The 215691-nt window shown below is 47.9% G+C and carries 217 protein-coding genes, 18 tRNA genes, 1 pseudogene and 2 riboswitches (1 of these 238 only partly in view); of the genes and pseudogenes, 133 read left to right on the top strand and 103 right to left on the bottom strand.

Going from position 1 to position 215691, the window contains the following annotated elements:
• The 16 genes from XMM312_RS01460 to XMM312_RS01535 form a co-directional block, all read left to right on the top strand.
• Positions 1–532: the 3' portion of a branched-chain amino acid ABC transporter permease gene (locus XMM312_RS01460; protein ID WP_173480545.1), read on the top strand. The gene continues 485 nt to the left of window position 1, outside the view; 532 of the gene's 1017 nt are visible here — the last part of the coding sequence; the start codon falls outside the window, past its left edge; it ends in the stop codon at positions 530–532.
• A gap of 1 nt (position 533) precedes the next feature.
• A complete protein-coding gene (locus XMM312_RS01465) occupies positions 534–1649 on the top strand; it encodes a branched-chain amino acid ABC transporter permease (RefSeq protein WP_173480546.1) in 1116 nt (371 codons plus the stop codon).
• A 22-nt stretch (positions 1650–1671) separates the two neighbouring features.
• On the top strand, positions 1672–2427 hold the full coding sequence (locus tag XMM312_RS01470; RefSeq protein ID WP_173483300.1) for an ABC transporter ATP-binding protein: 756 nt from the start codon (positions 1672–1674) through the stop codon (positions 2425–2427).
• Complete coding sequence (locus XMM312_RS01475) at positions 2424–3182, top strand: ABC transporter ATP-binding protein (protein WP_173480548.1); 759 nt, start codon at positions 2424–2426, stop codon at positions 3180–3182. Before XMM312_RS01470 ends, XMM312_RS01475 begins: the two co-directional genes overlap by 4 nt.
• Positions 3183–3291: 109 nt before the next feature.
• Positions 3292–4221, top strand: coding sequence for a hypothetical protein (locus tag XMM312_RS01480; protein ID WP_173488579.1), 930 nt, complete (start codon positions 3292–3294; stop codon positions 4219–4221).
• Between the two features lie 87 nt (positions 4222–4308).
• On the top strand, positions 4309–4860 hold the full coding sequence (gene thpR, locus XMM312_RS01485; RefSeq protein WP_173488580.1) for an RNA 2',3'-cyclic phosphodiesterase: 552 nt from the start codon (positions 4309–4311) through the stop codon (positions 4858–4860).
• A 26-nt stretch (positions 4861–4886) separates the two neighbouring features.
• Positions 4887–6239: a tRNA 5-hydroxyuridine modification protein YegQ gene (gene yegQ / locus XMM312_RS01490; protein ID WP_173483372.1), complete on the top strand. Its 1353-nt coding sequence runs from the start codon at positions 4887–4889 to the stop codon at positions 6237–6239.
• Positions 6240–6394: 155 nt separating this feature from the next.
• Positions 6395–7903 carry a fumarate hydratase gene (locus XMM312_RS01495; RefSeq protein WP_173480551.1) on the top strand — a complete coding sequence of 503 codons (1509 nt, stop codon included), beginning with the start codon at positions 6395–6397 and terminating at the stop codon, positions 7901–7903.
• Positions 7904–8027: 124 nt separating this feature from the next.
• Positions 8028–8810, top strand: a complete 783-nt coding sequence (locus XMM312_RS01500; protein ID WP_173488581.1) for an ABC transporter ATP-binding protein — start codon at positions 8028–8030, stop codon at positions 8808–8810.
• A gap of 27 nt (positions 8811–8837) precedes the next feature.
• Positions 8838–9575 carry an ABC transporter substrate-binding protein gene (locus XMM312_RS01505; protein ID WP_169450310.1) on the top strand — a complete coding sequence of 246 codons (738 nt, stop codon included), beginning with the start codon at positions 8838–8840 and terminating at the stop codon, positions 9573–9575.
• A 20-nt stretch (positions 9576–9595) separates the two neighbouring features.
• Positions 9596–10315: an ABC transporter permease gene (locus tag XMM312_RS01510; RefSeq protein ID WP_254442789.1), complete on the top strand. Its 720-nt coding sequence runs from the start codon at positions 9596–9598 to the stop codon at positions 10313–10315.
• Positions 10312–11004 (top strand): ABC transporter permease, encoded by a 693-nt coding sequence (locus XMM312_RS01515; RefSeq protein ID WP_173480553.1) that lies wholly within the window; start codon positions 10312–10314, stop codon positions 11002–11004. Before XMM312_RS01510 ends, XMM312_RS01515 begins: the two co-directional genes overlap by 4 nt.
• 78 nt (positions 11005–11082) lie before the next feature.
• Positions 11083–13278, top strand: a complete 2196-nt coding sequence (locus XMM312_RS01520; protein WP_173480554.1) for a YgiQ family radical SAM protein — start codon at positions 11083–11085, stop codon at positions 13276–13278.
• 378 nt (positions 13279–13656) lie between these two features.
• Positions 13657–13869 carry a cold-shock protein gene (locus XMM312_RS01525; protein WP_173480555.1) on the top strand — a complete coding sequence of 71 codons (213 nt, stop codon included), beginning with the start codon at positions 13657–13659 and terminating at the stop codon, positions 13867–13869.
• Between the two features lie 109 nt (positions 13870–13978).
• Complete coding sequence (locus tag XMM312_RS01530) at positions 13979–14530, top strand: elongation factor P hydroxylase (RefSeq protein WP_173480556.1); 552 nt, start codon at positions 13979–13981, stop codon at positions 14528–14530.
• Positions 14518–15027: a hypothetical protein gene (locus tag XMM312_RS01535; RefSeq protein WP_173488582.1), complete on the top strand. Its 510-nt coding sequence runs from the start codon at positions 14518–14520 to the stop codon at positions 15025–15027. The genes XMM312_RS01530 and XMM312_RS01535 overlap by 13 nt, the downstream gene beginning before the upstream one ends.
• A 4-nt stretch (positions 15028–15031) precedes the next feature.
• Here XMM312_RS01535 and XMM312_RS01540 read toward each other — a convergent pair whose 3' ends face one another.
• Genes XMM312_RS01540 through XMM312_RS01550 form a run of 3 tightly spaced genes read right to left on the bottom strand, consistent with a single transcriptional unit; the run spans position 15032 to position 16512 of the window.
• Complete coding sequence (locus tag XMM312_RS01540; RefSeq protein WP_173480558.1) at positions 15032–15484, bottom strand: copper chaperone PCu(A)C; 453 nt, start codon at positions 15482–15484, stop codon at positions 15032–15034.
• A gap of 9 nt (positions 15485–15493) precedes the next feature.
• A complete protein-coding gene (locus XMM312_RS01545) occupies positions 15494–16078 on the bottom strand; it encodes an SCO family protein (protein WP_173488583.1) in 585 nt (194 codons plus the stop codon).
• A complete protein-coding gene (locus tag XMM312_RS01550; protein ID WP_173488584.1) occupies positions 16075–16512 on the bottom strand; it encodes a hypothetical protein in 438 nt (145 codons plus the stop codon). The genes XMM312_RS01545 and XMM312_RS01550 overlap by 4 nt, the downstream gene beginning before the upstream one ends.
• A gap of 162 nt (positions 16513–16674) precedes the next feature.
• Between XMM312_RS01550 and XMM312_RS01555 the strand changes: the two genes are divergently transcribed.
• On the top strand, positions 16675–17832 hold the full coding sequence (locus XMM312_RS01555) for a 4-phosphoerythronate dehydrogenase (RefSeq protein WP_173488585.1): 1158 nt from the start codon (positions 16675–16677) through the stop codon (positions 17830–17832).
• Complete coding sequence (locus tag XMM312_RS01560) at positions 17829–18941, top strand: ATP-NAD kinase family protein (protein ID WP_173480562.1); 1113 nt, start codon at positions 17829–17831, stop codon at positions 18939–18941. The genes XMM312_RS01555 and XMM312_RS01560 overlap by 4 nt, the downstream gene beginning before the upstream one ends.
• Here XMM312_RS01560 and htpX read toward each other — a convergent pair.
• From htpX to XMM312_RS01575, 3 genes are all read right to left on the bottom strand, one after another.
• Positions 18938–19825 (bottom strand): protease HtpX, encoded by an 888-nt coding sequence (gene htpX, locus XMM312_RS01565; RefSeq protein WP_173480563.1) that lies wholly within the window; start codon positions 19823–19825, stop codon positions 18938–18940. The genes XMM312_RS01560 and htpX overlap by 4 nt on opposite strands.
• Before the next feature lie 80 nt (positions 19826–19905).
• On the bottom strand, positions 19906–20274 hold the full coding sequence (locus XMM312_RS01570) for a hypothetical protein (RefSeq protein ID WP_173480564.1): 369 nt from the start codon (positions 20272–20274) through the stop codon (positions 19906–19908).
• 80 nt (positions 20275–20354) lie between these two features.
• Entirely contained in the window at positions 20355–21569 is a 1215-nt protein-coding gene (locus XMM312_RS01575) for a pyridoxal phosphate-dependent aminotransferase (protein ID WP_173480565.1), read from the bottom strand.
• 163 nt (positions 21570–21732) lie between these two features.
• Between XMM312_RS01575 and msrB the strand changes: the two genes are divergently transcribed.
• Together msrB and XMM312_RS01585 are read left to right on the top strand one after the other, a co-directional pair.
• A complete protein-coding gene (gene msrB / locus XMM312_RS01580) occupies positions 21733–22131 on the top strand; it encodes a peptide-methionine (R)-S-oxide reductase MsrB (protein WP_173480566.1) in 399 nt (132 codons plus the stop codon).
• Positions 22131–22802 (top strand): DNA-3-methyladenine glycosylase I, encoded by a 672-nt coding sequence (locus tag XMM312_RS01585; protein WP_173480567.1) that lies wholly within the window; start codon positions 22131–22133, stop codon positions 22800–22802. The genes msrB and XMM312_RS01585 overlap by 1 nt, the downstream gene beginning before the upstream one ends.
• Positions 22803–22823: 21 nt before the next feature.
• Here XMM312_RS01585 and XMM312_RS01590 read toward each other — a convergent pair whose 3' ends face one another.
• Positions 22824–23381 (bottom strand): SecY-interacting protein Syd, encoded by a 558-nt coding sequence (locus tag XMM312_RS01590; RefSeq protein WP_173488586.1) that lies wholly within the window; start codon positions 23379–23381, stop codon positions 22824–22826.
• Between the two features lie 169 nt (positions 23382–23550).
• Between XMM312_RS01590 and XMM312_RS01595 the strand changes: the two genes are divergently transcribed.
• From XMM312_RS01595 to XMM312_RS01660, 14 genes are all read left to right on the top strand, one after another.
• Positions 23551–23627: transfer RNA gene (locus XMM312_RS01595), tRNA-Asp, on the top strand.
• Positions 23628–23823: 196 nt separating this feature from the next.
• Positions 23824–23899 (top strand) — tRNA-Val (locus tag XMM312_RS01600).
• 4 nt (positions 23900–23903) lie between these two features.
• Positions 23904–23980, top strand: a tRNA-Asp gene (locus tag XMM312_RS01605).
• A 51-nt stretch (positions 23981–24031) separates the two neighbouring features.
• Positions 24032–24107: transfer RNA gene (locus tag XMM312_RS01610), tRNA-Val, on the top strand.
• 4 nt (positions 24108–24111) lie between these two features.
• Positions 24112–24188: transfer RNA gene (locus XMM312_RS01615), tRNA-Asp, on the top strand.
• Positions 24189–24386: 198 nt separating this feature from the next.
• Positions 24387–24462: transfer RNA gene (locus XMM312_RS01620), tRNA-Val, on the top strand.
• A gap of 16 nt (positions 24463–24478) precedes the next feature.
• Positions 24479–25393, top strand: a complete 915-nt coding sequence (locus tag XMM312_RS01625) for a 1-aminocyclopropane-1-carboxylate deaminase/D-cysteine desulfhydrase (protein WP_173488587.1) — start codon at positions 24479–24481, stop codon at positions 25391–25393.
• Positions 25394–25489: 96 nt separating this feature from the next.
• Positions 25490–26374 carry an NAD(+) kinase gene (locus tag XMM312_RS01630; RefSeq protein ID WP_173480570.1) on the top strand — a complete coding sequence of 295 codons (885 nt, stop codon included), beginning with the start codon at positions 25490–25492 and terminating at the stop codon, positions 26372–26374.
• A gap of 2 nt (positions 26375–26376) precedes the next feature.
• Entirely contained in the window at positions 26377–27339 is a 963-nt protein-coding gene (locus XMM312_RS01635) for a metallophosphoesterase (RefSeq protein ID WP_173483293.1), read from the top strand.
• Positions 27339–28199, top strand: a complete 861-nt coding sequence (locus XMM312_RS01640; RefSeq protein ID WP_173480572.1) for a rhomboid family intramembrane serine protease — start codon at positions 27339–27341, stop codon at positions 28197–28199. Before XMM312_RS01635 ends, XMM312_RS01640 begins: the two co-directional genes overlap by 1 nt.
• Before the next feature lie 80 nt (positions 28200–28279).
• A complete protein-coding gene (locus XMM312_RS01645) occupies positions 28280–28549 on the top strand; it encodes a YeaC family protein (RefSeq protein WP_173480573.1) in 270 nt (89 codons plus the stop codon).
• Positions 28542–29384 carry a DUF2797 domain-containing protein gene (locus tag XMM312_RS01650; RefSeq protein ID WP_173484650.1) on the top strand — a complete coding sequence of 281 codons (843 nt, stop codon included), beginning with the start codon at positions 28542–28544 and terminating at the stop codon, positions 29382–29384. Before XMM312_RS01645 ends, XMM312_RS01650 begins: the two co-directional genes overlap by 8 nt.
• A gap of 11 nt (positions 29385–29395) precedes the next feature.
• Positions 29396–31999 (top strand): aminopeptidase N, encoded by a 2604-nt coding sequence (gene pepN, locus XMM312_RS01655; protein WP_173488655.1) that lies wholly within the window; start codon positions 29396–29398, stop codon positions 31997–31999.
• A gap of 14 nt (positions 32000–32013) precedes the next feature.
• The gene (locus XMM312_RS01660; protein WP_173483291.1) at positions 32014–32400 is read left to right on the top strand and encodes a hypothetical protein; all 387 of its coding nucleotides are present in this window, start codon (positions 32014–32016) and stop codon (positions 32398–32400) included.
• Positions 32401–32443: 43 nt separating this feature from the next.
• Here the strand turns inward: XMM312_RS01660 and XMM312_RS01665 are convergent, their stop codons facing one another.
• Positions 32444–34057, bottom strand: a complete 1614-nt coding sequence (locus XMM312_RS01665; protein WP_173488588.1) for a GMC family oxidoreductase — start codon at positions 34055–34057, stop codon at positions 32444–32446.
• A 116-nt stretch (positions 34058–34173) separates the two neighbouring features.
• Here XMM312_RS01665 and XMM312_RS01670 point away from each other — a divergent pair, with 116 nt between their 5' ends.
• Positions 34174–35070, top strand: a complete 897-nt coding sequence (locus XMM312_RS01670; RefSeq protein WP_173480577.1) for a LysR family transcriptional regulator — start codon at positions 34174–34176, stop codon at positions 35068–35070.
• Here the strand turns inward: XMM312_RS01670 and XMM312_RS01675 are convergent.
• Positions 35049–35663 carry a riboflavin synthase subunit alpha gene (locus XMM312_RS01675; RefSeq protein WP_173488589.1) on the bottom strand — a complete coding sequence of 205 codons (615 nt, stop codon included), beginning with the start codon at positions 35661–35663 and terminating at the stop codon, positions 35049–35051. The genes XMM312_RS01670 and XMM312_RS01675 overlap by 22 nt on opposite strands.
• A gap of 80 nt (positions 35664–35743) precedes the next feature.
• Here XMM312_RS01675 and XMM312_RS01680 point away from each other — a divergent pair, with 80 nt between their 5' ends.
• Positions 35744–36625 (top strand): TIGR01777 family oxidoreductase, encoded by an 882-nt coding sequence (locus tag XMM312_RS01680; RefSeq protein WP_173488590.1) that lies wholly within the window; start codon positions 35744–35746, stop codon positions 36623–36625.
• A gap of 4 nt (positions 36626–36629) precedes the next feature.
• Here XMM312_RS01680 and XMM312_RS01685 read toward each other — a convergent pair whose 3' ends face one another.
• Entirely contained in the window at positions 36630–37481 is an 852-nt protein-coding gene (locus XMM312_RS01685; protein ID WP_173488591.1) for an ion channel, read from the bottom strand.
• Between the two features lie 119 nt (positions 37482–37600).
• On the opposite strand from XMM312_RS01685, the gene XMM312_RS01690 reads away from it, so the two are divergent.
• Positions 37601–38638 carry a quinone-dependent dihydroorotate dehydrogenase gene (locus tag XMM312_RS01690; protein WP_173488592.1) on the top strand — a complete coding sequence of 346 codons (1038 nt, stop codon included), beginning with the start codon at positions 37601–37603 and terminating at the stop codon, positions 38636–38638.
• A gap of 27 nt (positions 38639–38665) precedes the next feature.
• Here the strand turns inward: XMM312_RS01690 and XMM312_RS01695 are convergent, their stop codons facing one another.
• Together XMM312_RS01695 and rmf are read right to left on the bottom strand one after the other, a co-directional pair.
• Complete coding sequence (locus XMM312_RS01695) at positions 38666–39157, bottom strand: peptide-methionine (S)-S-oxide reductase (RefSeq protein ID WP_173483285.1); 492 nt, start codon at positions 39155–39157, stop codon at positions 38666–38668.
• Positions 39158–39256: 99 nt separating this feature from the next.
• Positions 39257–39463, bottom strand: a complete 207-nt coding sequence (gene rmf / locus XMM312_RS01700; protein ID WP_173480583.1) for a ribosome modulation factor — start codon at positions 39461–39463, stop codon at positions 39257–39259.
• Positions 39464–39738: 275 nt separating this feature from the next.
• On the opposite strand from rmf, the gene rlmKL reads away from it, so the two are divergent.
• Together rlmKL and XMM312_RS01710 are read left to right on the top strand one after the other, a co-directional pair.
• Positions 39739–41901 (top strand): bifunctional 23S rRNA (guanine(2069)-N(7))-methyltransferase RlmK/23S rRNA (guanine(2445)-N(2))-methyltransferase RlmL, encoded by a 2163-nt coding sequence (gene rlmKL, locus XMM312_RS01705; protein WP_173488593.1) that lies wholly within the window; start codon positions 39739–39741, stop codon positions 41899–41901.
• A 244-nt stretch (positions 41902–42145) separates the two neighbouring features.
• Positions 42146–43360 carry an ammonium transporter gene (locus XMM312_RS01710; RefSeq protein ID WP_173484656.1) on the top strand — a complete coding sequence of 405 codons (1215 nt, stop codon included), beginning with the start codon at positions 42146–42148 and terminating at the stop codon, positions 43358–43360.
• A 351-nt stretch (positions 43361–43711) separates the two neighbouring features.
• On the opposite strand, the gene XMM312_RS01715 is transcribed toward XMM312_RS01710, so the two are convergent.
• Positions 43712–44194 carry a peptidylprolyl isomerase gene (locus XMM312_RS01715; RefSeq protein ID WP_173480586.1) on the bottom strand — a complete coding sequence of 161 codons (483 nt, stop codon included), beginning with the start codon at positions 44192–44194 and terminating at the stop codon, positions 43712–43714.
• Positions 44195–44511: 317 nt separating this feature from the next.
• On the opposite strand from XMM312_RS01715, the gene XMM312_RS01720 reads away from it, so the two are divergent.
• Genes XMM312_RS01720 through XMM312_RS01735 form a run of 4 tightly spaced genes read left to right on the top strand, consistent with a single transcriptional unit; the run spans position 44512 to position 47033 of the window.
• Positions 44512–45075 carry a glutathione peroxidase gene (locus tag XMM312_RS01720; RefSeq protein WP_173480587.1) on the top strand — a complete coding sequence of 188 codons (564 nt, stop codon included), beginning with the start codon at positions 44512–44514 and terminating at the stop codon, positions 45073–45075.
• A gap of 7 nt (positions 45076–45082) precedes the next feature.
• Positions 45083–46072: an NAD(P)/FAD-dependent oxidoreductase gene (locus XMM312_RS01725; protein ID WP_173488594.1), complete on the top strand. Its 990-nt coding sequence runs from the start codon at positions 45083–45085 to the stop codon at positions 46070–46072.
• A 26-nt stretch (positions 46073–46098) separates the two neighbouring features.
• Positions 46099–46785 (top strand): M48 family metallopeptidase, encoded by a 687-nt coding sequence (locus tag XMM312_RS01730; protein WP_173488595.1) that lies wholly within the window; start codon positions 46099–46101, stop codon positions 46783–46785.
• A gap of 44 nt (positions 46786–46829) precedes the next feature.
• Entirely contained in the window at positions 46830–47033 is a 204-nt protein-coding gene (locus XMM312_RS01735; protein ID WP_173480590.1) for a hypothetical protein, read from the top strand.
• Here the strand turns inward: XMM312_RS01735 and XMM312_RS11580 are convergent.
• Together XMM312_RS11580 and XMM312_RS01740 are read right to left on the bottom strand one after the other, a co-directional pair.
• Positions 47030–47164, bottom strand: a complete 135-nt coding sequence (locus tag XMM312_RS11580) for a hypothetical protein (RefSeq protein ID WP_256368467.1) — start codon at positions 47162–47164, stop codon at positions 47030–47032. The genes XMM312_RS01735 and XMM312_RS11580 overlap by 4 nt on opposite strands.
• Positions 47165–47189: 25 nt before the next feature.
• Positions 47190–47765 carry a TIGR04211 family SH3 domain-containing protein gene (locus XMM312_RS01740; RefSeq protein ID WP_173488596.1) on the bottom strand — a complete coding sequence of 192 codons (576 nt, stop codon included), beginning with the start codon at positions 47763–47765 and terminating at the stop codon, positions 47190–47192.
• Positions 47766–47868: 103 nt separating this feature from the next.
• On the opposite strand from XMM312_RS01740, the gene XMM312_RS01745 reads away from it, so the two are divergent.
• Complete coding sequence (locus XMM312_RS01745) at positions 47869–48681, top strand: mechanosensitive ion channel family protein (RefSeq protein ID WP_173480592.1); 813 nt, start codon at positions 47869–47871, stop codon at positions 48679–48681.
• Between the two features lie 30 nt (positions 48682–48711).
• On the opposite strand, the gene XMM312_RS01750 is transcribed toward XMM312_RS01745, so the two are convergent.
• The 3 genes from XMM312_RS01750 to mqo form a co-directional block, all read right to left on the bottom strand.
• Positions 48712–50871 (bottom strand): hypothetical protein, encoded by a 2160-nt coding sequence (locus XMM312_RS01750; protein ID WP_371740230.1) that lies wholly within the window; start codon positions 50869–50871, stop codon positions 48712–48714.
• Positions 50872–50873: 2 nt separating this feature from the next.
• Positions 50874–51179 (bottom strand): membrane protein insertion efficiency factor YidD, encoded by a 306-nt coding sequence (gene yidD, locus XMM312_RS01755; RefSeq protein WP_371731412.1) that lies wholly within the window; start codon positions 51177–51179, stop codon positions 50874–50876.
• Between the two features lie 78 nt (positions 51180–51257).
• The gene (gene mqo, locus XMM312_RS01760; RefSeq protein WP_173480594.1) at positions 51258–52760 is read right to left on the bottom strand and encodes a malate dehydrogenase (quinone); all 1503 of its coding nucleotides are present in this window, start codon (positions 52758–52760) and stop codon (positions 51258–51260) included.
• A 284-nt stretch (positions 52761–53044) separates the two neighbouring features.
• On the opposite strand from mqo, the gene XMM312_RS01765 reads away from it, so the two are divergent.
• A complete protein-coding gene (locus tag XMM312_RS01765; RefSeq protein ID WP_173480595.1) occupies positions 53045–53584 on the top strand; it encodes a pyridoxamine 5'-phosphate oxidase family protein in 540 nt (179 codons plus the stop codon).
• Positions 53585–53594: 10 nt separating this feature from the next.
• Here XMM312_RS01765 and XMM312_RS01770 read toward each other — a convergent pair whose 3' ends face one another.
• Entirely contained in the window at positions 53595–54983 is a 1389-nt protein-coding gene (locus XMM312_RS01770; RefSeq protein WP_173480596.1) for a PhoH family protein, read from the bottom strand.
• Positions 54984–55152: 169 nt separating this feature from the next.
• On the opposite strand from XMM312_RS01770, the pseudogene XMM312_RS01775 reads away from it, so the two are divergent.
• Positions 55153–55881: pseudogene (locus XMM312_RS01775) on the top strand (pyrimidine/purine nucleosidase domain-containing protein); the annotation flags it as partial.
• Positions 55882–56097: 216 nt separating this feature from the next.
• Positions 56098–57453, top strand: coding sequence for a nucleotide 5'-monophosphate nucleosidase PpnN (gene ppnN / locus XMM312_RS01780; RefSeq protein ID WP_173488598.1), 1356 nt, complete (start codon positions 56098–56100; stop codon positions 57451–57453).
• Positions 57454–57714: 261 nt separating this feature from the next.
• On the opposite strand, the gene XMM312_RS01785 is transcribed toward ppnN, so the two are convergent.
• On the bottom strand, positions 57715–59808 hold the full coding sequence (locus XMM312_RS01785; RefSeq protein WP_173488599.1) for a cache domain-containing protein: 2094 nt from the start codon (positions 59806–59808) through the stop codon (positions 57715–57717).
• Positions 59809–60329: 521 nt separating this feature from the next.
• Here XMM312_RS01785 and XMM312_RS01790 point away from each other — a divergent pair.
• Positions 60330–60662: a Qac family quaternary ammonium compound efflux SMR transporter gene (locus XMM312_RS01790; RefSeq protein ID WP_173482599.1), complete on the top strand. Its 333-nt coding sequence runs from the start codon at positions 60330–60332 to the stop codon at positions 60660–60662.
• Positions 60663–61096: 434 nt separating this feature from the next.
• Here XMM312_RS01790 and XMM312_RS01795 read toward each other — a convergent pair whose 3' ends face one another.
• The 5 genes from XMM312_RS01795 to XMM312_RS01815 form a co-directional block, all read right to left on the bottom strand.
• Positions 61097–61342 carry a hypothetical protein gene (locus XMM312_RS01795; RefSeq protein WP_173488600.1) on the bottom strand — a complete coding sequence of 82 codons (246 nt, stop codon included), beginning with the start codon at positions 61340–61342 and terminating at the stop codon, positions 61097–61099.
• A gap of 110 nt (positions 61343–61452) precedes the next feature.
• Complete coding sequence (locus tag XMM312_RS01800) at positions 61453–61854, bottom strand: hypothetical protein (protein WP_173488601.1); 402 nt, start codon at positions 61852–61854, stop codon at positions 61453–61455.
• Positions 61851–63911: a hypothetical protein gene (locus XMM312_RS01805; RefSeq protein ID WP_173488602.1), complete on the bottom strand. Its 2061-nt coding sequence runs from the start codon at positions 63909–63911 to the stop codon at positions 61851–61853. Before XMM312_RS01805 ends, XMM312_RS01800 begins: the two co-directional genes overlap by 4 nt.
• Positions 63908–65920: a hypothetical protein gene (locus XMM312_RS01810; RefSeq protein WP_173488603.1), complete on the bottom strand. Its 2013-nt coding sequence runs from the start codon at positions 65918–65920 to the stop codon at positions 63908–63910. The genes XMM312_RS01805 and XMM312_RS01810 overlap by 4 nt, the downstream gene beginning before the upstream one ends.
• On the bottom strand, positions 65913–67511 hold the full coding sequence (locus tag XMM312_RS01815) for a hypothetical protein (protein WP_173488604.1): 1599 nt from the start codon (positions 67509–67511) through the stop codon (positions 65913–65915). The genes XMM312_RS01810 and XMM312_RS01815 overlap by 8 nt, the downstream gene beginning before the upstream one ends.
• A gap of 114 nt (positions 67512–67625) precedes the next feature.
• On the opposite strand from XMM312_RS01815, the gene XMM312_RS11640 reads away from it, so the two are divergent.
• The 8 genes from XMM312_RS11640 to XMM312_RS01855 all read left to right on the top strand — a co-directional run bounded on the left by XMM312_RS11640 (position 67626) and on the right by XMM312_RS01855 (position 78117).
• On the top strand, positions 67626–68255 hold the full coding sequence (locus tag XMM312_RS11640) for a pyrimidine/purine nucleotide monophosphate nucleosidase domain-containing protein (RefSeq protein ID WP_371743458.1): 630 nt from the start codon (positions 67626–67628) through the stop codon (positions 68253–68255).
• A 136-nt stretch (positions 68256–68391) separates the two neighbouring features.
• Entirely contained in the window at positions 68392–69174 is a 783-nt protein-coding gene (locus tag XMM312_RS01825) for a class II glutamine amidotransferase (protein WP_173488605.1), read from the top strand.
• 1 nt (position 69175) lies between these two features.
• Entirely contained in the window at positions 69176–70762 is a 1587-nt protein-coding gene (locus XMM312_RS01830; RefSeq protein WP_173488606.1) for an AMP-binding protein, read from the top strand.
• A gap of 99 nt (positions 70763–70861) precedes the next feature.
• Positions 70862–74776 carry an ATP-dependent RNA helicase HrpA gene (gene hrpA, locus XMM312_RS01835; protein WP_371731411.1) on the top strand — a complete coding sequence of 1305 codons (3915 nt, stop codon included), beginning with the start codon at positions 70862–70864 and terminating at the stop codon, positions 74774–74776.
• 77 nt (positions 74777–74853) lie between these two features.
• Positions 74854–75555 (top strand): VacJ family lipoprotein, encoded by a 702-nt coding sequence (locus XMM312_RS01840; RefSeq protein WP_173480601.1) that lies wholly within the window; start codon positions 74854–74856, stop codon positions 75553–75555.
• A 75-nt stretch (positions 75556–75630) separates the two neighbouring features.
• Positions 75631–76800, top strand: a complete 1170-nt coding sequence (locus XMM312_RS01845; protein WP_173484658.1) for a PP2C family protein-serine/threonine phosphatase — start codon at positions 75631–75633, stop codon at positions 76798–76800.
• Complete coding sequence (locus tag XMM312_RS01850; RefSeq protein ID WP_173480603.1) at positions 76794–77285, top strand: STAS domain-containing protein; 492 nt, start codon at positions 76794–76796, stop codon at positions 77283–77285. The genes XMM312_RS01845 and XMM312_RS01850 overlap by 7 nt, the downstream gene beginning before the upstream one ends.
• 388 nt (positions 77286–77673) lie before the next feature.
• Entirely contained in the window at positions 77674–78117 is a 444-nt protein-coding gene (locus tag XMM312_RS01855; protein WP_173480604.1) for a transposase, read from the top strand.
• A 204-nt stretch (positions 78118–78321) separates the two neighbouring features.
• Here XMM312_RS01855 and XMM312_RS01860 read toward each other — a convergent pair whose 3' ends face one another.
• Genes XMM312_RS01860 through XMM312_RS01870 form a run of 3 tightly spaced genes read right to left on the bottom strand, consistent with a single transcriptional unit; the run spans position 78322 to position 80673 of the window.
• Positions 78322–79236, bottom strand: a complete 915-nt coding sequence (locus tag XMM312_RS01860; protein ID WP_173488607.1) for a biotin-dependent carboxyltransferase family protein — start codon at positions 79234–79236, stop codon at positions 78322–78324.
• The gene (pxpB, locus tag XMM312_RS01865; RefSeq protein WP_173488608.1) at positions 79229–79951 is read right to left on the bottom strand and encodes a 5-oxoprolinase subunit PxpB; all 723 of its coding nucleotides are present in this window, start codon (positions 79949–79951) and stop codon (positions 79229–79231) included. The genes XMM312_RS01860 and pxpB overlap by 8 nt, the downstream gene beginning before the upstream one ends.
• Positions 79951–80673 (bottom strand): 5-oxoprolinase subunit PxpA, encoded by a 723-nt coding sequence (locus XMM312_RS01870; RefSeq protein WP_173488609.1) that lies wholly within the window; start codon positions 80671–80673, stop codon positions 79951–79953. Before XMM312_RS01870 ends, pxpB begins: the two co-directional genes overlap by 1 nt.
• Positions 80674–80938: 265 nt before the next feature.
• On the opposite strand from XMM312_RS01870, the gene XMM312_RS01875 reads away from it, so the two are divergent.
• Both XMM312_RS01875 and XMM312_RS01880 read left to right on the top strand, forming a co-directional pair.
• The gene (locus XMM312_RS01875; protein WP_173480608.1) at positions 80939–81199 is read left to right on the top strand and encodes a type II toxin-antitoxin system Phd/YefM family antitoxin; all 261 of its coding nucleotides are present in this window, start codon (positions 80939–80941) and stop codon (positions 81197–81199) included.
• 3 nt (positions 81200–81202) lie between these two features.
• A complete protein-coding gene (locus XMM312_RS01880) occupies positions 81203–81496 on the top strand; it encodes a type II toxin-antitoxin system RelE/ParE family toxin (protein WP_173488610.1) in 294 nt (97 codons plus the stop codon).
• Between the two features lie 41 nt (positions 81497–81537).
• Here XMM312_RS01880 and tal read toward each other — a convergent pair whose 3' ends face one another.
• The 3 genes from tal to XMM312_RS01895 form a co-directional block, all read right to left on the bottom strand.
• Positions 81538–82491: a transaldolase gene (tal, locus tag XMM312_RS01885; protein ID WP_173480610.1), complete on the bottom strand. Its 954-nt coding sequence runs from the start codon at positions 82489–82491 to the stop codon at positions 81538–81540.
• A gap of 37 nt (positions 82492–82528) precedes the next feature.
• Positions 82529–83509 (bottom strand): tRNA dihydrouridine(20/20a) synthase DusA, encoded by a 981-nt coding sequence (dusA, locus tag XMM312_RS01890; RefSeq protein ID WP_173480611.1) that lies wholly within the window; start codon positions 83507–83509, stop codon positions 82529–82531.
• A gap of 131 nt (positions 83510–83640) precedes the next feature.
• On the bottom strand, positions 83641–84579 hold the full coding sequence (locus XMM312_RS01895) for a carbohydrate kinase (protein ID WP_173488611.1): 939 nt from the start codon (positions 84577–84579) through the stop codon (positions 83641–83643).
• Positions 84580–84652: 73 nt separating this feature from the next.
• Between XMM312_RS01895 and XMM312_RS01900 the strand changes: the two genes are divergently transcribed.
• Together XMM312_RS01900 and gltX are read left to right on the top strand one after the other, a co-directional pair.
• Positions 84653–85279: a transaldolase family protein gene (locus XMM312_RS01900; RefSeq protein ID WP_173488612.1), complete on the top strand. Its 627-nt coding sequence runs from the start codon at positions 84653–84655 to the stop codon at positions 85277–85279.
• 72 nt (positions 85280–85351) lie between these two features.
• Entirely contained in the window at positions 85352–86833 is a 1482-nt protein-coding gene (gltX, locus tag XMM312_RS01905) for a glutamate--tRNA ligase (RefSeq protein ID WP_173488613.1), read from the top strand.
• Positions 86834–86874: 41 nt separating this feature from the next.
• Here the strand turns inward: gltX and XMM312_RS01910 are convergent, their stop codons facing one another.
• Positions 86875–87633: an IclR family transcriptional regulator gene (locus XMM312_RS01910; protein WP_173480615.1), complete on the bottom strand. Its 759-nt coding sequence runs from the start codon at positions 87631–87633 to the stop codon at positions 86875–86877.
• Between the two features lie 186 nt (positions 87634–87819).
• Between XMM312_RS01910 and XMM312_RS01915 the strand changes: the two genes are divergently transcribed.
• Positions 87820–87895 (top strand) — tRNA-Ala (locus XMM312_RS01915).
• 42 nt (positions 87896–87937) lie between these two features.
• Here the strand turns inward: XMM312_RS01915 and XMM312_RS01920 are convergent.
• From XMM312_RS01920 to thiC, 8 genes are all read right to left on the bottom strand, one after another.
• Positions 87938–88252 (bottom strand): nucleotidyltransferase family protein, encoded by a 315-nt coding sequence (locus XMM312_RS01920; RefSeq protein ID WP_173488614.1) that lies wholly within the window; start codon positions 88250–88252, stop codon positions 87938–87940.
• Positions 88234–88647 carry a nucleotidyltransferase substrate binding protein gene (locus XMM312_RS01925; protein WP_217361984.1) on the bottom strand — a complete coding sequence of 138 codons (414 nt, stop codon included), beginning with the start codon at positions 88645–88647 and terminating at the stop codon, positions 88234–88236. The genes XMM312_RS01920 and XMM312_RS01925 overlap by 19 nt, the downstream gene beginning before the upstream one ends.
• A gap of 136 nt (positions 88648–88783) precedes the next feature.
• Positions 88784–89854, bottom strand: a complete 1071-nt coding sequence (locus XMM312_RS01930) for a BMP family ABC transporter substrate-binding protein (protein ID WP_173488615.1) — start codon at positions 89852–89854, stop codon at positions 88784–88786.
• Between the two features lie 28 nt (positions 89855–89882).
• Positions 89883–90806 (bottom strand): ABC transporter permease, encoded by a 924-nt coding sequence (locus tag XMM312_RS01935; protein WP_173483627.1) that lies wholly within the window; start codon positions 90804–90806, stop codon positions 89883–89885.
• Positions 90806–91885: an ABC transporter permease gene (locus XMM312_RS01940; RefSeq protein WP_173480619.1), complete on the bottom strand. Its 1080-nt coding sequence runs from the start codon at positions 91883–91885 to the stop codon at positions 90806–90808. Before XMM312_RS01940 ends, XMM312_RS01935 begins: the two co-directional genes overlap by 1 nt.
• Positions 91882–93402: an ABC transporter ATP-binding protein gene (locus tag XMM312_RS01945; protein WP_173488616.1), complete on the bottom strand. Its 1521-nt coding sequence runs from the start codon at positions 93400–93402 to the stop codon at positions 91882–91884. The genes XMM312_RS01940 and XMM312_RS01945 overlap by 4 nt, the downstream gene beginning before the upstream one ends.
• A gap of 406 nt (positions 93403–93808) precedes the next feature.
• Positions 93809–94435, bottom strand: coding sequence for a hypothetical protein (locus XMM312_RS01950; protein ID WP_173483624.1), 627 nt, complete (start codon positions 94433–94435; stop codon positions 93809–93811).
• Between the two features lie 649 nt (positions 94436–95084).
• Positions 95085–96974, bottom strand: coding sequence for a phosphomethylpyrimidine synthase ThiC (gene thiC, locus XMM312_RS01955; protein WP_173480622.1), 1890 nt, complete (start codon positions 96972–96974; stop codon positions 95085–95087).
• Between the two features lie 79 nt (positions 96975–97053).
• Positions 97054–97156, bottom strand: a riboswitch (TPP riboswitch).
• A 70-nt stretch (positions 97157–97226) separates the two neighbouring features.
• Positions 97227–97315: riboswitch (TPP riboswitch) on the top strand.
• A gap of 44 nt (positions 97316–97359) precedes the next feature.
• On the opposite strand from thiC, the gene thiM reads away from it, so the two are divergent.
• The 7 genes from thiM to XMM312_RS01990 all read left to right on the top strand — a co-directional run bounded on the left by thiM (position 97360) and on the right by XMM312_RS01990 (position 101313).
• Complete coding sequence (gene thiM, locus XMM312_RS01960; protein ID WP_173488617.1) at positions 97360–98145, top strand: hydroxyethylthiazole kinase; 786 nt, start codon at positions 97360–97362, stop codon at positions 98143–98145.
• A complete protein-coding gene (gene thiE / locus XMM312_RS01965; RefSeq protein ID WP_173480624.1) occupies positions 98142–98762 on the top strand; it encodes a thiamine phosphate synthase in 621 nt (206 codons plus the stop codon). Before thiM ends, thiE begins: the two co-directional genes overlap by 4 nt.
• Complete coding sequence (gene thiD / locus XMM312_RS01970; protein ID WP_173488618.1) at positions 98759–99556, top strand: bifunctional hydroxymethylpyrimidine kinase/phosphomethylpyrimidine kinase; 798 nt, start codon at positions 98759–98761, stop codon at positions 99554–99556. The genes thiE and thiD overlap by 4 nt, the downstream gene beginning before the upstream one ends.
• A gap of 179 nt (positions 99557–99735) precedes the next feature.
• Positions 99736–100203: a cytochrome c gene (locus tag XMM312_RS01975; protein WP_173480626.1), complete on the top strand. Its 468-nt coding sequence runs from the start codon at positions 99736–99738 to the stop codon at positions 100201–100203.
• Positions 100204–100209: 6 nt separating this feature from the next.
• Entirely contained in the window at positions 100210–100677 is a 468-nt protein-coding gene (locus tag XMM312_RS01980) for a c-type cytochrome (RefSeq protein ID WP_173480627.1), read from the top strand.
• 16 nt (positions 100678–100693) lie between these two features.
• Positions 100694–100903 carry a heavy-metal-associated domain-containing protein gene (locus XMM312_RS01985; protein ID WP_173480628.1) on the top strand — a complete coding sequence of 70 codons (210 nt, stop codon included), beginning with the start codon at positions 100694–100696 and terminating at the stop codon, positions 100901–100903.
• Positions 100900–101313, top strand: coding sequence for a cytochrome c (locus XMM312_RS01990; protein WP_173480629.1), 414 nt, complete (start codon positions 100900–100902; stop codon positions 101311–101313). The genes XMM312_RS01985 and XMM312_RS01990 overlap by 4 nt, the downstream gene beginning before the upstream one ends.
• A gap of 137 nt (positions 101314–101450) precedes the next feature.
• Here the strand turns inward: XMM312_RS01990 and XMM312_RS01995 are convergent, their stop codons facing one another.
• The 5 genes from XMM312_RS01995 to XMM312_RS02015 all read right to left on the bottom strand — a co-directional run bounded on the left by XMM312_RS01995 (position 101451) and on the right by XMM312_RS02015 (position 104974).
• A complete protein-coding gene (locus tag XMM312_RS01995; protein WP_217363803.1) occupies positions 101451–102095 on the bottom strand; it encodes a TMEM165/GDT1 family protein in 645 nt (214 codons plus the stop codon).
• Between the two features lie 63 nt (positions 102096–102158).
• Positions 102159–103325, bottom strand: a complete 1167-nt coding sequence (locus XMM312_RS02000) for a DUF6538 domain-containing protein (RefSeq protein WP_173484588.1) — start codon at positions 103323–103325, stop codon at positions 102159–102161.
• A gap of 108 nt (positions 103326–103433) precedes the next feature.
• Positions 103434–103502: transfer RNA gene (locus tag XMM312_RS02005), tRNA-Ser, on the bottom strand.
• A gap of 516 nt (positions 103503–104018) precedes the next feature.
• Positions 104019–104555: a hypothetical protein gene (locus tag XMM312_RS02010; RefSeq protein WP_173488619.1), complete on the bottom strand. Its 537-nt coding sequence runs from the start codon at positions 104553–104555 to the stop codon at positions 104019–104021.
• Between the two features lie 161 nt (positions 104556–104716).
• Positions 104717–104974 carry a hypothetical protein gene (locus XMM312_RS02015; RefSeq protein ID WP_173488620.1) on the bottom strand — a complete coding sequence of 86 codons (258 nt, stop codon included), beginning with the start codon at positions 104972–104974 and terminating at the stop codon, positions 104717–104719.
• 417 nt (positions 104975–105391) lie between these two features.
• Between XMM312_RS02015 and XMM312_RS02020 the strand changes: the two genes are divergently transcribed.
• Entirely contained in the window at positions 105392–105757 is a 366-nt protein-coding gene (locus XMM312_RS02020) for a hypothetical protein (RefSeq protein ID WP_173488621.1), read from the top strand.
• 112 nt (positions 105758–105869) lie between these two features.
• On the opposite strand, the gene XMM312_RS02025 is transcribed toward XMM312_RS02020, so the two are convergent.
• The 10 genes from XMM312_RS02025 to XMM312_RS02070 all read right to left on the bottom strand — a co-directional run bounded on the left by XMM312_RS02025 (position 105870) and on the right by XMM312_RS02070 (position 111869).
• Positions 105870–106124: a hypothetical protein gene (locus tag XMM312_RS02025; protein ID WP_173488622.1), complete on the bottom strand. Its 255-nt coding sequence runs from the start codon at positions 106122–106124 to the stop codon at positions 105870–105872.
• Entirely contained in the window at positions 106121–106549 is a 429-nt protein-coding gene (locus XMM312_RS02030) for a DUF5681 domain-containing protein (protein ID WP_173488623.1), read from the bottom strand. Before XMM312_RS02030 ends, XMM312_RS02025 begins: the two co-directional genes overlap by 4 nt.
• 41 nt (positions 106550–106590) lie before the next feature.
• Positions 106591–107982: a hypothetical protein gene (locus tag XMM312_RS02035; RefSeq protein ID WP_173488624.1), complete on the bottom strand. Its 1392-nt coding sequence runs from the start codon at positions 107980–107982 to the stop codon at positions 106591–106593.
• Positions 107983–107986: 4 nt separating this feature from the next.
• Positions 107987–108532: a hypothetical protein gene (locus XMM312_RS02040; RefSeq protein WP_173488625.1), complete on the bottom strand. Its 546-nt coding sequence runs from the start codon at positions 108530–108532 to the stop codon at positions 107987–107989.
• 64 nt (positions 108533–108596) lie between these two features.
• Complete coding sequence (locus tag XMM312_RS02045) at positions 108597–108992, bottom strand: ProQ/FINO family protein (protein WP_173488626.1); 396 nt, start codon at positions 108990–108992, stop codon at positions 108597–108599.
• A complete protein-coding gene (locus XMM312_RS02050; RefSeq protein ID WP_173488627.1) occupies positions 108967–109605 on the bottom strand; it encodes an inovirus-type Gp2 protein in 639 nt (212 codons plus the stop codon). Before XMM312_RS02050 ends, XMM312_RS02045 begins: the two co-directional genes overlap by 26 nt.
• Positions 109606–109791: 186 nt before the next feature.
• Positions 109792–110040: a hypothetical protein gene (locus XMM312_RS02055; protein ID WP_173488628.1), complete on the bottom strand. Its 249-nt coding sequence runs from the start codon at positions 110038–110040 to the stop codon at positions 109792–109794.
• Between the two features lie 89 nt (positions 110041–110129).
• The gene (locus XMM312_RS02060) at positions 110130–110609 is read right to left on the bottom strand and encodes a hypothetical protein (RefSeq protein ID WP_173488629.1); all 480 of its coding nucleotides are present in this window, start codon (positions 110607–110609) and stop codon (positions 110130–110132) included.
• On the bottom strand, positions 110606–111625 hold the full coding sequence (locus XMM312_RS02065; RefSeq protein WP_173488630.1) for a tyrosine-type recombinase/integrase: 1020 nt from the start codon (positions 111623–111625) through the stop codon (positions 110606–110608). The genes XMM312_RS02060 and XMM312_RS02065 overlap by 4 nt, the downstream gene beginning before the upstream one ends.
• Before the next feature lie 158 nt (positions 111626–111783).
• A tRNA-Leu gene (locus XMM312_RS02070) sits at positions 111784–111869 on the bottom strand.
• A 109-nt stretch (positions 111870–111978) separates the two neighbouring features.
• Between XMM312_RS02070 and queA the strand changes: the two genes are divergently transcribed.
• The 7 genes from queA to serB all read left to right on the top strand — a co-directional run bounded on the left by queA (position 111979) and on the right by serB (position 121184).
• The gene (queA, locus tag XMM312_RS02075) at positions 111979–113013 is read left to right on the top strand and encodes a tRNA preQ1(34) S-adenosylmethionine ribosyltransferase-isomerase QueA (protein WP_173488631.1); all 1035 of its coding nucleotides are present in this window, start codon (positions 111979–111981) and stop codon (positions 113011–113013) included.
• A 30-nt stretch (positions 113014–113043) separates the two neighbouring features.
• Positions 113044–114162: a tRNA guanosine(34) transglycosylase Tgt gene (tgt, locus tag XMM312_RS02080; RefSeq protein WP_173483636.1), complete on the top strand. Its 1119-nt coding sequence runs from the start codon at positions 113044–113046 to the stop codon at positions 114160–114162.
• A 42-nt stretch (positions 114163–114204) separates the two neighbouring features.
• A complete protein-coding gene (gene yajC, locus XMM312_RS02085; protein ID WP_173480633.1) occupies positions 114205–114534 on the top strand; it encodes a preprotein translocase subunit YajC in 330 nt (109 codons plus the stop codon).
• Positions 114535–114604: 70 nt separating this feature from the next.
• A complete protein-coding gene (gene secD / locus XMM312_RS02090; protein ID WP_173488632.1) occupies positions 114605–116458 on the top strand; it encodes a protein translocase subunit SecD in 1854 nt (617 codons plus the stop codon).
• Between the two features lie 12 nt (positions 116459–116470).
• A complete protein-coding gene (gene secF / locus XMM312_RS02095; protein WP_173484586.1) occupies positions 116471–117391 on the top strand; it encodes a protein translocase subunit SecF in 921 nt (306 codons plus the stop codon).
• Positions 117392–117469: 78 nt separating this feature from the next.
• A complete protein-coding gene (gene rnr, locus XMM312_RS02100) occupies positions 117470–119929 on the top strand; it encodes a ribonuclease R (RefSeq protein WP_173488633.1) in 2460 nt (819 codons plus the stop codon).
• Positions 119930–119972: 43 nt separating this feature from the next.
• Positions 119973–121184, top strand: coding sequence for a phosphoserine phosphatase SerB (serB, locus tag XMM312_RS02105; protein WP_173483591.1), 1212 nt, complete (start codon positions 119973–119975; stop codon positions 121182–121184).
• A 320-nt stretch (positions 121185–121504) separates the two neighbouring features.
• Here serB and XMM312_RS02110 read toward each other — a convergent pair.
• From XMM312_RS02110 to XMM312_RS02160, 11 genes are all read right to left on the bottom strand, one after another.
• Positions 121505–121579: transfer RNA gene (locus XMM312_RS02110), tRNA-Gln, on the bottom strand.
• Between the two features lie 4 nt (positions 121580–121583).
• Positions 121584–121660, bottom strand: a tRNA-Met gene (locus XMM312_RS02115).
• 18 nt (positions 121661–121678) lie between these two features.
• Positions 121679–121753: transfer RNA gene (locus XMM312_RS02120), tRNA-Gln, on the bottom strand.
• A gap of 4 nt (positions 121754–121757) precedes the next feature.
• Positions 121758–121834 (bottom strand) — tRNA-Met (locus XMM312_RS02125).
• A gap of 127 nt (positions 121835–121961) precedes the next feature.
• The gene (gene ychF / locus XMM312_RS02130; protein ID WP_173484584.1) at positions 121962–123053 is read right to left on the bottom strand and encodes a redox-regulated ATPase YchF; all 1092 of its coding nucleotides are present in this window, start codon (positions 123051–123053) and stop codon (positions 121962–121964) included.
• A 9-nt stretch (positions 123054–123062) separates the two neighbouring features.
• Positions 123063–123656, bottom strand: a complete 594-nt coding sequence (gene pth, locus XMM312_RS02135; protein WP_173484583.1) for an aminoacyl-tRNA hydrolase — start codon at positions 123654–123656, stop codon at positions 123063–123065.
• A gap of 21 nt (positions 123657–123677) precedes the next feature.
• On the bottom strand, positions 123678–124268 hold the full coding sequence (locus XMM312_RS02140) for a 50S ribosomal protein L25/general stress protein Ctc (RefSeq protein ID WP_173484582.1): 591 nt from the start codon (positions 124266–124268) through the stop codon (positions 123678–123680).
• A gap of 111 nt (positions 124269–124379) precedes the next feature.
• Positions 124380–125321, bottom strand: coding sequence for a ribose-phosphate pyrophosphokinase (locus XMM312_RS02145; protein ID WP_173484581.1), 942 nt, complete (start codon positions 125319–125321; stop codon positions 124380–124382).
• Positions 125322–125393: 72 nt separating this feature from the next.
• Positions 125394–125469 (bottom strand) — tRNA-Gln (locus tag XMM312_RS02150).
• Positions 125470–125565: 96 nt separating this feature from the next.
• Positions 125566–126138: a lipoprotein insertase outer membrane protein LolB gene (gene lolB / locus XMM312_RS02155; protein WP_173484580.1), complete on the bottom strand. Its 573-nt coding sequence runs from the start codon at positions 126136–126138 to the stop codon at positions 125566–125568.
• Positions 126120–127829: a tetratricopeptide repeat protein gene (locus tag XMM312_RS02160; RefSeq protein ID WP_173484579.1), complete on the bottom strand. Its 1710-nt coding sequence runs from the start codon at positions 127827–127829 to the stop codon at positions 126120–126122. Before XMM312_RS02160 ends, lolB begins: the two co-directional genes overlap by 19 nt.
• A gap of 164 nt (positions 127830–127993) precedes the next feature.
• Between XMM312_RS02160 and hemA the strand changes: the two genes are divergently transcribed.
• From hemA to XMM312_RS02180, 4 genes are read left to right on the top strand one after another with little or no spacing between them, the layout of a single operon-like run.
• Positions 127994–129259 carry a glutamyl-tRNA reductase gene (gene hemA / locus XMM312_RS02165; RefSeq protein WP_173480644.1) on the top strand — a complete coding sequence of 422 codons (1266 nt, stop codon included), beginning with the start codon at positions 127994–127996 and terminating at the stop codon, positions 129257–129259.
• Between the two features lie 15 nt (positions 129260–129274).
• Positions 129275–130360 (top strand): peptide chain release factor 1, encoded by a 1086-nt coding sequence (gene prfA, locus XMM312_RS02170; protein ID WP_173480645.1) that lies wholly within the window; start codon positions 129275–129277, stop codon positions 130358–130360.
• Positions 130361–130363: 3 nt separating this feature from the next.
• Complete coding sequence (gene prmC, locus XMM312_RS02175; RefSeq protein ID WP_173480646.1) at positions 130364–131188, top strand: peptide chain release factor N(5)-glutamine methyltransferase; 825 nt, start codon at positions 130364–130366, stop codon at positions 131186–131188.
• Positions 131188–131931, top strand: coding sequence for a molybdopterin-synthase adenylyltransferase MoeB (locus XMM312_RS02180; RefSeq protein ID WP_173480647.1), 744 nt, complete (start codon positions 131188–131190; stop codon positions 131929–131931). The genes prmC and XMM312_RS02180 overlap by 1 nt, the downstream gene beginning before the upstream one ends.
• A 13-nt stretch (positions 131932–131944) precedes the next feature.
• Here XMM312_RS02180 and XMM312_RS02185 read toward each other — a convergent pair whose 3' ends face one another.
• Genes XMM312_RS02185 through XMM312_RS02195 form a run of 3 tightly spaced genes read right to left on the bottom strand, consistent with a single transcriptional unit; the run spans position 131945 to position 134656 of the window.
• Positions 131945–132526, bottom strand: coding sequence for a hypothetical protein (locus tag XMM312_RS02185; protein ID WP_173483586.1), 582 nt, complete (start codon positions 132524–132526; stop codon positions 131945–131947).
• On the bottom strand, positions 132516–133304 hold the full coding sequence (locus XMM312_RS02190) for a class III extradiol ring-cleavage dioxygenase (protein WP_173483585.1): 789 nt from the start codon (positions 133302–133304) through the stop codon (positions 132516–132518). The genes XMM312_RS02185 and XMM312_RS02190 overlap by 11 nt, the downstream gene beginning before the upstream one ends.
• A complete protein-coding gene (locus XMM312_RS02195; RefSeq protein WP_371740234.1) occupies positions 133304–134656 on the bottom strand; it encodes a DEAD/DEAH box helicase in 1353 nt (450 codons plus the stop codon). Before XMM312_RS02195 ends, XMM312_RS02190 begins: the two co-directional genes overlap by 1 nt.
• A gap of 182 nt (positions 134657–134838) precedes the next feature.
• Between XMM312_RS02195 and XMM312_RS02200 the strand changes: the two genes are divergently transcribed.
• The 3 genes from XMM312_RS02200 (at position 134839) to XMM312_RS02210 (ending at position 137253) form a co-directional block, all read left to right on the top strand.
• On the top strand, positions 134839–135570 hold the full coding sequence (locus XMM312_RS02200; protein WP_173484577.1) for a glutathione peroxidase: 732 nt from the start codon (positions 134839–134841) through the stop codon (positions 135568–135570).
• A gap of 97 nt (positions 135571–135667) precedes the next feature.
• A complete protein-coding gene (locus XMM312_RS02205; RefSeq protein ID WP_173484576.1) occupies positions 135668–136390 on the top strand; it encodes an SDR family NAD(P)-dependent oxidoreductase in 723 nt (240 codons plus the stop codon).
• A complete protein-coding gene (locus XMM312_RS02210; protein ID WP_173484575.1) occupies positions 136390–137253 on the top strand; it encodes an amidohydrolase in 864 nt (287 codons plus the stop codon). The genes XMM312_RS02205 and XMM312_RS02210 overlap by 1 nt, the downstream gene beginning before the upstream one ends.
• A gap of 12 nt (positions 137254–137265) precedes the next feature.
• Here the strand turns inward: XMM312_RS02210 and XMM312_RS02215 are convergent, their stop codons facing one another.
• A complete protein-coding gene (locus XMM312_RS02215) occupies positions 137266–138441 on the bottom strand; it encodes a mandelate racemase/muconate lactonizing enzyme family protein (RefSeq protein ID WP_173484574.1) in 1176 nt (391 codons plus the stop codon).
• A 17-nt stretch (positions 138442–138458) separates the two neighbouring features.
• Positions 138459–139229: a class II aldolase/adducin family protein gene (locus XMM312_RS02220; protein WP_173483541.1), complete on the bottom strand. Its 771-nt coding sequence runs from the start codon at positions 139227–139229 to the stop codon at positions 138459–138461.
• 250 nt (positions 139230–139479) lie between these two features.
• Between XMM312_RS02220 and XMM312_RS02225 the strand changes: the two genes are divergently transcribed.
• From XMM312_RS02225 to XMM312_RS02240, 4 genes are all read left to right on the top strand, one after another.
• Positions 139480–139567, top strand: a tRNA-Ser gene (locus tag XMM312_RS02225).
• A 20-nt stretch (positions 139568–139587) separates the two neighbouring features.
• Positions 139588–139663: transfer RNA gene (locus XMM312_RS02230), tRNA-Asn, on the top strand.
• Between the two features lie 16 nt (positions 139664–139679).
• Positions 139680–139755: transfer RNA gene (locus XMM312_RS02235), tRNA-Lys, on the top strand.
• A 28-nt stretch (positions 139756–139783) separates the two neighbouring features.
• A tRNA-Lys gene (locus XMM312_RS02240) sits at positions 139784–139859 on the top strand.
• A gap of 7 nt (positions 139860–139866) precedes the next feature.
• Here XMM312_RS02240 and greB read toward each other — a convergent pair.
• The 10 genes from greB to XMM312_RS02290 all read right to left on the bottom strand — a co-directional run bounded on the left by greB (position 139867) and on the right by XMM312_RS02290 (position 150826).
• Entirely contained in the window at positions 139867–140367 is a 501-nt protein-coding gene (greB, locus tag XMM312_RS02245) for a transcription elongation factor GreB (RefSeq protein WP_173480655.1), read from the bottom strand.
• Positions 140367–141350, bottom strand: a complete 984-nt coding sequence (locus tag XMM312_RS02250; protein WP_173484572.1) for a zinc transporter ZntB — start codon at positions 141348–141350, stop codon at positions 140367–140369. Before XMM312_RS02250 ends, greB begins: the two co-directional genes overlap by 1 nt.
• The gene (locus XMM312_RS02255; RefSeq protein ID WP_173480657.1) at positions 141335–141718 is read right to left on the bottom strand and encodes a hypothetical protein; all 384 of its coding nucleotides are present in this window, start codon (positions 141716–141718) and stop codon (positions 141335–141337) included. The genes XMM312_RS02250 and XMM312_RS02255 overlap by 16 nt, the downstream gene beginning before the upstream one ends.
• A gap of 39 nt (positions 141719–141757) precedes the next feature.
• Positions 141758–142567 (bottom strand): putative RNA methyltransferase, encoded by an 810-nt coding sequence (locus XMM312_RS02260; protein ID WP_173505624.1) that lies wholly within the window; start codon positions 142565–142567, stop codon positions 141758–141760.
• 1 nt (position 142568) lies between these two features.
• Positions 142569–143711 carry a succinyl-diaminopimelate desuccinylase gene (gene dapE / locus XMM312_RS02265; RefSeq protein ID WP_173480659.1) on the bottom strand — a complete coding sequence of 381 codons (1143 nt, stop codon included), beginning with the start codon at positions 143709–143711 and terminating at the stop codon, positions 142569–142571.
• A gap of 26 nt (positions 143712–143737) precedes the next feature.
• Positions 143738–144769 (bottom strand): 2,3,4,5-tetrahydropyridine-2,6-dicarboxylate N-succinyltransferase, encoded by a 1032-nt coding sequence (gene dapD / locus XMM312_RS02270; RefSeq protein WP_173480660.1) that lies wholly within the window; start codon positions 144767–144769, stop codon positions 143738–143740.
• A 15-nt stretch (positions 144770–144784) separates the two neighbouring features.
• A complete protein-coding gene (locus XMM312_RS02275) occupies positions 144785–145126 on the bottom strand; it encodes an arsenate reductase (protein WP_254442791.1) in 342 nt (113 codons plus the stop codon).
• A gap of 8 nt (positions 145127–145134) precedes the next feature.
• On the bottom strand, positions 145135–146334 hold the full coding sequence (dapC, locus tag XMM312_RS02280) for a succinyldiaminopimelate transaminase (protein WP_173483546.1): 1200 nt from the start codon (positions 146332–146334) through the stop codon (positions 145135–145137).
• Between the two features lie 116 nt (positions 146335–146450).
• Entirely contained in the window at positions 146451–149594 is a 3144-nt protein-coding gene (locus XMM312_RS02285; RefSeq protein ID WP_173488634.1) for an efflux RND transporter permease subunit, read from the bottom strand.
• Positions 149591–150826, bottom strand: a complete 1236-nt coding sequence (locus tag XMM312_RS02290) for a biotin/lipoyl-binding protein (RefSeq protein ID WP_173483548.1) — start codon at positions 150824–150826, stop codon at positions 149591–149593. Before XMM312_RS02290 ends, XMM312_RS02285 begins: the two co-directional genes overlap by 4 nt.
• A 139-nt stretch (positions 150827–150965) precedes the next feature.
• Between XMM312_RS02290 and XMM312_RS02295 the strand changes: the two genes are divergently transcribed.
• Together XMM312_RS02295 and XMM312_RS02300 are read left to right on the top strand one after the other, a co-directional pair.
• Positions 150966–151811 (top strand): alpha/beta fold hydrolase, encoded by an 846-nt coding sequence (locus XMM312_RS02295; RefSeq protein ID WP_173484566.1) that lies wholly within the window; start codon positions 150966–150968, stop codon positions 151809–151811.
• Positions 151811–152791, top strand: coding sequence for a hypothetical protein (locus XMM312_RS02300; protein ID WP_173483550.1), 981 nt, complete (start codon positions 151811–151813; stop codon positions 152789–152791). The genes XMM312_RS02295 and XMM312_RS02300 overlap by 1 nt, the downstream gene beginning before the upstream one ends.
• Here XMM312_RS02300 and XMM312_RS02305 read toward each other — a convergent pair.
• The gene (locus tag XMM312_RS02305) at positions 152788–153480 is read right to left on the bottom strand and encodes a hypothetical protein (RefSeq protein WP_173488635.1); all 693 of its coding nucleotides are present in this window, start codon (positions 153478–153480) and stop codon (positions 152788–152790) included. The genes XMM312_RS02300 and XMM312_RS02305 overlap by 4 nt on opposite strands.
• 69 nt (positions 153481–153549) lie before the next feature.
• Between XMM312_RS02305 and pdxH the strand changes: the two genes are divergently transcribed.
• The 4 genes from pdxH (at position 153550) to XMM312_RS02320 (ending at position 155594) form a co-directional block, all read left to right on the top strand.
• Positions 153550–154185, top strand: coding sequence for a pyridoxamine 5'-phosphate oxidase (gene pdxH / locus XMM312_RS02310; protein WP_173480668.1), 636 nt, complete (start codon positions 153550–153552; stop codon positions 154183–154185).
• A 12-nt stretch (positions 154186–154197) separates the two neighbouring features.
• Complete coding sequence (locus XMM312_RS02315) at positions 154198–154659, top strand: peptidylprolyl isomerase (RefSeq protein ID WP_173480669.1); 462 nt, start codon at positions 154198–154200, stop codon at positions 154657–154659.
• Between the two features lie 136 nt (positions 154660–154795).
• Positions 154796–154927 carry a hypothetical protein gene (locus XMM312_RS11590; RefSeq protein ID WP_256368167.1) on the top strand — a complete coding sequence of 44 codons (132 nt, stop codon included), beginning with the start codon at positions 154796–154798 and terminating at the stop codon, positions 154925–154927.
• A 55-nt stretch (positions 154928–154982) separates the two neighbouring features.
• A complete protein-coding gene (locus XMM312_RS02320; RefSeq protein WP_173484565.1) occupies positions 154983–155594 on the top strand; it encodes a YigZ family protein in 612 nt (203 codons plus the stop codon).
• Between the two features lie 49 nt (positions 155595–155643).
• Here the strand turns inward: XMM312_RS02320 and XMM312_RS02325 are convergent, their stop codons facing one another.
• The 8 genes from XMM312_RS02325 to XMM312_RS02360 all read right to left on the bottom strand — a co-directional run bounded on the left by XMM312_RS02325 (position 155644) and on the right by XMM312_RS02360 (position 164789).
• Positions 155644–158499 carry a valine--tRNA ligase gene (locus tag XMM312_RS02325; RefSeq protein WP_173488636.1) on the bottom strand — a complete coding sequence of 952 codons (2856 nt, stop codon included), beginning with the start codon at positions 158497–158499 and terminating at the stop codon, positions 155644–155646.
• Between the two features lie 125 nt (positions 158500–158624).
• On the bottom strand, positions 158625–159821 hold the full coding sequence (locus XMM312_RS02330) for an ABC transporter permease (protein WP_173480672.1): 1197 nt from the start codon (positions 159819–159821) through the stop codon (positions 158625–158627).
• Positions 159808–160359, bottom strand: coding sequence for an ABC transporter permease (locus XMM312_RS02335; protein WP_173488637.1), 552 nt, complete (start codon positions 160357–160359; stop codon positions 159808–159810). Before XMM312_RS02335 ends, XMM312_RS02330 begins: the two co-directional genes overlap by 14 nt.
• Before the next feature lie 96 nt (positions 160360–160455).
• Positions 160456–161028 (bottom strand): ABC transporter permease, encoded by a 573-nt coding sequence (locus XMM312_RS02340; RefSeq protein WP_173488638.1) that lies wholly within the window; start codon positions 161026–161028, stop codon positions 160456–160458.
• Positions 161029–161030: 2 nt separating this feature from the next.
• On the bottom strand, positions 161031–161672 hold the full coding sequence (locus XMM312_RS02345) for an ABC transporter ATP-binding protein (RefSeq protein WP_254442792.1): 642 nt from the start codon (positions 161670–161672) through the stop codon (positions 161031–161033).
• Between the two features lie 32 nt (positions 161673–161704).
• Positions 161705–162832, bottom strand: coding sequence for an efflux RND transporter periplasmic adaptor subunit (locus XMM312_RS02350; protein WP_173480674.1), 1128 nt, complete (start codon positions 162830–162832; stop codon positions 161705–161707).
• A gap of 23 nt (positions 162833–162855) precedes the next feature.
• A complete protein-coding gene (locus tag XMM312_RS02355) occupies positions 162856–163287 on the bottom strand; it encodes a DNA polymerase III subunit chi (RefSeq protein WP_173480675.1) in 432 nt (143 codons plus the stop codon).
• 2 nt (positions 163288–163289) lie between these two features.
• Positions 163290–164789, bottom strand: a complete 1500-nt coding sequence (locus XMM312_RS02360; protein WP_173480676.1) for a leucyl aminopeptidase — start codon at positions 164787–164789, stop codon at positions 163290–163292.
• A gap of 98 nt (positions 164790–164887) precedes the next feature.
• On the opposite strand from XMM312_RS02360, the gene lptF reads away from it, so the two are divergent.
• Positions 164888–166000, top strand: a complete 1113-nt coding sequence (lptF, locus tag XMM312_RS02365; protein ID WP_173480677.1) for an LPS export ABC transporter permease LptF — start codon at positions 164888–164890, stop codon at positions 165998–166000.
• Positions 166000–167064, top strand: coding sequence for an LPS export ABC transporter permease LptG (gene lptG, locus XMM312_RS02370; protein ID WP_173480678.1), 1065 nt, complete (start codon positions 166000–166002; stop codon positions 167062–167064). The genes lptF and lptG overlap by 1 nt, the downstream gene beginning before the upstream one ends.
• Here the strand turns inward: lptG and XMM312_RS02375 are convergent.
• The 3 genes from XMM312_RS02375 to XMM312_RS02385 form a co-directional block, all read right to left on the bottom strand.
• On the bottom strand, positions 167061–167525 hold the full coding sequence (locus XMM312_RS02375; protein WP_173480679.1) for an RDD family protein: 465 nt from the start codon (positions 167523–167525) through the stop codon (positions 167061–167063). The two genes, lptG and XMM312_RS02375, sit on opposite strands and share 4 nt — an antisense overlap.
• A gap of 39 nt (positions 167526–167564) precedes the next feature.
• Positions 167565–168779: a YeeE/YedE family protein gene (locus tag XMM312_RS02380; RefSeq protein ID WP_173480680.1), complete on the bottom strand. Its 1215-nt coding sequence runs from the start codon at positions 168777–168779 to the stop codon at positions 167565–167567.
• Positions 168780–168929: 150 nt separating this feature from the next.
• Complete coding sequence (locus XMM312_RS02385; protein ID WP_173488639.1) at positions 168930–169724, bottom strand: tetratricopeptide repeat protein; 795 nt, start codon at positions 169722–169724, stop codon at positions 168930–168932.
• Positions 169725–169912: 188 nt separating this feature from the next.
• On the opposite strand from XMM312_RS02385, the gene XMM312_RS02390 reads away from it, so the two are divergent.
• Genes XMM312_RS02390 through XMM312_RS02400 form a run of 3 tightly spaced genes read left to right on the top strand, consistent with a single transcriptional unit; the run spans position 169913 to position 171217 of the window.
• The gene (locus XMM312_RS02390) at positions 169913–170230 is read left to right on the top strand and encodes a phasin family protein (protein ID WP_173480682.1); all 318 of its coding nucleotides are present in this window, start codon (positions 169913–169915) and stop codon (positions 170228–170230) included.
• Positions 170231–170233: 3 nt separating this feature from the next.
• Positions 170234–170740 (top strand): flavodoxin, encoded by a 507-nt coding sequence (locus XMM312_RS02395; protein ID WP_173480683.1) that lies wholly within the window; start codon positions 170234–170236, stop codon positions 170738–170740.
• 27 nt (positions 170741–170767) lie between these two features.
• Positions 170768–171217, top strand: coding sequence for a cytochrome c (locus XMM312_RS02400; RefSeq protein WP_173480684.1), 450 nt, complete (start codon positions 170768–170770; stop codon positions 171215–171217).
• Positions 171218–171226: 9 nt separating this feature from the next.
• On the opposite strand, the gene XMM312_RS02405 is transcribed toward XMM312_RS02400, so the two are convergent.
• Positions 171227–171871: a cytochrome b/b6 domain-containing protein gene (locus tag XMM312_RS02405; protein WP_173488640.1), complete on the bottom strand. Its 645-nt coding sequence runs from the start codon at positions 171869–171871 to the stop codon at positions 171227–171229.
• A gap of 28 nt (positions 171872–171899) precedes the next feature.
• A complete protein-coding gene (gene nhaD, locus XMM312_RS02410) occupies positions 171900–173261 on the bottom strand; it encodes a sodium:proton antiporter NhaD (RefSeq protein ID WP_254442793.1) in 1362 nt (453 codons plus the stop codon).
• A gap of 147 nt (positions 173262–173408) precedes the next feature.
• Here nhaD and prfB point away from each other — a divergent pair, with 147 nt between their 5' ends.
• Genes prfB through ung form a run of 4 tightly spaced genes read left to right on the top strand, consistent with a single transcriptional unit; the run spans position 173409 to position 177191 of the window.
• On the top strand, positions 173409–174503 hold the full coding sequence (gene prfB, locus XMM312_RS02415) for a peptide chain release factor 2 (protein WP_173480687.1): 1095 nt from the start codon (positions 173409–173411) through the stop codon (positions 174501–174503).
• Between the two features lie 24 nt (positions 174504–174527).
• Complete coding sequence (gene lysS / locus XMM312_RS02420; RefSeq protein WP_173483567.1) at positions 174528–176027, top strand: lysine--tRNA ligase; 1500 nt, start codon at positions 174528–174530, stop codon at positions 176025–176027.
• Positions 176028–176057: 30 nt separating this feature from the next.
• Positions 176058–176492 carry a hypothetical protein gene (locus XMM312_RS02425; RefSeq protein WP_371739792.1) on the top strand — a complete coding sequence of 145 codons (435 nt, stop codon included), beginning with the start codon at positions 176058–176060 and terminating at the stop codon, positions 176490–176492.
• 6 nt (positions 176493–176498) lie between these two features.
• The gene (ung, locus tag XMM312_RS02430; protein ID WP_173488642.1) at positions 176499–177191 is read left to right on the top strand and encodes a uracil-DNA glycosylase; all 693 of its coding nucleotides are present in this window, start codon (positions 176499–176501) and stop codon (positions 177189–177191) included.
• A gap of 3 nt (positions 177192–177194) precedes the next feature.
• Here ung and XMM312_RS02435 read toward each other — a convergent pair whose 3' ends face one another.
• The 3 genes from XMM312_RS02435 to rsgA all read right to left on the bottom strand — a co-directional run bounded on the left by XMM312_RS02435 (position 177195) and on the right by rsgA (position 180061).
• On the bottom strand, positions 177195–178064 hold the full coding sequence (locus tag XMM312_RS02435; protein WP_173488643.1) for a folate-binding protein YgfZ: 870 nt from the start codon (positions 178062–178064) through the stop codon (positions 177195–177197).
• Between the two features lie 33 nt (positions 178065–178097).
• Positions 178098–178958 carry an archaetidylserine decarboxylase gene (gene asd / locus XMM312_RS02440; protein WP_173480692.1) on the bottom strand — a complete coding sequence of 287 codons (861 nt, stop codon included), beginning with the start codon at positions 178956–178958 and terminating at the stop codon, positions 178098–178100.
• A gap of 65 nt (positions 178959–179023) precedes the next feature.
• Positions 179024–180061 (bottom strand): small ribosomal subunit biogenesis GTPase RsgA, encoded by a 1038-nt coding sequence (gene rsgA, locus XMM312_RS02445; protein WP_173480693.1) that lies wholly within the window; start codon positions 180059–180061, stop codon positions 179024–179026.
• A gap of 89 nt (positions 180062–180150) precedes the next feature.
• On the opposite strand from rsgA, the gene orn reads away from it, so the two are divergent.
• The gene (orn, locus tag XMM312_RS02450) at positions 180151–180693 is read left to right on the top strand and encodes an oligoribonuclease (RefSeq protein ID WP_173484552.1); all 543 of its coding nucleotides are present in this window, start codon (positions 180151–180153) and stop codon (positions 180691–180693) included.
• Here the strand turns inward: orn and queG are convergent.
• Positions 180682–181815, bottom strand: coding sequence for a tRNA epoxyqueuosine(34) reductase QueG (gene queG / locus XMM312_RS02455; RefSeq protein WP_173484551.1), 1134 nt, complete (start codon positions 181813–181815; stop codon positions 180682–180684). The genes orn and queG overlap by 12 nt on opposite strands.
• Before the next feature lie 66 nt (positions 181816–181881).
• Between queG and XMM312_RS02460 the strand changes: the two genes are divergently transcribed.
• The 12 genes from XMM312_RS02460 (at position 181882) to XMM312_RS02515 (ending at position 194623) form a co-directional block, all read left to right on the top strand.
• Positions 181882–183357, top strand: coding sequence for an NAD(P)H-hydrate dehydratase (locus XMM312_RS02460; RefSeq protein ID WP_173484550.1), 1476 nt, complete (start codon positions 181882–181884; stop codon positions 183355–183357).
• A 7-nt stretch (positions 183358–183364) separates the two neighbouring features.
• Positions 183365–183844: a tRNA (adenosine(37)-N6)-threonylcarbamoyltransferase complex ATPase subunit type 1 TsaE gene (gene tsaE / locus XMM312_RS02465; RefSeq protein WP_173488644.1), complete on the top strand. Its 480-nt coding sequence runs from the start codon at positions 183365–183367 to the stop codon at positions 183842–183844.
• Between the two features lie 26 nt (positions 183845–183870).
• A complete protein-coding gene (locus XMM312_RS02470) occupies positions 183871–185211 on the top strand; it encodes an N-acetylmuramoyl-L-alanine amidase (RefSeq protein ID WP_254442794.1) in 1341 nt (446 codons plus the stop codon).
• Position 185212: 1 nt separating this feature from the next.
• Positions 185213–187090, top strand: coding sequence for a DNA mismatch repair endonuclease MutL (gene mutL / locus XMM312_RS02475; protein WP_173483575.1), 1878 nt, complete (start codon positions 185213–185215; stop codon positions 187088–187090).
• The gene (gene miaA, locus XMM312_RS02480) at positions 187090–188013 is read left to right on the top strand and encodes a tRNA (adenosine(37)-N6)-dimethylallyltransferase MiaA (RefSeq protein WP_371743459.1); all 924 of its coding nucleotides are present in this window, start codon (positions 187090–187092) and stop codon (positions 188011–188013) included. Before mutL ends, miaA begins: the two co-directional genes overlap by 1 nt.
• 112 nt (positions 188014–188125) lie before the next feature.
• On the top strand, positions 188126–188365 hold the full coding sequence (hfq, locus tag XMM312_RS02485) for an RNA chaperone Hfq (protein ID WP_173480700.1): 240 nt from the start codon (positions 188126–188128) through the stop codon (positions 188363–188365).
• Positions 188366–188374: 9 nt separating this feature from the next.
• Positions 188375–189679: a ribosome rescue GTPase HflX gene (gene hflX, locus XMM312_RS02490; RefSeq protein ID WP_173480701.1), complete on the top strand. Its 1305-nt coding sequence runs from the start codon at positions 188375–188377 to the stop codon at positions 189677–189679.
• A gap of 44 nt (positions 189680–189723) precedes the next feature.
• On the top strand, positions 189724–190926 hold the full coding sequence (gene hflK / locus XMM312_RS02495; RefSeq protein ID WP_173480702.1) for an FtsH protease activity modulator HflK: 1203 nt from the start codon (positions 189724–189726) through the stop codon (positions 190924–190926).
• A gap of 1 nt (position 190927) precedes the next feature.
• Positions 190928–191809, top strand: a complete 882-nt coding sequence (gene hflC, locus XMM312_RS02500) for a protease modulator HflC (protein WP_173483577.1) — start codon at positions 190928–190930, stop codon at positions 191807–191809.
• A gap of 103 nt (positions 191810–191912) precedes the next feature.
• A complete protein-coding gene (locus XMM312_RS02505) occupies positions 191913–192107 on the top strand; it encodes a DUF2065 domain-containing protein (protein ID WP_173480704.1) in 195 nt (64 codons plus the stop codon).
• Positions 192108–192128: 21 nt separating this feature from the next.
• Positions 192129–193304 (top strand): ATP phosphoribosyltransferase regulatory subunit, encoded by a 1176-nt coding sequence (locus XMM312_RS02510; RefSeq protein WP_173483579.1) that lies wholly within the window; start codon positions 192129–192131, stop codon positions 193302–193304.
• 23 nt (positions 193305–193327) lie between these two features.
• On the top strand, positions 193328–194623 hold the full coding sequence (locus XMM312_RS02515) for an adenylosuccinate synthase (protein WP_173483580.1): 1296 nt from the start codon (positions 193328–193330) through the stop codon (positions 194621–194623).
• 207 nt (positions 194624–194830) lie between these two features.
• On the opposite strand, the gene XMM312_RS02520 is transcribed toward XMM312_RS02515, so the two are convergent.
• The gene (locus XMM312_RS02520; RefSeq protein WP_173488645.1) at positions 194831–196351 is read right to left on the bottom strand and encodes an aldehyde dehydrogenase family protein; all 1521 of its coding nucleotides are present in this window, start codon (positions 196349–196351) and stop codon (positions 194831–194833) included.
• Positions 196352–196542: 191 nt separating this feature from the next.
• On the opposite strand from XMM312_RS02520, the gene XMM312_RS02525 reads away from it, so the two are divergent.
• Positions 196543–196995 (top strand): GNAT family N-acetyltransferase, encoded by a 453-nt coding sequence (locus XMM312_RS02525; protein WP_173483759.1) that lies wholly within the window; start codon positions 196543–196545, stop codon positions 196993–196995.
• 4 nt (positions 196996–196999) lie between these two features.
• Positions 197000–197647 (top strand): response regulator transcription factor, encoded by a 648-nt coding sequence (locus tag XMM312_RS02530; RefSeq protein ID WP_173480709.1) that lies wholly within the window; start codon positions 197000–197002, stop codon positions 197645–197647.
• On the opposite strand, the gene XMM312_RS02535 is transcribed toward XMM312_RS02530, so the two are convergent.
• The 3 genes from XMM312_RS02535 to XMM312_RS02545 all read right to left on the bottom strand — a co-directional run bounded on the left by XMM312_RS02535 (position 197644) and on the right by XMM312_RS02545 (position 200985).
• The gene (locus XMM312_RS02535; protein ID WP_173483758.1) at positions 197644–198978 is read right to left on the bottom strand and encodes a hybrid sensor histidine kinase/response regulator; all 1335 of its coding nucleotides are present in this window, start codon (positions 198976–198978) and stop codon (positions 197644–197646) included. The genes XMM312_RS02530 and XMM312_RS02535 overlap by 4 nt on opposite strands.
• The gene (gene nosP, locus XMM312_RS02540) at positions 198965–200110 is read right to left on the bottom strand and encodes a nitric oxide-sensing protein NosP (protein ID WP_173488646.1); all 1146 of its coding nucleotides are present in this window, start codon (positions 200108–200110) and stop codon (positions 198965–198967) included. The genes XMM312_RS02535 and nosP overlap by 14 nt, the downstream gene beginning before the upstream one ends.
• A 74-nt stretch (positions 200111–200184) precedes the next feature.
• Positions 200185–200985 (bottom strand): inositol monophosphatase family protein, encoded by an 801-nt coding sequence (locus XMM312_RS02545; protein ID WP_254442795.1) that lies wholly within the window; start codon positions 200983–200985, stop codon positions 200185–200187.
• Positions 200986–201114: 129 nt separating this feature from the next.
• Here XMM312_RS02545 and XMM312_RS02550 point away from each other — a divergent pair, with 129 nt between their 5' ends.
• The 16 genes from XMM312_RS02550 (at position 201115) to der (ending at position 215385) form a co-directional block, all read left to right on the top strand.
• A complete protein-coding gene (locus tag XMM312_RS02550; RefSeq protein WP_173480712.1) occupies positions 201115–201864 on the top strand; it encodes an RNA methyltransferase in 750 nt (249 codons plus the stop codon).
• An 89-nt stretch (positions 201865–201953) separates the two neighbouring features.
• Complete coding sequence (iscR, locus tag XMM312_RS02555) at positions 201954–202430, top strand: Fe-S cluster assembly transcriptional regulator IscR (protein WP_173480713.1); 477 nt, start codon at positions 201954–201956, stop codon at positions 202428–202430.
• Between the two features lie 37 nt (positions 202431–202467).
• Complete coding sequence (locus tag XMM312_RS02560) at positions 202468–203682, top strand: IscS subfamily cysteine desulfurase (protein ID WP_173480714.1); 1215 nt, start codon at positions 202468–202470, stop codon at positions 203680–203682.
• A gap of 22 nt (positions 203683–203704) precedes the next feature.
• The gene (gene iscU, locus XMM312_RS02565) at positions 203705–204085 is read left to right on the top strand and encodes a Fe-S cluster assembly scaffold IscU (RefSeq protein WP_173480715.1); all 381 of its coding nucleotides are present in this window, start codon (positions 203705–203707) and stop codon (positions 204083–204085) included.
• Positions 204086–204127: 42 nt separating this feature from the next.
• Complete coding sequence (gene iscA / locus XMM312_RS02570) at positions 204128–204451, top strand: iron-sulfur cluster assembly protein IscA (protein WP_173480716.1); 324 nt, start codon at positions 204128–204130, stop codon at positions 204449–204451.
• A gap of 19 nt (positions 204452–204470) precedes the next feature.
• A complete protein-coding gene (gene hscB / locus XMM312_RS02575) occupies positions 204471–205004 on the top strand; it encodes a Fe-S protein assembly co-chaperone HscB (RefSeq protein WP_173480717.1) in 534 nt (177 codons plus the stop codon).
• Positions 205005–205006: 2 nt separating this feature from the next.
• Positions 205007–206863 (top strand): Fe-S protein assembly chaperone HscA, encoded by a 1857-nt coding sequence (gene hscA, locus XMM312_RS02580; RefSeq protein WP_173483756.1) that lies wholly within the window; start codon positions 205007–205009, stop codon positions 206861–206863.
• A gap of 9 nt (positions 206864–206872) precedes the next feature.
• Positions 206873–207211 carry an ISC system 2Fe-2S type ferredoxin gene (gene fdx / locus XMM312_RS02585; RefSeq protein WP_173480719.1) on the top strand — a complete coding sequence of 113 codons (339 nt, stop codon included), beginning with the start codon at positions 206873–206875 and terminating at the stop codon, positions 207209–207211.
• Positions 207212–207350: 139 nt separating this feature from the next.
• Positions 207351–207758, top strand: coding sequence for a nucleoside-diphosphate kinase (ndk, locus tag XMM312_RS02590; protein ID WP_169450197.1), 408 nt, complete (start codon positions 207351–207353; stop codon positions 207756–207758).
• Between the two features lie 57 nt (positions 207759–207815).
• Entirely contained in the window at positions 207816–208925 is a 1110-nt protein-coding gene (gene rlmN / locus XMM312_RS02595) for a 23S rRNA (adenine(2503)-C(2))-methyltransferase RlmN (protein WP_173480720.1), read from the top strand.
• Between the two features lie 62 nt (positions 208926–208987).
• Entirely contained in the window at positions 208988–209761 is a 774-nt protein-coding gene (gene pilW / locus XMM312_RS02600) for a type IV pilus biogenesis/stability protein PilW (RefSeq protein WP_217363716.1), read from the top strand.
• The gene (locus XMM312_RS02605) at positions 209758–210744 is read left to right on the top strand and encodes a RodZ domain-containing protein (RefSeq protein ID WP_173488647.1); all 987 of its coding nucleotides are present in this window, start codon (positions 209758–209760) and stop codon (positions 210742–210744) included. The genes pilW and XMM312_RS02605 overlap by 4 nt, the downstream gene beginning before the upstream one ends.
• 27 nt (positions 210745–210771) lie before the next feature.
• Positions 210772–212049, top strand: a complete 1278-nt coding sequence (hisS, locus tag XMM312_RS02610; RefSeq protein ID WP_173480722.1) for a histidine--tRNA ligase — start codon at positions 210772–210774, stop codon at positions 212047–212049.
• Between the two features lie 13 nt (positions 212050–212062).
• Positions 212063–212719: a tetratricopeptide repeat protein gene (locus tag XMM312_RS02615; RefSeq protein WP_173483754.1), complete on the top strand. Its 657-nt coding sequence runs from the start codon at positions 212063–212065 to the stop codon at positions 212717–212719.
• On the top strand, positions 212719–213867 hold the full coding sequence (bamB, locus tag XMM312_RS02620) for an outer membrane protein assembly factor BamB (RefSeq protein ID WP_173480724.1): 1149 nt from the start codon (positions 212719–212721) through the stop codon (positions 213865–213867). The genes XMM312_RS02615 and bamB overlap by 1 nt, the downstream gene beginning before the upstream one ends.
• 81 nt (positions 213868–213948) lie before the next feature.
• A complete protein-coding gene (gene der, locus XMM312_RS02625) occupies positions 213949–215385 on the top strand; it encodes a ribosome biogenesis GTPase Der (RefSeq protein ID WP_173480725.1) in 1437 nt (478 codons plus the stop codon).
• Positions 215386–215691: the final 306 nt, after the last annotated feature.

Here is a 215691-nt window from a genome sequence, read left to right on the forward strand (position 1 = left end):
TGAGGGTACAGCGAACATCGGCGCACTCTTGGGCTTAGGTGACAATATCGTCTACCCGAAATGGCGTCTTGTTTATTTAGGCTTTGCTGCGATTGTCATCGCTGCAGTGTTTGCCTTCTTGCAGTTTACAACCTTTGGTATGGTGGTTCGTGCCGGTATGGCGGATCGTCAAACGGTTCAGCTGTTGGGTATCAACATCACCAAACGTTTCAGTATCGTCTTCGGTCTAGCTGCGGTCGTCGCAGGTTTGGCAGGTTTGATGTACACACCAATACTCTCTCCTAACTACCACATGGGCATGGACTTCCTAGTTCTGTCATTCGTAGTTGTAGTAGTGGGTGGTATGGGTTCACTACCGGGTGCGGTAGCGGCAGGTTTCCTACTCGGTATCCTCCAATCGTTCGCATCGATGAACGAAATCAAACAAATCATCCCAGGTATCGACCAGGTAATTATTTACCTAGTTGCAATGATCGTACTGCTCGTTCGTCCACGTGGTCTAATGGGTCGCAAGGGTGTAATGGAGGACTAAGATGCATATTGATAAATTTACACCTAAATCAGACATGATGATGCTGCTGGGCTTTGCAGCAGCCGTCCTGCTAATGCCACTTTGGCTTCAGCCATTCGGTGCAGCCTACCCAGACTTGATGCAGCGTTTCGCTATTTTCGGTCTGTTCGCAATTGGCTTTAACATTCTATTTGGTCAGACAGGTTACCTGTCGTTTGGTCACGCAGCGTTTATCGGTGTGGGGTCTTACACAACGGTTTGGATCTTCAAGCTGTTTACACTGAACATCCTTCCAGCGATGGTTGCCGGTGTTGTGGTGTCAGGTATCTTCGCCCTAGTCATTGGTTTCATCTGTCTTCGCCGTACAGGTATCTACTTCTCGATCCTGACACTGGCTTTAGCTCAGATGAGTTACAACCTTGCTTACTCTGTACTCACACCTATTACCATGGGTGAGACAGGTCTGCAGGTTGAAGCGGCTGACCCACGTGCTTGGGATGCGCCTTTAGCTGAAGGTGCGGTACCTCGTACCAACCTATTCGGCATTGAGATGACAGACTTTGGTGGCCTAGCTGGCTTCTACATCTGTGCAGCATTCTTGATTGTTGGTTTTTATGTCGCTCTACGTATCACTCGTTCACCTTTCGGTTCGATGCTACGTGGCCTTAAAACTAACCAAAACCGTATGTCATACACAGGTTTGAACACTCGCCCATATGCACTGGCAGCGTTTGTAATTTCAGGTATGTATGCGGGTCTTGCTGGTAGCTTAATGGCAGCGATGGACCCTCTAGCGGGTGCGGAGCGTATGCAGTGGACTGCATCAGGTGAGGTTGTTCTTATGACAATCCTTGGTGGTGTCGGCACATTGGTTGGCCCGTTCCTTGGTGCGGTAGCTATCAAGTACTTCGAGAACATCTTCTCTGCTATCGATGGTGCAGTTCTGACTAGCGCTCTAGATTTCCTACCAGACTTCTTGGTCTCTGGCCTTGTTCCAGTACTGTCTCTGTTCGTAGGTAAAGGTTGGCACCTAACGCTAGGTCTAATCTTCATGCTGGTCGTTATCTTCCTGCCTGGTGGCATCATGGAAGGTTACCGTCGAATCAAAGCTCGCTTCTCGAAGCAGGGCGAAGAGTAACTCAAGCTAACAGGATATTTATATGTCAGTACTAGAAATCTCTGGCGTAAACAAAACATTCGGTGGCTTGAGAGCACTGGATGACGTCAACTTAAAAATTGAAGAAAAAACCGTTCATGCGGTCATCGGTCCGAACGGTGCCGGTAAATCAACACTACTGAACGCAGTCATTGGTAAGTTGATCCCAGATAACGGCACGATTTCGTTCTCTGGTAATAGCATGATTGGCCTTAAGCCACATAAGATTAACCAGTTGGGTATTTCACGCGTATTCCAGACTCCTGAGATCTTTGCTGATCTTACGATCATGGAAAACATGATGATCCCACTGTTGGCTCACCGCGATGGCGAATTCAAGTTAAATGCTTGGAAACGTTCTGATCAGGATGCAGACCTACAAGAGAAGGCTGCTAAATACCTAGAGTATGTGAACATGCTAGGTAAATCTGATACTCACGCGGGCAGCATGAGCCGTGGTGATAAGCGTCGTCTTGAGTTGGCAATGTGTCTCTCTCAAGAGCCAAAACTACTACTTCTTGATGAACCAACCGCGGGTATGGCACGTGCCGATACCAACAACACCATCGATCTGTTGAAGAAGATCAAAGCGGATGGAATGACCATGGTCATCATCGAGCACGATATGCATGTAGTCTTCTCACTCGCTGATAAAGTGAGTGTAATGGCAGCAGGTCACGTGATCGTTGAGGGTTCTCCAGATGAAATTAAAGTGAACCCTAAAGTTCGTGAAGCATACTTGGGAGGAGCGGAAGTATGACCAATACAGTCGCAACTGAAGCCGTTAGAACTCAAAACCTGGGTACACCGGTTACCTACTGTTCTATCCACGATATTCATGGTTACTACGGTGAGTCTTACATCGTTCAGGGTGTGAGTTTCAATATCCATGAGGGTGAGATTCTTGCTCTACTTGGCCGTAACGGTGCCGGTAAAACATCAACGTTGCGTACCATCGCACGTTGTGATGACCCAGTATTAAAAAGCGGTGAGATCTGGTTGGATCACCAAAATATTCACGACATGACAGCGTATGAAGCGTCACAAGCGGGTATTGCACTGGTTCCTGAAGATCGCTGTATCATTCCTGGTTTGACGGTAGAAGAGAACCTGCAGCTGGCTCAAATTGCGCCTCCTAAAGGTTGGAATATCGAACGCATCTACGAGCTATTCCCTCGTCTGGGCGAGCGTCGTAACCAAGAGGGCGTCACTCTGTCAGGTGGTGAGCAGCAGATGCTTGCGATCGGTCGCGCGCTCTGTCGAGACATCAAAGTTCTTCTTCTTGATGAACCTTATGAAGGTCTGGCTCCTGTTATCGTTCAAGAGATTGAGCGTACTCTACGTGAGATCAAAGAGCTGGGTATTACCACCGTGATTGTCGAGCAGAATGCAATTGCTGCACTGAAGCTTGCTGATCGCGCAGTAATCCTTGATACCGGTAACGTTGTATTCGACGGAACCGCTCAAGAAGTTCTTGATAACGAAGCGCTTCGTAACGAGTACCTAGCGATTTAATCGCGCTCTTATCAGTACTCCACCTGTGCCCAGCTTTGCTGGGCACTCTTTTTTGGGGGGGATAAAACTGGTAATGTATCCCTTTCTAATTGAGTAAGAACCCTCTTCAATGTCTGAACGTCGCGAACCAGGATTCAATTTAGATCAACTGGCCGAGCCAGTGCCCACTCTTGAACCTGAAAAGCAAAAACCTCAAGTGCCTAACAACCCCACTAATGCCGCCGTTAAGCCCTCTTCTAAAAGTAGTGGTTTAGCAACGGGTGTTGCTGTTATTGCACTGTTAGTGGCTGTGGCTATGGCTGTATGGAACTACCAACTGACTCAAAAGATGGATCAACAATCCGTTCTTCTGGAACAGATGAACTTATGGCTTGAGAGTACCGATGCAACGCTGACGAAGACAACGACTTCAGCGTCACAATCAGGTGAAACCCTCTCTTCTCGATTAGAGCAGCTTAATGGTCGTGTTGAAGATCGTATTAAGCATTTTGACTCTGAGATCGCTAAGCTTTGGACCGTTTCGTATCAGCGCAATAAGCCTCAGTTGGAGAAGCAGGGCAAGACGATTGAAGCACAAGCTAAACTGATTAAATCTCAGGCTGAATCGATAAAAAGCATTCAGTCAGGTGTGGATCAAGTTCAAGCACAAGCTAAAAAGAGCGAAGGGTCTGTTAATAAACTGTCCAAATCAATATCAGAATTTGATAGCAGTTTGAAAAAACGTGACCAGCAACTATCAAAACTTAATGACCTAGTTGCCAGTAAAGATAAGCAGATCGCTCAATTAAGTGAACGGGTAGCTCAACTCAACAGTGACCTTGAGTTTCAGCTCTCTATTGAACGGGACGAGAGAGCAAGGCTTTCAGAGCAGCTTGAACAAGTTAAGGCAGGTTCCAATTCCAGTGATCTTGATGGCCGTTTAGCGACCATTGAAGATCGTCTCCGCTCCATTGATTCTAGTCGCCAGTCGGTCAATGCCGAACTATTGAACATCAAACAACAGCTCAATACGCTGCTGCTTGAAGGAGCTATTCGTTAGTTGAATTATTCGCAACTGATCAATACTTGTCCAAATCCTTGCCAATGGGCACAATACGCGCCACATGAAATGGAGCTGAGTTAAGACGTGAAGCTAAGAACCTTTTTTGCTTTACGCATTACTGATAGAACGGCTCGAGAGCTCGCTAATCTTTCTGATGAGTTGTGTCAGTTTGATTTAGGGCTGGACGCAACTTGGTTTGATTCATCTGGCTATCACCTGACGCTCTGCTTTTTAGGAGATGTCAGCCTAGAACAGATAGAACAGCTCGAGAAACGTGCCACTCAAATAGATTTTGGTAGTCGTTTTACCGTTCAGCTAGATCAGGTCAGTTATTACGCCGTTAATCCGAGACTCTCCCTGATCGCGGCGATGACCGCGCAGAATAGTCAGCTAACGATGCTCCATGAGCAGTTAGTGGCGTTAGCCGAAGAGGTTGGCATTGTTTGTAAAGATCAGAACTTTATGCCCCACGTCACCTTGGCACGCTTGCCAGCGGACAATCGATTTGCTGTCGACAGAGAGTTGCCGCCTATCGATCATAGCCTGCCGGCTGACTCGATTGTGCTTCTTCAGAGCACTGAGGGTGATCATGGCAGTGTCTATAAGCCGCTTTTCGAAGTGCCACTTACACGCTAAACCGTTTAACCAATTTTGAGAACATGATGCGAAAACCCGAGCTATTGTCCCCTGCAGGGACCTTGCGAAATATGAAGTATGCCTTTGCCTATGGTGCTGATGCGGTCTATGCCGGTCAACCGCGCTATAGCCTTCGTGTACGTAACAACGACTTTACTCTTCAGAACCTTGAAGAGGGGATCAATATTGCGCATCAACTGGGTAAAAAGTTTTTTGTCGCCAGTAACATTCTGCCGCACAATTCAAAGTTGGGTACCTACATGAAGGATATTGATCCTGTTGTAGCGATGAATCCTGATGCCATGATCATGTCCGACCCTGGCCTGATTATGATGGTCAAAGATAAGTATCCAGATCTTCCGATTCACCTCTCTGTTCAGTCGAATACTATGAACTGGGCTGCAGTGAAGTTCTGGGAGCGAGCAGGTATTGAGCGAATCATCCTGTCACGTGAACTCTCGCTAGATGAAGTGGCTGAAATACGTCAACAGTGTCCGGATATTGAGCTTGAGGTCTTTGTTCATGGCTCACTCTGTATCGCCTACTCAGGTCGCTGTCTGCTATCGGGTTACATCAACCACCGAGATCCAAACCAGGGTACTTGCACAAATGCTTGTCGTTGGAAATACGATGCTCATGAAGCTCAGGAAGATGAGTCCGGTGATGTGGTTCCCGTTCAGAGCTTTGATCCAAGCGAAGAGAAGCAGCCTGCCCTAGGTGAAGGTAAGCCATCAGATCAGATCTACCTGCTCCAGGAGGAGACTCGCCCTGGAGAGTATATGCCGGCCTTTGAAGATGAGCACGGTACCTACATCATGAACTCAAAAGATCTGCGCGCCATTCAGCACGTGCATCGCTTGACGGAGATGGGCGTCGACTCTCTGAAAATTGAGGGACGCACTAAGTCGCACTACTACGTTGCCAGAACCGCGCAAGCTTACCGTCAAACCATTGACGATGCAGCGGCTGGTCGCCCATTCGACAAGGGGCTAATGGATGTCCTTGAGAATCTTGCAAACCGAGGATACACCGAAGGTTTCTACCGTCGTCATGTTCACGACGAATACCAGAACTATGAAACGGGTAACTCTGTGGGTGTGCATCAGCAATTTGTCGGTGAAGTGGTTGAGCGTGACGCGGACTCTGGCAAGCTTGTTATCGATGTGAAGAACAAATTTGAGGTGGGTGACACACTTGAGTTGATGACCCCTCAGGGTAATCGTCGCTTCAAGCTTGATGAGCTGTATGACAAGAAAGGTGCTCGAGTCCATGTTGCCCCAGGTTCAGGACACCGTGTGACACTACCACTCGATTTTGATACTGATATGGAATACGCGCTACTGATGCGTGATCTTCCAAACGCTCCAGAGAGGGCGTAAATGATAGCCGGCGACTGAGCCGGCTTTTTTGTCTCTATAGGTTCTGCTTAGCCGTTAGACAAAGTGTGGTCATCCCATCTGATTTGGATGATGTATAATCTGGCTGCACTGCAGGGGTGGAGCCCCCTGATCATCACTATAAATGGAGTTTTCCAATGAGCGTTATTCGCCAAGACGACCTTATTGATAGCGTTGCTGATGCGCTACAGTTCATCTCTTACTACCACCCAATCGACTTTATTGAAGGTGTGCACGAAGCCTACCTGAAAGAGGAGAACCCAGCCGCTAAAGATGCGATGGCGCAGATCCTAATCAACTCGCGCATGTGTGCTGAAGGTAAGCGTCCTATCTGTCAGGACACCGGTATCGTTACCGTATTCCTTAAAGTGGGTATGAACGTTCAGTGGGATGCTTCAATGAGCGTCACCGATATGGTCAATGAAGGTGTTCGTCGAGCCTACATGCACCCAGATAACGTCCTACGTGCCTCGATTCTTGCTGACCCTGCTGGCAAACGTCAGAACACCAAGGACAATACTCCTGCTGTTATCCACTACGAAATTGTAGAGGGCGATGAGGTAGAAGTTCATGTGGCTGCTAAAGGTGGTGGTTCAGAGAATAAATCGAAGATGGTGATGTTGAACCCATCTGACAGCATCGTGGATTGGGTGGTTAAAACGGTACCGACTATGGGTGCTGGTTGGTGTCCACCAGGTATGTTGGGTATTGGTATTGGTGGTACTGCCGAGAAGGCAGCAGTCATGGCCAAAGAGTCTTTGATGGACCCTATCGATATTCATGAGCTACGTGAGCGTGGTCCGCAGAACCGTGTCGAAGAGCTACGTTTAGAGATCATGGATGCGGTCAATGAGCTAGGTATTGGTGCACAGGGTCTTGGTGGTCTGACAACGATTCTAGACGTTAAGATCATGGACTACCCAACGCACGCGGCATCTTTGCCAATCTGTATGATCCCTAACTGTGCTGCGACTCGCCATACTCATTTTACTTTGAAAGGTGATGGGCCGGCCGTTCTCACACCGCCAAGCTTGGATCAGTGGCCAGAAGTGACCTTTGAAGTCGGTGCTAATACACGCCGCGTCAATCTAGATGAGATCACACCTGAGTCGGTTAAAGAGTGGAAGGTTGGTGAGACTATTTTGCTTAATGGTAAAATGTTGACCGGTCGTGATGCCGCCCATAAGCGCATGGTAGAGATGCTTAACAACGGTGAAGAGTTGCCAGTTGATCTGAAAGGGCGATTCATCTACTACGTGGGTCCTGTCGACCCTGTCCGTGATGAGGTTGTAGGCCCTGCTGGCCCAACAACGTCAACACGTATGGATAAGTTCACACGTCAGATTCTAGAGTCAACGGGCCTACTGGGCATGATTGGTAAATCAGAGCGTGGTCCAATCGCTATTGATGCGATCAAAGATAACCAAGCGGTCTACCTAATGGCTGTTGGCGGTGCTGCTTACCTTGTATCTAAAGCGATCACTGACTCAAAAGTGCTAGCCTTCCCAGAGATGGGCATGGAAGCGATCTATGAGTTTGAAGTCAAAGATATGCCGGTGACTGTGGCTGTAGATGTGAATGGTGAGTCTGTTCATACATCTGGTCCAGCTAAATGGCACGACATAATCGTTAAAGCGAAAGGCTAAACGAAAACTCACATTAAGGGCCGCGTTTATCGCGGCTTTTTTGTTTGTGGAATATAGAAGGCTTGCCGTGTGTCACTATTCTCGCTAAAGTCCCTTGATTACATGACTGTTTGGTTAAGTTTTAATGTCTCAAGATTCACAACCCGCTACTGCGCTTCGCATGATCGATATTCATAAATCCTACGGATCCCTGAACGTTATCAAAGGGGTCTCACTGGAGGCGAAAGATGGCGATGTGATCTCTATTCTCGGTTCGAGTGGCTCGGGTAAGAGTACGCTACTGCGCTGTATTAACCTGCTTGAAAATCCAAGCAAGGGTGAGATCTATCTTGGGGATGAGAAACTTGAGTTGGTGCCATCTAAGAGTGGCGAGTTGCAGGCTAAAAGTCGAAAGCAGCTTGAAAATATGCGTTCGCGTATCGGTTTTGTATTCCAGAACTTTAATCTCTGGCCGCACCGTACTGTGTTAGAGAATATTACAGAAGCTCCCATTCAAGTTTTAAAACAGTCTAAAGATGAGGCGGTGGGGCAGGCAAAACTGATCCTAGAGCAGGTCGGTCTCGTAGATAAGATCGATGCCTATCCTAGTCATCTTTCAGGTGGCCAGCAGCAGCGTATTGCGATAGCACGTGCTTTAGCGATGGATCCACAGCTGTTATTGTTCGATGAGCCAACTTCAGCGCTTGATCCTGAGTTGGTCAATGAAGTGCTGTCGGTCATGCGGGATCTGGCCTCACAGGGACGCACTATGCTGATAGTAACCCATGAAATGCGCTTCGCACGTGATGTTTCGAGCCAGGTTGTCTTTCTTCATGAAGGACATATCGAAGAGCAGGGAACACCAGAGAAACTATTCGAAAATCCTTCATCTGCAAGGGTGAAGGCCTTTATGTCGAGTCATCAATAGGACAGTAGATCCTAATAGGAGAAAATAATGAAATTAAAAAACCTCGTCGTTGGTCTTACTTTGAGTGCTGTTGCAGCCTCTTCAGCTTTCGCAGGCGATAAAATCCGTATCGCTACTGAAGGTGCATACGCGCCTTTCAATATGGTCGATGACAAAGGTCAGCTTCAGGGCTTTGACGTAGATATCGCTAATGCACTTTGTGCTGAAATGAAAGCAGACTGTACGCTAGTGGCACAGGATTGGGACGGTATTATCCCTGGTCTTATGAGCCGTAAGTACGATGCAATCATCGCATCAATGTCGATCACAGAAGAGCGTCTAAAAGTTGTCGACTTCACTAACCCATACTACTCAAACGTTCTCGCTTACGTGGGTCCTAAAGGTCAGTCTATGGGTGACATGAAGGGTAAAACGCTTGGTGCGCAGCGTGCGACTATCGCTGGCCAGTACCTTGAAGACAACATGTCAGGAAGCGCGAGCGTAAAACTGTACGATACTCAAGATAACGCATACTTAGACCTTGCTGCCGGCCGTCTTGATGGCATGCTGTCAGATAAGTTCCCAGCATACGACTGGCTACGAACTGATGACGGCAAAGGCTTTGAGTTCAAAGGCCAGGATATCGACATCGACGATAAGATCGGTATCGCAATTCGTAAAAACGATGCTCTAAAAGAGAAGTTCAACAAAGCACTTCAAGCGATTGTTGATAACGGTACTTACGCGAAAATCAACGCTAAGTACTTCCCATTCTCGATCTACTAATCGGGACAGGCTGTGCCTAAATGGCGCAGCCAATATCTTACTCTATGTTTGATCTTCACGGCTTCGGTCACCTTCTTTGGGAGGGTGCCTGGATAACTATTCAGCTTGCGCTCGCTAGCCTATTTTTTGGCCTTATTATTGGGCTTGCTGGTGCCTCTGCGAAACTATCCTCGATTGCGCCACTTCGCTGGTTAGCAACCGGATACACAACGCTGATTCGTGGAATACCGGAACTGCTTTTAGTGCTCACCATCTACTTTGGTGGCTCGATGCTGTTGATGGCTATCGCAGAGCGTTTTGGTTATACAGATTACATAGAGGTGAGTGCTTTTGCAGCGGGTGTCACGGCGCTCTCTATTGCATTTGGTGCCTACGCTACTGAAGTTTTTCGAGCGGCTATTCAAGCGCTCCCGAAGGGCCAGTGGGAGTCAGCCTATGCTTTGGGCTTGCCTCGCCTGACGACCTTCTATCGAATTATTCTGCCCCAGGTTTGGCGTCTTGCGCTGCCAGGTCTTGGCAACCTTTTCCAAGTACTTCTAAAAGATACCGCACTCGTCTCTGTTGTTGGTTTGAACGACATTATGCGACAGGCCTACGTTGCGACGGGGTCTACAAAAGAGCCGTTCACTTTCTACATGGCAGCCGCACTGATCTATCTTGGTCTCACGGCAATATCTACTTTGATAACTACTTATCTTGAGCGCGCATCAAATCCTGCTGAGAAGAGGGTTGCAGCATGAACTGGTCATGGGATGTGATCTGGGAATATTTTCCACGCCTCTTTGATGGCGTTTGGTTAACACTAGAATTGGTTCTCTATTCAGCCTTAACGGGGCTAGCGATTGCAGTGCCTCTTGCGCTGATGCGTGCCTCTAAAAATCGCTTAGTTTCTGCGCTTCCTTGGGCATACATCTATTTCTTCCGTGGCACGCCGTTATTGGTCCAAATATTTTTGATCTACTATGGCTCAGCTCAGTTTGATCTCATTCGAAATACATCCCTTTGGGAAATTTTCAGTGAACCCTTCTGGTGTGCACTGATAGCGTTAACGCTGAACACTGCAGCGTACAGTGCTGAGCTTGTTCGTGGTGCAATCCAGTCTATTCCAAAGGGGGAGATTGAAGCTGCAGAGGCTTTTGGTATGTCGAAACTGGTTCAGATACGACGTATCGTCCTGCCTCGTGCTTTCGGTATTGTGCTTCCTGCTTACGGGAATGAGTTAATTCTGATGTTGAAGGGTAGTGCGCTCGCCTCAACCATTACTCTGTTGGATCTTACGGGTATGGCGAGAACCATTATTGCTCGTACTTATACCCCGCTGGAGATCTTTTTTGCGGCAGGTATGTTGTATCTTGCTATCGCTGCGCTATTTATTTTGGCGTTCCGGTTTATTGAGCGCTGGCTAAATCGCTATCAATACCCGCGATAACTTTTATCGATTCTGAGCAGATCTTCTAACTGCTCTCACGTATAATTTCACCATACTCATTAGATCTCTGGATTGATCATGCAAGCCACTCCAACAATCACCTCGATTGCTCAGCGTAACGATGCTCCGCACGCACCGTTTTTGCCGCTGTCTAAAGCTGAGATGAAGAAGTTGGGTTGGGACCAGTGTGACATCATTATCGTGACCGGTGATGCCTATGTTGATCATCCATCGTTTGGTATGGCCATCATTGGCCGTCTGCTGGAGTCGCAGGGTTTCAAGGTAGGTATTATTGCTCAGCCAGATTGGCAGAGTGCTGAGGCCTTTAAAGTATTGGGTAAGCCTCGCTTATTCTTTGGTGTTGCGGCGGGTAACATGGATTCTATGATCAACCGTTATACGGCCGATCGTAAAATTCGTTCTGATGATGCCTATACGCCGGGTGGTAAAGCCGGTAGCCGACCTGATCGTGCCAGCATTGTCTACAGCCAGCGCTGTCGAGAAGCTTATAAAGAGGTTCCCATTGTATTGGGAGGTATCGAAGCGTCACTGCGTCGTATTGCTCATTATGACTACTGGCAAGACAAAGTTCGTCGCTCAATACTGCTCGACTCCAGGGCGGATATATTGCTCTACGGTAATGCTGAACGTGCCATTGTTGAAGTGGCTCAGCGAATGTCAGCCGGCGAATCGGTTGGCGACTTGACCGATGTCCGAGGCACCGCTTTTATTCGCACGGATACGCCCGAGGGCTGGATGGAGATAGACTCCACTCGTATCGATAGACCGGGCAAAATTGATCGAATGATCAACCCCTATGTTAACACCCGAGACCTTGAACAGTGTGCGTTGGAAAAGGGTTCCAAAGAGGAGCCTGAGGCTGATGAAGTTCAGGTTCTGCATATTGAACCTAAGGTGCACCTTGATCGCAGTAAAACAGTCATTCGCATTCCCCCATTTGAAAAAGTCTCTAAAGATCCTGTTCTCTACGCTCATGCGAGCAGAGTACTCCACTTAGAGACAAATCCCGGTAATGCTCGCGCGTTAGTCCAACAGCATGGTGATCAAGAGGTGTGGTTGAATCCACCTCCGATTCCATTGACCACTGAAGAGATGGATTTCGTTTTCGGGCTTAACTACGCACGTGTTCCACACCCGATCTATAAAGGGCAAGAGATCCCTGCCTACAAGATGATTCGGTTTTCGGTGAACATCATGCGCGGCTGTTTTGGCGGTTGTACTTTCTGCTCCATTACAGAACACGAAGGGCGCATTATTCAGAATCGCTCTCACGAATCGATTTTAAATGAGATTGAAGAGATCAGAGATAAAGTCCCAGGCTTTACAGGGGTTATCTCAGATTTAGGCGGGCCAACGGCCAATATGTATCGAATTGCCTGTAAGTCACCGGAGATCGAAAAGTCCTGTCGTAAGCTCTCTTGTGTCTACCCGGAGATATGCCACAACTTAAATACTGATCACTCCTCATTGACGGAGCTTTATCGCAAAGCACGCAAAACAAAAGGGGTGAAGAAGGTGATGATTGCGTCAGGTCTTCGCTACGATTTGGCTGTGGAAGACCCTGAATACGTGAAAGAGCTGGTGACCCATCATGTTGGTGGTTATCTAAAGATCGCGCCTGAACATACTGAACGAGGTCCGCTCGATCATATGATGAAGCCGGGCATTGGTACTTACGATGCGTTTAAGAAGATGTTTGAACGCTTCTCTAAAGAGGCAGGGAAGGATCAGTATCTGATTCCTTACTTCATCGCTGCGCACCCCGGTACCACTGACGAAGATATGATGAATCTCGCTGTCTGGTTAAAGCGCAATGACTTTAAAGCGGATCAGGTGCAGGCGTTTTACCCTTCACCGATGGCGACCGCTACCGCCATGTACCATACCGGTCGTAACCCTCTGAAACGTCAAAGCTACAAAAAGTCTTCAGAGCGGGTTGAGACGGTCAAAGGTGAAAAACAGCGTCGTTTACACAAAGCATTCCTACGCTACCACGACCCTGAAAATTGGCCGCTGTTACGTGAGGCTCTGAAGTCGATGGGACGTGCTGACTTGATAGGCGATGGCCCTAATCATTTGATTCCTTCAAACAATTCAGAGGGTGATCAATATAAGAGTCCGCGCCGTAAGAACGTTAATAAGCAAAGTAAGAGTGTTAAAAAAGGTAGATTATTGACTCAGCATACAGGCTTGCCACCTCGTGGTAAGGCTAAAAAAGGGTCATCTAGCGTTAAAAAGCGGCAAAAAGCGTAACATTGATAAAAAATAGTTGTATTCGGCACTAACTGGATTAAACTTAACTCAGTTGTTTACGTTGTGGCGTTTGAAACGTCCAGAGAAACAAGTTGCACTAGAGCTTAACCCTAGGGTTGGCTGGAACACCGAAAGTAAAACTTCGCATCTGATCTTCTGCTCCTTTTCCACTCTGAACTAAGCACTAATTTTGTTAGTTTTGAGTGTTGTGTCATCGTTTTGTCACTTCATCCTGCTAATAAATAACTGGGTTACAAGATAGGCTTGTAATTTAGTTCGCGGCACAGGTCGCACTCAGGCCAAGTCATTGACTTGGTAGATAACTCCCCTCGGGGATGCACTAAAGTTCCTAAATGGGACAGGATTAAGAGGCAAGAAATGTCAGAGCAGCTAACTGGTACAGTTAAATGGTTTAACGACGAGAAAGGTTTTGGTTTCATTCAGCAGGAGAACGGTCCAGACGTATTCGTTCACTTCCGTGCTATCAACGGTACTGGTCGTCGTACACTAGCTGAAAACCAGCAGGTAACTTTCGAGGTTACTCAGGGCCAGAAAGGTCCTCAAGCTGACAACGTAACTGTTGTAGCATAAGAGTAAGATTCTTAGAAAAAAGCGCCATATGGCGCTTTTTTTGTGCCTGTCAGATTAATTACAGACTTTAACCCGACTATAATCTAACGGTCTTTTTCTGGAGCCTGATATGGATCTCGATCCTCAAGTCGATCAACTGATTGAGTGTTTTAATACTCTCTTTTTGGAATCCCTTAATACCGAACTGGTTCGCGGTGATGGGGAGCCTATCTACTTGCCTGCCGATTCCGATTATCCTCATCATCGAATTATCTTTGCACATGGCTTCTTTGCAAGCGCATTGCACGAGATTGCTCACTGGTGTGTGGCGGGTCCAAAAAGACGACTGCTTGAAGATTTCGGTTACTGGTACAAGCCAGATGGCCGTACAGAAGAAGAGCAAGCCGAGTTTGAGCGAGTGGAGGTATCCCCTCAAGCTTATGAGTGGATTCTAACGGTATCGGCGGGTCGAAAATTTCATTTCAGTGCCGATAACCTCTCTCAAGGGTTAGGAGCTTCAGATAGCTTTAAAGAGGCTGTTCTTAACAGGGTGCATCAACTGCTCGACAATGGAATGAACCCACGCTTGAAAGCGCTCAGCGAAGCTCTGAGAACACTCTATGCTGTGGAGCCTCTGAGTGTCGATCAGTTCCAATTAGAGAGTTATTCGTGCGCCAGTTAAGCATCACTGCAACCGATTGGCTTTTACAGGCCAAAGGCGATGACTGGTCTCTCTTTGCTAGCGTTACTAATCGCTTTAACTATCTAAGATTGACGCTGCCGACAAAAGAGTATCTTTACGCTGAAGGTGAGCAGGAACTGGGTAAATCAGATCGAGGTGTGTGGGTGCTCGGTGTATTTGATCATGTCGAGCAGTTACAGTACTTTCTTGCGTTGCATAACGACAACCCATTAAAAGTGCCGGCGCTGAAAATTGAGCAGAGTTGGCCAGTGGTGGCATACCAAGAGCAATCTCTAATGGATTATCCACACTACTCAGGGGTCTATCGTGTCGGTTTCAAATCCTATCGGGTGACTCAAGAGATAGACGGATATCGGGTGGAGTATATTGACGGTTATAAAGCGGCACTGCTGGGAGTGTTGGAGTCAGAGGTTGATGCCTGTCTAGCACTCTACAGCCACTTCGACAGTCGTACCCGTGGCTGTAAGATGTGCTGATCGATCAATGCTGCATATCGTGCTTCATCTCTTTTTTCATACCAGGCTTTTGAATCATTTTGACGGGCACTTCTAATGCTTGGCTAGTTCCATCACTGAAATTTAATTTCAGATCGATTGTCTGATCGATGGAGAGTGGCTCCTTTAGTCCGATAAACATCACATGTAGGCCGCCTGGTTTCAAATGAGTGGTGCTGTTTGCTGGCAGATCAATGGCAGGAATTTTTCGCATACGCATCACTTCACCATCTTTGATATGAGTATGCAGCTCGACCACTTTAGAGATAGAGGACTCAGCTGAAACCACTTGAAGATCGGCACCACTGTTTTTGATATCCATGAATGCGCCGGTCATTTTCTGGCCCGGTGGAACAGCACGCACACGCGCATCTGAAATCTCGACCTCGGCCTGGGCAAGGGTGCTGGTTAAAAGTGACGCGATTAACAGTTTTTTCATCTTAGTTTCCTACTGCAAGATGGAACGGATTTTCTCAACAAGTTGGTTGGGATTGTTGTGTGAGACGCTTCCTAGAAACTCACCTTGTTGATCGATTAGATAGATTTTAGAGGAGTGGTCGACGGTGTAGCCCATCGCTGAATCAGGCTGCTCGACCATTCGATAGTAAGCCCCGTACAGTTTAATCGCGCTGTCGATCTGCTGACGGCTGCCGGTCATACCAAGAATGAGAGGCGAGAAAAACTGAGAGTAGACCTGTAGCTGTTCCAGTGAATCCCGATCAGGGTCGACGCTGTAAAAAATGGGTTGAATTTGGTTTAGTTGCTCATCATCGAGTTCATTGAAAGCAAACTTCATACTGGTTAAAGAAGTGGGGCAGATGTCTGGGCAAGATGTGTAGCCAAAATAGAGCAGTACCAACTTGCCTCTGAAGTCACTCAGTGACAGCTCGCCATCAATACTTTTACCCTGAAACTCACCACCCAGCTGAATCGGTTGGTAACTGTTATTGGGCTTTAGGTAAACCAAGCTAACAATGACGGCTGCCAATATCAGCATCACAATAACGAGTAGATTTTTATTGCGAGTCTTCATCGTGCGTCAAACCTCAATTCAACAATCTCTTGTTTCGAATCCGTTTCAAAAATCACCTTTGCTAGCCAGGTCATCGTCCCTGTGGTACAAACGGCTAACTGAGTCTTACCCTGCCAAAGGTGTTTACTCTTTTGCATTTCAAACTGGTTAACGCCCATGTACATATCGGCGCCTTGCAGATCGACCCAAACTCGATTGATCCCAGGTAGATCAGTTTCAGCCGTCAGAGTCATATTGTTCAGAGATCGAGCTGGCATCGGTCCCAGTGTAAAGCGGTACCGAATATCATCGTTAACGACTTCGCATCTGCCGCTGTTGATATCACAATGTGACACCGGTTTCGGTCCCAAAAAGAGTTGAGAAGCCCAAGTTAAAAGTACTATGGAACTGATCAGGAACAGACTGATAACGATTCGCTTAGGTGGATTAGTCACTTAAATTCCTAACTCTATTGTGCGTATGTTTTCATGCTCGAGCCTAACAGTGAACCAACTTTACGTTTATTTACACGGCTTTTTACACCGGATCAGTGGTATCAGTTCAGATCGCACTTTTATCGATAGGCCGTATAATACAGCTCTTCAAAAGGGGTGTTCATGATAAAGCTCAAAAAAGTCATTGTTGCAGATGAGAATATGCCGGCCGTTGAGACATTGTTCTCCTCCTTCGGTGAAGTTCGCCGTGTGGCGGGTCGCTCAATAGAACCCAGTCAGTTGGCTGAAGCTGATACGCTTCTCGTACGTTCTATTACCCAAGTTAATGCACGGTTATTGAGTGAGACTAAGCAGTTAGAATTTGTCGGTTCGGCGACCATAGGTATGGATCATATGGATTCTCACTACTTGACTGAGCGCGCAATTCCCTTTTCTAACGCAGCAGGCTGTAACGCCGATTCAGTTGTGGATTATGCGCTAGCAGCTATTTATGAATATGCCGAACAGAGAGCCTTAGATCCACGGAATCTCTCATACGGGGTGGTCGGTGCTGGTAATGTTGGCTCTCGGTTAGTTAGCCGTTTAACTGCGCTGGGGGTTAATGTCCTTGTATCAGATCCCCCTCGTGCTCTTCGGGACCCAACCTTTATAGATACCCCTCTCGCGCAGTTAATGGCCCAGTCGGATGTTGTCTGTTGTCATCTGCCGTTAACCAACAGCGGTGAGCATGCAACCCATCACTTGATTGGCGAGTCGCTTTTGCAGCAGCTGATTCCAGGAGCACTGCTTTTAAATGCAGGACGGGGGCCCACCATCGATGGTGAAGCGCTCTTAAGCTTTGCCAAGCAGAGAACCGACGTCACCTTGGTGATGGATGTGTGGGAAGAGGAGCCGACAGTCGACCGTGAATTGGCCTGTCGTGTGTTGATCGGTACGCCCCATATAGCGGGTTACAGTTTAGAAGGTAAGTTACGCGGAACTTACATGCTTTATGAGCGTTACTGTGAGATTTTAGGTCTTGAGGTTTCTGCGGCTTTCGACGGCCTTTTGACAGATTACCCGACCCCAAAACTTGAATTAACTCAACAGACAACGATTCAACTGGTGATTCAATCTGTCTACTCCATAAAGGAGGATCATCAGCGTTTTATAGACTCTTTGACCCCTGCGGAAAATCAACCTAAAGCCTTTGATCAATTGAGAAAGAGTTACCCGGTGCGTCGAGAGTTTTCATCGCTGAAGCTGACCGGTCAGACGACAGGCGCGATGAAAGTTCAGCTTGCAGCTTTAGGGTTTAAGGTGGATGAGGTGCAGGTATGAAGTTTCGCTTAGGCGTATTGGTCAACCCTTATGCCGGTATTGGTGGCAGTGTTGCATTGAAAGGGAGTGATGGTGAAGCGATCAGAGATGAGGCTTTAAGCCGAGGTGCTCAGCAGCTTGCTCCGGTCAAAATGCGTCACGCCCTTGAGGCCATAAAGAGTGATCAAATTGAGCTGTTTACCTGGGGCGGTGCCATGGGTGAAGAGTCAATTAAAGAGTTAAAGTTAGAGTGCCTTGTCTTAGGTTCACCGCAGCACTGGCCGACCAGTGCAGAGGATACGTTGATCGCTGCTAGAGCAATGGTTGACGAGGGTGTCGATCTCATTCTGTTTGCGGGTGGTGACGGTACGGCACGCAATATTTATGAAGCCATTGGGCAACAGGTGCCTGTCCTTGGCGTTCCGGCGGGTGTGAAGATTCATTCAGGCGTCTATACCCTGACCCCTTCGCTAGCAGGGTCATTAATTACTGATCTTATCGAAGGGCGTCTGGTTCGCATGGAGCAGGCTGAGGTTCGCGATATTGATGAGTCTGAGTTTAGGCAGGGCCGAGTTCGTGCAAAATATTATGGCGAACTGCTTGTGCCTGCAGAGCATCAGTATGTGCAGTCTGTGAAAGAGGGCGGCAAAGAGGTTGAAGAGCTTGTAGTCGCTGATATCGCGGCCGATTTTGTTGAGCAGATGGATCCCGAACTTCTCTATGTGATGGGATCCGGCACAACCGTCGCGGCGATCATGGATGAGTTGGGACTCGAAAATACGCTGTTGGGTACCGATCTTATTAAAGATGGAGAGGTTGTCGCTAGTGATTGTTCAGCACAGCAGTTACTTGAGCTAGTGGGGGATGCGCCTTTCAAGATTGTCATCACACCGATTGGCGGGCAGGGGCATCTTCTTGGTCGCGGTAATCAACAGTTGAGCCCGCAGCTGATTCAAAAGGTAGGTCTACCGGGTCTCTATGTCGTTGCGACACGCTCTAAAATCGTCGGACTTAATGGGCGCCCGCTTATTATTGACAGTGGTGACCCAGAGCTGGATCGAAAACTAACCGGTGTGGTGGCGGTGCACACCGGTTATCGAGACGCCGTTATCTACCGAGTCGGAATTTAACGGCGGTTTTGCAGAGCCTCAATACGAGCTGCTAGAGGAGGGTGGCTCGCAAACATCTCCATAAAGCCCTGCTTCTTGATGCTGCTGATGCCAAAGGCCGTGAGCTGTCCGGATAGCTCTTGCGCTTGACCCGATTCAGCCTGCAGTCTTTGCAAAGCATTAATCATGCCCTGCTTGCTCGCTAGGTCTGCACCCGCTTCATCTGCCCGGAACTCACGGCGACGCGAGAACCAAGCCACAATCATATGAGCAAATACGGCAAAGACCATCTCAGCGATAAAGGTCGCGATGTAAAAGCCTATACCAACACCGCCTGAGTTATCGCCACGGCGCAAGAAGCTATCAACGGCGTAACCGACGATACGAGCTAAGAACATCACAAAGGTATTGATAATCCCTTGAATCAACGACAGAGTCACCATGTCGCCATTCGCAACGTGACCTACCTCGTGTGCTAGCACCGCTTTCACTTCATCGGCTTTGAATCGCGAAAGCAGACCGCTACTGACCGCAACCAGTGCGTTGTTCTTATTCCAGCCAGTCGCAAAGGCATTCGCTGCATTGGATGGGAATACCCCCACTTCTGGCATGCCAATACCGGCTTTTTGAGCCAGTTCTGCCACCGTTTCAACCAGCCATTTCTCCTCGGCATTGCGAGGTTGCTCAATGATTTGGGTGCCCGTTGTTCTCTTCGCCATCCATTTCGAGATAAACAGAGAGATGAATGAACCGGCAAAACCAAACACTGCACAAAAGGCTAGTAGAGCGCCAAGGTCTAGGCCGTTCGATGTTAGGTATGGACCAACGCCAAGGATGTTAAGCGTCAAGCTGGCCACCAGAATGATGGCAAGGTTGGTCGCTAAGAAAAGGATTATTCTGAGCATTTAGGTTGCTTCCTCAAACAATTTATCTATTAACACAAATTGTGGCGAAGCAACCTAAATTCAACCTTAAAGGTGAACTCTTAAAGGTTAACGACGCGAGCTTCGATAGCGTTACGCAACTCTTGGTAAGAGTCGATGTTCTCTGGTGCGAAATAGAGTTTGTAGTAGACCTTTTCACGCACGCGGTTGATCCCTTCACGACTATCACCGGTCATCGATGCGTAGGTGTGAGCCATTTGCAAGTGAATGACCAGAGTGCCTGCCGGTTGAGTAAATGAGTGTCCCGCTAGGTCAACGCGCTGGCGCGGTTCATGTTGTGAGTAGAAAGAGATCTCACCAATGTGCGCCATGTTGATTAGAAAGTTTGATGTGATGTCCACAACCAGCTTCTTATCCATGCCGTTGTGGTTCATCTTAATACCGCGATCTTTTTTGATCTTTAAAAACATAACTACTCCTGTTAGTTAGTCGCACTATAGTCGCTAATTGTGACAGTGATACGACATGGCTCCATTCCGTAGAGCTCGGGTTACTGTTTGTAGGTTTTCAGGAAGGTGCCAATTCTAGAGATGGCATCTTCCAAGAGTCTTGGTTCCGGTAAAAATACAATCCTAAAGTGCTGAGTATCCGGAAGGTTGAAACCGCTACCATGCACAATTAGCACCTTTTGCTGCTGAAGTAGATCCAGTGCGAATTTCTCATCGTTGCTGATGGGATGGATCTCGGGATCTAACTTCACAAAACAGTACATTGCCCCTTTGGGTTTAACGCAGCTGACACCGGGGATCTCATTTAGCATCTTGTAGGCGATATCTCGCTGATCGCATAGGCGACCACCAGGAACAATCAGTTCATTGATCGATTGGTATCCGCCAAGTGCAGTTTGAATGGCATTCTGCGCCGGTACGTTTGCACACAGACGCATGTTCGCCAGCATCTCTAAGCCTTCGATGTAGTCGGTTGCCGTGTGCTTAGGACCACTTATAAACATCCAACCTGAACGGAAGCCCGCCGCACGGTAAGTCTTGGATAATCCGTTAAACGTACAGACCAACACATCATCTGTCAGTGATGCGATCGAGGTGTGTTTCGCTTCGTCGTAAAGAATTTTATCGTAGATCTCGTCAGCAAAGATGATCAGATTGTGTTCACGCGCTAATTCGATAATCTCTTTAAGGACCGATTCTGGGTACAGCGCACCAGTTGGGTTGTTGGGGTTGATCACTACTATCCCACGGGTGTGCTCAGAAATTTTGCTGCGAATATCCTCTATATTTGGGAACCACTCGCGCTCCTCGTCACACTGATAGTGAACCGGTGTACCCCCTGCTAGGCTGACGGCTGCGGTCCATAGCGGATAGTCTGGTGCAGGGATTAACATCTCGTCGTTATCGTTGAGAAGCCCCTGCATTGCCATCACGATCAGCTCTGAGACACCGTTCCCAATGTAGATATCTTCAATGGTGACATCTTTGATGCCTTTGCGTTGTGACTCCTGCATGACCGCTTTACGAGCTGCAAACAGCCCTTTTGAATCACAATAGCCCTGCGCGCTTGGCAAGTTGTAGATTACGTCTTGAACAATCTCGTCAGGGGCATCGAAGCCCCATGGGGCCGGGTTACCGATATTCAGTTTTAAAATTTTGTGGCCATCCTCTTCCAAGCGTTTTGCTTCTTGAAGGACAGGTCCACGAATGTCGTAACATACATTGTTGAGTTTGTTGGACTTTCTAATCTGAGACATCGGTAGAGCTCTTCTCACGGGGAGATTAATTTAAAGGGGATCGATTTGAGTAGAATACGTCGTACTACCAACGTGTTGATAAGCAAACCGTGTTAGTTGTAACTATACGACTTTGCTCGGTTTGGGTATAGAGTTTACCGAGCTCTTAGAGAGGTTTTTCACAATGCAATATGATGATTTAAAAGACGATGAGTACTGGCGAGATAAATTGTCACCTGAAGAGTTCTACATATGTCGCCAGAAAGGGACAGAGCGCGCTTTCACTGGGGCCTATTTTGATGAGAAGCGATCAGGTCTTTATCGCTGTAAATGCTGTGATGCTGAACTCTTTGATAGCTCTCTGAAATATGATTCTGGATGTGGTTGGCCTAGCTTCTTTGATGAGTTGGGTGAGGGTAGGGTGGATCAGCATCCCGACCATTCACATGGTATGGTGCGTACAGAAATCACCTGCAGTCAGTGTGGATCTCATTTGGGGCATATATTCCCCGATGGTCCACAGCCAACCGGTGTTCGCTACTGTGTTAACTCTGCATCTCTTAACTTTGAACCGGATCACTGATGAAACCTTTTTCACACCTTCTGCAACAGGCTAAGCATTTTTACCCCGATTGGAGCGATGCCGAGCTGCTGGGTCCACGGGCGGCTAATCGGACAGAACTTATGGCAACACCGGACGATCGTATATTGTCGGCGATGACCTGGCGTATCTTCTGTGCAGGGCTCAAGCGCTCGTTAGTGGACGGTAAGTGGCCCGCTTTTGAGAAAGCATTCTTTGGTTTCGATCCTGAAAAGGTCTCGTTGATGAGTGATGATCACCTTGATGCCTTAATGCAGAACAGGGATCTCATTCGCCACTTTGGAAAAATTAAAGCAACTCGTATCAACGCTTTGATGATTCATGAGGTCAGTCAAAAACAGGGTAGCTTTGGTCAGTTTTTGGCTGATTGGCCGGTCGAGGACACCGTCGTTGGCTTATGGGCCTATCTGAAAAAAGAGGGATCACAGTTGGGTGGTAACTCAGGAGCCTATGCACTTCGAATTGTCGGTCGCGACAGTCCAGTCCTGACAGATGATGTAGTGGTCGCGTTAAAGGCGCAGGGCGTTGTTGATAAGCGTCCCTCGGCTAAACGTGATCTACTTCTGGTTCAAGAAGCATTTAACCAGTGGCGTAGCGAATCTGGCGTTGATCTGTGCCAAATCAGTCGTCTTTTGGCTAGGTCGATTGGTTAATCGATCTCCTAATCAGTTGGGTCACTGGTGATGGATACAATTCACCTGGCTGAGAAAGCTCTCTAGATCTTCAGCAATGACACTGAACTTTTTCTGTCCTGGCTTCTCTAGAAGCACACGACCTGTCTCGCTCTCCACCGAAAGAATCTGATCGCCATCCGGTTCAGTAGTAGCAAAGAAGAAGCTGATGTTTTGTCGCAAGCGTCTTTTGTTCAGAGCATGGCCAATGAGGTTCTCTCTTAAGCGCTCCAGATCCTCAGGGTTCCAGACAAAGATGAGACTTAATTCGCCCTCGGTATGGGTTGCTAAGATGGGTTGTGACCAATAACTGGTGTAGTAATCAATGATCGATTGGGGAATCTCTATCTCTAGAGCTTCTGAAAGTCGCTCAAACATGTCCAGAGTCGAGTTATTGATAGGGCTGGGTAACCACTCAGACTCTTGGTCAACCTCATAGCCTGGCAGCAGTGCAGGGCTCAACCAATCCTCTTCAACCAGAAGTGTTGGATTACCCTGTTGTTTGCATTCGGTTTTGAATTCGTCGAAGAGGCGAGTCAATTGAGCGGTAACGGCGGACATGTCATTTCTCTCTAATTTATCCAGCGCGTAGGTTAACAAATAATCAACCTTCAGTTTGGTTAAAAAAAATCGCTATTTTTTAGAAAAATATCGGATAAAGGTTTGACTCTGATCGAAAAGCCATTAAAATTCGCACCCTGTTCTTGAGCAGCAATGCTCAGTTACTGCTGGAGCGGTAGTTCAGTTGGTTAGAATACCTGCCTGTCACGCAGGGGGTCGCGGGTTCGAGTCCCGTCCGTTCCGCCATTTAAGAACTTACAGGTTAGAATATCTGCCTGTCAGATCTTAAGAACTCAAGGGTCGCTAAGTTCCGTGAGTTTAGTTTTTTATGAGATTGCAGTCCTCTAATTCTGCACTTCTTGTAGGAGCGATCTTGCAAAGGTCGCGATTTTCGCATCGTCTTCGACAATGCTCCTACAGATTCGGCGCAAGCCACCGTTATGGGCGAATAGCTCAGTTGGGAGAGCATCTGCCTTACAAGCAGAGGGTCGGGGGTTCGAACCCCTCTTCGCCCACCATAACGGAGCGGTAGTTCAGTTGGTTAGAATACCTGCCTGTCACGCAGGGGGTCGCGGGTTCGAGTCCCGTCCGTTCCGCCATCTTTCATGAATTGGTTTGAAAGATTACGTCGCAAGACAAACCACCGTTATGGGCGAATAGCTCAGTTGGGAGAGCATCTGCCTTACAAGCAGAGGGTCGGGGGTTCGAACCCCTCTTCGCCCACCATAACGGAGCGGTAGTTCAGTTGGTTAGAATACCTGCCTGTCACGCAGGGGGTCGCGGGTTCGAGTCCCGTCCGTTCCGCCATTTTGAGATTGACAAGTTAGAATACCTGCCTGTCAGCTCATGTGGGATGTTCAGGGTCGCTAAGTCCCGTCCGTTCCGCCATTTACGAGTTCGCAGTTCTCTGATTCTGCAGCTTTTGTTGGAGCGATCTTGAAAAGGTCGCGATTCATCGCATCGTCGATGACAATGCTCCAACGAATTAGCACACGCCTACGATATGGGCGAATAGCTCAGTTGGGAGAGCATCTGCCTTACAAGCAGAGGGTCGGGGGTTCGAACCCCTCTTCGCCCACCATATCGAGTTCTGATTCATGCAGACACCTTCAATCTCTATCGAAACTATAAATCTACCTAACGGCTTTAGTTTTGATTTATTGCGTCTAGATCAAACTGATCGTCTGATTTCGGGCAATAAGTGGTTCAAACTGCTCCCTAATCTATCTAAACTCAACCTTGGTGATCTAGTGGCCAGCTTTGGAGGTCCTCACTCCAACCATATTCACGCACTGGCCTACGCGGCACAGAATCTAGAGCTTAAGTCGGTTGGTTTTATTCGCGGTGAACCTCAATCCACACCAACACTTGAGGATGCTAAAGCCTGCGGCATGCAGTTGATATTCATCGATCGTGACACCTATCGTGAAAAGCCTACTCAGTCGCTGGCGGATCAATATCAGTTAATCAATCCCTACTGGATACCGGAAGGGGGAAGTAATCATAGCGCCGTCGAAGGCTGTGCCTCTATCTGGCATCAAGCCTGTTTGCAGAATCGCGTCTACGATCAGGTCTATGTGGCGGTGGGATCTGGGGGAACTTTGGCGGGTTTAGTCGCTGGAGCGCCTGATGGAGTCGAGCTGATTGGGTTGTCTGCTCTAGGAAGCCTCGCCGACCTAAATGAACGTGTCAGTGAGCTGCTGACACAAGCAGGTCATCTTCAAACGGAGCAATCCGTGCAGTGGTCTATTGAGGTGGCTCTGCAGCAACGCTATGGCAAGGTGACCGCTGAGCTAGCGGCCACGCAGGTTCGAGCTCAGACTCTAGATTTACTGCTAGACCCAATCTATACCTTGCGAGTATTCCACTATCTGAATCGTCAGTATCTCAAGCATCGTTTAACAGGGAAGCGTCTACTGATGGTTCATACCGGAGGTTTGCAAGGTCTTAGGGCTCAGCAAGAACGTATCAACCGTCTGGCAAATGAGTTTGTCGACCCTCTCCCTTTTTAACGGCTTTTAACACCTAGGTTGGCTAACGTTCTCCCTCTACAAGCTTTATACTGCTGTCTAATCATTCATTGATATCCGCAGGGAAACGCACAGGGTATGTATCAATTTCGCAATATTGGTCTTATAGGCCGCTTAGGAAGTAAAAAAGTCATCGATACCATGAAGCAGCTCATTCGCTTTCTTGAGCAGCGTCATTTGAACATTGTCATTGACGATAAGATTTCAGAGCTAATGCCTGGCCATGGTCTGCAGGTCTCGCCGCAAAAGCTGATGGGCGAAGTGGCTGATCTTGTGATCGTAGTGGGTGGTGACGGAAGTCTGCTTGGGGCTGCACGCTCATTGGCGTCGTCAAATGTGCCTGTGTTGGGTGTTAACCGCGGTAATCTTGGCTTCCTAACGGATATTAAACCTGAAGAGATCGAAGAGATGGTCGATCAGGTTCTAGAAGGCCACTACGTAGTTGATAAGCGTTTCTTGCTGGATGTCACCGTGAAGCGCAATGGCGAACCCATCGCCGAGACAACGGCCCTTAACGACTGTGTGTTGCACCCAGGTAAAGCGACTCGAATGATTGAGTTTGAACTCTGGATTGAAGGTCAGTATGTCTACACCCAGCGTTCAGATGGTTTGATCGTCGCAACACCAACAGGATCTACCGCCTACTCACTGTCAGCCGGTGGTCCTCTGATGCACCCTAAACTGGACGCGTTGGTCTTAGTTCCAATGTTCCCGCATACACTATCAAGCCGCCCAATTGTGGTAGACGGTAACTCTGAGCTGAAACTGGTGATCAGTGAAAATAATGAAACATACCCGTCCGTAGCCTGTGATGGCCAAAGTAACATCGCTTTGGCGCCTGGTGATACCGTGACGATCAGTAAGAAGCCACAAAAGCTGCGCCTGCTCCACCCAGAAAACTACGATTTTTACAGCACCTGCCGGACCAAGCTCGGTTGGAGCTCAAAGCTCTGGGATAAGTAGTTTTGCAGAGACAGGGTATAGATTTAATTGGCGATATCCACGGCTGCGGCGAGAGTTTAAAGCTTCTGCTCAACCGCATGGGATACAGGGAAATTGATGGTGCATACCGTCACCCTAACCGCCGCGTTATTTTCCTCGGTGATGTAATCGATCGTGGTCCACGCATTGTTGAGACCTATGAGATCGTTCGGGCCATGGTGGAAAAGTCGGGCGCCGAAATTGTCATGGGTAACCACGAATACAACTACTATTGTTATAAAACGCCTAAGGGTGATGGTAGTGGTGACTTTCTTCGTGAGCACACGCCCAGACACCAACGCATTGTTCAAGAGACTTTAGATCAATTTGCTCATCGTCAATCGGATGAACAAGAGCTGTTGGATTGGATTGAGTCGATTCCACTGTTCATCGAGCATGATGATCTGCGAGTGGTGCATGCCTGTTGGCACTCAACCTTGATCAACCGTTTAAAAGAGCGAGTAGGTTCTGCTCCAGTCGTGGATAAGCAATTTCTTTTGAACTCTGTCAAACCGCACAGTTTTGAGTTCTTGGTCATGGATCGATTGACCCGTGGCACCCATTTGCGACTGCCCAACAATGAAGTGATGATCAGCAAAGATGGATTTAGACGCCACTTCTTCAGAACTCGTTTCTGGGCGCAAGAGCCTAAACGAATGGGGGATGTGGTGTTTCAACCTGATCCTTTGCCGGAGCATATAGCTCGTACCGAGCTAACACCCGCTGATTACGTGGATCTGCAGTTCTATTCGCGCGATGAGCGGCCACTGTTTATCGGCCACTACTGGTGTGAAGGTGAACCTAAACCGGTTGCCGATAACATCGCCTGCCTAGATTACAGTGCGGTTAAATACGGTAAGTTGGTGGCCTACCGATTCGATGGTGAAAAGACGCTCGATAGCAGCAAGTTCATCTGGGTCGATGTCGATGCGGAGTTCCCGCGCTAGTGGTTCCTGTGGTTAAAACCGATCTAACGGTCGATCTAACAGAGTTCACCCAATTTTTATGGGCTAACGCCATTCCTCATCGGGTGGTGGAAGAGGGTGACAGCCAAACACTCTTTGTTGCGGCCCACATTAACCGCGAAAAAGTCCTCGAACTCTTTCAATATTGGCGAGAGGGTGGGGATCTCGCTAGCATCAATGTGCAAGTTCACAACCCTAAAAGCCGATCCCCCTTTAAAATTTCAGAGCTAAAACAACTGCCTGCGACGGCTTTACTGATTTTCCTATCGGCCATCATCACGCTGCTCATCGATTTCGGTGGCAATGCCAGCTGGATGGTGAGATTCAGTTTTGCCGACTTTACACTCAGCTCCAGCCAGATTGAGTATCACACACTGAGTACTATGCTCTCATCGGGAGAGTTGTGGCGGATTTGGACTCCGATGTTTATGCACTTCTCTCTGCTACATATCTTGTTTAACCTGCTTTGGGTCTGGATGATCGGTGGTTCGATAGAGCGCCTTCAGGGGACGACCCACTTCTTGCTGCTGGTGCTTTTCTCGGCAGCTCTCTCTAATCTGGCTCAGTTTTGGGTGACGGGCCCGCTCTTTGGTGGCCTCTCTGGTGTCGTCTTTGCTGTGTTGGGTTACACCTGGTTATGGGATCAATTGAGCAGTAGGCCATTGTTTAGGCTCCCTAAAGCGCTGTTTGGGTTCATGATTTTTTGGTTGGCTCTGGGATATACCGGAGCGCTGGAATTCATAGGTTTAGGGGCTATTGCTAATACCGCTCATTTGGCCGGTCTGCTGTCGGGTTTGGCCTTCGCACTGATTAGCCGAGTTTGGCTGCCCAAATCCTCTTAAAAGCCAGTATCAAAAGCCCTCTCAAACGATCCTCTCTATGGTATTCTGAACGCTTGAAATTTGAATGAATGGGTAGCGGTTTGAATTACGAAAAAATGATCGAAACCATGACGCCTGATGTCTATCAGGCGCTCAAAGTGGCCGTTGAAATTGGTAAATGGCCCAATGGTGAAAAACTATCTCCTGAACAGCGTGAGACCAGTATGCGTGCGGTCATTGCCTATGAGGTGGCGCGTGATATTCCAGAGGATCAGCGTGTAGGTTTCATCGATCGTACTCGTCCTGATGGAAAACAGCATGGTTCGGATCCAATGCAGCCTGACGTGTTGAGAATCCTAACCGATGACTAATGACGCTTTATCGCTGCGAGCAGAGGGTATATTGGAGAAGATGCGAGTGCATCTCGACTCTCCTGTCCGTTATGAGCTATCCCTGAACGGCGAGGCTGGTCCGTTAGTGAATGATTTTATTGGCCAACCCATTCGCCTTGAATACATCGGACAAATCAACTGCCTCTCCTGTGGTCGTAAATCCAATAAAAGTTTCAATCAAGGTTTCTGTTACCCCTGTTTCAAAAAACTTCCGGGCTGTGACACCTGTATCGTTAAGCCTGAAACCTGTCACTTTGCCGAAGGAACCTGTCGTGATGAAAGCTGGGGTTTGAAGAACTGTTTTGCCCCGCATATCGTCTATCTTGCCAACTCTTCAGGGCTCAAGGTGGGCATTACTCGCCAAACCCAGATCCCGACTCGCTGGATTGATCAGGGTGCTGTGCAAGCACTTCCGATTATGGAGGTCGATAACCGCCTGCAGTCAGGTCTTGTTGAAACGATATTTGCTAAACAGGTGGCCGATAAAACCAATTGGCGTGCCATGTTGAAAGGCGATGTTCTGCCTCTTGATCTGAAACAGGAGCGCGATCGTCTGTTTGAACTCTGTGATGAGCCCTTGCAACAGCTCATCAGTGCTCAATCTGGCGATGCGATCCGTAAGCTGGATGCAGAGGTCGTTGAAATTAACTTCCCAGTGCGTAACCACCCCACCAAGGTAACCAGTTTTAACTTTGATAAAACGCCCATTGTAGAGGGCATCCTAGAAGGGGTTAAAGGCCAGTACCTCATGTTAGATACGGGCGTGATCAACCTGCGCAAGTTTGGCGCGTACAACATTAAATTTTTCGCGTGATTGGAGAGACAATCTTGAGTGAACAACCCAACACAATTTATCTAAAAGATTACCGTGTTCCTGAATTTTTGATCGACTCAGTAGCGCTTCGTTTTGAATTGGATGAAGAGGAGACGTTAGTCTTTGCAACATTGCAGATGCGCCGTAACCCCGAATCTCATCTTCGCAACGCCCCTCTGATTTTAAATGGCGATAAAGACCTTCAGCTCAAACGACTCTGCATTAATGACCAACAGGTGCCTGAAGGCGAGTATAAGGTCACGGATGAGTCACTGACGATTGAGGTTGTTCCTGATCAATTTACTCTGCAAACGCTCTGTCGCATTCAGCCACAGCTGAACACTGCATTGGAGGGTCTCTACCGTTCGGATGGTGTCTTCTGTACCCAATGTGAGGCAGAGGGCTTTAGACGCATCACCTATTACCTTGATCGCCCTGATGTGATGTCCCTGTTTGAGACAACCATCATTGCTGATCCCGAACAGTATCCCGTGTTGCTATCCAACGGTAATGCCGTTGATAAAGGGGTCACTGATGACGGACGTCATTGGGCTACTTGGCAGGATCCACACCCCAAACCCGCCTACCTGTTTGCTTTAGTGGCGGGTGATTTAAGCTGCATTGAAGATCAGTTCACAACAGCCTCTGGACGTGAAGTTCAGCTGCAAATTTTTGCTGAACCTAAAGATCACGACAAGCTTGCCTATGCGATGGACTCCCTAAAGAGATCGATGCGCTGGGATGAAGAGGTCTATGGCCGTGAGTACGATCTTGATATCTACATGATCGTGGCCGTCGACTTCTTCAACATGGGTGCGATGGAGAATAAAGGCCTCAATATCTTCAACACCAGTTGTGTATTAGCCAGTCAAAAGACCACTACAGACCTTGGGTTTCAGCGAGTAGAGGCGGTGGTTGCTCATGAGTACTTCCATAACTGGTCAGGCAACCGTGTCACCTGTCGTGACTGGTTCCAGTTAAGTCTTAAAGAGGGCTTTACCGTCTTTCGTGATGCGGAGTTCTCGGCCGATATGAACTCGCGAACCGTGAAGCGAATCGAAGATGTGACACTGCTGAGAACGGCACAATTTGCTGAAGACGCTGGCCCCATGGCGCATGCGGTGAGACCGGAATCGTTTATCGAGATCTCAAACTTTTACACGCTGACCGTCTATGAGAAAGGCGCAGAAGTGGTGCGCATGATCCATCAGCTTTTGGGTGAAGAGACCTTCAGAAAAGGGACGGATCTCTACTTTGATCGTCATGATGGCCAGGCCGTTACGACGGATGACTTTGTGGCCGCGATGGAAGAGGCTTCAGGGCGCGACTTAACACAGTTTAAACGCTGGTATTCCCAAGCAGGTACTCCTGTGGTTGAGGTCTCTGATCAGTGGGATGCTGCATCAGGAACCTACCAGCTGACCTTTAAACAGAGCTGCCCAAGCACTCCAGGTCAAGATCATAAAGCACCCTTCCATATGCCCATCCGTTTTGGACTGCTCACACAGGAGGGGACGGAACTCTCTTCAGGTGTTTTGGAACTTACGGAAGAGGTACAGAGCATTAGTTTCGAAGGCCTTTCTGAACAGCCAACTCCGTCTCTGCTTCGCGGCTTCTCAGCACCGATTAAGTTGCGTTTTAACTACACGGATGAGCAACTGCTGCATCTGATGCGTTTTGATACTGACGGCTTTAACCGTTGGGAGTCGGGACAGCGCTACTTAGTGAACAAACTGCAAGCAGGCATTGCGGGTGCGGCGGTCGAATCCAACGCAGCGCTTTTAGATGCTTGGCGAGCGTTACTGGAAGATGAGTCCTTAGATGAGGCGATGCTCGCTAAGTTATGCACCTTGCCGAGCGAAGCCTATCTGAGTGAATTAGCTGAGGTCATTGACGTTGAAGCGATTCACGCGACTCGTAAAGCTTTTGTCAAAGCCCTAGGCAAAGCCCTAGCACCAGAGTGGTTGGCAGTCTATCAGCGTTGCACCTCTAAAGAGGCTTACCAACCAACTGCAGATCAAGTGGCTAAGCGCAGTCTGAAAAATTTAGCCTTGAGTTACCTGATCGCGGCTAACTATGAAGGCGCCATTGAGTTAGCAATGGAGCAGTTCAACAGCGCTGATAATATGACCGATCAACAGTCTGCACTGGCGGCACTGGTTCACTCTGAAGATGCCCAAGCAGCTAAACAGGCGCTTGCGGCATTCAAGCAGCAGTGGTCAGGTGAAGCGCTGGTGATGAACAGTTGGTTCTCACTGCAGGCCTGTGACTCCAAAGAGGGCGCTCTGGATCGAGTTAAAGCACTTGAAAACGATGAGCTATTTGATGCAAAAAACCCCAATAAACTGCGCAGTCTGATTGGTGCTTTTGCCAGTGCAAACCCAGTTCAATTCCATGCGCCGGATGGCTCGGGTTACCAATACTTGGCTGATTGGATCATTCGCTTGAATGAACAGAACCCTCAAATTGCATCGCGAATGTTAACGCCTTTAACTCGCTGGAAGCGCTATACTAGTGATAAGCAAAAGTTAATGAGAGCTCAACTGGAACGCATCATGAAGCAGAAGGCGCTGTCGCCCGATGTTTATGAAGTCGTCAGTAAGAGCTTGGTGTAATAGGAGTCATCGGTATGGCTATCTCTATCGATTCTGCGATTAAGTTTGATCTGCAACAGAACTACCGTCGTTACCTGAACTTTCTAGATCAGTACGGGGCTGAAAACGATGCACTGAAAAATGCGCGAAGCTCTAAGGTCTGGATTGTTGCATTGGTGCTACTGATTTTCGCTCTAGCCTCTGATTTCTTCTTAGGCGCGAGTGCTGCTCTGTTTGGTATCTTCTTCTATCGAGTCGTGATGGCTTGGTTGGAGGTGAGAAAAGCGGAAGAGGGGCGTGAACAGGCAGAACGCTGGTTCTCGACTAAGGGGTTTAAGTTCGAAGGACGCGTACTCTTCTTCAAAGAGGACGAAATGCTGGAAGAGCCTGTAGATCCTTTTGATGAGCGAATCTACAAATAGTCTCAATCCCAAAGGGGCAGATCATTGATCTGCCCCTTTTAGTTTAAGCGTTATCCTCAAGGATCATGTCAGACGCTTTCTCTGCAATCATAGTGATCGGTGCATGAGTATTACCCGAGGTAAGGGTTGGCATCACTGAACCATCCACTACGCGCAGACCGTCAATGCCGTGCACTCTCAATCGCGCATCCACAACGGACATCTCATCACTGCCCATTTTTGCGGTGCCGACCGGGTGGAATATTGTTGTACCGACATCACCTGCGGCCTTCGCGAGCTCTTCATCCGATTGAAACTGTGCGCCCGGTTTTAACTCAATTGGATTAAATTCACGTAAACGCTGAGTCGCCATTAGCTTGCGAGCGTGGCGTAAGCTATCTGCTGCAACCTTGCGATCGCCGTCCGTCGAAAGGTAGTTCGGTTTAATTGCTGGCGGAACATTAGGATCGGTCGATTGAATATGACAGGTACCGCGGCTCTCTGGACGCAGGTTACAGACCGAGACGGTGATAGCCGGAAACTCGTGCAGATCCTCACCGAATTTCTCAAGCGATAGAGGTTGAACGTGATACTCAATGTTCGCCGTAGCATGCTCATCCGAGGATTTAGTAAAGATACCGAGCTGACTGGGGGCCATTGACATTGGGCCTGAACGTTTTAAGAAGTATTCAGCCGCAATTTGCGCTTTACCCAACAGGGTTGACTGCCACTCATTCAGAGTTTTTGTGTTTTCAACGGTGTAGATGGTTCGCAACTGTAGGTGGTCCTGTAGGTTTTCACCGACACCAGGGAGCTCGTGCACCATCTCGATTTTGTGCTCCGCTAAAACCTTGGCAGGGCCAATGCCAGAAAGCTGTAGAATTTGTGGCGAATTGATCGCACCGGCACTGAGCAGTAGCTCTTTATCGGTCGTTACGCTCGCAACTTGCCCGTTAACGATGAGATCAGCACCCACAACGCGTCGGTTTTCAATGCGCAGCTTGGTGACTTGAGCGTGAGTCATAATGGTGAGATTAGGTCGTGCTTTAACGGGGTTGATAAAGGCTTTGCGTGCATTCCAGCGAATGCCATTTTTTTGGTTAACTGGGAAATAACCTGAACCCTCATTATCACCACGGTTGAAGTCTGAGGTTTTCGGTACATCAATCTCTTCAGCCGCCTCTCGAACGGCTTCTAGAATAGGCCAGCTCAAGCGCTGCTCTTGAACGAACAGTTCCCCTTTATCATTGTGGAACTCATCAGCGGGTTGGTAGTGTCGTTCAGAACGTTTGAAATAGGGAAGAACCTCTTGCCAGCTCCAGCCTTGATTGCCTAATGATGCCCACTCATCATAGTCACGCTCTTGTCCACGCATGTAGATCATGCCGTTAATCGAAGAGCAGCCACCGAGTACTTTACCTCGAGGGTAGATGAGTGAACGACCATTAAGACCCTCTTCGGCATCAGTCGAGAAACACCAGTCAGTTTTCGGATTGCCTATACAGTAGAGGTAACCCACTGGAACATGGACCCAAAACTGGTTGTCACTGCCACCCGCTTCAAGCAGAAGCACGCGGGTGTTTGGATCTTGGCTCAAACGGTTGGCTAATACACAGCCGGCCGACCCAGCGCCAACGATGACGTAATCGTAAGTTCCAAGATCTTTGACAGCAGACATGGCGTTATCCTTTCTATACTTATTGGTGTGTTCACTATCTTATGATTATTTGTGCAGTAGTTTTTGATTATTTTGCTAGTTTGCTGTGCTAAATTGCACAAATGATGGATGACAAATTGAATTGGAACGATCTGCGTTACTTTCTCGAGGTCGCTCGCGCGGGTCGTTATTTGACTGCAGCAAAACGAATGGGCGTGAACCATACAACGGTGTCGCGTCGAATAGCCGCTCTTGAAGATGCGTTGCAAACCCCACTGTTTGAGGCGGATGATAAAGGCTTGCACCTCACTCCGGCCGGTGAAGCTGTTTTGCCTCTGGCTCAACAGTGTGAAGACATTACTGTCTTGACCAAAGAGAGAGCGGCTTCAGATCAGCGATCCCTATCCGGGAACCTAAGAATTGGGGCGCCAGATGGTTTGGGAAACCTCTTTATAGCCAATCAATTAACCCATTTTGTCCATCGTAACCCTGATCTAAACCTACGCTTGGTACCCGTTCCACAGAGCCTTAACTTGATGAAGCGTGAGGTGGACATAGCGATCACATTGGAGCCCTCTGAGAGGCGGGATATTCATTGTAAGAAACTGACGGACTACCAGCTTTTTCTCTATGTAGGTCGTGAGTATCTGCAGAATAATTCCGTAGATTTAGAGGATATTGAATCGGTTAAACAGCACCCGTTTGCCGGTTATATTCCCGATATACTCTACACTGAGCAGTTAGGGTTTAACCGATTGATCGATGACCAACTGATTGAGCGCTTTCAGGGGGCAACCGTGATGTCCCAATTCCAGTTTATTGCTAATGGTGGAGGGTTTGGGGTGTTACCCCATTATATGGTGCAAGATGACCCGCGTTTTGTTCAGGTTCTGCCAAAGGAGATTAGCTTTATACGAAGCTACTGGCTGCTGACGCCACTAGAGCTGAGGCGTCGCGCCAATGTGCGTTCTATCTCAACTGAGTTAGAGCAGTTAATCGCGCAGCACAGAGATCAGTTTTTGCCACGCTCCTGAAGGTAACGCTCGACGGTATCGACAATCGCTTGGGTTTGAGGGTCGATCTCTAGGTTGATCAGATCACCTACCTTAGCTTTGCCAAACAGTGTGCGCTCCAAGGTTTCTGGGATTAGCCAAACAGAGAAACGGTCATCCGTTACTTGCGTCATCGTCAAACTACATCCATTCAGTCCGACAAACCCTTTATCCAATAGATAGGGTGCCCATTGGCTCGGACGATCAAACTCAACTCGGCAATTGGTCTCTGTCTTTTCGATCGCTGTTATCGCTACTCGGTCGCAAATATGGCCCGACATTAGGTGCCCACCAATCTCATCGCCAATCTTAGCGGCACGTTCAAAATTGACCTGTGACCCGACCTGCAAATCGCCTAGGTTGGTCAGTTCTAGTGTCGATTGGATCGCATCAAACGTGGCTCTGTTAGCTTCAAATGAAGTAATGGTTAGGCAGGTACCATTAAGTCCGACGCTGGCTCCGATCTGGAAGTTATCACAACAGTCAGCCGGGAACTCAAGCTGCAGTGTCATAAAATTATCAGCTGGGGTTAGGGCAGTGACAGTCGCCACACCTTGAACAATACCAGTAAACATTATCGATTCTTCCTTTAGCTTTAGCAGTCCGAACGCTAGCATGGGACGTAGATAAAGCAAACAGTTAAGGGTTTAACAGCATGCACATTCTTTTGACAGGCGGTACAGGGTTTATTGGTGATGCAGTTGCTAGGGCGCTCGTCGCTCGAGGTGACCGAGTCACTCTATTGATACACAAACGACCCTCGAAAGTGGCCGGTGTTCAAACAATCTCAAATTTGTCTGACCTGAACACCGCCGTCGATGCCATCGTCAATTTAGCTGGCTTACCGATCGCCGATAAACCTTGGACTCACTCGCGAAAAGTGGCCCTGCGTGCCAGTCGTGAAGGAGTTACGGGGCAGTTAGTGCGTTGGATTGTTCAACAAGAGGTTAAACCCAAAGTGCTAGTCAGTGGCTCTGCGATCGGTTTTTACGGGGCGACTCGCAGTCATCAGGCGCTTTCTGAGGCGGATCAACCTCTGGTTCAAGACTTCTCCAGTGAGCTTTGCCAAAGCTGGGAGAACATAGCTTTAAGTGCAGAACAAGAGGGTGTCAGAGTGGCGCTGCTCAGAACGGGTATCGTGCTTGGTAAGGGTGGCGCCCTTAAGAAGATGCTACCTGCCTTTAAACTGGGATTAGGTGGTCGCATTGTCGACGGTCAGCAGATGATGTCCTGGATTCATCTGGACGATCAGGTCAACGTTATTCTATTTTTGATTGATAACCCTGATGCGAGTGGGCCTTTCAATTTGACCGCACCTAATCCAGTCTCTAACCAAGTATTTACAGAGGAGCTTGGCAAAGTTTTGAGGCGTCCAACCTTTTTGCCAATGCCAGCTTTTATGCCCAAGTTGATGCTTGGTAAAGAGGGGGCTGCACTGCTGACGGAGGGCTTGGCTGTGATTCCTTCGAAGTTGACTCAGCACGGATTTGAGTTCAAATACCCTTCACTCGATCAGGCCTTAACCGCTGTTATCTAATCCGTTAACTTTTTGGTGAGCGTTTTTCAGACTCGAGTGTTTGAATTTGCTCCAACGAAGTCACCGCTTTATTGAGGTTTTGTTCTATTCGCTCTAAACGAGCTTCAAGCATCTGAAGGCGTCGCACCATGGCGTCTTCCCGGTCATTTTTCTCCTCTTCCTCTTTTTCGATAAAAAAGACAGAGAAGCTTGCGGTCAGCATTGAAAAGATCGCGATGCCAACCAAAATTAGAAGCATGCCAACGATACGCCCCTCAAGGGTGGTTGGAACAAGGTCGCCGTAGCCGACGGTTGTCATCGTGACCCAAGCCCACCAGAAGCCATCGATTGGGTTTTTAAACGCCGGATCCAGTCCAGAGATGAGGAAGGCAGCTAGTATCAGAAATCCTAGTGCGATCGCCAGAGTTACTCCAAGGTTATGCCGGCCTAACACCGAGCGAAGATCGCTAGATAGTCGTGTGAATATACTGGCAAAAATCAGCAGCCTAAGTGATCTTAAGACCCCGCTTTGCAGGCCTAAAGCGTTCAATAAAATCGGAATTCCGGTCAGCACGATGACCAGGCTCATCCAGTTGCCTTTTAGGTATCGCAGTCTGTTGTCTACTAACGCCAACATAACTACCAGATCTAAGGTAAAAAAGCCCCAGATCACCCAGTCGTTCAAACCGATAATGGCGAGCTGTTCGTGATGGTTTGTGGTTTGAAAATACCAGTCGATCAGTATCCAAAACGCCAGAAACAGAAGTGGCCACTCAAAAATGCTTCCCCACTGTTTGGCTCTGTGGTTCTCTCTAACATCAACGCCTTGGACCCCTAAAATGCCCATTAAACGGTTGTGCTTATTGTGCTGAGTCACCGGCTGATCTCCTGAATAGATAGATGAATATTATTTATGACACCGGTGACTTAAGCAAACTGTCATTCAGATTGACCACTCTGTATAATTCGCACAACTAAAATTTCGATTGGATAATCATGTTATACGACTTAGCCCGCTCTTTGATGTTTCGCTTAGATGCCGAGAAGTCTCACGACCTTGCACTGAGCAGTATGAACTTGGCCGCCGATCTGGGTATGCCGAAGCTTCTTGGTGCGAAAATGGTGGACGCTCCGACGGAAGTCATGGGGATTCGTTTCCCCAACCCCGTTGGATTGGCCGCGGGTCTGGACAAGAACGCGGGTGCTATTAACGGTTTGGCAGCCATGGGTTTTGGTTTTGTTGAAGTCGGCACCGTGACACCTCGTCCTCAACCAGGCAACCCTAAACCTCGTCTATTCCGTATTCCTGAGCACAGCGCGATCATCAATCGCATGGGGTTTAACAACCTTGGTGTAGATCGACTGATCGAGAATGTTGAGTCGTCTAACTTTAAAGGCGTACTGGGTATCAACATTGGTAAGAACAAAGATACCCCTAATGAAAATGCGGCCGATGATTACCTAATCTGTCTGCGTAAGGTCTACCCCTACGCTACTTATATTACGGTTAACATCTCCTCCCCGAACACGCCAGGTCTTCGTGATCTTCAGCAGGGCGATAGTCTCAACCTTCTTTTGGACATGCTGAAGAATGAACAAGCCCGCTTGGCAGGTATTCACGGCAAATACGTCCCGATCGCGATCAAAATTGCGCCCGACATGGATGAAGAGGGTTTCGTAACGACCGCTAATCTTCTCAAAACTTACGAGATGGATGGTGTGATTGCGACCAATACCACCATTGAACGAGGTGGTGTAGAGAGCTCTGAATTTGCAAAAGAGGCGGGTGGTTTAAGTGGTGCTCCAGTACGCAACCTATCGACTCGTGCTATCCAAATCTTGGCACGTGAGTTGGATGGTGCTTTGCCTATCATTGGTGCTGGTGGTATCACTGAAGGTTTTGACGCTGTCGAGAAGATCGAGGCGGGTGCTAGCTTGGTTCAGGTCTACACAGGCTTCATCTACCGTGGTCCTAAACTGATCACTGAAGCGGCTGAGGCGATTCGTGATCGTCGTTTGTTGGGACACCGTTAAGCTCAACGCTTTGACACTGAATAGCCGCTATCGATTAGCGGCTTTTTTGTATTTATAGAGCAGTGTTAGCGGGATGTGGCATAAACTATGATCCTCGGGATGACGTGTCAGTCGGTCCTGGTGCTCGTCATCACTTTTGACATAGTTGGATAGGGGGAGTACCTCAATAGTCAGCTGTTTATAATCCTCGCGGCTTTTGAGTATTCGGTGTGCCTCGTCCAAGTGTTCGCGCTCTCGACTGTAGATCCCCGTTCTGTATTTGGGACCAATATCTTGGCCTTGTTGGTTGATGCTGTAGGGATCGATTATTTCAAACAAGCACTCGATCAGCTCGCCTAGCGCTATCTGTTCAGGATCGAAGTCGATCTGTACACACTCCGCATAGCCATCGTACTCAGCGTCTGTCCTATTAGACGTGCCATTGGCTCGGCCTGCTTGCGTGCTAATGACGCCAGGAATATGCCTCATGAACTCTTGGACACCCCATAGGCAGCCTCCAGCGAAGTAAATCTGTTCCATTCGTTCTGCTTAACATTGGTGTTTAACTGTGAAGTGAGGATCTTAAAACGAAAAAGGCTCCTATGGGTATCATTAGGAGCCTTACTTGATTAAATGTTGTTAGTGATAACTTGGATTGACCTGTATCGCTGAAACACCTGATTGGCCATTCCAGTGGGCTTCTCGCCCTTCGCGCCATCCTGTCATCCAGTGGCTGCGTAAGTCTGTCGTAGATACCGGACAATCTGACTGTGATTTACCCTCCAGTCCGGCAGTAAAACCGCGTTTGTATAGTGAATTGCTACGTTCTCGTTTTTGTCTTTTCATATATACGCCTCGTATTGAGTGAGTATCTGCTTTCGCAGTGATGTTTTGGCGACAACAATTGGTAGTCACAGTTTAGTAATAGACCAGATTGGCAATTTAAAGTAATTGTATTGCTCAATTTAAATTCCCCTTCTAATAGATTTAACCTTTTCGCTTCAGCAGCAAAGTCGGCTGAATCAGTAACTTACAGATGAAGCGTAATGCTTTAAAATAGGGACAATATAGCGGATGAAAATTTTTCATTTCATTCGGCGTTAACCAAATTGAGTGTTGAAATGAAACTATTCGTTACCTGCCCTAAGGGCGTTGAGTCTCTACTGCTAGCCGAGTTGAAGTCGATCGGTATAGAGGGGTTAAAAGAGACTCAAGCAGGGGTTCAGGTAGAGGGTGATCTCGCCACAGCCTACACGATCTGTTTGTGGTCACGTCTTGCAAACCGAGTACTGCTGCTCTTGAAAGAGGCTGATGCGACCTCGACAGAAGCTCTCTATAACGACATTAAGTCGATTAATTGGCTGGAGCACATCCGGGCTGAGGGGACTCTAGCCGTTGATTTTAACGGCCGTAATGAGTCGATTAATAACACCCACTTTGGCGCTCTTAAAGTGAAAGATGCGATTGTTGACTCCGTTCGTGAAGAGACCGGCAGTCGTCCCTCTGTTGCCAAACAGTACCCTGATCTGCGCATCAACGTTCATCTGCGCAGAACGACAGCTCAGGTAGCGATTGATCTATCCGGTGAGAGTCTGCACCGCCGTGGATACCGACTTCAAACCGGTGCCGCACCGCTTAAAGAGAATCTTGCAGTAGCGCTATTAATGCGTGCGGGTTGGTCCAATCAAGGTGACTTTAAACAGCTCGTCGATCCTATGTGTGGCTCGGGAACTTTAATCACTGAAGCAGCATTGATGATGGCGGATATTGCGCCGGGTCTGTTACGTCGTCGCTGGGGCTTTGATCGTTGGTGCCAACACCAGCCGTCTATCTGGCAAGAGATCTACCAAGATGCAAAACAGCGCCGTGAAGCAGGGCTAAACAGAGAGGGTTACCCTCGTCTAAGTGGTTTTGATGCCGATTCAAGCGTTCTGCAGCGTGCAAACAACAACGCTCAAGCCTTAGGTGTCGAATCACTCGTCCATTTTGAACGTTGTGATCTGGCCAGCTTGTCACTTCCAACGCCTGAAGATAAAGGGCTGTTAATTACTAACCCCCCTTATGGTGAGCGATTGGGTGATCGTTCAAGTCTAAGATTTCTCTACAGCCAGCTGGGTGATTTCTTAAAAGCCCAAGCGCATCACTGGCGTGTGGGGGTGTTCACTTCGAACCCTGAGCTTGGCAAGGTGATGGGTCTGCGTGCAGACAAGCTCTACAAGCTCTTTAATGGCGCACTGCCCAGTCAATTATTGCTATTTACCGTCTACCCGCAGGAGGGTGTGCCGCAAAACAGTGCAGATTCCGATTCGGATGTTGCGCACCAAGATAGTGCACCCCTGTCTGAAGGGGCGCTGATGTTAGAGAACCGACTTAAGAAAAACCTTAAACAGCTCTCTAAGTGGGTGAAACGTGAGTCAATCGAGGCATACCGAGTCTATGACGCTGATTTGCCAGAGTACGCGGTCGCAATCGATCGATACGCTGATCAGATTGTGGTTCAGGAGTATGCGCCGCCTGCGAAAGTCGATCCTGTAAAGGCCTTTAAGCGACTTCAAGATGTGATGGCCGTTGTAGGAAGAGTGTTTGCTTTGGGCACAGACTCGATTGTATTGAAACAACGCAAGCGTCAGCAGGGCAGCGATCAGTATCAACGACAGACCGAACAGGGTGAGACGCTGACGGTACAAGAGCATGGCTGTCTGTTCGAGGTCAACCTAAGAGATTACCTAGATACAGGTCTTTTCCTAGACCATCGTCCTGTTAGGCAACAGATTCAGTCTCTCGCTAAGGGTAAACGTTTCCTAAATCTTTTCTGTTACACCGCTACCGCCAGTGTCCATGCGGCTGCCGGTGGTGCAGCCAGCACGACCAGTGTCGATATGTCGGCAACCTACCTCGATTGGGCCCGACGCAATTTTGAACTGAACAAACTTGACGCTAAACGTGCTGATTTTGTTCAAGCGGACTGTATTCAGTGGCTTGATCGCCCTCGTTCAGAGACCTTCGATCTCATCTTTATGGATCCACCGACCTTCTCTAACTCTAAGAGAATGTCTGACATCCTAGATGTGCAGCGTGACCACGTTATGCTGATTAAAGGGGCAATGGCGTTGCTTGAACCCGGTGGGCTTCTGATCTTTTCAAATAACTATCGCCGCTTTAAGTTGGACTACGAGCAGCTCGAAGCTTTTGAGATTGTGGATACTTCTCATCGTACGATTGATCCTGATTTCAAACGTAACTCGAAGATTCACTACAGCTTTGAGATCCGCCATAAGGCATAAAATTCGTTTAATGCCCAAAGTTGGTACGTTACTTGCTAACTAATGCACAGTCTTGCAGCACGGAGTTTGCTGAAAGTGAGTGATTAGTTTTTAAGTTATTGAAAGTAGATAGAAAAAACATTTTATCTTTTTTTATTAAGCCGTCTAAAACTCATCGCATAGTCATTAAATGCACCAAAAGTGTGCATGAAATATAGAGCTGCACCCTATATGTGCATTTCTAAGCAATTTGAGGAGATTAAGGGTGGAAACGATCAACAGTGCCGTTGAAACACTGGTACAAAGTTCCAATACACTATTCATTTTGATGGGTGCCATCATGGTATTCGCGATGCATGCTGGCTTCGCATTCCTTGAGGTAGGTACTGTCCGTCATAAAAACCAGGTCAACGCACTGGTTAAGATCATGACCGACTTCGGTTTCTCTGCAGTGGTCTACTTCTTTGTTGGCTACTGGATTGCCTACGACGTCACCTTCTTTGCCGATGCAGCCACTTTAGCGGAAGGTAACGGCTATGAGTTGGTGAAATTCTTCTTCCTAATGACCTTTGCGGCAGCGATTCCTGCAATTATCTCGGGTGGTGTGGCTGAGCGTGCTCGCTTCTACCCAATGCTTATCGCAGCTGCACTCTGTGTGGGTCTAGTCTACCCGTTCTTCGAGGGCATCATCTGGAACGGTAACTACGGTTTCCAGGGCTGGCTTGAAGAGACCTTTGGTGCAGGCTTCCACGACTTCGCTGGTTCTGTCGTAGTCCACGGTGTCGGTGGTTGGATCGGCCTAGCGGCTGTTTTGGTTCTAGGTTCACGTAAAGGTCGTTACCGTAACGATCGTGTTGTGGCGTTCCCACCATCAAACATTCCATTCCTCGCTCTAGGTGCATGGATCCTATGTATCGGTTGGTTCGGCTTCAACGTGATGTCGGCTCAAACACTGGACGGTATCTCTGGTCTGGTTGCAGTCAACAGCTTGATGGCAATGGTCGGCGGCATCATCGTTGCGACCCTTCTTGGTAAGAACGACCCAGGCTTCATTCACAACGGTCCGCTTGCGGGTCTTGTTGCGATCTGTGCTGGTTCTGACGTTCTACACCCAATTGGCTCGCTGTTTGTAGGTGGTATTGCCGGTGCACTATTTGTTTGGCTGTTCACACTGGCTCAGAATAAGTGGAAGATCGATGACGTACTGGGTGTATGGCCTCTACACGGTCTATGTGGCGCCTGGGGTGGTATTGCAGCAGGTATCTTCGGTAGCCAAGCACTAGGCGGTCTTGGTGGCGTAAGCCTAGGTGCTCAGGTTGTGGGTACTCTTGCAGGTATCGCAGTGGCCTTGATCGGTGGCTTCCTGGTTTACGGTATTGTGAATGCAGTAGCGGGCATCCGTCTGGATGAAGAGGACGAGTTCCGTGGTGCGGATCTAAGTATTCACCGTATCGAAGCCACTTCGGATGATCGCAAATAAGCGATTGATCCCGTTGCTCTAGGGAACCTGCGAATAAGTCCATGGCATCTCAGGCTTACAGTCGAATTCATCATCAAGGCGTGGTTTCGAAGGCCTAGCGGGCTAAGTCAAGAAAGCGCAACACAGAGGGTGGATTTGACTGTAAGCCCCCAAGGGCGTGGCCTGCAATATGCATCTACGGCGTTGCTCCTCTTGCTAAGGGCTACGGCCATTAGCGGCGAGAAGCGCCTTGTATCTGCACATTTCAGGTCTCGCTGAGATACTATGGACTTGTTCGCAGGTTCCCTTGCAACAATCACAAAAAAGCCGAGTTATTTAACTCGGCTTTTTTAATGTTAGATCGATGGTGGATTAGTGGTGGTGACCGCCAGCTCCATGAACATGACCGTGCTCAACTTCTTCAGCGGTTGCTTCACGTACTTCAACCACTTCAACATCAAAGTTGAGCGTTTCACCAGCAAGCTGGTGGTTGCCATCAAGAGTGATCTGGTCGCCTTCAACTTTAACAACGGTTACAGGCTGCTCCCCCCAAGGTGTTTGAGCCATAAACTGCATGCCAACATCGATATCATCAACGCCTTGGAACGCGCTGCGATCAACTTCTTGGATCAATTCATCACGAATCTCGCCATAGCCTTCAGCCGGTTCAACGGTAACCTGAAGTGCATCACCAACCGCTTTACCAGTTAGGGCGTTTTCTAGACCGGGAATGATGTTTTGAGCACCTTGTAGGTAGACAAGAGGATCCTGTCCTACAGAGCTATCAATCGTCTCGCCCAAAGCATTGGTAAGAGTGTAGTGAATAGAGACAACAGTTTTGTCAGCGATTTGCATCTTTCTCTCCTTATATTGGAGATGCAGACCATTAGTGAATCGCAGTGCTCCGTGAATGTAGGCGACTATGCTAACAAACTACAAGGGCAGGTTGTAGGGTAAATCACCGATGACTAAGAGCCGATGACAGGCTGAAGCCAGTCACGGTTACTCCGTAGATAGTTCAAAGCACCGGTGACAGTAATTTGCTCCTGCAATTACCGCATACAACACATCCGTGTACTTAACAGGTTTCAACCTGTCATCCTCTGTATCGGTCATCCGAAACCTCTATCTGAGCGTAAATATTGAAGTAAAAATCAACACCGAGGCGCACAATGAAGCTTATGAAAATATTAACCCTACTGGCAGCCGTTTTTGGCTTTAAAACAGCCTCAGCTGATACTTGCACTAACGTGCTGAATCATACCGTTCGTGAGCTAGCCGGTGAAAAAGAGGTCAACCTCTGCGAAGAGTACAAAGACAAAGTGGTCTTGATCGTCAATACAGCCAGTAAGTGTGGTTTTACCGGGCAGTATGAAGGTCTTGAAGCGATGCATGCTAAGTACAAAGACCAAGGCTTTGCAGTGTTAGGTTTCCCTAGCGGTGATTTCGCCAATCAGGAGTATCGTGAGGAGGGGCAGATCAGAGAGTTTTGTCGTTTAACTTACGGTGTTAAGTTCCCGATGTTTGAGAAGTCAGTGGTTCGTGGGGATCAAGCGAGCCCTCTATGGGCGGATTTGATTGCTGCGACAGGAACCGCCCCGAAATGGAATTTCTACAAGTACCTGATTGGCCGTGATGGTAAAGTCATTGATGTCTACTCAAGTGTCACATCGCCCGAAAACAGAGGCTTCATTAATACCGTTGAAAAGGCCATTGCGGTAGAGCCCAATTCATAGGATCAATATGCCAAGGATAGCTATTATCGGCGCTGGTTTAGCCGGTGCTACACTCGCCAATAGACTGACCTCTTCAGGTTTTACTGTTGATCTGTTTGAGAAATCACGAGGAACGGGTGGGCGTTTAGCCTCTTCTCGCGTGGGTCAACTCTCTGCTGATCTAGGTGCTCCCTATCTAGATGGCTGTTCCAGCGAGTTTGAGCGTTTCTTAAATGCGTATGTCGAAGCGGGTGTGATTGAGACCTGGATTACCACGCGCTCGGATTTTAGCCTCACACAACATGAGTCCGTTGAGTACAAGATCGGCGCGGGTCGTAACAGTCTGTTTACTCGTGAACTTCTCAAAGGTACTACTCTCCACACTGAAACCCGTATAGGTGTCGTGTGGAGCGATAAGCAGGGTGTACTGATTCGAGATGATCAAGGTGAACTGATCGACTATTTTGATGCGGTAGTTGTTGCCGCGCCCGCGCCACAGGCGGTGCCTCTTCTGGAAACCTCACCACGCTTTGCTCATCGCGCTGAGCAAGCAGCAACCTCAGCCAATTGGATTGCACTGTTTCAGTTAGAGACGCGACCATCGCGCTTAGACGGAGTCTCTGTGATTGAGGGAGAGCATCCAGAGTTCTACCGTATCGTGGTCGAGAGTGACAAACCTGGCCGAGAGGGGCTGTTGGTTCGAGTTGAAATGCGAGAATCTTGGAGCGAATCACACATTGATGATGATCGGGGGGCTCTGCTGAAAAAAATAGAGGGCTTATTGTCTGATTGGCTGGGTGAATCGATAGAGCCTAGCGCCTCAAAAATTCACCGTTGGCTCTACAGTCGAACTCTGCAGAGTGCTCAATTAACGGAACCTTTGTGGGATGCTGAACTTTCGATTGGCGCCTGTGGAGACTGGATTAATGAGCCCGGTTTGGCAGGAGCTTGGAAGAGTGCCAATGAATTGGCCGATGTCATTATTGACTCTTATAGTACAAGCGGTAGTCTGTCCTAACACCCGCATAGTTAAGATGGCACAGATTGATTGAGTTCGAATATACCCTAGAGCGATCCAGTAGACGTCGAACTCTGTCGATTCAAATCGACATGGGTAGAGTCGTTGTCAAAGCACCACTATTCATTAGTGAGGCTGATATTCACCAATGGGTTCTGAGCAAACAGGCCTGGGTCACGCCTAGGCTAGTACAACAGCAGAAAGCATTGAGTAAGCAGTCCATTGATCTGCATTCAGAGACTCTGGTCGTTAATGGCATCAACTACCAACTTGAGAAGGTCTCTCAATTAACACCCGAAGAGAAAACAATCTGTCACACTGGCCGTTGCGTCAGGGTTAAAGTCAATGCGCGCTCAACAGACCAGTCGATCAGACGCCAGCTTCAAGCTTCGCTAAAGGGTGCTGCCCAACAACAGTTGATTGCACGTACAGAGCAGTTAGTGGGCTTTACTGGTTTAAAGCCCTCATCCGTCAATATCGGTAGCTATACGAGTAAATGGGGGCAGTGTTCGAGTCGCGGTGAGATCTCGCTTAACTGGCGATTGATACACCTTTCACACACTCTGCAGGACTATGTAATTATTCACGAACTCTGTCATTTGAAAGAGATGAACCACAGTCCACGCTTTTGGGCCCTGGTCAGCCGCTTCTTTCCAGAGTATCAATTGGCCAAACAAGAGATAAAAGATCGCTTCGCCTACTTAAAGTGGTAGAAGTAAGTTGTTAGACTGGCGTGACTGTTTATTAGAGGTGTACGGTGCAATCGTTTCTATTTTCGACTGAAGATGATCGTGGTGGTGTGATTTTGTGTGATATCGACACCCTTGAAGAGGTCGTACCTTACCTTCAAGCACGATTCAAAGGTGTTATTCGTGTCGAGCAGGGGCGTCGTGCATGGACCATTGAAAATGGGATCGCAGACTTTACGCCACGTCCCATTACCGATGAAGACTTAGCTTAGCGGCGACGCTTTTTCTGGCTGCGCTCTTCGATACGAATCGGCTGCAGAACAGGCTTTTTAGACTGCATATTTGTGCTGATGATGTACAGTGCTGCAGCAATACACAGAGCGCCTAGAATAACCATTTCCATAATCACTTCTCTCTGTTTTTGTTAATTAAAACCACTCATCCTGTCTCTTCTTACGACGAGGAAGGTGGGGAAGGATCAATCCAACGACCAAACCTGCTAAGGCGATCAGTCCGCCATGGGTTAACCAGCGCATTAGGTTTGATTGATCCATATTAGCGACTTGAAACTCAAGTTCGCGAATCCGTTTATCTTTGATGACAAGCTCTGTGGTCGAGTCAGTCGCTTCATCGCGGTAGCTTGCCAACTCTGTTTCGAGTTGGGTAATTTGATCGTTTCTCTTTGCCAAATCTTCACTAAGCGACGCGACCTGCTGCTTTAGATCCGGTAGCTCAGTTTGTAGAGCTGTCAATTTACTTTGCCCCTCAGCTAGGTAGCGAGTGAGAACATAACCCTCTTTGCCATCGGCCAGTTTAATCTTGGTGTAATCTTTGCCGCGCTCTAACAGAGTAACGGGATCGCCACTGCGAACTCTAGAGACGATGCGGTATTCGTAAGAGGGACCGCTGTGCATGAAGAGTTGAACATCATCGGCGATATGGTAATCAGCCGCATAGAGTAGGCTTGACATAAGAAGAGCAAATAGAGAAAAAAATGAACGCATAGATGGGAAACTGCTTTACCTAGGTTATAGTGTAGATATGGGGGTGAATTTATCACTATCAACCTTACCCGCAGCTTAAATTTAGCCTTTTGGACGATTAACTATGCCTGATTTGCAATCTCTTATGGATACCTACTTAGTCCCTTGGTCTATCAATATCGCCACGGCTTTGGCCATCTTTGTGGTGGGTCGTTGGTTGGTCAAATTTGCAACCCGACTGCTTGAGAGAGGGCTGCACCGTACATCAATGGACAATATGCTGGTCAACTTTGTCCGCTCCGTCATCAGCATTCTGTTGACGCTGCTGGTTATCGTTGCCGCGCTGGGTCAATTGGGTGTTGATACCACCTCATTGATCGCTCTGGTCGGTGCCGCAGGTTTGGCAATCGGTCTGGCACTGCAGGACTCGTTGAAAAACTTTGCTGCGGGTGTCTTGCTGATCTTCTTCCGCCCATTCAAAGAGGGTGACTTTGTCGAAGTGGCTGGCATATCCGGCGTAGCTGAAGAGATCACGATTTTTAATACGGTGATGCGTACCGGAGATAACCGCGAAGTGATTGTGCCAAATGGTTCGATCTATTCAGGGATCATCACGAACTACAACCGTAGACCGACACGTCGTATCGATATGATCTTTGGTATCAGTTATGACGATGATCTGCGTAAAGCAAAACAGATCTTAACAGAGGTTGTGACGGCCGATAGTCGAGTCTTGGAGGATCCTGCCCCTAAAATTGCGGTATCAGAATTGGCCGATAGCAGCGTTAATTTCATTGTGCGCCCATGGGTTAAAACCGAAGACTATTGGGAGGTCCGTTGGGCACTGACTGAAGAGATTAAAGTGCGTTTTGATGCTGAGGGAATCTCCATTCCTTACCCGCAAATGGATGTTCATCTAAAAAAAGAGGAGGCCTAAAGCCTCCTCTGATTCTTTACCCTGCGGGTACTAACTCTCATCAGTTGAGAGCCCCAATCGTGCTTTCAGTGTCTGGTTTTCATGGGTTAGCTTCTGTATCTCCAAGCGATGCCCATGAATCACTTCGTACTGACGATCAACTTTCTCCTCTAACACCTTATTCGCATTTTTTAGCTTAGCGAGCTCGTTGTTAAGCTGTTCGTTATTGTCTTGCAGCGACTCAAACAGAGGGCTGTTTTCGGTTTCTGAGCTGCTCAGTTTTAATTCGCTAGCAATGTGAGAGAAGAGCGCTTTCAGATCGGCGGACTCCCGGTCGGAGTAGCGAATAGACTCTTCAATCGCTGAATGTGCACCTGCTGCGCCAATAGAGCCGGCTAATCGTTGCTCGAGTAGTCGATGAAACTCCATCAACTCGACAATGGTGAAATGAGTGCGAGCACCTAGCTGGAGGTCCGTCAAAATGCTGCCAAGTACCTGATCCGCCGCATCACTGCTTAGAAAACGGTTGAGAAGAAGCTCAGCCTCTTGGGTTTTCGGTTCACGCTCAATATAGGCTTCAAGCCCAGTGGGGCGGGCATTGCGATATCGGTCCGTTAACACCTCGTTAGTGGCGTTAAACAGCTCTTCTGTCTGGGCTCTCTCAACCTTACGAGGCTTGTAGAGTTTACTGCCAACCACATACAGCGTGATGTTAAACAAAAGTGACCAGAATACGCCGTGGGCGAGTGGGGGTAAAAACTCCAGTCCAAACAGTGCATTAGGACGCAGCCATGAGTGGCCAAACAATCCATTCGTCATAACACTGGCATCGATCCAACCCTCACCAATCATAGGCGGTAGCACTAAGGTGAAGCCCCAGAGAATAAAGCCAGACAATAAGCCCAGTGCTGCGCCTAAACTATTCCCTTTACGCCAAAATAGACCGATTAACCCAGCGGGTGCTAACTGCAGAACTGCCGCGAACGAGATTAAACCCAATGCAACTAACAAGTAAGGTGCATCGAGTTGGTTGGCAAACAGATGGGCAATTAACGCTATGCCTAGAATGAGTATCCAGCGCAGATGGAGCAGTGAGGCACCTAAATTGAGATTCGGTTTAAAACGACGCCAGATGGGAATCACCAAGTGGTTTGATGTCATCGTCGCTAGGGTAATCAGGGTAACGATCACCATACCCGTGGCAGCGGCAAATCCACCTAGGTAACCCACCAGGGCCATCACTTCACTATTTGCGAGCTTAGGTATCAGTAGAACGAACTGATCACCGGAGCTTTTTGGAAGCCCGAGCAACAGCCCGGCCAGTGCGATAGGAATAACAAATAGGTTGATGCCAAGCGTGTAGATAGGGAAGAGCGTCAGGGCGCTCTTGATGTGTGTCGTACCCGGATTTTCAACGACCGTGACATGAAACTGTCTTGGCAGCATCAAGATGGCGGCAGCACCCAGTATGATTAGGGCAACCCAGGTTAAAAGGCTGTCAGCTCCACCGAAGCTGTAAACCGGTTGTAAGTTGGCCTGCTCCGCCTGTGTGAAGAGATCGTCAAACCCATCAAACAGACCAAAGGTGACAAACAGACCCAGGGCAATGAAGGCAAACAACTTTACCAGACACTCGGCGGCTAACACGGCAATAATGCCCTGGTGGCGCTCAGTGGGATCAATTTTACGGGCACCGAAAAGAATCGTAATAAACGCGAGCGTCAGTGTGATGATGACAGCCGACCAGCTGCCTTGGGTTGCTGAGTCGTTAGTCAGTACATCAAACGCACTATTGATCGCTCGTAACTGAAGGACGATGTACGGCATCAGTCCTAGAATCGCAATGATGGTCACCAGAGCGGCAATACGCTGAGATCGTCTATATCGCGTTGATATGAAATCGGCAATGGACGTTAAACGAAAACTCTCTTTGGCCAGAACCATTTTTTTGATCGCTTTGGCACCAAAGAGTAGACCTAGAATGGCACCGATATAGATGGCAAAGAACTGGAGTCCGTTCTCAAGCGCGAATCCAACGCTCCCATAGAAAGTCCAAGAGGTAAAAAAGACCGCCAATGAGAGGGCGTAGATGGGTCCCTGGAAGCTAAGGCCAGACTGTTTCCTTACCTTACGCTCAACAAAAATCGCTAATGCAAACAGAAGAGCCATGTAGAGCAGAGCAATGCCTGTAAGGCTGGCAGTAGAAAACACGATCAGTGCTCCTTGTTCTCAGGGTGTGAACAGCCGCAGCTTTGTTCGGCAAGTTCTTGTTGATAACTGCTCTCAAGCTCACTGCCTGGAACCGGATCTATCCCACCATCAGACCCTGGATGGCAGCGTCCAATGCGTTTTAAACCGAGCAGTGTGCCTTTGAGGGGGCCGTACAGTTGAATCGCTTCGATCATATAGCTAGAGCAGGTTGGGTAGAATCGACAGCGCGGACCCAGTACAGGACTGATGAACAGTTGATAGAACCGAACCGTCAGTACGAGAAGATGTTCAAAAAAATGTTTAACCACACCGGACTCCTTATTGACGCAATGGTAGTCCTTTAACGCCAATAAACCAATCCGGTGGGGTCCCAGAAATAGAAAGAGTTAGGCCGCTTGAGAGGCCTTTTTCTCATCCAGTTGTAGTGTCTCAAGCGTTTTAGCCCGCACCGTACGAAGAAGATCGCTATTGGTCGCCAATGATTCACCGTAGGATGGAATCATCTGTTTTAGCTTCTCGGACCAGTTCGACTTCTGCATGCGCTCAGCAAAGCACTCTTCGATGATCGAGATCATCGTGCTGGTTGCCGTTGATGCACCCGGTGATGCGCCCAATAGTGCCGCTATCGAACCATCAGCTGCAGAGATCACCTCTGTACCGAACTCTAGCTTACCCTTGGTTTCATTGCCCGGTTTGATGATTTGGACACGCTGACCGGCGTAAGAGAGTTCCCAATCGTTCTCTTCAGCATCTGGGAAGAAGTTGCGAAGTGACTCTACACGTGAACCGTGCGTCTGCATTACTTCACTGATTAGATATTTGGTCAGATCCATGTTGTTGCGGGCAACTGACATCATTGGCATCAAGTTGTCTGGGCTCAATGACATCGGCAGATCCATCAACGAGCCATTTTTTAGGAACTTAGTAGTGAACCCTGCAAAAGGACCGAACAGCAGTGCTTTTTCACCATTGATAACACGGGTATCCAAGTGGGGTACTGACATGGGTGGCGCACCAATGGGGGCCATGCCGTATACCTTGGCTTGGTGACGCTCGATGACCTCTTTGTTCTTACAGATCAACCACTGACCACTAACTGGGAAGCCGCCGTACCCTTCACCTTCAGGGATGCCAGATTTTTGCAACAGAGGTAGAGCTCCACCACCGGCACCGAGGAAGACAAACTTCGCACGGACTTTGTAGGTGTCTGGCTTAGCAGAGTGTTTCAGTTTGACGCACCAACGGCCATCCTCTTCCTGTTTAAGATCTTGGACTGTTGACGACAGTTTGAGTTCGAAGTTGCCACTAACTTCAAGGAAATTGACCATGAAGCGCGCAAGTTCACCAAAGTTAACGTCCGATCCATATCGCACGCGAGTAGCAGCAATCGGCTGGTTATCTTCGCGGTTTTGCATCACTAGAGGCATCCACTCGCGAATTTGCTCAGGATCTTCGCTGTACTCCATCGCCTCAAAAAGAGGGTGCTGTGAAAGTGCTTGGTGGCGCTTACGAAGGAAATCGACGTTATCTTCACCCCAGACAAAACTGCAGTGGGGCGTTGTGTTGATGAACTTCTTAGGATGAGGAAGCGCACCTTTATTCACAAGGTATGACCAAAACTGCAAGCTGATCTCAAAACATTCGTTAATTGAGAAAGCTTTGCTGCAGTTAATTGAGCCGTCAGCCTGGCGAGGGGTGTAATTCAACTCACAATAGGCTGCGTGCCCAGTACCCGCGTTATTAAGACCATCGGTGCTTTCGCTAGCCACGTGGTTGAGACGTTCGACCATCATCATTTTCAGATTAGGGTCCAGCTCCTGGAGCATAACGGCAAGCGTCGTACTCATCGCTCCTGCGCCAACTAACAATACATCTACTTCTGAATCCATAACTCGACTACCATCTGTGTGTTGAACAAATGTGCCTTACGACTCAATCTCCTATAAGCTTTTGGCAAATAGGCCTTGGAAGTGAGGCGGTGGGTAACAGATAAATGTGTCACCCATATTTCAGTGGTGCCAATTATATTGCGCCGCATCATGGTTTCTAGTCTCTATCGCCTAACTGTTTTGTTATACAGCTATGACAGATAACTATAAGCCACGTAGTTACTGGACTTCGGCGAAATGGACGGTTTTTCAAGATAGACCAATGTCTCAGATGGATGTATCCAATGATCGACTTAAAAAGTCTAAAACCCCTTGAATTGTGGGGATTTGTTGAAGATGCGCTGGTGGAAAAAGGGCACCCTTGGAGGGTGTTTACTCTCTCTACAGTGGATGATGCTGGTCGACCGCAATCACGCTCTGTTGTCTTAAGAGAGATCGAATCGAATAACTGGCTTTTGCGTTTCTATAGTGACTCCCGATCACCAAAAATTTTGCAGCTGCAACATAATCCAAATGTCTCACTCTGCTTCTGGAATCCACAGTTAAAACAGCAGTTACGAGCTGAAGGGTTAGCGACGTTAATGAGTGACAAGGAAGCCATTGATGAACGTTGGGATAGGGTCAAAGAGGGGCCGACGGTTGCGGACTACACGACCAAGTTACCACCGGGTTCAGAAATTGATCCACTGGTGGAATTTGTCGAACAGAACTGGTTCTGTGTGGTGGAGATTAAGATCAGCTCGTTTGATCTTCTGCAGCTAAATCGCGAGGGTCATCAAAGAGTGGCCGTGACCCCAGATGGAGTCACAGCACTGGTACCCTAAAACGGGATGTTTAGAGATGCTCTTCGGCGTATTCGGCCAGTTTAGAGCGGAAGATTCCCTCAAAGTGAACGCTGGCAGAGCCTTCGTAGTCTCTAAAGCGTTCAACAATGTAAGTTAAGCCCGACGTGAGTGCTGTTAGGTAGTTTGAATCAATCTGGGCCAAGTTGCCTAGGCAGACCATCTTGGTGTTTTTACCACAACGAGTCAGGATCGTTTTCATCTGTTGCGGCGTTAGGTTTTGGGCTTCATCAATCAAAACAATGGCGTTCTGAATGCTTCGCCCACGTATGAAGTTGAGAGACTTGAACTGAATGTTAGCCTTCTCAATCGCATACTTAACACTGCTTTGCGGGCGTTCGTCCTGTTCGTGCATCGCTTCTAAGTTATCGTTAATCGCACTCATCCATGGAGTCATCTTCTCCTCTTCGGTGCCTGGTAAAAAGCCGATATCTTCAGCGACCGGTGGCGTCGAGCGAGTGACAATAATTTTATTGTAGCGACGCTGTTCAATAACCAACTCCAGAGCACTGGCTAGGGCAACCAAGGTTTTACCCGAACCGGCGGATCCAAGCAGAACGGCTAGATCAATATTAGGATCCAGCATCGCTTCCATGGCAAAGGCTTGTTGAATATTGATGGGTGAAATGCCCCAGCAGTTTTGCTGCATCAGGTTTTGGTAGCCCAGATCCTGAAGGATGACCTTGTCACCTTCGACACGGCTGGTTTTAGCGGCAAAATCCTGCGAGTCGTCCCAAATATATTCATTAGGGTAGGTCTCTGGCAGCACCTCGCGGTCTACTCTGTGACAGGTGTGCTCGTTTTCGTGATAGCTTTCAACGGAATCAACCCCCTCCCAAAAAGGGGTCTCTAGATGCAGATGGCCCGCTGGGAGTAGATCGATGTCTGATACGAGCTGGTCGGTACGGTAATCCTCAACGCGTTTTAAGCCAGCTCCCATCGCCTTAAGGCGCATGTTCAAATCTTTAGTGACCAGAATCACCTGGCGCTTAGGAAGCACTCGCTGCAAGTGAAGGGCGCAGTTAATGATGCGGTTGTCTTTATTGTGGTCTGCTGGCAAGAACCCTTTGTCATGAGCCAGTTCATGATCAGGGTAGATGGAGAGCTTACCAAATACGATCTCGCGCTCTTTACCATCCAGTAAAATCTGCACACCGTCTAGAATCTCTGAAGGATCTTTGGCGTTGCTCAGAATTTTATCAATTTCGCGAATCGCAGCGCGCGCTTCTGCCGCTACGTTCTTCTTCCGATCTTTGATGTCATCGAGCTCTTCAAGGACGGTCATCGGAATAGCAATATCTTGCTCTTTAAACTCGACAAGACACTTAGGGTCGTGCAACAGCACGTTGGTATCAAGGATATAAAGCTTGGATGCGCTCATTGGCGGTTCCTTCTGCAGCAGAGAGGGATCGATGAAAAACTCACCGATAACTTTAAACTAATCGATGCATTCGCCTTTGGCAAATATGTTCTGCCGATTAGCTGAATGTCATCTATCCTTCATGTATAAACGTAAATAATGACATCGTGATTACGCGAAGGAGAGTGTTATGAGCGATCTATTTGTCAGTGCCAGCGTCAAACCTCTTGAGAGCTTGGATATGCTCTCACCCTATGAAGTAGAGCGTATTCGGGATCGAAGCGATTCAGGTCTATACCCTCTATTTCGCCAATGTGCTTTGGCGGTTCTAAACTGCGGCAGTGAGATGGACTGTACGGCCGAAGTGCTTGAGAAATACAAAGAGTTTGATGTGCACATCGTCAATAAACACCGCGGTGTGCAGCTGGATCTGATCAACGCGCCAGCGTCGGCTTTTGTGGATGGCGAATTGGTCGATGGTATTCGTGAGCACCTCTTCTCGGTGTTACGAGACCTTGTCTATGTAGTAGACGAGCTTAATGATGTCTGTGAGGGCTTAACGCCAGGTGAGACACTGACCAATACGGTGTTTCATATTTTAAGACACGCTAAATCACTAAGACCTAACATTAAACCCAACATTGTGGTCTGTTGGGGCGGTCACTCCATTGCTCGCCATGAGTACGCCTACACCAAAAAAGTGGGTTACGAACTGGGCTTAAGAGGCCTCAATATCTGTACCGGCTGTGGCCCCGGTGCTATGAAAGGTCCAATGAAAGGGGCCACCATTGCACACGCTAAACAGCGCATTAGCGACCCAAGATACATAGGCATTACTGAACCCGGCATCATTGCGGCTGAATCGCCCAATCCGATTGTCTCTGAACTGATTACCATGCCGGACATTGAGAAACGTCTTGCACAGTTAAACAACAGATTATTGACATTGCAAAATGCTGCGTAAATAAAGGCATCTAGCAGAAGGCTGATGTCAGTACAGTCTCTAACGGAATACTGACAAAGATAAGGACAGGATGTCAGTGTTTATTTCAAAGAATTATCAGTCAACCTCTCCTGATCAACCTAAAAAAAGAACTAATGGTCACAGAAAGACTAGATATTAAGGAATAAAGAAATGACGAAATACGTAACGGCTAATGTGCGCCCTTTGGCAAGTTTAGACATCCTATCACCAATCGAAATTGAGCGACTTCAAGATGCTAGCGACTCAGGTCTATACCCTCTATTCAGGCAGTGCGCTCTAGCAGCGCTCAACTGCGGCTCTGATGTTGATTCGATAGACGAGATGCTAGATGAGAACCAAGACTTCGATATTAGAATCTCATCTCGTTTTAACGGAATACAACTCGAATTGATAAACGCTCCAGCGGCAGCTTTTGTTGGAGAGAAAATACTGCCGAATATCAGGGAGCTACTGTTTTCAGTAGTTCGTGATTTGCTTTATACCACTGAGCAATTTGAGCGACTTAACGGATCTGTAGAAGATTCTATTACAGAATACATCTACCACCATATAAGAAACGCAGGCGCTTTTAAGCCTCATCAGAAGCCAAACGTTGTGGCTTGTTGGGGAGGTCATAGCTTGAAAGATCCGTATGAAGGCGAGTATGCAAGGCAGGTTGGCTACGCGCTAGGTATTCGCAAGCTAAACACCAATACTGGTTCTGGCCCAGGGGTAATGTCCTCAGTCCATGAAGGTGCTTTGCTTGGGCACTACAAGCAGCGTTATGACGAAGGATGTACCTACGGCATGAGTGAGCCTCAAATATTGGCGGCAGAAGCTCCTAATCATTTCAACAGCTGCTTTATGGTTCTTCCTACAATCGAACTAAGACTTCAGGCATTTATTCAATTTTCTGCAGGTGTGATTGTTTTTCCAGGTGGGGCAGGAACACTGGAGGAGATAATGGCCGCGATTACAGTGGCTATGATGCCTGAAAACAAGGCAGTGCCATTCCCAATAATCTTTACAGGGCCAGAATCTGCGAAGGGCTACTTCGAAGCGGTAGATCATCTCATAAGGTCTACGCTGGGAGATGAAGCTGCGAGTACCTACGAGATAATAATAGGTGACCCTATTAAGGTGGCCAAGAGAATGGATCAGATGCTTGATGAAGTTTACGAACACAGAACTGAGACTCACCAAGCTTATCATTTCAATTGGGAACTAAAGATCCCAGAGAGCTTGCAGAACGAATTTGTGCCATCTCATGAGAATATGGCATCACTTAAGCTGTATAAGGATATGAGCCCGTCCGAACTCGCAGCTGAAATGCGTAAGGCCATGTCAGGGATTGTGGCAGGAAATGTGAAAGTCCCTTGGACTGGAATCATAAAAGAGAAGGGGCCATATAAGCTACAGGGCGATCCAGAAATTATGGCTGAGCTAGATAAGGTTCTGAGGATTTTCTGTGACCAAGGACGAATGAAGATTGCTGGTAACTATAAGCCTTGTTACGAGTTGGTCTAAACCTATCGTACTTCTGACTCTAGGATTCCCATTATTTATGTAATGGACAAGAAGGGGCCAGTTTTTGTTTTCTGATCTGTACTAGCTGCTACTCAAGCTGACAGTCCAGAATATTGAGCGTGACCTGAGCGTACAATTGCCCGTTCAGGTCAGCGTCTAAGAACGGCACATTGCGGACATTGGATACTTGGCTAGATGTGGTCAGTCGATGCTAATGTCGACGTTTTTATGGAAGGTTAAAAATAAAATACGAGGTTCTACTTACGTTATTAGATTTAGAATCGAACCATCAATCTTTTCGGCGGTTAATGGTTTCACTATGACCGCGTCAGCCCCCTTTTGAATTAAAGATTGAGCTTCAGCTTCAGAGTTATTCCCCGTTAAAACAACGATCCTGCCTCCAAAACCACTAGCACGAGCCTCTTCGATCAGTTGGTAGCCATCCATTTCAGGCATATTGAGATCAGTGATTATTAGTTCACTGTCGTTGAGGGTTTGAAGACAGGAACGCCCACTCTCATGTGCCCTTATAGTTGTAAAATAGTTGGACAGCAGTTTTTTACCCAGCAGCCTAAGCACTTTATCATCATCGACCAAATCGACCTTCAATTCGCGCTGAATACTTGTTTTCTCAATTGGATCGTGTAGTTCTTTCTCCTGTTTAACGGACTCATTCAGAGGGACTTCAATACAAAACTCTGAACCAGGCGACAGTCGATGGTAATGAATCGTTCCACCCAAATCTTCTATCCAGGTTTTGGTAATATGTAACCCCATCCCTGTCCCTTCCGCTTTTGTATCTCCTCGCGTAAAGGGTGCGAAAAGATCGTCTAGCATTTCGTCAGGAATACCCTTGCCATTATCTTTAACACGCATCAACAGGTGACCATCTTTGATATCACTAGCAAATTCAACTTCGCTACCCTCTGAATGCAGACAGGCGTTTTTGATCAAATTGCTTGCGGCGATTCTGATGCGGTATGCGTCGATTCTCCACTTCTGCTTCGACTGCCTTACGGTCTCACTGAAATTGATTTGTAATCGCACTCCCGTGCTTTTCACCACAGGTGCGACCACAGAAAGAATCGTTTCGTCTAAATCATGAATGGAAATATCCATTTCGCGCTTCGGACGTTTCAGGTCTGGATTGATTGCAAATTGCATATCATCCAATGTCATCATCAACTGCTCAGTCAGCAATTTGATTTTGGGCTTATTTGCTTCACAATCTGCTGTTCCATCCGCAATCATATCGATTGCCGCAACGGGGTTCCGAAGCTCATGCGCAACCGTTGCATACAACTGTCCACTTTTTTTATGCAGGTCAGACAATGCTTTGGTCTGCGAGTCCACTATCTCTTGAAGCTGAGCAAAGGTGAATCGAATACCAAACCAAAGTGCTGTTAAAAGGATAAGAAACACAACAAGAACAAGTACAGATGTATCTATTAAATGACTGTAAAGCAGCGAAAACTCGGGATTTGCAGAACGCCAAAACACCACCTGACCAACGGGAACATCCACACTGTCGCGTATGCCTACGTAATCCTGAATCGGAAATGAGGTAACCACATACTGATTTCCATTCGTATCAATCAGAGTTGTTTTGGCAGGATCATCTGTTCTGCGATCTTCTGAAAAAATCGATTTGCCGATGACCTGAAGTTCGGGATTCTTCTTGGTCGTCGCTTCGATAAAACAATTACATTGTTCAAGCAAACGTTCTGCTGGGGTCTGCCACATTGCATCGTCAACACGATTCAAATCCATTAAGACGGCGACATCATTGTTCGTCAGTTGCTTCAGCATATTGATTAGCAAGCTGAAGGATGTACCTGCTTCTAAGGCACCGATCAACTCACCGTTTTCAGAATTAACTGGAACGACGCTTCGAATTCCTGAATAAACGCGACCTAACTCGAATCCCGTTCTCGGCTGTCGATCATTGAGCACATCCACAATGATGTGTCGTAAATTTGAAAGGTCATCACCATATTTTGCAGGCAAATGTACTCTTAGAAAGCTCGTGTCTCCTGGCGGCAAATGGAAATGAAGTTGCCTTACGCCAAACTCATTAGTCAGGTGTTTCCAGCTTGGTAATATATGTTCCAGAATTTCAGATCGATAGAAAGCCGCTTGGGTACCGCCTGCTCCACCTCCCTCCGAGGAAACCGCTTCAGCACCTTTTTCAAACGACTCCACAATGCTGTGATCGTGAGCAACCATAATTACAGACTGCGACATTCTGTTCAAAGATTCGCTAAACGCCTCTTGATAGAATCTGTAGTTGTTAACCCCTTCAGCCTGAAAGCGATCTAACAAATCATCTCGATTCTGGTAATAGCTACTGATCACGAAAATGCCGCAAGCGATGGCTATCAATGCGGACAGGCTTGTGAAAAGTCGTTTCTGTTTGTCGACGGATCTATACATGGAGTCAAATTATGGGCTATGTGGATGGGTAAAGTATTGTCATAGAGCAAAGAATCAACCTCCGCTAGTCAACAATCGAAACGGCTGCAAAGGGTCGTGTTTGACCGCTAAGCGGGGCTACGTCTAACGGCACAAAGCTGCCGTCTCTGCTAATACCTCGAAGGGGCTCGCTTCAAGCCAAAACCTATAAATATTTCACCTGCCAGACGCTCAAGGCGGGATATTATCCTCGGACTGTTCATCCATTTGCTTAGTCTGCCAGGTGCCAAAAGAGGACATAAATAATCATATGCTTTATAGGTATATAGTAAACGGCAAATCAAACCGTCTTAGAATTGAAATGTTAGATGTACATGTGCTCACAGTCTCTCCAAAAGAACAAGAGTGCACATTATTAAAGGGTTAGTTTACTCTATCGCAATATATATACATTGGAGCAAACCTTGAAAAACTGGTTGTTTTTATCCGCTGCAATTATTTGTGAAGTAATTGCAACATCTAGTCTGAAGTCGAGTGAAGGTTTTACTAAAATCGCCCCATCTATGCTTGTTATTATTGGTTATGGCGCAGCTTTCTATTTACTTTCACTTACTCTGAAATCAATCCCTGTTGGTATTGCATATGCAATTTGGTCAGGGCTTGGCATAGTTTTAGTTACTCTAGTCGCATGGTTTATGCACGGTCAAAAACTTGACCTTTGGGGATATGTTGGGATGGGGTTAATCGTTAGTGGCGTTGTTGTTCTCAACTTGCTTTCAAAAACTAGCGCACATTAATCCAGTGCATCTAATAAGTTACTCAAGTGTACTGCGTCTGCTATACCTGGCTAAGAGGGGCAGTTATAGCTACTTTTCAGGCCACCTAGCAAGGCGTTAATGTCAGCTTTGGGTCGGTTGCTGAAGTTGTATCTGTACGATCAGTTCTCAACCAGCCAACCAAAGTTGCCAGATTGAGTCTGAATTACTTCATCTGATCTTAGGTCTAATAGAAACTGATGGTTGTGTTGTTTGTTAAATAGGACGCGGATCACCAACGTGCCGCGTCTAGGTCGTGGGCGCGAATCAAGTTTAGATTGATCCTCCAAATTCGAGGGTTGCTCTCTCAGACCCAAATTTTATTGTGGTCGAGGTTTCGCGCCACCACCTCATCGACACTGGCCGAGATTGAAAAGGGCGCTGATAGGGCTGCTATGGCAGCCCTGAGTGCCAGTTTAGGCATCTTTAGCTAGATTGGATTCCATTTGTTTGCGTATGATCGAAAGAGTCTCAAGCTCATTTTTGTAGTCCGTTAGAAGTTCATCTAAAACGGAACGGGCTTCTTCAACAGATTCCATCTGCTGACGATACACTGAGAGTAATTCCGTGTTACTCAGCGTGCCTAGATCCATCTCAAGCTGCACAACAGGCGCTGTGTGAATGAATGTAATTCCTTCCCTTAAAACGATTATATCTGCCATGTTGTCCTCCTATCTTCGTGAAGAACAGCATAGTGGATAATGTACTGTATTTCCATACAGTATTATTCATGCTGAGATAGCATGCAAAGCCATTCTCATCTGTATGGTTTTCACTCTTCATTAAGCATTGTCTGCTTCTTTTTTTCCTTGAGATGAGGAAATGAAATTGTTTTCTCACCTCTCAGTCTCATTATCTCAATCTGCTGCTCAAACAGTTGGTATTCGAGACTTGAAATCCTGCCTAAAGCATCAGCTAGTTGTTTCTGGGTCTGCTTCAGATTCTCTCTGTAGTCTTCCTTGATTCTCCTCTCTTTGGCCGCCTCTGAGGTGGCTGAAGAGCTTTTTTGTTCTTCAGCTGCTTCTGCTATAAGGGCTACAAGTTCGGGGAATCTGCGCTTAGTGATGGCTGTTGGCTTGCGGCCAGCCTCTTTAGCAACTGAGTCATTGCTAATTCTTTTTCCCTGTTTCTGGAGCCTCTTTAGTGCTTCTTTGTATTCGTTTTCAACGCTCATGCGCTATCCTTAGGTTTTTGCTTATCTATAGTTCGCTCCAGGACATCAATTTCACTTTGTATTTGCTTGTGGAAGCTACTGTCTGGCTTAAATCTAGACTGCATCTTCTTCAGGCGAACCAGTTCTCTTTCAACCTTTACAATTGATCTTGAATCACAAACAGAGAATGAACATTCAGCGCACGCTCCGAGGACTGTAAGGCTAAGTTTGTCGCAGTTATTTATGTTGGTGCAGCCGCCAAGAGGGCCTTGTTTGTAGACCATTCTTCCTTCAATGAAGTTTTTGTACGTAGTCTCTCTGTCAGTCGTAATGATTAAAGGCTCGCCTCTATCCTTGATTCGCTGAAGTCGAGTTCCTTCGCCGCCAAAGAGGCGATCATTTCCGAGCAGTGTTGCCTCGTATGATTCAAACTGAGCTATTCGAAATTCCATTTGCATGTCAGCAATAAGCTCTTCCAGAGCCATTCCATCTTCGGTTTCGCTGTCTATAAAGTTCTCAACATAGAGGCTTCCGCTACGGTAGTAGAGGGACATGTCTTCAAAAAGGTGCTGGAACTGATACTTAGTATCGCCAACTGTGACTAACCCTGAGCGGGCAGAGTATGCAGCCAACGATCTTCGAAATTGGTGCGTCTTTAGGGGCCATTTTTCGCCTACAATAACACCCTTCTTAGTCAGATCTTGAAATCGGTTGGCTAGAGCTATTTTTCCAATATCTTCTTTCACAATCTCCGCGCAATCGAGGTCTTTGAAGTATCGAATGAATCTATCACTAATATTTGATGATATAGGGGCTGCTGCGTAGAGCCTGTTACTGGGACTGGTGTTCTTTCTTGTTTTCGATGGGTTGTATTTCAGAGAAGGGAATAACGGATAGAACTCCGTTCCGCATTTTTCTAAGTCATAGTCGTTCAGTAGACCAGCTATTCTTCCTATGACCTGTGCTGACTGTACGGAGGATTCAACAAAATCTGCAGTTATCCAATGAGTGCCTGTCAGCAATCCTCCCCCAATGGCTTTATGGGTATACCCCTTAATTATGAATACTTCGGTTGTATCTACTTCTACCCTGAAGAAAGGGTTGCTGGAAAGTTTTCTGACTTCCCCGACTCGCATTCCACTAAATATTTGGATAAATACGGAACATGCTGACTGTACTAGCTTCAGGTGGCTGGATAGCTCCTGCATGTCGTTTATTTGATATGTTTCGATGTAGTTGGTGAGGTCATGTTCCTTGATAGCATCTTGCCACATCACTTCATTAGGGCGTGCTTCTCGATTCTGATTTGCTGCGTAATCTAGGTTTTCATTTTGCTGTATTTCGAATCTGGTCTGATAGAGATCTAGAATACGGAAACGGACAGAATTAAAGTTGTCTACCAGTTCTCCAGATTTGTCGATCACATCTGCATATATTCTGGTTGGGATTACGAAGTGCTGATGTCTCTGTGCGTTTTTGTAGGCTCTAGAGGATCTTGAGATTAATGCCTTTATCCCATCTATCAAAAGGTAGGCATTGTCTGTTTTTAGCCCTTGGAGTTCATAGGCGTTGTCGTGAGCGCAAAGGATGATTTCTTCGATAGTCTGTTTAACATCCTTTAGAGAGTTGTGAGATTCTGTTTTTAGATGCGTAAAAACCGTGTTGTTGTATGCTCTAACTGATAACAATTTAGTCATGCTGATGCTGCACGACAGCGCTATTCTTGCTAGTTTCAAAGTAGCATCGATTCGAACTGATTGGGGCTGCCTTACCTTTCCGTTTCTACCTCTTAAATTTAGTCGGTAGTATTGGATGCGCTTTAGTTCGTCAGTAATTTCTTCTTTAATATCGCTATCATTCAGTGTTTTGTCCCACTGGTCGAAATAGAAGACTGCAGAGCCGCTCAGGCCTTTATAGCTTATATCCCAGATAGGATCGCCATAGGTACTTACTGCGTTACCGTCTGCATTTCTGGAAATAACTGTCTCTGCAGGTATCTTATCTTCTAGAACAAAATCGTCAGGAAGAGATGTTTCTGGATTACCTGTCAAAGACGAAATCAAGGCTCTAAGGCTCATATCACAACGATCTCCAAGTTAATTAGGCTGTCGAGGTGAATCGACCAGAAATCGTCTAGCTCCTCTTTTTCGTACACTTCTTCTCTGATCTTTTTCGATAGTTCGGGGAGGTGCTCCTTCTTTTTTTCGATAGCTTCGATTACTTCTATAGCCCTGTCTGAAATTGCACCCCAGTGCCTCAGGTAGTCCTCAATAACGCCCTGTACCCCACGGAGTTGCTCTGCAATGTATTTGATGCTGTATAAGCGTCTCAAGTCTTCCTCATCAGCATGAACAGCGTAGTGTTCGCAGAAAAGGCAATTTTCGAACTTTCTGCAGTCTGGGGTAGGTGCATCTTGAGTAAATCCAGACTGTAGCTTTGCATTGTTGGGATTTGTGCATGATCCTGATCCTATGAAATCGGCATCTGATTCGCCGTCTACGATATGGACAGGTATTCGTTCTTGGCTTCTTGTCTTCGATAAGGCTGTTTTTCTGATCTGCTGAAATGCCTCGGTGAATCTTGGGCCAGCATTTTGAATCGACTCTTCGTTATAGCTTTTCTCGTTTACTGCCTTGGTATGGCCTAGGATTGAGGCAGCTTTTTCTGTGTCGCCTTTAGATAGATCAGAGAACTTTCTACTTCCGAAGTTTCTTAGCTCAGTGATTGTAAAATATTTGAAATCTTTGAATGACTTGCTCATCAAAGTCCAAACACCGATAGTCTTGCCACTTTGCTTGAAACTTAAGTTTGAAGCACTGAAGCGATATGTACTCTCATTTGCTTCAGATACTGGGGTTCTTGGGTCTGGGAATGGAGAGAAGAAGTATTCGTTATCGAATGCTCGATGTTTCGCTACGAGCTGCCTCAAGTCGATGATCTTTTTCAAGATGGGAAGGAATGCAACGCCTATTTCTGGCTTAACCTCTGCTCCGTCAGCTCGACCCTTGAGGCCTGAGCATCGCATGTTTTTTGTTGTTCTACTGAACTCCAATGTGTCTATTTTAAGGTCTAAAATAATCTCTGAATTAGCTGTAGAGGCGCACGCAAAAAGAAACACTCCAAGAAGCAGTCCGTAATTACACAGTAGTTCATGAGCATCGGTAAAAGTGTCACCCTCAAGAACTCTGTTTCTATCCATTGCTCGTGATATTAGGCCAGAAGAATAGCGACCATAGGTTCCCTGCTCACTCGGATATAGCTTTTCCTGAACAATATGAAGTTCTAACGGATTGTGTGCTAGAAACTCTATTGTATCCTCATTTAGCCTCTTTCCAGGCCCTTGGAAAAACACGGTTTTCCCTTCATTGTCCTGCATTTTGATTGGAAATTTTTTCTTCTCAACTAGGACGGCGTGTATGGCTGATAGTAGCTGTTCACAGAAAAACTGATTCTGCTCATAGGTCTTGTTTGCCTCTTGGCCTTTGGATTTCCTCGCTGCTGCTTTGTCGGCTTGCCTGACGCTTAAATCTACCTCGGAAAGCCTGTGAAGCTCTTTCATTGGAATCGCGTAAGCTCTACTGAAGATCGTTTGGATATATGACAATCTGCGCTGCGCAGCCGTTTTGCTGAGTGGCTTTATACTCTTTGATTTGCTGATATGGTTGCTTGCAAGAACCCTTGACTCTAGATGCTTTGCATAGCTTTTAAACGCAGCTATTGCTCCATCTCGGTGCTCAAAGTTAACTTGCATTCCGCTGGCATCTACAAAATCAAAAAAAGGCTTTACGTCTCTGAATTGTTGCTTGATCGAAGGGATGTTTTGCGCTCGAAGCCATTCGAGTAAGGTGTTGATTATTCTTTCTCTACTTGGATCAAAAGAGTCCTCATTTACTAAGCAGCAATGATTTTTACTGTATTGATGATTCGCATTGTTACGAGGAATCTGTCCTCTTACCGAATAGCTTAGCGAGCCTATATCGATAAGCCCTGATGGCAATAGCATGGTTACTTGATCAACATGGATCGGTGTTGTTTCAAGATCTGATGCTTGCAATTGAAAGACTTTTCTCTGAGTGAGGTTACTCATGATTCAGCACCTCATCATCAGGTAATTCATACTCTTGGCTGAGTGTCTCCTGAGTAAATTCCTGCTCTTTGAACTTGAGGCGCTGAAGTTGGGTGCCTATTTCAACCTTAAGCTGATCGATGGTTTGCCCCTCTGGGAGAGTGATGTGCCCATAGAGCTGATCCGCGAAGTCGTTTATCAGCTGTTTTTTCCAGTGCGATGTGTCCCTGTATCTGATGTAGCCCTCTGTTACTTCTGGGCTTGAGTGGCATAGCATTTCTCTAACCACTTCTTTTGCGTATTCAAAAGGAAGTTCAGGCTCGCCTTTTTTTCGGCGCTCAACATTAGTCTGCGTTATCACAGCGTACATGGTTTCTAGCAGGTTCATGCCAGCCGTGGCACGCAAATCATGAAATGAAAAGTTTGGAAAATCGGGATGTTCTGCCCAAATTCTAGGAAGTAAAACCTGATTGATAAAAACTTGTATCTTTTTGCCTTCATCGGGATTGAAATCATCACTTAGAGCGTCTTTTCGGCTCATGCGTCTGTCGGCATCTAGGCTTCTATGGTCATCCATTTCCTTCCTTGATGAGTAGAATGCAGATCCAGTCCTAGAGAGGAAAAGGTAGTTCTCATCAGTGTCACCAAGATCTGTCTTAGCTCTGCGTTTTTTTGCGGTAGGGCTGTCAGCATAGACTTTGAGTAAATTAATCAGCCAGCGTGCTACTTGAATCTCTCCTTCGCGTCCACCCTTTCCATCAATTTCTGATCCACCGCCATAAGCTATGTGGGCGCAATCGAAAAGATCGAAATCTTCGACATTTTTTATATGTTTAACTCTGATTGTTGTTACTGTTTGTAGGCGAGCCCCTGTATTAACAGCTAAGAGGAACATTAATAGATATACATAATCGGATCGTTCAAGAGCCTTCCAGAGAATCTTTTGCTCATCCAGAGTCAAAGGAATCAGGCTTCCTCCATCTGTAATAGTATCGCCAGCTGCTCTTTTGGGCTTACCTACCTTTATTCGATTTAGGTTATTGCTCTTGTATGGCTTGCGAGAAATCTTCCCGTATCTGTTCATGAAATACATGTATGCATCTTTCTCACCATGAAGTGCGTTTCCATCAGGTGTTTTAGCTATGCCTTTAGGCACAAGGAATCGATTGTATAGTCCATTTATTTTTTGAACTCGATCCTTGGCTGTGCTCTTTGAACACTTAAACTCAGGATCATCGCTTCGTCTAAGCATTTCTGCTTCAAAGCGTTTCACTGGCTGTCGTCTTTCTGAGCGCGGTATATTCAGCGGATCAATTTCATTTTCTTCTAGGAAGTCCAGATAGTCTCTTAAGGCATAGGCCTCAGATGCCATAGTTGTATGGTGATAATCGCCAGCAGAGCAGGTGAGTGCATAGTGCATCAGATATAGGTTCCCGAGTGTCCAAGGATTCTGCTCACTATCGAGGACTACAGGAAAATTTAGAAAGTAGCCGTCAATCTCATCCTTCACCTGATAAAAGGTAGGTTGCTCCATTTCACCCGACTGCAATTCATCGCGACTGAAAAGCAGTGTCTCTGGATAGAATTTTTTGACGAATACAACGCTGGCCATGTCTCTCTCAACTACTATACTAGGGCACCAATACCCATCGACTAATGTCAATATGTTACTACTTTACCTTTGTAATGTCAGTAGTCAAACTTTCCCTGTGGCCTAGAAGCTTTTGTGCGACTCGGTCATGGCGTCATTGTATTCCCAGGCGGAGCGGGCACAGCAGAAGAGATTCTCTACATGCTTGGCATCTTGCTTCAAGAACAGAATCGCAATGTAGAGATGCCCTTTATCTTTACAGGCCCTGCAGGAAGCGAGGCCTACTTCGAGCAGATCGATCAGTTTGTTAAAGCGACGCTCGGTGAAGAGGCCAGCAAGCTTTATCAGGTTGTGATTGATCATCCGTCGAAAGTGGCTGCATTGATGAAAGAGGGTCTCAACCGAGTCACGGAACAGCGTAAAGAGTCCGGTGAGGCTTACCACTTCAACTGGCAGCTGCAGATCCCTTATGAGTTGCAACTGCCTTTTGAACCGACTCACGACAATATGGCTGCGCTGAATCTGCACAAAGATCAGCCGATCTCTGAACTGGCCTCAGAACTTCGTAAAGCACTGTCGGGTATTGTCTCAGGCAACGTTAAAGAGCCTGCCGTTAAAGCGGTTGCGGAAAAGGGGCCGTTCATCCTAGATGGCGATCCCGAGGTGATCACTGCACTCGATAAATTGTTGAATGGATTCATTGAGCAGCGTCGAATGAAGATTGATTTTGCGGGTTACGTTCCCTGCTTTAAGCTTGCTAGTTAACTTAGAAGGATGACTGGCTTTAGCCTGTCATCCGCAATCCAGTTAAGCTCCATGTTTTGGAAAGCTCCAAAATAGAGGTCAGACCCCGGTCGTTTAATCAGTTATACTTCCACTAGCTTAAAGACAGGGAGTCGCTATGTGTGAGTTAATGGGTATGAGTGCTAATGTACCCACCGATATCTGTTTCAGTTTCGCCGGCTTGATGCAGCGTGGCGGTGGTACTGGACCGCACAAGGATGGATGGGGTATCGGTTTCTACGAAGGAAAGGCTCAGCGAGCCTTTCATGATCCGATACCCAGTGTCGACTCACCCATTGCTCAGTTGGTCTGTCACTACCCGATCAAAAGCAAGAACGTCATCAGCCACATTCGCCAAGCCAATGTAGGTTCAGTTAATCTAGAAAATACCCACCCATTCAGTCGCGAACTCTGGGGTTTCACCTGGACCTTTGCTCACAACGGACAGTTGAATCCGGTGATTTTTGATTGGCCTCTGTGCTTTTATAAACCAGTGGGTACCACCGATTCGGAGTATGCCTTCTGTTGGTTGTTGGATCAGGTGCGACTAGCCTTTCCAGAACCTCCCCAAAAAACGGAACCTCTGTTTGAATTGATTACCCAGTGCTGTCATAAGCTTCGTGCGCTAGGGGTTTTCAATATGTTGCTGTGTGACTCCGACTGGCTCTTCACCTACTGCACTACTAAATTGCACTGGATTACCCGGCGCGCGCCTTTTGGAGTGGCTCAGCTAAAAGATTGTGATTTGACGGTCGACTTCAGGGGCGAGACTCAGGAGAACGATATCGTCACAGTGATCGCGACAGAGCCACTGACCGATAACGAGGTGTGGCAGCCTATTCAGACAGGTGAAGCCCGGGTATTCAAAGAGGGAGAGACCTGCTTCTATCGCAGTGAATAAGATGTCTCAATTGCCCCTCTCAATAAGCAGCCTTTCGCAACTGCCTCAATGGCTATCAAATCAATACGCCAATGTACCTGCCGTTCGGGAGGGTAACACACAGATCTCCTTCTCTGAGCTGAATGGTCACTGCCGCGCCGTATCACAATGGTTTGTCGAAATTCTAAACCTCTCAGCAGGGGATAGGGTCATTGTTCAGATGCCCAATGGTGCTCACTACCCGCTGCTGTTAATGTCGCTTTGGCGTGCCGGTTTGGTACCGGTCTGTTTGACAACCTCCGCTGATATCACCGAGTTAGAACGGGTCGCGAAACTGACGCAAGCCAAGGCACTGATTGCCTGTCACTCACACTCTAACTTAGCCGAATTAGCAGTCCGTCGAGGCCATGGCCTAACCACTGTAAGCTGCTCCCCTGAAGACTTTTCAAATTGGTTTCTGTTTCCACTTAAGCGACTTTGGCGCCATATACGCAAACGCTCACCCAATTTGGCGGATTTTCAATTTCGTGAAGCGATTGTCTATCACTCAGACTCCTTGATGCTCAGTGCACGATCAGAGGTGGATGAGGTGGCAATGATACAGCTGACCAGCGCTACCACGGGGCAGGCAAAAGCGGTGCAATTGAGTCACAGAAACCTGCTCAGTAATGTTGGGCAGTTAAATCATCGGCTTGTAGATATCGGTATCTCTGGCCCGCAAAGATTACTGATGCCCTTGCCGATCTATCATAGCTACCCCTCAATGATCTGTTTAATGACCTGGTGTCAGGGTGGGGTGGTTGAGATGGCATCGGATGTCAAAGAGATCAATCACATTGCAGAGCTGTTTGATCGTTTTCGCCCGACCCTGTTTGCCGGTGTGGCTCCACTCTTTATGGGCTTAGTACAGCATCCGCTCTTTCCTCAACTCGACTTCTCAATGCTCAAATGCACTCTGTCAGGTGGTGCACCACTCAATCAAGCCATTGGTGATCAATGGCAAGCGATCACTCACTGCGTTATCTCGCAGGGCTATGGCCTAACCGAGTGTTCACCCGTTGTGACGCTGGACTCGAGTGGCAGGTTCGTGACCGGCGCAGTCGGTCGACCGCTGCAAGAGACTGAGGTACGTATTCAAGATGAGTCTGGCAGTGAACTGCCTCAAGGCAGTGCAGGAGAGATCTGCATTAGAGGCCCCCAAGTGATGTTGGGGTATGCCGGTCAAGTTGACACCCAGTTTGAGCAAGGTTGGTTTAGGACAGGTGATATAGGACGTGTGGACCCAGATGGTTCACTGCATATGATTGAGCGCCAGTCTGATGTCATCTCACTGGTTGGAAACTTTAAGATTTACCCCTCTGAAGTCGAAGCGCTCATCTCCCAGCACCCTGACATCACCGATTGTGCCTTCGGCAGTTATCAGGAGGATGGCGAAATCAAGCTCCGTCTATTCGTAGTGACCAACAACCGTCGTTTGACGCAGAAAATGATCCGTAACTACTGTCGTCAACGTTTAACGGCCTATAAAGTCCCACATCTTATTGAGCTGAGACGGGCTCTGCCCCATAGCTCTGTCGGTCGAGTATTACGATCGGGACTGGTTGATTAACCCTAACCCTTGGGCCAAACCAACTATTTAATCGCTTCTCTGGCAGCCTTTTTACCAGTTGGGTAAAATTCGCGGCTATCAAAAATTATGAGTCCCATTGTGCATCCGACATTAAAACCGTTTATTGACCGCCTCGAGCGTTGCCAAATACGCGACCAATACCCTATTCGTCGTGCATTGGAACGACTCTCCGAGGCAGCAGAAATCGATGAAACGGCACTGCAAAAGGCGGTTGAACGCATAGAGCGATCGGAAGCGATAGTGGCGCAGAAGACCGAAAAAGCTCTGCTACCGATCGACTACCCAGACCTGCCGGTGACGGGTGCACGCCAAGAGATACTCGATGCAATCCAGCATAACCAAGTGGTGGTGGTCGCAGGTGAAACCGGGTCCGGTAAAACGACCCAGTTGCCAAAACTCTGCCTAGAGTTGGGGTTAGGCTGTAAAGGGTTGATTGGACATACACAGCCACGACGACTAGCCGCGCGCACGGTTGCCAGTCGCATTGCTGAAGAGTTGAAAACTGAACTGGGCTCTAGAGTCGGTTATCAAGTTCGATTCCACGATCAGATTGGCGAAGAGACTCAGATTAAACTGATGACGGACGGTATCCTTCTGGCCGAAACTCAGCACGATCGATACCTGAACAAATACGAAGTCATCATCATCGATGAGGCGCATGAGCGCAGCCTCAATATCGACTTCTTATTGGGCTACTTCAAACGAATTTTGCCTAAACGCCCCGATCTTAAGTTGATCATTACCTCTGCAACCATCGATGTGCAGCGTTTCTCGAAACACTTTGGTGATGCACCTGTGATAGAGGTCTCCGGAAGAACCTTCCCGGTAGAGACACTCTACCGCCCATTGAACGAATCCACGGATGAGGATGATGAGGCGAGTGGTGATATTCAGCAGGGCATTCTCAACGCTGTCGATGAACTCATTGCCATCGACAGAGCTAAACCGAGTGGTATGCCTGGCGACATTCTGATCTTTTTACCGGGTGAACGAGAGATTCGAGAGAGTGCAGAGAAATTGCGCAGGGCTGATCTCAGAGATGTCGAGATTATGCCGCTCTATGCAAGGCTGTCGTTAGCGGAACAGAACAAGGTCTTTACCTCGGGTCGCTCAGCAGGGCGTCGTATCGTCTTAGCCACCAACGTGGCAGAGACCTCCGTGACAGTGCCGGGGATTCGTTATGTCATTGACCCCGGTCTGGTTCGCATGTCGCGCTACAGTTATCGATCTAAGGTACAGCGCTTACCGATTGAGCCAGTGTCACAAGCGAGCGCCAACCAGCGTGCAGGTCGCTGTGGGCGAGTAGCTCCCGGCACCTGCATTCGACTCTACTCGGAAGAGGATTTTCTCTCTCGTCCTGAGTTCACCGATGCGGAAATTCGTAGAACCAATCTCGCCTCCGTTATTCTGCAGATGCTGCAACTTCGATTGGGTGATATTGATCGTTTTCCCTTTATCGATCCACCCGATAAACGCTTCATCAATGATGGTTATAAACTGCTTGAAGAACTGCAAGCGGTCGATGCAAAGCGTTCAATCACCAATTTGGGTAAACAGCTGGCGCGCTTGCCTGTCGACCCAAGGATTGCACGTATTATTGTTGAAGCGGGTCGTCAGCACTCACTGCGTGAGATATTGATCGTTACCAGTGCACTGAGTGTCCAAGACCCTCGCGAGCGTCCGCAGAATAAGCGCCAAGCAGCCGATGAAAAACACAAGTTGTTCCATGACGAGAAGTCCGATTTCATCACTCTGATTAATTTGTGGAATGCCTTTGAGGAGCAACGCCTTGAGCTGAGCCAGAATCAACTGCGCAAGTGGTGTACTAAACACTACCTTAGCTACCTAAGAATGCGAGAGTGGCGAGATCTGCATCGACAGCTGCATCTGAGCATCAAGTCGCTTGATCTGAAAGAGAACAGTGAACCGGCCAGTTACGATCAGGTTCATCGAGCAATTATCTCGGGTTTCTTGGGACACCTCGGTTTCAAGCAGGAGCGTGGTGAGTATCTTGGTGCGCGTAACCGCCGCTTTAAAATATTCCCTGGCTCAGGCGTATTTAAGCAGGCACCGAAGTGGGTGGTCGCTGCAGAGATGATTGAGACCAGTCAGCTGTTTGCTCATACCCTTGCCGAGATTAACCCAGAGTGGGTTGAGCCCTTGGCTAAGCACCTCATCAAACGTAGCTACTTAGAGCCGCATTGGGAGAAAAAACGTGCTCAGGTAGTGGCCAGTGAGCAGGTCAGACTTTACGGCCTAGTTATTGTGCCTAAACGTAAGGTGCACTATGGTCCGATCGATCGCGAAGTCTCCCATGAAATTTTCATTCGAAGTGCACTGGTCGAGGGTGAATATCAGACTAAGGCGCCGTTTTTCCAACACAATCGAGATCTTTTAGAGTCCGTTGCCGCGCTTGAGGATAAGTCGCGCCGACGCGATCTGTTGGTCGATGAAGAGACACTGTTTCAGTTCTACTTAGAGCGTCTGGATCAACACGCGGGATCAGATATCGTCAACGGAGCTGGGTTTGAATCTTGGCGCAAAAAAGCAGAACAGGCCTCCCCTAAGCTGCTCTTTTTGACCGAGCAGGATGTGCTGCAACGCTCGGCAGATCATGTTCGAGATGAACAGTACCCAGAAGTATTGTTGATCGAGGGTGCGCCTTTAAAACTGAGCTACAAATTTGAGTTAGGTGCGGTCGATGATGGCTTGAGTATTGATTGCCCTCTGCCACTGCTGCCCAGACTCAGTACGGAACGTCTAGCCTGGCTGGTACCGGGTATGTTGGCCGCCAAGCTTGAGGCGTTGCTACGTGGCCTGCCTAAGGCTGAGCGTAAACAGTTTGTGCCGATCCCTAACTACGTCACCGAGTTAATGGAGAAGCTGGCATTTGGTGATGGCGATCTGTTTGAGGCGGTGTCACTGCAACTGCTGCGTCTGACTGGGCACCGTGTTCAGGTGGATCAGCTGAAAAGTGTGCAGCTTGAGCCGATTCATCAAGCCAATATTCGCGTAATCGATGAGCAGGGTAACCTATTAGGGCAGGGGCGTGATTGGTCCGAGCTACAACGTAAGCTCGGTGATGCGGCACAGACAGCGATTCAGCAAGCACCTAAACAGAGTTGGGGTGAGACAGAGTTAACGGAGTGGAGTTTTGGCAAACTCGATAAACAGAAAACCGTTAAACATGCTGGCGGTATCGAAGTGGAAGCCTACCCTGCACTGATCGATAAGGGTGAGAATGTCGAGCTGACCTTATTGAGCCAGCCCTTGGATGCACAACGCCAGTCACATCGAGGTGTGGCACGTTTGGTGCTGATATCTCTGCAAACTCAGGTTAAAGATATTCGTAAAAGCCTGCCTAATTTGGCGCAAGCGATTCTGCAGGCGGGTAAAAAATATAATGAACGCTTCCTGCAAGAGCAGATCATTATGGCCGCGGCACTGAGCCTGATCGATCAGGACAATCTTCCTACCAGTGAGTCGGAGTTTAGCCAGACGCGAGATCGGGTGAGAGCCGATCTGCATGAACAGGCCAAAACTATTGCAGCCTTTGTCATAGAACTTCATCAACGCGTGCATCGCATATCGAAGACGTTGAACGGTAAGGTCTCATTAGAGACGGTACCGGTACTGAATGACATTCGTGCGCAACTTGATCGATTGATTGATAAAACCTACCTCACCGAGACGCCACCGCAGTGGCTGGCACATCTACCGCGCTACCTCAAAGCGATTGAAGTGCGATTAGATAAGTACCAAAGAACCCTACGCCAGCAGGTTTTGTGGTCGGATGAGCTGGTTAAATGGCAACAACAGTATGAAGCAGCCGTTGCCAAAGCGCGTGATACTGGCGAAGTGGGTAGCGAGTTGATCGACTTTAAGTGGTGGATCGAAGAGTACCGAGTCTCACTGTTTGCTCAAGAGCTTGGCACAGAATTTAAAATTTCTGAGAAGCGTCTTAAGCAGAGGTTCACAGAAGTTTCTGGATAATAGATCCATTAAAGAATTCTTGGCCTATACTTCATAAATCATTGGTTAGGCGCTAACGGATAATTAGGTAGTTTTTAATGAACGTTTTAAATAAGTTGTTGGCTCTTTTTGTACTGAGTCTGTCACTCAATTCGGTCACAGCAGTGGCTCAAGATTCGGAGTTAAATGACCCTTGGGAAGGCTTTAACCGTGGTGTCTTCAACTTTAATGAATCCCTAGATCGCGCCATTCTTAAGCCGGTTGCTCAAGGTTACCGTTTTATCATGCCAGATGTGGCCGAGCAGGGCGTCAGTAACTTCTTTGATAATCTGCGTGATGTGGTCACCTTCTTTAATAACGTTCTTCAGCTTAAACCCGTTGAAGCAACCCAGGATCTATCGCGCGTTCTCATCAACACCACCATCGGTATTGGTGGTCTGTTTGATGTGGCATCAGCCATGGATATTCCTAAAAACGATGAAGACTTTGGACAAACCTTAGGTGCATGGGGTGTTGAATCAGGCCCTTACCTTGTTCTGCCTCTGTTTGGACCTTCCACTGTTCGTGATGGGGTAGGTATTATTCCCGATATGTACCTAGACCCACTGAACCAGGTTGAGTCTGATGAGCTACGCTACGGCTTAAAAGCGCTGAAAGTGGTTGATAAGCGTGCGTCGTTGCTTGATCGTGAAGGGGTTGTTACGGGTGATCGTTACACGTTCATTCGAGATGCCTACCTGCAGAAGCGTGAATTCGAAGTCAATGATGGTCGTGTAGAGTACAACGCAGACGACTTCTAACAGCAGTTTACTTCACACCTTCGCAGGAGTAGTCTCGGTACTTAATATGTTGCTACTTGTTTGACGAAACCTGCGATGGATTCACAAGAGACTCGAATTTTAATCTACTCCTCGGATACCGAGACCATAGATGCTATTTTTGATCTTTGTGAATTGAGCCAGGTGGATGGTCTTAGATTGGCCACCTGCGCGACACTCGATGCCGTCGAAGATTATCTAGAACACCACTCTACCTCGCTTCTCTTTTTCGATTTCCACTCCTTTCCTGAAACTCAGCAACTCAGTGAATTAGCGCAACGAGTCAGTCCAAAACCGACCATCGCATTCATCTCTCAGCTTGAACAAAACACGCTCGTGCGAGCCCTTCGTAATGGGGCCGATGGTGTGTTCAGTCTTGATGAAGTGCGCAATGACCCGTTAAGTCTGGTGCGCTCATTAGATCGCCAACTAGACCGTGCCATCGCGATTGAATCGGCGCGCTACTTAAGAGATTCACTGAGCCAGAGTTTAGAAGAGCTAAAAGCCGATCAGGATGCGGCTGCGCAAATTCAGCAGCGACTGCTGCCGCCTACTCATCAATCGCTTGATGAATCGCTTAGCTGCGAATATCTGTTGCGACCCTCACTTCTGTTGAGCGGTGATTTTATCGATCTGATCCCCCTAAAAAACGATCAGTATCTCTTCTATTTGGCTGATGTGTCAGGACACGGAGCCTCGTCCGCACTGGTGACAGTACTACTGAAAAACATGACCAATCGCCTACAACGAGCCTACTTTAAAGGCGAAAGTGATCGGTTGGAGAATCCACAACAGCTGTTAGAGCACTTCAATAAAGAGATTCTACTGACCAGTTTTGGTAAGCACATGACGATGTTGATTGGTGTGGTTGATACCAAAGCCTCAAAACTGACCTATAGTATAGGTGGGCATCACCCCTCTATGGTGTTAGTGCAGGGCGATAAAGCGCACTACTTAGAAGGGCGGGGAATGCCAGTGGGGCTGTTTGAAGAGCCGCTCTATGAAGAGCACAGCTGCGAATTGGCTTCTGACTTCTCAATCTACCTCTTTTCGGACGGTATTTTAGAGATCATAAAGGGTGACAAACTCGAAGAGAAAGAGCAGAATCTGCTCCGGTTGTGTCAGGCTGAACAGCCCTCTCCAGAGACTTTGTTAAAACGGGTCGTAGATGAAGAGGCGGAGTTGCCTGATGATGTTGCAATAATGATGGTTTCACGTCGATGTTAACGACAGATGGCGGCTTGTTGTTCGCCTTTCAAGATGGCCACTATGTGGTCAAATTTATTGGGGATGTGCGTTTAACGCTCTGCTCAACGATAGATCAACACCTGCGCTCAATGCTCAGTCGAGATGATGTCACTCATACATTGATCGATCTGACCGAGACCACCAATATCGACAGCACCTCTCTTGGACTGATCGCAAAGCTGGCCGTTAAAAGCGCCAAATGTGATATGCCCCGTCCAACCATCGTTTCAACCAACCCAGATATCACCAAAATCCTATATGCCATGGGATTCGATCACATCTTCTTGCTTTTAGAAGAGCTACCCACCAGTAAGAAAGACCTGACCGAAGTGCCATTCGTTCAAGAGTCCGATGAAGCCGTGCGCGCTAAAATCATCGAAGCCCACCGCATTCTCATCGACCTAAACGACAAAAACCGAGACGAATTCAAAGGCCTAGTCGAAGTCCTAGAGTGCCAAAAATAACGCCTGCTCCACCGTAGGAGCGGTCTTACAAAGGCCGCGAATGCTCCAGATTTAAGTCCCATCGCCTCATCTACGATAAGGCTCCAACAGTTAAACCCGCTCCCCAGTTATAGCAGTCTTGCAAAGGCCGCGAAGCTCTCGATTTAAGTCCAAATCGCCTCATCTATGATAAGGCTCCAACAGTTCGATCCGATCCCTAGTTGGAGCGGTCTAGAATAGGCCGCGAAGTTCTCGGTTAAAGTTCCAATCGCCTCATCTACGATAAGGCTCCAACGTTTCCTCCCGTTCCCTAGTTGGAGCGGTCTAGAATAGGCCGCGATAAAAATAATCAAGCAAACCCAGAAATTTCATCTAAGCTAAACGTTTCATAGCAGTCAAGGATGAATGTATGAAACCGGGTACCAAAGCCCTTCGCAAAGGGCGAACCTCAATCCCTAATCAGATCTACCATCTAATCGCGACAACAAAAGACCGACGTCCAGTGTTTAACGATTTTCGGTTAGCCCGATCAGCGGTCTATGCTATCAATAGCCAACCAATATCCACGTTAGCCTACGTCGTGATGCCAGATCACATACATTGGTTACTACAGATGGGGCATGACGCTATTGATTTGGGAAAACTGATGCAATCAGTTAAAACATCCGTATCACGCAAGCATTATCTTCGTTTCAGCCACGGAAATATTTGGCAGCAAGGTTTCTATGATCATGCTATCCGCAGTGAAGAAATCATCGAAGATATTGCTAGATATATAATCTACAACCCTGTCAGAGCAGGGTTGGTGAAAACGGTTCGAGAATATAGTCACTGGGATGCTAAGTGGGTTTGAATATGAATCGCCTCGTTGGAGCACTTAGCCTTTCTCGTTGGAGCGGTCTTGCAAAGGCCGCGAAGCACTAGGTTTAAGTCCAATCGCCTCATCTGCGATAAGGCTCCAACAGCTCGAGCCGTTTTCTTGTTGGAGCGGTCTAGAATAGGCCGCGAAGTTTTCGGTTTAAGTGCAATTGCCTCATCTACGATAAGGCTCCAACAGTTAAACCAGCTTAGGAACGCGTTTTAGCTGATGTCTAAGGCGATGCTGTGCATGCTCGACAGAGATCGGGTAGAAGAAAACCTCGGTCCCAGGTGTGGCTTGGGCTAGAAGTGCTAGATCTGCTCGGCAGATCGAGCCGATCTTCATATATCCCCCGATCGTTTGGTGATCATTGAGCATAATGATGGGGTGGCCATCGGCGGGGATTTGAACGGCGCCTAGATTGATACCCTCAGATCGAATACCCCCTACAGGTGGCTTGATAGGGTTATCGGCTATCAATCGGCAACCCATTCGATCTGCCAGTGGAGAGACTTCAAAACGCGTTTTGAAAAAACGATCAAAAGCCTGCCAGTCATAAAGGTGGCTCTGTAACCCCTTCACTAAGCCCAATCGAATCGAGCGTTTAAACTGTGGAATCTGATCAACTGAGAGAGCCACCGAATCAGTGATGGTGGGTTTTGAAAGTGTGAGCTCATCACCAACCGATAATTCACTGCCCAAGCCCTCTCGGGTGCAGGTCGAGGCACTGCCAAAGAGTCTCTCTGTATCAAACCCACCCGATGCCGCTAAATAGAGGCGAGCACCCTCTGACGCGGGTTTGATTTCAAACCGATCACCTTTGTGCAGTTCAATGGTCTGATACTGGTCTACTGGAATGTCGTTAAGAAAGAGGGGTGCATTTGCGCCGGTGACGGCCAGACTGACCTCACAACCACTGGTAAACGCAAAACCACCCAGCGTGATCTCTAACAGAGGTTCAGATTCCGCATTACCCACCAAAGCATTGGCGCAGCGCATCGCCCACTTATCGGCCGCGCCTGATTCGGTTATCCCTAAATGAGCAAATCCGGTTCGTCCGTTATCTTGAATGGTAACCTGACCGAGTACCTTAGTGATCGTCCAGCTAGACACAGCTGCCCTCCGACAGAGACCAGTGTTCTGGGCACTGTTTGATCCGCTCAAATGTATCCTGATTGACGGAGACAAATCGAACCCGATCGGCAGGCTGAATCAGAGAGTAGGGTGCTTGAGTTGGATTAAACAGCTCAACCGGACATTGACCAATAATATTCCAGCCACCCGGTGACGCAGCAGGGTAGACAGCCGTCTGTTGATCGGCGATGGCAACAGACCCAGCAGGTACAGAGACTCTTGGCGTTTCCAGTCTTGGAGTTGCGATGCGTTGGTCTACTTCGCCTAGATAAGCAAAACCAGGAGCAAACCCTAGTGCAAAGGCTCGGTAGTCAGTACCGCTGTGGATCTTAATCACCTGATCAACTTCCAGGCGGGACTGTTGTGCCACACGCTCTAGATCCTGACCGACCTCTTCAGAGTACCAGACCGGTAGGTGGACTAATGTTGAGTTGATCGATTGACCGGCTTCTAAAGGCTCCTGTTGCAGAAGGATTAGAGCCTGTTTGAGCTCGGATTCACTAATTTTACAGACATCATAGCTCAGCAAAATAGAGCTATAGGATGGAACCAAATCGATAAGAATAGGCGCTAGTCGCTCTATAAGTAGTGAGTTGAGCTGCCCAACAGACTCATTTAATGAAACACTCAGCTCACCATCAAAGTAGATCATGATGGCGCACTCTGAGGCGGTCTCAAATCGCCACTGTGCCATTAGATTAGCGCTCGAATCTGTTGCACAACCTTAAGCGCCTCTGGATTATCACCATGCACGCAGATTGATTCGACAGGGAATATTAAAGGGTGGCTGTTTTCAGACAGGATAACCCCTTCCTCAACTAATCGAAGCACTTGATTAATTGCATCAGACGCCGCATGGACCGCATGGGCTTGGCCTCTGGAGACCAACTGACCTTGGTCAGTGTAAGCGCGATCGGCAAAGGCTTCAAAGATCAGTTCAACCTTTTTACGATCAGCCAAAGCCGAAAACTCAGTGTGTTTGTCGTTGGCTAATAGCATCAGTTTGAGTGGTTTTGAGCAGCGCTTGATAGCATCCAAAACAGTATCAAACAGCTCACTATCAGCCATCATATCGTTATAAAATGCACCGTGTGGCTTCACGTAGTGAATCGGGTATTGCTCCTCTTCAGCTATCTGACTGAGGGTATCGACCTGATGGGTGATCACCTCAATCAACTCTTCCCTAGGCAGAGTCATAGAGGTGCGACCAAAGTTTTCAGAGTCAGGGTAGGAGGGGTGTGCGCCTACTTCGACGCCGTACTCTTTTGCGAGTCGCAGGGTGTCGCGCATGGTCTTCAGATCGCCAGCATGCACGCCGCAAGCGATATTAGCCTGATCAAGCAGCGGCATAAGCTCAGCATCCATGCCAAGCAGTTTACCGTTAACGCGTTCGCCTAAATCTGCATTTAATTTCATGCACTCAGTTTAATCGCCCCCAACTTTTGAGTCTATCTACGACTACGTTGGAGCCTTATCGAAGATGAGGCGATAGAAAATCTAATAAAATAAATCGCGGCCTTTATAAGACCGCTCCAACAGGTGGTTTTAGTTTTATCGCAGATGCAGCGATTAGATCTAGAGTGATCCCAGCTTTAGCGAGCTTCCTCTAACTAATTGCAGAATCAAAAACTAATGTCTAGTATAAAGGTTCTATTAACAGGTCCAGCTAAAAGGTTTCTTAATGCGTTTCTCAGAAGATATCGTCCCGCTGAAGGATTTAAAGGTTAATCCAGGAAAAGTGGTCACACATACACAAACAGCCAAACGTCCTGTTCTGTTAACCAGTCGCGGTCGTGGTGTTGCTGTTATTCAAAGCTTAGCTGAGTTTGAAGAGCAGAGTGATCAGTTAGAGTTTGTTAAAGCCGTCGCTAAAGGTTTGTTGGAAGAAAAGCAGGAGAAAACTCTAACCCTCGATGAGCTTAAAGCGGATCTCGGGATCTAAATCGTGCAGATCAAATTCACTTACTCAGCTCGAACGGATCTAAAAGAGATATTGGAACACTTCAAATCTGAAGGTTTAGAGGTGAGAGGCGAAGAGATAGTGGGTGATCTTATTCACGCAATGGAGTTGGTGTTAGAAAACCCTAAAATGGGGCGAGTTGTTCCTGAGTTCCAAGTCGATACACTGAGGGAGCTCATCCGTCCTCCATATCGAGTCGTTTATCGAATCACAGAAAATTGGATTACAGTCGTCAGAGTTTGGCGCTCAGAGAGGTTGATGAAGCCAATTTCAGAGTAGCCTAAAATATCATCGCGGCCTTTGAAAGACCGCTCCAACCCTTAAGCTTTTGAAGCTAACAGCTTCTCTAACTTAACCTGATCGATCGCGAAGTTACGAATACCCTCTGACAGCTTTTCAGTCGCCATAGCGTCTTCGTTCATGCCCCAACGGAACGCTGATTCGGTTGGGCCCACTTTGGCATCCTGGCTGCTAGCATTCGCTGCAACGAGACGCTGTTCGATAGAACCTGTCGCAGCAGCTAGCTCTTCAAGTAGGCTTGGACCAATGGTGAGACGATCACAACCCGCTAAAGAGATGATCTCGCCGGTATTACGGAAGCTGGCGCCCATGACAACGGTGTCGTAGCCATTCGCTTTGTAGTAGTTGTAGATACGCGTCACTGACTGCACGCCAGGGTCATTATCACCAGTGAAATCAGCGTCAGGAGTCTGCTTTTTGTACCAGTCCAAAATACGACCGACAAAAGGTGAAATCAGGTAAGCACCAGCATCGGCACAAGCCTGTGCCTGAGCAAATCCGAATAACAGCGTCAGGTTACAACGGATGCCGTTCTTCTCGAGTTCACGAGCGGCTTGGATGCCTTCCCAAGTTGAAGCAATCTTAATTAGCACACGGTCTTTGCTAATGCCCTGCGCTTCATAAAGCTCAATCAGACGGTAGGCCTTTTTAAGTGTCGCTTGAGTATCGAAAGAGAAGCGTGCATCAACCTCGGTAGAGATGTAGCCCGGTACAATTTTAGTGATCTCACTACCAATCAAAACTGCGAGGTGGTCGGTCATGTTAGCCAGCTGCTCACTGTCACTTCCGCCCTGTACTTTAGCCCAGTTGATCGACTGTTCTAGCAGGTGAGCGTACTTAGGATCTTCACTCGCTTTTAGAAGCAGTGAGGGGTTGGTGGTCGCATCCTGTGGCGTGAACTGTCGAATAGCATCAATGTCACCAGTGTCGGCAACGACGGTGGTCATGGATTTAAGTTGGTCTAGTTGATTCATCTATCTCGTCCTTGTAGCTGATCGACTTAGAGTATCGTTACTCTGTTACAAATTTAAGAGCTTCGCGGAAGGTTTCAACACCCGCTTCGCGTTTATGTCCGTTTTCACTGAGATGGCGTCTAAACTGCTTACCACCGCGCTCGCCATGAAATAGTCCTAGCAAATGTTTCACCACACCATAGAGCGAATGGCCATTGGCCATGGCCCGTTCAATGTAAGGGATGAACTGCTCTGCCACTTCGGTTCTAGCAAGCGGTGTGCCAGTTTCACCAAAGAGTCTTGAGTCTACTTGGCTAAGAAGCGGGTAGGGGTTTTGGTAAGCTTCACGCCCAATCATCACACCATCTACATGCTGCAGGTGCTCTTCGCACTCATCCAGTGTTTTGATGCCACCGTTGATCACAACCTCTAACTCTGGAAACCGCTGTTTGATCTTATAGACATTGTCGTAGATAAGCGGTGGTACTTCGCGGTTCTGTTTAGGGCTTAAGCCATCCAGAATGGCTTTACGAGCGTGGATGGTGAAGCTGTTGATACCGCTTTCAGCAACCGTCTCAACAAACTGCTCTAGCAGCTCGTAGCTGTCGAGATCATCTATGCCTAAACGGTGTTTAACGGTCACTGGGATTGATACCGCTGCCTGCATCTCGCCCAAACACTCTTTAACTAATTGAGGGTGTGCCATTAAGCAGGCACCGATCATATTGTTCTGGACACGATCCGACGGGCAGCCCACATTAAGGTTCACCTCATCGTAACCCCACTCTTCGGCAAACTTTGTGCACTTAGCGAGATCCTCAGGATTACTACCTCCAAGCTGCAGAGCAAGCGGGTGTTCCTCGGCGTTATAGTCCAACCAGCGAGCAGGGTCGTTATGAATCAGTGCACCCGTCGTCACCATTTCGGTATACAGCAAAGTATGGCGAGACATCAGGCGATGAAAGAAACGACAATCACGCGTCGTCCAATCCATCATGGGAGCGACTGAAAATTTGCGGGAGAAGCTTGTTGTAGTCATTAAACACACCAAGGTCTGACCTTCGGTCTGACCCTACTCTCTAATTACACTGTATCTGTTGGAGCCTTATCGAAGATGAGGCGATCAGACTTGCAAGAATCGCGGCCTTTTCAAGACCGCTCCAACATCGGTTAACTCAAATCACCAAAACGCGCTGAAATATCGGCAAGCATTGGCAAATCACCACCATTTCGCTCACAGGTTACTGCCGCAGCATGGGCTGCAAATTTTATCAGTTTTGCCGCATCAAGGTTATCCAGATTATCAGGGCCACCTTGTTGGAATATTTCGTGAATTAATCCAGCCTGGAAGGTATCACCTGCCCCAACGGTATCTTTAACGGTAATCTTTGGTGCCGGTGAGTGGAAGTACTCTCCTTTGGCTCCAAAAGCATGCGCTCCGTCACCACCCTGAGTAACAAACACCCAGCGTGGGCCTAAAGCCAAACACGCTTTAGCGTAATCTTCGATGGAACTGCCAGGTGATAAGAACTCGATATCCTCATCGGACATCTTCATTACGTGAGCGATTTTGCCTAAACGATCAATCTTTGCCTGCCATACAGCGGGGTCTGGTTGAATGCTTGGGCGTACATTCGGGTCATAAGCAATTAACGCACCCGCGTTACGTGCCTCACTGGCAAACCACTCCAGTGTGCTTGCACCCGGTTCAACAACCGTGCTGTAGGAGCCTAACGAGATGGCTGTAAACAGAGAGGGATCTGGGCACTGCTCTTGAGTTAAAGAGACATCTGCACAACCATCGATGTAAAAAGAGTAGGCAGGGTGGCCATTTTCGTTGAGAGCGATCATCGCCAGTGACGTGTTGAGATCGCTACTGGCTAAGAACTTAGTCTCTACGCCGTTAGCAGCAAGGTGCCCCGCCAATTTTTGACCCAATGGATCGTTGGAGTTTGCGGTTAAATAACCGGTAGGGTTGCCCATGCGTGCTAGGCCGATAGCGACATTCAGGGGGGATCCACCCACCGTCGCATTTAATGTCACCTGACCAGTAGAGGCAGAATCGCCAGGGAAAACGTCATACAAGGCATCGCCGCAACACAAAAACATCAAAACTCCTTAAGTAGAGCGTTATAACGCTCTATAATGTCAAACTTTAGTTTTATAAGTGGATTTTAACCTCATGGAATGGTTGCTTGATAGTGCTGACGTAAAAGATTGGAAGAGAGTATCACCAACTGGCCTATTTTCGGCCGTTACGACCAATCCACTTCTTATTCAGAGAGCCGGTCTGCACTGCTCAATCGACACCTATAAAGCGCTGCTTGATCAAGCGATGGATCTAGGGTTTAACCACCTTCAGCTACAGGTGTTTGGTGATGATTGGGAAGCAATGGCGGAGAAGATTCTTTCGATCAGTGATAACACCCTCGTCAAAATCCCAGCCAATGAAAAAGGCTTCGCTCTGGCAACCCAATTAGCCGTGCCTGAGCGTACGACCATTACCGGTGTCTACTCAGTCCATTTAGGAGCTGCAGCAGAACGCCTAGGCGCTGCTTATGCTGCGCCTTATTATGCCCGATTGGCTGAGTCGAATCGTGATGTGGAAGTTATCTTAGCTGGCTTGCGCGCTGCCTGCCAGAATACAAAGATCCTAGTCGCAAGCCTGCGCTCGATCGATCAGTTCGAGCATTTGGTCACGCTCGGTCATCGTTGCTTTACGATTCCGGGTGCCTTGCTGAATGATCTATTGAGTGATGAGATGACGGAAGCAGCCATCGCGCAGTTTGAAGAGGCCGCGAAGAGCTGAAATGTCGGTTTAAGATCAGACAACAGTTCTTTATAATTCACGCCATTATTAATTTTCGGATCTATTAAGTTTATGACCGTTCGTACACGTGTTGCTCCATCTCCAACAGGCGATCCACACGTAGGTACTGCCTACATCGCACTGTTTAACCTTGCCTTTGCTCGCCAGCATGGCGGCCAATTTATTCTGCGAATCGAAGATACCGATCAGACTCGTTCAACGCCTGAGTCTGAGCAGGCAATCCTCGACTCTATGCGCTGGTTAGGTTTGGAATGGGATGAGGGTCCAGATGTGGGTGGTCCGCACGGTCCTTACCGTCAGTCTGAGCGAAAAGATGCCTACAAAGACTTTGCGATGCGTCTTGTTGAAGAGGGTAATGCCTTCATCTGTTACCGTACCGGAGAGGAGCTTGATCAGCTACGTGCATCTCTAAAAGAGCAGGGCATAAATCGTGCGCTTAAAGAGTGTGATTTGGCTCTTCCGACTGACGAAGTTGAGAAACGTCAGTCTGCGGGTGCGCCATTCGTTGTTCGTATGAAGGTGCCTCTTGAGGGTGTTTGTGAAGTCGATGATATGCTTCGCGGCACGATTGAGCTTGATTGGGCTCTTGTTGATGCGCAGATCCTTCTAAAATCTGATGGCATGCCAACCTATCACTTGGCAAACGTTGTTGATGATCACCTAATGGAGATCACCCACGTGATTCGTGGTGAGGAGTGGATTAACTCGGCGCCTAAGCACAAGTTGCTATACCAGTACTTTGGCTGGGATATGCCTCAGCTTTGCCACATGCCGTTGTTGCGTAACCCTGATAAGTCAAAGCTCTCCAAGCGCAAGAACCCAACTTCGATCCTGTTCTACAAACGCATGGGTTACCTACCAGAAGCGTTGTTGAACTACCTTGGCCGTATGGGTTGGTCGATGCCAGACGAGTCTGAGAAGTTCACTCGTGATCAGATGTTCGAAAACTTCGATATCCAGCGTGTATCACTCGGTGGTCCTGTTTTCGATCAGGAGAAGCTGAGCTGGTTGAACGGCCTATGGATTCGTGAAGAGTTGGATCCTGCTGCATTTGCCGCTGAGTTCCAGAAGTGGGCACTTAATCCAGAGTATCTGATGCAGATTATTCCACTGATCCAACCACGTGTTGAGAAGTTCACTGATGTGGCACCTTTAGCGAGTTTCTTCCTGTCGGGCATGATGCCAATCACCTTAGAGAGCTTTGCTCATAAGTCGCTTCAAGAGGAAGATGTTCGTCGTATTCTGCAATTTGCAGTATGGCATCTTGATCAGCAGCGCGAATGGGATCGTGACTCACTCTTTAATAGCCTAAAAGGCTTGAGTGATGCGATGGAGTTCAAGATCCGTGACTTCCTATTCCCGCTGTTTGTCGCGATTGCAGGTACGTCACAGTCTGTCTCTGTCGTAGATTCAATGTCGATTCTGGGTCCGGATATGAGCCGTGCTCGCTTGCGTCATGCGTTGGACATCGTCGGTGGCCCGTCCAAGAAGCAGACGAAGGCTTGGGAGAAAGAGTTTCGCTCGATCGTTTAATGAGAAAACCAGACAGGTTTAAATGCCTGTCTGGTGCTCAACTAAGATCTAAACCCCAACTGCTCAGAAATTCGCTCTCCCGTTGCCTTTAGGTCAGCGATCCACTCCTCTTTGCGTCGTTCGATAGGCGCTGAAACAGAAAGTCCTGCAGCCACCTTACCGTTGCGATCGTAAATCAGCACGCCAATACAGCCCACACCAATTTCGGCCTCTTCATCGTCCAGTGAATAGCCTCGTTCAACCGATTCGTGACAAACTCTTTTAAGGGCGTCTATGTCGCTAAGTGTGTTGCGAGTGTATGCAGGTAGGTTAGTTCGTTTTGCATAACCATCGATACTGGAGTCGCCTCCCAAGCCTAGCATCAGCTTTCCGACTGCTGTGACATGCAGTGGTGCACGGCTGCCGATCAGTTGGTTAACGTGCATCATACGATTAGGTGTCGCTTTCTCAAAATAGATAACGACATCGCCTTCGCGCAATGTCAGGTTCACCGTTTCGCCGGTACGATCACGCAGTGCTTCCATGTGGGGTAGGGCAACGGCTCTAATATCGACTTCTGAGTGCAAGCCGCTAGTCAGCTGGATCAGTTTTTGGCCAAGGCGATATTCACCATTACCACTGGCTTCAACGAATTTGTTGTCGCTAAGAGAGTGCAAAATACGGTGAACAGTCGATGGGTGAAGTCCCGTTTCGGCGCTAAGGATCTTTAATTTAACCGGTTTTGAGTAGCGAGCCAGTGCTTCTAAGATTTGAACAGCACGATCGATTACCTGTATTTTAGATCCGGAATTATCACTCATTTTGGGCTTCTCAATAATATTGTCATCTAGTTAGTGTATTTTTCATGATGCAGTAAGTTTTTCAAATAGTGAATATTTCATATTGTGAATTTATTTCAGAATGAAAATTATTATCTCTCTCGCACTCTTGAGAGATTAGCAGTTGCAAGGGCTGTTCGGTTTGATTAATATCCTGCTTGCTCTGATGGGGCCTTAGCTCAGCTGGGAGAGCGCTTCGCTGGCAGCGAAGAGGTCAGGAGTTCGATCCTCCTAGGCTCCACCAAATAAAAATGGCTACCGTAAGGTGGCCTTTTTTGTTTGAACTTCACTGAACTCGAACGTATGAATCTTTTATGATCTTTCTAAATCGTTCAGAGGTTGTAGACCAGTCTACAATGTCTACCGGCCAAACTAGGTCACACCGATCAAATGCGTCTTTGATCGAAGCAATTTTGCTCAAGCCAAGAGGGGTCTCAGTCATAATAGCTAAATCTAGATCTGAGTAGGGTCGAGATTTTCCAGTTACTCTGGAGCCAAATGCTATGACTGAAATGCCAGAGACTTCCGATTCAAGGATGCCTCTTACCGTTTCTAATTCGTGCTCACTGATCCGTAAATGATCTAGATTGAGTTCTGGCATTTGTTCGTTAATATCTTTTGCAGGTGAACAGCTTCATCAATAAATGCTGGAATTCCTTCCACTACTTGGATGGCAACGCTTTCGTCATAAGTATGGCTAGTTTTACCCCTCATCTCTCGATAAGTGCTCCAATCTGACCAGTTGCCTTTAATTAATTTCTTATCAGAAGCCGTGCGAATTAAACCCTGAAAACTGAGTTCATTAATACTGTCACTGTTGGCGGAACTCTCAACAAGGTACCGGCGAATCATCTTATGTGCGAGTTCGTACGTGAATTCAAAGCGTTGAATTAAACCGTCACGGACTTGATCGTCTGAGGTATCAAGCTGATAACGCTCCAATCCTTCTATTAGCTTCTTAAGAGCGTTGTTAAATGGTGTTAGATCTAATTCCATAATCATCACATTGTTTGAACTAAGTCTTATTTAAACACACTTTCCACTCAAATTGATGCCCAGACAACTTCAAATAGTTGCCCATAAAAAAGCCCCGGCAACTCAGTTACCAGGGCTCTTTCAAAGCAATTTCAGCTTATTGTGGGATAGAACCTTTTAGGCCTTCTACGTAGAAGTTCATGCTTGCAAGAGTACCATCATCCGCTGTTTCGCCTTCAGCCAACCAAGCAGAACCGTCTTGCTTGTTGATTGGGCCAGTGAATGCGTGGTATTCGCCAGAAGCTAGTGCATCACGTAGTGCGATTGCTTCAGCTTTCACGTCTGCAGGTACTGCAGACGAGATCTCGCCGATGCCAACCATGCCAGCGCCGATACCGTCCCAAGTGTTTACTGATTCCCAAGTACCGTCTAGAACTGCTTGAGTACGTGCGATGTAGTATGGTGCCCAGTTATCGATGATCGATGAAACGCGTGGCATTGGACCGTATTCAGCCATGTCAGATGCCTGACCGAAAGTGATTACGTTGCCCGCTTCCTGTGCAGCAGCCTGTGGTGCAGTTGAGTCAGTGTGCTGAAGGATAACGTCAGCGCCTTGCTCGATTAGAGCTTTAGCTGCATCTGCTTCTTTAGCTGGATCGATCCAAGTGTAAGCCCAAACAACGTTGAACTCGACATTTGGATTCGCTTTCTTAGCGTGGATGTAAGCCGAGTTAATGCCACGAATAACTTCTGGGATTGGGAATGAACCGATGTAACCAACTTTGTTGGTTTTAGTCATTTTACCCGCGATGTGACCCTGAACTGCACGGCCTTCATAGAAACGAGCAGAGTAGACAGATACGTTGTCTGCTTGCTTGTAGCCAGTCGCGTGCTCGAACTTCACTTTAGGGAACTTCTTAGCAACGTTGATGGTTGGATCCATGTAACCGAATGAGGTTGTGAAGATTAGATCAGCGCCTTGAAGAGCCATCTGAGTCATAACACGCTCAGAGTCAGCACCTTCTGGAACGCTCTCTTGGTAGATCGTTTCAACGCGATCACCGAAGTGCTTCTCAACCGCTAGGCGGCCTTGGTTGTGCTCGTAAGTCCAACCACCGTCACCCACTGGGCCAACGTAGACGAAACCAACTTTAACGTCGGCTGCGATTGCTGCAGAGCTAAGCGTGATCGCCGCAGCCGCAGTAGTAAGGATTGATTTAAGTTTCATAGGGTCTCCCTAGTGAGTTTTTTTAACCTCAGTTTGAGGCGTGGAACAGGCGGCCAAGGGAGGCGGGTGCCCCGTGATTCCCTTTTGCCGAAATAATGACCAGTACGAGAATTGTTATCAAAAACGGTGACATAGACAAGTACTCAACTGGAATTGCGACACCAGCTGCTTGCAGATTAAGCTGCAGCACGGTGATGCCACCAAATAGATAAGCGCCCAATAGTGCTCGCCAAGGCTTCCAGCTGGCGAATACAACAATTGCCAGTGCGATCCAACCCGCACCCGCTGTCATACCCTCGGTCCACTGTGGGACACGAACCAGACTGATGTATGCACCGCCCAAGCCAGCACAAGCACCACCGAACATGATCGCCATGAAACGGATGCGGATAACCTTATAGCCCAGGGCGTGAGCAGCATCGTGATTTTCACCTACTGCGCGAAGTACCAAACCGATGCGCGTGTACTTAAGAACAAACCAAACGGCTGCCACGATCAGAATAGAGATATAGACCATTGGATCGTGTGAGAACAGCATAGGCCCCAATACAGGGATGTCTGATAGAACGGGAATCTCGAAGGCTTGAAGGGTGGGTGACTTGATCCCTTCATAAGGTTTACCCAACAGCGCAGAGATACCTAAGCCGACTAAGGTTAACCCCAAGCCAGTCGCCACTTGGTTCGATTTAAAGAAGAGCACCAAGGTTGCGAAGATAGTCGATAGCAACGCACCGGCAATAGCCGCCGTTACAAACCCCAGTGCAGGACTAGTCGTATTAACGGCCGTTATAAAACCGACCACCGCACCGACAATCATCATGCCCTCAACACCAAGGTTAAGCACACCGGACTTCTCTACGACGGTCTCACCGATGGCAGCCAGCAAGATCGGAGTGGCTGATACCATTAAAGAGGCGATCAAAAGGACGGGGCTGATTCCTGAAAGATCCATTATTGAGCCGCTCCCAATCGAATTCGGTAGTTGGTAAACATATCCGTCGCCAGCAAGAATAGAAGCAACATACCTTGGAATAGCTGGATGGAGGCGCCGGGAAGTCCCAACATCAACTGTGCTAATTCACCGCCGATGTAAGTCAGTGCCATTAATAGACCAGCTAACAGAATACCCACTGGGTGAAGTCGTCCTAAGAAGGCAACGATGATGGCTGTAAAGCCGTATCCAGAGTTGAAGTCGATGGTGATTTGGCCTGCTGGGCCTGCCACTTCAAACATTCCTGCTAGACCCGCCAAGGCTCCAGAGAAACCAAGACAGAAGACAATTAGACGTGTCGTAGAGACACCGGCAAATTGGGCTGCTTTAGGTGCTTCACCCATTAGACGAACTTCAAATCCGCGAATGTGACGAGTCATCATGACGTAGGTAAAGATCACCGCAATAAATGCAGTGATGACGCCCCAGTGCATGCCGGAATTGGCAATCACTTCACCATTGAACGCACTTGGGTACTGTTGCAGGTTGCGTGAACCCGGGAATCCATATCCGTCAGGGTTCTTTAAAAGCCCTTGCGCTACGGAAGCTAGAATCGATTCAGCTACGTAGACCAGCATTAACGAGACGAGAATCTCATTCGTTTTAAACTTGGTTCTAAGAACTGCAGGGATCATAGCCCAGAGCCATCCGCCGAAAGCGCCAGCAATGATCATGGTGGGGAAAATAAACGGTGATTCAGCAGGGTAGACGGCCAGTGCAGCAGCGGCACCAAAGATAGCCCCCATAATGTACTGACCCTCAGCGCCAATATTCCAGATGCCCGCTTTAAATCCGACCGACAGACCAATAGCAATCAGAATCAGTGGGCCTGCTTTAACCAGTAGTTGTGGTCGTGAGTAGGAGGCGAAGTTCTCATCAAAGAGTGGATCCCAAAAGATGATGCGTATGGCTTCAAACGGATCTTTACCCAGGGCTGCAAACATAATGCCGCCGGCAATCATGGTAAGGATGACTGCGATAATTGGAGTCAGGATGGTGGTTGTTCGTGACGGCGCTAACCGTTTTTCAAAACGTATCACTGTGCACTCTCCTCAACAGAGGCAGTCGATCCGCCCATCATCAAACCTATTTGATCCATACCTAACCCTGCAGTGGGAACGATTTCAGAGAGTGAGCCCTCATTAAGCGCACAGAAGTGATCACTGATCTCTAACAGTTCATCCAAATCTTGGCTGATCACTACGACACCCGCACCATTATCAGCAAGGTCCAATAGTTTTTGCCGAATAGAAGCCGCTGCAGCCGCATCGACTCCCCAAGTAGGTTGGTTAATGACCAGCACTTCTGGCTTTTGCAAAACCTCACGGCCCACGACAAATTTTTGTAAGTTACCGCCTGATAAAGAGCCGGCTGGAGTGTGAGTGCCAGGGGTGCGCACGTCAAAGTCTTCAATAACCTCTTCGGCATAGTCATTGGCGCTAGACCAGTTCACAAAACCACTTTTCAAAAGCCCCATACGGCGAGCTGCAGTAATCACAGTATTCTCTTTCAGTGACATGGCAGGAGCGGCTGCATGGCCTAGTCGCTCTTCGGGTGCACTCAGAAGACCTAGCTGACGACGTTTGATAGGGCCTAGCTCACCGATGGGTTCGCCATTAAATTGAATGGCATTTGCGTTCGTTTTAAGTTCGCCAGAGAGTGCCGAAAGGAGTTCATCCTGACCATTACCAGCAACTCCGCCAATACCCAGTATCTCACCGGCTTTAAGGTCGATATTGATCGATTTAAGTGAAGTGCCAAATTGATCTTGTGAGGACGAAGAGAGGGCTTTAACAGAGAGTATGGTTTCACCAATATTTCGGCTGGATTTAACCGGGTTTGCAAAACTGGCACCCACCATCATCTCCGCCATCTCGCGAGCCGTGGTTTTTGACGGCACACAGGTTGCGACCTTCTCACCATGCCGAAGTACGGTCGCTTCATCACACAGAGCACGAATCTCTTCAAGCTTGTGTGAAATGTAAAGAATGGAGGTACCTTCCTCTTTAAGCTGGCGCAAAGTTTTGAATAGGATCTCGACCTCTTGGGGAGTCAGAACCGACGTGGGTTCATCCATAATCAAAAGCTCAGGGTTTTGTAACAAGCAGCGAATAATCTCAACGCGTTGACGTTCACCCGCCGACAGGGTCCCTACAATACGGTTTGGCTCAAGCGGTAATCCATAGGCATGTGAGACGAGCTCAATACTTTTGGATAGCTCACGTGGCTTGGGTGCGTCATCCATGCCCAGTGCAATGTTTTCAGCAACGGTTAATGCATCGAAAAGGGAGAAGTGCTGAAACACCATCGCAACACCTGATGAGCGAGCCGCGTTGGGCGACACTGGCGAGTAGTCGGAGTTGTTGAGTGTCATTTGGCCAGAGTCAGGTTTAACCAGGCCGTAGATCATCTTAACCAGTGTGCTTTTACCGGCACCGTTCTCACCTAAAAGGGCATGAACTTCGCCCTTGTTGATTTCGAAAGAGACATTGTTATTGGCGACAACACCCGGGTATGCCTTCGTCAGGCCATTAATCTTTAAGAGCGCATCTGCCATTGAATCGCTTTCTCTTGGTGGCTGAAAGAACAGTCGCTGTCTGACTGCCTGGTTAACAATTGAATAAGAATACCTAGGGAAGGAACAGATGTCATCACTCTGTCACTGAGTGATTCTATATTTAGGGGTTAGATAAAGTATTTGGTAACTGGGAAGGTTTTCTTAGTAATTTTAGGCATAAAAAAACACGACGCGTGGTCGTGTTTTCTCTAGATGCTCTCTTTGTACCTAATGAATGGTACCGATGGTCGGACTTAGAGACTGCCCAAGTACACCACCTTTCCTTGCAAAACATATACTTACATACCTTAGGTTCACCCTCAAGAGACCTTTTTGTGTCTACGGTTTTGTCTACGGATAAGTCCCTTTACCCGTAGGACGCTCTAACTCTCTTTCTGAGCTAAATTCACCGAAAATCTTTAAGACACTCATCAATTGAATCGGATAATGAGTAACCCCCCTTCACCCTGGGCTTTATAGATTTGTACCAATCATCAACAGGGCTGCTTTTCTGACTTAAAGGCATGCCACGATACATTAGCAATGGATTTACTTGCACTAGGCTCAATTGCTTAGGAAGCCGTGTTTTAACGTTGCGCAAGAAATTGAATCTGGTCAACTCAAGCTTAGCTTTTCTATAGGCGTCTCCAACGTATGCCGTCAGGTCACTAATGTTTACCAAACAGTAATTTCTTCCTAATACATTATCTTGTAGATAAGTAAGGTATTTGCGCGCAGCTTTGCTAAGGTTCTCAGTCAAAGCATAGGACATGCGATCGACAGTTAACTCCATATGTTGATAGGTTTTAAAATAGAGCCTGACATGGTCTTCCTGAGAAAGAGACCATATTGGATGGGACTGTCTAAAGTTGACTACTTCGTCCTTTAAATTGCATGGTCTAACATCTAGAACCAAACCAGTATTAATTGAGTAGGTTACTAGTTGTTCATTTGCTTCATTATCTAGACAAACTTGTGATGCGATATCTGGCTCTCCTTCCTGCTTGAGACATTCAACGATCTTACGCTGCATAGAATGGTTATATCTTCCCCAAGATCGTTCTTCATATGGAAATGTTGGTTCTGCAACTTCAAAAACGGAAGCATCTAGTCTACAAGTCAATTTTTTATCCCCTTTAGTATCTAATTGAAAGAAACTAGAAAGTCAGGTTTCATGCGGGTTGCAATGATTTAAGTGTTCCATATAGAGAACACTTACGAGCTAACTTTCTATCGTTAGGGGAACTTAAGAATCTGAATTTCAATCTACTTGCTAATTAGTGCTTGCGATTTTTGATAGGGTGAAGGGGGGTTACTCATTATCCGATTCAATTGATGAGTGTCTTAAAGATTTTCGGTGAATTTAGCTCAGAAAGAGAGTTAGAGCGTCCTACGGGTAAAGGGACTTATCCGTAGACAAAACCGTAGACACAAAAAGGTCTCTTGAGGGTGAACCTAAGGTATGTAAGTATATGTTTTGCAAGGAAAGGTGGTGTACTTGGGCAGTCTCTAAGTCCGACCATCGGTACCATTTATTTGGTATAGATTACAGAGAGACACTTTAGAAACCTTGAGATCCCTTAAGGTATCCCATTGTTTTCCTTGCGAATCCTCATGATCCGCGTCCAAGGAGTAGACAATGGGTCCCCAAAGGTAGCTAGTGTTACTTGCCCAATATTTTCCTAGTTACTAGCGTGATATAAAGATGAACCAAGCTCTTCAAATTTACCTGACATCTCTTTCATACCATGTGCTTTGATATCAGCATATTCTTTTACTTCCTGGCTGATCTTCATTGAACAGAATTTAGGACCACACATTGAGCAAAAATGGGCTACCTTTGCTGCGGGTGCAGGCATCGTTTCATCATGAAACTCTCTAGCCCTGTATGGATCAAGCGAGAGATTAAATTGATCTTCCCAGCGAAACTCAAATCGAGCTTTTGACAGGGCGTTATCTCTAACCTGTGCGCCAGGGAAGCCTTTAGCGAGATCAGCGGCGTGAGCTGCAATTTTATATGTTATCAGCCCGTCCTTCACATCCTCCTTGTTAGGTAGACCTAGGTGTTCTTTCGGGGTCACGTAACAGAGCATAGCGCATCCATACCAACCAATTTGAGCTGCACCAATCCCTGAAGTGAAGTGGTCGTAACCAGGTGCTATATCCTGAGTCAGAGGTCCTAGAGTATAAAACGGTGCTTCATGGCAATGTTCTAACTCTTCAGTCATATTTTCCTGAATTCGCTGCATCGGAACATGACCAGGACCTTCGATCATGACCTGAACATCATATTCCCAAGCAATTTTCGTCAACTCACCGAGTGTTCGAAGCTCACTAAATTGAGCCTCATCGTTCGAGTCCATGATTGAGCCTGGACGCAGCCCGTCACCGAGAGATAATGCTACGTCGTAGGCGGCACAGATCTCACATATCTCCCGAAAGTGAGTGTAAAGGAAGTTTTCTTGATGATGAAAGAGACACCATTTAGCCATAATGGAACCACCGCGAGAGACAATCCCTGTTAAACGATTGGCAGTCATAGGTACGTATTCAAGAAGCACCCCTGCGTGGACCGTAAAGTAATCTACGCCCTGTTCTGCTTGTTCAATAAGCGTATCTTTTATGACTTCCCAACTAAGGTTCTCTGTAATCCCGTCAACTTTTTCTAGTGCCTGATAAATGGGTACTGTTCCGATGGGTATGGGTGAATTACGAATAATCCATTCACGCGTCTGATGGATGTCATCGCCAGTTGATAGATCCATCAATGTATCCGCACCCCATCGAGTTGACCATACAAGCTTTTCTACCTCCTCTTCTATTGAAGAAGTAACTGCTGAATTACCAATGTTAGAGTTCACTTTTACTAGGAAGTTGCGCCCAATAATCATAGGTTCAGACTCAGGATGGTTGATGTTAGAGGGTATAATAGCCCTGCCTTCTGCAACTTCTGTACGCACAAACTCTGCTGTTATTTTTTCAGGAATATTGGCTCCGAAGCTCTCACCTGGATGTTGTTTACGTAGCAGCTCGCTTTTTATCGCTTCCAGGTTTTGATTTTCACGGATAGCGATAAACTCCATTTCTGGGGTGATGATCCCTTTTCGCGCATAGTGCATTTGAGTAACACATTTGCTCTTCAAGGCTTTGCGAATACGAACTCGTTTTTGAAAACGCTTTGCTTCTCCTCGAATATCTATCTGTTGTAAGCGAGCATATTCAGAACTTAAAACATCTAAGACCTCTGTGTCTCCACGCTCAGTGATCCATCCCTCACGAAGAGGCTCAAGCCCTTCTGTAACGTCTATGTGCTTATTGGGGTCCGAGTATGCACCCGCTGTTTCGTAAACATAGATAGGTTCGTTCTGCTCCCAATTTGAGGCATCTTTCTCATCAGCTATCGGTGTTGGATTACAACTAATTTTTCGCATGGGAACTTGTATGTCCGCTCGAGATCCTTGGACATAGATTCTCTCCGAACCCGGCAAAGGGTTAGATGATAGTGAGTAGATAAAGTCTCTCGCAGACTCTTGAGCTGTTTGTGAGCTGGTAGGTTTTGTATTTTCTGACATAAGCACTCCTGAACTAACTGGATTGCTTGTCGAGTGGTATCGAATAGATACGTGGCGACCCAAGATAAGGGTGACTGCAGAATCAAGAAATCTTGTTCCCTACGCGGGTTCTAACCCGTTCAGGTTCTGCGGATCCCGCACAATGTGCGATCTCAGCCAATAAGGCACTCCGACAAGTTTTTTTAAAATAAACACAAAAATGAAACAAATCAACAGAGATCTATTTACAAATGCGAGCGTAAAAAATACATTGAAAAAAGACAGGGGCGCCAAAAGGCTGAGAAGCACCCTTAGTACCTGAACCAGATAATGCTGGCGTAGGGAGTCGAGAATCCACTAGTCATAAAGCTAGGATTCCCCGTCTCTCTGTGGCCTTGGAGAGACCATGGAAAATATCGGACACTACCTTGATCAGATGCGTTCTGCATCACCACTAGTTCACAACATCACTAATTTTGTAGCCATGAACAGTATGGCAAATGTTTTGCTGTCTGCTGGTGCATCACCAGCTATGGTGCATAGCCTAGAAGAAGTTGAAGACTTTGCCGCAATTTCAAATGCACTGACTGTGAATATTGGAACCCTGGAGCCTGCTTGGTTGGAAGCTATGTGTAAAGCAGCCAAGCAGATGAATTCTCAGAGTAAGCCCTGGGTATTTGACCCTGTAGGCGTTGGTGCAACCAAGTATAGACAACAAGCCTCTAAACAATTACTGGCTATAAAACCAACCGTAATACGTGGTAATGCGTCTGAAATCATGGCTCTCGCTGGTCTTGAAAGTTCGGGCCAAGGCGTTGATGGGCGAGATTCAGTAGAGTCAGCTATTGATGCAGCATGCACCCTAGCTAATCAGCTCGGATCTGTTGTCGCAGTTACGGGGGCGATTGATGTCGTCACTGATGGTGAGCGAACTGTAGAGATCCCTCATGGCAGCTATTACATGAGTAAAGTAACGACTATGGGCTGCTCTTTGAATGGCGTTATTGCTGCGTTCTGTATTGGTCAACCATCATTTGAAGCTACTGTTTCAGCTTTAACGTACTTCGGTATAGCGGGTGAGATTGCAGAGAATAAATGTAAAGGCCCTGGTTCGTTCTGGGTAGAGTTCATAGATACACTTGCATCTCTGTCTGGGGAGGCAGTGACTAGTCGTTCACAGGTTACATTGTGAACAGACTTGGCCCTATTTATGTCATCACCGATACTGAATCACCCTGGTCTATTAGAGATCAGGTTAACTTTGCGGCTGAAGGCGGTGCGCATTTAATTCAGTATCGTGACAAACATATCAGTGATGCTGGCTATTTCAGTAAAGCAGTTCTGCTTATGAAAGACCTCAAGGGATATGATTGTGAGCTAATTCTGAATGACCGAGTAAACGTGGCTAAAGAGTTGCCTCAGTGCGGACTTCATGTAGGTCAGAGTGATGGTGAATTAGCTGCTATCAAAGCATCACTTGCCCCAACTCAAATTTTGGGTCTGTCCATTGAGCATAGTTCTCAAATCAATGAAGCGAATCAGCAGATTGCTGATTACTTCGGTATAGGCCCTATCAGAGCAACTCAAACAAAGTCAGATCATGCTCCACCTATTGGGTTTGATGGTTTGAAAGATGCTGTCAAGCAGTCATCTATTCCAACATATGCGATAGGAGGAATGTCATCATCTGATATCCCTATTCTTAAATCTATTGGAGTTTCAGGTATAGCAGTTGTATCAACAGTTACACGTTCGGATGACCCAAAACAATCGGTAGAAAACCTTAGAAAAGAATGGAGCAAAACATGATCAAGAACATTCTTACTATTGCTGGCTCAGACTCATCAGGTGGGGCGGGCATTCAAGCAGATATTAAAACTATCTCTGCATTAGGTGGTTACGCAATGTCGGTTATCACAGCAGTGACTGCACAGAACACCTCTGGGGTTAAGGCTGTAAAGTTGATAGAAGCTAGTTTAATCAAAGCTCAGCTAGATGCTATTTTTGATGATATTCGTGTGGATGCCATAAAAATTGGAATGCTGGGATCAACCGAAATAATTACAACTGTCGCAGAATGTTTGAAAACCAAAAATGTTCCTATCGTTTTAGATCCTGTGATGGTCGCCAAAAGTGGTGATCCTTTGTTGGATTCAAATGCCGTAAATGCACTAAAAAATTCTCTTCTACCACTAGCCACTTTAATAACGCCAAATCTTCCGGAGGCTGCTGTGCTTCTGGGTCAAAAAGAAGCTATTAGTAGAGCTGAAATGGAAGCTCAAGCCAAAGACCTTTTGAATCAAGGAGTAGAATCCATTTTACTTAAGGGAGGGCATCTAAAGGGTAAAGACAGTCCAGACCTTTTAGCAACCGACGGCAGTCTGATATGGTTAGAGGAAAAGCGTTTTGAAACGAAAAACACTCATGGAACAGGATGCACTCTTAGTTCAGCACTAGCCACCCTTATTGGTAAGAATTACTCGATCCAAGAAGCCATTTTAGAGTCTAAAGGTTATATTACCAACGCTATTAAAGCAGCAGATAGGCTTTGCGTAGGCAATGGTCATGGCCCCACTAATCACTTTTGGAGTCTTGCAGAATAATAGTTTGAACCTAACTTAGTTACTTCAACATAGCAGTTGTCTGTATTCGACCCATAAGAGACACTTCGCGTAAACTCTGCAGCTCAGTCAAAAGGAGAAGCTAGTTATTCTTCAAGTGTAACTATTGATGTTTTTATATCGCCTTTCAATCTAATGACAGGTTTAGGTTGCATGATTTGATGGAAGTTATCTTGAAGGTAAAAGTAATGCGGAAAAAATCACTTAGACTTACCTTGGCCAGTGTTTTATTTGTTGCTGCATTTGCTGCTTATGCACACTCTGGTGCAACTGGAGTTGTTAAGGAGCGAATGGATAATTTTAAGCAGGCTAAGAAATCCATGAAAACCATCAAGCAGGCGATTAAAGCTCCTGATTTTCAAACAATCACTTTAGAGTCGGAGAAGTTGGTAAAGTGGGGGAATGAAATGCTTAACTATTTCCCAGTGGGTTCAAACCAAAAGCCATCTGAAGCTATGCCATTAATTTGGCAAGAGTGGAGTAGATTTGATGCGCATCGTCAAACTTACCTATTAAATTCAATTACCCTAGTAGAATCCGCCACATTGCAAGATCTCGATGCTGTTAGGGATGCATATGGTGAATTAGCGAAGTCCTGTAAGGCTTGTCATGACAGGTACAAAGATTAAATAACTATGTTCCAAATTAAGAGTTTGAATCACACTGTAGTCATCGTTATCAGTGCCTTACTTGCAGTGTCACTATTTCTATATTTCAGCTTCCAGCAACCAGATGAGCGTATCCCCTACAAAGATGCAGAGGCTGTAGCGAAGGGAAAAGCAATTTACTTCGCTGAGTGTGCTTCCTGCCACGGCTCCAGTCTGGAGGGCCAAGTTAATTGGAAACAACGTGATTTAAAGGGCTACTTACCCGCTCCACCGCATGATGAGTCAGGACACACTTGGCATCACGATGATCAGCTTTTGTTTAAGCTTACTAAATTTGGTGTACAGGCAATTGCAGGCAAAGAGTACAAATCAAATATGCCAGCGTTCAAGAAAAAGCTAACAGATGAGCAAATTTGGCATGTTTTAGCTTATATTAAATCTGAGTGGCCTAAGGACTTGGCTCAACGACATACAGAGATGGTTAACAATAAATAACGTAGAGGAAATTACTATGAATAACATTAAATTGTATGTTGAAGGGATGAACTGCGGAGGGTGCGTATCATCAATTCAGGAAGCATTGGCTGCAGATACTGCAATCAGTGAGGTCAGTGTAGATCTTGATAGTAAAACAGTTTCACTGGCGACAGAAAAACCCATAAATGAAGTTCTAAGTCTACTCCAAGATGCAGGCTATGAATCTGAAGTGGTAAATCAGTGATAAATAAAAGTTTAAAAATGCTTCTTTGTTCTTCGTTTGTTCTGGGGTTAAGTGTTCCAGTACACGCAGGTCATAAAGAGAATCACGTCGATGTTAAAACTGGTGCGCTGAGCGATAGAGCCAAGTTTGGCGCCAAAGTATTCAAGGATAACTGTGCGCAATGCCATGGTGAAAATGGATCAGGTAGTGATAAGGGACCTCCTTTAATTCACTCAATTTACAATCCAGGGCATCATTCAAATCAGTCTATTGTGAGTGCTATTAAAAACGGTACACGGCAACATCACTGGCCATTTGGTGATATGCCTGCACAAGAACAGATTACATTCATGCAAGTTCCTGCAATCATTCAATATATACGTGAAATGCAGGAGATAAATGGAATCAAAACGGTTCCACATAAGATGTAAAAAGATTGTCTGGGCGTGGCTCATGGTTATTTTTTGTGAGCCACAACTGAATATTCTTTAGCTGACGACTGTTTATGACCTTCAGACGTCACTACAAATTAATTGGTTTGCCACAGTCGAAAAGTACGAAGTTAGGCTCAGAAATAATTAGCGCCTAAAGTGCTAATAAACTTATACCCTGCAAAGCCACCAAACATTAAAAAAAGAACTCCACCTGCTCTGTGCAGCCAATGAAGCGGGATTTTTCTAACAAGAGCTTTACCCGCCCAAATTCCTAATACGGATATCGCAATCAAACCTAGGCTACCGCCAATCCAAACGGATAGAGCATCCATAGTGGTTGATAATGCCGCTACAGCTATTTGGGTTTTATCACCAAACTCTGAAACTAAAATCATTAAAAAGGTTGTTATGAAGATACCATGACTCGCTTTCTCTTCTAGCTCAATATCTTCCTCATCTTCGGTAGCTCTAAGTGCCAACACACCAAAAACGATAAACATCACTGCTACAGTCGCTAAAATTATTGATTCAGGTACCAACGCCGCTATGGTTGAACCAAAAATAACAGCTAGCAAGTTTAAGACTAGAAATGCTATTGCTGCACCCCAAAATACTGGCCAATGACGGTAGCGTGTAGCAAGCGCCATACAGACCAACAGACTTTTATCGCCAATTTCTGCTAGTGAAACTAAAGAAAATGTAGAGACCAAAGTTGTAACAAACTCAGACTGAATCACAATAGGAGCCTTATGGAGTTTTAAAGATTCTAATCTTTTCAAAAGAAACTTTTTAGTTAATTCGTTACATTAAATTGATCTTCATAATATGGCTACTTTGTGCCGTTAGTCGTCATCATTAACGCGCATAGCTCTGGTCATCCAGTTGTGCAAGGTTTTAAGTGGGTAGCCATTACCATAGCCTTGCCCAACACTTTGAACACTCCAGCCACCTAACTGGTCTATAAGTTCTGAAGGTGCATCTGCTGCTCTCAATCTATCTCTAAAACTGTGGCGTAGTCCGTGAATAACGGCGTCCTTTCCTGCAATTATTTTTATCCACTTGTTCAAAGCGGCGCTTGCAGAGTTTGTTTTACATTCATTTTGGTTTGCATATCTTGGGAAGCAAAACTCATTTAGGGGGCTCTCTAGGAGTCGTTTAGCAGCCCACAATGAAGACCTTACGAGAGGAATAACTCTAGCGCTTGCAGAGGTCTTTAAGGGCCTGTGTGAGTGCTTTTGGATTATGATATGCGGTGTTTCTGCTTCAAGGATAATATCTGTTCTAAGAAGCCCTACAGCCTCTCCTAAACGTATACCTGTGTCGCTTATGAGAGCTATGAGATGTCTTAGGTCATCATCTAAAACCATGCATTCCTGTTGAATCTTTTTGATGCTATCTAATGGAATGGGCAGGCGCTTATGCTTATCACTATCATTAGCAAGGTAAACACCTTGGAACGCGTTATTACACTCAAGACCAAGCTCATTAATTGCAAAAGACACAACGGCTTTAATACACGTGAAATTACGCTGAATGGAACTCATTTGAAGCCCACGTTCAAGCAGCCAGTCTCTTAGTTTGGATGCGTCTGCTGTTGTGTATTGGTCTAAGCAGCGAAGACCCAAGCATTCTTTCAGATATCCTATGGCTCTCTTGGTATGGCTAAAGAAATACTTTCCTTTACTCCGCCCCTTAACTGAAAGGTAAGTCTCCATAGCTTCATCAATTGTAGGAAGAGTGGAGTCCAGGTTGGTTGTTGCTTGAGAGGTCAGTAGGTGTGCTGCAGGCACGTTCATCTCCTTAAGACGCAGACCTAGCCAGTAGTCATCTAAGCGAGATGAAAGAAGTTTAGATGCTGTTGCTGCTCGTGTAGATGATTTGGTGCGAAGGCTCTGAACAATCCTTGAAGACTTGTAGTGGTGTCTAAGATCGCTAGGAACAGCTCTAGAAAAATAATAGATAGAGTCTTTAACGAAGGTGTACGAAGGATGCTTTTGTGTATACGCCATTGTCTACTCCTTGGACGCGGATCATGAGGATTCGCAAGGAAAACAATGGGATACCTTAAGGGATCTCAAGGTTTCTAAAGTGTCTCTCTGTAATCTATACCAAATAAATGGTACCGATGGTCGGACTCGAACCGACACGCTTTATAGGCAACGGATTTTGAATCCCACAACATTGGTTGTCACAGTATTAGTATGGTTGCTAAGTGGCTGTTAGTAAAGGATTCGGTTGTTTCTGGTTTTCTTGCGTTTCTGTAGGTTTACGACAAATTACGTCAAAAACTAATCATCCAATGTGTGTATCAACGGCTCGTGTTCCTTCGTCAGAAGCCCATCAGCGGCTCTGTAAGCATTAGCTCCAATCACTAGGGTACTTAGTGATGTGAAGACTAAAATGTGTGCACAAGCCAATGTGATCAGGGTGAAGCTCCATCTACCACCTTGTCGTTTGTACAGCCATATAGCTCGATAAAGCACGATGCTGAAAGTAAGACTCACTGTGAGAAGGAGAACCCCTTTATTGAATATTGACCAAAGCAGATCGTGATCACTACTTGATGCTCCGTAAAGGTTTCCCATGCCGTAGTTAATATTAAGCACGCCAAGTATGAACGAGCCAATGAAACCGACTGCAACGTATCTATTGAAGGCAGATCTGCCCTGAATGAAGCTCTTGATCAATTGATATACCTTTCGTTAAATTCCGAGACGTGCTTTGAGTATGTCCTGCATCACGTCCTTTTCTAGGTTGTGCCGCTGACCTTCAAGTACATACACATTATTCTCACCGATTATTTCAGCATACGTAGCTAGCAACGGTGGATCGTAAAGTTCATCCTCCGTTCCAACGAATATTGCAGTACGCTCGGGTAGATTGATTCGTCTCTCTTTGACTGCATTACTTACTCGAACCGTAGCTGGTGGACGTGAGTAGTACATGCGGTCTTTAGTCATAGCTTTACCCAGCACAGGTGACAGAAGTACTAACTGTTCTAACTCATGCTCGAAGTCGATAAGGGACATTAGGGTGAGGTAAGCACCATAAGAGTTAGCTATCAGTGTGCCGGATCCATGATCGGTTATAGCTCTTCTTATCTCAGCTATCTGTTCATCAACATTTTGTCTAAGGAATGGAACACTGACAGATACGCCTGAATAACTTGGTACTAGTGTGCTGATATATCCACCTAGCCTCTTAGTATGGTCACCACCTCTACCAGTAATGTATAGCACTTTATCTGTCACTAGGAGGCTCCGTTGGATAAAGTCTGTTTAAAATCCTGAACAATCTCGTTGTATCTAGCTTTAAGCTCATCTTGAACAAACGGTGCTGTGTCATGAAAACCTCCAGGCCTCCACCAGTCGACATGAAGTTGAGCTACCGCCTCAGCCACTCATAATTCTTTACGAGTTGCATGAGGCCATATGCCATACCAGTAAGTGGATATGAGTGAACCGAACTCTTCCCAATAGACGAACTCAGGGTTTTTTTCTATCTGTTCCATAGTACTGATGGAGAAAGGGTAACCTTTTTCCAACACTCGCATTAGGCGATCTGGCTGATCTAAATATTCAAACCAGTCAGTTACAGCTAGCTTCTCTTTCCACTCATCTAAGTGTACTTGGCAGTAATCTTTTCTTGGTATTTTCATAATTGCAAAGATCCAATCTTTAATAACACGATTGAACATAACTAGTGTTGATGATGTAACTTTGAACTAAACAAGTCCTTTTGCATGGATAAGATATTATGTGAATGCTATACATATACCTGCCTTAAACCAAGTTACTGTCATAGGGAGAAATATGGATTACAGATTTGATAGTAGTATCAAGCCTTGCAAAGGAGAGGAATATTATGAGCGAATAGCTGTATGAACGGATGGATAAGGTTGTGGGTATTTATATCGATTACGTGGACATTCCTCATTGGAAGCATTTGGTTTGTCGATCAATCGGATTATATTTTTCAAAGAAAGTATCACTCGTCGTTTAGCTTCGAATTTTTTAAGTTTCTTCCAAAGGAAGCGCGGAGGTATGTAGGACTATCTGAAACTTCAGAACCAAGTTTGGAAGCCAAACTCAACAGAAACTCATTGAAGATCTCTAAAGGAGTGTTCGAGTTTGAAATTGAGTCTGATGTAACTGACGGGATTCCAACCATACTATGGAAAAACTGGGAGCAATACATAAATGGCCCAAGAAGTGAGCAAAACATTTATCTAGTAAGAGATTGGTGGAAGAAGGCAACGATATATGCACATAGGCACCGTGATGATTCACTGATTTTTATCGAGAAGATAAACCAAGATCGGTGGTTAAAAATTTTTGAAAGCACCAAGCCATTTGCTTTGCTTATATTCTTACCAATACTGATATTATTTGCATTAGGTGCTGGGGTTGCATGGGTCAGAAGAGGTTTTAAAGCACAATGAATTATTCTGTCTCTACTGAGACATATACTCATTTGATTGATTGGATTTCATGCTTACCGCAGTACTTCGTGCGTTATTAATGAAGGCATTCAAAAGTATAGTGTTGATATGTCTAATTAACCTCAACAAATAAGAGCTTTACTTCTTTGGTGTCACGCCGAGACTCAACCCATTCATCGATTTCCTTCATACACTCATCCTTGTCAGAACCTCTGGAAATGAACTCATCTTCGTCCAGCTTGACTTTGTATCCTTTGAACTCAACTGGCTCTGGCTGGATACCCATAATGTAGATGTTCACAGGCTGGTTATGCGGTGTTTCTGACTCAAGACGAGACAGTCTATTGGATAGGGACGATAAGCTCACTGAGGCGCCTCCAGAGCCGCTACACGACGCTCTAACTCATCGACCTCTATAACCTTGGCTAAAGCTGTAACGGACTGCATAAGCACTGCTCCGACGTCTGCAGGGCAATCACCAGATGCTACGGAGCTAAGTATGGCGCCAGCCTTCTCGACAAGGGTAGTCGATTCTGAACCAAGATCAGGAATAGTTACTGTTGCTGAGGATTGTTTGGGTATTGGTGCTGTTCGGTTTAGGATGATCTTAGCGGCCGCCAAATCACCCTGTAAGGCCTTCTCAACGACTTTCTCTATTATCTCAGGCGTTGCCTCATGCAGACGCTGACGTAGCTCAGGAGCAAGCACAGGTGGCCTGCCTTTAGGGTTGCCAGAATGCCCTTTAGAGAAGCGGCCATTCGTGCGATCTGTTAGTGCCTGTTTATCAGTCATGATGATATTGTAGCACGTTAGTAACACCTAAAACCTCGACCTCAAAGCATCGGTTTTACTCTGTAGAGATTAATCTTACAACCTACCGCAGGGTATTCTGGTTCACCTGTCAAATAATCCGCTGACGTAAAAGTAAATGTGTCGCCGGTCCTACCGGAATAATCGGTGGTGAGACGCTTTGCACACCGATCAACACCGTTGGCGCAATTGTGGATTATCTCCAAAGACACCCAAGACTTTCCATCAGTTACAGTTATTGCTAATTCCTCTGACGGCCCCACAGTCAGTCTTGACTTAAAAATCTCTTTTGCTGGGTTAGTAGATGAGCGTTTAAGCTGTATAACCCCTTTAACAAGCTCGGTAGTTTTGCTGACATTGTGACAACTTTCATGAATAGCCCAAGCACCACTGAAACCGCCCTTTGAACTTACGATGTTACATGCAGGCCGCTTAGTTTGGCTAAGCGTATTAATCAATTGCTCAAATGCATCGTCAGCATCAAAGTCTATTCTCGCGCCTGTTGCATCTATAAACCTTTGAAATGCTGCCTCTGTTCTTGGCCCGACTATTCCATCAGGGGTACCTGCACCGCAATTGTGTACATTTAAAAGTTTTTGTACTTCGATGAAAGCTAGTCTGACAATTTCATCGCGACTGGGCTGCTGTGGTTGAGTAGTTGGAGCAGCGCTAGGCACCTGCTGAGCAACTTCTTTTGGAGTCTCTTCACCTTTTACGAAAGCGACCAAACTTTGCAGTTCAGCGTTAACGGCCATCAAAGCATCAACTACGCCGTCTGCATCCTTGTGCCATTCTTCGGCCTGTGACGCTCCAAGTTCTTCTAGATCCAGCTCTGTTAGATTGTAGAAATCGTTTCCAACTCTACTGAACATATGCTCATAGATTCGGGGCGGCACTTGGAAAGAATTTAGGATTGCTATGATGTCAGCAACGCCATATTGCGTGCTTTGCTGCGCCTTCTGTTTTTGCTCCATCCTATCACCGGAGCTATAGAACTGATGCACACCAACTGGACCAACTGCTACTTTCTCACCGCCACCAAAGAACATGAAACTACACGCGGAAAAACAACCTACAGACTCAGGAACATAAACAGAAAATTCTTTATCATTTATTATTGCTGCATAATTAAGTCCTATATCAACAGCTCCACCGCCACTAGCTAACACCAACTTTTTGACACTGTGATTTCGTATAGCGCGCCTGAATTCCACGCTGGCTCGCGAGTACTGCTCAAAAGTATCAAAGTCACCGATATCACCAATAAGGTAGAGTGTGTTGGGAGTAGATGGATAAAAGTAAAAATTACCATCGTATCTAACTTCGCCTTTCAGCAACCTCTGTGCGTCTTCTGCACTAGCACCATAAGCAGTTACAGATATTAACACCAACAGCCATTTGCAAAATTTACCCATGTGATTATCCGCCAGTAAGATCTCTGCAAATCTGTTCTGAGACTTCCACGTAACCAGTAATTACACCCGACTTCTTCAACTCACATTTCACCTTACCTTCCGCTTTGCTAGCAGGAGCAGGAGGAGCAGAAGTTGATTTTGTTAATGCTTGTGCCTTTAAAACCCCTGTCACAATATTAGGACTGACAGCAGTATGAACGTATCCTCCATTCTGCTTACAACGCCATTCTTGGGTTATCTCGCGCTTAGGTGAGTTATTAAATCTACATTCCACATTGAAGTTAGATGTAACCAAACCACCTCGCTTTTTGCAGTAAGCAGGAAAAAAGTAGAAATACTTATTGTTATCAATCACACAACCAGTAGGTTGATCAGAAGTATTAGTTTTATTTCCAATAGCCGATTTTGATAAAGGCTTAGTGTCAGATAAGGCCTTAGCACCAAAGTATGCCGCTTTACCAACCGCGTCCGCTATTAGCACTTCTGCGCAGCCTGTAAGCATCAATCCAAAAACAAACAACAACAGATTTTTTATGAGACGGATTTTCAAACTTTCCAACCTATTCAGTAAGCCAACTCAAATAACTTACCTAAATCCATTTTCTAAGGCTAGTCTAACATTGCTCAAATAGAATCTCCTCATCTAACCACCTCAGAGCCTGCTCACGTAGATCCACGTAGTGACTCACATCCTCCTTTTGCTCCTTACGCTTCAGGGCCGCCAGAAACTTAACAACGTGATGACGCTTAGAGTCAACACTAACCACCGTACCATCTGATCCATCCAGATTAGATCTTCGAAGCTCCCAGTCCAGATGTTTAACTACTGATGCGTTGTACTTGGCGGACTGGGTGTAGCTAGTTAGTAGTTTCTGAATACTCTTCTCTGTAAACGCATCACCTACAGCCCTTTTTATCTGTGCATGAATGCCAATCTCTAACAGCGTCGGTTCGTAGAAAACGCTGTAATTCTCGGTCAGATGCTCAAGCAATTTTTTTGGTGAACTCATTACCTATCTCCTGAATATCTACGTTGCGCTTTAGCTGGCTAGTGCTGAAGTCTCTTGTACCTTTGTCGCCATAACCTTTTGTGCGTTCTTTCGCTAAGTAAGAAGCTGTGTAGATCGCTCCAGATTGCGTCTCAGACTTACTTCTAAGAATCATGGGTGTTGACCTAACCCACTTCTGATTAGCACCCAGAATTGCGTCCCAGCGCCTGTAAACACTGTCAGGAGAACGTATGAGATGACCGTTGAGCCATATAACGATGTGGTAGTGATAATTTTTAGAGCGATCTTTTTCACGCACCCAGCAGTAGGAAACTCGCTTGTGGCCTTTACCTTTAAGCCATTTAATCAGCCTGTGAATATCAGCAGTGAATGACTTATTCTCACCATCATAGTCTTTACTGTGCGCCTCCAGCCTGATTTGATAAACCTTACTGTGGTAGCTGAGCATCGCTTCCATCTGCCGGATCATTGGATGCAAGATGTCTTCGCGAATGCCATACTGACCATTCCAAGTGTTAATGGCATATTCTCTACCATCAAGTAAGTAGGTACTGACGTAGGTGACAGAGCCTTTAGCTGGTTTCGATGTTTTAGGATGGAAGGTATTAACCATATACCTAGCCTCCCTTTATAAGCAAACTAATCGATTGTTCTTGCTCACACTCATGAGCATAGCCTAGCAATAACCGACTCTCTGGTTTATCTGCCGACATTGCGAGCAAGTCTATAAGACAGCCAGTTCTCTGCTCAGGCGCAATACTTTCAGGGTCAGGTTGTTGAGCAAGTTGTTCGTAAATACTCATGATTCACCCGTCCACACATTGCGCTCCTCTCCAGCCATCCATAACGCGAAAGCTGGCTCGTTGATATAAATCCGCTTACCAATTTTTTTAACGCAAGTTTTTAATCCTTGATGTTCATCCCTTTTCCAGAACAGTCTTTTTAGTTGAGAGTAGCTGAATTGAGGATTCTCTTCAGAAATCTGTGCCAGCGTCTTCCAATTGGACAGGTTGGATAGAGTTTGACTAGGTTGTGTAAGGTTTAGCATCGTTGTCTCCTAAAACATTAGATGTCTTAGCAGATACTAGGGTTTACACAGGTTAAAAGAACGGACTGGTAACTTGAGTTATCAGATCTTTACTTTGATTTGTGATGGTCCGAATATGCATTTCTTATTATGGCTGGAGTAACCTCAGGAAATCCGTGCTTGCCAAGTTTGTCGGCTATGAACTTGTAAACACTGTTTTCTGGGTTTCCTCTATCTTCCGACATTAAGTGCAATGAGCTGTTTTTGGATAATGCTAGATCAACCATCGTTGGGACCTTTCTTTTTAGGGATGGTGGGATTGATTGGTTGGTATGCCTATTACTCTTACTCGATCTTTTCTTGGGCTTGGCTGTGCAGAAATGACTCATCGCCTGATACAGAAGGTTTTCCTTAATTTCCTCAAGATCATAATCACATTTATCAACAGGCTCATAATCATCGAGCATGAACCAGACGCCTTTAGTGGCCTTTTCGTAGGTCAACTCACCTAGCTCATAGGAGTCTACAAATACCTCTACAAATGAAGTTAGGATAATAACGTCTGGTGGCAAAGCACTATCTTGGCTCATGATATTCCTGCTAATACGTTCTTTAATTTAAGTGCTTTATCTTGGTAGTTATGGTGAACATAGCGCTGTGTTGTCTGAATGCTCTTGTGCGTCATGATGTCCCTTATCTCCGTTAAAGGTACACCTGCTTGTCCTAGTAAACTACCAGTCGTATGTCGGAGGTCGTGAATTCGAAGTGAATCGGTGAGATTAGCTCTTTGTTTGGCCACTCTCCAGTGATAATCAAAATGCTTAAATGACTGAGCCTTATCCTCCGGCTTGTTAAAAATAAAGCCATTACCGACTTCTCTGTGCTTCAGTAGTTCGACCATTACTTCATCATTGAGTGGGATCATAATTGGTTTTTTGTTTTTTGATGTAGGTATGTATGCAATACACTTGTCAAAATCTATTGAGGACCACCGAAGAGCAAGACAGCTACTTCGTCTCATTCCTGTGTGCACAGCTACCAGAACATAAAGATACATTTTTGACCAGCTGGATTGTCTGCAAGCCTCAAGAAGTCTTGAAAGCTCATCGTGGCTAGCCCATCTATCTATTGGTTGGCTTTCTGGTTTGTTTCTTATCCCAGTGCAGGGGTTGAAATCTATATCGTATTCTTCTTCAGCAAATCTGAAGACTGCACTTAAAGCTGATTTATAACGGTTGAAAGTAGCATTGCTTTTGCCTGAATTAAGTAGATGGCGGAGTGAAGATTTAACTTTATCTCGTTGGATCTTATCCAGGCATAGGTGTCCCAGTTCTTCTTTCCAGAAATTCAACCTTTGTTGTCTTGATGAATCTTTGCCGTCGTACAAAGAGAGGTATTCGTCAATCAGGCAAGAAAGGGTAGTGGTACTTGTATATCTGAAATTATATCCGCGAACTGTATCAGCTTTAAGCGTCAGGATAGCGGCCTGTTTTTCGGCTTCTAGCTTTGTTTTGAAAGTTTTACTTGGCAGTCGAATGCCATCGATCATGGCCTCTACACGATAGGTAGTGCCTTTTTTGCCTTTGATAGCCTTGATTGTAGCCATAGTTAATCACCTCATTACGTTAAATTACGTCAAATAAGTGACAACTAATATCTTTAGGAGAGGCATATGTGCCTATAAATCCCTGTTGTCCAGACAGGAATGGTGTCTTTAACTTAGCTAAATCAAAGACTTACTCTCAACATATACCAACAGAATATTGGTACCGATGGTCGGACTCGAACCGACACGCTTTATAGGCAACGGATTTTGAATCCGTCGTGTCTACCAATTCCACCACACCGGCAGAGAGTGTGGCGCATTATAAGCGGGTTTCAGAATAGGTCAATCTTCTGTGACGTTTTTAAGTAGATTTTGTTAATATTTGCGCCCCGCAATTTTAACGCTCGGTATCTATGAAGCTTAGTGATTTTGATTTTGATCTGCCTGAAGAGTTGATCGCACACTTCCCGTTAGAACAACGTACCGCCAGTCGCCTGTTGCAGGTCGATGGGAATACGGGTGAACGTGTGCATGGCTCGTTTGGCGACATTCTCGATCTGGTCGAACCTGGTGATCTGATGGTCTTTAACGATACTCGGGTAATTCCGGCACGTCTGTTTGGGCAGAAGGAGAGTGGCGGTAAGGTTGAGTTGTTGGTAGAGCGTGTCATCGGTGAGAAGCGTGCCCTTGTCCATCTGCGTGCCAGTCGTACTCCAAAAGAGGGCGCTAAACTGCAGTTCGAAGGGGGTATAAACGCAGAGGTCGTAGGTCGTGAAAATGGCCTGTTCGATCTGCAGTTTGATATTGACGAGTCGATCATTGAAGCGCTAGAGCGTGTTGGCCACATGCCATTGCCGCCATATATCAAACGTGAGGACCAACTCTCTGACCGTGAACGTTATCAGACTGTTTACAACAAAAAGCCAGGGGCTGTCGCAGCGCCAACTGCTGGTCTGCACTTTGATGATGAGTTGATCGCTAAGTTAGAAGCCAAAGGTGTAGAGCGTGCGTTTGTCACTCTGCATGTCGGCGCGGGTACCTTTCGTCCGGTTAAGGTGGATAACATTAAGACCCATGAGATGCATGCCGAGTACATCGAGGTCGATCAATCGGTATGTGATGCGGTAAACGCGGCCAAGGCTAGAGGTAATCGAGTCATTGCGGTGGGCACGACCAGTGTGCGCTCGCTTGAATCAGCAGCCCAATCAGGGCGTATTGAGCCAACCTTTGGCGATACGCAGATCTTTATCTACCCAGGCTATCAATACAAAGTGGTGGATGCTCTGGTCACCAATTTCCACCTTCCGGAGTCGACACTGTTGATGTTGGTCTCTGCGTTTGCGGGGTATGAAACGACCATGGCGGCTTATGAAGAGGCCGTTGAGCAGAAATATCGATTTTTTAGTTACGGTGATGCGATGTTCTTAACGCGCAACACCCAAGGTTAAGCAGGAAAGTAGATGAGCCGTCACTGTTTTATGAAATTTGAGACGATTACGAGCGAAGGTAAAGCGCGTCGTGGTCGTTTGACCTTCCCGCGTGGTGAGGTCGAAACCCCTGCATTTATGCCTGTGGGTACCTATGGAACCGTCAAGGGCATGCTGCCGCGTGATGTCGAGGCGACAGGTGCTCATATCTTATTGGGTAATACATTCCACCTGATGTTACGTCCTGGTACCGATCTGATCGAACTTCATGGCGATCTTCACGACTTTATGCAGTGGGATAAACCGATACTGACTGACTCAGGCGGCTTCCAGGTATTTAGCCTAGGTAAAATGCGCAAGATCACAGAAGAGGGCGTCTCTTTTCAATCGCCTGTGAATGGTGACAAGGTCTTTGTCAGCCCCGAAGTCTCGATGGAAGTACAGCGCAAGCTAGGGTCTGACATCGTTATGATTTTTGATGAGTGTACACCTTACCCTGCCACTGAGCAGGAGGCGGCTGACTCTATGCGTCTCTCTCTGCGATGGGCACAGCGATCTAAAGATGCGCACGGTGACAGTCCCTCGGCGTTGTTCGGTATTGTGCAGGGTGGTATGTATGAACACCTGCGTGATGAATCTCTAGAGGGGCTCACCAATATTGGCTTTGACGGCTATGCCATTGGTGGTCTGTCGGTGGGTGAGCCTAAGCATGAGATGATCAAAGTGTTGGATCATTTGGCTCATAAGATGCCGGAAGATAAGCCACGTTATCTGATGGGTGTGGGCAAGCCTGAAGATTTGGTGGAAGGGGTGCGTCGTGGGGTTGATATGTTCGATTGTGTCATGCCAACTCGAAATGCACGAAACGGCTTTTTATTTACCCGTGAAGGGGTTGTAAAAATCCGTAACTCGTCCCATAAAACAGATATTGGACCAGTGGATGCGGAGTGCGGTTGTTACACCTGTCAGAACTTCAGTCGATCTTACCTGCACCACCTTGATAAGTGTGGCGAGATTCTGGGCTCGCAGTTGAATACGATTCACAACTTGCACTACTACCAAGACTTGATGGCAGGTTTGCGTGGAGCCCTTGAACAGGGTACATTGACCGCCTTCGTAGATGAGTTCTACCGTCGACGTGGCATGGAAACGCCAGCGTTGGCTGAATGACTTAAATAAACTTATATAAATGATGTTACAGGAGTGCTTTTAATGAGCTTCTTTATTTCACCTGCTTACGCTGAAGGTGCAGCTGGTGCTACCGATCCAGGTATGTTTAACCTTATTTTCCTACTGGGTTTCGGTTTGATCTTCTACTTCTTCATGTGGCGCCCACAAGCAAAACGTCAGAAGGAGCATAAAGCACTGGTATCTGGTCTTGCTAAAGGTGATGAAGTGATCACCGCTGGCGGTATCATCGGTAAGGTTGTTCGTGTGTCTGACGACTACATTGCACTTGAAGTATCAGAAGGTGTTGAGCTTAAGTTCCAGAAGACTCACGTTGCGTCTGAACTGCCAAAAGGCACTATTAAAGGTATTTAATCGACCTTGCTTACAGCGCTGTTACTGAACGGTAACGGCGCTTTTCTGTTTTTAAAAGGATGGGCCTGTAATGCTCAATCGTTTTCCTCTTTGGAAAAGCTTGATGATTGTTGTGACACTTTTGTTCGCAGCGATCTACGCTATGCCAAACCTCTACCCTGACGACTTTGCGGTTCAAGTGTCGGGTTCCAAACAAGATTTTAAAGTGGATGATCGCACTCTTGCTCGCGTGACGGCTGCTCTGGATAACAACCAGATCGAGTACAAATCGCTTGAAGCAGAAGAGGGTAAAGGTCTGATCCGCTTTGCCGATGGTGATGCTCAGCTACGTGGCCGTGAAGTGATCGGCCGTATCCTGGGTGAAAATTACACCGTTGCTTTAAACCTAGCACCCACGACACCTAGCTGGCTGACAGACATCGGTGCCGGCCCTATGAAACTGGGTCTGGATCTTCGTGGTGGTGTCCACTTCCTGCTTGAAGTGGATATGGTGACAGCCGTCTCTCAGCGTCTTGAAGTGTACGTCAGTGAGATCAAATCCAACCTGCGTAAAGAGCGTCTGCGTTACCGTCAAGTAGAGACTCTGGATGATGGTACGCTAGCGGTTCGCTTTGCCGATGCTGCCACCCGTGATGAGGCCTCTTCGCTGCTCAGAAAGAGCTACCAGGAGTTTTTGATTACTGACCTGGATGAAGAGGGCTACTCAAGCCTTCAGATCTCTTTGAGTGAGCAGACACTGCGTGATATTGAAGATTATGCCGTTAAGCAGAACCTGACAACGCTGCGTAATCGTGTCAACGAACTGGGTGTGGCTGAGCCGCTGGTTCAGCGTCAAGGTCGTAACCGTATCGTGGTTCAGTTGCCGGGTATTCAGGATGCGGCCGCCGCCAAACGTATCATTGGTAAAACGGCTAACCTTGAGTTCCGTCTAGAAGCAAAACCAGACACCTCTCGTGCGCTGACTGAAACCTACCCATTCCGTTCAGACGAGAACCGTAAAGCGAATCTTGAGCGTGATGTCATCATTACCGGTTCTAGCGTCTCTAATGCGCAGTCGAACTTCGATGAGAACGGCATGCCTCAGGTATCAATCAGCCTTGATTCCAAAGGGGGTCAGTTAATGAACCGCACGACGCGTGATGCTATTCAACGTCGCATGGCGGTTCTGTTTGTCGAGTTTAAGGCGCGTATGGTGACTGAGACGGTTGATTGTCAGCAGGTTGAAAAACGTGTGCCATACGTTGAGAAGAAGATCATCTCCCTTGCAACGATTCAGAGTGCGTTGGGCTCTAGCTTCCGTATTACCGGTCTAGATAACCCGCAAGAAGCGTCTGAGCTGGCGCTGTTGCTACGCGCTGGTGCACTAGCAGCACCTATATACTTCGTCGAAGAGCGCACCGTAGGTCCATCGATGGGTGCTGAAAACATCGAGCTTGGTTTGACGTCCGTTCAAATTGGTTTCGCGTTGGTGATGCTCTTTATGCTGGCTTACTACCGTGTATTCGGTCTAATCGCTAACATTGCATTGACACTGAACTTGGTGATGCTGGTGTCGGTTATGTCGATTCTTTCAGCCACCCTGACCCTGCCGGGTATAGCCGGTATTGTTTTGACCGTCGGTATGGCAGTGGATGCCAACGTGCTGATCTTTGAGCGCATCAAAGAGGAGCTTAAAGTCGGCATGCCGGTGCAGTCAGCGATTCACTCCGGTTTTGCACGTGCCTTCACAACGATCTTGGATGCCAACGTCACGACATTGATCGCAGCGTTGATCCTATTTGCGATGGGTACGGGTCCAGTAAAAGGGTTCGCAATTACGCTGTCAGTCGGTATTTTGACCTCAATGTTTACAGCCATTCTTGTGACTCGCCTGATGGTGAATCTGGTGTATGGCGGCAAACAACTTAAGTCGATCAAGCTGTAAGGAGGTCTAGAGATGTCAGAAGTTCATAAACTCTATAATTTCATGGGCCTACGTAAGGCCTTTGGTATCTTCTCGATCGTTTTGATGATCGCCTCAGTCGCGTCATTAGCGGTTAACGGTCTTCGCTTTGGTCTCGACTTCACAGGCGGTAGCTTGGTTGAAGTGGGTTATGAAGCCTCAGCGGATCTGAACCTTATTCGTCAGCAGCTGTCGACGGCGGGTTATGAAGATGCTGTTGTGCAAAACTTTGGGTCCAGTACCGATGTGTTAATCCGCTTAGGTGAGACGCACGACCCTAAGTTGGGTGACAAAGTGGTTGAGGCGCTTAAAGCTGATGGCTCGGAAGTCGAGTTGCGTCGTAACGAGTACGTCGGTGCACAGGTCGGTGAAGAGCTTCGCGAACAGGGTGGCCTAGGCATGCTGCTGGCGCTTGCGATGATTATGGTCTACCTAGCGTTCCGTTTCCAATTCAAGTTCTCTCTTGGTGCTGTATTGGCCTTGGTTCACGACGTGACCATCGTGCTCGGCTTCTTCTCGATCATGCAGTTGGATTTCGATCTGACGGTGCTTGCGGCGGTGCTTGCGGTAATCGGTTACTCGTTAAACGATACGATTGTTGTCTATGACCGAATCCGTGAAAACTTCCGCATCATGCGTAAAGGTGGTCCGCTTGAGATATTGAACAGCTCGCTGTCGCAGACGTTGAGCCGTACATTGGTGACCTCTTTAACTACCGCGCTTGTGCTGGTTGCGCTGTTGGTCTTCGGTGGTGAGACGATTCGTGGTTTTGCGATTGCATTGCTGGCGGGTGTCGTAGTTGGTACCTACTCTTCAATCTATGTCGCAGCGAATCTGTTGTTGGCACTCAAGATTACGAAAGAAGATCTGATTCCTCCGCCTAAAGAAGAGTCAGAAATAGACGAAATGCCTTAACTTTAAAGCCGGCTCTTGATGCCGGCTTTTTTATTTCAGGTTAATATGATTGAAATACTTTTATGGATTGGATGATTAATGAGTAAGCAGTGGCGCGATAACGACCCCAACGCACAGGAAGAGGCGGGTAAATACGACCGACCTGTGCCCAGTCGAGACTACATTATTGAGTTTCTTCGTAAGTGGGGTGCTCCTATAAGCCATGCGCACCTGTGTGCCGAGCTGAAGCTCAGTCATCCCGATGATATTGAAGCGGTGCGTCGTCGTTTGATCGCAATGTGCCGTGATGGGCAGTTGATATCGGATCGTCGCAATCAATTCGGCTTAATTGAGAAGATGGATCTGATTCCAGGTCGTGTCATTGGTCACCGTGATGGCTTTGGCTTTGTTAAGCCCGATGCCGGAGGTGATGATCTGTTTATCAGTGCTCGCCAGATGAAGCAGCTATTTGATGGCGACCGTGTTCTGGTTCAAGAGATCGGATCTGACCATCGTGGTCGACCTGAAGGTAAAGTGATTGAACTGCTAGAACGTCCTTTGAAAAAGGTGGTGGGACGTTTCGATGGTGAGAATGGTTTCGGCTCATTGATTCCAGAAAATCAGCGTATAACCAATCAGATTGTGGTCATGCCGGACCCTGATAAAGATCTTAAATACGAAGATGGCCAGCTGATTGTTGTTGAGTTGGTTCAACAACCGGATAAACGCCACCCGGCGCGCGCCAAAGTGGTTGAAGTACTGGGTGACCACTTGGCGCCGGGCATGGAGATTCAAGTTGCCATTCATAACCACGACATTCCCAATGAGTGGAATGCCGGCGTCCATCAAGAGATCGGTGATTTAACTCCTGAGGTTAGGGAAGAGGACAAGACCAATCGTATCGATCTGCGTGATCTCCCGTTTGTCACGATTGATGGTGAAGATGCTCGCGATTTCGATGATGCTGTTTATGCTGAGAAGAAGCGTATGGGCGGCTGGCGCCTATGGGTAGCCATTGCCGATGTCTCTTATTACGTTAAACCGAACAGCGAGCTGGATAAAGAGGCGGTTAAACGGGGTAACTCTGTCTACTTCCCCGAGTATGTTGTGCCGATGCTGCCTGAGCTGTTATCCAACGGACTCTGTTCGCTGAATCCCAACGTTGATCGTTTGGCGATGGTCTGTAAGCTCAATATTAAACGAGACGGCTCTATCGGTGATGCGGAGTTTTTTGAAGGGATCATAAACTCTAAAGCTCGTCTGACCTACACCAAAGTGGGCGCTATGTTGGATCGTGATGATGATTCGGCTGACGCTGAGTTGTGGCGTGATCAATATAAACAGGTGCTACCTCACCTACAGACGCTTCACGGGTTGTTCCACCGACTTCGCGAAGCGCGCGATGATCGTGGAGCGATCGATTTCGACACCACCGAAACACGCATCGTCTTTAGTGATGAGCGTAAGATTCAGAACATAGTGCCCGTGACGCGTAATGATGCGCATAAGCTCATCGAAGAGTGTATGTTGGCAGCCAATGTGGCAACGGCTAAGTTCTTAGCGAAGCGCAAAAAACCTGCGATCTACCGTATCCATGACGGCCCTAAAGAGCAGCGTCTGGAAAACCTGAGAGCCTTTTTAGGAGAGTTGGGTTTGGCGCTGCCGGGTGGTGATTCACCGGAGCCTAAAGACTATCTAAAACTGGCGTCGGCGATCGAAAATCGTCCGGATCGACACATTATCCAAACCATGATGCTTCGCTCGATGCAGCAGGCTGTGTATAGCCCTGATAATCATGGCCACTTTGGTTTGGCGTATGAGGAGTACACTCACTTTACCTCACCGATTCGACGTTACCCTGATCTTCTTGTCCACCGGATGATTCGATCAGCGATTCACGAAGATAAGAAGATTAAAGGAGCCGCGAGACCGGATGGTTTTGTACGCAACCCAAGCTTTGTTATAAATTACAGTGCAGAGCAGATGCTGCAATTTGGTGAACACTGCTCGATGACTGAGCGTCGTGCCGATGAGGCGACACGTGACGTGGTCTCTTGGCTGAAGTGTGAGTACATGCAGAGCCAGATTGGTGAAGAGTTCACTGGCGTTGTCTCTGCGGTAACAGGCTTTGGTGTGTTTGTTGAGTTGGATGATCTTTTTGTCGATGGTCTCGTTCATATCACCAGCCTACCAAGTGATTACTACCAGTTCGAAGCGGGCAAGCAGCGTTTGATTGGCGAACGTACAAGGCGCGTCTTTAAGCTAGGTGATCGATTAGGCGTGCGCGTTGCACAAGTCAATCTGGATGAGCGCAAGATCGATTTCGAACTACTCGATTCAGAGAAAAACAAACCGACGAAAAAACCATCAGTCCGAGAGCGTTTGGCCATGGGGCTGTTTGATCAGAAAGGTAAGGGCGGTGCTAAATCAGGTGCGCGCGGTAAGGGTTCAGGCTCTGGGCGTTCAGGCGGTAGCTCGGGTGAAAAGTTTGGCGGTAAGACAGCCAGCAAAAGCCGTGGAGCAAAAAAGAGCGGCGCGTCTAAGCGCAAGCGCTCTTAACTGGGTATAATCGCATATAGCTTTCTTTGACTCGAGTAAGAGAATGAACGAACTGATTTTGTTGACCTTGTCTGGTTCCGATAAACCGGGCGTCACCGCGGGTATTACTACGATTTTGGCTAAATACGATGTTGAGGTTCTAGACATCGGTCAAGCAGTCATTCACAACACCCTATCCCTAGGTTTACTGTTAAAAGTACCTCATGAGGCTGAATCTTCACCGCTGCTGCGTGATCTGCTGTTCAAAGCGCACGAGATGAACATGGTGCCGCGCTTTGAACCGGTCACTCTAGAAGAGTACCAAAGCTGGGTCGGTGCACAGGGTAAGTCACGTCACATTATCACTCTGCTAGCACGACGCATTTCGGCTGAGCATATCGCCAAAGTGACTGAGGTGGCTGCGCGTTACGATCTTAATATCGACAACATCTCACGCCTATCTGGCCGTGTCTCAATTGATGAGGTTGAAGAGGAGAGCAGCAAGGCCTGTGTCGAGTTCTCTGTACGTGATATGTCTGCGGATGAAGCTGAAGTGCGAGCGACTCTGCTAACTTTGGCATCAGAGCTGGGTGTGGATATCGCCTTCCAGCGTGACGACATCTATCGTCGTAACCGCCGTCTGGTGGTGTTCGATATGGACTCGACACTGATTGAAGCTGAAGTCATCGATGAGTTGGCGAAAGAGGCTGGTGTCGGCGATCAGGTGTCAGAGATTACCGAAGCGGCTATGCGCGGTGAGATCGACTTCAATGAGAGCTTTAAGCGTCGTGTGGCTCTTCTGGAAGGGTTGGATGAGTCGGTCCTTGAAGGCATCGCTCAGCGCCTGAAAATGACCGAAGGTGCCGAACAGTTAATGTCACAGCTTAAACGCACTGGATATAAGACCGCGATCCTTTCGGGTGGCTTTACCTACTTTGCCAAGTTCCTGCAGAAGCGTTTAGGTTTTGATTACATTCACGCCAATGAGCTCGACATCCAAGATGGCAAAGTGACCGGTAAAGTGGTCGGTACGGTAGTCAATGGTGAGCGTAAAGCAGAACTGCTTCGTGAGATTGCCGCCAAAGAGGGTGTCTCTCTAGAACAGACTATCGCAGTAGGTGATGGTGCAAACGACCTGCCAATGCTCTCTATCGCGGGCTTAGGCATTGCCTTTAGAGCCAAACCTCTAGTGCGTGAGAATGCTAAACAGTCGATCAGCACTCTTGGCCTAGATGGTATTCTATACTTGATTGGTTTCCGCGATCGGGATGTGTGATTGAGCGTCTGAATCAATAAACCTCGCTTCGGCGAGGTTTTTTGTTGAAGCATCTCTTAAAGAGGTCGCGATCAATACCCAGAAAATCGCCTCATCTGCGGTAAGGCTCCAACAATGCTAAAGTCACTAGTGTTTAGTTTTAACTGTTGGAGCGTCCTTGAAAAGGTCGCGATCAATACCTAGAAAATCGCCTCATCTGCGATAAGGCTCCAACAATGCTAAAGTCATTAGTGTTTAGTTTTAACTGTTGGAGCGTCCTTGAAAAGGTCGCGATGGAAATATGAGATTGATGTGGTGATGAAGCAGTATTACTCAAAAAATGGCAGGGGTAGCAGGACTCGAACCTGCGCATGGGAGGATCAAAACCTCCTGCCTTACCACTTGGCTATACCCCTAGAATGGTGGCAATGACGGGATTCGAACCTGTGACCCACGCATTATGAATGCGTTGCTCTAACCAACTGAGCTACATTGCCATGCTTGAAAGACTTAGATGGCAGGGGTAGCAGGACTCGAACCTGCGCATGGGAGGATCAAAACCTCCTGCCTTACCACTTGGCTATACCCCTAAGATGGTGGCAATGACGGGATTCGAACCTGTGACCCACGCATTATGAATGCGTTGCTCTAACCAACTGAGCTACATTGCCATCTTTCAAGGCCGCGAATTATTCCTTCTATAGGCTTCTATGTCAATAGAATCTAAGGGAAAAACCCAAATTCGGCCTGATAAAATTGTGAATCGATCAATCACTGATCAATTCACAAATATTCGCTTTAAACGTTGAAACGGAAGTGGATAACGTCGCCATCTTTGACGATGTAGTCTTTACCTTCTAGGCGAGCTTTACCCGCCTCTTTAGCGCCTTTTTCACCTTTATATTCGATGAAATCATCGTAGCTGATCGTCTCAGCACGGATGAAGCCTTTTTCGAAATCGGTGTGGATGACACCCGCAGCCTGCGGAGCAGTAGCACCGATTTTGACGGTCCAAGCGCGGACCTCTTTAACACCGGCTGTGAAGTAAGTTTGCAGCCCCAGTAGCTGGTAACCTGCACGAATCACACGATCCAAGCCTGGCTCTTCCATGCCCATGTCTTGTAGAAACTCAAGGCGTTCGTCATCTTCCAGTTCTGAGATTTCAGACTCTAGCTTGTTACAGATCGCAACGACTTCCGCGTTCTCATTAGCAGCAAACTCACGAACCGCATCTAGATGAGGGTTATCATCAAAACCTTCTTCAGAGACGTTAGCGATGTACATGGTCGGTTTAGTCGTTAGTAGGTGGAATCCCTTCGCTAGCTTCTGCTCATCGTCAGAGAGCTCTAGTGAGCGAACTGGCTGACCCTCTGATAGGTGAGGGATCAGTTTTTCCAGCAGGGCTTTCTGTGCCACTGCCTCTTTGTCACCGCCTTTAGCTGAACGTTGTACACGCTGCAGCTGCTTTTCACAGGACTCCAGATCCGACAGAGCCAACTCTAGGTTGATCGTCTCAATGTCTTCAAGTGGGTGGATGCGGTTAGCGACGTGAATGACATTCTCATCTTCGAAACAGCGAACCACGTGTGCAATGGCATCCGTTTCACGGATGTTAGCAAGGAATTTGTTACCAAGACCTTCGCCTTTAGAAGCGCCTGCTACCAAGCCTGCGATGTCCACAAACTCCATCGTGGTTGGCAGGATGCGCTCTGGGTTTACGATCTCCGCCAGTGCGTTTAGGCGTGGATCTGGCATTGGAACGATGCCTGAGTTCGGCTCGATGGTACAGAATGGGAAGTTCTCTGCATCGATACCCGCTTTAGTGAGCGCGTTAAAGAGCGTTGATTTGCCGACGTTTGGTAGGCCGACGATGCCACATTTAAATCCCATGATACTGTCCTATTTCGCTGATGCGTTAAAACTGTGAAGTGTGTTCATTGCTTTGGCATGATCCCCTGAGACAATCATCGGGATGTATCTCAACGTTTCATCAATCGCCTGTTGGGTAGAGTTGCGTTCTGCAATCGGTGCTTTGCGCAGTACAAATCCTGCAACCTGTTGAGCGCTGCCCGGATGTCCAATACCTAAACGTAGGCGGTAAAAATCTTTGTTATTGCCCATGCTGGCAATAATGTCACGCAAACCATTGTGTCCACCGTGACCGCCGCCTTTTTTTAGACGTGATACACCCGGTGGTAGATCTAGCTCATCGTGAGCGACCAAAATGGATTGAACGGGAATCTTAAAAAAGTTAGCAAGTGCTGCAACGGCTTTGCCTGACCGGTTCATAAAGGTCGTTGGAACCAATAGATGAACGGGTTGTCCGTTGATTAGGATCTTGCTGTAGAGCCCAAAGTAGTTCTTGTTGGGCAGAAGAGGTGAACTGTGTTGAGCAGCAAGCTGCTCAACCAGTTCTGCACCAGCGTTATGGCGTGTTTCGTGGTACTCAGCACCTGGGTTGCCTAGTCCGACAATGAGGCTGATACCTTCCATAAGCTGGCGCGTATTAGGCTATTAGCCTGCTACTTTAGCACCGCGTGGTGAGTAACAGTAACCGATGCCTTGGTCGTGGTCTTCGCCGCGACGTAGAGCAACGATTTCAACACCTTCTGGCAGAGCGATGTCTGAAAGGTGAGCAATCTGACCAGTCTGGATCTGAGAAAGGTCACAAGAGACAGACTCAGGAAGGTCTTTAGCTAGACAAGTTACTTCTACAACAGCTGTTTCTGCAGCGAATTTAGCCGATGCTTTTGCAGCCGCTGATTTTTCGAAGTTAACGAACTGAAGTGGAACGCGGATCTTGATGCGCTGGTTGTCATCGATGCGCTGGAAGTCAGCGTGAAGAACAACAGGCTTCGCAGGGTGGCGCTGTAGATCTTTGATGATTACAACTGTCTTAGTACCGTCTAGGTCTAGCGCGATTGGCGATGAGTAGAACGCATCGTTTTGCAGTGCTTTACCTAGTTCGTTTGCGCTTAGGCTGATGCTCTGTGGCTCAGCTGAACCGTAAACGATTGCTGGGACTTGGCCAGCGCGACGCAGGCGGCGGCTCGCACCTTTCCCCTGATCTTCGCGGGCAGTTACATTTAGAGTGAAGTTAGACATTTTATATACCTATATAAATTTAAAAACTGCAGGGACCCGCGACCAGATCTCTACAGCTTTGTTTGCCCCGAAGGGCGTTTAGTGAGCCGAAGCTCTTAAAATCAGCTGTTCTTAACGGAACATCGCGCTGATTGATTCTTCGTTGCAGACACGGCGTACCGCTTCTGCCAACATGGGAGCCAGTGAAAGTTGGCGAATTTTGCTGCAACTTTTCGCGGCTTCGCTCAGTGGGATGCTGTCAGTAACAACCATCTCATCAAGCTGAGAATTTGCAATGTTATCAATGGCTGGGCCAGAGAAAACCGGGTGTGTGATGTAAGAGACAACGCGTTTCGCGCCTTTCTCTTTCAATGCAGCGGCTGCTTTACATAACGTACCTGCTGTATCACACATGTCATCAACAAGAATACAAGTACGACCTTCAACGTCACCGATCAGATTCATAACCTGTGATTCATTCGCACGCTCACGACGCTTATCGATGATCGCAAGATCAGTATCAAGCTGTTTAGCGACTGCTCGAGCACGAACAACACCACCGATGTCCGGTGATACAACCACAACATCGTCATAGTTCTGGTCGTTGATGTCGTCTAGAAGAACGGGCGAGCCGTAGACGTTATCAACAGGGATGTCGAAGAAGCCCTGGATCTGGTCTGCGTGCAGATCTACTGTCAAAACGCGGTCAACGCCTACGTTGGTTAGCATGGTTGCCACAACTTTAGCGCTGATTGGTACGCGCGCTGAACGTGGACGACGATCTTGGCGGGCGTAACCGAAGTAAGGAATTACCGCTGTGATACGTGTTGCTGACGCACGACGGATAGCATCAATGAAGACCATAAGCTCCATTAGGTTGTCGTTTGTCGGTGCGCAGGTCGACTGCACGATGAAAACGTCTTTACCGCGAACGTTCTCTTGAATCTCTACACTTACTTCACCATCGCTGAAGCGGGCTACTGTCGCTTGGCCAAGATCCAAATCTAGGCGCTCTGCTACACGTTCTGCCAATGCTGGGTTTGCATTGCCAGTAAATACCATCATCTTAGACACGTCGTAGTCCTGCTCTTTGTCAAAAGAAATGTATGATGAAGTCGTTTGTTGAGGATCTGTCATCGTAATAAATGGCAGGGGTAGCAGGACTCGAACCTACGAATGCTGGAATCAGAATCCAGTGCCTTACCAACTTGGCTATACCCCTAGCGCTCTCCAGTGGTTTCCCACTAAATTTAAGAGGCGCATATTTTAAATTAGAGGCGCTATAAATCAACCCCTGTTGACTGTTTTTTACACAGAATCAGAGTGGGAATTGCCAGTCAGAGATGATTAAGGTGACATCCAGTTGAGTGTGGCTCATTTTAAGCTTGCGGGGTGCTGTTTTGCCGTTGCTAAGAGTCGTCTGTGCGAGCGTACTGATCTGCCATTCGTTTTGCAGAAAGTGCCCCGGCTCTTTTGCAACAAAAGGTTGTCTTGGATCAGGTCTGCCTTGAATCCAGTAAAGGGCATGGTTTACCGGAAGTTGCCAGCCCAGTAACTCCTGCATCAAAGCTTCAGCTGAGTCTGCTACATAGCTCTGTTGATCGTCCGTCACTAACTTTGCAAAACGATCATTGCCGGTCAGTCTCATGACCTGGCGGCCAAATGGATCGATCAGTGCTAGGTCAAACGTCTGTTGGTTTTGGGTCCAGTTAAAGCGGGCGCTTTCGCTGATCTGATCTCCGCGTACACCGAGTTTTCCGCTCACACTAAAGGAGAAGTGAACGGGTTCAGTCAGCGGTTGCACAGGAATAGGTTTAGGTTTTGTTATGCACCCGCTTAGGTACGCGATTGAGCTGATCAGTATAAAAAGTTTTACAAGCTGTTTAGCCACTGCTCGGCCTCAAGGGTATGACGGTTTTCAGGGTGATCTTGAAGCAGAGTGTCCAGTAATGTCTTGGCTTCGTCAATCCGTTCCAATTTGGCCAGCACCTGAATGTAGTGTTTAGCGACCTCTGGGTCGGGAAAGGCTTTAAAGGCTTGTTCGATGTAGATCAGAGCTTCTTGATAGTTATTTGATAGATAAAACGCCCACCCCATAGAGTCGATGACTGCTGGATCGTCCGGGGTTGACTGGTAAGCCTCTTTAATCAGGTTAAATGCCCTCTCAAAATCGTCTGAATAGAGCAGCATTGAGTAGCCTAGAGCATTCTTAAGGCTTGGGTTCTCTTCATCCAATGAGAGTGCTAGTTCAAGGTTGATCAGCATCTGCTCAGGATCGATCGGTTCAAAAGCGATCGCTTTCGCATAAATGAGCGAGTTGGCTTGTGGAACAATTTTTAGCTGTTCGTCGATCAGATCGATCGCCTCTTGGTTGCGTTGTTGATCGAGTAACCATTCGGCGGCGATGCGGGTCAAAGGCTCTATACGTTCTGGATCTTGTTTGATGAGCGTCGCTAGGCGCACCTCTAACTCACTGCTAGATGTTGCTGGATCAATGAGCTCTAAGGTTCTTGCAAAAGCGTTTAGTAGATTGTCACCTGATTTAACCTTGCCGTAAGCGTTCAGAGCCGCTTCGGTGTTGCCACGCTGTTGCTCGATGGCTCCTTTGTAGAGGTAGATATCGCTGTTCTCTGGATCCATGGCAATCAGGCGGTCTATCCAACGCTCAGCCGGGTCGAGCAATTCGTTTTCCAGCAGTAGCAGTGCGTAGTAGTAGATCAGTTGTGGATCTTCATTACTCTCGTTGATGGCCGACTCAACTAGGTTAGGGACTTGATCTGGGCTCTCTATTAGAAGCAGTCGAATTTGGAAAGCCTGAAGCTCTCTGTGGTCTGTATGCTCTATTAGTGCAGGCTGCATGAGATCCAGTGCGCGTGGGATCTCTTCAAGGTCGATGCCAATGATGCGTGCCTTATCCAAAGTTAGATCGGCATTATTAGGATCAATGGCCAGCCCCTGATCAAGTAGATCAATGGCCTTGTTGGGTTGCTGAAGTGAGCGTTGGATGCGCGCTTGAAGCAGAATATTGGGTAGCTTTTGTTGTTGCTCTGGCCCTAGATGCTGAAGGAGATCGAACAGTGCATTGAGTTCCGTGGGTTGTAAGGTTGCACGGTGGCTTTCGATCAGGCCATAAGTCTCAGCACTAAATTCGGAACGGCTTGCTAGGAGCTCCAACGCTTGATCGATTTTGCCCTCTTGAAAGTAGAGGTTAAGCAAAATTTGAAAGGGTAAGGCTTTGTTTGGATCGAGCGTTTGCCATAGTGTTGCCGACTGCTCGACAAGCTCTGCATCACGCATGAATTGTGAAATGCGAGTAGCGCGTTCAGCCAGTTCAGGGCTTTGCGAGAGTTGTGCTTGCTTGTAAAAAAGTGCTTGGGATTGAGCAAAGTCCCGATTCTGACCATAGAGCTCAGCGCTGATCAAATCTAGCAAAGACTCTTGGTTAAGTTCGCCCGGTGTATAGATGGTAGTCGAGTCGGCGCTTTTAAGTTCTGCCTGCTCTGAAGGGCTGTTTGGTTTTGTAGGAGTACAACCCGCTAGAAGAGCCGAAAGGGCCAATGCACTGAATAATGTCGATCTCAAATCTCAACTCCTAGGTTACCAATCTCATCACTATAGAAAACCGATCGGGTGTTGTCATGTGTATAAGCTGCAAAACAGAACAAAAACAGTGGTCTAGGTCTTATTAGACTAGTCTTTACCGTGTATTATTAGCGACCTGTAATATTTAGGTACAAAAGGGATTCATGTCTTTACTCGCTTTAGGGATTAACCATAAAACCGCTCCGGTTGAGATCAGGGAGCGTGTCTCCTTTGCGCCCGAGTCTTTGGTTGACGCTGTAAAGCAAGCCTGTGAAGAGGCCGCACTTGAAGAGGTGGCTATACTCTCTACCTGTAACCGTACTGAGTTGTACTGCCGTTTAGAGGGTGATGGATCAGATCAGTTGCTCAACTGGTTGGCTAGCTATCACCAGGTCGATAAGTCACAACTCGCCAACTGTATCTATGAGCACTGGGATTTAGGTGCTGCACGTCACATGATGCGTGTCGCATCGGGTTTGGACTCCTTAGTGTTGGGCGAACCTCAAATCCTTGGGCAGTTGAAAGACTCATACTCTGTTTCGCAAGAGGCGGGACGAGCGCATGCAGAGTTAGGTCGACTCTTTAGACAGACTTTTTCTGTGGCCAAACAGGTTCGAACCGAGACCAGTATTGGACAGAACCCAGTCTCTGTTGCCTATGCGTCGGTCAGCTTGGCGCAGCACATTTTTGCCGATTTGGCGGATAGCCGAGCGCTACTGATTGGTGCCGGTGAAACCATCGAGCTGGTGGCTCGACACCTGAAAAATGCTGGAATCAAATCGATTACCATCGCGAACCGAACGCTATCACGTGCTCTGGCATTGGCTGATGAGGTAGATGGTAAAGCGGTTGAGTTTGCCTCTATCCCTGATGAGCTTCCTAACGCGGATATCGTGATTACCTCTACGGCATCGCAGTTGCCTATTTTGGGTAAAGGCAGTGTTGAGCGTGCGCTCAAGGTTCGTCGTCACCGTCCTATGTTTATGGTGGATATTGCCGTTCCTCGTGACATCGAAGCCGAGGTGGGCGATCTTGAGGATGTCTACCTCTACACCGTTGATGACCTGACGGAGGTGATCGAAGAGAATCAGCGCTCACGACAGGAGGCCGCGCAAGAGGCTGAGGCGATCATTGAGCAGGGTGCAGAACTTTTCATGCGTCAATTGCGTGAGTTGGATGCCGTCGATACATTGACTGCTCTTCGACAGCAGCAGATGAGCATAGCCGATGAAGAGCTAGAGAAGGCGCTATCGCAACTGCAAAATGGTAAGTCACCTGAAGAGGTGCTAAAGCGTTTAGCGAATGGTTTAACCAACAAGTTTTTACACGAGCCTAGTGTGCAGTTGCGCAAAGCGTCTGCCGAGGGTCGTGACGATCTGCAGCGATCGGTTCAAGAGCTGTTTCAACTCAATCCGCAATCGAAAGATTAGCGTCGGAAATTAAAGATGAAAGAATCCATACGTCAGCGACTGGAGTCGTTGGTTGATCGTTTTGAAGAGCTGTCGGCTCTGCTGAGCGATCCGAGTGTTATTAGCAATCAAGATCAGTTCCGTGATTACTCACGTGAATATTCGGACCTAGAGCCGATCGTCGCCACCTTTAACCAGTGGAATCAGGCGAAAGAGGATCAAGAGACCGCGCTTCTGATGATGGAAGAGGACGACGCTGATCTAAAAGAGATGGCGCAAGAGGAGTTCAAAGAGGCTAAAGCCCTAGAAGAGCAACTTGATGCTGATCTGCAAATTTTGATGCTGCCGAAAGACCCTAATGATGGTCGTAACGTCTTTCTTGAAATTCGAGCGGGAACCGGTGGTGATGAGGCGGCTATTTTTGCCGGTGATCTGTTTCGAATGTACTCACGCTATGCCGAGAAGATCGGTTGGCGGGTAGAGGTCATCAGTGCGAATGAAGGTGAGCACGGCGGTTACAAAGAGATCATAACTCGTGTTATCGGCGATGCCGTTTACTCTCGACTGAAGTTCGAATCGGGTGCGCACCGTGTACAACGTGTGCCTGAAACCGAATCCCAGGGACGCATTCATACTTCGGCCTGTACCGTTGCGGTAATGCCTGAGATGGATGAGTCGGCCGAAATCGATATCAATAAAGCGGACCTGCGAGTTGATACCTTCCGTGCATCCGGTGCCGGTGGTCAGCACGTCAACAAAACAGACTCCGCAATTCGTATTACGCACATCCCAACAGGTGTAGTGGTTGAGTGTCAGGAGGAGCGTTCGCAGCACAAAAACCGTGCTAAAGCGATGGCGCTGCTCGCCTCACGTCTGCAGCAGGCAGAGATCGATAAGGTGCAAGCGGAACAGGCCAGCGCCCGTAAAAGCTTGGTTGGATCGGGCGATCGTTCAGAACGTATTCGTACCTACAACTACCCTCAGGGACGTCTGACCGATCACCGTATCAACCTGACCCTCTACAAGCTAAATGAGGTGATGCAGGGTGATATGGATGAGGTTCTCAATACGCTAATGCAGGAGTATCAGGCAGAGCAGCTAACGGCGCTGTCTGACGATTAATTGATGCGCATCGACGAGGCCCTAGCGAAATCGGCAGAGCTGAAATCAGACTCTGCTCGCGTCGATGTAGAACATCTACTCTGCTTTGTCCTTCAAAAAGACCCCAGTTATCTTAGAACTTGGCCGGAAAAAGAGCTGACAGCAGAGCAGCTTAGCCAGTTTGATTCACTCCTAGTTAAACGGTCACAGGGCACTCCTGTCGCTCACTTAACGGGACGTCGTGGCTTCTGGTCGTTTGATCTAGAGGTCAATCAACACACGTTAATTCCTCGTCCTGATACCGAAACCTTGGTTGAGTGGGCCCTTGAGTTGCCTCTCAATTCGAAAGCATCTGCAGTCGACCTAGGTACAGGAACGGGTGCCATCGCCATCGCGTTGGCGCTGGAAAACCCTGCATGGCAAGTGAGTGCTGTGGAGTTCGTTGCAGAGGCCGCTGAGTTGGCAAGACGAAACGCAGTTCGTTTAGGCGCCTCTAATTTAACGGTGCTATCCGGTTCTTGGTTTGAACCTTTGGCCGGTCAGTACGATTTAATCGTTTCAAATCCACCCTATATTGATCCTAAAGATACTCATTTAGAGCAGGGTGATGTCCGCTTTGAACCCCTAACGGCATTGACTGCCGAGGATGAAGGGCTAGCCGATCTCTTCTATATTATTGAGATAGCTCCAGCCTATTTGAAGGGTGATGGCTGGTTGCTACTAGAGCATGGCTATGATCAAGCGGAGCAGGTGGCCAATAAACTTAAACAGGTTGGATTTGAACAGGTTGAAACACGGCAAGATTATGGGGGTAATCCCAGAATTACCGGTGGTTGTTGGAGAGTCTGATGTTAAATGATGAACAGTTATTGCAATACAGCCGACACCTTCTGTTGCCGGAAGTCGACGCGGCCGGTCAAGAGGCTTGGTTAAACGCCAAAGTGTTGATCGTTGGCTTGGGTGGATTAGGCAGCCCAGTTGCACTCTATTTGGCTTCGGCAGGTGTGGGTGAGTTGGTACTGGCTGATGATGATCGAGTCGAGCTAAGCAACCTTCAGCGTCAGGTGATCCATACGCATCAACGATTGGGTGAGTTTAAAGTAGAGTCGGCCCAAGCGCAGATTGCTGAGATCAATCCCAATACCCAGGCCAGCGTGATCACTGATCGATTAGATGGTGAGTTGTTGCAACGCACCGTCAGCAGTGTGGATCTGGTCGTTGATTGTACCGATAACTTCCAAACCCGCCATGCACTGAATCGAGCCTGTTTTGAGGCCGGTAAGCCGCTGGTCTCAGGTGCTGCGATTCGTTTTGAAGGGCAGGTCAGTGTTTATGATCCTCGCCACCCTGAAACACCTTGCTATCAGTGCCTCTATCCTGCGGATGCCAATGTTGATCAAAACTGTTCAACCTCTGGCGTGTTTGCGCCTCTTGTTGGTATGGTCGGTACGATTCAAGCAGCGGAAGCACTCAAAGTGTTGGCTAGCATCGGCGAGGTTTTAGAAGGGCGGTTGCTGCTTATTGATGCCAAGACGATGCAATTTCAAACGTTGAAGTTATCTAAGCGAGCAACTTGTGAGGTCTGTGGTTAAATCTTAGTGGGATTTAAAGCCAACTGTCTCTCAATGTTTTGTCAGCTACAATGCGGCTGGCGTAGCTTTGAAAGGTTTCAGAGGCTTCTGTTAACTGTTGCTCGTTCAGTCTGACACCGGACTCAATCAAAAACTTCATCAGCTCTCTATCTTCATTTTTAATTGCGAACACAATCGCTTCAGTCGCACCGTTGAGGTCACAGCCATGTTGTGACACTAGGCTGAGCAGGGCCATTCGATCACTCTCCCTATTGTTTACAATAAACCTACTCAGCTGATTGATTTGCTGGTTGGAGATGCGATTTAACCCCTCTCTTAGTAACACTCTTAGGGTCTTGATCGGCTGTTCAGTGGTGCAGGCTAATAGCCCGTAATTGAGCAATTTTTCAGTATCAGAGATCTGCAGCTTCTGCAGAAGTGACTCTAGATAGTCAGGTGCGGACTCGTGAATCGCCGCTTCAATGAGCTGTGTGGATGCAGCTGATAGATCAGCAGGGTCGACTCTGTTTAGGATCTCCCTAAAGCCTTTGAGATCCTCTTTGAGAAGAGCCTTTTTGAGTTTATCGATGTTTGATTTAAACAACTTACTCAGCATTGATGCCAAACATCCAAGAGTCCATGGCGATAGCGCTGTGTCGGACTTCGTCGTTCATATGTTTCAGATTGACCCACTCATCACCGGCCGCACCCAGTGCAAAGTAGAGCGGGATAAGGTGTTCATCAGTGGGGTGGGCGGCTTGTGCATAAGGGGCCACTGAACGGTAGTTCAGTAGAGTGGCCAGTTCACGTTTTTCCAGTCGAGTTTTTAGCCAGTCGGTAAACATGCTTACGTACTCAGGCTGCCCAGGTTGGCGAACATCTCTTAGATTGTGGGTTGTGCTGCCGGATCCAATGACGAGCACTCCCTCTTGTCTTAAGGAACGCAGTGCATACCCCATCTTGTAGAGTGATTCAGGCGTGCTCGTTCTTGGCATCGAGAGTGCTACAACCGGAACATCTGCGTCTGGATAGAGATGTCTAAGCGGAGCCCAGACTCCGTGATCTAAGCCGCGTTGTGCATCCAACTCCACTTCATAACCGGCAAAGGTGAGTAGTGACTGGGCATAAATCGCCAACTCTAAATCCCCTTTGGCAGGGTATTGAATGGCAAACAGCTCATCAGGGAAACCGTAAAAGTCATGAATGGTTTCAGGCTGGAGTGATGAGGTCAGTTTAATCCCGCCAGTAAACCAGTGTGGCGACATGATGAGTATCGCCTTGGGTTGCGGGTATTTTGCTAGCTCATCAAGGCGCTGCTGTTCAGATTCCCCGAACACTAATGCATCAAGCGGTGAGCCGTGGCTCAAATAGAAAGAGGGTAGTGCTTGTTTCATCAGTCGTTTGGATCCAGTCCCGTTGTCTTACGGCGCATCATTGGTGCATTGCCATCGCCTAATGCAGCAGCTGCTGGTTGACGACGCTTGCCGATATCCTTCTTATCGCGAGCGCGCTGTTTAACCTTAGGCTTATCGCTGCTCTTACGTTTATCAGACTCTTTGCGCTTTTTAGTACCCGCTGCACGGCCGTTCTTACGAACTTTTTCAGGTCCCTTGTAGTGACCTTTCAGTCCCGCAATGGATCGCATCTCAAACGTCACCTTAAGGTAGCGCTGGATGGTCGCGGATAGGTTCCACTCGTTCGACATGATCAGGTTGATGGCCAAACCTTTGCGTCCCTGTCGACCACTGCGGCCGATACGGTGAACGTACTCGTCACCCTTACGCGCCATATCAAAGTTGATGACGAGGTCGACACCTTCAATGTCCAATCCACGTGCAGCAACATCGGTTGCGATTAGGTGGTTGATGCGGCCATCTCTGAATAGCTGGAGAATACGTTTACGTTCCGGCTGCTCCATCTCGCCATGAAGAATGCCGATGCGACGACCTTCACGTTGTAATTTAGTACCAAGCTGCTCTGCAAAGGCACGGGTATTACAGAAGATAATCCCTTTCTCATGCTCTTCGTTATCTAGCAGCCAAAGTAGTATCTTCTCTTTGTGACCAGGGTGATCAGCTAGGATCATCTGCTGTGTGATCGTCTCAACAGCATCTTGTGCAGTCGCTAGCTGCAATCGAACCGGCTTTTTGAGACCAACATTGATCAGGCTTTGAAGTTTGCTGTGGTTGAGCGTTGCAGAGAGCAGTAGCGTCTGACGCTCTGTAGGGCAGGCATCAATAATAAAGCTCATCTCATCTTTAAAGCCCATGTCGAGCATGCGATCGGCTTCATCAAGAACAAGGTACTCAAGATCATCAAAATCGAGGGTGTTGCGCTCAAGGTGCTCTTTCAAACGACCTGGTGTGCCTACTAAAATTTCTGGGTTTTTACGTAGGCGAGCGACCTGGTTTGACCAGTTTTCACCGCCACACACGCTCTGAACCTGAATTTGTGTAAATGCCGCTAGCTCTGCACACATGTTTTCGACCTGTTCAGCCAGCTCTCGTGTAGGGGTCAGAATCAGTCCGCGTGTGCCCGAGCGAGGTTTAGGCGTGTCGAGCAGCTTTTGTAGCAGTGGCACAACAAAAGCGAGTGTTTTACCGCTGCCTGTTTCTGCACCAACCAGAAGGTCTTTACCTTCTAACGCGACAGGGATGCTCTCCTGTTGCACTGGGGTGGGTTGAGTAATGCCCATTTGGTCGATCGCTTTTAAGATACGATCACTGATATCGAGTTCGCTAAACACGCAAAGTTCCTACATAAATGAATGGCGCGATTCTATCAGATTAGGCAACAGGGCTCTCTATTTATTGTTGCTATAGGTTTTAAATATGAAGTGATTAGTTTTAATTAATTTTATTAAAATTTCTATTTCTCATATTCTAAATCTATCGAAACGAACGAGCTTTACATAAAAGGAGTCAAGCCATGATGAATCGAGAAGGACAAACAGTCCCACAGGTTACATTTCCAATTCGTGAAAGTAACGAGTGGGCTAAAGTCACTACAGATGATCTTTTCAAGGGTAAAACGGTCATTGTGTTTGCATTACCCGGAGCATTTACACCGACCTGTTCAAGCACCCATTTGCCTCGCTATAACGAATTGGCTCCTGTCTTCGCCAAAGAGGGTGTGGATAGCATCATCTGCCTATCAGTGAATGATCCATTTGTGATGGATGCCTGGGCTGGTGATCAGGGTGCAGAGAATATCTACATGCTTCCTGATGGTAATGGCGAGTTTACCGACGGCATGGGTATGTTGGTTGATAAAGCGGATCTTGGCTTTGGTAAGCGCAGCTGGCGCTACTCGATGCTGGTTAAAGATGGCGTCATCGAGAAGATGTTCATCGAACCGGATGTGCCAGGTGACCCATTCCAAGTGTCCGATGCTGACACTATGTTGAACTACATCAACGCCAATGCGGAGCAGCCTAAACGCGTCACTGTGTTTACCAAACCAGGATGCCCGCACTGTACGCGTGCTAAGAAAGCATTGAGTGAGGCTGGTTTCAGCTACGAAGAGATCAACCTAGGTGCGAAAGGACTAAGTTACTCGACACTAGCCGCTGTAACTGGTCAGGGAACAACACCGCAGGTATTCATTGATGGTCAGCGAGTCGGTGGAGCTGACGATCTAGAGGCTTGGTTGGCCAAATAATATATAGCTAAACCCTTATCAAACAGTGCCAGACAGGTTTATAGACCTGTCTGGCACTGGCTGGTTACAATGGCTCATCAATCTAGATAGGTGAGTTATGCAGCGAACAGTTGTGATTACAGGTGGTGCTTCGGGGATAGGTTTGGCGATTGCAGAGCGCTTTGCTGAGCTGGGCGATAGGGTATTTAACCTCGACATCAGCCCAAGCGCCGTTGGCGAGACGTTGATCTGCGATGTGACGGATCATCAAAAGGTAACGAACGCTGTTAATCATATTGCCGATCAATACAGCATCGATGTGGTTGTATCCAATGCGGGGCGTCATCTATCCGCTAATATTGAACAGACGAGCGAAGCGGATTTCGTTGCGATGTTTGATCTGAACGTGAAGGGCGCCTTCTCCCTGGTGCAGGCTTCTGTTCCGCACATGAAGGAGCAGGGCGGTTCGATCATTTTTATCGGTTCAGATCAATCGTCAGTGGCTAAGTCGAACTCTTGTGCTTACAACATGACTAAGCACGCTCTGGCTTCACTCGCCAAAACCACTGCAATCGATTACGCCCAGTTTAATATCCGCTCCAATATTGTCTGCCCAGGTACGATAGAGACGCCGCTCTACACTAAAGCGGTCGAGGCCTATTGTGCTCGCTCGGGTTCAGATCTCAATGAGGTGCATCAGGCAGAGGCCAATGAGCAGCCTATCGGGCGCATTGGACAACCTAATGAGGTGGCCGCGATGGTGGCTTACTTGGCCAGTGATGAGGCGGGTTTTGTCACCGGTGCCATGCTGCCGATTGATGGTGGATACACTGCACGCTAATGATCAATATTACTGATCCGCACCTGCATCTGTTTAATCTTTCACAGGGTGAGTATGGTTGGCTTCAGCCTAATCAAGGGCCTAATTGGCCTGATAAATCAGCCTTGCTTCGTAATTTTACTGAGTCAGATATACGTCTATCTGAACCAATGCGCTTGGCGGGTTATACACACATTGAAGCGGGTTTTAGTAATGATCAATCCTGGCTTGAGATCGATTGGATTGAATCACAGGCCAGCCTCCCTGTTCGAACGATAGGCTGTGTAGATCTTTGTCGTTCACAGTCTGAGTTCAGAAACGCTATTTCAGAGCTAACCGAGCGCTCATCCATGGTGGGGGTGCGTCATATCTTTGATGATCAGTTAGATTTGATCATTAGCCACCCTAACACCCTGTCTAATCTTAAAATCCTAGAGTCGGCCGGACTGCTCTTTGAGCTGCAATTTGATGCTACGGATGAAGTGGCTGTCGATAAGGTCGTAGTGCTTTTCAAACAGCTACCTAATCTGACGGTGGTTTTGAATCACCAAGGCTTTGGTTCAGCCGCGTTCTCTAGCGAGCAAAAGCACCATTGGCTAACCGGTTTAACGAAGCTTGCTGAGCTGCCAAACCTGTACGTTAAGTGTTCAGGGTTCGAGATGTTGGATAGAGCATTTACTGCACAGACACTTCAACAGACGCTTGAGCAGCTTGTGACTCTTTTTGGTCAGAGTAGGGTGATGGTGGCGTCTAATTTCCCGCTGATAACCCTCTCTATGAGCTATGAGGCCTATTGGTTGTTGGTTGTTGAATCTGTGCGTAAATCGGGATTGGATTTAGAGCGGTTGGTAGATCTCAACGCGCGTGAGATCTACCGTTTCTAGCTTCTTCCGGGATTATTTAACCTTCACGTTGGGTGAGCGGTAGACAATCTCATCATTTAGCTCAATACCGATGCCTGGAAGATCCGGTACGCTGAACTTGCCGTTCACTGGCTGATAATCCTGAATACAGAGTTCGCGGTTCCAAGACTTGATGGCATAGGTATGGTGCTCATGTATTAGGAAGTTAGGTATCGCTGCTTCCAGTTGCAGTGACGCGGCGGTTGCTACGGGTCCGCCACACACGTGGGCTTGAATGCGAATGTCGTAGACATCGGCGTAGTCACACACCTTCTTAGCTTCAGTGAAGCCGCCACAAAGGCCGACGTCGGGTTGTAGTACATCGATCGATTGATCTTCAAAGTACTGACGAACATCCCAGCGGTGATATAGGCGCTCACCCCCTGCGATGGGCACGTTAACACCGTCGGATACTTTTTTGTGCACTTTAGAGTTGAGGTAGTTCACAGGCTCTTCGTACATCATGCAGCCCACCTCTTCGATCACTTTACCCATCTGGATGGCCGATGCGGCACCCATTAAAGAGTGTGATTCGAAGATAATGTCGACTTCGTCACCGACTTCGTTACGAATGGCACGCAGGCGATCTCCAAACAGCTTCATCTGCGCAGGTGTAAAGAGCTTGGTGCGGTCAAAGCTTGAATCACCGTTAGCATCGTAGACGATCGGATCGACTTTAACGGCATCGTAGCCTTCTGCCATCGCCTTTGAGGCTGCACGGGCGTAATCAGCAGGCGTTAGCATCTTGGTGCAATCTTTATCCCAGTCGAACTGCAGTTGGCTGGCATAGGTGCGCAGGTTGTCATTGGTCTTGCCACCTAACAGTTGGTAGACAGGGAGTCCGAGTGCTTTACCTTTGATATCCCACAGTGCTGTGTCGATGGCACTCATCGCCGAATATAGAACAGGGCCTCCACCAAGTCCCCAGAAGCTCTCGCGTAGCATGCGTGACCATAAAAGCTCTGTCTTAAACGGATCAAAGCCGATCAGCACCGCTTCGGCGATCTCTTTAATCATTGCGGCCGCTGCACTGTGTCCCCAGTCGTAGGCGAGGCCCGCTTCACCGAGGCCGTGAATGCCTTCATCGGTATGAATGCGGACAAAGACAGGGTTCCAGGGTGGACGCTCTGGACAGTGGATATCAAAAATCTCTACTTCGGTGATTTTCATTGCTTAAACTCTAATAATTATTGATCAAATTCTGGGTAAGCTTGTTTAACTTTTCGTAGCATCGCTGGCCAAGCTTTTTGGCCACCCGTTGTTCCGGTGTGTACGACATTGGCCTGGGCTTTGATGCCATCAATCACACTTTGTGGAACAGGAACAATATCAGTCGCGTTATGCTGCATTTTGACCTGCACTTCACAGGCCATAATCAGGTCGTACATGTGCATGAAAGCGTCGCCAATGGTTTTGCCCATGGTCAGCGCACCATGATTTCTCAACATGAAGAAGTTGGCAGTGCCAAGATCATCCTGAAGACGCTTGATCTCTTCTGGGTTTACCGCCAGACCTTCGTACTCGTGGTAGGCAATGCTGGCTAATGCAAAGGCTGAGTACTGACTTAATGGCAGTAGTCCCTCTTTGCGAGTCGCAACCGCAATCAGATCAGGGTGATGCAGGTGAAATGCGCACTGGTCTTCGTGGCGTGCGAGGTGCACCGCGCTGTGAATGGTAAAACCCGCAGGGTTAATGTCATACGGAAAGTCCGGATCGATTTTATTGCCATCAATGTCGATCTTGACCAGATTGGAAGCGGTTACCTCATCGAATCGTAGGCCGAACGGGTTGATCAGTAGCTCTTCGGTACCGGGGATACGTGCCGAGATGTGGGTATAGATAAGATCATCCCAACCATGCAGTACGACCAGTCGGTAGGCTGCAGCTAAATCGATGCGTGTTTGCCACTCGATATCAGATACTTTGCCCCGAAGATTGACCTTAGGAATGTTGTACATAGCGTTACTCAATGTAGAAATTGTTAGTCGAATCCTATCACAGGGCGGTCGCTGCAAGTACTGACATTCATCACAATTCGCTAAGGCGTTTGTTGGAAGATTTCCGATTTATGTCGCTTGTCTGATCAATCCTTGAACAAACTGATCATTGGGTGATCAAAAAAGAACTTTTTTTCACTTTTTTGTGAATTTTTTGTGGCTAATGGTTGACAGAAAAACTGAGGACGGTAACATCTGCGCCCATCCTAACGGAGGGATGGCTGAGTGGTCGAAAGCACCGGTCTTGAAAACCGACGAGTCGAGAGGCTCCCAGGGTTCGAATCCCTGTCCCTCCGCCATTAGGATGTCCAAGGTTTATTCCTCGATAGCTCAGTTGGTAGAGCAGTAGACTGTTAATCTATTGGTCGCTGGTTCGAGTCCAGCTCGAGGAGCCAAACCGAGATTTGGAGTGGGTCGTTAGCTCAGTTGGTAGAGCAGTTGACTTTTAATCAATTGGTCATAGGTTCGAATCCTATACGACCCACCATTCTCACAAATCTCACATTACCTGTTCAGGGTCGTTAGCTCAGTTGGTAGAGCAGTTGACTTTTAATCAATTGGTCATAGGTTCGAATCCTATACGACCCACCATTTCTTGCTACTCATATCGTATCGCCAATATCTCATACCAGAGTGTTCTTCCGTCTGGTGTATTGTGTTCTATCTCTTCGCCCAGTTGACGCTTTAGCAGTTTTTTCGACAGTGGGGCGTCAACGCTGATGTAACCTAGTTTAGGGTTGATCTCATCGGCTCCGACAATTCGGTACTCAATCTCGTTATCCTCTTCATCAACTAGGGTCACCCAGGCACCAAAGAAGACGGTATCGCGTTGCTCTGGTAGATGCTCGACCACTTTAAAGTGATCCATACGTTTAGCGAGGTATCGAACGCGCCTATCGATCTCTCTGAGCTCTTTTTTACGATAGATGTACTCGGCATTCTCTGAGCGATCGCCCTCTGCAGCAGCCTCTTTGAGGGCTTGTGTGACCTCAGGACGTCGGACCTTCCAAAGATGTTTAAGCTCTGCATTCAAGCGCTCATACCCCTCTTTGGTAATGTAGGGGGAGCTCTTCTCTGCAGGGGGTCGCCAACGGCCCACTAGAGCCAGCCTTTGCGCTTAAGTAGGTAGACCAGTAAGCCGGTCGTACCCGATAGAGCCGCTAGGAAAATGAAAAACGCTGAACTGTTGTCAGCACCGGGTATACCACCAAGATTTACTCCGAGTAGACCGGTTAAAAATCCTAAGGGTAGAAAGAGTCCGGAGATGATGGCGAGAAGGTATAGACGCTCATTCAGTTGCTCTGACAGCTGGGCCATGATGCTATCTTGTGCCGCACCTGCGCGTTCTCGCAACATGTCTAGATCTTCTATATGACGAGTGAGGTGGTCATTCGTCTCAAACAGCGAGGCGCGATGATCGTCATTGAGAAGAGTGCTCTTAGAGGCTATCAATTGTGTCAGAGCCTCTTTTTGTGGGCCTAAATAACGTTTGAGTCGAGCGTTAGTCGTACGCATCTCGGCTAGCGGTTCACGCAGGCTCTTTGAGCCCTGTTGCTCCAGTTGCTCTTCAAGGGACTCAAGCCGCACATCTAACTCTTCTACTAAACGACCAATACGTTCTGTCAGGCCGTCTGCCAACTCTGTGATCAGATCCGAGAGGGTGTGTGGACCTTTGCCCTGTTGGAGCTGTTCAACCAGTTGTGTCACAGATTGTAGGCGACGCTTGCGTGTCGTGATGAGACAATTCTGTTTAAGAAGAAGGCGTATAGAGACCATGTCTTCAGGGTCAGAATTGACGTTTAAGTTGACCCCTCGCAATGCGATGAGCAGTTCATCATCGAGTCTGGTTGTTCTTGGACGAACCTTATCAGCTAGAAGGGTATCGATCGCTGATTGCGATAGACCTGAGTGCTCCTCTAGCCAGGTGTGGCTCTCTTTTTCGGTGTAGTCCAAATGTATCCAAACTTCACCGTCAAGCTCACTCCGCTGAGAGATCTGTTCAGAATTCAGTGCAATAGCACCGCCCTGACCATCTAGCAAAAGAGCGTGGAGTAGTGCAGGCTGTTTTAGTTCGTATTCCATACAATTTTCTCCTCGACCCCCTGGTGGACTTTATACCACTCATCGGGCTCATCTCCCTCTTGCCAGCCGGAGGCGATACAGCGAGTTTGAGTCTCCATCTCTTTCGCGATTTGATGCGCACATTCGAGATCGGTTGCCCAGGGTGTCTCGCTGCTATCAAACCAAACAGAGCTCCACGCTTTACCGATAACACGCTGTTGAATCAAAACGGGGATTTCAACATCGCCGATGAGGAGCTTAGATTTTATCGACTCTTTAGTGCTCTTATCGGTTGTCAGGGTGCCGAGTGTTTGGACCCACTCTAGGATCTGTTGGGCTGTGCGCTCTTTGACGTAGACCTCGATGTCGGGGTGGCGTTGCTCGCTCATCACTGTTCCTTAACGCGAATGACAGGGTATAGGGGTAATTTAGGCGCTTTTCTTGAAAACTGCGAGATGAATATCCACTTCGGTCGTGAATTGTTGATAATCAGCCAGCTGTTTTGCTGCGCGTTGGCCGTGGGGGGTCATCATAAATAGGTTATGCAGTGCGTCGCGTGAGGTGAGTTCAATCTCAAAATGAACACGTCGCTCATCAATGCGTTCGAACTGTGTACCTAAAGCGCTTTCGGGTGAAGAGTCGGTTTCTCGCACCTCATCGTAGATCGCTTCGCGCAGTGAGTAGAGGTGGCGCTCGCCTGGATAGGCAATGATTAAGTGTCCATCTTCTTTCAGGGCGTTTGCGATAGGCTCGCCGAGTATGCGGCTGAATACGATGACAGCGAGATCTAAGCTGTGATTCTCTGTTGGGATGTTAGCTGATGATCCAACCACCCAGGTGATTGACTTCGAGCGTTTGCAGGCCGCTTTGATGGCGTGTTTGGAAATATCTAAGCCTAGAATCTCGGCCTGATCTAAGGTGTTTTGCAGTGCGAGGGTGTAGTAGCCTTCGCCGCAGCCTAAATCGATAACGCTTGGGTGGGTGTCAGTATATTGCCGAGCTAGTTCGTTCAAAGTGTCTGAGACTGGGGCGTAATAGCCGGCATTCAAGAAGTCACTTCGCGCAGCAATCATCTCGGGGTTGTCACCAGGATCCTTACTGCGTTTGTTTTGCACTAAAAGCAGGTTCCAGTAGCCTTGTTTGGCTCGATCAAAGCTGTGATTGTTATCACATCGGAGCGTTTTCTTTTGCTCGTTGAGTGATAGTCGCTCCTGACAGACAGGGCAGATCAGCTCCATGTTAGGCGTCAGTCAACAGGTTGATCATGACCTGTTCATAAATCTCGGAGAGGGTGTCTAGATCGGCGACAGAAACGTTTTCATCAATCTTATGAATGGTGGCATTAACAGGACCTAGCTCAACCACCTGTGCACCTGTCGGAGCGATAAAGCGACCGTCTGATGTACCACCGCTTGTTGACAGTTCGGTCTCTCGGCCTGTGACCGATCGAATGGCATCACGAGCCGCATCGACTAGATCACCGGCTGCCGTTAGGAAAGGCTGACCCGATAGGTTCCACTCAATCTCATACTCAACATTGTGCTTCTCTAGAATCGATTCAACACGCGTTCGCAGTTCAGTGTCAGTCACCTCGGTTGAGAAACGAAAATTAAACTTCACTTCGACTTCGCCAGGTACAACGTTGGTCGCACCGGTGCCTGCGTTGATATTAGAGACTTGAAAACTGGTGGGTGGGAAGAAGTCGTTGCCCTGATCCCACTCAGTTTGTGACAGTTCGGCTAATGCTGGCGCGAATTCGTGAATGGGGTTGCGCACCAGATGAGGGTAGGCGACATGGCCTTGAACCCCTTTCACTTTCAGGGTGGCGCCAAGCGATCCGCGACGACCGTTCTTGATGACATCGCCAACCAAGGTTGTGCTCGATGGCTCGCCCACAATTGCCCAGGTGATCTTCTCGTTGCGAGCTTCCAAGGTATCAATGACTCGCGTTGTGCCATTGACGTAGGGACCCTCTTCATCACTGGTGATCAGAAGAGCGATAGAGCCTTTATGATCCGGATGTTTAGCAACGAATCGATCCAGTGCCGTCATAAAGGCAGCGATACTGCCTTTCATATCAGCCGCGCCGCGCCCGTGCAGCTGACCATCAATGATGGTCGGTTCAAAGGGTGGAGTTTTCCAGCGCTCAATAGGGCCGGTTGGCACAACATCAGTGTGTCCTGCGAAACAGAGTACAGGACCCTCTTGGTTTCGACGTGCCCAGAAGTTGGTCACCTCTTCAAACGGCATATGATCGATAGTGAAGCCCAGCGCTTCAAGGCGCTCACACATCATTGCTTGGCAACCTGCGTCCTCTGGGGTAACAGAAGGGCGGCTGATTAGATCGCAAGCAAGTTCGAGAGTGGCGGAGCGCTGAGTCATCTTCTATCTACCTTTGTCTTTCAGGATTAGTTGTGAGCGTGTAGCTCTTCATTCAACTCAATTGCTGACTTGTTTGTTTTAACTTCGATACGGCCGTTTTGTGAGTTACGACGGAACAGTAGATCCGACTTGCCAGCCAGTTCAGACGCTTTAACCGTGGTTACTTCGTTGTTTTGGTCATCAAGAATGGTCACTTTCGAGCCGCCTGTTACATAGAGGCCCGCTTCCAGTGTGCAGCGATCCCCTAGTGGAATGCCTAGACCTGCATTGGCACCTAGCAGTGCGTTCTCACCAACAGAGATGATGACATTGTTGCCGCCAGAGAGAGTGCCCATAGTCGAACAACCACCGCCTAGGTCTGAGCCGTTTCCTACGACGACGCCGGCAGAGATACGACCTTCAACCATGCTGACACCCATAGTGCCTGCGTTGAAGTTGATGAAGCCTTCGTGCATAACAGTGGTGCCTTCACCTACGTGAGCACCTAGGCGGATTCGAGATGCGGCACCGATACGAACACCCGTTGGCACAACGTAGTTCGCCATCTGTGGGAACTTGTCGACTGAGTGAACGTGAAGCATGCGACCCTGTGCACGAGCGGCTAGCTGGCGCTTAGAGAGCTCATCGACCGCGATTGGACCTTCGTTCGTCCAGGCGATGTTCGGTAGCAGACCAAAGATACCGGTTAGGTTCTGGCCGTGAGGCTTAACGAGACGGTGCGAGATCAATGACAGCTTAAGGTAGACTTCAGCCGTGGTCGTTGGTGCATCGTCAGATTCAAGGATCGTCAAGATGACGGGCTGTGCGGTTCCTTCAAGAACCTCGACAATCTCGGCTTGATCTTCAGCGCCAACGCTCAAAAATGCAGCCTCTAGAGCTTTTAGCTGAGCGGCATCTACCTCGATCGCAGCGTTGCCACCGGTGTAACCCACGGCTTTACCTGCAGCATTAACCAGTGCTGAGTCTGCATTAAGCAGTGGTTGGTTGTAGTAGACCTCTAGCAAGTCGCCAGCCGCTGATTTAGTACCTACACCTAGGCCAAATGCAAAATTAGTCATCTCTATATCCTCGTGTTAAATCGTTAATGCCGATTGAGTATCAGGGGTAAAACCGACCTCAATCTGACCATTGAATTCAAAAATTGGGCGTTTGATCATGCTGGGCTGTTCGCTCATCAAATTGATCAATACAGACTCATCTGTCATCGCTTTTGTGGCATCGTCCAACTTGCGCCAGGTTGTACCGCGTTTGTTTAGGACAACCTCAATACCGGCCGCGTCAACCCACTGCTTAATCTGTTCAACTGTGGGTGGGCTCTTTTTAAAGTCGATGAAGGTAAACTCCACACCCTGATCAGTGAGCCACTTGCGCGCTTTTTTTACCGTGTCGCAGTTTGGAATGCCGTAAAGGTTCATAGCCATCCTTACAGCGACTCGATGTAACGGCGAATTCGCCAAGCCGCTTCGACACACTCTTCAACCGTTGCTACCAGTGCCATACGAACATAACCGGCACCAGGGTAGAGACCTGCATCGGTTTCACGCGATAGGTAACGACCGGGTAGCACTGTTAGGTTTTGTTGTTCAAACAGTCCTGCGGTAAAAGCGTCGTCATCGATCGGTGTCTTCGCCCAAAGGTAGAAGCTAGCATCCGGCATTTTGACATCCATAACCGGTGCAAGAATCTCAAGAACGGCCGCAAATTTCTGACGGTACTGTTCACGGTTATCTTGGACGTGAGTCTCATCATTCCAAGCAGCAATGGAGCCTTTCTGAACCTGAAGTGGCATCGCACATCCATGGTAGGTGCGGAACAACAGGAACGGCTTGATTAGAGCGGCATCACCGGCGATAAAACCTGAGCGAAGTCCAGGCAGGTTGGAACGTTTTGAGAGACTGTGGAATACGACACAATTTTTGTAATCGTGACGGCCAAGTTGCGCACAGACCTCTAGGAGACCTACGGGTGGGTTCGCTTCGTCAAAATAGATCTCGGAATAGCACTCATCAGAGGCTAGGATAAAGTTGAATTTATCCGCTAGCGCAATCAGCTTTTTGATGGTCTCTGCAGAGTGGACTGAACCGCTTGGGTTGTTGGGTGAACAGATAAATAGCAGCTCACAACGTTCCCAAATATCATCAGTGATCGAGTCGTAATCTGGAATAAACCCATTTTCAGCCAAAGTGGGTAGGAAGTAAGGCTCTGCTCCCGCTAGGTAAGCGGCACCTTCATAGATCTGGTAGAAAGGATCCGGTGATAGTACCAAAGCCCCTGGTTTGCGATCGACTGCACACTGTGTGAAAGCAAAGATCGCTTCACGAGTACCCATTACCGGTAGCACGTTCTGCTCTCCAGTTAGGCTATCGCTTTTAAGTTTGAAGCGTCGTGTGGCCCAAGCGGCAATCGTATCGCGAAGCTCGGCACTGCCTTTGGTCGTTGGGTAGTTTGCAACAAGATCGACGGTTTCGTTTAACACCTTAGTCACACACTCAGGGGCAGGGTGTTTCGGTTCACCGATGCCCAATGAGATGTGCTCAATCTCTTGAGGTGGTTTTAGACCGCCCAATAGCTTTGCCAGTTTTTCAAAAGGATAAGGCTGTAGTAACGAAAGATCTCGATTCATAAACAGTGTCTCAAGCGACCAAGCGCTCTAGTCATTAAAAATGGGTGCGACAGTATAACGTAAGGCGGCGATCCAATAAATGGATCGCCGCCTTAGAACACAGGTCGTAATTTGCTTTAAGGTGTATCGACCGAGTAAGAGCTGATCGGTTTCATTCCTAGCTTCTCCCGACCCCCTTCGATCAGTGTCAGCAGGGATGGAACCACAACCAGTATTAACAAGGTGCCATAACCTAATCCAAATACGATGGCAGCCGCCATTGGGATCAAGAACTGAGCTTGAATGGAGGTTTCAAATAGGATGGGTGTCAGGCCGCCAATGGTTGTTAGTGATGTTAGCAGCACGGCACGCAGGCGCTGGCAGGAGGCTTCAATAGCCGCCTCTTTAATCGCCATACCCTGTTCACGTAACTTCTTGTAGAACGTCACCAAGACGATTGAGTCATTGATCACGATCCCGGAAAGACCGAAGAAGCCAAACAGTGACAGGATGGTCAGATCCAGTCCTAACACCCAGTGTCCCAATAGGGCGCCGGTTAATCCAAGCGGAATGGTCAGCATGATCGTGATTGGCCAGCTGTAGGAACCAAATACCCAAGCCAGAATCACGTAGATCAGCACCAATGCAATGACTAGGCCGGTTTTCATATCACCCAGGGTTTCGCGTTGATCACGGTTTTTACCCTCAAAGCTCGAATCAACTCCATACTTACCAAGGATCTCAGGCATCACCTTCTGTTGCAGGTCAGCGATGATCTCATTGGCATTGTTGGCGCTCTCATCAAGGTCAGCCGATACGTTGATCGACAGAAGACCATCGATACGTTGAAGTGAATCGAAACCCTGACGTGCGGTGAAGTTGACGACGTTGGATACCGGTGTCACTCGGCCATCCGGTAACACGATCGGTAGCTGACTGAGCGAGCTTAGTTGATTCTTCTGCTCATCGAGCATCTGAACGCGCACACTGATCTCATCACGGCCCTCAAAGTAGCTCTGTACCTCTTGGCCATCAAAGGCAGCTCTTAACTGACGTCCAACCTGCTCAAGTCTTAAACCTGCCGCTTCACCAGCCGGAGTCAGGGTGTAGATTAGCTGAGAAGTACCAAACGGGAGGTCATCATCGATATTACTGAGCCCGTTATAAACCTTCAGCTTCTCTTGGAGCTCAAGTGAGGCTTGTTTCAACAGGTTGATATTGCTGCCGGTGAGTTGAACTTCAACCGGTTTACCTGGAGGGCCACCTCGATCGACATCGATCGATAAGCGCTCTAGGCCGGCAGGTTGCTCAATGTTTTTGCGCAGAGCTCTTGTAAAGGCTTTAGTCGAGACCTCTCGGTTGTCTCCCGGCGTCAGCTCAACCTGTATCGACCCATAAATATCACCGCGTTTAGGCGACGCATTACGTGATGGTTGGGAGATGTTTTGGCGAATAAGTGCAAACTTAAGAATGCCACCACCCAGCTCTTCATCTGTTTTGTGAAGTTGATCTTCGATGTAGAAGAGAAACTCACTGACCTGATCACCACTGGTGCCAGAGACAAACTGCGTGTTGATCGAGAAGGTGTCTTGATCGGTACTTGGGAAAAAGGTGAATTGAATTCGACCACCGACAAGCAGGCCCACAGCAAAGATCAGTACACCGACACCGGTTGCAATGGATGCCCAACGATAGTTGATTGCCGTTTCAACGAAACGTTTGAAGATGCGGTCTCGGAAGTAGTTAAACCCGTTATCGAGCTTGATTCGGATTTTCGATGGGTGGGCGGCATCCCCTCGTGCTAATGAGTGGTGGAGGTGACCTGGCAACACCAAAAAGCTCTCAACCAGCGAGGCGATAATGACGCAGATAATCACCAGCGGGATATCAAACAGAATGTTGCCAATGATACCGCCGATCATCATCAGTGGCAGAAAGGCCGCGATGGTGGTCATCGATGAGGCGGTCACAGGGGCGAGCATTCGAAGCGCGCCACCAACAGCAGCACGTCGAGAGCTCTCTCCCATCTGAGCATGTGCGAGGGTATCCTCACCAACGACAATCGCATCATCGACAATGATGCCCAGAGCCATGATCAGTGCAAACAGCGAAATCATATTGATCGAGCCGCCTACTAGGTAGAGCACCGCTAAGGTCGCCATGAATGAGGTTGGAATACCAATAGTCACCCAGAACGCGACACGGCCGTTTAGGAAGAGGAATAGAATCAAGACAACTAGAACTAAGCCGCTAGCACCGTTTTCGATAAGAAGGTCGATACGGTCTTTGATCAGTGTCCACTGCTCATTGTAGGTCAGTAGTTCAACGCCTTCTGGCAGAGTAGGGCGGGTCTCTTCCAGCCAAGAGTTAAACAGATTGGCCGTCTTTAAGCTGTTCTCTGATTCCGTTCGTTTCAGGCTCAGAACTATCGCTGGGTTGCCTTCATGGTAGAGGCGTACTTGATCCTCTTTGTCGCGCTGCTCGATCAGCGCGATATCGCCAAGGCGAACCAGTTTGCCTTGGCCTGCAGTGATCAGAGGTAGCTCTTCAAAGCCGGTAACATCGCGTTGTTGGCCTAAACTGCGAATTCTTCGAGCGCCATCATCCTGTGCTGCAACGCCAGCAGGTAGGTCAACTGAGCGTTGGCGAATTAATCCCGAAATATCGCTCAGCGTAAGGCCTAGTTGATTAAGGTTGTCTGGACTGAACTGGATAGCAATCTCTTGCTCAGGCATGCCGGTAAAATCGATTTTACGAATGCCACGCTGAAGAAGTTGCTGCTCGTAGGTGCGCGCGAGAGTTCTTAGCTCTTCAAGAGAGGCGCGATCACTGGTGACGATAAGATCAGCAATGTTGTCGTATCGCGTCAGTAGCTGTACAACAGCGTCTTCTGCATCAGAGGGCAGTGCTGAACGTGCAGCATCCATCTTCTGCTTTGCCTCTGACAGGGTGTAATCTACATCGGTACCATCTTCAATCTCTAGACGAAAAACGGCGCTGCCATCACGTGAAATGGCCGAGAGTTTTTTGATCCCCTCAAGTGCACGAAGCTCCTCCTCTACAGGAACCACGATAGAGGTCTGCACATCCTCAGCACTGGCACCGCTCCAGGGAACGGTTATGTTGATGATATCGAGCTCAAAGGTTGGAAAGAACTGGATGTTAAGACGGTTAAGGCCCAATAGACCGGCCGCTAACATCAATATCATTAACAGGTTTGCCGCAACCCGGTGGGTCGTAAATAGGCTGACAAACCCTTTTAGACCGGTTGCCTGACTCACTGTTTCACCTCAACCAACATGCCGCTGACCGCGTTGGGTAGCTGGGTTGTAATGATCTTATCACCGGCGTTGAGCTGATCGCTCTTGATCAAAATCTCACGCTTCTCATCTGAGTTAGTTCGATAACCTAGATGGTTGACTTTAACCGCTTCGAGTCGAGAGTCGGTGACACGATAGATGCGATCCGTGCCGTAAAGCGCCACTGGCGGCAGTGCGATGACATCATTCAGCTCTGGTAGCGTCAGTGCAACGCTGATGGTGCGACCAGGCTCGGGTAGGTAGTCAGAATCGACAAAACGGAACAGGCCATCCACACCGGTCGAGCCAGTCGCGACTTCGGCACTGAGACGATCAAGTTCAAGTTCGAACTGCTGACCATCAATCTTTGCGACCGCCTCAAGGTCAGCGAGTGACGATTGGCTCTTGATAAGTGCTAGTGCACGGCTAGGTAGTTGAGCACGAACTTCAAGATCTGAGTTCGGGTAAACAGAGGCAAGCGCATCATTGGCTCTTAGGCGGTCACCGACGGCAATTGAAATTTTGGTTGCACGACCATCGAAAGGTGCTTTTACGAAAGCACGTTCACGATCAAGTAGTGATTTATCTAATTGAGCCTGTGACTGGGCAATCGATGCTTTGAGCTGCGCAACGCGGTTGGGGTGGTCCGCCAAAGACTGCTTGCGAGATACAAGGCTCAATTGACGCTGCTGGGTGTTCATCTCAGCGGTATCGAGTTGCTCTTGGCTGGCGAGTTTTTTACCTGATAGGTTAAGCTGGCGCTGTTGAGAGCGTTGAGCAATCACTAGCATCTCTTCTTCAATGGCCAAGGCCTTTTTATCGGTTTCAAAACGAAGCAGTTCTGCAGACAGTTGTGCTTTTAGAGCATCGATTTGGGCACGCTGCTGAGCGATTTGAAGATCGATGTCGCGGGTATCGAGTTGAATCAGTAGATCACCCTGTTTAATCGTTGCCCCTTCACGCACTTCAACCGATTGAACATCGGCAGCAATCGAGGCGCGCAGAACCACTTGGCGGGGGTTTTCAACTTCAGCATAGAGCTCAATCTCTGGCGCGATCGATTGAGGTGACGCGGCAATTGCATTAACGCTCCAAGATCGTTCCGTGATCGGTTTGGGTGGCATTTTGGGTTTGCTTGATTTTAACGAGATGAATCCAGCAATAGCGATGCCAAGAATGATGATTGGTAGAAGCCATTTCAGTAACCGTTTCACGGAGGCTTTTCTCCCTACGAAGTTAAATTAAATTGTCAGTAAGTATACCGCTTGAGATCTACGTTCGCACAGCGAAACTGGACCGTTTCAATGAGATCAGGCAAGATTTTACAAAACTTTACCCAGCGTTTGAGATTTCATGGAATTAAAATCGACTACCTATCATTTGGACGGTGACGGCTATCGTGTCGCTTATTGGCAGAGTGGTTCTCCTTTGGCAAAAAAAGTGTTGTTTTGTGTTCACGGACTGTTAGGCCGTAGTCGTGATTTTGATGAGTTGATCGAAGCGCTAAGGGATGATTTTCTTTGTATTGCTATTGATCTGCCTGGACGTGGTCAGAGTGATTGGTTGAAACAACCTGAGCAGTACAGTCCAGAGAGCTATCTGCCGGCTATCAGTGCGGTGTTGAACGCTGTAGATAACCGGCCTGTCCATTGGGTGGGTACCTCCCTTGGTGGGATTCTGGCTATGGCTGCCGCAAGCCTGAAGCTAGCCAATATTGAAAAACTTGTTCTGAATGACGTGGGTTGTCACATACCCAAAGCGTCTCTGCAGCGCATTGCAGCCTACGTTAAAGATCCTCTGTTTACCGATCAACAGGCGCTTATTGATCACATCAAACGCACTTACCCCAGTTTTCGCGATTTATCCGAAGTGCAATGGCAGCGAGTGGCTCAATATGGTTCACGACAGGCTGATGATGGCCTGCATCTTCACTATGACCCAGCCATTGCCACTAACGTTCGCTTGGGTTCTAACGAAGACATTGATCTTATGCCATTATGGCAAGTGATAGAGTGCCCGCAGATGCTGATTCACGGCACCGCATCTGACTTGCTGACGCAAGAGATTGTGGATGCAATGCTTGAACACAAGCCCGATTTGGAGTTGTTGCAGTTACAGGGTCTTGGACACGCGCCGCCTCTAATGACGCCCTTTGAGGTCCAAGCAATTACAGAGTTTCTTAAAAGGAGTGATGCCTGATGGGCAGCATAGTGACCTGGCCTAAACATAGGCTGCCTGGTTCCCCAGAGATGAGAGCGAAGGCGCTTGATGCGGTCACTCGAGCATTTGCGCCGACCGTCGAGTCTTTAGATGTCGATCTTGGTTTGAATGAGCTGTTTGAGCAGATCTACGTGCCCGTTGCTTGCTCTATATTGGATCGACTAATGCCGGGTTCCCCTTTGGTTGTCGGAATTAATGGTGCACAAGGGGCGGGAAAAGCGACACTTTATAACCTCCTAGAGGTGATTCTCACCGAGGGTTTTGGGTTAAAGGTGACGGGTTTTTCGATTGATGATCTCTATCTGACGCGTGCTGAGAGGGACGCGTTGGCACAGTCCGTTCACCCTCTTTTAAAGACACGTGGAGTGCCTGGTACCCATGATGTCGATTTGGGTATAGAGCTATTAAATCGACTCAAGCACGCGGGGCCAGACGACCTTACTCGGATCCCAATTTTTGATAAATCGACCGATGAGCGTGTGCCAGAACAGATGTGGCATGAATGGCATGGTTCAGCGGATGTCATTATTTTTGATGGATGGTGTGTCGGTGGTATCGCCGAGCCTGAAGAGTCGCTCGCTGCACCTGTTAATGAGCTTGAGACCCTCGAAGACCCTGAGGGTATCTGGCGACATTATGTCAATCAACAGCTGGCAACCTCTTATCAAGAGCTGTTCAGCTTTTTAGATATGCTCGTCATGCTCAAAGTGCCCAACATGCAGGCGGTGTACGATTGGCGTACGGTCCAAGAGCAGAAACTCAAAGATCGAGCCTCATTGCTGTATGACGAAATAGCTCCTGCAGACCCATTGCGGATTATGGATGGCACTGAGATTACACGTTTCATAGCGCACTATGAGCGATTGACGCGTTGGATGCTCGATGAGATTCCAACACGAGCGGACATTACGTTAGCGCTGAATGCCAACCACAAGATTGAGAAGATTATACTGCCTTAAATGGGCAGAAAGGGAGCTGTAGCGACGCTTAGCACAATTCGATTGATGGTTCGGTCCGTCGTCTGCGCAACAATCTCAGCGAGCATATCCTGAGTGGCAATCATCTTCCCGAAGAGTCGCTCGTAGCTGAGGTTGATGACTCCCTCATTCATGCTGTCAGTCAGAATGAACAGTTCGCCACTCGATGTTTTGAAGTTGTGCAGTTGCCAAGCGATCTTCTCTAAATTACGTGCTGAGTTATATAGCTTTTGCGAATCGATTTCGTTGAGCATAAAGAACTCTTCACGGTAGTTGTATGAGGCGTGAACCATACCTGTGATAGCCACCATTAGAGCGAAGACTCGGTCCCCTTGATACTCCTCATCAAAAGCCAGTTTGAGCGCATCAACTCCGTAGAGGTGATTGAGTTCTCGATGACTGATGGGCCTTGGGTAACTTAAAAGCTGTTTCAGGCGCGTCTCAACGGTTGTACCAGCGGCCGCTTTTTTGAGTTCGCGCGGGTTGCGTTTGTAGAGTTTGATGGTGAGTTCACGACTCATCGCGTTGATCGTCTTAATGTGTTGATCAACGATCATATCGACGTCAGACTTGGCGAGATTCTGCAGGCGAAGCTCTTTGTTTTGAACACCGACACAGCCGCTAAGAGCGAGTGCCATGATGAGCGTCACTATTTGTGCAGTTCTAGCCATTTGAGCTGGGATCCTGATCAGATAATGTTTAGAGTATAACGCTCGAAAATCTGAATGATAGGAGTTTCGATGTCGACAACCCAATTAAGTGATGTGCGTCGTGAATACCTCGTGGCAGGTCTTCATGAAGATAATTTAGTCAGAGATCCGATTCAGCAGTTTGATGCATGGATGCAGGATGCATTGGCTGTGGATCCTAAAGATGCTACCTCTATGACTCTGGCGACCTCTGATCAGTCGGGGATGCCCAGTGCGCGTATTGTTCTGTTAAAAGAGTTTAGTTCAGAAGGGTTTACCTGGTTTACTAACTATTCGAGTGAGAAAGGGGAGCAGTTAGCGGCCAATCCGCAAGCAGAACTTCTTTTCTACTGGTCGATGTTAGAGCGTCAAGTTCGCGTTCGCGGACAGGTTGAAAAGATCGATCGCATTGAGAGTGAAACCTACTTCCACTCTCGCCCAGTGGGTAGCCAGAGAAGTGCTGCTGTGTCTCATCAAAGTCAGCCAGTCGAATCTCGAGCTGTGCTTGAACAAGCGGTCAATCAGCTGTCAGATATGACTGAGGTTCCGTGTCCCGATAACTGGGGCGGTTATCGACTTGTACCGACCCGTTTTGAGTTTTGGCAAGGGCGTGAAAGTCGCCTGCACGACCGTTTTCGTTTTGAACCATCAGACACAGGTTGGGTCGTTACCCGCCTGCAACCTTAAGGATTTTGGATAATGAATATTTGTAAAGATGCTTACGTCACCTTTCACTACGCCATTGTAAGTGATGAGAGTGAGGTAAAAGATGGTTCGAGAAATGATGAACCGCTCACCTACGTCCATGGTTACAAGATGCTGGTGCCGGGTCTTGAGCAGGCGCTAGACGGGCGATCGGCTGGTGATCATTTTCAGGTTCTTGTAGAAGCGGGTCGCGGCTATGGCGAACGTGATGAGGAGCTGTTCGATGTACTTCCTCGTGAGGCCTTTGCTGATATGCCAGGTTTGCAAAAAGGGATGTTGGTTCAGCTAGAGGATGAAGATGGCGAGCCGCGCTTGGGTCGAGTTGCAGAGATCGATATCCGCGAGGTGAAGGTTGATCTTAACCACCCATTTGCAGGGCAGGATTTAAACTTTGATGTTGAGGTGATTGATGTCCGCATGGCCACTGAAGAGGAGCTAGCCGAGTTAGCCGAGTAATATTGCTATTGGCTATAAAACAGACCCTGTTAAATCCGAATGTTCTTGAGTCTGCCCTGCAGGCTTGAGTTATATCAATATATTGTTGCCGCCTTCGAGTTACAGTTATTAAAACTTGATAACTAGGAGTAACGAAATGTTCGGTATTGATGCATACACTTTTGAAACAGTTTGGCCAAGCCTTCTAGGTGTGGCTGCAATGGCAGGTGTAATGACTTGGGGTTTCTTCAAAGTGAAGAACCTGATGAACGAAGATCAGAAAAAGTAATCACTTTACATTCCTCTTCATGTCAGTAGTCTAAGCCTCTTCTTTAAGGAGGCTTATGGCTGCTTACTTCTCCCCAGTCGATCGATTTGAGTATGAGATCGAAGTCAAAAAAAGTCGTTTCATAGCGACCGCAATCCCTCTTAGTTCCACTGATGCACTCTATCAGCTGCAATCAGAGATGCAGCGTCTGCACCCTAAAGCCAGCCACCACTGTTTGGCCTATATTTTAGGCGCACCTCAGGCACCTAAGGCCGCTGGCTCCAGTGATGACGGCGAACCCAGTGGTACAGCGGGTAAGCCGATGCTTAATATCCTCATGCATAAAAATTTGGGAGACATCGGTGTCGTCGTGACACGTTACTTTGGTGGCACGAAACTGGGAGCCGGTGGGTTAATTAGAGCCTATGGTGCCTCGGTTAGTGAGCTCTCAGAACATCTGCCGACCATTGAATGTGCTCCTAAGATTGAGTGCCAGATCCGATATCCTTACGAGCTAGAGGCTGACATTCAACAGGTCATCGCTGCCGTAGCGGCTGAAGAGCTATCGGCTAGCTATACAGAGATAGTAGATAAAACACTGTTAGTTGAATTGGCTCAATTAGAGACCTTCAAAGTGGCGATTTTGGCTCTGGAGTATAGAGGTGTATCGCTAACGCTAGAGGTATAAAAAAGGGGCGCAATCTTAGATTGAGCCCCTTTTTAACTATCAACGTCGCTTAAAGGTTTTTAATCGACTCTAACTGTTTCTCTAGTTGAACTTTAGAGCGTGCAGCATCATCAGCCTTAGCGCGCTCTTTAGTCACAACGGCTTCAGGTGCGTTGGCAACAAACTTCTCGTTAGACAGTTTCTTATCAACTCGGTCAATCTCACCTTGTAGGCGATCAATCTCTTTCTGAAGGCGAGCCATTTCAGCCTCTTTATCGATAAGATCCGCCATAGGAACCAACAGTTCCATTGCGCCAACCAGCTGAGTCGCGGCAAGAGGTTTATCATCACCTTCGTTTAGGGTCGTGATGCTGCTCAATTTGGCTAGTTTCATCAAGAATGTTTGGTTCTCAGCTAAACGACGAGTGTCTTCACTGCTGCAGTTAGATAGCAGAAGTTCAAGATCCTGTGATGGTGCAATTTTCATCTCACCACGAATGTTTCGAACCGCTGTGATCACGCCCTTAAGCCACTCGATGTCAGCTTCTGCTTGCTCGTCAATCTTCTCTTCTGATGCAACAGGGAACTCCTTAAGCATCAGTGTCTCACCCTCAACACCGGCCAGCCCTTTGATTGTCTGCCAGATCTCTTCAGTAATGAATGGCATGATAGGGTGGCTTAAACGGAGAATCGTCTCAAGAACGCGAACCAGTGTACGACGTGTGCCACGTTTAGCCGCTTCAGACGCTTGCTCATCCCATAGAACAGGTTTTGACAGCTCTAGGTACCAGTCACAGTACTGGTTCCAAATAAAGTCGTAGAGTGTCTGTGCAGCAAGGTCAAAGCGGTACTCGTCTAGCTGTTTGGTGACGGTCGCTTCGGTGCGTTGTAACTGGCTGATAATCCAGCGGTCAGCCAGTGAGAGTTCCACTGGCTCTTGATTGTTGCCGCAATCTTCACCTTCGGTATTCATCATGACATAGCGGGCAGCATTCCAGAGTTTGTTACAAAAGTTACGGTAACCCTCTAGTCGCTTCATATCCCAGTTGATATCACGACCCGTTGAAGCGAGTGCTGCTAATGTAAAGCGCAATGCATCAGTACCGTGCGCCGTAATGCCCTCAGGGAACTGTTTCTCAGTACGTTTGCCGATTTTCTCGGCTAGCTGAGGTTGCATCATGTTACCGGTACGTTTTTCCAACAGATCTTCAAGTGAGATGCCATCGATCATATCGAGAGGGTCAAGCACGTTGCCTTTCGATTTCGACATCTTATCGCCGCTCTCATCGCGGATAAGACCTGTCACATAGACGTTTTTAAATGGCACTTGAGGTTTGCCATTTTCATCTTTCATGAAGTGCATGGTCATCATGATCATGCGAGCAACCCAGAAAAAGATAATGTCAAAACCGGTTACAAGGGTGTCGGTAGGGTGGAAGGTTTTCAAACGTTCCGTGTTTTCAGGCCAGCCAAGAGTACCAAAGGTCCACAGTGCCGAGCTGAACCAGGTGTCTAGTACGTCATCATCTTGGTGGAGCTCTAAATCGGCCGCCAAGTTGTATTTTTCACGCGCAGCTTCAGCTGAGTTCGCAACGTAGACGTTACCCTGAGCATCATAGAATGCAGGAATTCGGTGACCCCACCAAAGCTGACGTGAGATACACCAGTCTTGAATGTCACGCATCCAAGCAAAGTACATGTTTTCGTACTGTTTAGGGACAAATTTAATGTCGCCATCTTCAACTGCTTTCATCGCTGGCTTAGCCAGTGTCTTAGCATCACAGAACCACTGATCGGTTAGCATCGGTTCAATCACCACACCGCCACGGTCACCGTAAGGAATGGTCATCGCGTTCTCTTCGATCTTCACGAGAAGGTCGAGCTCTTCCAGTTCAGCGACGATGGCACGGCGTGCAGCAAAACGTTCCATGCCACGATATTTCTCAGGTAGCGTTGGATCGATCTCTTTGTTGACACTGCCATCGAAGTTAAAGGTTTGAGCCTCATCACGAATATCTGCGTTAAGGGTCAGAACGTTGATCATTGGCAGCTTGTTACGCTTACCCACTTCGTAGTCATTGAAATCGTGCGCCGGTGTGATTTTTACACAGCCAGTCCCTTTTTCCATGCTGGCATGTTCATCGGCAACAATCGGGATGCGACGACCGACTAATGGCAGTAGGATCTCTTTACCGATTAGGTCATCGTAGCGTTCATCTTCAGGGTTGACTGCGACACCAGTGTCACCCAGCAGTGTCTCTGGACGCGTGGTACCCACGACAATGTAATCTTTACCCTCTTTGGTTGTCACACCATCAGCAAGTGGGTAACGGATGTACCACATTTTGCCAGTCACTTCGCGGTTCTCCACCTCAAGGTCGGAGATTGCTGTGTGAAGTTTAGGATCCCAGTTAACGAGGCGCTTACCACGATAGATTAAGCCGTCGTCGTAAAGGCGTACAAAGACCTCTTGAACGGCATGGTAAAAACCAGAGTCCATAGTGAAACGTTCGGTTGGCCAATCGACAGAGTTACCTAGACGACGCATTTGGCGGGTAATGGTGCCACCCGATTCGCCTTTCCACTCCCAGACTTTTTCAATGAACGCATCGCGACCAAGATCGTAACGACTCTCGCCGGTCTCAGCAGCTAGTTTGCGCTCAACTACCATCTGAGTGGCGATGCCTGCATGGTCTGTACCAACCTGCCAGAGCGTGTTGCGGCCCTGCATTCGACGGTATCGAATTAAAGTATCCATTAGGGTGTGCTGGAAGGCGTGACCCATATGCAAGCTGCCCGTGACATTTGGCGGTGGGATCATGATTGAGTAGGCATCACCTTCACCTGAAGGTGCGAAAAAGCCTTTCTCTTCCCAGTCTTGGTACCACTTTTGCTCGATTGCTTGCGGTTGATACGTCTTATCCATGAGGTGCTGTAGTCTCTGTTTTCAAGTTCGGTAGCAGAGGATAGCTCCTCTCTACTTTTGGAAAAAATTTAAAGGGTGGGAGTATACCCTTTGAGAGCCCTTATAGACAGTGGTTGAGCGGTTCTTTATTCGCTCTGCAACGCTTCTATAGGTTCGATTTTGGCGGCTTTCAGGGCGGGTATTAAGCCACTGAGTAGTCCTGTTGCTGCTGCAATCAGCAGTGAAATAACTAAGAAAAGAATATTCGGTTCAAGAGGTAAGCCTGGGAGGAGCTGCCTAAAGCCGTAAATTGCAGCATAAGCAGTCAAAATACCTCCGATTCCGCCGATGATTGAGAACATAATCGCTTCGGTCAGAAAGAGCGATGCAACTGTTTTTTTACTGGCGCCTAAAGCACGTAGCAGTCCGATCTCGCTGCGTCTCTCATCAACCAGTGTCGACATAATGGTTAGAATGCCGATTGACCCGACCAGTAGGGAAATGGCCGCTAACCCTATCAGTGCAATTTTTAATACGTCTAAAATCTTATTGAGCGTAGAGAGCATCTGATCTTGGGAGGTCAGTGTGAAATCCTCTGCGTTGTGGCGCAGGCTCAGGTGCTCCTTAATTGATTGCATCAGTTGATCCGTTTTGCTGTTGGCTGAAAACGTGACGTCAATCTCCATCACGCCATCTCTGTTGAATAGGGTGAGTGCTCTCTGGGTGTCGATATAGACAATATCATCGAGGTCAAAACCCAACATTTGTCCCTTAGATTCGAGTACACCTAACACCCGATAGCGCTCGCCACCAACCCTGATAAATTGCCCAAGTATTGGCTGGTTACCGAACAGTTCACTGGCTACTTTTGCACCAAGAACTGCGTAGGGTAGAGGGGTTCGCCCCCGGCTGTCAGGTAAGAAATGCCCCTTCTGAATGGTGAAATTCCAGGCGTCAGGCATGCTGTAACTGACGCCAAGAATATCCACATGACGGACGCGATATTGATACTCAATCGCTCCGCTACCCTGAATAACGGGCACTACCTGTCGGATACCCGATAAGGTTTTAAGTGATTGGGCGTCGTCTAGCGTGAGCGGGCGAGTATTGGCGATGAGGCCACCGACGCCCCCCGTCTGTGTACGTCCCGGTGTAATAGCGATGATTCGGGTGCCAAATTGAGAGAAGCTATTGAGCATATAGTTTTGCAGGCCACTGCCTAAGCTGGTGATCAATGTCACCATAAAGATACCGACTGTAATGCCTAAGGCGGTCAAAAAGCTCTTTCTAATATCGACGGTCAGTGTCCCTGCAGCCAGTTTGATGAGATCAGCGATAGGCATTGATCTCACCTCGCAATGCGGCAACGGGATCGACCGTTGCAGCCTTTTTGGCGGGTAGCCATGTAAAAATCAGAGAGACCGTGAGTGATACTAAAAGAGCGGCCAGTGTTGCCATATAAGGGATAGCAAAAGGAAAGCTTGGCCAAGTCAGATGAATGGCATACAGCGAAGCTATGCCTAGACTAACACCGATTATGGCTCCGGTTGTGGCTACTAAAATGGAGTCCAAGAGGAAAATGGAAGTGACGGTGTTATGTGAGGCGCCAAGTGCTTTGAGTAACCCAATTTCTGGAACCCGTTGTGAGACACTGATCAGAGTGATGTTCATGATCAATATGCCAGCCACTAATAAACTGATGCTAGCAATCGCGATGACGACCAGGGTGAGCTTGTTCAATAGGTCACTGAAGGTGTTAAGTAGAGCGTTTTGAGTCACGATAGTGATGTCTCTTTCACCTTGATGTCGCTCCATTATCAGCTGCTCTATAAGCTGCTGACTCTCTTCAATCTGTTGATCTGATTGTAGTTTGATTAGCATCCTGAAGAGTCCGGGAGCGTTAAAAAGGGTTTGAGAAGAGGTGACAGGAATGAGGGCAGTCTCATTCATGTTGGTACCAAAGTTGATGCCGCTGGGCTAGATAATACCAATGACCCGGTAGCGTCGATCAGAAAATTTGACCCACCCACCTAAAGCGTTTCCATTAGGGAAAATCTCCTGAGCAAGCGTGCTACCCAGTAGGGTGACTGACGCTGCCGTATCAACATCCCTTTGCGTCAAATTGGTTCCGGTTTTTACGGGTATTCCAAAGATAGTAAGTAGGCTTTGGTTGGTCCCAAGTACGATGATCTCCCGATTTAAACCGTTGCTATGAGCCTCGGTAATACCTGCAATAATCGGAACGATTTCATTCACTTGTGGCAGTTTATGGATAGCCTTTGCATCATCAAGGGTTAAGTCGCGAGTTCCCTCCCCAGTCACTGGAGGGATGCCGCCTTCCGTCTCTTTGCGCCCTGGAAGAACGATTAATACCTCTTTCCCTAGCAGAGAGAACTCCTGATAGACAAACTGTCTTGCTCCCTCCGAAAGACCGGTTAATAGAACAACGGACATGACTCCGATGCTTACCGATAGAAGTATCATCAACGCTTTAAATGCCTGCCGATAGTAGGTCGCTAGGCTGTACCGAAGATGATCAATCAAGAGCACGGCTATCCCCTCTTTTTGATCTCTATGAGTTGACCATCAACCATAGTTATCTGGCGTTTTGCTCGGGCGCCAAGATCACTGTCATGAGTCACCACTACTAGAGTAATTCCTTGGCTGTTTAGCGTTTCAAGCAGGTTAATGACCTCCTGACCTGATGCGCGATCAAGATTACCGGTCGGCTCATCGGCGAGAAGTATTTTAGGTTGAGTGACCACAGCGCGCGCTATGGCAACACGCTGCCTCTGGCCACCAGAGAGTTGCTGTGGCTTGCGGTTAAGAAAATCTTTTAATCCCAGGGTTTTCAGTAACTCGGAGGCTTTTTCTCGGCGTTGGCTGGCAGGAATCCCTTTAAGAATTAACGGCAACTCAACGTTTTCCAACGCCGTTAGTCGATTGATGAGATGATAGGCTTGGAAAACGAAGCCGATATTGTCGTTTCGAAATCGAGCCTTTTCTGCTTCGTTTAATTCAGTCGTTGCAGTGCCATCCAGACAGTATTCACCGGAGTTTGGTGAATCGAGCAGTCCTAATTGATTGAGTAGTGTGGATTTACCTGATCCAGAAGGGCCCATGATACTGAGGTAGTCACCTGCCTCGATATCGAGTGTGAAATCCTGAAGCGCATTCACCGTTTCACTGCCCATTGGATAGCTTCTACAGAGATGCTTAAGCTCGATCATTGTGGAATAACTCGTCGATTTAGAAGGTTTTCAACATCATTGGTGTTCTTCAGGAAACGGTCATTTAAATCGAGTCCTTCCGTCACCTCGCTCCACGTCCAGTTATAGGCGCCGACTTTAATAGGTCGAATTTCAAGCTCATTGGTTTTTTCGTTGAATATCACGATTTCAGATCCGCCAATGACAGATTCGGTAGGAACCCTTAACACACTGCCTGTTGATGAGGTCACCACTTCGATATCAGCACTGTATCCCACTAAAAGCGTCATATCTTCATCAGAATTGATAAAGGCAGCCTCGACTTCAAGCGTTCTTGCCTGCTTCTCATTGTCAGAAATTCGAGAGCCTAATTTGCTGATGACACCATCAAAGATTTCACCTCTAAAAGCATCTAGGGTTATACGGGCGTATTGACCTATCTTAAGTCGGGAGGCCTCGACCTCATCAATTGGGGCGGTCACATAGAGGCAGCTGGTATCAAGCAACTCAACAGCCGCTGGCGTCATGATGCCTGGAGGTGAGGGGGTCAGGTATTCACCGACTTCACCGTTGATCTTGCTAACGGTACCGGCAAACGGAGATTTTAGAGTACGCTGGTTCTGATCAATGCTAAGAAGATTAATTTTGTCTGCCGCGAGTTTTGATAGTGATCTTTGGTACTCACAGATATGGGCGCTGCTGGCTGATTCGCTATCCTGTTGATCAAATTGTTCGTTTGAAATGAGCCCTTTCTCCTTAAGGGACTGACCTCGGACGAGCTCGCGTTTTGCAAGATCCGCCAGTTCGCAGGCTCGTTCCTCTTCGATCTTTGCGGCTTGATACTCCCCTTTGGATAGTTTTATTTGAGCCCTTTGAACATCACTGTTCAATGTGAGTAGGGTCTGATCTTTTTCGACCACCTCGCCCTCAGCAATGTTGATTGACTCTATGATGCCCCCAATGGTTAGGGATAAGCTGGACTGACGGCAGGGGGTGATGGTTCCTGAGCGACTGTTAGCGGCGATCTGCTCGACTGCGCCCTGTTCAACTTGGACTAACTCAACGCTGATTGGAGGCTCTGGCCAAAAGAGCGAGTAGCTGATCACCGCAGCAGCAAGGAGGGGGAGAATAAGCAGTTTTTTCATTGAATATCCTCCGTAGGACAAATTTAAGATCGATCTCTAAGGTCTTGTCTCTGTAGCTCCCAACCGGCTGCTTTACGTGCGGCCCAAGAGTGTCGTGTGGCTGCAAGCACTGTTTCGGATTGAGTGACAATCTCGATGCAGCGAGAAGCTGATTGACAACCCTCTGGTGCGGTTAAGCCTAGATTGATAAACAGATCAATAGGTTCTGAGGGCAATTCACCACAGGCTATAGAGACAGGCGATTTAAGTTCAGTACCCAGTATGGCATGCGGTACAAAGCTGTCCGATCGAAAATTCCACAAAGTCTGATCTAGCTGATGTAGATCAGCTTCATTTTCAGTGTGTATATGGATGCGTTGGCCAAGGGATAAGGCTTTTTCACAGAGTTTACACGCCAGCAGTTCACGACTGTCGTGATCACTGCTGGGGAGTATGTAGTAGTCTGCGCGAGGCACGTTTAGGCCTCAATCTGCTCAGCAATATCGAGAAGATATTGCGTCAGCATAGGAACACAACGTCCCGTTGCCCCTTTGGCTTTGCCGCTATTCCAAGCAACACCGGCTATATCTAGGTGAGCCCAGCTAACCTCTTTGGTAAAGCGTGATAGGAAGCAGGCCGCGGTAATGGTCCCTGCAGGTCGACCTCCGATGTTAGCCATATCGGCAAAATTGCTATCCAGTTGTGATTGGTACTCGTCCCATAAAGGTAGCTGCCAGCCACGATCGCCAGCAAATTCACCTGCATCAAGCAACTTAGCTGCAAGCTCATTATCGTTCGCAAGAACTCCCGTTGCTTGATGTCCAAGTGCAATAATACAGGCGCCTGTCAGGGTCGCGACATCGATGACGGCTTGAGGATTGAACTGTTGCACATAGGTCAAAGCATCACAAAGTACCAGTCGGCCTTCAGCGTCGGTGTTAAGGATCTCTACTGTTTGACCTGACATGGTCGTTACCACGTCACCTGGTTTAGAGGCTTCACCTGAAGGCATGTTCTCAGCCGCAGCAACGATCGTAATAAGGTTCAATGGCAAGTTCATCTCTGCCACTGATTCGAAGGCACCTAACACGCTGGCTGCACCACACATGTCGAATTTCATCTCGTCCATCTCAGGGCCTGGTTTCAATGAGATGCCGCCGGTATCGAAGGTGATGCCTTTACCAACCAGAGCATACGGAGCCTCATTAGCATCCTCTGCACCTTGGTATTTCAATACAATGAGGCGAGGCGGAATGACACTGCCTTTGCCGACGCTTAGAAGCGCACCCATACCCAGCTCTTCTATCTGTTTCTCATCTAGAATGTCACAGCTGACACTGTCGAACTCTTCCGCAAGATTTTGAGCATGCTCTGCCAAGTAGAGAGGTGTACAGATATTGCCTGGCAAATTACCCAGCTCACGAGCAGTTGATACCCCATTGGCGATAGCAACGCCATCCAGAAGGGCACCCTCTCCAAATTCAGTATCTTCCTCAGGTAGGTGGATATGAATGTGCTCAAGTGTTAATGCAGGTGCAGACTTGGATTTGGTGGTGTCGTATTGGTAGAGCGCGGCCGACGAAGCTTCTACTAGAGTTCGTGTGTCACGGTAGATGTCGTCGCTATTGCCGCTGATCCGATCCAGGGCAAAGCAGAGTGTTTTAACACCCAGAGTTTTGATGGTATCCACCGCGCTTTTAATCAGTTGCTGCTGTTTGATGATGGTTCGTTCACTCTGTGCCCCTACACCAGCTAACAGGATGCGCTTAGTGTTGATACCAGGAAGGCTGCGCAATAGAAGCAGAGAGCCCTGTTTGCCGGAAAAATCACCCGATGCAACAACATCGCTTATGGCCCCTGAACTGGCTTTATCAATCGCTTTAGCCGAGTCCGAAAGTTCACCGTCTGCCGCAATCGCAATAACGATACAATCTGCTTCTACACTCTCAATCGATCCGTTAACGATCTCAAAATCCATTTCTGTTTCCTCTAACAAGACAAGCACTTAGGTTTAGGTGATAATGTGCCCTACAGTATCGCATCTGTTGGATATCCATGCACCTATCGGATTAATTAGTGATTATAAATCGTTACCTAAGTCTGGACATACTCAAGACTACTTTTGCTGTTGTGATTGTTTTGTTGTTAATTATTCTCAGCGCCAGAATAATTGGCTACCTAAATGACGCTGCCGCTGGTCAGATACAAACCAGTGTTATTCTTGAGTTGGTTATTTACAGAACCCCTAAAATTCTTGAGCTCCTTCTTCCCCTCGGTCTGTTTTTAGGTGTCTTGCTAGCCTACGGTCGATTCTACTTAGATAGTGAAATGATTGTTTTGAAAGCCTGTGGTGTAGGGCCCTTTAAATTGGCTAGCTACGCAATTGGGCCAGCCGTTTTCATCGCCTTGTTAGTTGCTTTAATGACTCTTTACCTAACGCCTACAGGCATGACGGAGGCAAGAAAGATACTTTCAGAGCAAAAAGAGCGAAGTGAACTGGATATGCTGTTACCCGGTAAATTTCAGGTCAGTAAAAACGAAAGACAAGTCACTTACGCTCGACAGGTCAGTGATGAAGGGGAGTTGGTTGATGTTTTTATTTCGGGTATTGATGCGAAGGATGAACGGTACATTCTAGTTGCTAGGAAGGGTTCGCAGAGATTTCTTGACGATCAAGGGCGCTTCTTGGTGTTTGAGGAAGGCTATCGTTATAACTTTTCAGAGAACAATTCAGTTGAAGAGATTCAGTATCATGAGTACGGGCTTAAAATGAGAGATGTTGAGCGACAGTTCTCGATTAATGCCTTTGATGCTCTACCTACACTTGCCTTATTAGAGAATGATTCAGCTTTTTATATTGGAAGACTGCATTGGAGACTTTCTCTACCATTTTTGGCCATAATCGTTGTTTTATTGGCTGTTCAGCTATCAAAGACTAGTCCTAGGCAGGGTAGGTACTCGAAGCTTATTCCAGCAATCATAATATACCAAGTCTATGTTGGTGCTTTAACTGCAGCAAGGGCGCAAGTGGAACAAGGTGACGCTGGTAGTTGGCTAATATGGTTTGTCCATATTGCAGTGCTTATTATTGCTTTGAGTATGTTTGTTTTTGAGGGTGCTATTGAGCGTTTTTTCGAAAGGTTACCGAAATTTCCTAGACTTAAAAGTTTTAAAAGGCGAGCTCTTTGATGTTAAGTCGTTTGGATCGTTATATCGCTGCTCACACCTTGTCTGCAATTTTTGTTGTTTTGTTAGTTGTAGTCAGTTTAATGGGTATTAGTCTTTATCTAGATGAGCTTGGAGACGTCAGGGGTAGTTACACTTCAAAAGATGCCATAATTTACACCCTTCTTAGTATCCCTGGTATTTGTATTGAATTACTTCCACTCAGTGCATTAGTGGGAACACTTATCGGTTTAGGGGTTTTGGCCTCAAGTTCTGAATTGACAGTCATGAGAGCAGCAGGTGTCTCTATGTCAAAACTTATTTTAGGCGTCATAAAACCCATCTTCTTAATTTCCTGCTTTTCACTGTTTCTAAATCAAATCGGTATTCCTGAAGCTCAACAAAGCGCTAGAGCTTTAAAGGCAGCGAATCAAAATTTGAAATTATTCGAAGGTGGCGGCTGGTATCGTCAACCGAGTGAATACATTCATGTCTCTGCAATCACTCCTGACGGGCAAATTTTAGGTGTCACTCGTCACCAATTTGATTCAGAGCTTAGGCTCAAACAAACCAGTTTTGCCAAGTCGGGGTATTACTCTGAAGAGCGTCAAGGCTGGTTGCTAACTGACGTTGAATTAACGGCACTGATCAATGATCAGCGTATTGAAAAAGGTCATTTAGATGAGACTTTTTGGTCAACCGAATTGACGGAAGAGATGCTGCGAGTCATTTTGGTGCCCCCTGTTGAACTCCCTATCTCAGGTCTATCTTCTTACTCTAGCTATCTGAATGATCAAGGGGTGGATTCAACCTCTTATGAGTTAGCCCTTTGGAATAAATTGCTACAACCCTTGTCAATTATCGCTTTGGTGATGATTGGCGTTGCGTTTATTTTTGGACCGATGCGCGGTGTTACGGTAGGCCAAAGAATTATCACCGGTGTCGTGATTGGACTGGTATTTAAATTCAGTCAGGATCTTTTGGCGCCGGCCAGTCAGGTGCTAGGATTTTCTCCGTTACTGGCCGCGCTGTTACCCATTGCGATCAGCTTTGCCATCGCTTTATGGTTACTCTCTAGAGTTCGCTAACTCTTTTTGGCAGGTTTTGGTAGTCGAACGGTGACACTGTTTGACCAGCGCTCATGCCAGGTTAGGCGCTCATCACTTAACAGTGTCGCCCAGTAACCGGCTCCTAGAGTGACAATAGAGATAGCGGCACCAAAAAAGCGAATCAGTGCCTGAGTCCAGGTTAACGAAAACCCCTTTTCACTCTGCGCTCGCAGTCGCCAAGCCATCATGCCGATCGTCTGACCGGAACGGGTCCAAGAGTATCCAAAGAATAGGAATGTTGAGCAGAGCAGTGCGGACTTTAAGGCCGCTTGGCCGAGAAAGCTGTCGACCGCTTCACCTTGATTTAGGATGACTCCAACAGCACCAATTAAGAACCAAATGGCAAGAATGATCAGAGTGTCATAGACCATTGCCATCACTCTAATGATTAGAGAGGGTAGTTGATGTTGGTTAGCATCATCGTGAAACGGTCTGGGCATACTGAACTCCTTTGTCGGAGCCGTAGTGTACTGAAAAGTTTACTTTAAACGAAGCAGTGGACGAAGCTTAAGTCCGATCACTGAACCGGCAAATGCAAACAAGATCCATAGCCAGCCGTGTAAACTGCCAGAGACCACACCGCCTACAAATGCGCCAATGTTACACCCATAAGCGATGGTTGCACCGTAGCCCAATAGCACGCCACCCAGCAGAGAGGCTAAGAAGTTTTGAATCGGCATTTTCATCTTGAGTGTGAATTTGCCGGCGATCGCCGCCGCTAAGAAAGCGCCTAGGATGACACCACCATTCATCAATGACGCGGGATCCTGGCTGAGACTGTTGTAGAGCGCCTCTTCACGGCCAGGTGCCATCCAGTAGGTCCAGAAGTCGATCTCTAGATCGAGCTCTAACCATTGAGCCACTTTCGCTCCCCATACAGGGTAAGCCAGGGCGACAGCCCATGGACGGCCCATTAAAGCGAGCGTCGCGAAGTTTAGAATGGTGAGTCCAACCGCTCCCCAAATCAGTGGCCAGGGTCCAGCAATCAGTTTGCTTGCAAAGCTGGTCGTGCCAGTACTTTGACACTCTTCAAGCGAGCCGTGAGCTTTAATTTCAAGACGTTTAGTGAACTGATAGATAGCAGTGAATAACAGCAGGTTTAGACCGATGGCGGTGATTGGACCCAGCAGTTCGATCAATCCAATGGGCGCTAGTTGTGGCAAGGTTGTCCACCACTCATAGTCAGCTGTTGCCCATAGCGCACCGGCACTAAAGCCTGCCATGACGGGAATGGCTCTCAGTTGTCCACCGCCAAGATGGTAAAGATTACCCGAAGCACAGCCACTTGCGATCTGCATACCTACACCGAACATGAACGCGCCGGCAACAACGGAGAGGCCGAGAGGTCTAACAAATCCTGCGACCGATTGTCCAAACAGCTCGCCTGAGGCCAGGGTCGGGAAAAATAGCAGTACACTCAGGGAGAGCATGATCATCTGAGCGCGGATGCCCGCACCACGACGTTTAGAGATAAGCTCTCTCCATGCGGTCGTGAAACCAAAAGACGCTTGAAGCAAGCAGACACCCAGGGCTGCACCTAAAATGAGAGCAAGTAGTTCAAAGGTGCCGTGCTCATTAAACACATAAACAGCGGAAGCAACCAACAAAGCAGAAGAGAGCATAAGCCAAAATAGCTTGTTTGGCTCAAGAAGCTGGGTTTTAAAGTCTGTAGATGTCGTGTTTAAAGTATTCATGCTCGACTCCTTTTAGGAGTGGCAATACTAATGATCTTTTAATAACTCTTCCAAGAATGTTTGGTGATTTTATATACAAATAAGTTATTAAAAATATTTCACTTATAAAAAAGAGCGCCGTAGCGCTCTTCATGACCCATCTGATATTGGTTATTTTATGTACTGCTGTGAGAGCTTGTCAGCAAGTGCTTTGGCTTCGCTCTGTTCGGTATCAGACAGTTTCATCAGCAGGCGTGCTTCAATGGTCTGAGCCGTCGTTGAGCCAGCATTGGCTGCCGCTTTCATCCATGCGTAAGCAGTAATGTCTGGATTTACAGAGAGGTCATTACCATTACCCGTAGCGTAAAGCGTGCCTAAGAAGAACATCGATTCAGAGTATCCCGATTCAGCAGCTTGCAGGTATAGCTTCTCTGCCTGTGCAAAGTTTTGCTCGGTACCGCTTCCGAAGTTGTAGCTTCTAGCCAAGTTGTGAAGCCCGACCAGTGAACCATTGTGAGAGGCTTTATCGAACCATTGCAGGGCAAGGTTTAGATCGCGTTCGACGCCTTGGCCAAACTCGTACATTTCACCAATTCGGTTTTGTGCATCGGCATCACCCGCTTCCGCTTTGGGAAGAAGTTGTGTGAACTCGGCAAGGTATACCTCATTTCGCATGACGCGAAGCGCATTGATACTTTTTAGGTGGCCCTGGCGAGCGGCACTGCTGAAGTACTGCTTGGCATCCTCTTTGATCTTTTCAACACCTTGACCATCACGGTAAAGCGTACCCATTAGATAGAGAGCATCTAAATCACCTTCTTTGGCTAGAGGCTTAAGCTCTTCAAGGGCTTTGGTGTAATCGGCTGACTGAATGGCACGCTCAGCTGCGATGATGGATGCGGCTTCAACAGACATGACTGGAAGAGCCAATGCAAAGGCTAGTGATAATAGACGAGCTTTGGTCAAACCTGACCTCCTATTCTATTCCAACAAATTAATGGTCAATAACCGTTAGTGTTATCAAAGTGGCGCTATCATAACCTTTTCACTGCATAATCCACAGCGCTTGCTCTGAATTTCTATTATGAGTAACGTAATGATTGATGTAGCGCAGGTTAAACCTGTCAATTTAAATGGACATTGAGGATTATCAAATGTTTCAAGATATGACAAAGCTGTTCGAACAGAGTGTTGAATCATTTCAAGAGTTGGCGAAGGTTCAACAAGAGATGCTACAGCGCATTACCAATCAGCAGATTGAGTACACCCAGCAGTGTATCCAAGCGACCATGAATCAGGCTAATTCACTTCAGGGTCTAAAATCACCTGAAGAGTTCATCGAAGCGCAAAAAGAGTATACACAGCGCTTAGAGGCTGCACTTAAAGCGGCTGCTGAGCAGAATATGAAAACGGTTCAAAACGCCCAAGAGGAGATTCAAAAAATTGCCTCTCAATCGATGGGTGGCAAATAGTTTTTGATCCCTCTCATTTACGGAAGTACTACAGGCAATACTGAACGCGTAGCGCAACTCATGGTTGAGTGCTGGCCAGGGGAGGTGCCTCTAAAGCTAATTTCAATCGATAGCATGATTAATGCCGATGTTGAACAGGCTTCGTCACTGATTATTGGTGTGCCCACTTGGAACTTTGGTGAGTTACAAGAAGATTTCGAAGAAGTTTGGTCGAGTTTTTGTGAAATCGACTTCAGTGGCAAACGCGTAGCACTGTTTGGATTGGGTGATCAATTGGGATATGGCGATTGGTTTCTTGATGCGATGGGTACAGTTGCCGCACAGATTTCACAAAAGGGTGCTAAGCTGATAGGTGAATGGCCTGTCGAAGGTTACGATTTTGAGTCCTCAAAAGCGCTAATCCCTTGTGAGACTGCCTTCGTGGGTTTGGCCTTGGATGAGGATACACAGTCCTTTGAAACAAAAGACCGTGTTGAGCGTTGGCTCAATCTGATCTATCCACAATTGTAAGTTTAAGTGTTAACTCGGAGAGAGATTATGTCTTTGAAGAAAGTTGTATTAACGACTTTGTCTTGTGCTTTACTGGCTTCGCCTTTGGCACAGGCTGATCGAGCGGAAGATGCTATTGAATATCGCCAAGGGATCTTTAAAGCCTACGGTTGGCACTTTGGTGCTATGGGTGCCATGGTTCGCGGTAAGGTTGATTATGATGCAGAGCAATTTGCTCATCACGCTAAGTCGTTCTTAGCGGTAGCGCCGCTTGCGGCTGAGGGGTTTATCGAAGGTTCTGATTTTGGTGAAACGTCTGCCAAAGATGAGCTCTGGGAGAATTTAGATGATGTCAATCAGCGCTTTGTTGCTATGACTGAAGCCGCTGAAAAGCTAGTCGCTGTATCTGGCGGTGAATTGGCGGATGCCAAAGCAGCCTTTGGTGCTGTAGCGAAATCCTGCAAAGGGTGTCACGACAACTACCGCGAGAAACGTTAACCCTTTAATTCAGATCCAAAATAGGAGTGAGCTGACAGTCGCTCCTACTAGGATAGCTACAAAAAGAGGAAGGCCGCCTCGAATCTTAGGTGCTTCCTCTTCACTCTCCTTCCTACCATGCAGCATGGCTTGAACCAGCTTTTCCCCTTTAAAGCGCTGATACCAAACAATGGCTGCCAGATGCAGGGCGATAAACAGCATCAATAGATTAAAAACCGCCTCATGCAGTTCCGTCATCGCTAGTTGAGCGTCGTATGAGATTAAGTAGGCTAATGGCCCTTCAATAAAAATGTCATCGTTACTAAACAGCCCCGTCGTCACTTGCAGTGATATTAACCCTAATAGGGCGATAACACTGAGTGCGCCAGCAGGGTTGTGTGTGTTGTAGTCTCTTTGCCCCTCTCCCTTGAGGTAGGCTATGACGCTGCTTGGGCGTTTTACGAACTGAGAGAATCGAGAGGAGTCGCTGCCAATCACTCCCCAAATGATGCGGAATGTGATTAAGCCTGCTGCTAAAAATCCAAGGCGTGTGTGCCAGATCATCCAGTTGCCACCCAGCTCGGCACTTAACCAACTCAAACCAAATAGCACGACAAGAAGCCAGTGAAAGAGTCGAGTGCTTAGATCCCAGACGGTGACAATTTTTTTCTGCATGTTGATAAGCTCGCTAATGAATACAAAATCACAATGTAAAAACTATATGGTATCCGGTTGATAGTGCATACCCAAGGAGTATCGCCCAACTCCATTTGAGGTGGGCTCTGAAAGTGTAGATGCCATTCGCCTGGCCCATCAGAGCCACACCTGCCGCTGAGCCAATCGATAGCAGAGAGCCACCAATGCCAATACAGAGGGTCGCCAATAGCCATTGGTTAGTCGACATCGGCATATCCATGCTCAGAATGGCGTACATCACGGGTATGTTATCGATCAATGAGGAGCTTAGGCCGATGATTAGATGGGTGGTGGTCTCTCCAAAGTTGCCGTAAAGCGACGTTGAGATCAGGGCTAAATAGCCCAGGGCAGCTAAACCACCAACGCTCAGTACAACGCCATAGAAGAACATTAATGTATCCCAGCTGGCGCGTTCAACCACTCGGAAATTATCAAAACGCATGACGACTTCACCGTGATCCCCTTTGAGGTGTTTTGTCATCGCACCCATGTGGTGTCCACGCAATTCACTCTCTTGCAACAGAGGATCCTGTTTTGACAATAGGTATCCATAAATCTTTAACGCGCCTAGCCCCGTCATCATTCCAATTACCGGGGGTAATTTCAGAAGTGAATGGATTAACACTGACGCCGTTATCGTGGCTAAAAAGAGTATCAGCATGCCGATCGCTCCAGGCTTCATGGATTGTTGTTCATGCGGGAGTTGCGCTGGGCCTGTCGGAAGATAATGGTTAAGCACTAAAGCAGGCACGAACCAGCTGATCAGTGCGGGAACAATAAGATGGGTAAATTCAAGGAATTTTAGTTTCTCCTGCTGCCAAACCATCAGTGAAGTAATATCGCCGAAGGGGGAGAAAACGCCCCCTGCATTGGCGGCAATAACCACGTTGATCAAGCCGAGCACTACGAACGACGCTGTTCTGGTGCCAACAGCCATCACTACTGAGCCCATCAGTAGCGCTGTCGAGAGGTTGTCAGCAATGGGGGATAGGACAAAGGTCAACCCACCCGTGACCCAGAACACGGTTCTTAGGGAAAAGTCTCTAGCAATCAGCCAGCTACGCAATGCCAAAAATAGGTGGCGCTCCTCAAGGGCGTGGATAAATGTCATGGCGCTGAGCAGGAACAGAAAAAGCTCTGCGTACTCAAGCAGGGTCTGTTCCAGTAGTGCGCCAGCTTGCTCTGGTTGGCCATTGATGGAATAGCTAAGGCCGACTAATAACCAGATTAAACCAGCGGCCACCATCATCGGCTTGGATTTGGCTAGGTGAGTGCGGTCTTCGCTGATCACAAAATAGTACCCGACAAGGAAGGTGAGTACCGCTAGGTAGCCATATAGGGTGCCTGTTAAATCGATAAAATTTGTCATTCCCATACGATGGACTAGCTTGTCCGTTATCTCAATAGAGGTGCATGAAAAACGTTGAAATAAAGGCCGAGACGGTGATTTAAAGGTGAGGATAAATCCTGTAAAATGTGCCCCCTTTTTTAAGACCTTTTGGACATTTGCTCGACTATGGAAATTAATCCGATTGTTAACAGCCTTAAAGAGTATGCCGAACGCACTAAAGAGTTGCGTGGCTATCTCGAATATGACGAGAAGCTTGAGCGCTTTGAAGAGGTTGAGCGTGAGCTTGAAGATCCCAATATTTGGAATGATCAAGAGCATGCACAAAAGCTAGGTCGCGAACGATCGAGCCTTGAGTCTGTGATTAAGACCATCGATGAGCTGACTGAGGGGACTGCTGATTGCCTGGAGCTGCTGGAGATGGCAGTTGAAGAGGATGACGAAGATACCGTTGAAGAGGTTCGCAGTGAAGTTGAGCGTCTAGGCGGCATGTTATCGCAACTTGAGTTTCGCCGTATGTTCTCGGGTGAAGCGGATTCAAGTAACGCTTTTTTAGATATTCAGGCGGGCTCGGGTGGTACCGAGGCTCAGGATTGGGCCAACATGATGCTTCGAATGTTCCTTCGTTGGGGTGAGAGCAAAGGCTTTAAAACCGAGTTGATGGAAGTGTCTGACGGTGACGTGGCCGGTATTAAATCTGCAACGATTCGTTTTGAGGGTGAGTACGCCTTCGGTTGGCTAAGAACAGAAACGGGTGTTCACCGTCTCGTTCGTAAGAGCCCATTTGACTCTGGTGGTCGCCGCCATACCTCTTTCTCATCTGTCTTCGTCTCTCCTGAGATCGACGACAATGTTGAGATCGACATTAATCCAGCGGATCTTCGTGTCGATGTCTATCGTGCATCCGGTGCAGGCGGTCAGCACGTCAACCGAACTGAGTCGGCGGTCCGTATTACCCACGGTCCATCTGGAATTGTTGTACAGAGTCAGTCGCAGCGTTCGCAGCACCAGAACAAAGATAACTGTATGAAGCAGTTACGCTCCAAGCTTTACGAAATGGAGATGCTGAAACGTCGTGAGGCTGCCCAAGAGGTTGAAGATACTAAAGCCGATATTGGTTGGGGTAGTCAGATTCGCAGTTACGTACTGGATGATCAGCGTATCAAAGATCTTCGCACCGGCGTTCAATCGTCGAATTGTGATCGCGTGCTCGACGGCGATCTGGATATGTTTATTGAAGCTAGCTTAAAAGCTGGTCTCTAAAAGTTAACACAGGAAATAGACACCATGTCTGATAACACACAGCTTGATGAAAACCGCTTGATTGCAGAGCGCCGTGAAAAACTCTCTGCACTGCGTGAGCAGGGCCAAGCCTTCCCGAACACTTTTCGTCGCGACAGCTACGCAGAGGATCTGCAGTCTGAACACGGTGAGAAGAGCAAAGAGGAGCTAGAAGCTGCAGGCATTAAGGTCTCTATTGCCGGTCGAGTGATGCTCAACCGTGGCGCGTTCATGGTGATCCAAGATATGTCTGGCCGCATCCAGGCGTACGTTAACAAAGAGGCTCGTAGCTTTGCTAAGCAGCTAGACCTTGGTGATATCGTCGGCATTAGCGGTGAATTGCACAAGTCAGGTAAAGGTGATCTCTACGTTGATATGGCAGAGTACCAGTTGCTGACAAAGAGCTTGCGCCCACTGCCAGATAAACACAAAGGGCTTCAAGATACTGAAATGCGCTACCGTCAGCGTTATGTTGATCTGATTACTAACCCTGAATCACGTGATGTGTTTGAGACGCGTTTTAAGGTGATTGCCGCGATTCGTCAGTTCTTAAGTGAGCGCCGTTTCCTTGAAGCGGAAACGCCAATGCTTCAGGCGATTCCTGGTGGTGCATCGGCTCGTCCTTTTGTGACACACCACAACGCACTTGATATCGATATGTATCTTCGCATCGCGCCAGAGCTCTACTTGAAACGCCTGGTTGTCGGTGGTTTCGAGCGCGTTTTTGAGATCAACCGTAATTTCCGTAATGAGGGCCTGTCAACACGTCACAACCCAGAGTTCACTATGATCGAGTTCTATCAGGCGTATGCTGATTACAAAGATCTAATGGACCTAACGGAAGAGATGCTCCGTACTGTTGCACAGCAGGTGCTAGGCACAACAACCATCATCAATACGGTTCGTAATGAAGAGGGTGAGGTGCTAGAGACGTTTGAATACGACCTGGCTAAGCCGTTTACCCGATTGTCAGTATTTGATGCCATTCTGCAGTACAACCCTGACATCACAGCGGAAGCATTGGCGAATGAACATGCCGCTCGTCAGATTGCCGAGCGTCTGGATATCGACGTAAAAGATAGCTGGGGTCTGGGTAAAATTCAGATTGAGATCTTTGAAGAGACCGTTGAACACCTTCTACAGCAACCAACCTTCATTACAGAGTACCCTACCGAGGTCTCTCCTCTCGCTCGTCGTAGTGACGACAACCCATTTGTGACCGATCGATTCGAGTTCTTCGTCGCGGGTCGTGAGCTGGCAAACGGCTTCTCGGAGTTGAATGACGCTGAAGATCAAGCGGAACGTTTCCGCAAACAGGTCGCAGAGAAAGATGCAGGTGATGATGAGGCGATGCACTTTGATGCTGACTTCGTTGCAGCACTTGAGTATGGACTGCCACCCACAGCAGGCGAGGGGATCGGTATCGACCGTTTGGTGATGCTACTGACTGACTCACCATCGATTCGTGACGTCATTCTATTCCCTGCAATGCGTCCACGCGCTTAAGCGCGATTAAGCGTACAGAAGAGTTTCACTGTGTTGTCTTGGCTGTTTCCAAAACAGAAACGTGACTTCACAGCGAAGCGCTATCTCAGCATAAGCCTGCGAACTCTGCACCTTTTTGGTATTGCAGGTTTTGCGGGCTTTTTCTTATATGACTTACCGGAATCGCTTTGGCGGCCCTATGCCATACTAGCGCTGACGACTGGCTCCTTAATGCTACTGGTCGAACTCTACGTTGATGCAATTTGGTTGATTCAACTGCGGGGTTTGGCGGTTATTACTAAAATTTTTCTACTGTTGTTAGCGATGAACGCTCCTCACCTAACAACGGTGCTGTTCTGTCTGATCGTCATCATTTCAGGCTACTTCTCACACGCGCCTGGCAAGGTTCGATACTACTCACCCTTTTTCGGGCGAGTCATAAAAAGCTCAGCTGAACTCAGCTTTAATCAGTCGGATTCAAGGTAGGTGCCGATGCTTTCGAAGGGTTGGCAGCAGCTGCTGAAAGAGATATCCGAGACGCCAAACTATCAATCTCTTATGGCGTTTCTGGATCAACGAACAGCTGAGGGTGTCACAATATACCCACCTCAAGATCAGTGGTTTCGTGCTTTGGAGTTGACCCCGCTAGAGTCGACACGCGTCGTCATTCTTGGCCAAGACCCTTATCATCAGGCAGGCCAGGCGCATGGTTTAAGTTTCTCTGTCTTACCTGGTATTCAAGTGCCACCATCGCTGAGGAATATCTACAAAGAGTTGAGTAGTGATTTAGGGATCGCTGCCCCAGAACATGGTTTTCTTGAAGTCTGGGCAGAGCAGGGAGTCCTTTTACTCAATGCGGTCCTTACGGTAGAGGATAGCAACGCCAATGCACACCAAGGCAAGGGTTGGGAGAGTGTCACCGATCGTATCATTCAGCAGGTTAACGAACACTCCACGGGCACGGTGTTTATCCTCTGGGGAAGCTATGCTCAGAAAAAGACGAGCATGATCGATCAGGCAAAGCATTTGGTGATTCAATCACCTCACCCTTCGCCACTATCAGCACACCGAGGTTTTTTTGGTAGTCAGCCGTTTTCTAAAGCCAACGCTTGGCTCGCTGAGAAGGGCTTTTCTGAGATCAACTGGGAGCTGCCGGTGATAGGACAGGCAGATCTGTTCGGTTGATGGCTAACGCTTGGATTCAAATAACTTTGGATCTAGGGTGTAAGGTAGTTCCAAAGCGGTTAGGGCTGCGCCACTCTCTGTGAAAATCACCCCCTCTTTTTCTGACTGTTGAATGACAGCAAGTAGAGAGGTTTGATCAGTTGAACTGGTCAGTACAACGGTGCCGACCTCAACTTGGTCAGCATTAAACAGTGGCTCCCCAATGCTGATGGAATGGCCCTGCGGTAGCGTGAATCCGTACATCGCTTTTTTCAAAATACCGCGATGCTGTAAACGGGTTACTATCTCCTGACCGGTGTAACACCCCTTGCTGAAGCTTACGCCATCAATGGCTTGTAAATTACACATCTGAGGAATGAATGTCTCTTGGGTAGCCTCTCTTAAATCGAAGATACCGGCGCGGACATTGATCTCATACCAAGCCTCTAATGAGTCGGTAGCATCCTTGGCCAATCTGTTTTGTACTTCAAGATCGGTGGTCCAGAACTCAACATGCTCGGCATCGATTTGAGCAGCAAAGGATCGGTCACTCTCTGAGCTTTTAATTGACTCTAAATAGTCTTTCGATAGGCAAAACCCATTGGCGTTATCTATGAAGTTAAGCTCCACCTTGGAAAAGATGCTGTATTTTTTTAGGTTGTTAAAGGCGCTTTCTGCGATCTCTTGATGGACCCGCAGCCAAAAACATTCGTCACTGATGCGCATGACTCTGAAGAGCCCAACCATGCTTCCCTTAATTGAGCAGTGTGCGGCGATGAGGTGCTCCCCAGTGTTAAGTGCAGCAACATCAGCGGTCAGCTGGCCTTGTAAAAAAGAGGCTGCATCAACGCCTTCGACGGAGAACAGTTTGGCATCCGTTATCGCAATGTTCATAGCTCAGCTCACTAAAAAGGGTTGTGGTATCACTTAAGACTCTGTTTGATGGGCAATGACTTCACCCATCTTGACCGGTGCGCCGGCCGCTAGATGGTCGCGCCAATTGATTACGCCTTCAGGGTAGAGAAGGATCACCGTTGAACCGAGTTTGAATCGGCCCATTTCTGCACCTTTCTCCAGTAGAAGAGGGGCGTCAGCTTCTGTGCTAAACAGTTTCATAGCCTCTTTTTTGAGAGGGGCTACCTGGCCACTCCAGACGGTCTCTATACCGGCAACAATCATTGCGCCGACGAGTACCATCGCCATTGGGCCACGCTCTGTCTCAAATAGACAGACTAGGCGTTCATTACGAGCAAACAGGCTGTCAACATTGTTGGCTGTGGTTTGGTTGACCGAGAAAAGATCACCAGGAACGTAGTAGGCCTCTTTAAGTGCACCGGCTACTGGCATGTGTACGCGGTGGTAATCTTTTGGTGATAGGTAGATGGTCGCGAACTCGCCATTGATGAAGGGTTTTGCTCGCTCGGTACAACCACCCAGCAGAGAAACAGCGCTGTAACTATGTCCCTTTGCTTGCAAAATACGCCCATATTGAAGGGTACCCATCTCTGAGATTGCCCCGTCAGCCGGTGAAACTACGACATCCTCGCCCTCAGCAATCGGTCTAGCTCCCTCTTTAAGGGCGCGAGTGAAGAAGTCATTGAAGTTGATGAACTGTTCCGGTTGCTGGCGCTCCGCTTCACTCATATCGACGTTAAACTGTTTAATAAATCGTTGAATAATCCAGTTCTTAATACGACTATTTGTGCACTCAGCTAGGCGACCAACGGCACGTGATAACAAGTGCTGTGGCACGATGTATTGAAACAGAATGAACAGTTTATCTTTCACTAAAAACTCCGCCTGAGTGATTCTTTAAATTGAGTAGAGATGATACCTGAGCTAGGGCTTTTTCACTATCGAACCGTGAAGTCAGACTCCAACATGGAGTCCAAAATCTGTTTATAACTGAAAAAACGCTGCTCGCTGATGACGCCCATATCGATCGCATCATAGAAGGCACAGCCAGGTTCCTGTTCGTGCTTACAGTCTCTGAACTTGCAGTGGCCAGTGACCTGGCGAAACTCCTTAAATCCGTCAATCAGATCGTTAGGATCAATGTGCCATAGACCAAATTCACGGATGCCAGGAGAGTCGATGAGATCGCCCCCTTCGGGTATGTGGAATAGACGAGCAGTGGTCGTTGTATGTTTCCCGGTTCGATTCGACTCAGATAGGGCGCCCACTTTCAGATCAACGCCAGGCAGTAGCGCATTGACCAGCGACGATTTACCCACACCAGACTGTCCAACAAAGACGGTCGTGCGATCTTTTAAGAACTCGTGCAGCTCATCTAAGCCGTTGGAGTTCTCTGTGGATGCATAGATGGTGCGGTAGCCAATTTCGGCATAGCTATCCAGAAGAGGTATCAATCGTTCACGATGCTTGTCATCGAGTAGATCGGTCTTATTTAAGACAATAATAGGCTCTATGCCAGAGAGTTCAGAGGCAACTAAGTAACGATCAATCAGGTTGGCGTGCGCATGGGGTTCGACGGCGATGACTATTAATATTGCATCGATGTTGGCTGCGACTGGCTTCAACTCACCATGATTGTTTGGGCGCTTAAGTTCAGAGTGGCGATCCTCAACAGCGACGACCACACCCGCATCGGGGGAGGGACGCCAGATCACTCTATCCCCGGTCACCAATTGCCCTAGGTGGGTACGCATATGGCAGCGAATGATTTCACCGCTACGATCGCCATCTAAGGCTTCAATATCGACCTGTTTTCCGTAGTGCGAGATGATCAGGCCACGCTGTTCGGCACCTAAATCGCCCCCTTCGAGTTGTGAGTCGATTTGAGTGTCACGTTTATTGGCTCGAGCGGCACGCTCTTCTTGAATCTTCTTAATACGCCATGCTTGGCGGCGATTAACTTTACGTTGCGCCATTCAATCTCTGCTAAATCGCTGTGTTAGTCGGTATACTGTGCATCATACTTTGTTCATAAAAGATTAGACACTTTAAAGGGAGTTTTGGCATGTCACGACAAGATAATCTTATCTGGATCGATCTAGAGATGACGGGTCTGGATGTCGAGCGTGAGCGCATCATTGAGATGGCTGCGATTGTGACCGACTCTGAATTGAACACTCTAGCCGAAGGTCCTGTGATTACCGTTCACCAATCCGATGCACTGATTGATGCCATGGATGAGTGGAATACAAAGCAGCATGGTGGCTCAGGTTTGATTGAACGAGTTAAACAGAGCCGTACCAGTGAGTCCGAAGCAGAACAGCAGATGTTGGCGTTTTTGAGAGAGCATGTCGACCAGGGTGCTTCGCCGATTTGTGGAAACTCTATCCATCAAGATCGTAAGTTTTTGCATCGTTACATGCCCGAACTAGAAGCCTTCTTCCACTACCGTAATTTGGATGTCAGCACGCTGAAAGAGCTGGCACGCCGCTGGCGCCCTGATGTGACTGAAAAGGTGGTTAAAAAGGGGGCTCATTTAGCCCTGGATGATATTCGTGACTCCATTGAAGAGTTAAAAGTCTATCGTGAGCACTTTTTACAGGTCTAAACGTTGAGCAAGTGGGAAATCGATAATTTTCAGTGCGTTCGCATCGGCCGTTCGATTTCTTAAATGCTCAACCGCCCATTGAGCGTGCTCTTTTATTAGCGCGCTCTCGTTAGAGGCTAAACAAGCTTCAAGCAGCTCAATGACTCTGTCACCACCCTTACTGTTGCCTAGGGCTACCGCAATGTTTCGTTTAAATCCCTGGTAGCCCGTTCTGCGAATGGCTGATCCTTCAGTTCTTTGTAGAAAGGTCTCTTCGCTCCACTGAAACAGCTCAATCAGATCGATATCGTCGAGTTGATGGCGTGGCGAGAAATCACACTCCTGGGTGTGCTGAGCAAAACGGTTCCACGGGCAGACCAGTTGGCAATCGTCGCAGCCAAAGATGCGATTGCCCATCAGCGGGCGTAACTCTTCTGGAATACTGCCAGAGTACTCTATGGTCAAATAGGAGATGCATCGTCGAGCATCCAGCTCATAGGGTTTGGGGAATGCATTGGTGGGACAAACATCCAAACAAGCGGTGCATGAACCGCAGTGTGAAGCCGTTTCGGGTGGGTCGATGGGCAGCTCGACATCGGTAAACAGTGAGCCTAAAAAAAACCAAGACCCTGCAGTTTGATTGAGTAGCAGTGTGTTTTTGCCGATCCAGCCCAACCCCGCGTCACGCGCAAGAGGGCGCTCTAAGATTGGGGCACTGTCTACAAAAGGGCGGAAGTTAATAGAGGTTTGGCACTGTTCCTCTAACCACTGTCCTAGCTGTTTAATGCGTTTTCGAATCAACTTGTGATAATCACGACCTAATGCGTAACGTGCTATGTAACCCTTGTCGGCATTGGTCAACGTTTTGAACAGGCTGACATCGGCAGGAAGGTAGTCCATACGCAGTAGAACAACGCGCTGAGTGCCTTCAACCAGCAGGGTTGGGTCGATTCGTTTTTCGAAATGCTCGGCAAGAAACCCCATTTCACCCTGGTAGTGCTTATCCAGCCAGCAACGTAGGTGGCTCGCTTCATGTTGTAGATCTGGCAGGGTGATTGCACACTGCTGAAAACCAAGCTGCTTCGCTCTCTCTTTTAAACCTTCAGCAATATTGGACAGTTCGATCTTGTGCACGCGAGTCATTATCAGTTTGTTTTCATGATGAGGTGTTACTATACGTTAATTAAGTCAGCATCAGGAGTGCTTCGAATGAATGAGTCCCCAATTGGCTCTTCGCTCTTTACTGCCGCTCAATGCAAAGTGATTGATCGCTTGGCCATTGAGTCTATGCCGATACCAGGTTATCAATTGATGTGTCGTGCTGCACGATCAGCGCAACACTGGATCACAAGACTCTACCCAAAGGCCAGCTCGTTTACTGTTGTATGTGGTGCAGGCAATAATGGCGGGGATGGATTGGCGTTAGCCAAGCTGCTGTATGAGACAGGTCATGCTGTGACAGTTACTCTGGCGAGCACTGATTTTGAAGTTCAGCTAACCGGTGAAGCTCTGGAGGCGTGGAATGACCTGCCTGATGACCTTCCAAAACACCCTTTTGATAGTGCTCTTACTGATGAGTCAGATCTCATCGTTGATGCTCTGCTAGGGATCGGTCTAAATGGCGAGGTTCGCTCAGACTCAGCTGCTGTTATTCATTGGATTAACCGGCAGCAAAGGCCTGTGTTTTCTTTGGATATCCCATCAGGCCTGTCGGCTGATACTGGATCTGTCTTGGGTTCTGCCGTTAAGGCCGATGCGACCTTGACCTTTATCGCTCCCAAGCAGGGGATGTTTATCAATCAAGCGCGTGACTATGTTGGTCGTGTGATGGTGGATAGCTTGGGCGTGCCAGCAGAGCTCTTCCCAGAGTCACAGAGTCAATTGATCTCTGAACCATTGAGCCAAATGGCTCCACTGAATCGCGCTGCGCACAAAGGCAGTCAAGGGTCCCTCGTAGTAATTGGCGGTGATTTTGGGTTTGGCGGAGCACCGATGCTATCGAGTGAAGCTGCGCTCAGAACAGGGGCGGGGCGGGTCACGCTACTGACCAATAGTGAATCGGCGGTCACAGCGATGCTCTCTCGTACGCCAGAGGTGATGGTGCGTTTAGCCAGTGACATTGCGGCCTTTGAGTCGATGATTCAATCCATGGATGCCATCGCGATAGGGCCCGGTTTGGGGCAGAGCGATTGGGCTCTCAGCTGTTTAGAAAGGGTCAACTCTTTAGATAAACCGACTGTGGTGGATGCGGATGCACTGAACCTTATTGCACAGAATAAAGTTGGTTTTCATCCTCATGCTGTCTTTACGCCACACCCCGGTGAGGCTGCTAGATTGTTGGGCTGTTCTATAGCAGAAGTCCAGTCTGACCCTGTCGGGAGTGCATTTGCGCTTCAGAGCCAGTTGGGTGGTGTCATCGTGTTAAAAGGTGCCGGCAGCATTGTCTGCAATGGTCATAAAGCCTTTATCTGCAACCTAGGCAATCCAGGTATGGCAACGGCTGGGATGGGGGATCTGCTTTCTGGTATCATCGCAACGTTTTTGGCGCAGGGCTACTCTCTGTTAGATTCTGCGCAGATAGGTGTTTGGCTCCATGCTAAAGCGGGTGATATGGCCAGTGCCGAGGGTGAAAGAGGGTTGATTGCGACAGACCTTCTTCCTCATATCAGAAGTTTATTAGGGTAATGAATTCGTGACACAATCGATCTCATGGTCTCTTGCAGATGAGGCTGAAACAATCGTTGCTGGTGCATTGATTTCCCGTGCAATGAGTTCGGGGGTCCTCTTTCTGCATGGCAACCTTGGCATGGGTAAGACGACCCTCGCACGTGGTGTAATTCAGTCGTTAGGCCATCAAGGCGCAGTGAAGAGTCCTACCTACACGTTGGTAGAACCTTATGAGTTTGATGATCGTAGGGTCTATCACTTCGACCTTTACCGCTTGGGTGATCCTGAAGAGCTCGAGTATATGGGGATTCGCGACTATTTTGAGAACAGTTCGCTCTGTTTGGTGGAGTGGTCAGAGAAGGGCGAAGGTTTCTTGCCGGCAGCTGATCTAGATCTCTTCCTTGAACCCGAAGCATTGGGACGTAAAATAACAATCTACGCTCGCACCGAGTTAGGTCAATCCATTGTGCAGAGACTCCAAGAGTTGAGGTCTGTTAAGGCTTAATGATGTTATTAAGGAATCAATCAGCGTTGAATCAGTTTAAGAGACTCTTCTTTGGTTGCGCTCTGTTAGTGCTTCCTCTGCTCTCTTGGGCTGCTTCGGTTGATAGTTTGCGCTTGTGGCAGTCGCCTGACAGCACTCGATTGGTCTTTGATCTGGATAGCTCCACCGAACACTCCCTGTTTACCCTCGATAATCCGGATCGAATTGTTATTGATATACCCAAGGGTCGAGCGAAATCCAATTTTAGTACCGTTGATTTGACGGGAAGTCCTATCAGTCGCATTCGAACCGGTGAACAGAGTGATAAGTTGCGTATCGTTCTAGATCTATCGCAACCGGTGAAACCCTCGAGTTTTACGTTAGCGCCAAATGAGAAGTATGGGGATCGATTGGTAATCGACCTGGCACATCAAGGTGGAGCGCAATTAAAACCCACTGCGCCGCCTAAGCCTGTGACACTGCCTATAGGACAGCGCGAAATTGTTGTTGTATTAGATGCGGGGCATGGTGGCGAAGATCCGGGTGCGCTTGGCCCCGGACGCCTTAAAGAGAAGCAGGTTGTTCTCGCCATCACCAAAGAGGTTAAAAAGCTGATTGATCAGCAGCCGGGCTTTCGTGCTGAGCTAACACGAACCGGTGATTACTTTATCCGCCTTCGTGATCGTACCAAGAAAGCGCGCCAAAAAAATGCCGACCTGTTTGTATCGATTCATGCAGACGCCGCACAAAATAAGCGGGCACGTGGAGCCTCTGTCTGGGTTCTTTCAAACCGCGGTGCCACCAGTGAGATGGGTCGTTGGCTGGCGAAAAAAGAGAACGCAGCTGATTTAATCGGCGGTGTCGGTAGTGTCAGTCTTGAAGATAAAGATGAGACGCTCGCCAGTGTGCTGCTGGATATGTCGATGACCTATGCGCGTACCAGTAGCTCAGAGGTGGCGCTAGCGGTTCATCAGAACATCGCGCGCTTTGCCAAAATGCACAAAAGCTACGTGGAGAAAGCGGGGTTTGTGGTGCTTAAATCTCCTGACATCCCCTCCATTCTTGTTGAAACGGGCTTCATTTCGAATTCACAAGAGGCTAAAAAGCTTCGTGATCCTAAGTACCAAAAGCGGATGGCGAAAGCGATTGCGGACGGCATTATTAGTCATTTTTGGAAGCGCCCGCCCGCGGCTACGCTTGTCGCCTCTTTGAAGGCTCAGGGGAAAATGCCTAAGGATATTAATCGTAGCCATAAAGTGGTTCCGGGTGACAGTCTCTCAATGATTGCCGAGCGTAATGGCGTCAGTTTGGACGCACTGCGTCGTTATAATAATTTGAAGTCTGATCGTATTAGAGTAGGTCAGGTTCTAAAGATACCTGCAGGTTAATATGAGCAGTCGAATACATCTTTTATCGCCGCAGTTAGCCAACCAGATCGCTGCCGGTGAAGTGGTAGAACGCCCCGCATCCGTCGTCAAGGAGGTTTTGGAAAATGCCATCGATGCGGGTGCAGAAAAGATCTCGGTCGAGGTTGAACAGGGCGGTGTGAAGCTGATCCGTATTCGTGATGATGGTAAGGGGATCGATAAAGAGGATCTGCCACTGGCGTTGAGTCGTCATGCGACTTCAAAGATCACAGCGCTTGAGGATCTTGAAGCGGTGGCAAGCCTCGGCTTTCGCGGTGAGGCACTGGCCAGTATCAGTTCGGTCTCTCGTTTAACTCTCACGTCGCGCTCAGTCGATGATAATAGCGCCTGGCAGGTCAAGGCGGAGGGGCGGGACATGGTCGCTGAGGTATCACCTGCAGCTCATCCGCAAGGGACAACCGTTGAGATGCGCGACCTGTTCTTTAATACCCCTGCGCGCCGTAAATTTTTGAAGACAGAGAATACTGAGTATCGACACCTTGAAGAGGTGGTTAAACGTCTAGCATTGAGTCGTTTCGATCTTCAGTTTCAGCTCAGCAATAACAACCGTGTGGTGCATCAACTGAAGCCGGCCAACAGTGAGCAGATGCGAGAGCGCCGTATAGCCTCACTGTTAGGATCTGGCTTTATTGATAATGCACTCAGCTTAGACATCAGTGCAGAAGCTTCAGGTCTCAGATTGTGGGGTTGGATCGGTTTGCCAACCTATTCACGCTCGCAAGCTGATCAGCAATATTTCTTTGTTAATGGACGTATCATTCGTGACAAACTGGTGACTCATGCTATTCGCCAAGCCTATGCAGACGTTCTCTATAACGGTCGACACCCTTGTTATGTTCTCTATCTAGAGCTCGATCCGGCGCTGGTTGATGTCAACGTACACCCAACCAAACATGAAGTTCGATTCCGAGAAGGGCGCTTAGTTCACGATTTCATATTCCGTACCATTCACCGGGTGATCGCGGAAACGCGTCCCGGTGAACAGAACAGCGATACCTCTGTGTCATCCCTTTTGCAGGGGCAGGCTCAACCGATTCAGCAGCAGTTTGATCAGCAGCGCATCTCACTTCAGTCAACCGGTTCAGGTACTGGGCTAGGTAGTAGCACTTCAGGGATTAACTTCTCTAATTACGTTCGACCTGCAACGCCATCAGCCGGTGAGGTGAAGCAGCAGCTAGCCGGTTATGGGGCTCTTCATCCTACCTCTACACTGAATCAGGATGGTTCATTGAACCCGTCGTCAGAGACTCAAGATATTCCCCCAATGGGTTTTGCATTGGCGCAACTGCATGGCATCTACATTTTGTCCCAAACTGCAGAAGGACTCATCTTGGTCGATATGCACGCCGCGCATGAACGTATTGTTTACGAGCGAATGAAGAGTGCATGGGAATCTGATGGATTGCGCAGTCAGCCGCTATTGGTTCCGGTTACTCTGAATTTAAGTGAAGCCGAAGTGGATATTGCTGAAGAGCGCTCCGAGGTGTTTGCTAAGTTAGGCTTCTCTGTTGAGCGAATGGGCCAAGAGTCTGTTGTGATTCGTGAAGTGCCTGTTGCACTGGCTCGATCGGATGTTTCGCTCTTGGTTCGTGATGTTCTATCCGATATGAAGGTTTATGGCAGTAGCAGCCGTATTGAAGAGAGCATTAATGAGCTGTTGGCGACCATGGCATGCCATGGCTCGGTTCGGGCCAACCGCCAGCTTACGCTACCAGAGATGAATGCTCTATTGCGTGATATGGAAGCGACTGAACGAAGTGGTCAGTGCAACCACGGCCGTCCTACCTATGTGCAGATGACCATGAATGAGCTGGATAAGCTCTTCCTAAGGGGGCAGTAGTGGCCGAAAAGTTGCCAGTACTCTTTTTGATGGGGCCAACAGCCTCAGGCAAAACGGACCTTGCCCTTAATCTGTTTGATCATATGGACGTTGAGATTATCAGTGTTGATAGTGCTCTTATATACCGAGAGATGGATATTGGTACGGCCAAACCTGATCGCGAGACATTGGAAAAGTACCCGCATGCGTTGGTGGATATTTTAGATGCAACAGAGGTCTATTCAGCCTCAGACTTTGCTGAGGATGCACGTCAATTAATCGATCAAGCACACGCGCAGGGCAAGTTGCCTGTTCTTGTGGGGGGGAGCATTCTCTACTTTAAGGCGTTGGCAGAAGGGTTGGCAAAACTCCCCGAAGCCAATGCAGAGATCAGAGCGGAGATTGAGGCTCAGGCTGAGCAGGAGGGTTGGCCGGCCGTTCACGCTCGCTTAGCTCAGTTAGATCCGGCTTCGGGTGAGCGTTTGGGGCCCAACGATCAACAGCGAATCCAGCGTGCATTGGAAGTCTTTCTGATGACAGGCCGAAGTATTGATAGCCACTGGCAGGAACAGAAAGCCCTAGAGTTGCCGTGGAACCTCATTCCCGTCGCGTTAATGCCAGAAGATCGCGCTCAACTGCATCAGCGTATTGAGCTGCGTTTCAAGCTGATGTTGGAGCAAGGCTTTGAGGCGGAAGTGGTTAGGCTTCGTCAGCGTGGGGATCTGAATCTGAATCTGCCTTCAATGCGTTGTGTTGGTTATCGCCAAATGTGGCAGTATTTGGAGGGTGAATTGGATTGGCAAGAGATGCACCATAAAGGAGTGGTAGCGACACGTCAGCTAGCTAAACGTCAGATGACATGGTTGCGCAGCTGGCAGGGTGCAGAGGTGATTGATCCCTTTGGTGAAAATCTTTTTAAGAAAACTTTGGCATTGATTCCATGAATCTAATATCATTTTATCTCTACGTAATGGCTGTATCGAGGATTGTCTCGAGCCTGAAATGTTGGGCGGCGGTTGTAGATTCTTAATAACGATTACTCTAAAGGTGATGACTATGTCAAAAGGGCAAACCCTACAAGACCCTTACTTGAACGTTCTGCGCAAAGAGCGCGTTCCAGTATCAATCTTCCTAGTGAACGGCATCAAGCTACAAGGCCAAATTGAGTCTTTCGATCAATTTGTCATTCTGCTTAAAAACACCGTTAGCCAGATGGTCTACAAGCACGCTGTTTCTACAGTGGTTCCATCTCGTCCTGTAAAACTACCTCAGGTTGACGAAAAGCCAGCTGACTGAGGTTTCTAATTGTTTTTCGATCGTCCCGAATCGGGCGAGACAGCGATTCTCGTCCACATTGATTTCCCTGGACCTAATGCGAATGACAATCCTAGAGAGCTAGAAGAGCTGGCTCTCTCTGCCGGTGCTGATCCCGTTGAGTATCTCTTCGGGACTCGCTCCGAACCCAGTTCAAAATTCTTTTTAGGCAAAGGTAAGGTTGAAGAGCTTGCAGAGCTCGTGCGCCTGCATGATGCCAAACTGGTTATCTTTGATCATTCTCTAACCCCCGGCCAAGAACGAAATATCGAACGTGAAATTGAGTGTCGAGTGCTTGATCGTACAGGCCTGATTCTTGATATTTTCGCACAACGCGCTCGAACCCATGAGGGGAAGCTGCAGGTTGAGTTGGCTCAGCTTGAACATATGTCGACTCGCCTAATCAGAGGTTGGACCCACCTTGAGCGTCAAAAGGGTGGTATCGGTCTGCGTGGCCCTGGTGAAACCCAGCTTGAAACCGACCGACGTCTACTGCGCGCCAGAATTAAAGCGATTACCGGTCGCCTAGAGAAGGTTCGTAAGCAGCGAGAACAGGGCCGTAGAGCACGTGCCCGTGCAGAGATTCCGACGCTCTCTTTGGTTGGTTACACCAACGCAGGTAAATCGACACTGTTTAATCGAATTACCGAAGCGGACGTCTATGCAGCCGACCAGCTGTTTGCGACACTCGATCCAACCCTAAGAAAGTTAGAGCTAAGTGATATTGGTTCAGTTATTTTGGCTGACACGGTTGGATTTATCCGAGACCTCCCCCATAAACTAGTAGAGTCCTTTCGTGCGACCCTTCAAGAGACGGTTGAAGCTACACTGCTTCTTCATGTCATTGATGCGGTGGATGAAGAGCGTCGTGAGCACATTGCACAAGTTAATAATGTGTTACACGAGATAGGGGCGGATGAAGTTCCTACACTGGAGGTCTACAATAAAATTGATGGACTCGAGGGTGTAGAGCCTCGTATCGATCGAGATGATCAAGGCGTGCCTGTTAGGGTTTGGTTATCGGCTAGAACCGGTGTAGGTACTGATCTTCTTGTTCAAGCACTGCGCGAGCGTCTGGCCAATGATATGTTCCACGAAATTGTGGAGCTTGATCATAACCAGGGGCAGTTCAGAGCCATGCTCTTTGCACAAAACGCGGTGGTCGATGAACAGTTTACCGATGACGGTCGTATTAGGTTAGAGGTAAGGCTCCAAGAGAAGGAGCTGAGAAAGATTTTAAGCCGTTTAGATATTCCGCATGAGCGCTATCTGCCGGCTGAAGAAGAGCAGTGGTAACAAGTTTAGCTTGTTTTAGATTTTTAAAGTAATGGAGCAATACTATGGCTTGGAATGAGCCCGGTGGTCGTAAAGACAACCAGGATCCATGGAACTCAGGTGGCAATAATGGCCGCCGTGGTGGATCAGGCGGCCCTGAACAGGGACCACCCGATCTAGATGAAGCGTTGCAGAAGCTGCAAGAACGCTTGAACTCTATCTTTGGCGGTAAACGCTCTGGGGGTTCTGGTGGTTCTAATGGTGGTGATGTTAAAGGACCTGGTGCAGGTTTCTTCGGCATCATTGCTCTGGTTGTAGTGGTTGCTTGGGCTGGCTTTGGTTTCTACACAGTCGATCAACAGGAACGTGGTGTTGTTCTTCGCCTTGGTAAGTACCATGAAACTGTACAGCCAGGTCTGCAGTGGAACCCGCCACTACTGGATGAAGTCACTAAGGTGAATGTGACTCGAGTTCGTACCCACGACCACGGCTCTTTGATGCTGACTCGTGATGAGAACATCGTAAATGTAGAGATGACGGTTCAGTATGTGATCAGTGATCCACGTGCATTTGTTCTTAATGTTCGTGACCCTGAAACCAGTCTGTCACATGCATCTGAATCATCACTTCGCCATACGGTTGGTTCGACTAACCTGGACGGCATCTTGACCGAAGGTCGTGAGATTCTCGCGACACAGGTTCAGGCACGTCTACAAAGCTACATGGACAGTTACGGCACAGGTCTTGCTCTTTCACGTGTCAATATCAAAAACGCTACCGCACCACAGCAGGTTCAAGATGCGTTTGATGACGTGATCAAAGCGCGTGAGGATGAGCAGCGTGTTAAAAACGAGGCGGAAACTTACGCTAACGGTATTGTTCCGGAAGCTCGTGGTACCGCTCAGCGTGTGATCGAAGAAGCGAATGCTTACAAAGAGGAAGTCGTTGCTCGAGCAAGCGGTGAAGCTGATCGTTTCACATCACTTCTGCAAGCATATCAGATGGCTCCTGGTGTCACCCGTGAACGTCTCTACATCGATATGATGCAAGAGGTGTTGGGCAAAACGCCTAAGGTGATGGTGGATGTCGATGGTGGTAATAACATGATGTACCTACCGCTGGATCAATTGATGAAGCGCCAAGCAGATACCATTGCTAACACGCCACGCTCTGTGCGTTTAGATGACTCCAGCATGCGTGAGTTAACGCAGCAGGTGATTAACCGCATCGGCAGCTCAAGCACTAGTACACTACGGGAGGGTCGTTAATATGAAACCGACTTCGATGTTTACATCGGTACTTGCCGTATTGGTGTTGTTGATTGTTAGTAACTCGGTCTACATCGTTAAAGAGACCGAGCGTGGCGTGAAGCTGCAGTTTGGTGAAGTGGTCGAAAGCGATCTAAAACCCGGTCTGCACTTTAAAATTCCATTTGTGAACACCGTTCGTAAGTTCGATGCTCGTGTTCAAACCTTGGATACTCGCCCACAGTCGTTCCTTACCCTAGAGAAAAAACGTCTAGTGGTAGACTCTTACGTTAAGTGGATTATCTCGGATGTAGAGAAGTACTACACCGCAACCTCTGGTGACTCGTTCCGTGCGGCAGATCTTTTGTCGACGCGTATTGAAACCAGTCTGCGTAACCAGTTTGGTACTCGTACACTAACTGAGGTTGTCTCTGGTGAGCGTGAAGAGGTGATGGATACCGTCGTTTCATCACTGACAGAGCTGAGTGAAAAAGAGCTAGGCTTAAGCGTGATTGATGTTCGTGTTAAACGAATCGATCTACCGTCTGAAGTGTCAAACTCGGTCTACCAACGTATGCGCACAGAGCGTGAGCGTCTGGCACGTGAGCTTCGTTCACGTGGTCAAGAGCTTGCAGAAGGTATCCGTGCAGATGCTGACCGTCAGAGCACCGTTATCCTAGCGAACGCTTATCGTGAGTCGGAGGTGACTCGAGGTGAGGGTGATGCAGAAGCGGCACGTATCTATGCAGAAGCATTTAACAAGGACAGTGAATTCTACTCTTTCTACCGCAGTCTTCTTGCCTACAAAGAGTCATTCAATAATGGATCTGATGTACTGCTGCTGAAGCCGGATAGTGAGTTCTTCCGTTACCTGCAGAACGCATCTCCAAACGCGACCAACTAAACCAAGGTCGTGTTAAAAAGCGGGTGCCATTGGCACCCGTTTTCGTGTTAAAATTGATCAACCGGGCGTGCCCCGGTTTTTTTGTGATTTAGCAGTACTTAAGATGTCTGAACTTTGGCACGAGCTTTGGCTCGCATTTTGTTTGGTTTTAGTGATAGAAGGGATCATTCCTTTTCTCTATCCACACCGCTGGCGCTCTATGGTGAGTCAACTGGCGATGGTGAATGATAAGACCCTTCGTGCTTTTGGCCTGGCCTCTATGTTAATAGGCACTGCACTACTCATACTTTCTAAATAAAGAGTATCGGAGTTTTTTATAATGGCGTTGGCTGATCGCTGGCTACTTCCTGACGGTATGAAAGAGTTGCTCCCTCCCGTTGCGCGCGAGGTTGAGCTGGTTCGTCGTCGAGTGTTGGATCTGTTTCATGGCTGGGGGTACGAGTTAGTGATGCCTCCGGTTGCTGAGCACCTTGAGTCACTGTTGACCGGTGTGGGTGGTGACTTAGGTCTGCGTACCTTCAAAGTGACCGATGAGACTTCTGGTCACATGCTCGGTATTCGAGCGGATATTACGCCACAGGTCGCGCGTATTGATGCCCATCGTCTGCGTTCAGATGGCGTGAGCCGTCTCTGTTACTGTGGTTCAGTACTTCACACTCGTGCGGTGAATATGTTGGCATCGCGCAACCCCATGCAGATTGGCGCTGAGTTGTTCGGGCACGAAGGCGTTGACAGTGATGCAGAAGTCATCGCTCTGATGCTCGACACTTTGGTTCAGGTCGGTGTCAAAGGAGCAATCAATCTGGATCTAGGCCATGTAGGTGTATTCACTGAATTGGTTGCCGAAGCGGGTCTTTCTGAAGCGGAGATTGCCAGCTACATCGATATTCTAGAGCGTAAGGCGTTGCCTGAACTGTCGCAATTTGTTGATCAGCTTGATCAATCAGACTCGATCAAAAACAAGCTTGCCGCCTTGGGTACCTTAAATGGCTCAGAGCAGGCGCTGGAGCGTGCACGCGAACTCTTTGCGGATAACGCGGCCATTCTTGCTGCTGTCGATCACGTTGCTGCGATTGCTGATCGTGTTAAAACAGCGCACCCATCAATCGGTATCTACATTGACCTGGGTGAGCTGCGCGGTTACAGCTACCATACAGGTGTTGTTTTCGCAGCCTACTCGCCTAAGTTTGGCCAAGCGCTGGCAAAAGGTGGTCGCTATGACCAGATCGGTGCGGACTTTGGTCGTGCGCGTCCCGCTACTGGCTTCAGTGCCGATCTGAAAACACTGGTTACATTGGCGTTGGATGAAGTGCCAGAGCCAAGTTTGGCGATTTTGGCGCCGAAAATGGAAGATTCATCGTTGGTCCTAGCTGTCGCAGCACTGCGTGCGCAGGGCGAACGAGTGGTTTATGAGCTAGACAATGCAGCAGTGCCAACGCACTGCGATCGTCGTCTGGTAAAAGAAAATTCTGAGTGGACTGTTACCACTCTCTAAGTAAACGAATAGTTGAGATACTAATGGGCAAAAATGTCGTAGTTCTCGGTACCCAATGGGGTGACGAGGGCAAGGGTAAAATCGTTGACCTTCTAACGGATAAAGCATCAGCGGTTGTTCGCTTTCAAGGCGGACACAATGCGGGCCACACTCTGGTAATCGATGGTGAAAAGACCGTCCTTCACCTGATTCCTTCAGGCATTCTTCGTGAAAACGTTCAGTGTTTGATTGGTAACGGTGTGGTGTTGTCTCCGCACGCTCTGTTAAAAGAGATGAAGCAGCTTGAAGAGACCGGTGTTCCTGTTCGTGAACGTCTACGTCTTAGCCCAGCTTGCCCCCTGATTCTGCCTTACCACATTGCGCTGGATCAGGCGCGTGAGATCGCTCGCGGTAATGCCAAGATCGGTACTACAGGTCGTGGTATTGGACCAGCATACGAAGACAAAGTATCTCGCCGTGGTCTACGTCTTGGTGATCTTCAGGATCGCGAGATGTTCGCTAAGAAACTAGAAGAGGTGATGGCGTACCATAACTTCATGCTAGAGAATTACTACAAAGTAGAACCGGTAAGCTACGAAGCGGTCCTTAAAGAGTGTTTCGAAATGGCAGAAGAGTTGCTTCCGCTTGTCGTGGATGTGACCGCTAAACTGCACGAAATGCGTAAAGCGGGTCAAAATATCATGTTTGAAGGGGCGCAGGGCTCTCTTCTTGATATCGACCACGGTACTTACCCATACGTAACCTCTTCGAATACAACGGCGGGTGGTACTTCTACGGGTTCTGGTTTTGGTCCACTCTACCTAGATTACATCCTAGGTATTACTAAAGCTTACACGACACGTGTTGGTGGTGGTCCTTTCCCAACTGAATTGGATTGTGAAATCGGCCAGCGCCTTGCTGAACGTGGCCATGAATTTGGCTCGACTACAGGTCGTGCTCGTCGTTGTGGTTGGTTCGACGCAGTTGCACTGAAACATGCGATTCAAGTGAACTCTGTGTCTGGTATCTGTCTGACTAAACTGGACGTATTGGATGGCCTGGAAGAGATCAAGATCTGTACCGGCTATAAAGATGCTGAAGGTAACGACGTATACTCTTTGAACGGCAGTGAAGATTACGAAAAAGTGACTCCACAGTACCTGTCAGTGCCTGGTTGGAGTGAGTCGACAATCGGTGCTCAAACTCTAGAACAGTTGCCAGAGAATGCGCGTGCATACATCGCTAAGCTCGAAGAGCTAATGGAAGCGCCTATCGACATCGTTTCGACGGGTCCAGACCGTGTTGAAACCATCGTTTTACGTGATCCCTACGACGCGTAATTCGTTGCTTGATACTAGAAAGCCGGCTTAATAAGCCGGCTTTTTTTTGCCAGCAAAGCTGGTATTCCCAGCTCCATTTCATCCGTGAAACCGCTGGATACATCCCATCCTGGATATGCCCAGCTCTATTTCATCCCTGAAACCGCTGGATACATCCCATCCTGGGAATAAAAAAGCCCCCTGGCGGGGGCAAGCACTTTGGAAGCGTTAGAAGAAACCCAGTGGGTTAATGTCGTAACTGATAAGCATGTTCTTGGTCTGTTGGTAGTGATCCAGCATCATCTTGTGCGTTTCACGGCCAACACCTGATTTCTTGTATCCACCAAATGCTGCGTGAGCAGGGTAGAGGTGGTAACAGTTCATCCATACACGACCGGCTTGAATGCCGCGACCCATACGGTATTGAACGTTGCTATCGCGTGTCCATACACCAGCACCAAGACCGAAAGTGGTATCGTTAGCGATTGCCAGTGCTTCCGCTTCGTCTTTGAAGGTACAGACTGAGACAACCGGTCCAAAGATCTCCTCTTGGAAGACGCGCATGTCATTGCTGCCTTTAAGAAGAGTTGGTTGGATGTAGTAGCCTTTGGATAGATCGCCATCCACTGCGTGAACGTCACCACCCATCAATACCTCTGCACCCTCATCACGACCGATCTGTAGGTAGTTAAGAATGCGATCGAACTGCTCTTGTGATGCCTGAGCACCCACCATGGTGTCAGTATCCAGTGGGTTACCACGTTTGATCTGTTTAGCGCGTTCAACCACCATCGCAAGGAACTCGTCTGCAATATCTTCTTGTACAAGAAGACGTGATGGACAGGTACACACTTCACCCTGGTTAAAGAAGGCTAGTACCGCACCCTCAACGGCTTTGCTGACAAATTCAGGTTCAGCGTTCATAACATCCGAGAAGTAGATGTTAGGTGATTTGCCGCCTAGCTCAGTGGTTGATGGAATAATGTTTTCGGCTGCACACTTCATGATGTGTGAGCCAACAGGCGTAGAGCCTGTGAAGGCAATCTTCGCAATGCGTTTGCTGCTAGCCAATGCCTGACCGGCCTCTTCACCAAAGCCGTTTACAATATTAAGTACGCCCGCTGGTAGAAGATCGCCAATCAGCTCCATTAGAACCAAAATTGAGGCAGGAGTCTGCTCTGCAGGCTTAAGAACCACACAGTTACCGGCGGCAAGAGCTGGTGCCAGTTTCCAGGCAGCCATCAGTAGTGGGAAGTTCCATGGGATAATCTGTCCAACCACGCCCAGTGGCTCGTGGAAGTGGTAGGCAACCGTTTTATTATCAATTTCACCAATGCTTCCCTCTTGTGCACGAATACAGCCGGCAAAGTAACGGAAGTGGTCAGAAGAGAGTGGGATATCGGCTGCTAGGGTTTCACGAACGGCTTTACCGTTGTCCCAAGTTTCAGCAACCGCCAGCATTTCACTGTTTGCATCGATAACGTCAGCAATTTTTAACAGTAGGTTAGAGCGTTCTGTAACAGGGGTTGTGCCCCATGCATCTTTAGCTGCTTCAGCAGCATCAATCGCTAGGTTGATATCCTCTTCAGTCGAACGTGGGATTTCACAAATCGCTTCACCGTTTACAGGAGTGTGGTTTGTGAAGTATTGGCCTTTAACTGGTTCTACCCATTGGCCGCCGATGTAGTTGCCGTATTTTGCTTTGAAAGAGACAACAGCGCCTGCGCTGCCTGGATTTGCATAGATCATCGAAGAATCCTCATTTGTTTTTTTTAGTCGAGGGGCTATTGATTAGCCTGACCTCACTATGAAGAGTTTCGATAAGATCCCCTATCGGCCATAAGGCTCTTTTTAATTGGTACTAAAGTACCGTTTTTGAAAGAGCAATGTGGTGTGCGGGAAAGTAGTGATAGAATCGAACTACTTTCAAGGAGTAGTCAGTGACCACAAAACGTTTTCTCAAAACTTTTGACGAGCTATCGATTGATCAGCTTTACAAGATCATGAAACACCGCTCGAACGTTTTTTTCTTAGAGCAGAGCTGTCAATGTGAAGATCTGGATGATAAAGATCAGATTGCGCAGCACCTCTGGTTAGAAAACAGAGCCGGTGAACTGGTTGCCTATGCACGACTCTTCTTACCCAACCAAGTCTATGCTGAATCCTCGATCGGTAGGGTCCTAGTTCCCAAAGCCGAACGGGGAAAAGGGTTTGCAAACACCCTAACAGAAGAGGCGATTCATATACTGGAGACCCTCGCGCCGGGTGTCGCTATTCGCTTGTCGGCACAACTACCCGTCGAGGCGTTTTATCAGCGCTTTGGTTTTCAATCCTATGGTGAAGTCTACGATGAGTGCGGTATTGCTCACATTGGCATGATTCGAGACGCTTAAACCTATGCCTTCTTACCAGTTCCTAGTCGTTGATGATCACCCCCTCTATAGAGAGGCGGTCGTTAATGTTTTAATCGACCTCTACCCCGATGAGCAAGTCGCCGAGTGCGGTCAATTCAGCGAGGTTGATCAACTCATTGAAGCGCAGCAGCCGGACCTGGTTCTATTGGATCTTAATATGCCTGGGGTTCAAGGTTTATCAGGACTGCAACACATTCGATCTCACCATCCCGATGTTGCGGTTGCCATTGTCTCCGCAGAGGAGAATAAACAACTAGTACTGCAAGCTTTAGCACTTGGAGCCGTGGGTTATGTGCCCAAGTCTCTGCCTAAGCAGGCCCTCGGTAAGGCGATAGAGCAAATACTGGCGGGTGATCTCTACATGCCTGCAGAGCTGTTGCGCCAAGCGTCACCTCAGCAGAATAGTAGTCATCAGCTTCACGATACGCTGAGGGCGCTGACTCGAAAACAGCTTTTGGTGTTAGAGCAGCTTGCCCAAGGGCGCTCAAACAAACAGATTGGTGATGAGTTAAACCTTTCAGAGAGCACGATTAAAACGCACGTCTCTGAAATACTGCGTCGATTGGGTGTCGATAACCGTGTTCAGGCGGCTAATCAAGCCTCTTCCATAGACTTTTCGATCTATCTCTAGCCCAACAGCTGTCGCAAGCGCTGCCTAAAGAGTAAAGGCTTTAGCGGTTTGTGCAGCAGGCTAAAACCCTCTTGTCGAATCGTCTCATTGAGACTCTGGCTATGGTTGGCCGTCACGACCAGTACAGGAATATCGATGGAGCTCTGCTCAAGTAAACGCTTTGCTAGATCGATGCCGGTACCCTGATCCAGATGGTAATCTACGATTAACAGATCAACGCTTCCCAGATCGATCTTATCCCCTAAGGCTTCACCGTTCAGTGAGGTCGCGACATTAGCCCCCCAGTGTGTGAGAAGCTGACTCATGGCTTCACAAATGGTCGCATCGTTATCGACCACGAGGATCTGTTTACCCTGAAGGGATGAGGAGAGAGAAGGATGGAGGGTGGATGGATCGTTAGCCGGCTCCTGTGCTCTATTTAAAATTGGGATCTCAAGGCTGAAGACTGATCCTTTGCCCAGTGTCGATGTCACAGTCAACGTATGGTTTAACACCTTTGCAATTTTATCGACGATCGATAGGCCAAGCCCTAACCCTTTATCGTGCGCTTTGTCCGCATTGGGTAGTCGTTTGAACTCATCAAAGATGCTCTTCTGATCCTCTTGGCTAATTCCCTCACCAGTGTCCCATACCTGTATCAGCAATTTGTCACCACGTTGCCTTGCGGAGAGTAGGACGCCGCCTGTTTTGGTATAGCGGATCGCGTTGGTCAGAAGATTGCGCAGTAATCGAATCAGTAGCAGCGAGTCACTGTGTACCCAAGCGTTACAGGTTCGATGTTTAAACTTCAGTCCGGCATGTTGAGCCGCAGCCTCAAACTCCGTTGAGAGTTGCTCCAAAATCGGTGCAACTCTGATATTGGTTTTATCCGCATGGACAACGCCTGCATCCAACTTGGAGATATCGACCAGCGTTCTCAAAAGGTTCTCTACATCGTTGAGTGAACGAGTCATCGAATCTACCAGTGACTTTGGACGATCATCCAAGGGTTGCTCGGCGAGAGTGGTGGCGAACAGTCTGGCGGCATTCAGAGGTTGCAGTAGATCATGGCTAACGGCCGCTAGGAATTTCGTTTTTGAGAGATTGGCTTGCTCGGCGACTTGGTTGGCTTGACTCAGCTCTCTATGGCTTAGGTTAAGCTTTTCCAGCGCTTGGTTCAGTGCATCGGTGCGCTCTCTGACCTGTTCAGCAAGCGTAACGGAATGCTCAAAGGCGGAGTAGGGGTTTGCCAGTTGAACGGCGCCTGACTCCAGTCGCTCTATCAGCGCTTGGTTGATCTTGCGCAGCTTTGCGTTCTCTTTCTGCGCAGCGTCTAACTCAGACTGACTCATTCAACCGTCTCTGTCCGATGGCGACTGCAGTAAAAGTTTGGTTAATATGCATGCCTGAGAATTGCTCACCGTAGGTGTTCAAACCAATCACATTAAAGGCTTTTAGAAGTTCTGAAACCTGCTGATCTTCACCTTTAAGTTCGGCTTCCCTGCGTCGTAAAAAACAGTCGCAGCCAATCACTATCTGTGGTTTTCCAATGCGACTCTCAATGCCATTGAATAGATCGATCAGATTCTCTTTTAAATCCTTGGGCTGCATCAGTGTTAACGCGATGCCATTCTCCATTGCGCAAAAGAACGTCAGGCTGGAATCGGGCTCAATGGATTGGATGGAGCGAATAAAATACTGCTCACCAATTTTGACAGCCAAGGGGTTGAGTGTGCAGATATCGTTATTTAACTGATCGACTGATAGCTCAAGTGCATCGGCATACTCGGTCGCCGCTAGGTCGGCATTGAGTTCATTGACTTTTCTGTTTTGCGGTTCAGCGTCCGTCACCACAAACTTGTTATCGGTTGGGAGTAGGTGGTGGGTTGTAAAAACCTCAAACTCAAATCGTGTATTGACCATCAAAACGGCCGCCGCGTCGGTATGGAAATCACCGTCAAAAAAGACATGGGTGGTGGCTAGATTGACGTCATCACCCGCCGATCCGCCAAAGCTGGGGATTGAGCCAAGTGCAGAGTTGAGGGTGGCAAGAAAGATCTCTTCGTCAATTGAAAGGCCATCAACCAAAGTAATGGCAAAGCCGTTCAGTGCAGCGCTTGAAAGGGTGCACTGTGACCGCAACTGATCCAGCATGGTTTGAGCATCGCCTAGAGTGAAGCGTTTCAGGTTCTGCACGGAGCCGACTTGAACACAAAAATCCTGGTTAGAGAAACCAATGGCTGTAATCGACCCGCGCTCATAGCCGTTAGGGGTTATCTCTCCGGCTGTCGTGCAGCCTGAAATGCCAATGTCATGAAACTGTTCGTTTAATGCATAGCCCAACTTCGCAAGATTGAAAGAGGCTGAACAGAAGAACAGTACAAATTGAATTGAGGGATCGTTGAGCTGATGTTTCAGCTCTTTCACGGCCAGTTCGGGATCGCTGTTGCTGGACGAAGCGGTAAATATCGATTGAGCGTTCACTGTTGTGTTCTTTTTGTTTTTAGAACACCCAGTATAGAAAAAACAGAGGCGGGATCAACCCGCCTTTAGAATGATTATTTAAGGCTATGAACCTTGGTAACCAGTGCTTTAAACAGTTTCGGGTTAGCGGCGATCAGCTCACCTTTGCCGCGGATGTCAGTTCCGCCTGTAAAATCAGCCGATAGGCCACCCGCTTCGCGAAGAATGAGTAGGCCTGCATCGATCTCTTCTGCCACCACGCCTTTCTGAACAACGCCGTCAATTCGACCGGCTGCAGTGTAAGCTAGATTCAGTGCGACAGAACCGGTGCTGAAAATGTCAGCGTTCGCTTCAATCAATGCGCGGTTAATGTTCAGTTGTAGATCAAGGTTGCTCTTGTCTGAAGGACGACCCAAGAAACCGGTTCCGATCAGAGTGCTATCAAGCGCTTTGCTGTTGCTGACACGAAGGCGTTTGCCGTTTAGCTGTGCGCCTTGACCGTTGCTCGCAGTAAACTCTTCACCGGTAATGGGGTTAAGAATCAGTGCGTGTTCAACTTTACCGCGGATAGTTCCAGTAATGCACAGCGCAAAAGAGGGGATTGCGTTTGAAAAGTGAACAACACTGTCGATAGGGTGTACTCGCCACTCACAAGGGTTAGGGCCCTCTTCTTGAGCTGGGTACTCACCTGAATACTCACCGAAGATGCTGTGGTGTGGGTTCGCTTTTTGGATGTTAAACGCAATAGTGCGTTCAACGTTTTTGCACGTATCGCTTAAAAAAGTAGCGACACTCGACTGCTCGCTTTTAATGAGGTCGAGACGTTCTAAAGCGTGAGTGATCTGTTCACTAGCCTGACGGGCAGCCCGTAGGGCGATGTTAACCATTGGTTGCATCAGTAAGTATCCGGAATTGTTAAAAGAGCGAATTTCATTATACCTCAGACCGCTACAAAACCGCTACTATCGAGCAGATGTGATTCATGGCGTCATCTGTTAGAATCACGCCCGCTCAGGGAGAGACAGATGTTAGATAAAATCCGAATCGTGTTAGTTAATACCACCCACCCAGGGAACATTGGTGCTGCTGCGCGTGCTATGAAGAATATGGGGCTGTCTGAACTCTGTCTGGTAGAGCCCAAACTCTTTCCTCACCCTGAAGCCAATGCTCGCTCTTCGAGAGCGGATGATATTCTTGAATCTGCACTGGTCGTTGAGTCGTTACAGGAAGCAGTTGCGGATTGTCAGTTGGTGGTGGGCACCAGTGCTCGAGGTCGTCACATCCCTTGGCCGATCGTTAACCCTAGAGAGTTATCAGCTCAGGTTTCAGAGCGACTCTCCCACTCTTCAGATGATTTCAAAGTAGCTATTCTGTTTGGTCGTGAAGATCGTGGCTTAACCAATGAAGAGCTGCACGCTTGTCATCTGCATGTTCATATTCCGACCAATCCCGATTTTAGCTCATTAAATGTCGGCGCAGCTGTGCAGGTGATCGCGTATGAACTGCGCATGGCGCTGCAAGAGTCGGTGGTTGAAGAAGCGCCGCAATGGGGTGTGGATTGGGATATTGAGTTGGCAGATCAAAAAGAGATTGAGCTGATGTTTAATCATCTTGAGCAGACACTGATTGATATTAAGTTTCTCGAGCCTGATAATCCAAGACAGTTAATGACTCGGTTAAGAAGACTGCTACTAAGGGCGGTACCAGACAAAGTAGAGGTCAATATTTTGCGTGGCATTTTGACCAAGATAAATCGCTCAATCCGTAAAGATTAATAGTTGACTAAAATTGTAGGATTAATAGTTGACTGTTTTTGTAGGGTTTTAGATAATACCTTTAACACAATAGGGTGTAGGAAGGTCTTATGCGACTTACAACCAAAGGGCGATATGCCGTAACCGCGATGCTTGATTTGGCGCTCAACAAAGAGAAAGGACCAGTCAGTTTGGCGGATATTTCTGAAAGACAGGGTATCTCTTTATCCTATCTTGAGCAGCTTTTTGCCAAGTTGCGTAAGTGCGCACTGGTGACCAGTGTGCGGGGGCCAGGTGGAGGCTACCTGCTCAATCTGGAGTGCGAACAGATTACTGTAGCATCTATCATCGATGCGGTTAATGAATCGATTGATGCTACAGGCTGTAACAGCCAAGGTAACTGTCAGGCCGGTGAGACCTGTTTGACGCACCATCTGTGGAGCGATCTTAGCGATCAGATCCACAACTTTCTTAGTGATATTAGCCTTGCAGATCTTTTGAAACGCAGGGATGTAATGGCTGTTGCAGATCGTCAAAGCCAAAGTACGGCAGCTGACGGGTTAATTCCCTCTGTTGCCAGCGCATAAGAGCCATAACTCAGTTTAACGTTTTTGGAGAGAGAGTATGAAACTGCCGATCTATCTAGATTACTCAGCGACAACACCGGTGGACCCTCGTGTTGCTGAAAAGATGATGGCGTGCCTTACCCCAGATGGTAACTTTGGTAACCCAGCGTCACGTTCGCACCTGTTTGGTTGGAAGGCGGAAGAGGCGGCTGAGACTGCCCGTCGCCAGGTAGCAGAGTTGATTGGTGCAGACCCTCGTGAAATCGTCTGGACCTCAGGCGCTACCGAATCGGATAACTTGGCCATTAAAGGTGTTGCGCACTTCTACCATAAGAAGGGTAAGCACATCATTACCTCTAAGATTGAGCACAAAGCGGTCCTCGACACCTGTCGCCAATTAGAGCGTGAAGGGTATGAAGTGACCTACCTAACACCGGGTAGCGACGGTCTGATTACGCCACAGATGGTGGCAGATGCGCTTCGCGATGACACCATTCTTGTCTCTCTGATGCACGTCAACAATGAGATTGGCACGATTACTGATATTGCGGCGATCGGTGAATTGACTCGTAAGCACGGTGTGCTGTTCCACGTAGATGCTGCGCAAAGTGCTGGCAAGTTACCAATCGATATGGCCGAGATGAAGGTCGATCTAATGTCACTTTGTGGCCACAAAATGTATGGCCCGAAAGGTGTCGGTGCACTGTATGTGCGTCGTAAGCCACGTGTACGTATTGAAGCTCAAATACATGGTGGTGGCCATGAGCGCGGTATGCGCTCAGGTACTTTGGCAACTCACCAGTTGGTTGGTATGGGTGAAGCCTGCGCGATTGCTCAAGCATCGATGGAGCAAGAGCATAAGCGTTTGGCTGAACTTCGTGATCGTTTCTGGTCACAAATCAGCGATATGGAAGAGGTTCATATCAATGGTTCTGTTGAGCAGCGCTACCCAGGCAACCTGAATGTGAGTTTTGCCTTTGTTGAGGGTGAATCACTTCTGATGTCTCTGAAAGATTTGGCGGTCTCTTCTGGTTCTGCTTGTACATCAGCAAGCCTTGAGCCCTCTTACGTGCTACGTGCATTGGGCCTCAATGATGAGATGGCGCACAGCTCGATCCGTTTCTCTTTTGGTCGATTTACGACCGATGAAGAGGTGGATTACGCAGCGGCACAAGCACGTGTGGCCGTAGAAAAACTTCGTGAATTATCGCCTTTGTGGGATATGTACAAGGACGGTGTGGATTTAACTAAGGTTGAGTGGGTACATCACTAATACTCAGTGAGAGGAGATCAGCATGGCTTACAGCGATAAAGTAATTGATCACTACGAGAATCCTCGTAATGTTGGCAAAATGGAAAGTGATGATCCACACGTAGGTACCGGCATGGTCGGTGCACCTGCATGTGGTGACGTAATGAGACTTCAAATCAAAGTCAGTGATGACGGCGTGATTGAGGATGCAAAGTTTAAAACCTATGGTTGTGGCTCTGCCATTGCATCTAGCTCATTAGTGACTGAATGGGTCAAAGGTATGACACTGGACGAGGCGGCTGAGCTGAAAAATGCTAAAATCGCTGAAGAGCTAGCGCTTCCTCCCGTTAAGATTCACTGTTCAGTTTTGGCAGAAGATGCAATCAAAGCAGCCATTGAAGATTACCGCGGCAAGCAGAAGTAATCGCATTTAACCTCTGGTAGACAGTTTAGGTAGAAGGTTTTTATGTCAATTTCGATGACGTCAGCAGCTGCTAACCATGTGGCTAAGTATTTAGAAAAACGCGGCAAGGGCATTGGTATCCGTTTAGGGGTTAAGACCTCAGGATGTTCAGGCATGGCGTACGTTCTGGAGTATGTTGACGAACTTAACAGTGAAGACTCTGTATACGAGTTTGAGGGCGTTAAGGTTGTTGTTGATCCAAAAAGCCTTGTCTATCTAGAGGGTACAGAGCTCGACTTCGTCAAAGAGGGGCTCAACGAAGGCTTTCAGTTCAATAACCCGAACGTCGCCAGTGAGTGTGGTTGCGGCGAAAGTTTCCATGTTTAAACCGGTTAAGGCTTAATTCTTGAATCTTTCTCAAAACTATTTCGAACTCTTCGGTCTTGAAGCAGGTTTTGTTCTTGATCGTACACTCCTCGATACAGCGTTTCGAGAGCTGCAAAAAGAGTATCACCCAGACCGATTTGCTCACAAAGGTGATGCTGAACAGCGCCAGGCTGTGCAGAACAGTACTCACCTCAACACCGCCTATGAAACGCTTAAGTCACCACTCTCGCGTGCACAGTACCTTCTCTCATTACAAGGTGTGCTGACCGGTGAAGAGTCAAGAAAGCAGCTGCCAATGGACTTTTTAATGCAGCAGATGGAGCTTCGCGAAACCTTAGCTGAAGCGCCCGAAGCAGCAGACCCTTTCGCTACTCTAGAAGCTTTAGAGTCACAAACTGTGGAGTTGGAAAAAGCCTGCTTTGATCATTTTCAGGTGGCTTATGCGGGTGGTGATTTGGAGTCGGCTGAAGAGTCTGTTCGCAAGCTGCAATTTTTAAAGAAACTACTGTCTGAGATAGAGGCCATGGAAGATCGCCTCGATGAGGAGTTTTAGTCATGGCGCTTTTGCAAATTGCAGAGCCCGGAATGAGTTTGGATCCCCATCAACGTAAGTTGGCGGTAGGGATCGATTTAGGCACCACTAATTCACTGGTGGCGTCGGTTAGAAATGGTGTTGCAGAGACACTTTCTGATGAGGCAGGGCGCCATTTGCTGCCCTCGGTTGTCCACTACTCAGAGGCTGGTGCCATCGTCGGTGCTGAAGCGCTGTCGAGAGTAAGCGACGATCCATTTAACACGATTCAATCCATTAAGCGCTTAATGGGTCGCTCCTCAAATGAAGTGTTAACTTTAGGCGATCAACTTCCTTATCAGTTTTCAGAAGGCGAGGGGGGGATGCCCTACCTCAAAACAGCCTTGGGTGATTTGAGTCCGGTTCAAATCTCTGCGGATATTCTTAAAGCGCTTTCAGCTCGTGCTGCCGAATCTTTGGGTGGTGAGCTTGAAGGGGCTGTTATTACGGTTCCAGCCTACTTTGATGATGCACAGCGTCAGGCCACCAAAGATGCGGCCACGCTGGCCGGCTTGAAAGTTCTTCGCCTTCTGAATGAGCCTACTGCGGCAGCGGTCGCTTACGGTTTAGATCAACAGGATAAAGGCGTCGTAGCGGTTTACGATTTAGGTGGCGGTACCTTTGATATCTCTATACTGCGCCTGACTAAGGGTGTGTTTGAGGTGCTGGCTACGGGTGGAGATTCGGCGCTTGGGGGTGATGATTTTGATCACGCTTTAGCTGAATGGTTGCTAGAGCAAGCGCCTGAGCTAGAGCGTACACCTGCGGTTATGCGATCTCTTATGGTTCAAGCGCGCCGTGCAAAAGAGTCACTGACGGATTCAGATTCAGTCACTCTAACCTTGGCTAATGATCAAGAAGTTTTGGTGACGCGTCAGCAGTTTGAACAGTTGACGGCACCCCTTGTGTCGAAAACGCTTCGTGCCTGCAAACGTACCTTAAAAGATGCGGGCATCAAGCCAGATGAGATCAACGATGTTGTGATGGTGGGTGGTTCAACTCGTGTGCCAGCCGTTGTTGCTGGGGTCGAGGCGTTCTTTAATCGCCAGCCTCATACCGACATAGATCCTGATCGTGTGGTGGCGGTGGGTGCAGCTCTTCAGGCCGATATTTTAGCGGGCAATAAACCGGATGCAGAGCTGCTGCTGTTAGATGTGCTCCCTCTCTCTTTAGGGTTGGAGACTATGGGTGGTTTGGTTGAGAAGGTAATTCATCGCAATACGCCGATTCCTGTTGCTCGCGCTCAAGAGTTTACAACCTACCAAGATGGTCAAACGGCTATGTTGGTGCATGTGCTGCAAGGTGAGCGTGAGTTGGTAGATGACTGCCGATCACTGGCTCAATTTACTCTGCGCGGTATCCCTCCTATGGCGGCTGGCGCCGCTAAAATCCGAGTCACCTTTCAGGTTGATGCGGATGGTCTATTGAATGTCTCAGCCAAAGAGCTATCAACCGGTATTGAGAGTGCGGTTCAAGTGAAACCCTCTTACGGTTTGAGTGACTCTGAAATTACTCAGATGCTAACGGATTCTTATCAGTTTGCTGCAGATGATAAAGAGCGGCGCGCCTTGCGTGAACAGCAGGTTGAGGCAGATCGTTTAATCGTATCGCTTGAAGCGGCGATTGCTGAAGATGGCGAGCAGTTGCTGAGCGATCAGGAGCGACAGGATCTTCTTTCAGAAATTGACGTTCTGCGTTCGCTTCGTGATGGTGCGAGCTCTAAAGCGATAGAGTCCGGCGTAGAGCATCTCGCCCAAGTAAGTGACTTCTTCGCAGCCCGCAGAATGGATCAATCAATCCAAAAAGCGTTGCAAGGCCAGCGCGTTGATCAATTAGATTAGGTAAATGTAATGACTCAAGTGATCTTCCTACCCCATGAAGAGTTGTGCCCAGACGGCAAAGTGATCGATGTGGAGCCGGGTGTTACGATCTGTGATGCAGCACTGGCGAACGATATTCATATTGAGCACGCTTGTGAAAAATCTTGTGCTTGCACTACTTGTCATGTCGTCGTCCGTGAGGGTTTTGATAGCCTCGAGGAGTCCGACGAGTTAGAAGATGACATGCTCGATAAGGCCTGGGGCCTTGAGCCTGAATCGAGACTAAGTTGCCAGGCCGTTGTCGGTGATGAAGATCTTGTTGTTGAGATTCCTAAATACACCATCAATCAGGTATCAGAAGGGCATTGATCCTTCTAAAGCATCTCTGAAAAGGGTCCGTAAAGCGGGCCTTTTTTGTTGTGGTTGAAGGGCTATTTATCTTTCGTCGCATAACGTATAATCCGCGCACAAATTTTAACCCATAATTTAATTAAAGGATTACACAGTCATGGCTACTGAACGTACTCTATCTATCATCAAACCTGATGCTGTTGCTAAAAACGTTATCGGTGAGATCGTTTCTCGTTTCGAAAAAGCAGGCCTAAAAGTTTCTGCTATGCAGATGAAACAGCTTTCACAAGCTGATGCTGAAGGTTTCTACGCAGAGCACAAAGAGCGTCCTTTCTTCGGCGACCTAGTCTCTTTCATGACGTCTGGTCCAGTTGTTGTTCAGGTTCTTGAAGGTGAAAACGCTATCGCTAAAAACCGTGAACTAATGGGTGCAACTAACCCACAAGAAGCAGCTGAAGGCACTATCCGTCGTGACTTTGCTGAGTCTATCGATGCGAACGCAGTACACGGTTCTGACTCTGCTACTTCTGCAGCACGCGAAATCGAATACTTCTTCGGCGCATAATGACGCCCAAGGTGCTCTCCGTTGATCGGAGGGCGCCTTTTTTTTGGTCCAAAGCTCATGGCAGAACAGAAAGTAAACCTTATCGGTCTATCACCTACTAAGCTTGAAGATTTCTTTGAGGAGATGGGTGAGAAGCGTTTTCGTGCAACTCAAGTCCTAAAGTGGATTCACCAGCAGGGTGCCAGTTCGTTTGATGAGATGACGAACATCAGCAAAGCCCTACGTGAACGCCTATCTGAGGTTGCTGAAATTCGTGAGCCAGAGGTGTTACTGGATAAAACGTCCAAAGATGGTACCCGTAAATGGGTCATCCAGATGGATGGTGGTTCAGCGATTGAGATGGTCTTGATTCCTGAAGGGGATCGCCGCACGCTCTGTGTCTCTTCACAGGTGGGTTGTTCTTTGGACTGCAGCTTCTGTTCAACAGGCAAGCAAGGCTTCAACCGAAACCTTAGCGCTGCCGAAATCATCGCTCAGCTTCGTGTTGCTATCCGTTCCTTTGGGCCGTTTGACCCAAGTGGTGAACGACGCGTATCCAACGTCGTGTTAATGGGTATGGGTGAGCCGCTGATGAACTTTGATGCTGTGTTTGATGCAGTACAGTTGATGATGGAAGATAACGCCTATGGTCTCTCTAAGCGTCGTGTGACCCTGAGTACGGCCGGTGTGGTTCCTAAAATCGACAAGCTTGCTGAGTTAGGTGCTGATGTCTCATTAGCGATCTCTCTGCATGCTCCAAACAATGAACTGCGTGATCAGTTAGTGCCTATCAATAAGCGCTACCCGATCGAAGAGCTAATGGCTTCGGTCAAACGCTATTTCGATAAGCTGTCGGATCGACGTGTAGCAACGATCGAGTACACACTGATTGCTGGTGTGAACGATCAGCGTGAGCATGCTCGTCAGCTGGTTAAGTTGCTTCGTCAGGTGCCTTGTAAGCTTAACCTGATTCCATTTAATCCTTTTCCAAATTCTGGATACGATCGCCCCTCTGAGCAGGCAATTCAGGCATTTAAGTCTGAGATGTTGAAAGGGAATATCCTTACGACCGTTCGCCGTACTCGTGGCGATGATGTGGATGCGGCTTGTGGTCAGCTCGTCGGTCAGGTTGAGGATAAGACTCGTCGCAGTGCGAAGTACATCGAACTTCACAATCAAACGAGCTAGATTTATTGACACTATTCTACTATCGTTAATGAAACTAACTTTAAGTTTCTAAACGGTATTTTGTGTCCCTATTCAAAGCAGTAACTCTTTTTTGCTCTATTACTTTGGCAGGCTGTTCCGCTTTTTCATCGAGTGAACAACCTAAAGGGCGAATAGATCAATCTGCCCTAGCAGCCTACACCAAGCTGGGTATGCAATATCTCCAGGCGGGTGATACGGCATCGGCAAAAGAGTCTCTTCAACAGGCTGCTTTGGCCGACCCTGGCTATGCCCCAGCGTTGAATGGTTTGGCAATGGTGTTTCAAGCCGAGCGTGAACCAGAACTGGCCGATCAATATTTTCAAAGAGCCACTCAAGCAGACCCTAACTCTGCCATGATCTTTAACAACTATGGCGCCTTTCTTTTTTCTCAGCAGCGGTTTGAAGAGGCCTGTAAAGCCTTAGCAAGATCAACTGAAGATCCTTTCTATACACAGCGAGCACAAGCATTTGAAAACTTGGGTCGCTGCTACCGTCTGATCGATCGTGATTCCGCTGCGGAGCACGTCTTTAATCGTTCAGTGACACTGTCACCACTTCGGGTGACGGCTCATATTGAGCTTGCAGATCTTTACTTAGATAAAGGACAGGCTTCACTGGCCGCTCAACACTATGCAATCTTTCAACAGCAACTTGATGCTCAAGAGACCCAGCACTTTGCCAAAAGTCTTTGGGTTGGTGTAAGGTTAGCCAGACATAGTGGGAACCCATCAAAAGCGGCAAGTTATGCGCTGCTTTTGAAGAACCTTTATCCGAATTCCGAAGAGTATAATAAATTTAAGGATACTGGCCTGTGACAGACCATGATCTATTGGGCGATAGCCTCTCAGGATTTGAAAACCACAAGCTGATTGCTGCCCGTGAATCATTGGGTATCTCTGCTGGTGCGCTGCAGCGAGATCTGAAGCTAACCAGTGCTGTTTTTTCTGCGATTGAAGCGGGTGACCTTGATCAATTGGGTCAGCCGGTGTTTGCGCGTGGTTATATTCGTAACTACTGTAATCGAGTTGGGTTGGATCCCGAGACCTTTGTTGAACAGTACAATGCGGCTATTGGTCAGCGGCCTGTTAAACGCCGCTCAGCCATTAAATCAGCGGGTTCAGCGACCGCCGGTACGGTGATGAAACTCAACCCGCGTCGTGCAAGTTCGCTATTAACACTCCTCTTTCGGTTGGTCATCATTGCGGCTCTTTTAGCAGGTCTTGCTTTTGGGGCTTCTCAAATTAATTGGCCGACACTTGGGATGTCCGGTTTGTTTGGTGGTTCTGAACCTGAAGAGCAGCAGAGCAGTCAGGCGCTTCCGCCATTGGCAGGAGAGTCTGAGGGTCTTTCAATACCTATCAAAACAATGACTCAAGAGTCTAATGAAGATGCGGTGGTTGAAGCGCCCAAAGCGATTGAGCTACCTAAGCCTGCTGAAACGCCTGATCTCGAATCTAAAACGGCGGCCGTTCCAGTCAAAACAGAGCAGCCCAAACCGGCGGAAAAGTCCGAGCCTAACGAACCCTTGACCGCTTCACCTGTTAATACGAGTGGTTCAGATGGTGTGACGATTAAATTTAGCGATGTCAGTTGGCTGAATATCAAAGATGCTACCGGTGAAGCGCTGTTTAACGGGCTATCAAAAAAAGGACAGGATCTGACAATCAAAGGTAAAGCCCCGTTTTCAATTGTCATTGGACGTGCGAATGCAGTCAGTTCTGTAACTTTTGATGGCTCAACAGTTGATTTAGAACCTCATACCAGAAAGAATGTAGCCCGTTTAACATTATCGCGATAATTAGATCGCACATTACGGGTTATAAAATTGGCAAAGCTACAAGCCATTCGTGGTATGAATGATCTTCTGCCAGACCAGTCACCGGTCTGGCAGTATCTAGAAACTCAAGTAAAAACGGTCCTGCAGGCTTATGGCTATGCTGAGATTCGTACCCCTATCGTAGAACAAACTGAGTTATTCAAACGCTCAATTGGTGAAGTAACCGATATCGTTGAGAAGGAAATGTACACCTTCGAAGATCGTAACGGTGATAGTTTGACACTTCGCCCGGAAGGGACTGCAAGTTGTGTTCGTGCAGCAGAACAGCACGGCCTTCTTTACAATCAAGTCCAACGCCTTTGGTACACTGGTCCAATGTTTCGTCATGAGCGCCCGCAGAAAGGTCGCTATCGTCAGTTCCACCAGGTAGGTGCTGAAGCTTTCGGTATGGATGGTCCTGATATTGACGCAGAAGTGATCATCATGAGTGCTCAACTTTGGAAGCGCTTAGGGTTGATCAACTCCGTTGAGCTTCAATTAAATACCTTGGGTTCAGCTGAAGCTCGTGCACGGTTTAAAGAGGACCTTGTCAGCTATCTGTCGGCTCGTAAAGATCAGCTAGATGCTGACAGTCAGCGTCGCCTTGAGTCTAATCCACTCAGAATATTGGACTCTAAAGATCAAAACACCCAGCAGCTATTGAACGATGCACCTCATTTTCATGATTACATCGACGAAGAGTCCAAAGCACACTTTGAACAGTTGAAGTCACTGCTCGAGGCTGCGGGTATCGAATACCGTGTTAATTCTCGCTTGGTGCGTGGTCTAGACTACTACGGTAAGACCGTATTTGAGTGGGTGACCGATGCGTTAGGCGCCCAAGGTACTGTCTGTGCCGGTGGCCGATACGATGGACTGGTGAGTCAATTAGGTGGCAAGCCAACCCCGGCTGTCGGTTTCGCAATGGGTGTCGAGCGTCTGGTTCTTCTCCTTGAAGAGCTGCAACTGGTTCCTGAGAGTGTTCGTCAACGTATCGATGTCTATGTCATCGGAATGGGGGATGATAATCTAGCGACCGCGATGAGTGTTGCTGAAACGCTTCGTCACGAGGCGGGCCTTCGAGTTCAGTTGCATTGCGGCGGCGGTGGATTTAAAAGTCAGATGAAAAAGGCTGATAAGAGTGGAGCAGATTTTGCCATTCTTATCGGTGACGATGAGCGTGCTGCGTCCGAAGTGAGTTTAAAACCGCTGCGTGGTAATGGCGATCAAGTTCGAGTTGCTCAAGATTCACTGGTCAGTGAATTGAAAGGTAAATTTAGTCTTTAGGTTGGAGAGTATAGTGGCTGAGCTACGTACAGAAGAAGAGCAGGTTGAAGCGCTCAAAAGTTGGTGGAAAGAGAACGGTAAATCCCTAATCATGGGTGTCGTAATTGCTGTGGCTGCTGTGTTTGGGTGGCGTGGCTGGAATCAGTATCAAGATGACTTTGCTGCAAACGCTTCCGCTATGTATGAGTCGATTCTCAATCCTGTCGCAACCGCTTTGCCACTGGATGATGCCGCGGTTACGTCCTTGATACAGGTTGGGAAAGATCTTCGCGCAGATTATGCATCGAGCGCTTATGCCCCTATGGCGGCAATGGTGTTAGCTCGTGTATCAGTGAATGCTGGCGATTTAGAAGGTGCGCTTGAGCAGCTCGATTATGTGATTACGAGTGAAGTCTCGCCATTAGATATGAAGTCTTTGGCTACAATCCGTAAAGCGAAAGTGCAATTAGGATTAGGGCAAGCTGAAGCAGCTAAAGCGTCATTAGCACAGTTAAGTGGCTCAGATTTCCCATCACTATTTGCTGAGGTTCAGGGAGATGTGGCTGCTGCAATGGGTAACGCTTCGGAAGCGAGAGCTTCGTATGAAGCGGCAATGGCGTCGGCCGATCCTCAGCGCAAGCAGGTGATTAAACTGAAATATGATGATTTAGCGACTGGAGATGCATCGTAATGAATCTCATTAGACGTGCCTTTGTTGTAGCAGCTGCAACCAGTCTTTTGTCTGGTTGCGGTATTTTTTCTGGTGAAAAAGAGTCCGGCCCACAAGAGTTGGTCGCGTTTGAACAAGAGAAAGCCTTCAACCTTGTTTGGAGTGCAGATGTGGGTGCGTCGTTTGGGGATGAGTTTCACCAGTTTAAGCCAGGTGTGACAAACGATTCGTTACTGATCTCTGATAAGCAAGGACGAATCTCATCCTATGCGCTGGAATCGGGTGCGCTGAACTGGAGCGTTGACCTGGATGCCGAAATCAGTGCAGGTGTCGGTGCAGGGTTTGATCTAGCGTTAGTGGTTCTTGATAGCGCTGAACTGGTGGCGCTATCTGCAAAAGATGGTTCGGAACAGTGGCGAGCTCAGCTGAAGTCCGAAGTGACGGCTCAGCCACAAGTGGGCACGTCACTGGTTGTTGTTCAGCAGGTGAATGGTCAGCTAGCCGCCTTTGATCGCATTACCGGTGAATCTCGTTGGGTCTATGATGCTCAAGAGCCTGCACTGACGCTTCGTGGTACCGGTACTCCCCTCATGCTGAGTGATGGTGTCGTAGCTGGATTTGCTAACGGTAAGGTAGTCGCACTGGCGGGCGAAACAGGTATTCCAGCCTGGGAGATTCGTGCGGCTGATGCGATGGGTCGTTCTGAGTTTGAGCGTCTAATGGATTTGGATGGTGGCTTTGCAATAGCAAACGATCTTATTCTGACCGGCGGGTATCAAGGTCGTGTGGTAGCGATCAACCCGCGCACGGCGTCAACAGTCTGGACTCAATCCTTCTCTACTTATCAAGAGCTGGCGGTCGGTTTTGGTAATGTCTATGCGGTCGATGCAAAGGGAGCGGTTGAGGCCTTTGATGTCTCGTCGTCAGCCAGTGTTTGGCGCAACTCTGATTTTGCTAATCGAGGCTTATCGGCACCGGTAGTGGTTGGTAACGAAGTAATTTTTGGGGATGCTCTGGGTTACCTACATGCCCTGTCGCAAATCGACGGACGTCCTATCGCTCGAGTCAATTTGGGTAGTTCACCTGTCACGGCGGATCCGGTCGTGGTAGGGGATACAACATTTGTACTCAGTAACTCGGGTAAATTGAGTGCTTTAACGCTAAAATAGCAAAAGCCTTTTAATTTTATATAAGGCGGTGACCTGACTAGCGGGTTGCCGCCTTCTGTTTTTTGGAATCAGGTGAGCAATATGCTTCCGGTAATTGCCCTAATTGGGCGCCCTAATGTCGGTAAATCGACCCTGTTTAACCGCTTGACCAGATCGCGTGATGCGCTGGTTGCCGATCTTCCTGGATTGACACGTGACCGTAAGTACGGTGAAGGTGATCTAGGGGAGCGAGACTATATTGTCATAGATACTGGTGGTATCACGGGTGACGAGAGCGGTATTGACCGTGAAATGGCACAGCAGTCTTTTCAAGCAGTTGATGAAGCCGATATCGTTCTGTTCCTTGTGGATGCTCGTGCAGGTATCAACCCAGCTGACGAAATGATTGCAGATCATCTGCGTCGTCACGAGAAAAAAGTCTACCTTGTAGTCAATAAGACCGATGGATTGGATCCTGATATCGCTCGCTCTGACTTCTATGCGCTGGGTATTGGGGATCCGCTCTCCATTGCAGCGGCTCATGGTCGCGGTGTTCGTCAGTTGATTGATATGACATTAGATGAAGCCGGTGTGCCATACCCTGAAGAGGGCGCAGAGCCGGAAGAGGAAGATGATGGCAATATTCGTATCGCCATTGTTGGTCGCCCTAATGTGGGTAAATCTACGCTGGTAAACCGAATGCTTGGTGAAGAGCGCGTAGTGGTATACGACCATGCCGGGACGACTCGAGACAGTATCTACATTCCATACGAGCGAGATGGCCAGCCATACACTCTAATTGATACGGCCGGGGTTCGCCGTCGTCGTCAAGTGACAGAGGCGGTAGAGAAGTTCTCAATCATCAAAACGCTTCAGGCTATCAAAGATGCCAATGTTGTTGTCGCAATCATTGATGCGCGTGATGGTGTCACTGAGCAAGATCTAAACATGCTCGGCTTCGTGATCGACTCTGGCCGAGCTCTGGTAGTTGCACTGAATAAGTGGGACGGCATGGACTATGAAGCAAAAGAGAAGGTTAAGACTCAAGTAGAGCGCCGCATGGGGTTTGCGACCTTTGCTCGTTTCCACTTCATCTCGGCGCTGCATGGAACGGGTGTTGGCGATCTTTATCGGTCAGTGAACGAAGCCTACCGTTGTGCAATGAAAAAATGGTCGACTAATGAGCTGACTCGTCTGCTTGAAGATGTTGTAGCTGATCATCAGCCACCAGCGGTCAATAATCGCCGTATTAAGTTGCGCTTTGCTCACCAGGGTGGTTCAAACCCGCCTATCATTGTAGTGCATGGAAATCAGACCAACGCACTGCCGGGCTCTTATAAGCGCTATCTTGAGAATCGCTTTACCTCGCTTCTAAAAGTGCGCGGAACACCGATTCGCTTCCAATTTAAAACGGGCGATAACCCTTTTTCTGGCAGAGTGAATAAACTCTCCGGTCGCCAGGAGGCTAAAAAAGAGAGACATCGTCAGCACATTAAAGAGATGAAGAAGCGAGCGAAAGATAAAAAGCGTAAGCGCTGATCTTTCTCCCACTCCTACAAAAAACGCACCTTATTAAAGGTGCGTTTTTCATTACTGCAAACCCAGTAAAAATAAATATTCAAAAAAGTGTGTTTTTTTACAAAAAAGGGGTTGAATAAAAATCGGGTGTCGGTAATATACGCACCTCGCTTGAGACGAGTACTCAAGCAGCCACCAAGAGATCGGTGGCACGCTCTTTAACAATTAATCAGGTAATGCGTGTGGGCGCTTGTTGAGGTTGAGCACAAAAGCTTAACAAGACAAGCAACCTATATGTGAATTCATTTAGCGTAATGTTTTTCTTGA

Origin of the sequence: Marinobacterium sp. xm-m-312 (assembly GCF_013283295.1) — a bacterium.
In the GTDB taxonomy this organism is placed as follows: Bacteria; Pseudomonadota; Gammaproteobacteria; order Pseudomonadales; family Balneatricaceae; genus Marinobacterium_E.

Excerpts from the sequence above, each read along its gene's own strand:
- XMM312_RS02360 (WP_173480676.1), bottom strand. The coding sequence starts at position 164,789 with ATGGATTTTGAGATCGTTAACGGATCGATTGAGAGTGTAGAAGCAGAT.
- XMM312_RS01500 (WP_173488581.1), top strand. The coding sequence starts at position 8,028 with ATGTCTCAAGATTCACAACCCGCTACTGCGCTTCGCATGATCGATATT.
- XMM312_RS02330 (WP_173480672.1), bottom strand. The coding sequence starts at position 159,821 with ATGCCTATCGCTGATCTCATCAAACTGGCTGCAGGGACACTGACCGTC.
- XMM312_RS02190 (WP_173483585.1), bottom strand. The coding sequence starts at position 133,304 with ATGAAACAAGCACTACCCTCTTTCTATTTGAGCCACGGCTCACCGCTT.
- XMM312_RS01830 (WP_173488606.1), top strand. The coding sequence starts at position 69,176 with ATGTCTCAATTGCCCCTCTCAATAAGCAGCCTTTCGCAACTGCCTCAA.
- XMM312_RS02315 (WP_173480669.1), top strand. The coding sequence starts at position 154,198 with ATGAATATTTGTAAAGATGCTTACGTCACCTTTCACTACGCCATTGTA.
- XMM312_RS11580 (WP_256368467.1), bottom strand. The coding sequence starts at position 47,164 with ATGGAAATGGTTATTCTAGGCGCTCTGTGTATTGCTGCAGCACTGTAC.
- dapC (WP_173483546.1), bottom strand. The coding sequence starts at position 146,334 with ATGAATCGAGATCTTTCGTTACTACAGCCTTATCCTTTTGAAAAACTG.
- XMM312_RS01925 (WP_217361984.1), bottom strand. The coding sequence starts at position 88,647 with ATGGAATTAGATCTAACACCATTTAACAACGCTCTTAAGAAGCTAATA.
- XMM312_RS01690 (WP_173488592.1), top strand. The coding sequence starts at position 37,601 with ATGTTATACGACTTAGCCCGCTCTTTGATGTTTCGCTTAGATGCCGAG.
- XMM312_RS01920 (WP_173488614.1), bottom strand. The coding sequence starts at position 88,252 with ATGCCAGAACTCAATCTAGATCATTTACGGATCAGTGAGCACGAATTA.
- XMM312_RS02375 (WP_173480679.1), bottom strand. The coding sequence starts at position 167,525 with ATGCCCAGACCGTTTCACGATGATGCTAACCAACATCAACTACCCTCT.
- XMM312_RS01720 (WP_173480587.1), top strand. The coding sequence starts at position 44,512 with ATGAAGCTTATGAAAATATTAACCCTACTGGCAGCCGTTTTTGGCTTT.
- XMM312_RS01505 (WP_169450310.1), top strand. The coding sequence starts at position 8,838 with ATGAAATTAAAAAACCTCGTCGTTGGTCTTACTTTGAGTGCTGTTGCA.
- XMM312_RS11590 (WP_256368167.1), top strand. The coding sequence starts at position 154,796 with ATGTTCGGTATTGATGCATACACTTTTGAAACAGTTTGGCCAAGCCTT.
- mutL (WP_173483575.1), top strand. The coding sequence starts at position 185,213 with ATGAGCAGTCGAATACATCTTTTATCGCCGCAGTTAGCCAACCAGATC.
- XMM312_RS02295 (WP_173484566.1), top strand. The coding sequence starts at position 150,966 with ATGGAATTAAAATCGACTACCTATCATTTGGACGGTGACGGCTATCGT.
- XMM312_RS02320 (WP_173484565.1), top strand. The coding sequence starts at position 154,983 with ATGGCTGCTTACTTCTCCCCAGTCGATCGATTTGAGTATGAGATCGAA.
- htpX (WP_173480563.1), bottom strand. The coding sequence starts at position 19,825 with ATGCTCAGAATAATCCTTTTCTTAGCGACCAACCTTGCCATCATTCTG.
- hscA (WP_173483756.1), top strand. The coding sequence starts at position 205,007 with ATGGCGCTTTTGCAAATTGCAGAGCCCGGAATGAGTTTGGATCCCCAT.
- XMM312_RS01825 (WP_173488605.1), top strand. The coding sequence starts at position 68,392 with ATGTGTGAGTTAATGGGTATGAGTGCTAATGTACCCACCGATATCTGT.
- XMM312_RS02030 (WP_173488623.1), bottom strand. The coding sequence starts at position 106,549 with ATGACTGATAAACAGGCACTAACAGATCGCACGAATGGCCGCTTCTCT.
- XMM312_RS02260 (WP_173505624.1), bottom strand. The coding sequence starts at position 142,567 with ATGGAGCTGATCTGCCCTGTCTGTCAGGAGCGACTATCACTCAACGAG.
- XMM312_RS02220 (WP_173483541.1), bottom strand. The coding sequence starts at position 139,229 with ATGTACAACATTCCTAAGGTCAATCTTCGGGGCAAAGTATCTGATATC.
- hflK (WP_173480702.1), top strand. The coding sequence starts at position 189,724 with ATGGCTTGGAATGAGCCCGGTGGTCGTAAAGACAACCAGGATCCATGG.
- dusA (WP_173480611.1), bottom strand. The coding sequence starts at position 83,509 with ATGACTACAACAAGCTTCTCCCGCAAATTTTCAGTCGCTCCCATGATG.
- thiD (WP_173488618.1), top strand. The coding sequence starts at position 98,759 with ATGATCAAGAACATTCTTACTATTGCTGGCTCAGACTCATCAGGTGGG.
- XMM312_RS02210 (WP_173484575.1), top strand. The coding sequence starts at position 136,390 with ATGATCAATATTACTGATCCGCACCTGCATCTGTTTAATCTTTCACAG.
- XMM312_RS01470 (WP_173483300.1), top strand. The coding sequence starts at position 1,672 with ATGTCAGTACTAGAAATCTCTGGCGTAAACAAAACATTCGGTGGCTTG.
- XMM312_RS02515 (WP_173483580.1), top strand. The coding sequence starts at position 193,328 with ATGGGCAAAAATGTCGTAGTTCTCGGTACCCAATGGGGTGACGAGGGC.
- XMM312_RS02200 (WP_173484577.1), top strand. The coding sequence starts at position 134,839 with ATGATGAATCGAGAAGGACAAACAGTCCCACAGGTTACATTTCCAATT.
- XMM312_RS02350 (WP_173480674.1), bottom strand. The coding sequence starts at position 162,832 with ATGAAAAAACTGCTTATTCTCCCCCTCCTTGCTGCTGCGGTGATCAGC.
- orn (WP_173484552.1), top strand. The coding sequence starts at position 180,151 with ATGTCACGACAAGATAATCTTATCTGGATCGATCTAGAGATGACGGGT.
- XMM312_RS02055 (WP_173488628.1), bottom strand. The coding sequence starts at position 110,040 with ATGCTAAACCTTACACAACCTAGTCAAACTCTATCCAACCTGTCCAAT.
- XMM312_RS01665 (WP_173488588.1), bottom strand. The coding sequence starts at position 34,057 with ATGTCTGCTGTCAAAGATCTTGGAACTTACGATTACGTCATCGTTGGC.
- XMM312_RS02015 (WP_173488620.1), bottom strand. The coding sequence starts at position 104,974 with ATGAAAATACCAAGAAAAGATTACTGCCAAGTACACTTAGATGAGTGG.
- XMM312_RS01895 (WP_173488611.1), bottom strand. The coding sequence starts at position 84,579 with ATGTTTTTGTGTTGCGGCGATGCCTTGTATGACGTTTTCCCTGGCGAT.
- yajC (WP_173480633.1), top strand. The coding sequence starts at position 114,205 with ATGAGCTTCTTTATTTCACCTGCTTACGCTGAAGGTGCAGCTGGTGCT.
- XMM312_RS01465 (WP_173480546.1), top strand. The coding sequence starts at position 534 with ATGCATATTGATAAATTTACACCTAAATCAGACATGATGATGCTGCTG.
- XMM312_RS01795 (WP_173488600.1), bottom strand. The coding sequence starts at position 61,342 with ATGGCAGATATAATCGTTTTAAGGGAAGGAATTACATTCATTCACACA.
- XMM312_RS01935 (WP_173483627.1), bottom strand. The coding sequence starts at position 90,806 with ATGGATCTTTCAGGAATCAGCCCCGTCCTTTTGATCGCCTCTTTAATG.
- XMM312_RS01695 (WP_173483285.1), bottom strand. The coding sequence starts at position 39,157 with ATGGAACAGATTTACTTCGCTGGAGGCTGCCTATGGGGTGTCCAAGAG.
- lptG (WP_173480678.1), top strand. The coding sequence starts at position 166,000 with ATGTTAAGTCGTTTGGATCGTTATATCGCTGCTCACACCTTGTCTGCA.
- rlmN (WP_173480720.1), top strand. The coding sequence starts at position 207,816 with ATGGCAGAACAGAAAGTAAACCTTATCGGTCTATCACCTACTAAGCTT.
- bamB (WP_173480724.1), top strand. The coding sequence starts at position 212,719 with ATGAATCTCATTAGACGTGCCTTTGTTGTAGCAGCTGCAACCAGTCTT.
- XMM312_RS01870 (WP_173488609.1), bottom strand. The coding sequence starts at position 80,673 with ATGAAATTAAATGCAGATTTAGGCGAACGCGTTAACGGTAAACTGCTT.
- tgt (WP_173483636.1), top strand. The coding sequence starts at position 113,044 with ATGAAATTTGAGACGATTACGAGCGAAGGTAAAGCGCGTCGTGGTCGT.
- XMM312_RS01815 (WP_173488604.1), bottom strand. The coding sequence starts at position 67,511 with ATGGCCAGCGTTGTATTCGTCAAAAAATTCTATCCAGAGACACTGCTT.
- XMM312_RS01480 (WP_173488579.1), top strand. The coding sequence starts at position 3,292 with ATGTCTGAACGTCGCGAACCAGGATTCAATTTAGATCAACTGGCCGAG.
- XMM312_RS02035 (WP_173488624.1), bottom strand. The coding sequence starts at position 107,982 with ATGGGTAAATTTTGCAAATGGCTGTTGGTGTTAATATCTGTAACTGCT.
- XMM312_RS02535 (WP_173483758.1), bottom strand. The coding sequence starts at position 198,978 with ATGAGTCAGTCTGAGTTAGACGCTGCGCAGAAAGAGAACGCAAAGCTG.
- secF (WP_173484586.1), top strand. The coding sequence starts at position 116,471 with ATGTCAGAAGTTCATAAACTCTATAATTTCATGGGCCTACGTAAGGCC.
- pth (WP_173484583.1), bottom strand. The coding sequence starts at position 123,656 with ATGGAAGGTATCAGCCTCATTGTCGGACTAGGCAACCCAGGTGCTGAG.
- XMM312_RS02060 (WP_173488629.1), bottom strand. The coding sequence starts at position 110,609 with ATGAGCCAAGATAGTGCTTTGCCACCAGACGTTATTATCCTAACTTCA.
- XMM312_RS01660 (WP_173483291.1), top strand. The coding sequence starts at position 32,014 with ATGGCTATCTCTATCGATTCTGCGATTAAGTTTGATCTGCAACAGAAC.
- XMM312_RS02520 (WP_173488645.1), bottom strand. The coding sequence starts at position 196,351 with ATGATCTATGCAAATCCAGGCAGCGCAGGCGCTGTTGTCTCTTTCAAA.
- XMM312_RS01475 (WP_173480548.1), top strand. The coding sequence starts at position 2,424 with ATGACCAATACAGTCGCAACTGAAGCCGTTAGAACTCAAAACCTGGGT.
- dapD (WP_173480660.1), bottom strand. The coding sequence starts at position 144,769 with ATGACTAATTTTGCATTTGGCCTAGGTGTAGGTACTAAATCAGCGGCT.
- XMM312_RS02325 (WP_173488636.1), bottom strand. The coding sequence starts at position 158,499 with ATGGATAAGACGTATCAACCGCAAGCAATCGAGCAAAAGTGGTACCAA.
- XMM312_RS02550 (WP_173480712.1), top strand. The coding sequence starts at position 201,115 with ATGTTAGATAAAATCCGAATCGTGTTAGTTAATACCACCCACCCAGGG.
- XMM312_RS02275 (WP_254442791.1), bottom strand. The coding sequence starts at position 145,126 with ATGAACCTTTACGGCATTCCAAACTGCGACACGGTAAAAAAAGCGCGC.
- nhaD (WP_254442793.1), bottom strand. The coding sequence starts at position 173,261 with ATGACAAATTTTATCGATTTAACAGGCACCCTATATGGCTACCTAGCG.
- thiM (WP_173488617.1), top strand. The coding sequence starts at position 97,360 with ATGGAAAATATCGGACACTACCTTGATCAGATGCGTTCTGCATCACCA.
- XMM312_RS02185 (WP_173483586.1), bottom strand. The coding sequence starts at position 132,526 with ATGCTGAGTAAGTTGTTTAAATCAAACATCGATAAACTCAAAAAGGCT.
- iscU (WP_173480715.1), top strand. The coding sequence starts at position 203,705 with ATGGCTTACAGCGATAAAGTAATTGATCACTACGAGAATCCTCGTAAT.
- XMM312_RS01745 (WP_173480592.1), top strand. The coding sequence starts at position 47,869 with ATGCCTGATTTGCAATCTCTTATGGATACCTACTTAGTCCCTTGGTCT.
- iscR (WP_173480713.1), top strand. The coding sequence starts at position 201,954 with ATGCGACTTACAACCAAAGGGCGATATGCCGTAACCGCGATGCTTGAT.
- fdx (WP_173480719.1), top strand. The coding sequence starts at position 206,873 with ATGACTCAAGTGATCTTCCTACCCCATGAAGAGTTGTGCCCAGACGGC.
- XMM312_RS02305 (WP_173488635.1), bottom strand. The coding sequence starts at position 153,480 with ATGGCTAGAACTGCACAAATAGTGACGCTCATCATGGCACTCGCTCTT.
- XMM312_RS02255 (WP_173480657.1), bottom strand. The coding sequence starts at position 141,718 with ATGAGCGAGCAACGCCACCCCGACATCGAGGTCTACGTCAAAGAGCGC.
- lysS (WP_173483567.1), top strand. The coding sequence starts at position 174,528 with ATGTCTGATAACACACAGCTTGATGAAAACCGCTTGATTGCAGAGCGC.
- queG (WP_173484551.1), bottom strand. The coding sequence starts at position 181,815 with ATGACTCGCGTGCACAAGATCGAACTGTCCAATATTGCTGAAGGTTTA.
- XMM312_RS01520 (WP_173480554.1), top strand. The coding sequence starts at position 11,083 with ATGCAAGCCACTCCAACAATCACCTCGATTGCTCAGCGTAACGATGCT.
- queA (WP_173488631.1), top strand. The coding sequence starts at position 111,979 with ATGAAGCTTAGTGATTTTGATTTTGATCTGCCTGAAGAGTTGATCGCA.
- XMM312_RS02505 (WP_173480704.1), top strand. The coding sequence starts at position 191,913 with ATGTCTGAACTTTGGCACGAGCTTTGGCTCGCATTTTGTTTGGTTTTA.
- XMM312_RS01910 (WP_173480615.1), bottom strand. The coding sequence starts at position 87,633 with ATGAGTGATAATTCCGGATCTAAAATACAGGTAATCGATCGTGCTGTT.
- XMM312_RS01540 (WP_173480558.1), bottom strand. The coding sequence starts at position 15,484 with ATGAAAAAACTGTTAATCGCGTCACTTTTAACCAGCACCCTTGCCCAG.
- ung (WP_173488642.1), top strand. The coding sequence starts at position 176,499 with ATGCTTTCGAAGGGTTGGCAGCAGCTGCTGAAAGAGATATCCGAGACG.
- XMM312_RS01770 (WP_173480596.1), bottom strand. The coding sequence starts at position 54,983 with ATGAGCGCATCCAAGCTTTATATCCTTGATACCAACGTGCTGTTGCAC.
- XMM312_RS02300 (WP_173483550.1), top strand. The coding sequence starts at position 151,811 with ATGGGCAGCATAGTGACCTGGCCTAAACATAGGCTGCCTGGTTCCCCA.
- ppnN (WP_173488598.1), top strand. The coding sequence starts at position 56,098 with ATGACGAAATACGTAACGGCTAATGTGCGCCCTTTGGCAAGTTTAGAC.
- XMM312_RS01545 (WP_173488583.1), bottom strand. The coding sequence starts at position 16,078 with ATGAAGACTCGCAATAAAAATCTACTCGTTATTGTGATGCTGATATTG.
- XMM312_RS01530 (WP_173480556.1), top strand. The coding sequence starts at position 13,979 with ATGGATCTCGATCCTCAAGTCGATCAACTGATTGAGTGTTTTAATACT.
- der (WP_173480725.1), top strand. The coding sequence starts at position 213,949 with ATGCTTCCGGTAATTGCCCTAATTGGGCGCCCTAATGTCGGTAAATCG.
- secD (WP_173488632.1), top strand. The coding sequence starts at position 114,605 with ATGCTCAATCGTTTTCCTCTTTGGAAAAGCTTGATGATTGTTGTGACA.
- pxpB (WP_173488608.1), bottom strand. The coding sequence starts at position 79,951 with ATGGCACAGTGGCGATTTGAGACCGCCTCAGAGTGCGCCATCATGATC.
- XMM312_RS02045 (WP_173488626.1), bottom strand. The coding sequence starts at position 108,992 with ATGAGTTCACCAAAAAAATTGCTTGAGCATCTGACCGAGAATTACAGC.
- XMM312_RS01950 (WP_173483624.1), bottom strand. The coding sequence starts at position 94,435 with ATGCAGCGTAAGATCGTTGAATGTCTCAAGCAGGAAGGAGAGCCAGAT.
- XMM312_RS02510 (WP_173483579.1), top strand. The coding sequence starts at position 192,129 with ATGGCGTTGGCTGATCGCTGGCTACTTCCTGACGGTATGAAAGAGTTG.
- XMM312_RS01805 (WP_173488602.1), bottom strand. The coding sequence starts at position 63,911 with ATGAGCCTTAGAGCCTTGATTTCGTCTTTGACAGGTAATCCAGAAACA.
- XMM312_RS01680 (WP_173488590.1), top strand. The coding sequence starts at position 35,744 with ATGCACATTCTTTTGACAGGCGGTACAGGGTTTATTGGTGATGCAGTT.
- XMM312_RS02065 (WP_173488630.1), bottom strand. The coding sequence starts at position 111,625 with ATGGCTACAATCAAGGCTATCAAAGGCAAAAAAGGCACTACCTATCGT.
- gltX (WP_173488613.1), top strand. The coding sequence starts at position 85,352 with ATGACCGTTCGTACACGTGTTGCTCCATCTCCAACAGGCGATCCACAC.
- XMM312_RS02390 (WP_173480682.1), top strand. The coding sequence starts at position 169,913 with ATGTTTCAAGATATGACAAAGCTGTTCGAACAGAGTGTTGAATCATTT.
- mqo (WP_173480594.1), bottom strand. The coding sequence starts at position 52,760 with ATGGATTCAGAAGTAGATGTATTGTTAGTTGGCGCAGGAGCGATGAGT.
- XMM312_RS02460 (WP_173484550.1), top strand. The coding sequence starts at position 181,882 with ATGAATGAGTCCCCAATTGGCTCTTCGCTCTTTACTGCCGCTCAATGC.
- hfq (WP_173480700.1), top strand. The coding sequence starts at position 188,126 with ATGTCAAAAGGGCAAACCCTACAAGACCCTTACTTGAACGTTCTGCGC.
- XMM312_RS01875 (WP_173480608.1), top strand. The coding sequence starts at position 80,939 with ATGCGTTTCTCAGAAGATATCGTCCCGCTGAAGGATTTAAAGGTTAAT.
- yegQ (WP_173483372.1), top strand. The coding sequence starts at position 4,887 with ATGCGAAAACCCGAGCTATTGTCCCCTGCAGGGACCTTGCGAAATATG.
- XMM312_RS02140 (WP_173484582.1), bottom strand. The coding sequence starts at position 124,268 with ATGTCTAACTTCACTCTAAATGTAACTGCCCGCGAAGATCAGGGGAAA.
- XMM312_RS02345 (WP_254442792.1), bottom strand. The coding sequence starts at position 161,672 with ATGGGCAGTGAAACGGTGAATGCGCTTCAGGATTTCACACTCGATATC.
- XMM312_RS01840 (WP_173480601.1), top strand. The coding sequence starts at position 74,854 with ATGAACGTTTTAAATAAGTTGTTGGCTCTTTTTGTACTGAGTCTGTCA.
- XMM312_RS01715 (WP_173480586.1), bottom strand. The coding sequence starts at position 44,194 with ATGCAAATCGCTGACAAAACTGTTGTCTCTATTCACTACACTCTTACC.
- iscA (WP_173480716.1), top strand. The coding sequence starts at position 204,128 with ATGTCAATTTCGATGACGTCAGCAGCTGCTAACCATGTGGCTAAGTAT.
- XMM312_RS01900 (WP_173488612.1), top strand. The coding sequence starts at position 84,653 with ATGGAATGGTTGCTTGATAGTGCTGACGTAAAAGATTGGAAGAGAGTA.
- XMM312_RS02250 (WP_173484572.1), bottom strand. The coding sequence starts at position 141,350 with ATGGAATACGAACTAAAACAGCCTGCACTACTCCACGCTCTTTTGCTA.
- XMM312_RS01800 (WP_173488601.1), bottom strand. The coding sequence starts at position 61,854 with ATGAGCGTTGAAAACGAATACAAAGAAGCACTAAAGAGGCTCCAGAAA.
- XMM312_RS01675 (WP_173488589.1), bottom strand. The coding sequence starts at position 35,663 with ATGTTTACTGGTATTGTTCAAGGTGTGGCGACTGTCACTGCCCTAACC.
- XMM312_RS01585 (WP_173480567.1), top strand. The coding sequence starts at position 22,131 with ATGAAACCTTTTTCACACCTTCTGCAACAGGCTAAGCATTTTTACCCC.
- prfA (WP_173480645.1), top strand. The coding sequence starts at position 129,275 with ATGAAAGAATCCATACGTCAGCGACTGGAGTCGTTGGTTGATCGTTTT.
- XMM312_RS01740 (WP_173488596.1), bottom strand. The coding sequence starts at position 47,765 with ATGCGTTCATTTTTTTCTCTATTTGCTCTTCTTATGTCAAGCCTACTC.
- XMM312_RS02050 (WP_173488627.1), bottom strand. The coding sequence starts at position 109,605 with ATGGTTAATACCTTCCATCCTAAAACATCGAAACCAGCTAAAGGCTCT.
- XMM312_RS02435 (WP_173488643.1), bottom strand. The coding sequence starts at position 178,064 with ATGAACATTGCGATAACGGATGCCAAACTGTTCTCCGTCGAAGGCGTT.
- thiC (WP_173480622.1), bottom strand. The coding sequence starts at position 96,974 with ATGTCAGAAAATACAAAACCTACCAGCTCACAAACAGCTCAAGAGTCT.
- ndk (WP_169450197.1), top strand. The coding sequence starts at position 207,351 with ATGGCTACTGAACGTACTCTATCTATCATCAAACCTGATGCTGTTGCT.
- XMM312_RS01560 (WP_173480562.1), top strand. The coding sequence starts at position 17,829 with ATGAAGTTTCGCTTAGGCGTATTGGTCAACCCTTATGCCGGTATTGGT.
- XMM312_RS01525 (WP_173480555.1), top strand. The coding sequence starts at position 13,657 with ATGTCAGAGCAGCTAACTGGTACAGTTAAATGGTTTAACGACGAGAAA.
- XMM312_RS01630 (WP_173480570.1), top strand. The coding sequence starts at position 25,490 with ATGTATCAATTTCGCAATATTGGTCTTATAGGCCGCTTAGGAAGTAAA.
- rmf (WP_173480583.1), bottom strand. The coding sequence starts at position 39,463 with ATGAAAAGACAAAAACGAGAACGTAGCAATTCACTATACAAACGCGGT.
- XMM312_RS01555 (WP_173488585.1), top strand. The coding sequence starts at position 16,675 with ATGATAAAGCTCAAAAAAGTCATTGTTGCAGATGAGAATATGCCGGCC.
- hemA (WP_173480644.1), top strand. The coding sequence starts at position 127,994 with ATGTCTTTACTCGCTTTAGGGATTAACCATAAAACCGCTCCGGTTGAG.
- XMM312_RS01515 (WP_173480553.1), top strand. The coding sequence starts at position 10,312 with ATGAACTGGTCATGGGATGTGATCTGGGAATATTTTCCACGCCTCTTT.
- XMM312_RS01985 (WP_173480628.1), top strand. The coding sequence starts at position 100,694 with ATGAATAACATTAAATTGTATGTTGAAGGGATGAACTGCGGAGGGTGC.
- XMM312_RS01975 (WP_173480626.1), top strand. The coding sequence starts at position 99,736 with ATGGAAGTTATCTTGAAGGTAAAAGTAATGCGGAAAAAATCACTTAGA.
- ychF (WP_173484584.1), bottom strand. The coding sequence starts at position 123,053 with ATGGGATTTAAATGTGGCATCGTCGGCCTACCAAACGTCGGCAAATCA.
- XMM312_RS02560 (WP_173480714.1), top strand. The coding sequence starts at position 202,468 with ATGAAACTGCCGATCTATCTAGATTACTCAGCGACAACACCGGTGGAC.
- XMM312_RS02400 (WP_173480684.1), top strand. The coding sequence starts at position 170,768 with ATGTCTTTGAAGAAAGTTGTATTAACGACTTTGTCTTGTGCTTTACTG.
- XMM312_RS02335 (WP_173488637.1), bottom strand. The coding sequence starts at position 160,359 with ATGCTAATCAAACTACAATCAGATCAACAGATTGAAGAGAGTCAGCAG.
- msrB (WP_173480566.1), top strand. The coding sequence starts at position 21,733 with ATGCAATATGATGATTTAAAAGACGATGAGTACTGGCGAGATAAATTG.
- pdxH (WP_173480668.1), top strand. The coding sequence starts at position 153,550 with ATGTCGACAACCCAATTAAGTGATGTGCGTCGTGAATACCTCGTGGCA.
- XMM312_RS02215 (WP_173484574.1), bottom strand. The coding sequence starts at position 138,441 with ATGAAAATCACCGAAGTAGAGATTTTTGATATCCACTGTCCAGAGCGT.
- XMM312_RS01650 (WP_173484650.1), top strand. The coding sequence starts at position 28,542 with ATGACTAATGACGCTTTATCGCTGCGAGCAGAGGGTATATTGGAGAAG.
- XMM312_RS01570 (WP_173480564.1), bottom strand. The coding sequence starts at position 20,274 with ATGTTTTTAAAGATCAAAAAAGATCGCGGTATTAAGATGAACCACAAC.
- prfB (WP_173480687.1), top strand. The coding sequence starts at position 173,409 with ATGGAAATTAATCCGATTGTTAACAGCCTTAAAGAGTATGCCGAACGC.
- rnr (WP_173488633.1), top strand. The coding sequence starts at position 117,470 with ATGAGTAAGCAGTGGCGCGATAACGACCCCAACGCACAGGAAGAGGCG.
- XMM312_RS01725 (WP_173488594.1), top strand. The coding sequence starts at position 45,083 with ATGCCAAGGATAGCTATTATCGGCGCTGGTTTAGCCGGTGCTACACTC.
- XMM312_RS02545 (WP_254442795.1), bottom strand. The coding sequence starts at position 200,985 with ATGCAACCAATGGTTAACATCGCCCTACGGGCTGCCCGTCAGGCTAGT.
- rlmKL (WP_173488593.1), top strand. The coding sequence starts at position 39,739 with ATGAAACTATTCGTTACCTGCCCTAAGGGCGTTGAGTCTCTACTGCTA.
- serB (WP_173483591.1), top strand. The coding sequence starts at position 119,973 with ATGAACGAACTGATTTTGTTGACCTTGTCTGGTTCCGATAAACCGGGC.
- XMM312_RS02405 (WP_173488640.1), bottom strand. The coding sequence starts at position 171,871 with ATGCAGAAAAAAATTGTCACCGTCTGGGATCTAAGCACTCGACTCTTT.
- XMM312_RS01810 (WP_173488603.1), bottom strand. The coding sequence starts at position 65,920 with ATGAGTAACCTCACTCAGAGAAAAGTCTTTCAATTGCAAGCATCAGAT.
- hflC (WP_173483577.1), top strand. The coding sequence starts at position 190,928 with ATGAAACCGACTTCGATGTTTACATCGGTACTTGCCGTATTGGTGTTG.
- XMM312_RS01575 (WP_173480565.1), bottom strand. The coding sequence starts at position 21,569 with ATGTCTCAGATTAGAAAGTCCAACAAACTCAACAATGTATGTTACGAC.
- XMM312_RS01625 (WP_173488587.1), top strand. The coding sequence starts at position 24,479 with ATGCAGACACCTTCAATCTCTATCGAAACTATAAATCTACCTAACGGC.
- XMM312_RS01590 (WP_173488586.1), bottom strand. The coding sequence starts at position 23,381 with ATGTCCGCCGTTACCGCTCAATTGACTCGCCTCTTCGACGAATTCAAA.
- XMM312_RS01930 (WP_173488615.1), bottom strand. The coding sequence starts at position 89,854 with ATGAAACTTAAATCAATCCTTACTACTGCGGCTGCGGCGATCACGCTT.
- tal (WP_173480610.1), bottom strand. The coding sequence starts at position 82,491 with ATGAATCAACTAGACCAACTTAAATCCATGACCACCGTCGTTGCCGAC.
- XMM312_RS02000 (WP_173484588.1), bottom strand. The coding sequence starts at position 103,325 with ATGGCGTATACACAAAAGCATCCTTCGTACACCTTCGTTAAAGACTCT.
- XMM312_RS02205 (WP_173484576.1), top strand. The coding sequence starts at position 135,668 with ATGCAGCGAACAGTTGTGATTACAGGTGGTGCTTCGGGGATAGGTTTG.
- XMM312_RS01845 (WP_173484658.1), top strand. The coding sequence starts at position 75,631 with ATGGATTCACAAGAGACTCGAATTTTAATCTACTCCTCGGATACCGAG.
- XMM312_RS01510 (WP_254442789.1), top strand. The coding sequence starts at position 9,596 with ATGGCGCAGCCAATATCTTACTCTATGTTTGATCTTCACGGCTTCGGT.
- XMM312_RS02530 (WP_173480709.1), top strand. The coding sequence starts at position 197,000 with ATGCCTTCTTACCAGTTCCTAGTCGTTGATGATCACCCCCTCTATAGA.
- dapE (WP_173480659.1), bottom strand. The coding sequence starts at position 143,711 with ATGACTCAGCGCTCCGCCACTCTCGAACTTGCTTGCGATCTAATCAGC.
- XMM312_RS01765 (WP_173480595.1), top strand. The coding sequence starts at position 53,045 with ATGATCGACTTAAAAAGTCTAAAACCCCTTGAATTGTGGGGATTTGTT.
- XMM312_RS02380 (WP_173480680.1), bottom strand. The coding sequence starts at position 168,779 with ATGAATACTTTAAACACGACATCTACAGACTTTAAAACCCAGCTTCTT.
- XMM312_RS02180 (WP_173480647.1), top strand. The coding sequence starts at position 131,188 with ATGTTAAATGATGAACAGTTATTGCAATACAGCCGACACCTTCTGTTG.
- rsgA (WP_173480693.1), bottom strand. The coding sequence starts at position 180,061 with ATGGCGCAACGTAAAGTTAATCGCCGCCAAGCATGGCGTATTAAGAAG.
- XMM312_RS01980 (WP_173480627.1), top strand. The coding sequence starts at position 100,210 with ATGTTCCAAATTAAGAGTTTGAATCACACTGTAGTCATCGTTATCAGT.
- XMM312_RS01850 (WP_173480603.1), top strand. The coding sequence starts at position 76,794 with ATGTTAACGACAGATGGCGGCTTGTTGTTCGCCTTTCAAGATGGCCAC.
- XMM312_RS01855 (WP_173480604.1), top strand. The coding sequence starts at position 77,674 with ATGAAACCGGGTACCAAAGCCCTTCGCAAAGGGCGAACCTCAATCCCT.
- XMM312_RS01945 (WP_173488616.1), bottom strand. The coding sequence starts at position 93,402 with ATGGCAGATGCGCTCTTAAAGATTAATGGCCTGACGAAGGCATACCCG.
- XMM312_RS01495 (WP_173480551.1), top strand. The coding sequence starts at position 6,395 with ATGAGCGTTATTCGCCAAGACGACCTTATTGATAGCGTTGCTGATGCG.
- prmC (WP_173480646.1), top strand. The coding sequence starts at position 130,364 with ATGCGCATCGACGAGGCCCTAGCGAAATCGGCAGAGCTGAAATCAGAC.